Genomic DNA, 230,686 nt, shown 5'->3' on the forward strand with positions numbered 1-230,686 from the left:
TTCTTCTACCGATAAAGCGGTAGTCTCACTTATATGAACCCCTTGAATAAGCACAGAAAGACTCTCTTTTTTCAGCCGATGTCCCTTACATGTTGGACAGTGGTGCTCCGACATATATTTCTGCATTTGTTCACGAATATAATCTGAGTTCGTCTCCTTAAAACGCCGCTCGATGTTTCTTATGACGCCTTCAAATAGAATATGTCCCTCTTGCACTCTTCCAAAATCATTTTTATAGCGGAAATAAATTTTATCTTTACCTGAACCGTATAAAATTTTCTCCAATTTATCATCCGGTATATCTTTAACTGGCACATCCATATCTATGTCATAATGGGTGGCTACCGCTTCAAGAAGCTGAGGATAATATTGAGAACTCGTCGGTTCCCATGGGGCAATCGCATGTTGACGCAGACTTAATTCCTTATTCGGGATGACCAAATCACGGTCCACCTCAAGTCTCGCTCCCAACCCATCACAATCAGGGCAGGCCCCGAACGGGCTATTGAAGGAAAACATTCTCGGCTCTAGTTCTTCGATGGAAAAGCCACAGTATGGGCAGGCATGGTGTTCGCTGAACAGTAGTTCTTCTTCACCCATTACGTCAATGATGACTTTGCCTTCACCAAGCTTCAAAGCACTTTCTAATGAATCCGCAAGCCGTGCCATGACTCCCTCTTTAATAACAATTCGGTCTATAATGACTTCTATAGAATGCTTTTTATTCTTTTCGAGAGTGATTTCTTCACTAAGATCGTGCATCTCCCCATCCACTCGAACGCGGACATACCCTTGTTTTTTTACTTCTTCTAAAACTTTTACATGTGTTCCTTTTCTACCTGAAACAATCGGTGCCAATACTTGAAGCTTAGTTCGCTCAGGGTAATCAAGGATGCGATCTACCATTTGCTCAATCGTTTGAGAGGTAATTTCTATATGATGGATCGGACAGGTTGGCCGGCCGACTCGAGCATATAGCAATCTTAAATAATCATAAATCTCCGTGACAGTCCCCACAGTTGAACGAGGATTCCGGCTCGTCGTTTTCTGATCAATAGAAATCGCCGGTGACAATCCTTCAATCGCATCGACATCCGGTTTATCCACTTGGCCTAAAAATTGACGGGCATAAGCGGACAGTGATTCTACATAACGTCTTTGACCTTCTGCATAAATCGTATCAAAAGCCAAGGAAGACTTTCCAGATCCAGATAATCCTGTTATCACGACGAGTTTATCTCTAGGTATCGTGACATCAATATTCTTTAAATTGTTGGCTCTGGCGCCTTTTATCACAATTTTCTCCATTGCCATGTTTCGTCACCCTTCCGCTTTTAACTCTAGTAATAAGTCACGCAGCTCGGCAGCGCGTTCGAAGTCTAGTGCTTTTGCTGCTTCCTTCATTTCTTTTTCCATGCTTACCATCACTTTTTCGCGCTCTTTTTTAGGCAACTTCGCGAGGCTTGGAGCAAGGTCTTCTTTATATTCTTCACCTTCTTCGGCTACATGAGTAGCCCGGATGGAGTCACGAATGTCCTTTTGAATGGTTTGCGGTGTAATTTGATGCTCTTTATTGTATCTTTCCTGAATTTCACGGCGCCGCTTCGTTTCATTAATCGCAAGTTCCATTGAATTCGTAATACGGTCGGCATACATAATAACGTGGCCGCTTGCATTTCGAGCAGCGCGGCCCATCGTTTGGATGAGTGAACGCTCTGAGCGAAGGAATCCTTCTTTATCAGCATCGAGAATCGTAACCAACGACACTTCCGGAATATCCAAACCTTCACGTAAAAGATTGATTCCAACCAGCACATCGTATTTGCCCATTCGTAATTCTCGGATGATTTCTATCCTATCTAATGTTTTTACCTCTGAATGCAGGTATTGAACTTTGATTCCAATTTCCTTTAAATAATCAGTTAAATCTTCAGACATCTTTTTCGTTAAGGTAGTAATTAGTACCCGTTCATTCTTTTTAACCCGCTCCTGTATTTCACCTATTAGGTCATCTATCTGGCCTTCAATTGGTCGTACTTCAATCGTAGGATCTAGCAAGCCAGTAGGACGGATTATCTGCTGAACCATTTCCGGTGTGTGTTCGAGTTCAAATGGTCCCGGAGTTGCCGAGACGAATATAGATTGATGAACCTTTTCTTCAAATTCCTCAAATCGGAGTGGACGGTTATCTTTTGCAGAAGGCAGGCGGAAGCCATGATCAACGAGCACTTGCTTACGAGCCTGATCTCCATTGAACATGCCCCTGATTTGTGAAAGGGTTACGTGTGATTCATCCACAACTAATAGAAAGTCTTCTGGAAAGTAATCCATCAAGGTGTATGGTGTTGCACCTGAGGGACGGAGGGTTAAATGGCGTGAATAGTTCTCGATACCCGAACAAAAACCCATTTCCCGCATCATTTCTAAATCATAACGGGTCCGCTGCTCCAAGCGCTGAGCTTCAAGCAGTTTTTCATCCTCCCTCAATTCCTTCAATCGTACTTCCAGCTCTTTTTCGATATTTTGAACGGCGATCTTCATTTTCTCTTCACGAGTTACGAAATGGGAAGCTGGAAAAATTGCGATATGTTCCCGTTCACCAGTAATCTCACCGGTTAGGGCATCGACTTCACGAATACGATCAATCTCATCCCCGAAAAACTCGACCCGTACACAATGTTCATCACGGGAGGCCGGGAAAATTTCGACCACGTCACCACGAACCCGGAAAGTCCCCCGTTGAAATGCAATATCATTCCGCTCATATTGAATGTCCACAAGTCTGTGCAACAATGTATTTCTATCTATTTCCATGCCTGTGCGGAGAGATACCACCATCTCCCGATACTCTTCTGGAGAACCCAATCCATAAATACAAGAAACACTGGCAATGATGATCACATCTTTTCGTTCGAACAAAGAGGATGTCGCCGAGTGACGTAGTTTATCAATCTCATCATTGATACTTGCATCTTTTTCAATGAATGTATCAGTGGAAGGCACATAGGCTTCTGGTTGGTAGTAATCGTAATAGCTAACAAAGTATTCAACAGCATTATTAGGAAAAAACTCTTTGAACTCACTATAAAGCTGCCCTGCCAGCGTTTTATTGTGGGCAATGACAAGCGTCGGTTTATTTATTTGTTGAATGACATTAGAAACGGTAAATGTTTTCCCTGTACCCGTTGCCCCCAACAATGTTTGCATTTTCTTTCCTTCTTTTACACCATCGACAAGCTTTTCTATTGCCGCAGGTTGATCTCCTTGAGGAGAGTATTTTGAGACTAACTCAAACTTATCCTTCACCAAGCATAGCCTCCTACTGAAATATTTTTATATAAAAAACGGGATATACTATATCCCTTCTATTTATTCCGGTTTTAGAAAGTATATATACACATTCTACCACAATAGCCTCAAAACAAACCAGCAAAAAGCGAACATCTATTCTATTTTTGGTTTTTTATAATCTTTAGATGTCGAGAGTAATAACAGGAAGAAGTACAAAAAAAGCACCTTTATGTCAGGCGCTCTTTGATGTTCGTTTCATCATTCTTTTTGACAACCAAAATCCCACTGTCAGTGACAGTGCGTCAACGATGATTAATAAATTTGTATGCGTATAACCTTTATATGCAGAAGCTGTAATCAACGCAACTGTTAAAACAAGACCCACGATATTATTATAGGTGACCCTTGAAAATAGCATAACAAGTAGACAAGGAAAGAAAAGGGCAGAAAGAAATTTAATCATTTTTTCATCTCCTTTATAAGAGAAAAATAGAATAGTTTCAGTTTAAATGATTATGAAGTTTTTTGCCAATCTATTTCCTACTATATTTAATAATTGTTCGGAAGGTTGGCTCTACCACGATTACAAATTTATTCTTATTAAGCAAAGAGACAAACCCCTTCTAAGAAGGAAGTTTGCCTCTTTTCCATCTGTTAATACGGATCTGCGTCATGTCCTTTTCTAGCTCCTTCCTCTGGGTTATCTGTCCCTCCCATAGGTTTTGAAGACTCTGTATGTTCAGAAGCTGAAGCTAAACCTTCTTTCAGTCTGCGACCGTATTCTTCATCAGCCTCCTCAGCAAGAGCAACCATTTTTTCCTGAATGCGTGGATCTGCAGGAGCTAATGCTGACACAAGATTGGAGATTAATTCATCTCTTTCCCAATCTTCAAATTCACGGAATGTTTCACCAGCCTGTTTCGTATTACTTTGCCGATCTATTGTTTCTCGAACAAGTTTTCCTTCTATAAAAGGTGTATACTCTTTGCCAGTTTGCTTGGCTTCCTTTAAACCACCTACAGTTGATGGTTCGTAGTTGATATGAGGACTTTGATCTCCTCTGCCAACTTCATATTGCATTTGTCCACCAGTTTGATTGGTTGCTGTTGGTTTTTTCGGTGCATTAATCGGTAATTGAAGATAATTTGCTCCTACACGGTGACGTTGTGTATCAGAATAAGAGAACGTACGCCCTTGTAACATCTTGTCATCCGAGAAGTCTAGTCCATCTACTAGGACGCCCGTACCGAATGCAGCCTGCTCCACTTCAGTGAAATAGTCCTCCGGGTTTTTATTCAATACCATCGTACCAACATGCAGCCACGGGAATTCATCTTTTGGCCAAATCTTTGTATCATCTAGCGGGTCGAAATCCAATTCAGGGTGATCATCATCACTCATAATCTGTACGTTGAGATCCCATTCCGGATATTCCTCACGTTCGATTGCTTCATATAAGTCCTGTGTGGCATGATTGAAATTCGTAGACTGAATTTCATTAGCCTCTTTCTGTGTCAAGTTCTTTATCCCTTGTTTAGGTTCCCAGTGATACTTAACAAGGACTGCTTTCCCCTCTTCATTCACCCATTTATAGGTATTAACACCAGATCCCTGCATCATGCGGTAGTTAGCTGGAATGCCCCAAGGGGAGAACAAAAACGTAACCATATGAAATGTTTCAGGAGAGCTTGAGCAAAAATCAAAAATTCTTCTCCCGTCCTGTATATTCGTGACCGGGTCGGGTTTAAAAGCGTGAATCAAATCCGGAAATTTCATGGCATCACGGATAAAGAAAATTTTCAGGTTATTTCCGACAAGATCCCAGTTTCCATCTTCTGTATAAAATTTAACAGCAAATCCACGAGGGTCACGTAACGTTTCTGGTGAAGTCCCTCCATGAATTACAGATGAAAACCTGACGAATACCGGTGTTTTTTTACCCTTCTCCTGAAATACCTTAGCTCTCGTATATTTTGAAATCGGCTCGTCCCCTGCTTTACCAGTCGGAACAAAATAGCCATGGGCGCCTGCACCGCGGGCATGCACTACCCGCTCTGGAATCCGTTCTCTATCAAAGTGACTAATCTTTTCCAGAAAGTCGTAGTTCTCTAGTGTACTTGGGCCTCTGTTACCGACCGTTCGGATACTCTGATTATTCGTGATGGGGTGCCCTTGCCGGTTTGTTAACGTTTTTTCTGAGTTATCATTTGTTCTTTTAGATTTTTCAGACAAAACATTTCCTCCTTTGCTAATTAAAACCATAATACATTTTACCTTACCCTAATTCCCAAATCTTACTCGTCTATCTTCAACATTATTCAAGATATTGTAAGACCAAGTTCTGCGGTTTAAACCTGGTAACCATTGTTAATGAAAAAAAGTTAGCTAAAACTATACAAAATGAATTCAAAAAACAAACAAACTTGAAAGACCACGGTACAAAACGTGAAATTTCGAGGTTATTTAATCAAGCAGCTACATTAGTAGAATTAGGATTTTTCACCAATCCCCAATCAAACCTAGAGGAAAAATTGATAGTAACTACTGGGGGAGATTGGGTTAAAAAAACACTTAAATTTGATTTAAATTTCTATAATCATGAAAAAGCTTTGAATGGAAAGCTATTCAAAGCCTTTTTTGTGAGAAGACGAGCATACCCATTTTTGTATATGTCATCAAAGCTCCATTATAATTAAGGATAGAATAAAAAAATTCAAAAGCGAGGTGCCTTCATTGGATGAAACATTATTAGGAAGACTAAGCAGAATGATGACAGGAAAGGTCAGCCGCTGGGTCGTCATCGCTGTCTGGATAATTGCAGCTACAATATTAACAATAACGTTACCGGATGTTAAGGATCGCACATCCAATAATACCGCTGACCTGCCTGCAGACTCAGCTTCTGTCGTGGCTGATAAGCTCATTAAAGAAGAGTTCCCGAATTCCTCAGGGATACCCGCCTTACTTACATGGCATCGGGAAGGTGGACTGACAGAAGCCGACTTGACCGAGGTTCAATACCTTTCCAAGGAATTGACAGAGAATCCATTAACACAACAATCATTTTTACCTCCTCTTCATGAAATCCCATTGCCTGCGCTGCAGGGATCTGTTTCAGAAGATGGTACGACTTTCGTACAACCGCTCTTCTTTAAGGAGAAAACTGAGACCGCTGTATTAGAAAAAAACCTTAAAATTATTAATAGAATAGTAACAGAGCGCGTTGGCCTTGACCCGTTCAAAGTTCAAACAAATACAGAAAATTTATCACTTCGTGTAACAGGCCCGGTTGGAATTTCTGTCGATGCAACTGGATTATTTTCAGGTGCAGATTTCCAATTACTTTTTGCGACAGTAATACTTGTACTTGTCGTGTTATTACTAATTTACCGCTCCCCACTTTTAGCCATTATTCCACTTATCGGAGTCGGCTTCGCCTATCTTGTCACCAGTCCAATCCTTGGATTTATGGCAGATAACGACTGGATTACAGTTGATTCTCAGGCTATTTCCATTATGACCGTATTATTATTCGGTGCAGGAACGGATTATTGTCTATTTTTAATCTCCCACTACAGAAGTGAATTAAGACATCATGAAAGTAAACGAGAAGCCATGATTGCAGCCTTTAAGGATTCATCAGGTGCCATTGCGATGAGTGGACTTACGATTGTAATCTCTCTACTAACTTTACTTGTAGCCAAATATGGAGCCTATCATCGTTTCGCAGTACCATTCAGCTTATCCATTTTAATCATGATGTTAGCAGCCTTAACACTCGTACCTGCACTACTTTCCGTATTCGGTCGGGCCTCTTTCTTCCCTATCGTTCCACGCACACCAGAAATGGAAGAATCACGTGCGAAGAAAAAAGGCAAACCCGTTAAGAAACATAAAGAAGCAGGTCGCATCGGCAATTGGATTGGGAATATCGTAACAACCAAACCATGGACTGTCATTCTTACATGCCTGATTATCTTCAGTGTATTAGCGTGCTATTCATCTCAAATAAAATATTCCTACGATATTCTATCTTCATTCCCTGAAGATATGAACTCCCGTGAAGGATATAAGGTCATTTCCGACTCATACACACCCGGAGAACTTGCACCAGCCACAGTGGTTGTCGATACTGATGGTAAGGACATCGACTTGGCAGATGAACTAAAAAAGATGAATCTGGTTGAAAGTGTTACAGATCCTATTAACAGTAAATCCAATAAGGATCTGCAGTCATATGAAGTCACATTCAATATCAATCCGTACGATATTGAAGCCATAAATTCAATTCCTGACATTCGCAGCCTAGCTGAAAAAGAACTGAAAGCCGCCAATATCTCAGCTGTTGATGAAAAAGTATGGATTGGAGGGCAAACAGCCACTCAATTTGATAAAAGAGATACGGTTAAGACCGATGAATTTATGATTATCCCAATCATTATCGTCTTGATTTCCTTGCTCCTTTTAGCTTACTTGCGCTCTGTGACAGCTATGATTTATTTAATGGGAACGGTCATCCTCTCCTTCTTTGCCGCTATGGGCTTAGGTTGGATAATCCTCCACTATTTCATGGGAGTGGAAGCAATTGAAGGTACAATTCCACTATATTCATTCGTATTCCTTGTCGCCCTTGGGGAGGATTACAATATCTTTATGGTTTCGAGTATTTGGCGCAAGAAAAAAACAATGCCTATCAAACAGGCAATCAGAGAAGGAGTCGCCGAAACAAGTGGGGTCATCACCTCAGCTGGCATCATCTTAGCAGCCACTTTTTCTGTTCTTGCTACACTGCCAATTCAAGTACTGGTTCAATTCGGACTCATTACCGCACTCGGTGTGTTAATGGACACGTTCATCGTTCGACCATTCCTTGTTCCAGCGATTACCGCACAGCTTGGGCGCCGTGCCTTCTGGCCAAGTAAAGTCGCTATTCATGAAGAAAAAGAAAGCGCCCAATAATAAAGAAAGTTAGTTTTATTTTTCAAGAAAATAAAGTATTAAATAACCTGCGCCTCGTAACATCGGCACAGGTTTTTTGTATATTTTTCAAAATTAAGGAAAAATTCCAGTTGACACTAGTAAGCTAACCTCTTATAATTACATCAAGTTCAAATATCTCAAATTAAAGATATATAAATTCAAGATTAATATACTAGGAGGAAAAAACAATGACAAATACCAAATGGGCAATTGATCCGACTCACAGTGCAATTGAATTTTCTGTAAAACATATGATGATCGCAAAAGTAAAAGGGAGTTTTAATAAATTCGAGGCAAACATTTCTGCAAATCCATCTGATTTAACAACAGCTGAAATAGATTTTACTGTAGATGTAGCAAGTATCGATACACGCAATGCAGACCGAGATAATCACCTGCGTTCAGCTGACTTTTTTGATGTAGAAAAAAATCCGACTTTAACGTTTAAGTCAACGAAAATTGTGAAAACAGGTGATGATGAGTACGATGTGACAGGTGATGTAACCCTTAATGGATTTACTAATGAGGAAACATTCGCTATTACATTTGAAGGTCAAGGAAAAGATCCATGGGGAAATGAAAAAGCAGGGTTTAGCGGAAAAGGTAAAGTTAAACGCAGCGATTATGGATTAACCTATAATGCAGCATTAGAAACAGGCGGCGTTCTTATAGGCGACCAAATCACACTTACCATCGAAATAGAAGCAGCTAAAGAAGCCTAATATTAAAAGCAGCTATCCGTTAGGATAGCTGCTCAGACTGTAGACAAACTCGATGAAAATCGAGTTTGTCTACAGTTTTTTTGAGGGGTTGTAAAAATTCGACGTTGATTTCCACTCCAGGCACTCGCTTTCCGCGGGCGGTCAGGGAGCCTCCTCGGCGCCTTTGCGCCTGTGGGGTCTCCCTTGGACACGCATTTCCCGCAGGAGTCTCGCACCTTCCGTTCCAATCAACTTTGTTTTAACAATTAGATATAACCACTTTTGCCTACAGTCCTTTTTGTTTTAATATAGAAGTATTAAAACTTGAGGTGATGACGATGCTTTCGAAACATAATTCTATTCAGCGAGATCAACTTGAAATGATTACTTTGGATCAACTGGTGCCAGCGAACCATTTGGTTCGTAAAATTGAGGGGGCCATTGACTTCACTTTCATTTATGACTTGGTGAAAGAGATGTATTCAGAGATAGGGCGCCCAAGTATTGATCCAGTTATTTTAGTTAAATTGACATTCATTCAATATACCTTCGGTATTCGTTCGATGCGTAAAACGATTGAAGAAGTTGAAACGAATATGGCTTACCGTTGGTTTTTAGGTTACGGTTTCCATGATAAAGTACCTCACTTCTCAACGTTCGGGAAAAATTATGAGCGTCGCTTTAAAGATACAGACCTGTTTGAACGGATTTTTTATCGTATCTTAATGACAGCTTCAGAAAGAAAGTTAATAAGTGCAGAGCACGTATTCGTTGATTCAACACATGTGAAAGCCAGTGCGAATAAGCGAAAATTCGAAAAGAAAATCGTTCGTAAGGAAACACGAGCATATCAAGGACGCCTTCAAGAAGAAATAAATCAAGATCGTGAAAACAATGGAAAGAAGCCTTTTCCACCGGATAAATTTGATAAAGAAGAAACCAAAGAAATTAAAGAAAGTACAACTGACCCTGAGAGTGGCTACTATGTAAAAGATGAACGAACAAAACAGTTTGCCTATTCATTTCATGCGGCTGCGGACCGCAACGGTTTTGTGCTGGGGACGATTGTAACACCGGGAAATACGCATGATAGTCATATCTTAGAGCCTCTTGTTGAACAAGTGATTGAGAAAGTTGGAAAACCTGAAGCTGTTGCCGCAGATGCAGCTTACAAAACACCAGCCATTACAAGCTACCTTTTTGGGAAAGAAATCACACCAGCTTTACCCTATACACGTCCACGAACAAAAGAAGGGTTCTTTCGCAAGCATGACTATGTTTACGATGAACATTTTGATTGTTATCTCTGCCCATCGGGCGAGATTTTAAAGTACTCAACAACAAATAAAGAGGGCTATCGCGAGTACAAATCACCCAAACACACTTGTGCGACATGCTCATTTTTATCACAGTGTACAGTAAGCAAAGACCATCAAAAAGTGGTGACACGCCATATCTAGCAAAATTATATGGAAGAAGCAGATCATCTGCGTCATCACAAGGATGTAAAACCTATATATGCGAAACGTAAAGAAACAATAGAGCGTGTATTCGCAGATGCAAAAGAAAAGCATGGTATGCGTTGGACTACTTTAAGGGGACTTAAAAAATTGTCGATGCAGGCGATGCTTACTTTCGCTGCCATGAATTTAAAGAAGATAGCCAATTGGACATGGCAAGGTCCAAGAATGGCTTAATAAAGTGGGCTCGTAGAGGCCCAATCTCTTAATCTTGAGCAAAATTCAAAGGGAATTTCAAAAGGGGTCCGGAATTAAAACATTCCGAACCCCTTTTGTCTACAAACTGAGCAGCTATCCGTTAGGATAGCTGCTTCTTTTGTTTTTGCATACGAAAACAAGTATTATAAATATCCTGATCCATCATGTTTAGCATTTATGATTTCCTGCCAGAAGACTCCCTCTTCAAGCGTGTGAAGGGCGAGAGCCCATCGGTAAGGGAGAGATGAATGGCGGTTGGCATAAGCCAAAGTAATCTTTTGACAAACATACGTTCTGTGATTAATAATAACTATAAGGGGGTGAAACCAATGGTCGTAAACAAAGCTTATAAATTTCGAATCTATCCAACTAAAGAACAACTAGTCCTAATCAATAAAACGATCGGCTGCTCCCGTTTTGTCTATAACTTCTTTCTAGGCAAACAAATCGTGACCGTATCTAAAACGTTTGCTTCTAGCCAATTGTGTTCTAGCTGCGGTTATCAAAATAAAGACGTTAAACATCTGAATCTTCGTGAATGGGATTGTCCTTTTTGTTCTACTCACCACGATCGAGATATTAACGCAGGACTCAATCTAATGAATGAAGCCATAAGGCTTCTAACCGTAGGAACTACGGGAGTAGCCTAATTAAAAATTGGCCGATAGGCTAATGTTCTTAGGAATCCCCCACTTCAATCAGACCGTAAGGTCGATAAGTGGTGGGCAGTTCAAGAGTTCCTAGTTTTATAAAGTAAATAAATAAAGTATGGCGCCCCAATGCTTGCTGTAAAGACACCAGCAGGTATTTCTAATGGTGAAAATAAGGTTCGCCCAATCAAATCTGCGATCATAACTAGGATACCGCCTAGTAAGGCTGAAGTGGGCAATAACACTCCAAAACTTGAACCTACCAGCCTTCTAGCCATATGAGGAGCCATTAATCCAACGAAACCAATACCTCCTGCAAAAGCAGTAGCACCACCTATCAAAGCTGTGCTTATCATCAATAATGTAAATCGCTGTTTTTGAACTTGCCCTCCAAGCCCGGTTGCCAAGTCATCACCCAGCTCTTGTAAATTAATATTTCTTGCATAAAGAAAGGCTAGTAAAAGAAATAGGATGGTCCATGGCGCAAGCACGGCGATATTTTGCCAGCTAGAGTTAGACACTGATCCTGTAATCCAAAGGTTTGCCTGGCTTGCTTGATAGATGGGACCAAGAATCATCATCATAGTAGTGAGGGCTTTCATTAAAGCCATGACTCCTATCCCAATCAATACAAGTCTTATTGGGGGAACTCCATTTTTCCATGCTAAGAAATAAACAAGTAATGCAACAACTGTGGCACCAATAAACGCAGCTAGCGGCATCCAATTAATACTCACTGTTAAAGAATGATTTTTGTCGCTAAAAATAGCCATGAAACCAACAACAGCTACAGTTGCTCCTCCAGTTATTCCTAAAATATCAGGTGAGGCAAGTGGATTTCGAATCATCCCCTGAAGAATCCCCCCTGCTACTGCAAGACCCATCCCTACCAAAAGTGCCACAATAATTCTCGGCAGACGGAAAGACTGAATCACAAGGCGATCACCCTCAGTTCCTCCTCCAAGGAAGACCTGTAAGACACTCAAAGGGTGAATATTCATTTCACCTATCCCTGTACTGATCACAAACACTAAAGCAGTAACCAAAAATAATACAAAAACAACAATTATAGCTTTTTTGTCCATTAGGAATGATATTCTTTCATTGAATAAACGAAAGTTCTTATATGACTTCATCGACCGCTGAACCCCTTTCTGGCAATATAAATAAAGAATGGGGTTCCGATAATAGCTGTCATAACTCCGACTGGAACTTCCTGTGGCATCAAAATATACCTAGATATGATATCAGCTGCAAGCAAAAGCGCCGCCCCTAAAAGTCCAGCAAAAGGAATTAACCAGCGATGGTCAATACCTACTATAAAACGGGTAAGGTGGGGAACAACAATCCCAATAAAGCCAATTGGACCAGCAACCGCTACTGATCCTCCTGCGAGTAGGATAACTACCAGTCCCAGCACAATCTTAAGAAAAACTATATTTAAGCCAAGACCTTTTGCAACATCTTCACCCATAGATAACACATTCATTTTTCCAGATGTAAATAAGGCTAGGACCCATCCAACTGCAAGATACGGAAACACTGCAGTTAAATTATCCAAACTCCTACCGGAAACTGACCCTGCAAGCCAAAATAAAACTTGCTCTAAAAGTGCCTCATTTGAGACAAGAAGACCTTGTGTTAGCGAAGATACCATGGCTGTCATTGCTGCACCAGCCAATGTCAGCTTCATCGGTGTTAAACCGCCACGGCCCATGCTACCAATCATATATATACTTACCGCTGCTATAGCGGCTCCAATAAAAGACAGCCAAGTGAATACTTGAAGATTGCTTATTCCAAATATGGTGACTCCAGTAACAACCGCCAAGCCAGCCCCAGCATTGACCCCAAATATATCAGGAGAAGCAAGTGGGTTCTTAGTTAGAGTTTGCATTAATACACCTGAGATTGCTAGACTTGCACCAACTGCAGATGCGATAAGAGCGCGGGGAAGCCTTACAGATTGAATAACAATATGTTCATTTGATCCATTGAAATGTGTAAATGCGTCAATGGCCATTTGCCAAGTTGTATTCGTATAACCGTATACGATGCTTGAGCACAGTAAAAAAAGCAGCAAAACAATGGTAGTAAATATTCCCATCCATTTCTGCCATGTATTTTTTAATAACATATCCAATTACCTTCCCAATCACTTTTGTAAATACTTATGATAATTAATTGTACTGGCGGTAAAGGGAATATGTCAATGAATTTGAGAATCATTTTCAATTATATATTGACAGAAAAGTATATTCATTTTATGATGATGCTGTTAAGTGCGAATGATTATCATTTGCTCTATATTAGGAGGGATACATAAGATGTTTAAGATTAGATCACTTTTTACTATTATTACTTTATTTGCAGTCTTCCTTCTAGCAGCTTGCGGAAGTTCAAATGACCAAGCAGAAGGAAATAAGGCTGATGACAAAAAAGAAGAGAAAAGCTATACAATTGAACATGCAATGGGAACAACCAAATTAGAAAAACAACCTAAAAGAGTGGTAGTTCTTACAAATGAAGGTACAGAAGCATTACTAGCTTTAGGAGTTAAACCAGTTGGGGCTGTTCAATCTTGGCTTGGAGACCCTTGGTACGATCATATTAAAGAAGATATGGATGGTGTTGAAGTTGTTGGTGTTGAGCATGAGGTGAATTTAGAGAAAATTGCCGCATTAAAACCTGACTTAATTATCGGAAGCAAGATCCGCCAGGAAGCTGTATATGATAAATTAAGTGCAATTGCTCCTACTGTTTTTTCAGAAACACTTAGAGGAGATTGGAAAGAAAACTTTAAATTATATGCAAAAGCTTTAAATCTTGAAGAAAAAGGTAACGACGTAATTGCTCAATTTGATGCCCACACTGAAGATTTAAAAGCCAAACTTGGTGATAAGGTAAATCAAGAAGTTTCTATTGTTCGTTTCATGGCTGGAACAACTCGTATTTATTACACAGATTCATTCTCTGGAGTAATTTTCGATCAATTAGGATTTAAGCGTGCAGAGCAGCAGAAAGAACTATTTACTGCAGATAATAAACTTGGTAACCTTGCAATTGAGGTAGGAAAAGAAGTCATACCTAAAATGGATGGAGATATTCTTTTCTACTTCACATACGCACCTGAAGGTGACAAACAAGCCCTAAGTACAGCAAAAGAATGGACAAATGATCCTCTTTGGAAAAACCTGGATGCAGTGAAAAAAGGAAATGCCTATGAGGTCAGCGACGCAACATGGAATACGGCTGGCGGTGTTATTGCAGCTAACAAAATGCTAGATGATCTAGAAAAAATAATGCTTAAAAAGTAAAACTCATACAAAGAAACGGCCTTTCTTGATTTAAAAATCGAGAAAGGCCGTTTCTATTTTTCAAATCATTTCAATTGAAGTTTTGTCTCTTTCATCGAAATAAAAGTTAGTACTGTGGTCAAAGATCTATTCAATATATATTGAAATTATTATTAGCCGATCTGCTGAAGTCGTCTTGGCAACTATTTTCCTCTATATAGATTAACATCAAAAATAATACGTCCCGCAAAAATTATTAACGTGGAATTACGACACTATTCCAAGTGATTATGAAAAATCTCAATTACCCTGCTTGTCCACTTTCTTTCAATTGATCGTCAACAAACAGTATGCCTAATTCGTAATGCTCGCCGTCAAATAAGGCTCTTTGCACAAAACGAATTTGTTCATTATTACCGATTACCTCAAGCTTACAGTGAGCCCGATTTATTTGCAGCGCCCTGTATAACTCCTCTTCTTCCCTGACGACGATACCATTTATTTTCGAAATGATCTCGCCTTTTACTAACCCCATTTTATCCGCCGGGGACTGAGGGATAACGCCTAAGATCTGGACACCAAGCTTGCTTTTCGAAAAATAAAAAGGTAGCTTTGCATCCGAAACCTTTTGGGAATAATGCAGAAACTCTCGTCCTAGAAGAGCTAAAACAGCTGTTATAATGGCCAATAGCGGGTACCAGTTACTAATAACCGCGAATGCAGTAATCACAAACCCTAAAGCTCCCACCTTTTTACCATGGGCCTTAATGGCCTGTTCCGGAAGCGTTCCATGAACTTTTTGCTTAAACCCAATTAAAAAGGGCACAACAATCGGTGACAGATACACTTCTCCGATTGAAAAAACCGGATACCATTCGAAAGGTGCTGGAAGTTCACCTCCTGGAATCATAACGAACATCGGAATTAGCCATATTCGTTGAGAAACATACACACCTATTGGCTGTCCCCGCTTGGAAACCTCCAACTGAGGGGATATCTTTTTACTTCCATTGCTAACAATCAGAAAGCCTTCAGCAATCAATAAAAACCCAATCAAAATAACGAGTGTTGGATAGACAGATTGATTCAACTGATTAAACGCATCCTGAAATATCGGCAGTTGGATATCTCTATCGTATAAAAAGAAAAGGATAAAGAAGGTGACTCCCAATGTATAAACGGGTGAAACAAATCTCCGGTTCATGGTCAGCACAGCTATCATCGTAACCGCTGCCACAATGATTAGCGCCGCCAGCGGAATGACGATTCCAGAAGCCAAGGTGAGGAACGAAAGAATTAATCCCCAGATCACTCCTTGCGGAAACAAAGCACGTAGCTCCATGGATTTTCTGTAAATCTTCGTATTAAAGTCATGGCGTTCTCGTTTAACGCGAAGATAGCCTATGAATAAACAATATGCAATTGAAACATAAAGCAATGGATGAAGAAAAAGTTTTCCTAATCCTAGTAAGCATGCACTCAACCAATCTGTTGTCAATTTCTTCCCACCATCCTTACAAGTAATCAAATGTATGTATAATTTCTCCTAGTCAGTTATCTCCTATTCTATCAAATATGCCAGCTCCCTGCCTATTAAGATGAAGAAAAAAAAGCGTTTCCTTAAGTTTTCTCCGTTCATCGTATTTAAAATATCCACCCTGCAAATTGAAACCATGCAAAAAAGGCACCGCCACAAATGAGCGATGCCTTCTCCTTTACTTCACCACATAATTCAATGCCGTGCGCAACTGAATATCATTGTCTTCATCCTGAATTTTTTCCAGAATTGCGGTTTCTAGGTGTGCAGCGGTTTTAGTGTCCAGTTTACCAGTCACTTTCAAACCATACTGCTTTTGGAATGCTTTAACTGCTATCTCTGTACTCCAGTCATAATAGCCATCTTCACGTCCCGTTTCAAAACCAAGTCCTTTTAAAATAGTTTGGGCATATTGAATTTGTTCATCAGTCATATCACGCTGCAGTACCTTTTCAACGGACAGCTGATGGGCATCAAAGAAATCCGGCTGTTTTACTTCAATTGTAGGCTTAATCCCCTTTTTATGAATCCAGTTCCCAGACGGCGTCAGCCACTTGTATAGCGTAAGTTTAATCTTGCTGCCATCTCCCATTGGTACAGCCTGCTGTACAGTTCCCTTGCCGAATGTCTTCTCACCGATCAATGGGTAGCCCCCCGCCTCCTGCATCGCACCAGCCAGGATTTCTGAGGCCGAGGCACTGCCCTTATCCGTCAAGACGGCGATTGGATAATCCTTTTCTTTATTTAGATTTGTAAAAAAGGATTGCGTTTCACCCGTTCTCTCAGCAATTTGTAAATATGGTTTATCCTTTGTTATAAACTCTCCAAGTATCGTTTCCACACTCGATAGGAGGCCGCCTGGGTTGCCGCGCACATCTATGACCAATCCTTTAATCCCTTTCTTTTCTAACTCCTTCATCTGCTTTTTAAAATCAGATGCGGTATTTTCCGAGAATGTGGTTAATTCGATATAGCCAATTTGCTCTCCCGCCGCTTCTTTAATCGATGAAAAAACAGTATCAAGTGGAATTTCAGCACGAACCATATTGAATTCAATTGGATTTGAAACCCCCGCACGCTTTATTTCCATTTTAACGGCTGACCCTTTTTCACCACGGATCTTTAAGCGTGTTTCATACAAATCCAAACCTTCGACACTTTCATCATTCACCTTAAGGATTTGATCCTTCGGCTTTAACCCCGCTTTTTCAGCAGGGGAGTCTTTGTAAGGAGACACAATAATGACCTTACCATCTTCCATCCCGATTTCCGTACCGATCCCTTCAAACGAGGAATCTAAAGTTTCATTAAATTGCTTAGCGGTTTCTTTGTCCATATATACGGAATATGGATCTTTCAAAGCTGACAGCATACCTTGAATGGCACCTTCGACAAGGTGAGAACCGTCAACCTTGTCCACATACTGATTTACGATCAAACCATAAGCTTGTTCCACTTTTGCCCATTCCTTATCTTTTATTACCATTTGGTTTTCCTGTTTTGTCTCATTCTTACCTGGGGAGCTTGTCCAATATATGCCCCCCCCTGCCCCAATAACTAATGACATAATGATTGCTAGAGGAAGTACCCATTTTTTGACCATATTTATCCCCATTTCTGCCCTGATATGTATTTCAATATATGAGCAGCTTGGAGGAAATATGCTTGTAGACAATAGTGAACACAACAAAAAAACAGACTAGAATTTTATCCTAGTCTGTTTTTCTATTGATGTATTGGGTATTAATTAGGTATGTAGTTTAATGGATTTACTGCATTTGACTTGCTATAATTCCATGCACCTTTATGTAGCTCAAAGTGTAAATGCTGACCGTATGAATGTCCTGTGTTCCCCATAATACCAATTTGTTGACCTTTGGCAACAACAGAACCAGTACTTGCTTGTCTAGAGCTTAAATGTGCATACACCGTTGTCCATTGCTGACCACTGATTGAATGGGTAACAAAGATAACATTACCGTATGTACTAGAGAAGTAAGAACGGCTTACAACTCCGTCTGCTGCCGCTACAACAGGAACCGTTCCACTAGCAGCAATATCAATGCCGGCATGCTGTTTATTCCAACGTTCACCCATTGTTGAAGATACATATCCTGCACTTGGTCTAGTAAAAGTACCCGATGAAACAGCTGGCACTTGACTTACATTAGACGAAGATTGGGATGATGATGATGGTGATGGTGATGGTGATGAACTGTTGCTTTTTGCACTAGCCCCTGAAGAAGAAGATTGTTTTTTTGATTCAGCTGCCTGTGATGCCGCTTGTGATGCTGCTTGTGCCGCTGCTTGTGCCGCTGCTTGCTCTGCACGTTTTTTCGCTTCGGCTGCCGCTTTTTTACGAGCTGCTTCCAATTCTGCAAGACGGTTTTGTTCTAAGTTGATAGCCGATTTGATAGCAGTTTCTTGAGCAGCAAGGTTCGCTTTTTCTTCCTCTAAGCCCATTTTCTCATCTTCATGTTTTTTGGTTTGTTGCTTTAATTTCTTAACTAAAGCAGCCTTTTCTTGCTTCTGCTGTTTTTGTTGCTTTTGGATTTCCAAAAGTTCGGCTTTGGCTACTTCTAAACTAGCAAGCTTCTTTTCAACAGCTGTCTGCTTTTCTTCTAGGTCCTTTTTATCCAACTCATGCTGCTTTAAAATATCCCGATCGGCTTCAGCAATTGTCGCTACAGCTCCGACGCGGTCAATTAAATCACCGAAACTGGATGATCCGAATAACACTTCTAGGTAGTTCACGTCCCCACCAGTCTCTTGGAAAGAACGCGCCCTTTCCTTCAATACTTCATTACGTTTGGCGATCCGTTCTTTTAATACTTTAATCTCTTCTTTTAATGCTTCAATTTCTTTTTTCGTTTGTGTAATTTCAGCATTTTTAGCATCGATTTTTTTTGTCGATTCTGCAATTTTTGCTTCAATGGCTGCAATTTGTTCCTCTGCCGTCAATTGTTTATCCTGCAGGTTATCGATTTTTTTCTCAGTATCGGAAATATTCGATTCAACACCCGAACGTTTCTCCTGAATAGATTCTTTCTTTTGTTGCAAATCTGAAAGCGATTCAGCATAAGCCGAAGGTGCGACTAAAATGCTCCCCAACCCGATCATTATCGAAGCATTCATGGCAATGATATTTTTTTTCAACGTTTCATTTCCCCTTTCAATCCCGTCACATCTAACGCCTTGTAACGTCTCTCTATTTGTACTAGGCTTCTTTTGACATTCGAGTGTAAAAGAAGGTGTGAAGATACATTTTTATACTTTTAAGAACTTCCTAACGGACATCAAGCTGCCCCATATCCCGATAACGGCGCCTATTGCAATAAGAATGGCCGAAACTTGATAAATAAACGGGCTTGCAGGTAGAAAATCTATGAATTTAAACGTAATCTGTGGTGCTGCATATTTATAAATATTGTAATAGAGTACTGAAATCAGACCAATTGGCACGATTGAACCGAGAATTCCCAACCAGAGTCCCTCTAAGAAAAATGGCCAACGGATAAAGTTATTTGTTGCTCCTACTAATCTCATAATCTCAATTTCTTTTCTTCTAGCTACAATTGTAATTTTAATAGTATTCGAAATAAGGAACATCGCAGTAAAAAGCAAACCTACAATAAGAACGATTCCTATATTTCTGGCTATATTCACGAAACTGAATAGTTTCTCGACGTAGCCTTGTCCATATTTAACACTCTGGATATATTCAAAACCTTCAATTTTTTTTGCCACCTTGATGACATCTTGCGGAGATTTCGTTTTGATAATGTAAACGTCCCTTAATGGGTTGTCCTGTTCAAATGGTTTGAAGGCATCACCATTATCGCCTAAATCATCTATTAAATTGGTGAGCTCTTCATCTTTTGGAGAGAATATGACTGTTTCGATGCCGCTCATCTCTGTAATTTTCTTACCGATTGCTTTAATATCGTCATCATTCGCAGCATTATCAATATGTGCACGAACTTCGACATCCTTCTCCACATTTCCCGCGATATGATTTAAATTCATCATGAGCACTAAAAAAACGCCAACCAATGTTAGAGTGACTGTTACTGCACTGACTGATGCAAACGTCATCCAACCATTACGGCCAATATTTTTAAAACTTTCACGGAAGTGACGGAGTAATGTTCTAAATTTCATATCCGTAATCACCTCGATGTTCGTCTCGAACTATTTTTCCACTTTCAATGGCAATGACACGTCGTTTAATATTGTTAACGATGTCCCTATTATGTGTGGCCATGACGAGTGTTGTTCCACGATTATTAATTTCTTCAAATATGTTCATAATTTCCCATGATGTTTCAGGATCTAGATTCCCTGTAGGTTCATCGGCGATAACCACCTTAGGGTCATTGACGATCGAACGTGCAATCGCAACCCTCTGCTGTTCTCCACCAGATAGTTCAGAAGGTAGCATTCTAGCTTTATGTTTAATCCCTACTAGATCAAGAACTTCCATGACTCTCATTTTAATTTCTTCTGGTTCTTTTTCGATAACTTCCATCGCAAATGCAACATTTTCATAAACTGTGAAGGTTTGAAGGAGTTTGAAATCTTGGAATACCATACCGATATTACGGCGGAATAGAGGAACTTTCGAATTGCGGATACTTGGAAGGCTGACACCATTTACCAAGATATTACCACTTGTCGGCTTTTCTTCCCGATACATCATTTTGATGAAGGTCGATTTGCCGGCACCGCTGGGTCCTACTACATAAACGAATTCGCCTGGTTTTATTTTTACATTGAGTCCATTAATGGCAATTACGCCATTAGGATAGGTCTTTTTCACATCTATCATTTCTATCATTCTAAAACCACCTAATTTGCTTGTTTTTATATCTATGTAACTAAGCTTTTTCGACAATTTTCACTGGAATCTGACAGGAATCTTTCTTACTAGAGCACAGAAACATTATAACATCTAATTTTGTCAAATTAAGAATAAAAATATTACAGTTTCATTTCAGTGAGAAAGATTATCAACATCTACGTAATAATTCTAGGATTAGTTTTCTTGATTAGGGATTAGATGTGGGTTTTCTGTGGATTTAAAAGGAGGATAAATGAAACGCCCCGCTATATGCAGAACGTTTCTATAGTCGTTATTTATGTTCAGCAAGCCATTCAGCAACTTTGCTCGCTTCGGTTCCCTGAATTATACCTTTTGGCATTGCTCCTTGACCCTTTGCAATGACTTGCTCGATTTCTTCTTTTGATAATCTCGAACCAACTTTCGTTAAATTCGGTCCTACGCCACCTTCAAGATTTACTGCATGACAGCTTGAACATTTGTTTTCATAAATTTTCGCTGCATCTCCTGCATCTACGGTTGTAGTTTCGTTTTTATCACTTGCTGGCTCATTATCTGCATTATCATTGTTTCCTCCGCATGCAGCCAAGGCGAGAGACGTACCCATTAATAAGGCTAACCATTTCTTTTTCATAGAATTTACCCCCTCTGATTTATACCAGTACAGAAATATTATACCAATTTTAATCTAGTTTAAAACCCTCCCCAAGTACTTCCGATGCATCCATTACGATCACAAACGCTTTAGGGTCAACAAGTTTAACCAATTGTTTCAATTTAGTGAATTCCGACTGGTCTATTACACACATCAATATTGGACGAGTATCATCCGTATAGCCGCCATACCCGGAAATTCGTGTTACTCCCCGGTCTAGCTCATGTAAGATAGCATTCCTTACTTCCATTTCATTATTCATGATAATTAATGCCATCTTAGAACGATTCAACCCAACCTGAACGAGATCAATCGTCTTGCTTGTCACATATAAACCTATTAACGCATAAAGCCCTTTTTCAATATCAAAAACAATCGCAGCGCTTAAGACAATGATTCCATCAATGACAGCTACACATGTCCCTAATGACATATGGGTATACTTATGAATAATCTGCGCCGCTAAATCCGTTCCCCCTGTGGAACCCTTCCCACGGAAAACAATTCCTAACCCAAGGCCCACCATAATTCCCCCACATATTGAACCAAGCAAAGCATCATTCGTCCATGGCTCCCAATCCTTTGTAAGGAAAACAACAAGCGGTAAGAACAAGGTTCCAATCAGACTCTTGGCACCAAAATGCCGTCCAAGTATAATAAGTCCAGCAATAAATAAGGGAATATTACATCCCCACAGAACATAGGCTGGCTCCCAACCGAGCGTAGAATCGAGAATCGTACTAATTCCGCTGACTCCGCCTGAAGCAATTTGGTTGGGAAGCAAGAATACATTAAAACCAATTGCAATAATAGCCGAACCGACAATTACCAACCCATACTCCATTAACTTTTGTATCAAAGGGTGCTTCTGCTCCCGGTATCTTTTTCTCATTCTATATTGTCTCCTAAAAAACCATCATTTTTTATCTAGTATTGGCCGAACGTTGTATTGCATCCCCTATAAGATCCTGTAAAAGTCAGCCAAATGACTTTTACAGTGGTAGTAAATTGAACTTCCATGTATACGTAATCATAAAAAAAGCCGAACCAGAAAATCCGGCCCGACTTTTACTTCTTATAATTTTGAACGTAAATAAGCATCAATGAACATATCGATATCTCCGTCCATGACAGCTCCCAAGTTTCCTGTCTCCGCACTAGTACGGTGGTCTTTTACCATGGAGTAGGGATGGAAGACGTAAGAACGAATTTGGCTTCCCCAGCCAATTTCCTTTTGCTCTCCGCGAATTTCATCCAAATCGGCTTGCTGTTGTTCAATTTCAAGTTGATATAATTTGGCTTTCAGCATATTCATGGCTTGAGCCTTGTTTTTGATTTGCGATCTCTCGTTTTGGCACGTTACCACAGTATTTGTAGGTAAATGCGTAATCCTTACGGCTGAGTCAGTTGTATTGATATGCTGACCACCTGCCCCACTTGCCCGGTACGTATCAACCTTCAGATCTTCCGTACGAATTTCTATATTAATCGTCTCGTCGAATTCAGGCATAACTTCGCAAGAAACGAATGAAGTATGACGGCGCCCTGATGAATCGAAAGGAGAAATTCGAACTAGACGGTGAACACCTTTTTCTGCTTTCAAATAACCATATGCGTTATGGCCCTTAAACAGAAGCGTGACACTCTTGATTCCAGCTTCATCACCTGGAAGGTAATCAAGGGTTTCTACTTTAAAGCCCCTTTTTTCACCCCATCTTGTATACATACGAAGCAACATTGAACCCCAATCTTGGGACTCAGTTCCACCTGCACCAGGATGCAATTCCAGAATTGCATTTTTCGAATCATATTCTTCACTTAGTAAAAGTTGAAGTTCAAATTCATTCATCTTTTGTGAAAGAATCGTGATTTCTTCTACCAACTCAGCAAGAAGTTCTTCATCGCTTTCTTCTTTCACTAATTCATACGTCAAATCCAGATTTTCATATGCATCATTCAAATCGGACAATTGATTGACTTGATCTTTCAATGCATTCGTTTCATTGATGACAGTCTGTGCTTTTGACTGATCATTCCAAAAATCAGGGTGTGTCATCTCATTTTCTAGTTGTGCGATTCGTGCCTCTTTTTCATCTAAGTCAAAGAGACCCCCTAAAGTCTGTTAATCGTTGTGCGGTTCGTTCAAGTTCATTTCTAATTTCTGCTAATTCCATTTCTCTTCACCTCATTAAGTATGTTAAAAAAACCCCTGTACAGGGATGTGTTTCAAACCAATAAACATCTTCAAACTATACGCAAACTAAACATGAAAAGAGGCGGCAAGTTCTTACACCGTCTCTCTTATCATTATACACCTAACTTTAAGCTAAATTACCATGGCAATTCTTATATTTTTTGCCGCTGCCACATGGACATAAGGCATTTCGCCCGACTTCATCCTTTTTACGGGCTGGAGCCTTCTTCACTTTTCCTCCATCTTCTTCCTTCGGATTGACCGCTTGTCCTTTTATGACTTCTTTCCGCTCTAAATTGTTGCGAATTTCAGCTTTCATAATGTATTTAGCGACTTCATCTTCCATGGAGGCAATCATGGCTTCAAACATTGCGAAACCTTCTGATTGGTATTCACGAAGTGGGTCAATTTGACCATAAGCACGAAGGTGAATCCCTTGACGCAATTGTTCCATAGCATCGATATGGTCCATCCATTTGCTATCCACCGCACGAAGAACGATAACCTTTTCAAACTCTCGCATTTGATCTTCTGAAAGCTCTGCTTCTTTTTGATCATAGTCTTCTTTCACTTTATCTAAAATAAATTCAACCAATTCCGATTCATTTTTTCCTTCTAAATCTTCTATTGTGATTGAACCTTCATTGAATAGGTTACCATTCAAGTAATCGACAAGACCTTGTAAGTTCCAGCCTTCTTCATCACCCATTGGGGCAAACGCAGCAACATTGCGCTGAATGGATGCCTCAATCATCGTCTCAACAATTTCACGTAAGTTTTCACTTTCCATCACATCAAAACGCTGTTTATAGATGATTTCCCGTTGTTGACGTAGGACATCGTCATACTGCAGCAATTGTTTACGCGAATCAAAGTTATTCCCTTCCACTCGTTTCTGAGCAGATTCAACGGCTCTCGTCACCATTTTACTTTGAATTGGCTGTGAATCATCCATACCAAGACGTGCCATCATACTTTTCATATTATCCGAACCGAAGCGTCGCATCAGTTCATCTTCCATTGATAAATAGAATTGAGTAACCCCAGGATCTCCCTGACGACCGGAACGACCACGCAACTGGTTATCTATCCTTCGACTTTCATGACGCTCCGTACCGATAACAGCAAGGCCGCCAAGTTCTTTGACACCTTCGCCAAGCTTGATATCCGTACCACGGCCAGCCATGTTAGTAGCGATTGTAACTGAACCTTGATTACCTGCATTCGCAATGATTTCTGCTTCACGCTCATGATTCTTTGCATTCAAAACATCATGAGGTATACCTTTTTTGGATAAATACGCAGAAATGACTTCAGACGTTTCAATGGCAACAGTACCAACAAGCACTGGCTGTCCTTTTGTATAACGCTCAGCGATGTCTTCCACAACAGCGCGGAATTTCCCATCCGTTGACGCGTAAATAAGATCGGCGCGGTCATCACGAACAATATTCCGGTTTGTTGGAATCGCAATAACATTCATATTATAGATATTCCGAAATTCCTCTTCCTCTGTCTTAGCTGTACCTGTCATACCAGAAAGTTTTTCGTACATCCGGAAATAGTTTTGGAACGTGATGGTTGCAAGAGTCATGCTTTCATTTTGAATTTCAAGGCCCTCTTTTGCTTCAATTGCCTGATGAAGACCTTCACTATAACGACGGCCCTTCATTAAACGGCCAGTGAATTGATCGACGATGACAATCTCGCCATCTTGAACAACATAATCCACATCCAAATGCATGGAAACATGCGCCTTCAAAGCCTGATTAATATGATGGTTTAAGGTAACATGGTTGATATCGAACAAGTTATCGATATTAAATGCTCTTTCAGCACGGTTCATACCTTCTTCGGTCAGCTGAACACCTTTTGTTTTTTCATCATACGTATAGTCCGTTTCTTTTTGTAACGTCCTCACAAACGCATTTGCTTGGATGTAAAGCTGTGCCGATTTTTGCGCTGAACCAGAAATAATCAATGGCGTTCTCGCTTCATCAATCAAAATCGAATCGACTTCATCGATGACAGCAAAATGCAACGGGCGCTGTACCATTTGTTCTTTATACAAAACCATATTGTCACGCAAGTAATCAAAGCCTAACTCATTATTCGTGCTATAAGTAATGTCAGCATTGTAGGCAGCTTGTTTTTCTTCTTTAGAATGACTGTTCAAATTCAACCCAACAGTCAAACCCAGGAAATCATACAATACACCCATCTCAGTTGCATCACGGTGCGCCAAGTATTCATTGACAGTCACGACATGCACACCTTTACCAGTAAGCGCGTTTAAATAAACCGGCATGGTTGATGTTAATGTTTTACCTTCCCCCGTTTTCATCTCAGAGATGTTTCCATCATGAAGTGATGCCCCACCCATGATTTGAACACGGTAAGGATACAAACCAAGAGCTCGTTTTGCCCCTTCACGCGCAACCGCAAAAGCTTCAACAAGCAAATCATCCACGGTTTCCCCGTTTTGATAACGCTCCTTAAACTCCTCTGTTTTGGCGCGCAACTGCTCATCCGATAACGCAGCTGTCTCATCAGCCAGCGCTTCGACCTGATCAGCGACTTTTTCCAGACGCTTAATTTCTCGCTTATTCGGATCAAAAACTTTATTTAATATATTAAGCATTCAATAACGCTCCTCTATTATGGTAATGATCATTCAATAACACATTCATATAAGTAAGAAGAAACACACCTTCTGTTAATACTAATCCAAGCTTAATTTTAACACTTCTATTCTAGAGGTACAACTTCATGTCACTCTATGTCTATGGACCTGAATTCAGTTCTTACGAAAAACATTGGATAAAAGAGGGGTAAAACTGTTAAAATAGAGGGAAGTAGCAAAAGTACATTACACACTCCCCACTTTTCACATGAGTCCTTAACAAGACAAACGAAAATGCGAAGTAAGCACAACCTTCTATCAATAGAAATTTTTGGTCCCTCTATGACTGATAGTCAGTTGAAGCAATCTAGCTTTTCAGGCTTCCTATTCCTGTGATTTTATGTGGGTTTAAAACTTATAAATCGAAGATAAATAGAACATGTTTCGAGGTGGTATTGTTGATTGGTGAACGTGTAAAAAAACTGCGAGAAGAAAAGAAAATGTCAATGACTGAACTAGCCGATAAAGCCGGAGTAGCAAAGTCATACTTAAGTTCGCTCGAGCGTAACTTACAAACGAATCCTTCTATTCAATTTCTCGAAAAAATCTCTGCTGTACTTAACATTCCTGTAGATGCCCTTCTTTACGATGCACCAAATAAGGAATCCTTGGACACTGACTGGATGAAAATTGTTGAGGAAGCTATGAATTCTGGCGTTTCAAAACAACAATTCAGAGAGTTCATTGAGTTTAATAAATGGAGAAAAGATAAACAAGAATAGATGAATTCTAAACTATCTTCACAAACATAAATAGTACTGCTCTATCAAACTAGTATTGATAGAATTTCAGAAAATAAAATAATCCCTATAAGCAGCTATGTTGTAAATCAACTGTTTATAGGGATGTTTTTTTCATTCCTTTTTGGTTCTTAGTTTTCATTGTTCTGCTCTAGTGGCACATTTAGATTCTCTTTTTTTAAAAAAGCACTAATTTCTTCTTTCTTAAAACCCAATTTCCTAGCTTCTGAAATCAACTTCACCCATTCTTGATCCACTTCCACGTTAACCACCTCTTTTATCCTCCTAAAATACTACTTGTATGTATTTCAGGCAGACCAGCCATCTTAGCATTAAGCAAACTTAGGCCTGTGCCTTTGCGCCCTCATCTTTCGCTGAGCTTGCCTTTGTCAGGGAAATTATTACAAAAACTATATTTATTAAGTTATTATAGCGAATATTTGCTCCAAATATTGCTACTTTATGTCGCTAAATTACCACAATGCACAACTTTTTATCGACAAAATATTACAAAATCAAGAAATCCATGATATTTTTTGTCTATTTCATGTACAAAACAAGATGGTTCAAATGATTCACGTTCGTTTTTTTATAAAATTATAAACATTGCCCTTCTTATTCAAACGATGGGGCATATTAATTCTTTCCATAATAAGTGCATCAAAGGCTTTTTGCGCAGACAAGTCCTCACCGCATAGGTCGGACAAAGCCAACCTCCATATTCTGCACTGCTAAAAGACGCTCTATGACATGTATAGCAATTTTTCTGATACAAAAATCCAACTCCTCTGCACCATAATCAAATCATTTTACATAAATAAATTATTGTTCTTTTTAAAGAACTTTAATCTGAGTATAGTGCAATAGGAGGGGTTATTTAAATAGGTATAAGTACCTATTTATCTTATTAAAGAACGGAAAATGTTCTTTTTAAAGAAAATACAATACATTCCATACTTCATTGTGTTTTTTAGAGAACAATGAAATTCCCAGGAGCCAACCAATTAATCGATACTATTTGATACCTTGTTTTCAACAGATGGATTTTACTTATTATCACATTATCAAAACACTTATCAAATTGCCGAAAGATCATTAAGGAAAAAGGAAGGAAATATAAACAACCATTGACTTCTATGGTTGAAATCGGTGGTTATTTTTCCAGAGCTTATAGAACTCCTTAGCCCAAATGAACATTGCAATGGATGGAGTAAAATTTAAAAAGCACAACCCATAGTCTGGGTTGTGCTTTTGTTTATAGATTCATATTAACTAGGTTCAATTAATCCGTAGCGCCCATCTTTACGACGGTACACAACGTTCGTTGTATTTGTATCCGCATTGGTGTAAACGAAGAAACTGTGACCAAGCATATTCATTTGCAGAATCGCTTCTTCACTATCCATTGGCTTCAAATCAAAGCGCTTATTGCGGACTACTTCAATATCAGTATCATCTTCAAATTCATCCACCACTTCATCAATTTCCGTATTAAAGGCGAACGCCTCAGGAGTTGTAGATAAGTTGTTACGGAATTTACGATTGACTTTCGTTTTATGTTTACGAATTTGGCGTTCAAGCTTGTCATTAATCAAGTCAATAGCAGCATACATATCCGCATTTTCCTCTTCAGCGCGAAGAACCAAATTCTGCATAGGAATCGTCACTTCGACCTTGGATGTATTATTGTTAACTTTCAAATTCACTAACACATTTGCATCTGGTGTATTGTTAAAATATCGTTCTAACTTGCCAATTTTCTTTTCGACGTATTCTCGAATTGCTGGAGTTACCTCAATGTTTTCACCGCGTACGTTGTAATTCATAAAGTGAGTCCTCCTTAAATTAAGACTATACAGTTAGATTCTACAATACCCCTCCGGTTTCCTTTAGAAACACATCATGAAATATGTCGAGATTATGAAACAATTGTCGGAAGGTTAGGAAAGGGTTGATGTCTGCCCTAGCTTTATTATAACAAATACAAAGCTATAAAGAAAAAATTAAGCCCTTAATATTTACAGAAAATTTAAAAACAATTAACATTAAAACTGTTTGCAATTAAAACGGCTGATTAATATCTAATTTCTTTTATCGTAGAACACGCCATCTGTGGATAATGATTGATAAGGGTTCACATATTTATTAGTAGATTCTTTTTTGAGACTTAGCTGTTTAATATCGCGTTGGATTTCTACTTTTTGTTCTTCTAGAAGTTGTGAAACTTTTTCGTTGAGTTCGATTAACTTCTTCCCTAAATCCTGTTCAGAATCAGAAAAAGGCGGTTGAATCCCTGCCATCAACTTCTCCCGCTCCTCAAGCAAGGCCTCAACCTTTTCAATTTTCCGGTCCCGATCCTGCTCATTTTCCAACGTCGAAAGTAATTGGTTCGTTGCCTCATAAAAATGTTGAATAGCTCCCATTATGCTTGACCACTATTGGCAAATTGCTTCTGGCGGTTCAACTGAATAGCTTCCTTCCATGTATCGCGAAATTCCATGACAAACCCTTCAACCTCTTCTAAAATATCCAGATCACTTTTAATGTTGGCTTCAATCAAGCGTCGATTCAAATAATCATAAAGGGACATTAATTCCTTGGATATAGCCAAATCCATTTTTAATGTGACCATTAGCTCCTGAATGATTTTTTGCGCTTTAATTAAATTCGTGTTTTTTTCTTGAAAGTTTTTTTCCGCAATTGCTTTTTTGCCCAATGTAATAAACTTAAGGCATCCATTATAAAGCATTAACGTAAGTTCACCTGGAGAGGCAGTATTCACCGAATTTTGTTGATAAGATTGGTAGGGATTATTGATTGCCATCATTCAAACTTCCTTTCTAAAATTGCTTAGCTGAAATACTGAGATAGGCTGCTGCTTTGACTATTCGCTTTCGAAATCGCTTTCTCCATGGCTGTGAATTGATTATAATAGCGGGTTTCTAAAGCCTTCAGCTTGTCTTGCCAACTATCTATTTTCGTATTGTAGCTATTTAAGAGTTTTCCAATCGTGAAACTTGAATTATTAACAGAAGTCGCTTTACCTGCTTTATCTTGGATATTAGTCATCGTCGCTTTGATATCAGCCCTCAACCTTTTGGCCAATCCCATTTCACCAGTTGTTTCTCCTGATTTCATAAACAAATCATAAATTTTGTTTGGATCCTCTGAAATAGCAGCACGCAGTTTTTCTTCGTTAATGGTTAACTTACCACCTTCAAGATAGTTACTTGTAGTAGTTATTCCAATTTCACTTAATGAGTTGACGGAGTTGCTTCCACCAACAGAGGTATATAGCGAGGTCCGCATTTTCGTAAGGAGACCCGTCAACATAGAATCTCCCCGAAGTGTCCCACTCTTTGCCTTCGTTTCCCACAGTTTAATTTCATCCTCAGTCATGTCTTTCCTTTGTGCCGTGGTCAACGGTTGGTATGCACGGTACTTTGTTTCATCTGTCTTCGTTTTGATGTTAGCGATAATCTCATTGTACTTGTCAACGAATTGGGTAACAGTATCTAGAACTGCGTCTACATCTGAGGTAGACGAAAAGGTTACCGGACCCGTATTCCCCTGTTTAAGAGTAATTTCAACACCGTTAATGGTGAATGTGTTGGCGGAACGTTCAATATCCAGACCGTTATAATTTAAGGTTGCATTTTGACCGGCCGTTCCTCTACTCGCTCCAACAGCAACTATATTATTTTCATCTAAATTTAGGAGATCCGTAAAGAGTGTACCACTCAAACCAATTTCTGCAGTAACACTCGTTCCATCTTCTCTTGTTAATCCATCTGGAACTGCCCCCGTGTTTTTCGCCGTAAATGAAATCTGTTTCGTGTTCTGATCATAAAAAGCGGTAACACCTGAATTAGCATTAATTTTTGATATTAAACTATTTAACGTATCAGTATCTTCAATTTTTGTTGTAAAGGTATTTAAAGAACCGTCCTTATTAATCGTTTCAATTTTTATTTCCTGTCCTATATACGCTTCAGGAATGATATCTGTTGCTTTTTCAACTCCCACTGCCCCATTACTGAGCATAGTTGCTGCTGAAGCTAATTTTCCTACTGTCAAAGTCCCAGAAAAATCAACCGTTGAATTGATATTCTTTACTGAGATTGCATTAGGATCAGAAACTGACACTGTTTTCTTAATAAAGGATTTTTGCATCCCCACTCCATCTTTAATAAGGGTATCCAGTTCCAACAATAACTTATTGATCTCACGATAATCATCTCGCTGCCATTCAGCATTTTGTTTCTTTTGTTCTAGCGTATCCAAAGGAACACGTGCAGCCTGCATCATACTGCTAACAAGCGCGTCAATATCCATCCCACTCGCTAAACCGTTAATTCTTACCATCGTAACATCACCTACCTATACTTTTTCATCTACCATAATACCGACGAACTCGGTCATCGCTGCATAAAAGTCTAAAAGCTTCTTTGGTGGGATTTCCCGAATCGTTTCATTGGTTACGTCATCCACAACCTTGACATAATACTCATTCAATTTTTCATGATATTCAAAACGAACTGCCGTATGTGTTGGATTCAGAAAGGTGTTTAAACTATCAACTACATCTTGAACCCTTTCTTTTGAAGGCTCAATATTAGATTCCGCACTTTGTTCTGAATAGGTAACTGTATTTATTTCTCTCTGATAGTAGGAACTAATTCCATCTGAAATTGCTGTTCTAAGTTGTGAGGAAAGAATATTCGTGGATAAACTCTCCAGCATCTTAATGCCCCCAATGTATTATCTTTATTTTTTATATCGGTAATTACTATTTTATATTTAGGCTTTCAACATTTCTTAAGAAGTAAGATATACGGGATTTATTTAGTAAGCATCTATTTAAAACCTTGGAAACTTTGATTATACCTATGACTTTCTGTATTCTTCGATAATTATTCTTTTACTAACTCTCTATGAAAAAGGATTCTACCTTAGCGAGTTTAATATGGACTATTAAATAATACTTTAGCAATTTAATTTCCTTAGAAACGAAAAAAGACTCTAGAAAAATTCTAGAGTCCTTTTTTTCTAAACTGTAGAGTAAAAATTAACGTAATAACTGAAGAACACCCTGTGGTTGTTGATTAGCTTGAGCCAACATTGCTTGAGCTGCTTGAGAAAGAATTGAATTCTTAGTTTGGTTCATCATTTCTTTTGCCATATCAACGTCACGTACACGAGACTCAGCAGCAGTTAAGTTTTCTGAAGCATTATTTAGATTATTGATTGTATGCTCCAAACGGTTTTGAACTGCTCCTAGATATGAACGACCTGAAGAAACAGATTCTATTTGAGCCTGTACAGCAGTAACAGCAGCATCAGCACCTGCTTGAGTTGATATATCTAATGCAGCAACAGCAGTGTGAGCAGCAGATAAATCAACACCTACAGTAGTTAGGTCGATGTCAATTGTTTGACCTGCATCAGCGCCAACTTGAATTTTACCGTTTGCGTCTGAACCGTCCAGCAATTTTTTTGTGTTGAAAGTCGTATTGTCTTTAATACGCTCTATTTCTGAAGAAAGTTGTGCAAATTCATCTTGTAAAGCTTTACGATCTGCATCTACATTTGTGTCATTTGATGCTTGAACTGCTAATTCACGCTGACGTTGAAGGATAGAATGTACTTCATTAAGTCCTCCCTCAGCTGTTTGAATTAAAGAGATACCATCTTGGGCGTTACGAGAAGCTTGGTCAAGACCACGAATTTGCCCACGCATTTTTTCAGAAATAGCAAGACCTGCTGCGTCGTCACCTGCACGGTTGATGCGAAGACCTGAAGCAAGTTTCTCCATTGATTTAGATTGTGCATTTGTTGCACTTGATAATTGACGGTGTGTGTTTAGAGCTGCGATATTGTGATTAATAATCATTTTTGTTTCCTCCTTGAGTTTTAAGTTCCCACATCCATGTGGTTTTTTACGATGAATAGTGAATAAGACTCCCGTCTATTTCACTACTTAACGTTGTATGTATAATATCGACGTGCGTAGAAACATATTTAGAGATTTTAAGATTTTTTCTTGAAATGTTCATATAAATTTTCCAGAATACTGGTTTCTGTTTTAGTAGCTTCATTATTTTCTTGCTGAATTGATAGATAGATTTCTTTTCGATGAATCTCCACATTTTTTGGAGCATTGATACCAAGTTTGATCTGTTCGCCTTCTATAGCTAAGACCGTAATTTCAATATCATTACCTATCATGATCGATTCATTAGATTTTCTAGTTAGAACAAGCATTATTTTTCCTCCTGTTCTACTGAAGGTTCAATAAGAAGATGCTTAGTCATGTAGCCACTTCCATTCATGATAAACTGCTTTCCTGTTTTTTTAGAGCTATTTAAAATGATAGGTGCTTGAAGATTAGCGGTCGTTTTCTTGAAAGGTTCGTGGATTGTTAAAATGACGAACGTAATAACCTCCTTTTCTGCTTCTATTTGCAAAGTAGATAGTACCTCATCAGAAAGCTTCACTTCATAATCATGAAAAATATCAAAAGGGTTCAAAATAATAAAAGCAACCTCTTTTGTTGTTAGAGATTGCAGAACGACAAATGGTGTTTCCTCCAAAGCTAGCAAACAAAACTGTTTTTCGTCTAAAAACCCTGGTATCCCGCTTTCAAATGTATAAATGTTTTCTTGTGCTATCTCTATTTCGCCATGAAATTTTGTTTGTCTATTCATATATGTTTTCACTCACCTATCTCATCTGGAAACAAATTAATGAAATCTATATCCAGCGAATTTTCTTGTAAAACTTCCACTTCTACATTACCTGGCGTGTATGTATGGTTTGGCTTATTAACCTGCACATCGATGATCGGTTTTTGAGGGGTTGCTTCAATTTCTACCTGAGCCGGTTGATAGTCCAGCTGAACACTGAAATGAGAGGGAATCCAGCCGAGATTGAATTGCTTTTCTGGCCCCTTGCTGTTTCGCTTCGCCTGAACCGCGATTGCATTACCTCCGTTTTCAATATGTCTCAACTCTGTGCCCTGCTGTGACCTTCTTGCCATACCTGCCAGCCAATCCTGATAGCCCTGCTGTGCAAATTCCTCAACTCGCTTGGATAGGCTTTTCAAATCCATATCTTCTCTCGCTTTTGTTTGATCAATCGTTAGCTTCCCTGGGGTTATCTGAATTTCTAAGATTGCTCTCGGCTGTTCAATTGATTGGTCCGCTGCCTTCTGTTCAATTTCCTGTACAGGTTGGTCTATATTCAATCCAATCTTCATTGAGGAAGACTGCAATTGTATTTGTGGCATTTGCATCCTTATCGCTCCTCTCCTTATAGAAAAAAAGCTACCCATTTAGGAATAGCTTAGCGAAGAAAATCTAGTAAACTCGGTTGGATGATTCTTGCTCCAACACTTAATGCAGCACTATGAATACTTTCCTGGGTCGTTAAATCCATTATCGCCTTTTCGATATCGACATCCTCATTTTTCGAAAGGATTTCTGTAGCAAAAACTTCCTGCTGCTTTAGGCGGTCCGTCATCAATTCAATTCGATTCTGCCTGGCACCAACCTGAGCTTGCATAGCTAAGAATGTATTGATAGTTTCGTCAATTCCTTCCAGTGTGCTACTAGCGTCACCGCCGTTTTCAAGTGCATCGATCGTTTGATCAATGCTGCCGCCAATAGCAAGCGCATCTCCAAAAAGCTTGGATCCGTCTGTATTAATCTGAATAGTAATCCCAGAAAACACTTCAAGATTAATAGCTCCTGTGCCGTACAATATATTCCCATCACCATCTTTAACGGAAGATGGTTTCACATTCGTATTCTGACCGTTAAAAATATATTTCCCACCAATCTGGGTATCACCTATACTTACGAGATGTTCTTTTAATTGCTTAATTTCTTCTGATACACTTTCAAACTGTTCTCCATCATAGGTTCCATTACTACCTTGAACGGTTAACTCACGAATCCTTTGCAGAACGGAAACTGCTTCACTAATGGCATCATCTGTACTATCAATCCAGTTAGTTGCCTCCGAGATGTTACTTGTATACTGCTGGATTTGATTGAGATTGATCCGGTACCCCATTCCCATCATTGCAGCAACAGGATTATCGGATGGTTTAGAGAATTTTTTTTGAGAAGAGACTTGTTCCTGCAACTTGCCCATTTTTTCGTAACTTCTGCTTAAATTACTTAACATATTATTGGTTAGCATGGATTGCGTCACACGCATATTTTCTCACTCCTATTATCGGCCTACCGTACCCATTCCGTTAATGATTTTATCGAGCATTTCATCCATCATCGTCATCATTCTTGCAGAAGCATTGTAAGCTTGCTGGAACCTAATCATATCTGTCATCTCTTCATCTAAGGATACAGAACTGACAGAGTCTCTATTTTGGTTAACGGATGTAGCAAGTACTACAGAGTTGGAAAGATTCTTTTGAGCACTTTGTGAATCAACACCCAATTTCCCAATAATCCCGGAATAATAGGTGTCAAAGGTCCCAGTTAACCCCTTAGAATTTTGGTCTTTAGTTGAGTAATCACTAAAAGCTTTCTTTTTCAAATCAGCTAAGAGTTTAGCATTTTCATTATCCCCAGAAGCTCCTCCACTATTACCACCTGCGGCGATTAATGAAGGGTCCTTCAATATCTCACTATTCACCTTGATGCTTTCAGCAGCACTCTTACCTGGTTCAATTTCAAAAAAGTTTAATGTCGATGTTTCACTAGCTCCTAACGCATACCCCTGCTTATGAATAGCATTAAACTCATTCACAAAAGCCGTTGCCATATTATCCAGCTTCTGCAGCATATCAGGATAGGTTCCTCCGATTGTACCATCACTCTTTTTATAGCCAAAACTGTTAATCAACCCGGATAGCTCTCCTGAAAACTTGTACTCCGTTAATGTTTTCGAACCAAATTTCACTCCATCTACCATACCTGTCGATTTATCATAGCTAACTTCAACTTTTGAAGTTCCAAGCATCCCAGTTTGGTTAACACTGACTAGATTGATAGGTGGCACATAAGAAGAACCGTCTTCTTGCATTAATTCAATGTTGTATAGTCCTGTTGCTACATCACTAGCTTTGCCATAATCAGTTGGAATGACGTTTTTTACGTTTATACTGACAAGCTGAGAGAGGCTGTCTACAAGTAAATCACGTTTATCGTAAAGTTCATTCGGGATAATCCCATGCGGCTCTACTTTACTAATTTGCTGGTTAAGTTGATCAATACTGCTAATAAGCAGATTGATTTCGTTCGCTTTAACGTTTATTTGATTTCCGATATCCGTTTGAACGCTTTTTAGCGAATTGTAGTAGTAGTTAAGGGTATCCGCGACCATAACGCCTGTTGAGGCAACAACCTCACGAGCCCCTGAGTTTTCCGTGTTGGCCGTTAACCCCTGCAGAGAATTCCAGAATTTTTCCATCATTGCAGCTAACCCGCTGTCGGTTGGTTCATTCATGATGCCTTCCATTTTAGACAATGATTCGCTCATCGCCCCGTAAAAACCGATTTTATTACTTTGAGTCCTGTATTGCGAGTCCAAAAAGCTGTCTCGGATTCGCTGTACAGTTTCTGCAGCCACCCCTGTCCCGAGTTGACCTGCTACACGAGGGCTGTTTAATCCGACGGTAGGAAACCCAGATGTCTGTACCAAGTTAACACGCTGCCTTGAATATCCTAATGTATTGGCATTGGCAACGTTATTTCCTGTAGTATACAAGGCTCCTTGTGAGGTCGATAATCCACGTTTAGCTGTTTCAAGCCCCATAAAGGTTGAAATCATTTGCTCAAACCCCCATCTTTTTCTGTTTCTTATGCTTTCGAATCAAATATGCCTATACCGCTTTTTGTTGGCTTTTTAACGGACTTCCCGTAGTTCATATCCTGGGTTTGCGGTCTCAGCATATCTAAAGAGACATTAATGAATTGAAGTGACTGATAGATTAATTGCTGATTTAAAATGTTCCGCTCTTTCAGCTTAGCTACTTCATCGATTAGCTCTTTTTTTAGTCGTTTTAGTGCAGCCGTTTCAATTGGTTCTGTTAATTCCATTACTGTGTCGATGGAAGCAGTCTGTCTCACTGCTCCTTTTGCTGTAAAAAATCCCTCGACTGCTGCTTCTCTTTCTTTATCCGTTTGACTGATTGCTTTAATATGCTTTTGTTCTTCGATCAGCAGGGCGGTAATTGCCTCAGTGTCGCTAGCTTTTAAAATGGTTGTTTTTCTTAAGGCTAATTGATTGAAGCTTTTATGAAGCTTGATCAATTTTTCAACCGATTCGATGATGTTTCGTGCAGACATTCTTACTCCCTCCTCTGCTCATGAATGATGGACGGAATATGTTTCCGTTCACAATAATCAAACGTTTATTAATAATTTATTTTCGATAAAAATCAATAATGCCTTTTGCTGTCGCCTGTGAATTCAATTTATAATTTCCATTTTCTACTTGGATTTTCAGTTCGTCCACTTTTGCTTGTCTTGCAGCAGGAATTGGAGATAATTGCTGCATTTCTTTTGCCGCTGAAGAAATTTCAACTTTATCTGAGGCATTGACCTTAGATTCTTTGACATTCCCCGCTTTATTGGCTTGAAGATTATACGGGTTAATCCCTGTCATACCGACGTTATTGATTTTCATATTCCAGATCCTCTCCTTCGGCCGATTTTCTTTATCTAATCTTATATATAACCTCATATTTCGATTCCTTTAACAGACCATGAGAATGACTCTTGGCTGTGTTTATTCTCCCTATCATTAATATCGACAAGGACTTTTTTTTTTTTATGTTTTCCTGTAATCTTTCCTTCGACAACCATTGTCGAATTTTGTTCTCAATACCGAATATTCTAACAAAATACCAATCATGAAGCCAAGGATTATCCTTCGTGATTATCTTTAATATAATACGTATTTTTTTTATTTCGTTCTTGTATTTTAGTTAGGCACTTTTCTTCATCTTCAAAAGTCTGCAATTCAGAGCGAAGGGAATCACTGCATTTGCTACATAATCTCCCACTTTGAATGTTGGTCCCGCATTTTTCACAAGGAATGCCTAGGTTAGGAAATTGGGAAATTCTCAGTTTTCCTGTTTTTACAAATTTAATAATCAAATCTTCTTCCACGCCTGTGGCCTCAACCACTTGCATCATTAACGCCGTTCGATTACTTTTCTTGCGAATGTAGGCATACACTTCATCAAATTTAGCTTCTTCTTCTTTATAGCAAGCATCGCAAACATCATGAAATTTTGTTTTAACAAATAACGAATTACAGTTTTGACAGTTGAACAAATCCATTGAGGACCCCTCCTTTACTATCACAATGATTGTTCTTCAGTACTGTATATATCGAATATTAACACCGATACTTTAGAAGGTTTATAAAAAATATTCGGTTTTACCTAGCCAGAGTAATTGATGAAACTTCTGTGGCACCAGCGGTTTTCAAAGCCTTAGCCGCATGCCGGAGTGTTGAGCCTGTTGTGTAAATGTCATCCACGATCAAGATTGATTTTTGCTTTAATAAATCCGGTTTGGTGACCTGAAAAACTTGTGGCAATAATATCCGCTCCTCACGTGACTTTTTCGATTGTTTTTCCGTATGAAGGCGCGTTAATAGCTCAACCGTGTTAAGGCCTAGCAGATCTGTCAAAGCCTGCGCCTGATTGAAACCCCTCTCCATCAGACGTTCATTACTAAGAGGAATGAACGTTACCAAGTCAAAATCCATGTCTTTTAGTTTGTCTTTTAAAAAGGGAACGAAGGCCTCAGCCAGTGCATAATCTCCTCGGTACTTATATTTCGCAATCATGTCTTTCAGGAATTCATTATAATGAAAAAGCGATATGTTTATGGATAAATACCCGCTCCATTTCTTATCTTTTTCCCATCTCACACAATCCAAACAAAGATCCTCGATGCGGTAATTCTTATCAAGCTCTCGAGAGCAAATCGAGCATGCCTCACCTGCTAACTTTTTAAGTTTCCCTTCACATCTTTCACAGATTGTCATTGCCTCTTTCTTCAGTAATAGACTTCTCCACGTCAATACTGCTTTCATTTCTTCAACACAAAATAAGCATCTAGCCATCCAGCAGACCTCTTTTCCAGGCCTCTTTATTCATCATTTGTATATGGCAGATCGCCTCGACCATAGCTTTGCTTTTTCCGTAATGAAAAAAAGTGATAGTACCCGTTGGATAAGTAAAGCTTCTGCCGACGCGGCCGGCAATCTGGACGAGAGCACTCTCAGAAAACACCTCATGTTCAGCACCAATCACGGCTACGTCTAGTCGCTCAATTGTCACCCCGCGTTCTAAAATCGTCGTGGTCAATAATCCAGGGACCTCGCCATTCCGTAATGCCTGTACTCTTTCTTTTCGTTCAGGGTGCTGTGAGTGAACGGTCTCCAATTTAGGGGATAGTGTTTGAAACAACGGAATTACCTGTTCCATCACCTGAATGCTCGGAAAAAATAATAATAGAGGAATCTTCAGCTGAAGACGTTCGCTTACCCAACTGGCAATCACAGGAGGAATCTTTTTTTGGAGATATTGTTTTTGCCAATTGCCGCTCCATTTCATTTCAGGAACAGGGATCGGCTTATGATGGTAACGGGCAGGGATTGTCACGGCTTGCAGTTTCCCGCTACGGTAAGATCGTTGCATCTGTTTAGAAGGAGTGGCAGTTAAGTAGATAGTTGTAGCAGAGGGCTTTTTGGATTTATTAACCGCATAATGTAGAGAATCATCAATAGAGTAGGGAAACGCATCGACTTCATCAATGATGACTACATCGAAGGCTTCAGAAAAACGAAAAAGCTGATGTGTGGTGGAAACGGTTAGCGGCGAAGCTTTGCTTCGGTCTTCGCTGCCTCCATACAGAGCGGATACCTCAATGGCTGGAAAGGCTCTTTTTAACCGGGGTGACAGTTCGAGAACGACATCGGTCCGAGGTGTTGCCATACAGATTCGTTTTCCGGCAAGCAAGCCCGCCTCAATGCCAGCAAATAGGACTTCCGTTTTACCAGCTCCGCATACGGCCCATACCAGTAATTCACCTTTTCTTTTTACAGCCTCAACGACACAGTCCGAGGCCGTTTGCTGACCTGAAGTTAGAGTTCCATCCCAGCTCATTACTTTGTCAGGAACCGCAAACTTCAAATCAGGACCGATCCAGCCGTATAATTTTGCACATTCACTGACCCGCCCCATCATGATACAGGCTCGGCAGTAAGTACAATCTTGATTGCAAATTTTACACGGAAACGTATAAAACAAAGCAGAATTTTGGTTACCGCATCGTACACAATTGTACTGACCATTCACACATTGCACGCCGGAAGTCACAGAGACATAGCCGTGCTTTATTTGGTCGGAAATGATTGCCGGGGAAAAAGGAATTTCGGAGGCCAATAACAACCTTCCTGTGAGGTGATTCTGAAGTTCTGGGGAAAAAGGGGGAGAACTAATCGTATTTTCCAAACTATAACCTTCTTTCTTTCTTAGAATAGAATTTTACACTCGTAAATAGAATTCGCTTTTCACTTTAGAATCCCTCTTATATCCATAAAAAAACGCCTCCTCCTTTTTCAAGGAAAGACGTTCCTCTGTTTATACTTTATACCAGCCCATCCCCATCGAGCCTTCGCCCAGATGCGTTCCGATCACAGGACCGAAGTAGCTGATGTCAAACTCGACATTTGGGAAACGCGCTTCAAGTTCCGTTTTCCAGTCTTTAGCTTCAGCTTCACGCTTAGCATGAATAATGACCGCTTTATAGTTTTCACCGTTTGCCGCGTCTTCTCCAAGTAAATCAGCAATCCGTTTCATCGCCTTTTTTCTAGTACGGATTTTTTCGAACGGGACAATGACTTTGTCAACAAAATGGAGAACAGGCTTTACTTGTAGCAAACTCCCTATCAAGGCCTGGGCACTGCTTAGCCGCCCCCCACGCTGCAGATGGGATAAGTCATCCGCCATGAAATATGCCCGGACGGAAAGTTTCATTTCTTCGAGCCTGGCCATAATCTCTTCTGCGTCCTTACCGTCAAGTGCCATCTGAGCCGCTTCGAGAACATAAAATCCCTGGACTCTACAGCTGATTTCAGAATCAAAGGCGTGGACCTGAACTCCCTCTACCATTTCACCTGCTGAAACCGCACCTTGATACGTACCACTGATACCACTCGATAAATGAATTGAAATAACATCATCATATTCTTTTTGCAGCTCTTCAAACTTCTCAACAAACTGACCGATTGGCGGTTGTGACGTGGTCGGTAGCTTCGCTTGCCTTTTTACTTCTTCATAAAACTCATCTGCAGCAATATCGATTTCTTCCCGGTAGGCTTCGTTGGAGAAAATGACATTAAGCGGCATCATATGTATATGTAAACGATCACGCATATCCTTAGGTATATATGCAGTGCTATCTGTTACGACTGCGGTTTTCATAGTGAGTACCATCCTTATAAAATTACTCTAAATATCTTATACACCATTCTATCTGAAAATGCCTTAACTTGCATTAAATAGCTTATCTTTTTTTACCATAAATTAGTACAATTTAAGTAGGTGAATAGATTTATGCCGAGTTCGGCATTTGACAAAAAAGTCCGGCGCATCAGTACGCATTGCGAAAACTGAAGAGCCGGACTTATCATAAGTTGAAATTATTTCACTTCTACCCAGCCGTTTTTAATAGCTAAAACAACAGCTTGGGTACGATCGTTTACATTCATTTTTTGAAGAATGTTACTCACATGGTTTTTTACTGTTTTTTCACTGATATATAAAGTTTCGCCGATGGCACGATTGCTTTTTCCGTCTGCTAAAAGTTGAAGAACTTCACACTCGCGTCGAGTCAATAGGTGAAGCGGTCTTCTAATCTCTACAGCATGTACTGAATCACGATCAGCACCCTCTTCAGCAGCTAAACGGCGATATTCTTTGACTAAATTATGTGTCACCTTTGGATGAAGGTATGAGCCACCTTCTGCGACTACACGAACAGCATCAATTAGCGCATCTGCGTCCATTTCTTTCAACAGGTAACCTTGTGCTCCTGTTTTCAATGCATGCTGTACGTAGTTTTCATCATCATGAATCGATAAAATGATGACTTTCGTTTCAGGGTAACGGTTTACAAGCATTTTAGTCGCTTCGACACCGTTCATATTCGGCATGTTGATATCCATGATAACAACATCTGGTTTGTGTGTTTCAACAAGATCCATAGCCTCGCTTCCGTCATCGCCTTCGGCAACAACATCAAAGGATGATTCAAAATCTAATATACGCTTAACACCTTCACGGAAAAGCTGATGGTCATCTATAATGATGATACTAGTCTTCAACGGCTTCTTCCTCCTAATTTCTATTTAAATGCCTATTCTCTAAAATTTATAAATGATAGGGAATTTGTATAAACACCAAAGTGCCTGCCCCTGGTTGTGAATCAATTGTCATTTCACCTTCAAGTAGCTCGACTCTTTCCCTCATGCCTACTAAGCCAAAAGAACCCTCTTTTTGAATGGAAGAATCAAACCCTTTTCCATCATCTTTGACGACAACCGTAACCATCTCTTTAGAAATGGAAAGTTTTACTTGAACTTGCTTTGGCTCTGCATGTTTCAGTGAATTCTGTACAGCCTCTTGGACCAGCCTAAATAAAGCAACCTCCATATCAGAGGGAAGCCTTTTGACCTGGCCGAGGTTAACGAAATTCAAATGCACACCAGTATTATAGTCTTCGGTCGTTTGCAGATACTTTCTGAGGGTAGGAACAAGACCTAGATCGTCAAGGGCCATAGGACGCAGATCATAGATGATTCTACGCACTTCATATAACGCATTCCGTACCATGACTTTTAAGCTACGGATTTCCACAAGAGCTTCATCAGGACCTCTCTCTCGTTGTACACGTTCTATCAAATCCGAACGCATCATGACATTAGCAAGCATTTGCGCGGGGCCATCATGGATTTCCCGTGAGAGTTTTTTACGTTCCTGCTCCTGAGCTTCTATTATTTTCAAGCCGAAGTCCTGCTTACGTTTCGCTTCTTGTAGAGCTTCTCCCACAAATTTCAAGTCCTGTGTCAAATAGTTTTGTACAACAGAGATTTGCGAGACGAGATGTACAGCTTTATCAATCGTCTGCTGTAATCCCCTTAATCTAAGCTCAAGTTCATCCCGTCGATTACGAAGCTCTTTCTCTAACTGGCGATTTATTTGTAAATCGACTTGCAGCTTATGTGCTCTTTCATAAGCATCGCGAACCTGTTCTTCAGAAAAATGGTTGAAGTGCATACTGACTTCGGAAAGCCTTTTTCGAGCAAATCTGGCTTTTGAATCCAGTGCATCGCTGTCGGTTATCACAATGGCAACTCTGATTTTCACATCATCAAGCTCTTTTGTTAATGACTCAAAGTCTTTGCGACATTGCTCTCCAATATCAAAGACTTCATCCTTACTTTCACTAACAGTGCTTACCATTGTTTCTAAGATCTTGTCCAATGCTTTAGCATCAACCTTTTTTATGGACATTAAGATCCCTCCACTTAAATCAACAGACTTAAACAATTTGTTGTCTTATAGACTATGTATATGGAAAAAAGCTCTTTTTCCTTTTTCATGAATGGTTAATTATCAGGAAACTTGCAATGAAGTAACCTTCATGAACATATTGTACCAAAAAAAGAAGAAAAATACGTCAATTTCATTGTAGGATTTTCACAAAATATACATATTTAGTATACATTTCATATTCCTAGCTTTTATGGATATCACGTTAGACCACCTATTAAAAGGTTGTTTCTATTATCCTAATCCGAATTATCCTTATCAATCAAATGGAATATTCCACTCCATTGATTATTATACGAAACAGATACATTTATTAAATGGCAAAATCCTTGAAATGAGCTGACTCGATATGGACAAGCCAGGTTTATGGTACAAAACTCATTGTTTTTCCTACAATGATATTCTTTTAAGCATATATAACCATCTAATAAACATTAGCTGGCAGTAGAATTAATTATAACACGTACAACTTTTTCTTATATTAAAGTTTCTTTACACTATACGGAATAAAAAATAATCTTCATTGCCACTTTTTGCGCAAAGCCTTATAATGAATCAACTAATAGCGAGAGCGAAGGTGGAATAGTAATGCTCCCTCATTATTTAACGGTAAAAGGACGTGGTGAACATGAAATCGTGATTGAGAAATCTCGATTTATTGCCCACATCGCCCGAGTGGAATCAGAAAAAGCAGCACAGGCCTTTATTCAAGAAATTAAGAAAAAGCATAAAGATGCTACTCATAATTGTTCAGCCTATATGATTGGAGAACAAAATCAAATTCAAAAAGCCCTTGATGATGGAGAGCCAAGCGGTACGGCAGGCGTCCCTATTCTTGAGGTTCTTAAGAAAAAAGACCTAAAAGATACGGCTGTTGTGGTTACACGATATTTTGGCGGCATCAAACTTGGTGCAGGCGGCCTGATTCGTGCTTATAGTAAAGCGACTTCAGAAGGAATTAATACCACGGGTGTAGTTAATAGAAAATTAATGCGCGTAATTTCAACAAATGTCGACTATACCTGGCTCGGAAAATTGGAAAACGAATTACGATCATCGATTTATCAAATAAAGGAAATTCAATACCTTGAACAAGTCAATCTTCTGGTATATGTAGAGGAAGCCCAAAAACAGGCATATACCAACTGGATGACAGAGCTGACAAACGGTCAAGGCCGTATCACTGAGGGCGAAATGATTTATTTAGAACAGGCTCTCGTTTAATTTTCTCCTGCATATTTTTCCTTTTTTTTGCTGTAATATAATTGAAAAGAAATATTTATTTTACGAAATTATTAAATCATTGTAAAATTAGTATTAATATATGACGAAATATATACTGAAGGATTCGAAAAATGGCGATTTATGTCTGCTATTTAAAAGGAGAAGAAAAAGATGTCTAATACTAGGCGTGTTTATAAAATTAAAAAAACAAAGAAAAAAAGGCGAAAGAGGCTTTGGTTATTTCTAGTCCCCCTGTTGGTACTTGGTCTAGGAGCTTCTACGTATGCTGCAACTCTATATATGAAAGCCCAAAATGTATTTAATGATTCTTACGATCCTGTCGAGGCCTCAGCCAAGCGGAGTGAAACGGTTGACCCACTCAAGGATAATTTCTCAATTCTTTTCATAGGGATTGATGACAGCGATGAACGCGACTATAAAGGAAATTCACGCTCGGATGCTTTAATGCTGGCTACATTCAACAAAGATCAAAAATCTATTAAACTATTAAGCATTCCACGTGACTCCTATGTGTACGTACCAGCCAAAGGCGTAACGACGAAAATCAACTCAGCTCATGCAGCTGGTGGACCAAAAGCAACAATGGATACTGTGGAAGAATTATTCGATATCCCTGTTGATTATTATGTCCGGATGAACTTTAATGCCTTCATCGACGTGGTGGACTCATTAGATGGAATTGAAGTTGATGTACCTTATGAAATGAACGAAATGGATTCACATGACAAGAAGAATGCCATTCATCTCGAAGAAGGATTACAAACTGTTAATGGTGAAGAAGCATTAGCCTTTGCACGGACTCGTAAAAAGGACAGTGATATCCAACGTGGTGAGCGACAACAGGAAGTTCTGAAAGCCATCATGGCCAAGGCAACCTCTGTTGGAGCATTAACGAAGTATACAGGAGTTATGGAAGCTGTTGGCGACAATATGACAACGAATCTCCAATTCTCACAAATTAAAGGTTTCATAAAATATGTAACATCTGACAACGGTCTGGATCTCGAAACTATTAAACTTGAAGGTCAAGATTCCACAATTAGCGGAACCTATTACTATCAATTGAACGAAACATCAGTAGCAAATACTAAGCTACTACTTCAATCCCACTTAAATCTGGGACCTAAAGAAGTCTCTAATCAAACTGAAGCCGTTCAATCACAATAACAATTAGAATAAAAGCCCCCCCCACTCATCCTAGGATGATGTGGGGGGGGCTTTTTTTTTGACTCTCTCTTTTATCCCCTAAGAAGGTCTCCTCTATCGTCCTTAAAACGCCAGTAGCAAAGAAAACAACTTGATAAAAAAATGACCGGAGAGGAGTGCGTAAACATAATAATACGATGTCCAAAACTTTGATTAAATGAGCATCTGAGTGGTAAATTTACGACTTGATATTTTATACTAAATATTACACACAAATAGGAATTTAATATATAAAACATCCTTCCGTACTAGATACACACTTTTTATTTCATGGGAAGGTTACCCTTAACGAAACTATAAAAAAACCTCCATACGTATTAGTAAATACGGGATGGAGGCATTAAACATATTTATTGAGCTTTGCATAGAGAATAATAATCTAGTATTCTATGCACTAAAGCAATTATGGTTTGTTTTTAAAATTAAGCATCTTCAGCAAAGGCTGATAATTCGAGCTGACCAGTCCAATTTTTTCTACAAATATTTCTATAATCAATAAGAGGCCAGTTACAAGAATCAAAGCTCCCCACATTGTTGCAAACGAAAAGATTATGGCAGCTAAACCAAAGCAGGCAGCTAAAGCGTAAATAAGAAGTACAGTCTGCTTATGAGTAAATCCTAGGTCTAACAAGCAGTGATGTAAATGTGATTTGTCAGCAGCTGATATCGGTTGTTTATTGACAATCCTGCGGATAATCGCAAAAAATGTATCCGAAATAGGAACCCCTAAAATGATAATCGGTACAATTAAGGAAATCATTGTAACGTTTTTGAATCCAAGCAGGGACAGAACTGCGATGATGTAACCTAGGAACAATGCTCCTGTATCTCCCATAAAAATCTTTGCAGGATGGAAATTATATTTCAAAAAGCCAAGGGTACTTCCAATCACAGTCAATGCAACCATCGCTACAAATAAATCCCCTTTAATAAGGGCCATCGTAGCAATCGTCACTAATGCAATTGTGGAGACTCCACCCGCAAGACCATCTAGGCCATCTATTAAATTAATGGCATTAATAATCGCCACAATCCACAAAATGGTAATAGGGATACTAAAAATGCCAAACTGAAGTGTGTCGGTAAAAAATGGTAAGTTGATAAATTCAACTTCAAGACCGCCCCATAACACGATAATGAGAGCAGCTAAAACCTGACCCAAAAACTTGGGTGCAGCTCTTAATTCATATATATCATCCGCCATCCCAATTAATATGATGACAAGAGCACCTACTAGAAGAGGCAATTGCTCCCAAAAGTCATTCGTAAAAATTAAGAATGTAATGAAAAAACTCAAAAATATAGCTAAACCGCCCATGCGTGGCATAATTTTGCTATGCACTTTTCGCTCATTCGGTTTATCAGTAGCTCCTAATTTAATGGCCAACTTTCCGACAAAAGGAGTCAAAAAAATGGACAATAAAAATGCTACCAACAAGGCCCCTATTAACATCAAGAACCACCTCTATTCAACATAAATCTAATACCCTTAACAATCAATAAGAAAACGTATTTATAATAACTTATTTATTTTTTCATCCTCAAATAAACATTATATACGTTTTCGGCTAAAATCTCTATAGAAAAGTTGTTTTTTGCAAATTTTTGTAAATCTGTCCCTAACCTTGTCAGGTTTCCGGATTTTTTTAATTCTACTGCTTTACAGATAGCCATTTTCAATTGGGTTACATGCCCAATCTCTGTTATCCAGCCAAATTTCTCATCCGGAATTAATTCTTTTACACCGCCAACATCACTTGTAATCGCAGGCAAACCTGCCCTTGCCCCTTCAAGTAAAACAAGTGGGAAACTCTCGCTTAAAGACGTTAACAATGTGACATCAGCCAAGGGATAGAGCTTCTCTATATCTTTACGATACCCTAAAAAGAACACGTGATTAGTTAAACTTTTTTCCAAAACCATCTTTTCTAAAGCCAGTCTTCTGCTTCCCTCACCCACAAGCAACAGCTTTACATGGGGAAACTCCGATATCACTTGACTTAATGCCTCTAAGGCAAATTCATGCCCTTTTACAGGTTCAAGCCTAGCAGGCATAATGATAACAAAATCATCAGCCACAAACCCAAAGTCTTCTCTTTGAAAGGGTCCCTCTAATTTCTTTTCAAAGTTAATACCATTTAAAATCTTGGTGATCTTGGTTGAGGGAATCCCTTGACTAATTAAGTCTTGCTTAAATCGATCGGAGACCGCCAGTATATGATCAGTATGCTGAAATGACCTAATATGCAAGTTCGTAAACAGTATTCCTTTTACACCCATATCTAAAAAATCATGCTGAGGGGAACTGTGCACAGTAAGAACCCAGGGGCGTTTTACGAGACGTTTTAAAAAAGCTCCGTAAATATTCGCACGCGGACCATGTGTGTGGATGATCTCTATATTATTTAGACGGATAAAGTCCCGTAAAGGTTTCAATATCGAAAGATCATATTTAGAATGTTGCTTGAAAATTTCAGTTTGAATCCCAGATGCCACAGCCTGCCGGTACAGAGCTCCTTTTTCAAACACTCCAAGAAGGCATTCCTCTTTATTTAGTTGGTTAAGTAAGGACAGAATATGAAACATACCGCCGCCAGTTTCATTACCAGCGTTTAAGTGCATGATCTTCATGTAGTTCACTCCTTATGTTTAGGAACGCTGCAACCTTTTCTTTTTCCGTCTAACCTTTAATACGAATTTCGGCAGCACAAGCATCCGTTTCCATCGGGAGGGCTGTTGGATTAATCGGAACAACCATTCAAGACGCACCTTCTGCCATAAGACAGGAGCGCGGTTCACCTTTCCGGCGAGAACATCAAAGCTCCCTCCAACTCCCATAAAAAACCCCTTTTTAAATAAGGGATAGTGCATAGAAACCCACTTTTCCTGCCTAGGAAAGCCTAAGGCAGTCAAAATAATGTCGGGTTCCAGTTCCGCTATGGACTTTGCCAAGCACTCGTCCTTGATATCAATGTATCCATGGTTGTATCCTACAAGTTCGATACCCGGATATTTCTCTTGAACCTTTAAAGCAGCTGTTTCAATCACGGATTCTTCAGCTCCAAGCAGATATACCTTTAGAGCCTGCTCATCGGCAATCCGGAATAGTTCATTCATCAAATCGAACCCAGTAATCCGCTCCTGTAATGGTTGATTCAGCCATTTTGAGGCCATAATAATACCAACGCCATCCGGTGTAATGTAATCAGCCGATGTAATGATGTCCTTATAATCCTGATGTTCATTTGCATACTCAACAATTTCAGGATTTGCCGTAACGACAAACGTTTTTTCTTGATTCATTAATCTTGGGTAGATTATCTGATTTATAAATTCATCCATATTGCTATCAATAAATGGTATGGACAATATCTCCACATATTTCTCAGTCATATCTCTTCAGCCTTTCATATGTACTATACATCTATAGGGTCGGGTATTATTCAAGAAATTTTTTCATACAAATCATATAACGTAATTTTGATTCAAAGGTGGTTGAACAATTGAAGCTTCTTGAAAAACTTTCGTTACCCATTCTAATTGTGTGCCTGCTCTTCTCATTAGCAGTACCTCACCCTATCGTCGGCTACACTGCGACGGCATTGATGCTAATTTTTATCGTTATAAATAAAAAAAACCTGATATTAATTCTATTCATTTATTTCCCAGCCCGTCCCTTACTTATGGAACTGAATAGCGGCTTAACCTATACAGGAGACCTAATTATCCTTTTCCTATTTATTTCTTTACTTATTGAAAAGTTTAAGAAGAAAGAATGGTCAACTGCGAAGTATCATTTCACTTTACCGTTCTGGCTGTATTGTTTAGTTGGTGTTGTTGCCTCGGTCTTAACCGGGGTGGGTCTCATTCCAATTCTGTTTGAACTCCGAGCTATACTTGTGACCTTCTTGCTTCTCTATATTATCGGTGAATTAAATCTAGAAAGAAAGGATATCTTTCGCTTTTTGAAGGTCACCCTACTATTTACAATCGTCCTTTGCCTTTACGGCTTATTGGAGAAAATCTTTTCTCGTTCCATCTTACTGCCTCATGCTTGGGAAATGTGGACTCTTTCCTCAACAAATCGAATGAGGATTTATGGTGCAGCTGCCAATCCTAATGTCTTTGCTTTATTTTTAAGCATCCAGTTGTTTTTTAGCTTCTTCCTCTTTCAAGCGTTAAAGAAATATAAGTTCTCGGTCTTTCTAGCATCCATCTTAATGTTCGGAACTTTACTGCTCACCTATTCACGGGGGACGATGATCGCTTTCGGAGTAGCAACGCTTGTCTTTACCATCTGGACTAAAAATAAAACATTTTTCAAATTTGCTTTAGGGTCATTTGTTTGCGGTCTGCTTCTCATATATTACCCGGTTCTATTCACTTCAAGCAAAGTGGAGCTGTCAGCATCGGTTCCAATGGAAAATATGACAATTGGCAGCACTCCTATTTCCGAACGTGAACATGCCCTGTCCAATCGTTTCTCAGACATGTTCTCTGATAAGACTCTTCATCAAAGTACAGAATGGGGCAGGTTATATGTCGTTTTTAAAGGGCTTGAAATTTTTATGGATCATCCCATAGCTGGTACGGGGCTTGCTACATTCGGAGATTCAGCCACCCTTTCCTTCCCCTCACCGATTTATCAGGAATACCAGATTGGTGAAAGGATGTATACTGATAATCAATACATTCAGATTCTTGTCCAAACAGGGGTGCTCGGTTTTTTATCAGTTTTCGTATTTATTCTTTTAACCTTTCGTAAAATCATTAAAACAAGCAATGGCACTTCAGCAGTCTTCACCATCTGCTTGATGATAGCAGGGCTAATAGCTGGACTTTTTTACAATATTCTTGAGGATAAAACGTTTACCCTCATTTTTTATAGTTGTTTAGGATTTTGTTTACACAAGGACATCTTTTTAAAGGATTGAACATATGCCTACTCTTTCACATGTTGTTAAATCGGTCGGGCTCGTCACTATCATTGCAGCCATTGGAAAAGTCCTTGGCTTCGGCAGGGAATCAATCATTGCCGCCTATTTCGGAGCATCATCAACGGCAGACATCTTTTTCGTAGCCAGTCTAATTCCTACCATTCTTTTTACAGCTCTCGGCAGCGGTCTTCAGGCCGGTGTCATTCCTATTTACCTGGAGAAAAAAGCGGAAAATCCAAGGAGAGCTGATGAATTCATCAGTGTATTAGGTTCCTTTTTTATGCTAGTAGCCGTCGTAATGACCATTGCCTGCCTGATTTTCACAAAGCCGCTCGTTATGATGGTGGCCCCTGGATTCTCGGGTTCCGAACTTGCTTTAACAGAGGTTCTAACCAGGATTATGCTGCCGAGTTTACTTTTTTTCACGCTTGCCTACATGGCGACAGGAGTATTAAATGCGAATCAGCGTTTTCTACTCCCAGCTTTTACTTCAACAGCCCAAAATACAGTCATTATAGTAGCTACCGTATTGTTCGCTGCTCCCTTTGGGGTGAAAGGATTGGCCTGGGGATTTGTGTTTGGTGCCGCCAGCCAATTTATAATTCAATATCCATCATTAAGAAAATACCAGATTCGTCCGATTTTTTCCTTTCGGCCTTACAAACAGCAAATTAATAATACGCTTATCACCTTTTATCCTATTATCATTGCGGCTTTGGCCATCCAATTAAATAGTGTCGTCGACCGGATTATTGCCACCTCGCTCGAGACTGGAAGTGTATCGGCCCTGAACTATGCGAATCGGCTATTGTGGTTGCCACTAAGCATTGTCCTCACACCGCTGATTACCGTTTTATATCCTTCGATTGTCGAACGCGCTATTGAAGGATATCAATCTTTCCTTAGTTTAACCTTAAAAGGATTGAAGTCCCTTTTATTCTTAGCTGTTCCTTTTATGATTGTCATGTTGATCAGTGGAAACAGCTTAATCGCTCTGGCTTTTCAACGCGGTGCCTTTGATGCATCCGCAACAGAAACAACTTATGCAGCATTTTTCTTTTATTCAGCTTGTCTCCCTTTTTTTGCACTAAGAGATTATTTGATGAACGCCTTTTACGCCTTAAAAAAAACAAAGGTGGCTATGTATTCCTGCCTGATTGCTGTTTTACTAAATGTCCTGCTCAGCTGGGCACTTTCACGTTTTCTCGGTGTCGGCGGAATCGCCTTAGCCTCAGGTATTTCGATGCTCCTGCAATCTCTCTACCTATTCTTCTTCTTGTGGCTAAAAACAAAAAAAACTGACAAAGCTGTATTTACTGATGTTTTTCAAGAAAGTAGCAAGCTAATCATCATCGGAGCTCTCATCTATGGACTTGCTTTATGGATCCATCCTTTTACGCTAAAGTTCTCCATTTTTGTGGAATTAGTTATAGTTTCCCTTATGGTATTCGGGTTATATATCCTATTTTCCATGCTTTTTAAAGTAAGTAGTCTACATGCATTGCGGAAGATTAGATCGAAGTAGTCATTTAAAAGAACGGAGTGCGGATATGAATATATTAATAACAACGATATTTTCCTACCCTCATGAAGGGGGCCTATCAAGTCATATCACCACGTTAAAAAAGGGATTGAATTCACGAGGTCATAGCGTGGACATTTTGTCTTTCTCACAATTACCCTCATTTAAGAAAAAGTTGCTCGCCCAGGCTCCAGGTTTTTTATTAAATAAAGTAAAACACGGGAGCGGGCAGCTGTTCAATGACCGACAACGTCTGAAGTTATTGACCTCTTCTATTAAAAGTTTGAAAAAAAAGTATGATGTCATTAATGCACAGGATATTTTCGCAACGCTTGCCTCCATTGAATCAGGAATCCCAACTGTGGAAACAGTCCATGGGTATTATTCATTTGAGGCGGTTAGCAGGGGGGCCATTTCCCCTGACAGTATGGAAGATTTAATCATTCGCGATTTTGAAAGAAAAGCCTATCAGTCTGTTGCAAAAGTAGTAACCGTCGATCACCGAATTAAAGACTATATTAACCATTTAGCACATATCGAAGCGGAAACAATTAAGAATTTCATTGACGTGGCTGCTTTCAAACCCGAAACCACCGACCGGAATGAAACTCGACAAGTCTTTCAAATCCCCTTACATAAAAAGATGCTCTTTGTTCCTAGAAGAATGACAGAAAAAAACGGCGTTATTTATCCGATAATGGCTCTTCCCGAGGTACTGAAAAATCATCATGACACTGTATTAGTCTATGCCGGGACAGGAGAACAGCAAGCCCAACTTGAAAAAACGATAACCAGGCTCAAATTAACAGATTCAGTACTATTCCTAGGTTCAGTGCCTTTCGAGAAAATGCAAAACCTGTATGGTGCTTCAGATATCGTACTCATTCCAAGCGTTCATTCACACGGGGTAGAAGAAGCGACCTCCATATCTGCTTTAGAAGCGATGAGTTCCGGTTCACCTGTTATTGCAAGTGCAGTCGGAGGCCTCAAGGAAATTCTCTCTGATGGAGAAGATGGTTTGCTCGTGGAGGAGAAAAACATCACAGCACTATCTCAAGCCATCTCTACTCTGCTTAGTGACCCAGTACGAGCTGCAAAACTAGCCGAAAAGGCAAGATATAAAATTGAAAATGAGTATTCCCATCTAGCCGCTGCCGAGCGGTTTGAGAAGGCTTACCAAGAAGTGGTGAATTCAAAAACAGGCAGACCCAATACTTGAGTCTGCCTGTCACTTTTATACCGTTGTAGAACTACGCTTGTTCATTTGATCTTCGCGGTATTTTTTCTGTTCTTTTTTAGACATTGCTTTATATTCTTTCAAGAATGCTTCATATTGCGGCATAACTTCCTTGATGGGGCCGTACGCTTTTACTTCTCCATATTCAAGCCATAACGCCTTTTGACAGAATTTCTTCATCTGACCGATTGAATGGCTGACGAAGAACATCGTTTTGCCTCTTTCCTTAAATTCATTCATCTTCTCTAAACACTTTTCAGCAAAGTTTTTATCCCCAACTGATAAGGCTTCATCAATAATCAGGATATCTGGATCAATATGAACGGAAATGGCAAATCCAAGCCTTGACTTCATCCCACTTGAATAAGATTTCACCGGTTGGTTAATGAACTTGCCAAGCTCTGAAAACTCAATGATTTCAGGCTCCAGTTCGCGAATCTGCTTTTTATCGAATCCGAGCATCAACATTTTCAATTCGATATTTTCTCTACCTGTCAATTGGTTGTTAAGACCTGATGAAACAGCGATTAAAGCTGTTTTCCCGTTAGCTTGAACATTTCCATCCGTGGGCGGGATAATACCAGCAATAATGTTGGACAATGTGGATTTTCCGGAACCATTGACCCCGACAAATCCGATTACATCTCCCTTTTCCGCTTCAAAGTTAACATTTCTAAGAGCATAATACTCTTCTCCATAGCTTTTAGGCAAAAGAAGATCCATCAATTTTTCTGAGTTTTTATTATATAATTTATATTTTTTCGTTACGTTTTTGACAACTACCGATTTTTCCATCTATTCTCACTTCCAGTTTACTTAAAGTCAACAAAGCGATCTCTAAATCTAACATGCAGCGAGGAACCTATCAAAAATAAGACGATTACGACTGCCCAGAAATAAAGCGTATATTCCCAATTCACTATTAGGTACCATGATTCCCCCAATAACGAAGCTCGATACCCTTCAACAATATAATATAGAGGATTTAGCTTCATGATATTAACGATTACTGGATGATCTTTAGCATCTAATACCCAAAGGATTGGTGTTAAATAAAACAAGACTTTCATTAATGACAGTATTATATTGTGAACATCACGAATAATGGTTGATAAGGTGGAAGAAATTAATCCAAATGAAAATAACAGAGCCACTGTCGCAACAATATAGTAAGGCAGTTGTATGATGTAAAACGTCGGGAGATAACCCGTAAACGCTAAAAGTATGATGATGATACCAAGCAGCATGAGATGTTGATACAACTTTGCAAAAATAACATAAGAAGGAATGACACTCATTGGAAAACTCATCTTGGACACCATATTCATTCGGGAATAGACAGATTTAGACGTCTGGGTTATTGTCGGATTCACAAAGAACCAAACTACGATCCCTGCCATCAGCCATGGAAGGAAATCCTCGCCACGATTAACCATTATAAACCCGAATACAAACCAATAAATCGCAATTTGAATCATCGGATTGATGATTTCCCACAGGATTCCTAGGTAGTTACTGCTGTTAGCGCTTTTCATCTCGTAAGCAGACAAACGCCTTATCAAATAAAAATTGTTAATTTGTTCTTTTAAAACGGTCAAAGCTGAACTCATATATTACACAGACCTTCCTAAAAACACTTTTTCTACGACACGGCGCGAAGCTTGGCCATCCTCGAGCGCACAAAACTTCTCATGAAATTGATTAGATCCTACAGCATTTCCAAACTCCATAGCCTTGATGCTATCAATGACCGCATCAGACGTTTTTACTAACGAACCTGGTGCCATCGCTTCAAAATCAAAGTAAAACCCGCGAAGCCTGTCCCTGTAATTTTCAATATCATATACATAGAACAACATTGGTCGCTTTAAATTTGCGTAATCAAAGAAAACTGATGAATAATCAGTTATTAATAAATCTGAAATAAGATACAAATGATTGATATCTTCATAGCTGGATAAATTGTAGACAAAACCTTGATACGCCGATACATCCAAGTTCTCAGAAATTAAATAATGAAGACGGAGCAAAATAACATACTCATCCCCTAATTCCTGTTTCATTTGATCCAAGTCCAGTTTTATTTCAAATTTATATTTTCCCTTGCTATAAAACTCATCGTCTCTCCACGTAGGGGCATATAAAATAACCTTTTTCTCTAATGGTATACCCAACTTCCGTTTCAATGAGTCGATTGTATCACGATTATTCCCATTGTACAGTAAATCATTACGCGGATAACCCGTTTCCAGTATTTTAGAAGGTTCAACTTGAAAGGCACGAGCAAAAATCTCACTTGAATAAGCATTCGGAGAAATTAAATAATCCCATTTACTTGATTCGGCATGGAAATTTTCTTTATAACTTTCCGTTGTCGTTCCAGGCATATGAACTTCCTTCATATCTGACGCAAGTTTCTTCAATGGAGTTCCATGCCACGTTTGCAAATAAACCGTGTGATTCGGCTTTGGAATCCAAAGCGGTAACCTGCTGTTCGTTACCCAGTAACGAGCGCGTGTCATTTTAAGTAGCCAACTAAGTGAAAAACGTTTGAGATAGGGAATACCTGCCTCTTCAAATTGAGCGGTATACCTATTATCTACACTCCAATACATTTTATATTCAGAATGGTGACACTGCAAGTATTCATATATTGCACGAGGATTACAACTGTATTGCTTCCCTAAAAAACTTTCAAAAATAACAAGCTTTTTGTCGACTGGAAGCACTTTCGCTGCTATGCCAAAAATGAATTTATATCCTCTAAAAAAAATGGTTTTAACTATATTTTTAAACGCTGATAAAAAGGAAGGTTTACTTGGGATTTGTATTTTTTTATTTAACATATCTTATCTCCCTGTTTATTAAGTAGTAGTAGTGGTTGAATGCTTAAACCCAGAAAATACAGAATCTCTCCTACTCAACAAACTACTTCTTTAAAATATTCCGGACTAAAAATAAGCTCGCCCATATTAGGGAGAGCTTATTTTTGGTGTACACTTAACGGCTACTCCAAAGGCTTTAATGCTAGTCCCAAATTATTTGCCACTGTTGTCTAAAACTCGACATTTTTATTAGAATCTCGCATTAACCATTCAAATAGCATTATGAAATCACCGATGCGATTCTCCATAAATCAATCATCTATGATTATAATTCAATCTGATCTCTATAGATTGATTAATTACCGATTCAATGGTTTTTCTAATGAACTTCTCGGCATTGTATGCTACAGCAACTACAGAGACCTTTTTATCTTACCTAGAAATAGTAAATCAATTATCAAAGAATTTATCAACGATTCTCTTTGTTGCTTTACCATCCTCTATTCCACAATACTTTTCTCTAAATAAACTGTACCTTTTTTTGTATTGCATGTTTAATTCATCAATATTGGTAATAGATTCTATAATATCCTCAGTGGTTTTTAAAAATGGACCTGGTGCTTCTCTTTCAAAATCCATATAGAATCCACGAATATTATCTCTGTAATCTTCCAAATCATAAGTGTAATACAAAATAGGTCGACCTGTATTAGCAAAATCAAACATTACTGAAGAATAATCAGTAATCAATATATCACTAATCAGGTAGAGCTCCTGAATATCTGAATAATTGGACACATTCATAACAAAATCTTCGTACCCTTCTGGGATACGGAATTTATTACTAATTACAACATGCATCCTTAATAATAGGATGTATTCATTTCCAAGAACTTCTTTCATTCTCTCCAAATTTAAATTCAACTCAAAAATGAATTTATTGTTTTTAGATGTTTGATTATCTCGAAATGTAGGAGCATATAAAATAACTTTTTTTCCTTTTGGCAACTTCAATTTACCCGCTACAGAGTTTGCAATGACTGAAACATCTTCCCTATAAAACAGATCATTCCTAGGATATCCCGTTTCTAATATTTCTCCATCATAGCGAAACGCACTTTTGAAGGCCTTGGACGCATATGGACTTGGTGATATTAAATAATCCCAATTCTTTGTTGCACTATGCACTCGATTTAAATATCCATCGTCTCTTCCTTGAATATTCTCTATATCAAATTGCATCTTTTTCAAAGGTGTACCATGCCACGTCTGAATATAAGTCGTCTCTTTTCTTTTATTTATATACGTAGGAAAGTTTTGATTATTTATCCAATAGCCTGCTTTAGCTAAATAATAATAATATTCCGGACTTAAACGTTTTATCCGTTTAGTATTCTTATCCTTTATCGGCAAATTACTATTATAAACCCAAATTTTTTTATAGTTATTATCCCTTTTTACTAGTTCTTCATAAATATACTTGGGACTATCTGCAAATTGTTTTCCAATTCCACTTTCAAAAAGAATAAGGTTTCGGTCAACAGGTAGTACCCTAGACATAATTTTATATACTTTTTTCATTACAGGGAAATAAACTCCACTCTTCCTGAAACGATTCAATAAGAATTTAAACATTACATGATTATAGATTTTCTCTATTAACTTTTCTTCTTTTTTAACATTTTGAATCACATCGAAAATTCTTGAATTAGAATGAACATCACGATATTTAATAAAACGGTTAGCTTTATCTATATATTTTTTCTCCATGATAAAATTATTTTTGGCATACTTTTCAATAAAAACGATCAGTTCATCCAATTCATTAACGATTTCACCTGGAAGATCATTATCTAAATCCAAATGTGATGGTCTTTTCCCTATGAAACGGTCTCTATCAAATTGATAGTAAATCACTGGCTTATGCAGGAAGCTAAAGTCAAAGGCAACACTTGAATAATCCGTTATCATAATCGCACTTTCCTTAATTAGCCTTTGAACATCCACTTCTCCCTGACTAATTACCCTAACTGGAGCATCTTTAAAATAAGGCGTGAATTTTTGCATATTAGGGTGCAGGCAAAAAATGATTTCAAAACCGTAACTTTTAGAAAAATCATGTAAAGCCGAATGGTGCACTAATTTCTGATAACGCTCAAAATACTCACTTTCCAAAAATGCTTCATCAGATGTAATCCAATCTCTCCAAGTTGGAATAATCAACAATTGTCGCTTCAATAAAACATCATTCTTAAACAAGGAGTCAAACCTCGAGAGTCCTGTCGTAAACACTTCATTTTCGTTATACTCAAAATCAGTGACAATCATATTCTTTTCGAAATCTGAACTTACTAGAAAAACATCCGTATTAAAGCCTGATGTTGCATGTTTCCCATAATTAGCTACCATATTCTTAGTACCCATAACACCATGTTGAAGAAAAACTTTAACAGCCTTAACCCGCCTTTTAAAAGCAGATGTTCTTAAAGGATACAAATAATCAGGATGATGTGATGATATAACACGTGTCGATTCTAAGGTCTTTTTAATATGTTCCCTTGACTTGAAATAGAGTACATTACCTAGAGGCTCTACGTTCTTAGCTTCCACAGATTTTTCCTCGATCACATAATACACTTCTTTTTCAGGATGATTTTCCCTCATATATTTAAAAAAGTGATATCCAGTATCCTGCGCTTTATAAGTTCTTTCGCCAATAATCCATACATCTTTTTTCTTTTTAAATAAACTCGAGAACCTTCCCCAACGCATTTCCCTTCTTAAATATTGATACGTATCTATCGGGAAGTTAAACACTTCTAAGGATAAATTTGAGGCTTTAAAGGTATAGTATGGTTTGACTACAGCAACTGTATTATCCCGGTTAACACTGGTCTGTTTTGTAAATATTTTAGCTCTAGTTGTTGGTCTACCAACCCGTACCATTTTCGGCTCTTCCTGATCGTGCAAATGCAATTTCATATAAATATCAAATACATCATCTGCCAAATCTTCATCGACTAATTGTTCTAAATTTAAATTGATATTATATATATAACGATTCAACCCATATTTCTTAATATTAACTTCCTGGTTATAAATAAAGGATATATTTGCTTGATATTCTTTTTCACTTTGTCTTCCTTTTACTATACCTTCACCTGAAAGAATCTTTGAATTCTTAGTAAAAATTTGCCCATTGATAAGCATTGATTTTGGCTCATAGGTCAATTTTTCAATTTGGGATTTTACTGAAGTGCCAGGTACCTTATTGAAGTGAAGAGATAGATTACCTTTTTTAGTTATAGAGAAAATACTTTGTTTATCTTCATATGTGAAAAAACTTAATTGATCAATGTAGGTTTCCTGAAAACGCCCTAGACGAAGTAAATATTCGATATATAACTCGTCGTCTACCTCCACATATTCGGCTTTATCTTCAATTTTAAGGATTGTTTTTTCGCTCAGTTTTTCAACAGGCACGGAAACCTTGATATAACAGTCATAAATCATTGGTTCCGACTCTTGTAAGTTTTGGTTTAAATCTTTTAGATTTATTTTAAAATCAAAATTAGATGAAGTTTCAGCGATTTTTATCGTTTTAACTTCATTTTCCCTTGAATGAAGCCAAAGTTCTTTTGCGCAATAATATTCTTTTGAAAACTTTCCTTTAATCAAAAGAATATCTTTTTCTTGGACAATGGTCAGACTCTGTTTCAACCTAATTTTAGGAGATTTTTTCACTTTCCTTTTTCTAAGAAGCTTATTTATCATTGTAGACCACCTATAACAAATTATTTAAAATAAATCATTTGCAAATTTACACTCTAAAATCATAAACTTTTTTAACGTTTTTCTCAATAAATTAATGAGGTAAACTATCTTTACATAACTCAGCAAGGTTGGATGAATTATTGCTTATGGCACGTTTCAATAGGAAGAGGTCAATGTTAGGGGATACATTATATAGAAGTATTATGCGCAATAATCTTGATATAACAGCGAAATGGATAACATATTAACAAAATGCACAAGAGTTTCCAAATATTTTCTATTGCACAGAATTATTCTTCCTACGAAACGGGATGTTGGGATAGCGGTCCATCTTGCACGTGACAACTTGGTGAATACGCATTTTGGGTCTATAAAGGTTGTACTATAACCCTTGCCTTTACTCAACTAGACACAAAGGGTACCCTGAATCTCTCAGCTTGCTTTCTGTCTCAAGACGAAATGCAATTGGCACATAGCTTCCATTGATAAAGCAGTTGTAAATTTGTTTTTAAACGATAGTTCCCATATTGTTCAGGAGACCATTTATAAAGCAATTTTACGTAGTCTGTTCAAGCTAGGACTAAATAATATTTCCCACTATGTATACAAGCTATTTATGACCTTATATTCAGCTATTGAGCCTCCTGGCTGCTTTATTTATCATATAAACCATAATTTCATTTTTACTCACGCGCAATACAGAAAGAATGGCGATTTAAAATGACACCAACTTCTCTTGTAGAATGCCCTAGTATACGAATTATTCGCTTCTAGTTGTTGCGCTTAAGATTACAATGCATCTTATAAATTTGTTGCTAACAACTCGCCATTACTCGAAACAAGAATGTTATTGTTCCCCTACTGGTTGTACCTATAACTTAATCACCCCTTTCTAAAATAGATTTAACCGCAAACCTAACAGTATCAAAATAAAAAATTAATGAATATGTACTGACACATTTTCGAGTACCAAAATAACTAAAAGATACTATATAATAGATATTTAAGAATTTAACTTCCTCATGTAATTTATTGGAATATTGTGCTTTTTCCTTGTCCTAACAGGTTTAAAAATTGTTAAACTCATGAATAGTTATCTAATAAACTAATTATTTATTAATATTGTAAAAATTTTGTGGTTTATTTGTAAAAATTTTGCGTTATAATTAGATAGTGAAGCATTATTAAAACACAAACACTTCATATTCATATATATAATGCGTCCAATTGTTCGCCTTTATGCTTCTCATTAAAATATCCTACTTCGACCTTTTCTTAATAAATATAAATAAATATACTTGTACAGGAGGAATAAAGATGAAGAAAGTAATCACGTACGGTACCTTTGATTTGCTTCATTGGGGCCATATCAATCTATTAAAACGCGCTAAGGACCTGGGAGATTATCTAATCGTTGCTATTTCAACGGATGAATTTAATGCTCTAAAAGATAAAAAAGCTTATCATAGCTTTGAAAACAGAAAAATGATTCTTGAATCCATTCGCTACGTGGATGAAGTTATACCGGAAGACAATTGGGCACAAAAAAGAGAAGATATCGTTCGTGAAGGTGTAGATATTTTTGTCATGGGAGATGACTGGAAAGGCCAATTCGATGAACTGGCTGAAGTTTGTGAAGTTGTATACCTGCCAAGAACAATCGGCATCTCAACTTCTCAAATTAAAGATGACCTTTTACAAGTTACAAATGGCTAAAGAATTCGCGATAGGGATTTATTTATTTTGCTTCAAAGTGATATTCTCTATCTTTAAACTATTTCCATTAACTGATAAAACAACCTTTGTCACATCCTTCGGGGACAATTGTCAGTACATTGCAGATGAAATGGACAAGCAGAACCTTGCTGTACAAAAAGTATTTTTAATGAAATCGAGCAGTCATATACAAGTGAAGGACGATGGAAAAACCATCGTCCTTCCGTTTGAAACGAAAAATATAATCGCCATGATTCGGTCGATTTATCACCTGGCTACTTCCAAAGTAATTATCATTGATAATTACTTTGGTTTTCTTTCAACCACTACATTTAAAAAGACAGTGACTTGTGTTCAAGTATGGCATGCGGCCGGTGCCATTAAGCAATTCGGGTCGAAGGATCCTTCGATTAAAAGTCGTTCTGCCGGTGCAAGAAAAAGATTTTTGGAGGTATATCAAAAATTTGATTATGTCACAATAGGTTCCGAGAAAATGGCAGAAATTTTTCAGGAAAGTTTTCAATTACCGAAATCCCATATTCTTAGAACTGGGATACCTCGGACTGATTTCTTCTTTAATGATGAATCTAAAAAAACTTCACGTAGAGCGTTGTTAGCCATGTTTCCTGAGCTCGAGCATAAAAAAATCATGTTATATGCCCCCACATTTCGAAATGATGGCTTAAACACCGGAGAAATTGCACTCGATTTAGAATTACTCTACAAAGAACTGCAAAGCGAAAATTACGCGTTATTGTTGAAACTGCATCCGGCTGTAAAAGCAGAACATGATTTACAACATAAATTTCCCGGATTCGTATATCCAGTCCATAGTGATTTTCATGTGAACCAACTGCTAATTAGCACGGATCTTTTAATAACGGATTACTCTTCGATTCCATTTGAATTTTCTTATTTAGAAAAACCAATGATTTTCTTTGCTTATGACTTGGAAAAGTACGAGAAAGAGCGCGGATTTTGGGAGGATTATTCCTCTTCCATGCCCGGACCGGTCGTATCTACCAATGAAGAGCTCATTAAAAAAATCCGGAACGCTGATTATTCTATAGAAAAAATTGAGCCCTTTAAGCAAAAGTGGAATCAATACTCCACTGGAAATTCAAGTGAAAAGTTAGTAGATTTTCTCTTTCACAATTCAAAATAAGAAAATCATTAGATAAATTCTGATTTTCGATAAAAATAGAGCAACCACTCCGTAAAACACGGAGTGGTTTTTTTATGTAATAAACCATCGACAATCAGTTCAAATAAACAAACATTTAAAAAAGGAACGAAATTATGGTTGTAGCAAGTTCTATAGAAGAAAATAATTCTGCTAATTTATTCAATTGGTATAAGATCCAAATTTCAGGATCAACCGCCATTTGGTATGTCGCTTCTTCCAATAAACGAAAGAAAGGATACCGTCCAGGAACCCTTTTTTCGTTTTTATTTATTTATAATTGTAGATCATCATATACGCACAAATCTTCAATATCTGCAAAATGTGAAAAAAGACTCATAAAATAGAAAATATTGTAGATTACAATACTCAAATCCCACCAGTATAAACCAGTAAAATACTACTATCTTCCCCTTGTAACAAAAATGTAATATAATTTTTACCAATTAATTTGATAGAATAGGGAAAAAGACATATTTGAGGTGGAAAACCGTGAAAAAGAGTGTTGTCGCATTTTCGACATTAGCTATTCTATCATCGACGTTTGTTTCTCCTGCCCTTGCCAGTACCTATACAGTTAAAAGCGGCGATACCTTAAGCAAGATCGCTCAAAATCATAATACTACGGTGAAGGACTTAAAACTTCTTAATAACTTAAAAACAGACCTATTGAAGATTAATCAAAAATTAATTACACCCAACTCCAAAACAACAACAACCACAACAGCAAAGTCTGCTTCAGTTTCCGTAGAAAAAACAAAGAAAACCACTTATACCATTGTTTCTGGAGATACTTTAACTAGAATAGCAAACAAACATAACCTTACACTTGCTGAGTTAAAGAAGTTAAATAACCTAAAATCCGATAGAATTTATGCAGGTGCTAAACTTATCGTATCTAGTTCCACTACTTCAACTACTATTGATTTACCTAGCAGTTCCAAACCATCAAATGTTACATCGCCCCCAAAAATATCGGGTACATACGTTGTGGTAAAAGGTGACACACTTTCAAAAATTTCAAAAAAGACTAACTTAACTGTGGCTGAACTTAAATCAATAAACTCGTTAAAGTCCGATCTAATCAGAATAGGCCAGAAACTAAAACTAGTTAAATCAGCCAATACAGACTCTACAGATCAAAACAATGAAAAAGTAGATACACCACACTCCGGTAATAAGGTAGACACACTCGTTTCTGAAGCAAAAAAATTAATTGGTTCCCCTTATTCGTGGGCTGGCGCTTCCCCCTCAGGTTTCGACTGCAGCGGATTTATTTACTATACGTTTAAAAAAGCTGGTTATAAAGTTTCGAGGCTTTCCTCTTCCACTTATTATGATATGGGAAAAAAAGTTACTTCACCGAAGTCTGGTGATCTTATCTTTTTTGCAACTGGTTCGAATAGAGCAGTCGTTAGTCATATGGGTATTTACCTAGGAGATGGACAGTTCATTCATGCCTCTTCAAGTAAGGGAATAGAAATCAATACCGTTTCAAACTCTTACTTCAAAAGTAGAATCATTGGTTATAGAAGTTTATAGTGTTTTTTACCAGACTCCATTTTAAGAGTCTGGTAATTTTATGCAAAAATATGTACTTTCTATATTAATCTATGGTTATTATTATCTCGAAATGGGGCATAGCATGTTAAAATTTCGTATTTTTTTATTTTCTTTCGTCATCCTCTGCGGGTCTTTATCACTTTTCACAGAATCTACTTTTGCACAATCATCGATTGTAAATCCCAATCAAACATACTCTACCGCTAAGATGCTAAACGATATTAAGAAGCTCGAACAAGCTTATCCCGGTTTCATCAAAAAAGAAGTTATTGGAAAATCTGAATACGGGCGGAATATATATGCTGTTTCTCTTGGAAAAGGGGATTCTACTGTTTTCATTAATGGATCTCACCATGCCCGTGAATGGATTACTACCAATCTCACGATGAATATGATAGACAAATATTCAGCTGCCTATAAAAGCGGCACCAAAATCAACGGCTATGATGTCAAAAAGCTCCTTAATAATACAACCATTTGGTTTATACCAATGGTCAATCCGGATGGAGTAACCTTGCAACAATTTGGTCTGAAATACTTCCCTGCAAAAGACCATTCAAAAATCATTAAAATGAATTATGGCAGCAAAAACTTTAAACGTTGGAAAGCAAATGCAAAGGGAGTAGATTTAAACAGACAATATGATGCAAATTGGAAGAATCTCGAAAGCCCTAAAGCACCCTCATATAAAAATTACAAGGGCGCTAAAGTGGCGACAGCGTCCGAAACTAAAGCCGTACTTTCATTTGTTGAAAAAATCGATCCAGAAATGACGATTTCCTACCATTCAAGCGGGCAAATTATTTTCTGGAAGTATCAGCAAACAGGGAGCCGCTATACTCAGGATTATAAGTATGCCAGTAAATTAAGTAAAATAACCGGCTACAGCCTTGTTAAACCAAGATCGACCGGAGGCGGTTTCGGTGATTGGTTTAACAAAGTAGAAAAGAAACCAGCCTTCACCATTGAAGTTTCTCCAGCTGTTGGGGAAACTAATGTACCTCTTAAACATTATTCTAAAATTTGGAGTCAAAACGCAAGCATTGGTCTTTATACAGCACAAGAAGGCTACAAGCTATTTGATACTCGCAATACTGCAGCCAGTGATAAAGTAACGAAGAATATTAAAACGTACAATAATACAGCGGCTAAGTTGAAAAACTATTACTCTCAAAACAAATTGACGGTTACGAGCACCCATAAGACACTATATGACAACACGGTTAAAGAAATAAAAAAACAAGAGAAAGCAATTGCCAAGCTTCCAGAGAAATATCGGACAAAACCAAATGCGGCATTAAAAACGACCAAAACCTATCGTGATTACTCCCTAGCCTACATGAATGGAATTAAGGCAGGAGACGATCTCGTCTCAGCTAACAAGAAGCTTACCGGTTATTTAACTGCAGGAACTTTAAACGATACAACGCTTACTCTCTATAATAATTCGATAAGTCAGATAACAATAGTTGAAAGTAAAATCAAGAAAATGTACAGTAAAGATGTCCAAAAACTTGCCACTGCCAAATATGTCACCCCAGCTAAAACTAGCAATAAAAACATCGGCTATGACTTAGCCAGATATGAGTTATTATTAAAAATGAAAAATGATTTAAAAAATGGAAAGTATGATGAAGTTAAAGCTAATATTTCAAATTATGAAAAATTATTTTCGACTTACTCTTACAAAAACACAGAGATTCAATTATCGAACATGCTGCAAGCCATTAAAGATGAGATCCTGCAACTAGAACCAGAAGAGCCTGAACAACCTGAACCACCAATTGAAGAACCAGGAGAACCAGGAGATTCAGATACAGCTCCTGAAGCTATAGAGGGCGACTCAGCCGCCCACTAATATTCCACTAACAGGAAATCGAAGGAATCTTGTTACTAGGACTCCTTCGATTTTTTGAATGGAAATAGGTAAAAATACACTGTAAGTACAAAAAGAAACTATTCTATTCTTAACAAAAAACAGGTATAGTTAAACATACCAACTAGGTACTTTTTCATACTTTTCCATTTTAGTGGAATGGTTCAGGGAGGAATTAAGATGAGATCCGAACATAAAAAAAAGAAAAAGAAACGAAAAACGTTTAAAATAATAGGGTTTACCCTTCTTATCCTTTTCATCGGTGGTGGCGCTTATGCGGCCTCTGTTTATCAATCCTTGGCAGGTGCGATTCATACTATGCAGGGTGCGGCGCATAAAACGGACAAACGTGTAGATGATATCAAATTTAAAAGTCAGGACCCTTTTTCACTGCTTATACTTGGAGTAGATGAAAGAAAAAATGACAAAGGCCGTTCAGATACGATGATTGTTATGACCATTAACCCTAAACAAGAATCCATCGAATTATTGAGTTTGCCCCGTGATACACGTACAGAAATAATCGGTAAAGGTACGAATGATAAAATGAACCATGCCTATGCATATGGTGGCGTGAATATGTCGATAAACACAGTGGAAGCCTATTTAGATATTCCGATTGATTATTACGTCAAAATGAATATGGAAGGCTTTCAGGATATTGTAAATGCTGTGGGTGGTGTCACTGTAGATAATGATATGGACCTTGCCTATAAAGGATATAGCTTTAAAAAAGGCACTATAGACTTGGATGGTAAAGAGGCTTTAATTTATTCCCGAATCCGTAAAGAAGATCCTCGCGGTGATTATGGTCGCCAAATGAGGCAGCGTCAAGTTATACAAGCCGTCATGAAAAAAGGATCAAGCCTATCCACACTCACCAATTATGACGATATATTTGAAGCCCTTGGTAAGAACGTTGAAACCAATTTAAGTTTCAATGAAATGTTAAGTATTCAAAAAAACTACAAATCTTCACTTAAAAAGATTGAACAATATACACTTGAAGGTGACAATCAAAAAGTCGATGGAGTTTGGTATAACATTGTTTCCGAGGAAACAAAACTTGAAGCCCAAAACCGTGTGAAAACACATCTTGGATTATAAAGAAAGAGGATGGCTATTATTAGTCATCCTCTTTTCTGATATTAAAAAACGCTTTAAATTAAGGTTTACTTTATTAATCAATCGTTTGATTAAAATAATCGGAACGGATAACTTGGTCACTCATATCCACATCTTTTTGGTCTTCCGGTAAAAACTCTTCTACTCTCCCCTTTCCATTTATTTTCATTTGGGCACCATAATCCCCTTTTAATATCAGAGCTTCTCCCTCTTCACCATTAAGCATGGTCTCTCCAAAGAAAGAAGAGCTTTGAATGCCAAGCAAATCATATAATGTTGGTAAAATATCGACTTGCCCGGCCACCTTATCAATCGTACGCCCTTGAATATCCTCCTGATAAATAATCACTGGAATGGGCATATACTTTTCGATCCATTCTTCATCGCTAATTTTAATTCCGTAGTACCCTTCAACTTCATGTTTATCTTTTACAAATAGGCCATCATGATCTCCGTAAATAACAATCACGCTGTCCTTCAATTTTCCATTTTCCTTCAAATTCTTTACAAATTCCTCTATGGCCGAGTCTGTATAATGTAACGCTTCATAATATTTCGTAAGGTAGCTTCCCTCTTTTCCTACTTCAGGTTTCAATGTTATCTGATCCGCTGGTAGCGAAAACGGTACATGACTCGTCAATGTCACGAAAAAAGCGTAATAGGGATTTTGTTTATCTTTTAAATAATCATAGCCTTGTTTAAAAAAACTACGATCACTCAAGCCCATCGATATAATCTCATCCTGCTGCATATCCTCAATGGAGATATAGTCATCAAAACCTAGAGCAGGATATGCATGCTGCCGGTTCCAAAAGTTTTCTTCATCACCATGGAAAGCATAGCTTTGGTAATCTATCTTCTTTAATTCTTTAGCAAGACTCGGAAAATCGTTGTAAGGAAATCGGAAAAAGGTCGCCCCTTGCTTTAAAGGATATAACCCAGTATTCACAATCAACTCACCGTCTGATGAGTTTCCAAATACCGTCTGTGGATATACATGTGGGAAGAATAAACCGTCTTTTGCTAGTTTATTCATAAATGGCGTGACTTCTTGTCCTGAACTCTTTTGGAATAACGGAAAGGCCTGTAATGATTCTACTTGGATGATGATGACATTCTTACCTGCTAATGAGCCAGAATATGTACTATCCTGCTTGTTCTTTTTATCGAAGTAATTAGAAACAGCTCTCTTTTCTTCTGGAGACATTTCATTCTTTTCCGAATCAACAAAGAAGGCATACGTATCCAATACATGATGACCAATTGGACCCCAACTTCGCAAAAAGGTATTCGCCTCATAACGTCGAGTTATATCCACCTGATCGATAAACATATTTTTTACTGGCTTCAGCCCCGCTATCATCAGAAATAATACAGCCGGTACAAGTGCCATAGCTTTGAGCGGGTATATTTTCTTTACAAATGATTCAGCAATTGGAACGCCCACCAGCAGAAAGACAGCGTCCTTCACTTCCACCATACTGAATATGCTTTCACCAAGCCCATTTAGATTGCTTTTTTGCATCCACATATAGGAAGTGATAGGTGTTGAATAATAACGGTAAAACCATATATCACCAAGAAAAAAGGCCATAATTATAAGAAGAAAGACTGTAAAAATAGTACCCTTTATGAATCTTTTCGTTATCCATTCCTTAAGATAGACCAAAAATCCAGCGACACCGAGAATAATCGTAAATATACCGATAGAAAGATTATTACCCATCATTTCATTCGTATAAATAAAAAGTATGGCCACGATGGATATAGATAAGACCTCCAATAGTCTCTCCTTCAATCGCCGGTTGTTATGCTTCATGCTACCGCCACTTTCCTCTTCATTATTTCCAAGCTCTTTAAGAAGTCCGCTTACATAAGATTACTTATAGATATTACTTATCGTTACCATTTATGAGAAAATACACACGTGATATAGTTAGAATATTATGAAATTAAATCTTGGTTTTCAATTTATCGAAAAGTAAGTAACCCATCTTCTTTACCATTTAATTATCGTACTATAGTAAAGATTGACGGAAATCAAAGTCAAAAATATCCTGTTTTTTTCTTGACTCCAATAAATAACTCCTAGTCCGATTATTAATAAACTCATAAAATAATAATGACTTCATTTCTCATACACAAAAAGCCCTCATCACAGATGAGGGCTTTTCAACTTCACTATTTAGAACTTGGTGGGTATACTTTCCAACGTGTCAAATCGGGATTTTTCTTTGTTACTAGTTCACCCGGAAAAATAAACGTCCATGGCTTGCTTGTATTCGCCTTCACTTCAAAGTCTTCAAGAGAAAACCCACCTTGGCAAACCTGGTCTCCATCTGCATCCTCTACAATCAATGGTAGCTTTTCAATTTTAATCTGTTTGTCACTGCCATTACGAACCAAAACGGTGACTGCTAATTGATTATTTTCTTTCAAAGTAGCTTCTAGTCCCATAAAATTAACTTCACCTTGATTGATCTTTGGCAGTCCGGCAACAAGCCGCTGTAAATTCTCTCGTTGAGCTTCTGAAAGCTGTTCTATCCAGATCGGTGCCAAATCCAATGCATGCTCCATAGATTCCTGATTCTTTAGTTCAAATGCTATCTTCCAACCTTTGTCTGGTATCGACTCCACTAGAATATCTTCCTCTTCAAACATAAAGCTCCACGGCATACATGAAAGGGCTGGTATTTCTCCCATTTCCGTCAAATCGAAGGACTTCTTCGCCAGAACTTGTCCATTTTCATCCAGCAACAATAAATCCACTAATTCAAAGCTTACAGCCTTATCTAATGTATTACGAATAAAAGCCATAATTATTACATCATCTTCAAACCTTGATAACCGAACTTCTGAGATAGAAATTTGATTCGGTTTTAACAAAGACAACTGTTGATGATGAAACTGAAGTACATATCTTTCCTGTTTGGAAAAATCCGCTTCCTCATGAAAAACCAAGGAAGTATTAATTGCAGCATCAACAGCTGATACGGAATCTTCCACTGTTACCGTGTTACTCTGCACTGCTTCTTTTATCTTCTCACCTCTACCAAATAGGCCCATTACTTCTCATCCTCCTTTTCATCAAGTTCTTCCTCTTCATCATCCAATTGGTTTTTATAAAATTCCATAAAGTTTGTACTGATACCTGACTCAATTTCGACTAATAGTTGCTCAAATTGATCAAGTGCTTCTTTTTCAAACAACATATAAGGGTCCTGCTGACCGTAGGCATTTAAACCAATGCCTTCCTTCACTCTATTCATTTCACCTAAATGGCTTATCCAGTTCATATCTATTTGTTGTAGCATAAAGGCGCGAAGCTGGCTTACCCAATCAACATTGTCCTGAAATGTTAAGATCATGGGTTTTATCTCGTCAAATGCAGCCAGTGCTTTAGCTTTCACTTCAGACCCATCTAAATTTTGCACGTCAATTTCCTGCCAATCTAATGCAAAAAATACAAGGGAGAGCTCTTCAATAAAAGCCTTTGAATTTGGTTGTTCCATATATTCAGGATAATATTTCAAAACGAGTTGACGGATGTATTTCTCAATATATTCAAAAATAATGGAGAACATTTGGTCAGGATTGAGATTCAAGATTCTATCTCTCATCGAATAAATAATTTTACTTTGCTCATTTAATGCATGTTCTAATTTCAATAAGTGGTTACGGCTTGATTGATACATCTGCTGAATCGTTTCCTGCACCTTTTTTGCAAATTTTTCCGGAGCGGGACCTACCACCATACCATTTACATCCGTTTTGACTTTCTTCATATATCGTTCAATTTCTTCTTCATCATAGTAATCAAACAATTCATCTTCCAGGGAAATGATAAATTGTGTAGAGCCTGGGTCCCCTTGTCGTCCGGACCGTCCACGAAGCTGCATATCAACCCGATTGCTTTCGTGACGCTCCGTCCCGATAATATGAAGACCACCTAATTCCTTAACTTCTTCATCAAGTAAAATATCCGTTCCTCTTCCAGCCATGTTCGTAGCAAGCATAACTTGATTTTTTTTCCCGGCATTGGCGATAATTCCTGCTTCGCCTTCTTCCGTTTTTGCATTAAGGATCTGATGTTGAATTCTTTCCCTCTCTAAATGAACGGACAGTGCTTCCGATTTTTCAATGGAAGTCGTACCTATTAGAATTGGCCTTCCTTCTCCATGAATTCGTTTTACTTCCGAAACAATTTTATTGATTTTACTTATTTCATCTTTAAAAATTAAATCCGGTTCATCACAACGCTGAATAGGCTTATTCGTTGGAATTTCAATAACAGGCAGCTGATATGTTTCCCAAAATTCTGACTTTGAAGGCATAGCACTTCCAGTCATCCCTGAAAGCGAGTTATATAAACGGAAATAATTTTGGATGGTAATTGTAGCCTGTGTTTCGTTCTCTTCGGAAATTTCCAAGCCTTCTTTTGCTTCAATTGCCTGCTGAAGCCCTTCACTAAAACTACGTCCTTCCATCACCCTGCCTGTGAATTTATCTATCAAAGAAATCTCTCCATCCTTGACGATATAGTCCACATCTAATTTCATAATGGCATGAGCTTTAAGTGCCTGTGACACATTATGCAATAACTCCTGATGCTCTAAGTCATACAAATTATTGACTCCAAATGCCTTTTCAATCCTGGCCGCACCTTGATCTGTTAAAAAGGTCGCTTTCGATTCGTTAGAAATCTCATAATCTTCATCCTCATTTAATGTCTTCATGATCTGTGCTGTAATATGAAAAAGCTCTGCCCCATCACTTGATTTTCCAGCAATGATTAAAGGCGTTCTTGCTTCATCAATCAAGATGCTATCAATTTCATCGACAATCGCAAATTGGTGGCCCTTTTGCACCTTTTCCTCTTTTCGAAAAACCATATTATCACGCAGGTAATCAAAACCGAATTCCGTTCCCGTTCCATATGTAATATCTGCTGCATAGGCTTCACGCTTTGCTGAGGGCTGCATTTTAGAAATATTCAAGCCAACCGACAAGCCAAGAAATTCGTGAACCTGGCCCATTAATTCTTTATCTCTGCATGCCAGATACTCATTCGCCGTGATAATATGAACACCTTTTCCCTCCAATGAGTGTAAATAGCTAGGTAAGGCTGCAACAAGTGTTTTTCCCTCACCTGTGTTCATTTGAGCTATGGCTCCCTCATTTAAGACAAAACCTCCTATAAGCTGAACATCATAGTGCCGAAGTCCCAATATACGTCTGGTTGCTTCCCGCACCACAGCAAAGGCATCAACTTGTATATCCATCAAGGTTTCACCAGAAGCAAGGAGACCTTTAAATGTATCCTTCATGCCTCTCAATTCATTATCTGAATATTTTTTATATTTAATCTCTAATTGATTCACATTATCTACAAGCTTATAAATTCTTTTTAAGTCTTTAGAACTCTCATTAAATATCTTCTTCATACTAGTTAACATAGGATTTTCTCTCCTATAATATCAATTGTACAACTAGTTAAATTATATCATATATAGGTATATATTGAACTTTTATCAATGATTACCTATCCATAGCAAATAGCAGTGTGAAAGGATTTTTTCAATTTTTGTAAGACCCTCGTAACAGGAATTTCCGCTGCTTTATCCCAGGCTGTAATCTGGTTCAAATCTGGACGAAATGTAAATCATGCAGATATATCCACATATAAGATTAAACCCTTCCTGATATTAAGGAAGAGTTTTTTTATGGATTTCAACAAATAATATAAAGACTTACACCAAATGGAGGATTACATATGAATAAGACAACTAGAAAATTCATTCATAAACCTAGACGACCTTATCAATTTGGACTACTCGTTCTCTTCTGCCTTATTGGCTTAACATCTCCTATTCAGGCAGAATCGCAAAACACTCCGAAAAATGTCATTTTGTTAATTGGTGATGGCATGGGGTTGGGTGCAATAGACATTGCCAGGCAATTTGAATATGGAAAAACGGGAATTTTACATTTGGAAAAGTTAGAGCATGTCGCTCTGATGCGTACCTATTCCGCTAATAATTTTGTCACTGACTCGGCTGCTGGGGGTTCAGCGATTGCCACAGGTGTCAAAACCAACAATGAATCAATCGGTGTAGATTCAAATGGTTCTGAAGTAGACAGTGTACTGGATGCCTTTCAAATGAGCGGAAAAAAAGTCGGAATTATCTCAACCAATATGGTTGTCGATGCCACCCCTGCTGCTTTTGGTGCTAGTGTATCAAACCGCTGGACAGGTGGCGCACATATCGCGAGACAACTCTTTGATAATCGTATCGATGTTATTCTTGGCGGTGGAGCCAGTTATTTCGGAGCGGATAAGCAAAATGGTGTAGATTTAGTCGCTAAATTTAAAGAAGCTGGCTATAGGGTTACGGCTAATAAGCAAGAACTTGATTCGGTTCAAAAATCAGAAAAACTTCTGGGACTGTTTCACCCTACTTATATGAATTTCAAGCTTGATAAAGAAGAATTTCATTCACAGGAGCCATCACTACCCGAAATGACAACCAAAGCAATCAAAATTTTGTCTAAGGGTGATAATGGATTCTTTTTAATGACTGAAGGTGCACGAATTGACCATACGGAGCATGCTGCAGATATCACTGGGATATGGAAGGAAACAATCGAATTTGATCAGACTGTAAAAGAGGTTGTAGACTGGGCTAAGAACAGAAATGATACCCTGATTGTAGTGCTTGCAGACCATGAAACAATGGGGACCTCTGCTTCTGAAACAATGGATATCAGTGCATTGAAAAGGATCAACGTTTCTTCTGAATATATGTCCAAGCAACTTACTTTCGATAAAAATAATGAAATCAATCCCGAAAGTGTCGGTTCCGTATTCAAAAAGTATGCTCATATATCTCTTACAAATAAAGAGGTCCATCAATTCATTGATAACGTAAGAAAGAATAGAACCCTTGTCTATCCACAGCATCAAATAGATTGGGAAATCGGAAGCACAATTGCCAACTATTATAAAGCAGGAGTAGTTGACCGCAGCGTACGGGCAGCCAGTACCACCGGAGGACATACCGCCAATATGATTCCTGTTTTTGCAACGGGCCCAGGCAGTGAAGCCTTTGATGGAGTCATTGATAATACAGATATATCGCAAATCATCACAAAAGCCGCCCGTGTACCATTTACACCTGGCCAAAATCAAACAAAAGAGGAATGAATTTATTCATCCCTTTTTTCAGATATTCTACTGTGTCAAAAGATAGATTTTTTCGGAGTTCAAGAGATATTCTGCAGATAAATATTTCTGCTGTGCCTATCATAACATTATTCGTTAGATCCTGTTTATATTGTGTTAAGAACCTAGTCCAGATTTTTTCCAGACCTTAAATTGAATGTTTCGACCCACTTTTTGAAAGGTGAATTTTTTGAATGTCAGATTTGTCGCTCTACTGGCTAAGATCCCTCGAATCCGCTCCTATAAAACCATCTTATTCAAAAAGACGCCATATAGTTTAAATATGGCGTCTTAAGTAGTTACTTTTTCACATATTCTTTTGAAACATACCCGATTTGGCTTCCATTCTTTATTTTATACCAATCTCCTTGTTGGGCCAGAATCGTCACAGTTTGGTTTTTCTTTAGCTTTCCGACGATTTTAGAAGATGTATTTGTTTTCTCTCTAATATTAAGTACGCTAGCCGTCACTTTTCCGGTTGTCTTCTTGATAGAGATTTTCTTTGAAACCGTTCTTTGATTATTACTTGCATCCTTGGCAGTGATCGTCACTGTATACGTACCGTTGGACACATTTTTAAAGTTCCAGGTAGCTGATTGACTACCTTTCTTTAGCGATTTCGTATCGGTCGGGGTGGCTATCACTTTATCTTTACTGTTCTTGACTTGCACCGTAACTTTAGCTGCTTCGCTTATGGTATACGTAATGCTTGCTTTTTCTGTGCTGTAATTTCCTGATGTATCAATACTCGTGATATTCGGTGCCGTTATATCCTTATTTACTTTAAACGCTTGTGTTACAGTACCTTTATTTCCGTCTCTATCAGTTGCGGTAATTTCCGCTGTGTAGTTTCCATTACTTACGGCTTTCGTGTTCCAGGCAGCCACCTGACTTCCCTTCTTCATAGATTTCCTACTAATTGGGGTGGCTATCACCTTGCTATTTTTATCTTTAATCGTGAGGGATACGGTAGCATCTTCATCAATAGCATACGTGAAGTTGACCTTACTATTTAGATAATCTTCCTTAGCCTTCACGCTCGTTATTCTTGGTGCCGTTTTATCTTTATTCACAACAGGATCAGTTTCAGATCCAGTCGCAGCGTTACTATATTCCCTCACTATACTTGTGTTCGGATAATAAAATTCTAAAATCCCCTGATATGTTTGACCCGCTTCTGCTCTGTGTTTTGCTCCATACTGACTTAGTCCAACTCCATGGCCGTATCCAGATCCATCAATTTTAATCTTGGCTGGATCCGTTGATGTTGAATTATCAACTAGATAACTCTTCATATTACCCAGTCCCACCATAGCCCGGATTTTTGAAGCCGCAACATTCGTAAGGGTGACATTTTGCTGTACTAATTTCCCCTTATCATCGGTAAGATCCTTCACATAAAAGTTCAGCTGGATCGAGCCTTTTGTAACCCTGCCTCCAGATGTTTTATCCGTTAAGGTTAGAACAGGAATTTCCATTATTTTTATTTCCTTTTTGGCATATCCATTACTTTGAAGCCAAGTCTTCAGATTAGGAATAATCGTTTTGTCCTTTTCTTGTACGCTTGTCCACCAATCTTCCGGATTTGATACATCGAGATTCGTTAAATCGATTTGCTTTTTATCCAAGGCTATCATCCACTTTAATTTCGGGTCATATGAATCTTCTTTAATAGACAAATAAGCAAGAGGCTCTCCACTTGTCCAAACATTAGAATTTAATTCAGTCATCCCGCCATTGCTCGAAGAAAAGAGTGCTTCGATTAATTTCCCATCATGCTTGATTACCATACCCGTTGTCTGTTCCACGGCTAAACTAGAGTGGGAGTGACCCTCAGCCCCTCCATATACCTGGTAAGAAACCGTATCATTAATTACCGTAGATTGATAGCGAAGTGCATAAGTACGGGCCGCAATTGCCTGTGCTTTTACGGATTCAATATGCCATAATGCCGGCATTTCCCTTGGAACCACGCCCTTTAGATAATCTTCAATATATACATGATTGATAGGTCGAATATACTTGCCTTCAACTGTAAATTCCAAAGAACCGGGATACGGACGGTTATTAATGGAAAGTAGAGAATCTTGTTTAACAGGAGTTACCATCATGGAAGAGAATAACCCTTTCTTCTGGGAGTTTTTGTACACCACGAGTTTTCCTGACTCTACTTTCACAGTCAGCTCTTCACCTGCCTTGATAAATACCTCTTTATCAGAAGTTTGATAGTCCCCTGTTGCCGTTATTGTGACACTTGTTTGGTTTCCTAAGAAATTTTCCAGTTTCACTTTCATCGATGTATACTCTTCGGCTGCCTCTGCTTCATGTGCAGGTAATGTAGAAAAAATGATAAAGAAAGCAATAAAAAGATACTTCAAACTTCTCATTCTAGTTCATCCTCATTTCTTTACCAACCTCTAGATTGAAATTCAAAAGATTTCTATATTAATATTGACCCATTTATTAGTCACAACATTTTTACTTTGACATCAACTATGGCTCTTGCGACATTGTACATTGCGATATTTAGTGTAATAGCAATCATAAATATGCTTCTTCATTTTCTGCAAATCTATTTGAATAGCAAACTGTATTTTTCTGATAGAATTCATCATCACCCCAGGTGGGGAGTACTTAATTAACTTTTTATCTCTAAGAATTTGGAGCTTCTTTTAATATACAGAATAGCGAGATGCATAAGAGAGTAACTGATTTTACTTAACGAGAAAAAAATTTAATATCGCTGAGCTCATACGTATAAAAAAACCTCACCGTATTGACGATGAGCTGTGCAAAAATATATCAGCTTGCTTTTTTAATATCTTGTATTTTCTCAGCTTTCCAGATTTCGTTTGCCCACTCAGGGTGGTCAACAAAAGGATTGCGATTATGCTGCCATCTTTCATATATCACATCGTTTCGACGGCGTTCAAAATCATCAACTGGGTCTAATTCATTCCACTCTAATAGAGTGGAAAATTTTCCATGCAATGCTTTGGGATAGGTATTAACTGTATCTGACAGCTCTAAATCAATTTCTCCGTTATCTCCTTCATAGCGGACAGCCATATAGAATATCATTCTCGCAACATCACCTTTAACACTGTTAGGTGGTTCCCAAGAGTCAGTATCATAATAACATTCACATCCACTATATTTTTTGCCGCCATTATCAAAATCAAGATGTCCCCTAACACTATTTACGGTAACATCCTCGGGGCGTAAATGATGAATATCTGTTCCTGGTCCTACACTGGTACCAAAGTCACCATGGGATTTTGCCCAGACATGCTCACGATTCCATTGACCGTTGCCTCCACCATTATTCGACTTTGCCACAGACTTACCAGAGTAAAGTAAAATGACATTGTTTGGATTTTTAGGATCTTCGTCTGTATCTTTGAGTGCATCCCAAACCTTTGCGTATGTCAATTTCGTTTGTGACTTAATAATAGTATGCAATGACGTCTTTAATTCAGACCCGGTCTTACCTTCAGCTTTTTGATAATAGGGTTCAAGCTGATCGTCGGCAGTAACGTTTACTGAGAAAGTAGCAATTGTTTTCGATTCCCACTTGTCTCTTGCAGTGACAGCAACAATATAGGAACCTTTTTTACTAGTTGGAATTGTTAGTATGGACCCTGAGACCGTACCAATTGTTGTGGAATAAGAAAGAGCATCGCTATCTGGATCTGAAAAATGATTGTTTAAGTTTAAACTTACATCTTCTCCAACTTTCACGGAGAGATTATCGATAGTCTTTATTATTACTGGAGGACGATTTTCTTTTGGAATAAAAGGAGAAGCGATCGCTTCTCCTTTTGCATTATAGAATTTTATACCAGAAACATCTATACCTTCTTTAAAAATCCATTTTTGAACATTTTCTGCTCCCCTGATTTCTTTTACATTACTGTTATCAATCAACACTTCCTTGACTTCGGCACCTGAGAAATCAAGGACAGTTTCCTTTTTTACTGGACTGATTATGATTTTCGTTTTCTTCAGACCTTCACCAGATAGGGTCGTATCTGTCTTCAGCCAGATTCCTTCTTTGATATTCGAAGTCGCATCAAGTTTGACCAATGAATTAGGTGTTTCAACAACCAATTTTTTTGTTGTGAATCCAACCAAGTCATATACTTTTTGTGGCTGTGGTGTTTGTGTTGGTTTTAATTCTGTTTGAATCAGGACTGGATCATGGTCACTCGCGCGGCCATCAGCTTCTGTAAAGGATGAATTAATATGGACGATATTCACCTTAGTTTCTGCTGCAATATTATTAGAAACAAGAATATGATCCAGAACTTGAGAATTGCCTTGGTACGTATAAGAATATCTTTCTTCAAAAGGAACCTTCTCCACCATGTTTGTTAATTCACTGCCTTTTAATGCAGTTAGTGTCTTAGAAAATTCAAAGTCATTGAAATCTCCTAGTAAAACAACATTTGCATTAGCATCTTTTGATTTAATATCCTTAACAAAGCTGTTAACAATACTTGCAATCTTAAGACGTTGAACTTCACTTTTTAATTCTGGCGGCTGATTTTTCCCAAATAGAGGCTGATCTCCACCCTTCGAATTAAAGTGATTGGCAACCACAATAACACTTTCACCGTTGAATTCAAATTGGGCTGCTAACGGCTTCCTGCTTGAAGCAAATGCTGCATTTGTCGGATCGATTCGGCCTGGATTTAATGTAAGCTTGCCATCGTTAAAGCCGACAGACTCTGTAGCTTTTCCCTTTGTTCCTTCAGTAAGCGAAACAGTACCTTTTTTATATAAGAAACCTACTCGGATATTCCCACCTGGTGCTCCACCATCTTGCTTATCTTCTGGAGCTATATCAGTAAATAGATACTCTGGTCCACCTTCTGCTTGAATCTTGGCAACCAGCTTTTTAAAGCTTTCAGTCGCATCTGTAGTACCACTATCAGCCTCACCATCATTATCCTGCATTTCTGTTAAACCGATAATATCTGGCGTCTTCAGGTTCCGTACAATGGCTTTAGCTAATTTCGTTAGTTTTTCATTGTCAGTTTTAGTTGAGAAATTCTCCACATTATAAGAGGCAACTGTCAGCTTCTTCGCATCCGGTTCAATAGAAGTAACTTCACGCTTCGTTCCCCCATCTTGTAGTTCAGGTAGCTTATCCTTACTTGTCAACACTTTAAAGTTACTATAACCGTAGCTTACAACACCCGTAATACTTCCATTAAAACTATCACCCGTTTTCGCTACATATTTATCGTTATCAAATTTCAGATGAATTCTTTCTGGGTGGGTATCTGTTTCTGTAAACTTGACTCCACCAGCAGAAGTAGAAGTTTCCATGTTCTTAGGAATAACAACAACTTCCCCATACTCCTGTGGTGCCACAACCTTCGGACTATCAAGCTGAACAAGCATTCCCTCTAAACTTTCGTAAAAATCAATCCCGTCAACTGCTGGATTAAAAACAGTCAATCCATCACTATCAATCTTCCCTGTTGGCGGGGTACGGTCTTTGCCAATTACAATTGGGTCAGGTAAAGCCTGTCCATTTTTTTCAACCGTAATAGCGGATGCACTAATTTCTGTTACAGGAAGATCCGTTGTTGCTTTTTCGGAATATCCCTCCATCACAAACTCTTTTACCGTTCCGCTTACTTTGACCACATCGCCAATCTTAACGCCATTAGCACTTTTGTAAACAAGAATTCCCTCTGAAGTGTCTATATCATTATCAGGCTTTTGATCCTGAATAAAGAAATTATTATTATCAATCGTGGATACGACAATACCCTCTATATCTGTTACATTTTGATTTAAATATGGAGAAGTATGTCCAGCTCCTTGAATATCATGAATTCGGACATCACCTTTTGAAATAGTGTAAGTAAAAGTCGAAATGTTACCATCCGTTAAGCCACTTTTTACCGCAAAAGTTTTTAATGTCGTAGCTTCATTGATTGTAATTGGTTTGGTATAGACAGTGCTGCTTTTCGTAGGCTCCTGTCCGTCTGTTGTATAATAGATTGTTGCATCAGCTGTTCCTGAGGTCAGTGTGACAGTTTCACCTGCTTTAATAAATCCTGTACCAGGTGTTGCAACTACAGTTTGTACTTTATTTGCATCTTGGATAATATCAAGTGTACTTCTTGGAATTAATTGATATACGCCTTTATATGATCCCAATACACCTGTAATTGAATCATATGTTGTACCGGCTGAAAGAAGCGTTGCATCTTGAGGGCGTAATGTAAGGGACTCTCCCTCCCCATCTTTTCCAATAAAGGTTCCGTTTGAAACAGACTCAACTGTTACATCTTTCACCGTTACAAGCTTAGCTTCCTTGCTCTCTTCAAATTGAGCAGCAGTCAATTTTTCTGCAACAGGAATACTTTCTTTTTTAAGAATAGTTACATCTGCTTTTTGAACATTTAACTCCAAGAGTGTATTATAATCAGCTAGCGTTCCTTTTGCGCTGATTTTATCTCCTGCCTCAACAGCTAGGTCTGAACCATAAATAACAATCCCTGCTGTTTCATCCTGGATATAGACTGTATTATTCGTGCCTGATGTAAAAACTGCCGTAACGACTCCAGAAGTAAGGGCTGAACTGCCAATGGTCATTTTTCTTACTTCGGCAATTGATTTAAGTGATATAATTTTATATTCAAACGATGCTATATCGCTATTATCCAAACCTGATGCTAAAGCAATTGCTTTAATTGTCATGTCTTTTGTAATAGTTATCGATTCTGTATATTGAGTGCTTGAACTCGTAGGAGTTGAACCATCAATTGTATAATAAATGGTTGCATTTTCAGTACCTGAGGAGAGCGATACTTTTGTTCCATCTATCACCCCGCCAGCAGCTACACTGGCTTTGACAGCTTCTGCTTTATTAGGAGAAGTTTCTTCTATGAAGTTCGCCGCAGATAAATCTTTTAGGCCTGGTACTGAGAAATAGGCTGTGAGAGTTCCGGTGAAAAGCACCTTCTTACCCAAATTACCCGGATTTGTCTTTAGTCCGTAAGTAGCCCGATAAGTACCGCTATTTTTCAATTCTACCGGTATTATTTTACTTGGGTCTGTTTCGTCAGGAGAATCGGCAATCGCTAGATTTGTATCTCCTGCAAATTTTGCCGGGTCTTTAGTATATTTGTTTGTTCCTGTTGTATAACCCACGATATATCCCTGCACAGTAGCAGTTCCCGAGTTATTAGCAATCGCCTCTGCAACAGTAATTGGCTCAGCAGCTTTCGTAACGATAGAATTCATTGGTGCAAAAAAGCTTAATATCAATGTGAAAATTAGAATAAGGTTCATCTTTATTTTCCAATTCTTTCTTTTCATTGAACACTCTCCATAATTAATATATTTAGCAAAGGAAAGCCTCCAGCAAAGCCGCTAGAAGGCCTTCCATAAAACTATTAGTCTATGAAATATGTGTTACCAAGAACAGTTACATTTTTAAGAACTACCTTATCAGCGTCAGTGCCCTTCAAGTGAAGATTTCCTGTGATTATAGCATTTTCGAGACTAGATACTCCTGTTATATCGACTACTATACTGCCTTTATGAGTTTTAGGGTCCTCTGCTGTACCATTGAACTCACTTGCTTTCACTTCTGTTTTAGCTTCATCGATGATACGTCCTTCAAGAGCTGGGGCAATTTTTTGGTCTTTCTGTACTTTGATATAATCTTGCAATACTTCCCAATCAACAAAGCCTAGCTCACTTACACGTCCTTCGCTGTATGCTTTTGCAAACATTGTGTAACCATCACCGCCTTTAGCAGTGAAAATATTCGTAGCAACCTGATAATTTTCATCATCTTTTAATTCTTCAAACATTCCATCTTTATAAACTTCCACACTTTGCACGCGAGACCCGGTGGCTTTTGTGTGGTCATATGTGAACCTTAGTCCGGAAACCTGCAGAAAACCGCCAAATGCAGCAGGAGCATCCTTCACGCTTAATTCAAGGGCAGATTTAATCTCTGAACCTTTTAAATCCATTACTCCCAATGAGTTACCAAAAGGAAGAATCTCAAAAATGTTTGCTAATGTAATGTTTCCAGCCTTAATTGTTGTACGAACTCCGCCTCCATTTTGAAGGGCAATAACTGTACCTGGTTTGTATTGTTGTGCTTTTGCAAGCATTCCGTCTGCAATAAAGTCACCCAGATTCGTTTCCCCTGTACGTGCTGCCGGATTTCCACCAATTAAGTCTACATCAGCAATGCCCACTACAAATTTCTGCATATCGTCGACCGCTGGCTTGTATTTAGTATTAAGGATATTTAAGGCTTCCTCATCATCTTTAATAACATAGGATTTATCTGCATTTTGTTTATTTAAATCTATTAACTTACCCTCATTAGCAATAACCTTTCCATCTTTATCGAACTCTACATCCAATTGCCCTAGATAATTGCTATATTCATTAGCCTGAACAATGACAGTAGGCTCTGCTCCTGCTTCTGTATTAACAACAGTTGGTTTTTCTAATTTATCATGGGAATGTCCGCCGACAATTACATCAATTCCTTTTACTTTTTCTGCTAGAGTCAAATCGTTATCTCCACCGCCATCATTAAAGCCAAGATGGGTAAGTGCAATGACTTTATTAACGCCTTGTTCTTCTAAGCTATTAACGGTTTGCTGGGATTTTGCAAGATATTCTTCAAACTCAACCCCCGCTCCCGGGCTTGAGATATCTTTTGTTTCAGCAGTTGTAAGACCGAAAATCCCAACCTTTTCCCCATCAATACTCTTCACGATACTGCTGTATATTTCACCGCTTTTTGCTGTTTGTGTGCTTTCTCCCTTAAAGTAAGATTTGAGATACGTATCATTTGAAAAGTTAACATTTGCACTTACAAATGGAAATTTTGCATTTTTAACAAAATCAGCCAACTTTTCTGTACCAAGATCAAATTCATGGTTCCCAAAAGTCATTGCATCATATCCAATTAAATTCATGAACTCAAGATCAGCTTGCCCAGTATATTGGTTGAAATATAGTGTTCCAGAAAAGACATCTCCTGCATCTAAAAGCAAAGAGTTTTTGTTTTCCTTTCTTACTTCTTTAATAGCTGTAATGCGCCTAGCGATATTATCCAAATGTGCATGTGTATCATTTGTATGCATGACTGTTAATTCAAAGTTCTCATTAGTAACAGTAATTGTTTTGGTTGCCGAAGTTTTAGTAGCTTTGTGAATTAATGTTACGTCTATTTGGTCTCCTGCTTTCAGGTCATTCGCTCCATCAACTTTTGTTAATACGAGTTGACCATCAGTGTTTGAAACTTCTTTTGCTCCTTTAACACTTACTTCAACAGTCTCAAGCTTTGTTACATCTTCACCATATTGGTTAACAACCTTATATCTAACGCTAACTTGCCCACCTACAATTGGAGCTTTCTCAGAAAGAATTTCGATACCTTTTACTTTTTCATCTTCTGTTTTAACCGAACCAGAAACTACTTTGCCTTGAACTAAACCAGATACGTTAACAACGTATTCACCTTTTGTAATTTTAGATGTAAGTTCGATTGTTGCTGTTTTCTTGTCTTCGCTGAAAGATACTTTTGAATAGTTAACTTTACGTCCGTCCTTTTTCAACTCAAATAATGCTTTTGTATCATCAACAGCATTGTTGAATTTAACTTCTAAGGTTTTAGAAGTGATCGCACTCACTTTCTCAACTTTAACAGTAGCTTCTTTAACTACAACTGTAATTACTAAGTCTTTTGCTTTGTTACCTTTAGCGTCAGTTGCTGTGTAAGTTACTTTGTATACTCCGGCAACATTAGTATCAATTTTAGTCGCTCCTTTTGGCCCTTTAATTTTGTATGTTACGTACACTTTATTAAGCTTGTCTTCTGCTGTTACTTTAGGAAGCTTGAAATTCCCTCCAATTTCTACTTCGAATTTAACTTCACCTTTGTAAGTGAATTTTGGTGCTTCTTTGTCAGTTGCTTGATCATATTTAGTTTGAACTTTTTTTGCATAGACTTTAATTGCTTTGCCTAAGTCTTTTTTAGTATCTACTTTAATTTTCGAAGCAGTTTTAATTCTATCCGCTGCTGTTTTTGTATCTCCTTTATTCAGCCAGTACTCTGCTTTTTCATAGTAATAGTAAGCTTTGATTTCTCCTTGCAAAGCAGTTTTAGTAGCTGCTGTGAATTGAGCGTAAAGAAGTTTTTCAATTTTCGCACCGTATACAGTGTCTTTAATATTTTTGTCTGTTTTTTTAACAGAAGCATCAAGAGCATTGTATTTATTCTTTACATCTGTTGGCTTTTGAGCAATCGCAGCAGCGTTTAGTTTAGTAAGATCACTTTTAAGCGTTTTTTTAGCTTTTTCAGCTGCTTTGTAGCCTTTTACATAGCCTTCAGCACGTGTGATATATTTTTCGTAACCTTTAAGTTCTTTGTAATAAGCATCTTTCTTAGCTTTGCTATTGCTTGAATTTTTTATTGAATTCTTCACATTCGTGTATTCTTTTTTAGCAGATTTAATTTGTTTTTCAACAGTTGTCACGTTTGCTAATTTTTTAGCGTCGAAGTAAGTGCTAAATGGTTTTTTCATTGCTGCTTTTGCATTTTTAACTTGAGTGGCAATGCTAGTAGACGCCTCTGATTGTATTGGTGCAACAGCAGTGAATGCTGATGCGGCAATTGCAGTTGCCGTTGCTAGTTTAATTGCTTTCTTCTTATTCATATAGAAAGTGTTCTCCCTTCAAATATCTAAAATAGTGCTCTAGGTACTAATAGAGTAAAAAATAACAACGACTTACGAAACAAACAATTCAGCACTAATTAACCCCTTCTCAACTCCTATTTTAAGTACAAATGTTAAAAACTAGTTCTATAAAACTATATAAACACAATATTTTTTACCAATTTATCCTTGTAAATCTACAATAATACAATTATTTTGAAATTTCTACCTCTTTTATAATAATTTTAAGTTAAAGTTTTTGTTATTACTTCCAATTATCTCTCTATTAATCAACTATAATTTGTGATGATTTATTATTTCATTAACTAATATTTAAAAGAGTTTTGTTTTTATATGTTATCAATTTGTAATAGGAATATAGATACATGAAAAAGGCACCTACTACCAGTAGGTGCCTCAGACTGTAGACAAACTCGATGAAAATCGAGTTTGTCTACAGTTTTTTTGAGGGGTTGTAAAAATTCGACGTTGATTTCCACTCCAGGCACTCGCTTTCCGCGGGCGGTCAGGGAGCCTCCTCGGCGCCTTTGCGCCTGTGGGGTCTCCCTTGGACACGCATTTCCCGCAGGAGTCTCGCACCTTCCGTTCCAATCAACTTTGTTTTAACAATTAGATATAACCACTTTTGCCTACAGTCCTTTTTGTTTTAATATAGAAGTATTAAAACTTGAGGTGATGACGATGCTTTCGAAACATAATTCTATTCAGCGAGATCAACTTGAAATGATTACTTTGGATCAACTGGTGCCAGCGAACCATTTGGTTCGTAAAATTGAGGGAGCCATTGACTTCACTTTCATTTATGACTTGGTGAAAGATATGTATTCAGAGATAGGGCGCCCAAGTATTGATCCAGTTATTTTAGTTAAATTGACATTCATTCAATATACCTTCGGTATTCGTTCGATGCGTAAAACGATTGAAGAAGTTGAAACGAATATGGCTTACCGTTGGTTTTTAGGTTACGGTTTCCATGATAAAGTACCTCACTTCTCAACGTTCGGGAAAAATTATGAGCGTCGCTTTAAAGATACAGACCTGTTTGAACGGATTTTTTATCGTATCTTAATGACAGCTTCAGAAAGAAAGTTAATAAGTGCAGAGCACGTATTCGTTGATTCAACACATGTGAAAGCCAGTGCGAATAAGCGGAAATTCGAAAAGAAAATCGTTCGTAAGGAAACACGAGCATATCAAGGACGCCTTCAAGAAGAAATAAATCAAGATCGTGAAAACAATGGAAAGAAGCCTTTTCCACCGGATAAATTTGATAAAGAAGAAACCAAAGAAATTAAAGAAAGTACAACTGATCCTGAGAGTGGCTACTATGTAAAAGATGAACGAACAAAACAGTTTGCCTATTCATTTCATGCGGCTGCGGACCGCAACGGTTTTGTGCTGGGGACGATTGTAACACCGGGAAATACGCATGATAGTCATATCTTAGAGCCTCTTGTTGAACAAGTGATTGAGAAAGTTGGAAAACCTGAAGTTGTTGCCGCAGATGCAGCTTACAAAACACCAGCCATTACAAGCTACCTTTTTGGGAAAGAAATCACACCAGCTTTACCCTATACACGTCCACGAACAAAAGAAGGGTTCTTTCGCAAGCATGACTATGTTTACGATGAACATTTTGATTGTTATCTCTGCCCATCGGGCGAGATTTTAAAGTACTCAACAACAAATAAAGAGGGCTATCGCGAGTACAAATCACCCAAACACACTTGTGCGACATGCTCATTTTTATCACAGTGTACAGTAAGCAAAGATCATCAAAAAGTGGTGACACGCCATATCTGGCAAAATTATATGGAAGAAGCAGATCATCTGCGTCATCACAAGGATGTAAAACCTATATATGCGAAACGTAAAGAAACAATAGAGCGTGTATTCGCAGATGCAAAAGAAAAGCATGGTATGCGTTGGACTACTTTAAGGGGACTTAAAAAATTGTCGATGCAGGCGATGCTTACTTTCGCTGCCATGAATTTAAAGAAGATAGCCAATTGGACATGGCAAGGTCCAAGAATGGCTTAATAAAGTGGGCTCGTAGAGGCCCAATCTCTTAATCTTGAGCAAAATTCAAAGGGAATTTCAAAAGGGGTCCGGAATTAAAACATTCCGAACCCCTTTTGTCTACAAACTGAGGCACCTACTACCAGTAGGTGCCTTTCCTTATTCATTTCAAATATTTCTTCAAGATCGGTTTCATTTGATCGACAGCTAAATGACTCCCGCCGCGTCCTTTTACATCTTCAATCATCCATGCCATAAGAAGTTCTGGATCTTCCGTGTCCATAGCGACGAACCAGCCGTTTTCTGTTCCGTTGGAGTTTTTGGAAGCCTTTATTTCAGCGGTTCCCGTTTTGGCTGCGATTTTGATGCCAAGATCATTTATGCCATGACCGCTTCCCTTAGGATGTTCCACTACTTGTGTCAACATCTTAGTGATCTGATTCGCTTGATCAGCTGATATGACTTTTTCTTTCCATATTTTCTTTTCAGTTTTATTGCCTGTTATTAACGAAGGCTTAAGGATGTTTCCTTCATTTAAGAATGCTGAGTACGTCATAGCCAAATGAAGCGTGCTCATTTGAACTTGCGCTTGACCATATCCAGCATCTGCCAGGCGCCCTTCACTGTCGACTTTACCAATGCTCGATGCTTTAATCGGGTAGTCGTAGTCCAATGCATCATCAAAGCCAAATGCTTTGAGTCCACTTGTGAATTTGTCCTTACCAAGGCCAAGTGCTTTTTGGGCAAAATAAATATTATCTGAATAAATTAACGCTTTTTCCATATCGATTGCTACACCGGGATCAGCGACTCTTGTGATGGAATGGTCTTTCCAAGTCGACTTGGCCCACGTTTTCCCTTGGATATTGATTGACTCATTCGGATCCACACCATTTTTCAAAGCTATCGCCGCAGTTATTGCCTTAATAGTTGAACCAGGTGCAAAGGTTGAACTGAATCGATTCAGAAGCGGCTTATCCGGATCTTCTTCAAGCGCTTTTTGTTCGGCCTTTGTTATTCCGAATATATATTTGTTAGGATCAAATGACGGGCTTGAGACAAGTGCCAGCGTTTCGCCGGTCTTTGGGTCAAGTGCTGTAGCTGACCCTGCTTCTTTTTCGTATTGCTTAAAGATATCCTTTTGAAGCTCAGCGTCAATGGTTAATGTAATTGTTTCTCCTTCTTCAGCTGGCTTTTCAGCTATGACTTTTTCTTCGCCATTTTCTGTCCTAATATAGATTTTACCGCCTGGCTTTCCTTTCAGACGTTCTTCTAAAATTTCCTCGAGACCACGCTTGCCGATAACGTCACTTGCGGTATAGCCCTTGCCTTTCAATCTTTCCAGGTCTTCCGCTGACGCCTCACCGACATATCCGATTAGGTGGGCAGTAGCATCTTTATAGGGATATATACGATCCTCTGTATTATTGACCGAGACCCCAGCAATGCTTAACAGTTTTTCCAAGGTTGCGGTGTTATCGGATGACATTTTCTTGATAGGCACAAAATAGCTAGGCTGCACCCATGATTGGTTCAATTTCTGATTCACTTCATCCGTAGACATGTTGAGAATTCCAGCAACCTTCTTAACAGTCTCAGTTTCATTGGCCATTTTCTCTGGTACGATTCCTATTTCTGCAACGTTACCATTCATCGCAAGGCCACGTTCATTTCGATCAACAATTTCCCCGCGTATTGCCGGGTACGATTCAACTGAAATTTTTTCATTAGCTTCTAATTCAGGGAAGATATAGCTTTCATCCCACTTGACGTACCAATTTTCTTCCTCATCTCCCTCTTCTTTGACAAGGGTTGCCTTATGATCAGAGTTAATCGCTCCCGCCATTGTTTCCATATCAACTGTATAGGCAAGATTTACTTTTTCTGCATCTTTATGATTTTTTTCTTCTTTTGGCTTTTTATAGTCCACTTTTAATTGGTCGACCTCAATGCCCTTATAGATTTTTTCATAGCGCTTCGCAAATTCATCTGCACTGACTTTTTCCTTTGTATCAGATGACAGATACTCATACATCTTCGTATAATCCTGTTTATTCCAAAGCTTCGTGTAAGCCGAAAAGCGCTCTTCTGGACTAGGCTCATCCGAGCAGCCTGCCAAAAACAATACGCTCATCAACAAAAAGCTGGAAACTAATGCTAGTTTCTTCATGATTTCCTCCTATTGAATAGTTAGAATGGTATACATATAGTTTATCAAAATATTAGAGAAATGGGGGAATTTGTATGACTAATTTCTTCATTTTACTAATTTCCCGTGTTTATGCTAAAGCAAAAGTCCTGTATCTAAGTACAGGACTCCTACAAATTAAAGCATTTTCTTTTTTCGACTCCTTTTCTCTTGCAGCCATTTTTTCAGGAAGAAAAAGCCCAATAAACTGGAAATAACAAGACCAGTTGTCGTTACAAAGACGGCCACCCATTCATATATGGTGTAATTCATATACTCTTTCCATGTTAATTTCCCTTTCCAATCTTCAATATATAGATTCATCCCGAAAATTCCGGAGATAACGGTGTAAATCGTGAGGATTTGCAAGAGATAATTACTGCTTTTCCCAGCTAGTTTATCCTGATTCTGATAGAGGTAGGAAAGTGTTTCTTTTACTTCTTTATAAAGCGGGGCAATCCTAAAGGTTTCATCCGTCATTTTAAATAGCTCTTTCCCAGTGGCCGTACTGTTGACTTCGGTAAATAAGTATTTTGCGGAAAACTCAGTGATCATGAAGATTAGCTGTTCTGTACTTGTTTGGTCTTTTTCCACATCAATTCGGGAGTGTTCATGAGCCAATTTCAGAAGGACTATTTTATAATAGAAGTAAAGCAACACCGCATAAAAGTGCTGACCGTACATTTCGCTCACAAGTTGCTGTTCCATCTTGCCTGTCGCTTTCGTGACACAGGCAAAATGATACACGCTTGTTACATAATAGGTTTCCTTCGCCCACCTGTCATACACCCTTTCCTGATAATACCGTTCGATGTAATCTGGATTTGTTGCACCGATATAGGGTTCACCATCACTATCATACCCATTCAGATCACTGGCACGGTACAAATCATTTTTAGAAATATTACGATACTCTGGGAGTGCAATATAGCTAATTACATACATTCTTTCATCGATAAAAAAAGGTAAGCTTCCGAAATAAGACGGATCGGCTTGTTCTTCGTCCATATACTCTTCCAGCGGTGGAAGTAACTCTTTAAAGATAAAATCCTTCACCTGTTTATATTCATTTTTACTACAGCCGATTTTCGTTTTCTCTTCGTCATCGGCAATTGGTTCGAGGATTCGGAACGTGTCGCCAAAATAGAGCACATCATTGTATGAAAGCCCCTCTGGCAACGTAACACGGAGATTCATCATGCCAATATGAAATGGGCATATAAAGATATCAATTGAGTTAATAATAAAAGGGGTATTTAAATACGGTGATTCGAAGGTGCACCCAACATCCAGTTTTTTTGTAAAACGTCGCAATCCTTCCTTCTGCTTTGAACTGCTTGGAAACAAAATAGGCTCAATGTACGGCATAAAGTATTTTTCTAATTTACGGTGTAAAACTTTGTGGTCTCCGTAAAATCCACCTTGCTGATTCATATCTTTCAAGTTCAAAAATACGAAATTGTCCTCTAGCAAATTTTTCACAAAAGTTTCAATCTTATTTCCCTCAAGTGTGAATGGAAAGATGAACTGCTGAAAGGAACGCTTCGTAAGATCATTTTTATTATTTATCACATCCATCATCTATTCCTCCGCTTAAACCGGGATGGCCCAGGTTTAAATCATCTTGTTTCTTATATCTACCCAGGCATACAAAAACAAAACGAAACATATTGTAAAAATAAAGTGGACAAAGTATCCGCCAACAAAAAAAAAGATCCCCCAAGCCTGAGCCTGGGGGCCATCGAAGAGAGTCTTTCAACTCTCCTCACTTTAGGGTACTAGAAACTGATGTTTCTAATGAAAATCCGATATTCGGAACATTTTAGCATTTATTTTCAGTAGAATAAAACACGAAAATACACCTTATTTAAGCATTACAGCGTATTGGATGGTAATAAATTCTATTATACTGAGATTTTCAGACAAAAATATAACTATAGGAATATTTAAGTTTTCCCGACCCTATCTTTTATATACGGTCCTACTTATCCGTTAAATTCACGTTTTAGATGAAATGAAAAAGGGTAAAAACCCAGAAAAGGAGCGGCATCATGAAATCCAATAACAACAAACATCAATTCAAATTATTTGAAAAAAATACCTCAAAGCCAAGTGATAGAAAACGAATGAGTGACTTCATGAAAAAAGTGAAAATGAAAGCTCAAAAATCTCAATTAAACAGTAAAAACTCATGACACACAAATGCCATGAGTTTTTACTGTTTAAAATGCAATTTCATTTCCTAGATGGTTGTGCCTTACGCACTTTTTGATACCGATTACGTCCAAAAAATGTTGAATTTTCTTCATAGATGTTGCCTGATATTCATCTACTATAGAAAATTCTTTAATATAAGCGATTTTTTCCTGTATATCTGTATCTATATTATCTTGGTTGTATCCTTTTTCGTTTGATTTTTTGCATGTGTATACCACAGCTTCACCGATCTTTTTGGTTGCCTTATCAAAATAAAAAGAAAACACAATGGCACATTCTTCATCGTAAAAAGAGGGTTGAACTTTCATATTAATATCAATCATTAACCTTACACCTCTCTCCGTTTTGTTATTTATACTATAACAAAATTAATAAAAGGAAATAGGCGTTCCAAACTACGCTTACGTTTCTTCTACCCGTACCAATTGGACCTTTTATTCCCAATTCGTAGATAATTATAACTAAAGGAATATGCGCAAAAGAATAATCTCCAAAAGAACAAAAAAAAACATCTTCGAATGAAGATGCTAGAAAGAGCAAAATTAAAGTTCGATTCTTATTTATATAAGCCTGGAAGTTCTGCGTATAGGCCTGGTAATTCGTTTGGAACAATTACAAAAGCAGCGATGATAAGAAAAGATACGACTAATGCTTTAGTACTTTTTTTCATAGGTCAATCCTCCTTTTTTACAAAAAAATATTGGTTAAAATAGAAATTAATTCTATAGTTATATTTAACCACACTTCTTAAAATCATATATATCGACTAAAGAATCTATTTAAACCGTTAAGGACAGGTACATACAGCTTTTACCGATTTTTCATAACAAAATATAACTCTAGGCATATTTTAAGGAGAATCAAAATGGATTTTTTTGCAGTTGGACAAAAAATAAAAGAACTACGCAAACAAATCGGACTTTCACAGGAAGAGTTAGCATCCGGTATTTGTACACAAGCACAGATTAGCAAGATTGAAAAAGGTGATGTCTATCCCTACGCGTCCACTCTCTATCTAATTTCTCAACGCTTAGGAGTGGATGTGAATTATTTTTTTGATATTGGCATGACCCCTAGACTGGATTACGTAGAAGAAGTGATCCATCAACTAAAAATAGCCAGAAGAACCCGAAATTATGAGGAAATGCAACAAATTGTGAAGACTGAGGAAAACAGTCCACTATTTCTTCAGAACAAAAAGAATCATCAGCTGATTCTTTGGCACAAAGGCATCTATGAATACGAAAAAAATAAAGATCTAGATAAAGCTATTGAATTTATTAAACAAGCCATTGCTATTACTCATACTACGGATAAAATTTATTCGGAACGGGAGCTCGAAATTTTAAGTAGTCTCGGTGTGATGTACGTTGCCGAAGAACAATACGAAAATGCGTTTGCATTGCTTCAGAAGGCACTTGATCATTTGAAAGCCCTTCCTATCCTAACAGATAAGACGCTAAAGACACGTTTATCCTATAATTTTGGTAGAGTGTTAACACGATTAGTCCGATATGAAGAGTCTATTACATGCTGCCGCGATGCGATAAAATGGTGCTTGGAACATGATCAATTATATGCTTTAGCCGATTTACACTACCATTTAGGCTACAACCTTGAACTGGTAGGTAACTATAAAGAAGCAAAAGAATATCTAGAAAAGTCTGCTTTTCTCTTCACGTTACAAAAGAATCATACATTTGCTACGTTTATCAACAAAAGACTGGATAGTTGGAAGAATGAAATGAAAATAAACTAAAACTATATTAAAAGGCCATTCCCCACACGGGAATGGCTCTTCACATTTACGAATTCACAAAGCAAATACACAAGCTCTCATGTCCATATTCCAAAACCTGTATTCCTCCATTTCAAATTCCAAGCCAAAATGAAGTATAATAAAGAGATGCTTCAAAAAACCACTCGGGAAATGGGGTCTGACCCCTATCCGATTGCTCGAAAACCCTATACTTTCAAAGGTTTTCTGGTCTTTTTTACAGATGGGAAATAGGGTCTGACCCCCTCATTACGTATTCTTCGTAATTTTGTGGGGTTTGAAAGTAATGAAGGATTTGTGTGGGGTTGACGTGCATGTTTGGTTTCCCTATTTGGAAGGCTCTATAGCTGCTCCACTTATATTCAGCGGGGTTTTTGACGATATTGGCTTTTACAGGGTTTAAATGAATATAACGGCTTGTAGCAGTGAATTGTTCGATTGATTCGATTAAGACGGAATGATAACGGCCTTGGAAAAGGTGTCCATCGTGGTCATGACGCCTATTGAAGGAGATAGCATAGCGGGAGTTCAGCTTATGCATAATATCGCTGATGGGGTGCTGCATCGTTTCGAGGAGAAGATGAACATGATTGGTCATGAGGCAATAGCTATGAAGCTCGAAGAAATATTTTTCTTTCGTTTCCTCTAAATGATGCAGATAACGAAGTCGGTCCTTGTCGTCTAAAAAAATGTTACTGTGGCGATTGCCACGGCTTGTAATATGGTACATCGCACCAGGGTACCATATCCTCGGTTTTCGAGGCATAAAACATCATCCTTTCCTATTCCGGGAAATAGGGTCTGACCCCTATCCGGTGTTGTTAAAGTACTGATAGATCAATGATAATACAAAAATATAATTTCAGGAAATGGGGTCTGACCCCTAAAGGAGGAGAGTATGGAGCGGGAGTTGTTGTTTGTTGGGGAGCGACTGGCAGGATTTTTGGATGCCGGGAATTCGGATGATTCGGATGTGGTAAATCAAGGGCTTCAATTGTACCGTCAGGGGCTTGTTGATCTTAAAGAGGAAGCGGTGGATACAATTACTGCTGAGGTGCAGGATGTCACTCGCTATAAGGCAAGGTTGAATCTTCTCTTCCCTCAGGATGGAAGCTGTACATGTGATTCCAGGTTTATTTGCCGGCACCAAATGGCGGTTTTCTTTTCTGCGTATTCGGAATACGCTAGTGTTTCCGATTGGTTAAGCGAATGGAACGCACCAAAGAATACCACACCCGCCCAAGCTTTACAGCAAGTAAAGCGGGCAAGTGAATTACTTAAACAAGTAGAGGAGAAATCCATTATCTTAGATAAAAGCTATCCATCATGGAAGCAATTCGTGAACGTTACCTTCACGGAACAAGTAGAGCCTCATTTAGGCGCACCAACTTATGTGATTGAAAACCATATACAGACCTACTTTAAACGTCTCAGCTCCAAGGCCCCCATGGAACGGGAATGGAAGCTACTTTATCATTTTGTTACACAATTTTGCACAATGCAGCTGACACTGAGAATGATTCAGTTACATAAAAGTCAGACGCAAACGATCCGTGTCTTTTATGCACTGGCCGTCGATCTTGCAGAAGAGCTGCATGAAACGGTACAGCCGCTTAGTCGACAGGCACGCCCCTTCGCCTTTGATCCTTTCGTTTTCAGCATCAAAGAAGATGTAGCGAAGCTACTGAATGGCGGGGAAGGCCTAGAATATGAAAAGATTGATCTCTATCGGGAGATTTGGAGCTTTTTGTTCACCACGTCCTCATGGCGTAAAGAGGAACTCGAACGGGTCAAGAGAGAACTTCCAGAACAGTATTTAGGTACGACTGAGCGTACCTCCTATTCTCTAGCAGCGATTCACCTATCCCTGCTAGAGAATCAGGATCATCAGGCGATCGAACTTCTCCATGAATTGAAGAAGGAAGCCTGTCCGTATATCTTTTATTGGCTGACTCTCCTGTCTGAATCAGACAACCGTTCACGGGCCATTCCTTTCATTGAGTTCATCATCGCTCATGTACAGGAGTTTTTGGAGGATCTGTCTGATTATTATCAGCGGGTGGATTTCGTTCGGACCTTTACGACTTTGATTAGCAGCTGCTGCTATAAGTTAAAGCGGACCGATTTGCTTGAAAAATTTTACCGAGCTACCCTTCCACACAGCTATTGGAACTACGCAAATTTCCTTTTTGAACAAGGACAATACAAAAAATGGGTGGAGATGCATATTTACTCAGATATCAGCATTGATTTAATCAGCAGTGAATCCATTAAAGAAGTGGTCTCTAAGGAACCTGAACTAATCCTGCCCCTCTATTACCATGCGGTTCAGGAAAAAGTGTCCTTGAAAAACCGTCCTGCCTATAAGCAAGCTGTTCGCTATTTAAAAAAGATGCGCACTATCTATAAAAAGAGTAAAAAAGAAGACGTATTCGAACGCTATATTCTATATGTAGCCGATTCAACGAAACGGCTACGCGCTTTCCAAGAAGAACTAAAAAGGGGTAAGCTAATCGATGTTTAATCCAGGAAAATTAAAAATCAAAATAGCGGCTCTCGAAAACGGAACCTACGTCCTTGGTGTCGTCAATGAAGAGAATAGCTTTCTCAACACGAATTATATTCGCAGACTGTTATTTAATTGGGATGACGCCAGCTTTTACGGTACTAAAATGACGACCGATACGATAGAAGGAAATCCAGTTTTCATTCTTGACGCTTGGGGTCTGCTCAATTTTTTTGCGAAGGAAAGCTTTAACTCCTTCATTGAATGGGAATGGTCCGAGATTTCCTCCCTTTGCCTGTCTGCAGCACCTGTTCTTCATGAATCCATTGAAGCAGGGATTCCCGTACCGGATTTCACTAATTTACAGTTGGATTCAATCGGCTGGAAGCTGCCGGAAGAAGTAGAGGAGGAATTTGTTCCTTCCTTTTGGGAAGAAGAAATCTCCTTGGACCTTCCTACACATGAAATGGAAACCAATCGAACTTTTATCGAGAAGTGGTATAATGGTGCCGCGAATATGTATTTAAAAAACTACTCACCGATGCAGCATAAATGGAGCGAAGCTGTCGGAGCATTAAAGGATTCACGACTTTCTCCTGAAGAATTGCAGGCCTTTTTCGACAAAGACAGCTGGCAGGAGTGGCTCGGCGCCCAGCATGATCCTAAACCATTCACTATAGGCCTTCGGTTAACTGAGCCCCCGGATGGTGATGGACCTTGGATACTCGATGTCACCCTTCGTTCCAAAAGAGATGAGAATATCATCGAAACATATACAGGAAAAAAACTTCCACGTGGCTGGAATAAGTACGCAAGCGATGTGGTGCGTGCTACTAAACGCTGGCAACTCGTCGTGCCCTGGCTTGGAGAGAATGGGCGTCTAAAAAGAGAGCTTTCGGAAACCGACGCATGGGAGTTTTTGACCGATGCTAGCGAAAAATTACTGTTTCTTGGTGTTGAAATTCTTCTTCCATCCTGGTGGCTAGCCCTGAAAGAGTCCACTCTCAAGGTGAAAGCGAAAGTAAAAAGCCAATCGAATCGGGGCCCCTCTTACGTCGGCCTTAAAGCTTTAATGGACTTTGATTGGCGGTTCTCCCTGAATGGTAAAGAGCTCACTGAGGCGGAGTTCGAGGAGCTCGTCAATGAAAAACGCAGACTCGTTTATATTCGCGGCCAATGGGTTAAACTCGACCCAGCTTTCATTAAGCAAATTCAGGAACTGATGGAAACAGCCAATGAAAAAGGAATTCAATTGTCGGATTTGCTGCAGCAAGAATTATTGAACAGCACAGAAGAGGATGCCGATGATGATTCAGAAAACGACGAAATGCTCCGAATTCAATTTGAATTGAATCAGGAGCTTCGTAAAATGGTGGGAAGACTGCAGGAAACAAAACATATTTCCATCCTGCCCATTCCTAAGACACTTCAAGGCGATTTGCGTCCCTATCAAAAACTCGGCATGAGCTGGCTGCTTTTTTTAAGAGAGCATGGTTTTGGAGCTTGTCTTGCAGACGATATGGGGCTCGGGAAAACCGTTCAGATGATTGCCTACCTACTTCATGTGAAGGACACTGAAGGAGCCCTTAAGGAGCTCCCTATTGCCTCGAAGGACGAACAAAAGAGTGAACCGATCATTGTCGACGAAGAAAGTAACACGGAGAGCAGCGATGAGGTAGAAATAATAACCTCCATTCCAGAACTTGTTTCAGTTCAATCAGCCCTTATCGTCTGTCCGACATCCGTTCTTGGCAACTGGCAAAAAGAATTAGAAAAATTCGCGCCCACACTTAAGGTTCATCTTCATTACGGATCTAATCGAGCTAAAGGTGAAGCCTTTGCTAAAAAAGCAGCGGGCCATGATATCGTTTTAACTTCATATGGCCTGACCCACCAAGATGTGGCTGAACTGTCTTCCATCCATTGGAGCAGTGTCATCCTTGATGAAGCACAGAATATCAAGAATGCCCAAACGAAGCAATCCAAGGCGGTTCGCAAGCTTAATGGCAGTCATCATATCGCCTTAACGGGTACGCCAATGGAAAACCGTTTAAGCGAATTATGGGCAATCTTTGACTTTATTAACAAAGGCTATCTTGGAACGCTTGGTCAATTCCAGGAAAAATATGTGGCGACCATCGAACGTGAAGAACAGAAGGGTAAAATCAAGGAATTACAGCGCTTGATTCAACCATTCTTGCTCCGCCGGACAAAACGTGATAAAGAAGTCGCTCTGAATCTTCCGGATAAGCAAGAGCAAAAGGAATTCGTTCCGCTTACCACCGAGCAAGCATCACTGTATGAACAGCTAATCAAGGATACCTTTACTGATATCGAACAGCTGTCGGCCTTTGAACGAAAAGGCATCATACTGCAAATGCTTAATAAACTAAAGCAACTTTGCAATCACCCTGCTCTTTATTTAAAAGAGACGGAAAAAGAAAACATCCTGAAGGCACCTAACCGCTCTGGCAAACTTGAGAAACTGACTGAGCTTGTCGACGCTGTCCGCGAACAAGATGAAAGCTGCCTCATTTTCACTCAATATATTGGGATGGGCAACATGATGAAGGAATTGTTAGAAAAACGGTATGGCTTTGAAGTTCCCTTCCTGAATGGGAGTGCGAACAAAAAGCAACGTGATGATATGATTACTCGATTCCAAGATGGAGATTTTCCAATCTTCATTCTATCGTTAAAAGCAGGTGGCACAGGACTTAATTTAACAGAAGCAAACCACGTCATTCACTATGATCGCTGGTGGAATCCTGCTGTTGAAAATCAAGCTACAGACCGTGCCTATCGAATTGGACAACAGCGGTTCGTTCATGTTCATAAGTTAATATGCACAGGGACACTGGAAGAAAAAATCGACCAGATGCTTGATAAAAAGCAAGCACTAAACGACGAAATTATCAGTAGTGACAACTGGATCACTGAACTTTCCACAGAGGAAATAAAGGACTTAGTTGCACTTCAATAATGTACTCACACTCAAAAAAAACTCTCACGATACGAAGATGAATGAGGGCAGGGTGTTAGCTTATTAAGACATAAAAAAAGGGAGAATACATATTCGAGATGTATTCTCCTTTTTTATTCAAAAAGCGCCGATTAATACTGCAATTTTTAACTCTTAAAAACCTTTCATAGCTAGCAAACTAGTCTATAACTTTCTCCGATCCAGTTTATTTAAAGGAATCCTTGCTTTGACCCTGTTCATTCATCAAAGAACCTTTCTTCTAATAGCGTAAGGAATGATTGCAACACGGGAGATACCCATCTGGATCTATGATAGATGACATGACTCTTTATAAATCCTGGTACTTCGATTGGCTTGGACGCTAATTGGTTTTTTTAGAATTCTCTTTCACAACACGAAGGCACTAGTGGAGAAGAATATCATTTAAAAAGAAAGGGTTTGAGTTATCACCAGAAATGGAAAGGGAGATAATGAAAACAGATCAAAACTATCCTGTAAGGCTAATACATGAATTTGCACAGTTTTAACTGCAAATAAGAAAGGGAAAATTGCATTTCCTCCTTAAATATAGATTATCCAACTGGGTAATCTACTTCTTTTCCAGATTAGTTAAGTTCGAATTCAGATGCCATTTATCTGTCTCAAAACATCGATTTCACCATATAGAGAGCCGTAATCCAGATGATGATTGCAGAGGTTTTATTTAATATTCCAAGGAATTTGCCAGATGTATCAACCTTTTTTAGCAATCGTCCCGCAAGACATAATCCATGGAACCAGCACCATGATACCACGATGCATGTTGCCGTGAAAATCATTTTATCCGTTCCTGAATAAACAAGTGAACTCGAACCGATTACACCTATCGTATCTAAGATTGCATGTGGATTCAGTAGTGATACGGATAAAGCAAATACAATTTGCTTTTTGGTGGACATCTGCATAGTTTGAGCATCTGACCGTGAGTTCGCTTTGGCAAACCAAATCTGAAAACCCATATACAATAAAAATATAACTCCGATTATGATTAATGTAAGACGCAACCAATCATATTGCATGACAATCAACGAAACACCTAAAATAGCTAACAGAATGAGTACTGTATCACAAATGGCAGCTGTGATCGTTGCAGGCAATGCCTTTTTTAAGGTAGATTGGGTTGCTCCTTGATTAAAAATAAATATATTTTGCACTCCTAATGGCAGTATCAGCCCTAATGCCAATAACAATCCATGAAAAAATGGTTCCATACGAATACCTCCCTCCATTCATATTCAGTATAATGAAAAAAACAAAGGGATTGACCATCCATTTGGTTGGTTTTCAATCCAACCAATTTATAATGAATATAGAACATGAAAGGAGTGGTTTTCGTATGTTTATCGAATGGAGACCAAACCGGCCGTCCAACCAATCTCTTCACCAACAAATAGTAGATTGGATGAAACAACAAATTACACGAGGGGAATGGCCAGTTGCTACCAAGCTTCCATCACAACGCTCATTGGCCGATTCTTTTGGCGTAAACCGAAGTACCATCATTACAGCTATAGATGAGTTGATTGCAGACGGACTATTAGAAACTAAGGTTGGGTCTGGCACATTTGTTTCGAATAACACATGGAACGTGCTCGTCTCCAGCAAACAGCCCGACTGGAAAAACTATGTCCGGAATGGCCTTCATGAACCTAATTTAAAAACGATTCAGGACATTAATCAGTATGAAACAGACACTGCCATCATCAGATTAGGCACGGGGGAACTTTCTCCATCTCTATTGCCTACAAAAAAAATCGAAAAGACGTTGCAATCCACTTCTTTTGATGCCCACTCATTAGGTTATTCTGAACCCAAGGGTGATAAAAGGCTTCGCCAATGTATAAGTGTTTATTTAGAAACAAAAGGGGTCAACGCAAGCCCCAGCTCCCTCATGATCGTTTCTGGTGGGCTTCAAGCCCTACAATTGATTTCAGTTGGTTTACTTCAAAAGGGATCAATGGTGTTACATGAATCCCCTTCCTATTTAAATTCTGTTCATCCTTTTCAATCTGCGGGCATGCACTTAGTAGGCTTATCAAAACAAGGCCGAGAAAGTATTCCCACACAAATAAAGCGCATCAATGGAAGGAAGAAAGCGTCACTGTTTTATACTGTTCCAACGTTTAACAATCCAACCAATACTACATGGACAAAAGAGGAAAGACTAAACCTCTTATCCATATGTAAAAAAGAGCAGATTCCGATTATTGAAGATGACGTATATAGTGACTTGTGGTTTGAAAAGGAACCGCCGCTACCTATAAAATCCCTTGATACAGATGGCCTTGTATTGCACATTGGCAGTATGTCCAAAACATTAAGCCCCGGATTGCGCATCGGATGGATTGCTGGTCCAATAACTGTGATTGAACGTTTAGCAGATATTAAAATGCAAATGGATTACGGGTCCAGTGCTCTTTCCCAACACCTTGTGGCAGAATGGTTAGCAAGTGATCAATATTCAAAGCATTTAGAGTGGCTAAGGCATGAGTTGATAGTACGTAGAGATTTTACATTAACTCTTCTCAATCAATATTTTAAGGAACTGGCTGAATGGCAAATACCTCAAGGCGGATTTTATATATGGTTAAAATTATGTAAACCAATTGTGAATCCAAACCTTTTCAAGCAAGCGATAAAGGAGAACATACTCCTTAATCCGGGGTACATATATGAACCAAATAACAATACACATCTACGGCTTTCATATTCTTACGCCTCGGAGGAACAATTAGCTTATGGTATTCAAACCCTCTCAAAGATCATTCGGCGGTTGATTTAAATTCTTGAAGGATTCAGAAAGCCGACTCATCATGTTGAGACATAAATGGGAGCTGCCTGCAGCCCCATTCTTATTGACTGAACAATCAACAGGCAGTGGTAAGGAATCTTATCGAATTACTTTTCAAAAGTCACTAACCTTTCACTGCTTACTAAGAACGCTAAAGAAGAGGATATCATGGAGTAGTGGCTTTCCTTTTTGCGGCCCACTCTTTCGGCCTGACTATGAAAAAAGAATGGTAATTTCCATGATTGATCATTATATGCTCTAGAATTGTAGTAAGCGCCTCTCCCTTATTCAGCTGATAATCCTCTGAAATTTCCTCAATGGTGATTTTTTCTTGATGAGGGTCATATTTGATTGATGTTTTAGCAATACCCTTTTCAAATAGCGAAAGGGTAACCTCCTGACAAAGCGGATAATCTTGATAGGCTAAATCTGTGCGGGGTACTTTTTCAAATGGAGAATTAACATGTTGAAGTGCATCAAAGAAACTCGGTTTTGTAATTGATAACTGGTCACTTGCTCTTTTTTCAAATTTAATGGTAATTCCGCGACTATATACCTTTTTGTTCAAACCCCTTTTATAATTCATAGATACCCTCCTATTTAGATTGGTTCTTTATACCTAATTCCTTTATCTTCTATTATATTCCTGCCAGAACCCGAAAATAATTTTTTTATCTCATAGATTTCGATATTAGCATGGTGAAAATACCATAAAGCTACTGAAAGCTTGTCGAAGAAATATGTGAAGATTTATTATGAATTACGAACAAAAATACATGTTCTACATATTTGCAAAACATATATTTCTAAAATGGCAGTTGGAAGAAAAGCTGCTCAAACTTCACCTTTTGAAAATTCCACAGAAATTTTTATCATAGGTCTGAAATACGAAAAAACAGCCCCCTTGGATAAGAGGGCTGCCTTACGTTTATTTTTTGGCTTTTTGAATGTTAAATACTTTCTTCGATTCATTTCCGGCAAGATCGGTTACCTTAAATTCAAACTTATTGTTGCCTGGTTTAAGCGGTAGTTCCAAATCCTCTATCTTCTTCTTATAGGAACGCATTTTGTATGGTTCCTTGAATTCGTTATAGAATACTTCGCTTCCGTTCAAATAAAGGCGGATCTCATCGAAATTATCCTCTACTGTCACGTCCACTTTTGGATTTGACCCTTTGACTCCCACAGTTGCTGGCACACCTTTAACCTTTAAACCTGGTTTTGTTGTATCAACCATAATCGTCCGCTTAAAGGAAACCGTGTTATCCCATTTGTCTGTTGCTTTAACAGTAAAGCTTTGGACGCCATCCCCAAATTTCTTTTCAATAGAGAATTCATACTTATTCTTCGTTTTGTTATACGTTACAGGGACCTTTTTATTGTCGATTGTAAATTCCTTTATTTCCGACGCTTCTTCAATTTCACCTGTTATTTTGATTTTATTTTTATTGTTCACGCTTAAGGCTTCAGGACTTTTGATCTTAACAGCTGGTGCATTATTATCGATTGGAGCTGAATCAGTGGCCAATTCGGTTTCAGCTGCTTTTTCATTACCAGCGAAGTCTATTGCCACGACCTGTACCTTTTCCCCTCTTACATCAGGTAGAGTGAATTTTTTCGTATTCGCTGCAAGGGGCTCTTTAAGGATAGATTCACCATCGATTTGTACATCGTAATAGGCAAGTCCTGAACCATTTAAATTATCCTTACCTTGGATGGTTAACACCTTACCTATTTTCGAAATCTTAACTGTCGGCTCTAAGGTATCTACTTTGATAGGCATTTTATACGTCTGCCATTTTGCACCCTCGTAATCTATCATCGCTTTGATTTCAAAATAATAGACTCCATCTTTAGCGAGTGCATTATTAATTTTACCATCCCATTTACGGGCAGGATCAAGAGAGTAATAGGACCCTTTTCCGCCATCATAATAGTCCTTACGCACATTATTCTCTGTTCGAAGTTTCCGAACTGATTTGTTTGCACCATTCAATATATTGAATTCTACCTTTTTCGCATTCCTTAAGAATGATAGGATTGGCACGAAGTCATCCTGTGCTCCATCACCATTCGGGGAAATCGCAATATATTTACTATTAAATGTTTTTCCTGCAGGGTCGTACCCAAGATATGTGAAATCTTTATCTGCTGTCGAAACTCCTCCTGCCATGCCATAGAACGACTCTTTATCATACTTAGTTCCATCTAGGATCGGGGCCTTGTCCCATTCTCCTTTAAAACCTACATACGGAACATGGAGTTCTGGTTTAGTGTCAGTTGGATCCTTCAGTGTCACGAACCCTTCAACAAAATATCCATTTGGGAAGACCTTGTCAATGTCTACAAGAGTCTGAAGATCATCGCCAAGTACTTTTGCATTGGATATGTCCACTTTCACTTCAAATGTAACCGATTTTTTTGCAGGTACGGTAATCTTGTTTGTATTTTTATTATTGATTTTAATCGAAGCGTTCTGAATTTCCTGTGCCTCTAATTGGTTAGCGGAATAACCCAGTTGACCCTGGATAGCATAGTCTGTTTGGATATTTCCTTTTACATCATATTTGACTGCTTTGTTACTGAAGTTTTCAACCTTCAAAGTAAAGGCGAACTTATTGCCGATTTCCTTCATAGCAACCTTCGCTTCTTTCGTAAATGCCTCCGTCACGACAGCTGGTGTGGACAAAGCAGATTGTAGCTGCATGACTCCTGCTCCTTGCCTCCGAGGCGAGTAAGGATTTTTCCAACCAAGAGCATTATTGACGACACCTTGATCCGTTAATGGCTTTGAAGTATTCATCATCAGGTTCTTAGCCAAATTCGCCCGCGCAAATCCATTTAGTTTAAATTCTTTATCCACTCTTTCAAGAACCAGTGCAGAACCCCCGGATACATGCGGTGCCGCCATCGAGGTACCACTCATCATGCCATATTCATCATTGTTCAACGTAGAGTAAATTTGTCCACCTGGAGCTGTGATTTCTGGTTTGAAATCCAGATTCGGTGCGACACCCCATGAACTGAATGAGCTCATTTTCCCTGCTTCGGGATTTACAGCTTTTGTTTTATCACCATTAAAGGTAACCTTCACCTTTTCCCCTTCAGTTATGGCTGTTTTCAACTTTATTCCATCCGATTTCAACATAAACAACTGCGGAATCGTTATGCTTGGATCTGTAGCCATAGAAATATACCCATCAGCATTGTTAAAAATAATGACTCCTGCCGCTCCTGCTGCCTGAGCATTTTGGGCTTTTTCAATAAAAGAAAGCGTCCCGCGCTCAATAAGGGCAAACTTGCCTTTCACATCCACTTTCGAAAGCTCCCCTGGCGTCCCAAGACCTGCAACAACCAAGTCATATGTTTTATCCTTTAGAGCATTGGGATGTACGCTTGAAGCCGACATGAACGGTGCTTTCCCTTCCTGCCCTTTAATATCATAAGTAGCCGCATCTAAATCCATGAAGTTATTCTCGACGGATGCTACTTGTACCGAATCATGTGCAAGTCCAGGTGAACCTGAAACGCCGATATCCGGGTTTGAGGCCGTTGGGTTTGCAAACCCATTACCAAAATGAGCCGAGTTCCCTGCTGAAATCGACATGAGTATCCCATTATTCACAGCTCTCGAAACCGCCTGCTGCTCAGGATCTTCAGCTGATACAAAACCTGCAGTAGATCCTAGGCTCATGTTCAGCACATCTGCCCCAAGAATAATTGCATCATCAATTGCCTTAATATAAATATCGCCCCATGTTGTCTGCATAGCAGGATCATTCCCGAATACCTTTAAAGCAAGCAACTGGGCTTCAGGAGCGACCCCTTTAATGCCGCCATTCTCTTCATCCCCATTGGCTCCTGCGGTTCCGGCTACATGCATTCCATGCATCGAAGCCTCTTCACCAAGATCAAGGATTTCTTCATTTTCGTCCATGTAATTGTATCCATAAGGTACCTTCGCAGTATAATAGTTACCTAATAGATGGCTAGAATCCTTTATTCCACTAATTTCACTTTCAGTCAGTTCTGCTTTATTTTCATCGCTTAGAACCATATCACGGTGAGATGGGTCGATTCCAGTATCTATAATACCGACGACCATTCCTTCCCCTTTATAACCATACTCCCGCCAAGCTTCCTGAGCCTGGACAAGTTCTTTACTATAAATCATCTCCGGCTTTTCAACAGGACGTTCATATTCATTCGCTATATGTACTTCAGCAACTTCAGGCATGGCTTCGACTTTTTTAATTTCGCCATATTGAAGCTCTGCACTGAAACCATTTACCACTGTCGTAAAGCTTTCTAGTTCCTTGAATGCTATTTTTTTCTCTTTCACTTTATTTTTCACTTTTTTCTGGTTGGCCAACTTTTCGGACTTTAATTGTTGCCTCTTATTTTTAGATAGCTCTTTAAAAAGTTTCCCTTCCTTCGAAGCTATTTCTATTGCCGGTGCCTCCTTCATCTCTACGATGACCCTGACCTTCTCGTTACTTTTGTATTTCTTTTCCGTTTCGTTTTTCTTTAACTTTAAAATACTTTCCTGATTCTTCTTTCCAACGCTCGAACCGTTCGAAGGATCAGGGAGCTTGGCTGCGGAAACGGTTGCCGTAAATACTAATAGAAAGATTGCTAGAATGGACAAGCTACGTTTAATCAATGAACTTTTCCTCCTCTAAAATAATCAATTTTTGGAATTTTCTTACTAAGTATAAAAGTATCACAACCTTTGGGGTGATTTTAAGAGATAATAGTCACTATTTTCCTATTTCTAACTAGGATTTTGTTATTATTTTTCATATTTTAATAGATTTGTAAGAGAAACAAAAAAGATGGTGATTGTAAAAGAATCACCATCTTTTAACATTTAGTTTTTCATTCTCGGATCCAATGCATCTCGCAGTCCATCACCCATTAGGTTAAAGCCGAGGACAGTTAGCATAATCGCAAGACCAGGAAACAGCACCGTCCATGGTGCCTGAATGATAAATGACCTCGAATCGGCAAGCATTTTTCCCCACTCTGGTGCCGGCGGTTGTGCACCGAGACCAAGGAACCCGAGTGCTGCACACTCAATAATGGCAGTGGCAATCGCCAAAGTACCTTGAACAATAATCGGTGCAAGGCTGTTCGGGAGTACGTGATGAAGTAGAATCCGGCCATCCCCCATTCCTATTGCCTTGGCAGCTGTTACATATTCCTCTTCTTTCACTGTTAAAACCCTCGAACGTAAAAGCCTGCCGAATATCGGAACATTGACGATGGCAATGGCAATAAGTGCATTGCGAAGTGAAGGCCCCAATACGGCTACTACGGCAATGGCAAGCAATATACTTGGAAACGCTAGAATAATGTCAAAAACTCTCGATATGATTGTATCTATCCACTTTCCGTAATACCCGGCGATAATTCCTAGAAAAGACCCGACTACGACAGACCCGGCCACAGATAAAAAACCAATTCCTATTGATATGCGCGAGCCATAGATAACCCTACTCAAAATATCACGGCCGAATTCATCCGTTCCAAACCAATGTTCTGAAGATGGAGACAGATGTTTATCACTAAGCTTCTGCCCCTCAAATGAATAAGGTGCAATAATCGGTGCGAAAATAGCGATTAAGACAAAAAATAAAACAATGCCAAGACCGACAAGGGCTATCTTGTTTTTCTTAAAGCTTTTCCACCCTTCCTTCCAGGGAGAGATGACTTTTTCCTCAGTCTCTTGGGGATGAAGGATTGGCGATGTATTCGTTGCTATTTCAGGCATGAGTTTCCCTCCCTATTTATACTTAATCCTAGGATCAATCGCTGCATACAACAAATCCACAACTAGGTTAATCATGACAAACAAAAAGGCGATGATGAGGATTCCGGACTGAATGACCGGATAATCCCGGGAAAGAATTGCATCATAAATGTATGTACCGATACCTGGCCAACCAAATATATTTTCCGTTAAAATAGCCCCTCCTAAAAGCAACCCTGTCTGTAGGCCGATAACCGTAACCACTGGAATTAAAGCATTCTTCAAGGAGTGCTTATAAACAACCCAAAACATTCTCATTCCCTTGGCACGAGCCGTACGAATGAAATCCGATCTCATTACCTCTAGCATGGACGAGCGTGTCATCCTTGCAATAATCGCCATCGGAATGGTAGCAAGCGCGAGTCCCGGTAAAATTAAATGCTTAACCACTTCGCTAAATTGGTCAACTCTTCCAGAAATGAGGGTGTCTAATAAATACAGACCCGTTATTGCCTCAACAGGATCTCTGATATTGTCACGTCCTGTCGTAGGAAGTAAATCCCATTGAATCGAAATGATATATTGTTCCATTAGACCAAGCCAGAATATCGGCATAGACAAACCAATCAACGCAATGACCATTGCTGCATAATCAAACCATGAGTTTTGGAACCATGCCGAAATAATACCGGCATTTACACCAATGACTACAGCTATAAGCATGGCAATCAAGGCTAACTCAATCGTCGCCATTAGATAAGGCCCAATTTCTTCAGATACCGGACTCTTTGTTTTTAAGGAAACACCAAGATCGCCTGTGAACAGACCTAATAGATAATCCCAAAATTGAATAAACCAAGGTTTATCCAAACCGAGTTCCTTTGTCATTGCTGCAACTGCCTCTTTTGTTGCTTGCTGTCCTAAAATTACTTGTGCAGGATTTCCTGGAATCGCACGAATCATCATAAATACAATAAACGCCATTCCAAGTAATACTGGAATGAGGGATCCTAAACGCCGTACGGTATAGGAAAACAAAACAATCACCCGCCTTTTTACAATAGGGTCCTTTACATTCACCCTCGATTATTTTGAAATGCATTCCATAACAAAACCGGGCAGCATGCATAAATCCATACTCCCCGATTCGTACGGTTAATTCTCTATAGACACGTTAACTAGAGATTGAGAACCGGTTGGATGCGGAACAAATCCTTTTATTGTCTTAGTTCCAGCAAGTTGTGGTAAAGAGTGTACAAGTGGAACCCATGGCGCTTCTTCATGAATGATTTCCTGCGCTTTTCCATATAACTCATTACGTTTAGCTTCTTCTGCAGTAGATTGAGCTTCAATCAATAGTTCATGAACCTCTTTGTTTGCATAGCGAGCATAGTTATTTGATCCGATATTATCTTTATCCAATAAGGTGTAAAGGAAGTTATCTGCATCTCCATTATCGCCTGTCCAGCCTAGCATGAAGGATTCAGCTTCTCCTGCCTGCACTTTCTCTAAATATGCAGCCCATTCATACGAAACGATATTTGCTTCGATACCTACTTGTTTTAAGCTTGCTTGAATGGCTTCAGCTACTTTTTGACCATCCGGCATATATGGACGTGGTACCGGCATTGCCCAAAGATCCATTTTGAACCCATCTTCAAGTCCAGCCTTTTTAAGTAATTCCTTCGCTTTTTCTACATCGTAGTCATAGTCTTCAATGTTGTCATTGTATCCAGAAACAGATGGCGGCATTGGATTCTTAGCAGGCTCAGCTGTGCCTTCGTAAAAGTTATCAATGATTTCTTTTTTGTTAATTAGGTGTGAGATGGCTTGGCGTACTTCCTTTTTGTCGAATGGTGCTTTTTCAACATTGAATGCAAAGTAGCCGACATTCATGGATGGCCTTTCGAATATTTGTAGTTTGTCATCCCCTGTTACTTTGCTAATATCACTTGGGTTTAACCCGTCCATTAGATCAACTTCACCTTTGATTACAGCATTTAATCGAGCAGAGTTATCTTTAATGACTTTAAACGTGATTCCATCAAGCTTTGGCAGTCCATCTTGCCAATAGTCATCATTTTTCACCACTTCAATCGTATCGCCTGGTTTCCATGATTTAAATTTGAATGGACCTGTTCCAGAAGGATTCTTACCGAAATTGTCTGCATCTTTTTCAAATCCAGTTGGACTTGCTATTGCAAATGTAGGCATAGCAATATTTTTCAAGAATGGTGCCTGCGGACGATTTAAAGTGAATTCCACTGTATTATCATCAATAGCTTTTACCTCTTTGATAACATGGCCTTCATCACCTTCAAAGCCGCCAAACATAGAGGCATAGTATGCAAATTTAGCTTCATCCTTACTTTGTGCCCAGCGCTGAAAGTTTTTAACAACTGCTTCCGCATTGAAATCCGAGCCATCATGGAACTTAATGCCGGTTTTCAATTTGAATGTATATGTCTTTGCGTCATCGGAAACATCCCATGATTCTGCAAGACCTGGCTTTATTTCCGTATTATCTTCTCCGTATTTTACAAGGGTTTCAAAAACCTGCTGTGTGACGATAAATGATTCACCATCCGTTACTATAGCGGGATCAAGTGAAACTGCATCGCCGCCTTTACCATAAATTAATACGCCTCCTTTTGCTTCACTTGATCCCCCTTTCTCTTCATCTTTCTCTTTTGTTGTAGATGAGGAACATCCTGCAAGTGCAAGTGAAAGCGCCAGGATAGTAGTTAAAAATAAAGCCCATGTCTTCTTCATATTCTTCCCCCTTTATTTTTTTAAGAATTTATGTGTACGTCGTGTCAATTGTATAAATGACAAGCAACGTAGTGACCGGGTTTATGCTCATGCAAGACGGGTTTTACTGATTTGCACTCCGCCATGGCCTGCGGGCATCTCGTATGGAAGGGACATCCGCTTGGCGGGTTAGATGGGCTTGGAACATCGCCCTGCAGGATTACTCTATCTCCCTTATATTCCACATCTGGAATCGGCACAGCAGATAATAAAGCCTGCGTATATGGATGAAGGGGGTCTTCGTAGAGTTCTTCACTTCCCGTCAATTCAACGATATGACCAAGATACATGACACCGACGCGGTCAGAGATATGCCTTACTACGCCAAGATCGTGGGCAATGAATAAGTAAGTCAGATCAAAATCCTTCTGCAAATCTTGCAAAAGATTCAACACCTGAGCTTGAATCGACACATCCAGTGCAGATACGGGCTCATCAGCGATAATCAGCTTAGGGTTAACTGCAAGTGCCCTAGCAATGCCAATACGTTGTCGCTGACCACCACTGAATTGATGCGGGTACCTTTTGGCATGGTAACTGCTTAAACCAACAACCTTTAGGAGCTCCTGCACCCGGTGTCGGCGTTCCTTTTTATCTTTTAAACCATGAACGATAAGGGGCTCTTCCAATATCTTTTCAACAGTATGCCTGGGATTAAGGGACGCGAATGGGTCCTGAAAAACCATTTGCATTTCTCGACGCATCTTTCTCATTTCGCGGGAAGTTAAAGTCGTTAGGTCTTTTCCCTCAAAATAAACATTCCCTTCACTTGGCTCAAGCAATCGAAGCAGTAACCTACCTGTTGTTGACTTTCCGCAACCGCTTTCACCAACAAGACCTAAGGTTTCTCCTTTATAAATGGAGAATGACAAACCATCAACGGCCTTTACCTCCCCCACCGTCTTCCCGAGAATACCTCCTTTGATTGGAAAATGCTTCTTCAAGTTTTCTACCTTAACTAATGGTTGAGTCATGCAATGCTGCTCCTTTCCCATCTTCATACATCCAGCAGCGTACTTGCTGGCCATTATCGAATTCCAGAAGTGACGGGGTCTCACTTAGACATTTCTCCATAGCATGAGAGCAACGAGGGGCAAACTGGCAGCCCAGGTTGCTTGTTCCTGGCCTTGGAACATTACCTGGAATCGAGTAAAGCCGCTCTTTTTTTAGACGCATATCGGGAATCGATTGTAGTAAACCTACCGTATATGGATGTTTCGGATTTCGAAAAATCGTTTGCACTTGTCCTTCCTCTATTACCTTGCCGGCATACATTACAATGACACGCTCACACATTTGCGCCACAACGCCAAGGTCGTGAGTAATCATCATGATTGCTGTATCTGTCTCTTTATTTAAGTTCTTCATTAACTCTAAAATTTGTGCTTGAATCGTCACATCCAAAGCGGTTGTCGGTTCATCTGCTATGAGAAGTTTCGGCTCACAGATCATTGCCATTGCAATCATGACCCTCTGTCTCATCCCACCTGAAAGCTGATGGGGATATTCATTGATAAGTTCCTCAGCACGTCCAAGTCCAACCAGCTTTAACATTTCCACGGCTCTTTGACGGGCCTGCTTTTTATTCCATTTTCTATGTATCCGAAGAGTCTCCACCAATTGCTCTCCAATTGTAAAAACTGGATTCAAGCTTGTCATTGGTTCCTGAAAAATCATGGCAATTTCATTTCCACGAATCTTTCGCATTTTCGCTTCAGAGGCATTGGCGATGTTAACCCCTTTAAAAAGAATCTCTCCTTCTACCTTACCAGCCGGAGAGGGAACTAGTCCCATGATGGACAAAGAAGTTACACTTTTCCCGCAGCCTGATTCCCCAACAATCCCCAGCACCTCACCTGGATTGATGTGAAAATCAATGGAATTTACGACTGGAATTTCCCCATCGTCTGTGCGAAAACTCGTTCGTAGTCCGTTCACTTCAATAATTGGTCCTTTCATTACATCACTTCCTATATATAACTATTTTACCAATTTAATATTATTTGATTAATTATTGCATCTAAATTGAAAATTTACAATATATTTTCTTAAAATTCTAATTTTTTAGAATAATAATTTTATTTTACATTTACCACTATGTTATACATATTTATTACATAAAAAAATGACTGCGATTTTGCAGTCATTCAAAAGGAGGGAATCAAGTACCTTGATTCAATTTAGGGGGTACTCGGAGATACTTACGGGGGAAAAGCCAAATCGGCTTTGGGGAAATAAGAGGAGTAAACGAGTCTTATATGAAATAATACTTTACGAAATTGTTTTATGTTGATGAAAAAGATGCCTGGTTCAAGAACAGAAATTTCTCGTTAGACTATAAACCAATATGCTCAAAATCCTTTGGCTTAACATCATTTTGTTTAGATCCTATGAATTGAACCTTCTCTGCGACAACTTCGGTGACATATACTTTTTTACCTTCTTGGTTTTCGTATCTCCTCGTTTGAATTCTGCCGGTAATGCCAATTAAGGACCCTTTTTTGCAATACTGAGCGGTGTTTTCAGCTGTCTTTTTCCATATGATACACTGTACAAAGTCCGCCTCATAATCTCCTACTGTATTACGAAAGTTACGGTTAACCGCTAACGTAATATTGGAAACTGCCTTGCCATCCGGTGTGTATCTTAATTCGGGGTCCTTCGTCAGTCTCCCTACAAGGGTAATTTGGTTGATCATCTTTTCACTCCTTTCTCTTTAATATGCTTTTATCATAATGAATCTTTCATCAAATGGAAAATCGAGAAAATAATCTGTATCCACCTATTTTCTTCATAAAAACCTGGTTTGTATTTACCTAAAATTCAATTTTTGCAATGGAAAGTAAGTAAAAAACAAAAAGAGTACAAATTTAAATTTTTTGCAAATTTTTATTGTATCGTTCATAATTTAGACAATTGTTGGGTTTTCATTTCATTTAGGTACGGTTTTTTAGTATGATATAATTACCTTTAAAAGGATTAACAGGTTTAAACTTTCACGAAACCAATCATATATCGGAAATCTAGGTTTAAGAGGGGTATTTTCCACCCTTCTTCATACAGGCAAGAAACGGAGGAATTAGATGAAATCGTTTAAATTAATTTCGTTGCAAATTGTTACTGAGGAATTACACTTAATTGATATTGTATTAACAGACGGTCTTATAATTAATAAAGAAAATGATGCTAGAACCTGGTTACTCGAAGCCTTTGTAGAAGAAAGCCACTTCAGAGAGCTTGAATCCTCACTTCCCAATATAGACGGAGAGGTGTTTATCCAAGCCGTTATTACAAAAAAGGACAATGAACCAGCTTTATTTAGCACTGTCCTACGTACCATAAGAAAAGTTGGCAACCATTATAGCCTATTATTTGTTGGACACATCCAAAAAACACGCAGCAAATATGCAGAACTTCTTCTTGAAGATTTGGTCCAAAAAGGTCTAGTCGGCGATGAATTAATAAATGAATTCAAGCAAAAAATCCGCTCTAAGCCTAAACTAGCCACGAATAAATAAGGTACCCTTCCCTTTATTCCTATTTCCCCTCAAACCAAATACACACAAAAAAAGACTGACCTAGACGAAAAAGGATAATAATCCTCTTCTTAACTAGGTCAGTCTTTTTAATCAATTTCTAATTACTTTACTTGTTATCGTCATCGACGTCGTTATCTTTGGTATTATCGTCGTTTTCAATCATTCCATCATCATCTTTATCCAGATCATTTGCATCGTTATCATTATCATTCACATTGTTATCATCATTCACATTGTTATCATCATTCACATTGTTATCATCAACGCCATTGTTATCATCATTAATTATGTTATTATCTTCTGGAGCGGGATTGTTATCATTATTATTTGTTCCACACCCAGCAAGGAACATCACAGATAATAAAGATCCCGCAATTAGTGCAAAAATTCTTTTCATCATCATTTTTGGCAACCTCCCTTCTATCTTTTAATCATTACTTATTTTGCCCGAATGTGAAAATAACTTGCGTCCTATTTTAAAATAGCAAAGAAGATCCGCTGAACTCATATTTATAACGAATGATTCGCATTAAAAAATGCCGGACATATATGTCCGACATTCAAAGGGAGAATAAAAAGAAATTGTAATTAAAGAATTCAAAGCATTTGCTTCTTATATATACACCTATAAAGACTTTTTAAAACCATTTTTATAAAAAAAGTTATATTAATCCAACTTTATCTTGAACAAGTATATTTTTATTTGTCTCCGAAGGCAAACATAATCTCTGTTTCACATGCAACCTCGCCATCTACCGTTGCCACCGCTTTCCCTTTACCCAATGATCCCCTCATACGCACTATTTCAACTTCAAGGCGTAGTTGGTCACCTGGTTTTACCTGCTTTTTAAATCGACAATTATCAATTCCAGCAAAAAACGCAAGCCGTCCTTTATATTCATCTTGTTTCAAAACTGCTACAGCGCCAACTTGTGCTAATGCCTCTACAATTAATACTCCAGGCATAACAGGATAATCAGGGAAATGCCCATTAAAGAATTCTTCATTAGCTGTAACATTTTTCAGTCCTACAGCTCTTTTTCCTTCTTCTATTTCAATAATCCGATCAACTAATAAAAATGGATAACGATGCGGAATGATTTCCTTTATTTGCGTAATATCTAACATATTTGTTCCTCCTATGACTTTAATTTTTTCACACATAACGAAAACCCGCCTCTACCCTAAAGGCAGAGGCGTAGTTGCCATAAATATTTCTATAACAACGGCAACTACATCGAAAAATATGGAACTATGCGTCTTTGTTTACAATATCAATAATATGGGTCCACGTTGATTTTTGAAAAACATCCGTTGCGTGTCCTCCACCGATCACACTGTAACCTAAAAGCGCCCCAGATAATACAGCAAAGAAAATTAATCCCATAACAATGAGTAAACGAAGCCAAATTGGCAAAAGACGGACCCTGATTCTACGGTTCTGTTTCGCTTCAACTTCCATTACCTCTTCATTAAGTTGTTGTCTCACTACACTTTTTTGCTCCATATAAGATGTAAAAGCTCCTTTTTCTAAGAAAACTCGCCGACTGATTTTCTCTCTTCTCATACTATCGGCAGCCATGTCGAAATGAAAAGCGCCAACAAATACCTTTGTTAAAGTATTAATTATAACTGATTTGTTATAAACTCGCAGCGAGGTATTCTTTATTCTGTATTCCTATTACTCAACGGATACCATTGATTAATCCGCTCATTTGATCAGCCATCGTTACGGCACGAGATTGAAACTGATAATGACGCTGAACATTGATTAAATCCGTCATTTCTTTAGAAAGATCGACATTCGAGGACTCTAGGACGCCTTGACGGACAGCTATTTCACTACGTGAATCTCCTGTTAGCGCTGTCATTATATCATCTTCCGTAACGCCCAGGCCTCTCATGTTATCGGGAAGACCAAGTAAATTACCACCTAATTGGTCAAGGAATTGTGGTTTTTTTACCGAGACAACGCCGAGCCTAAAACTCTTCTCGCCAAATTCCTCCGTATCAACCGTCAATAAGCCTTTTTCCGAAACTGTGATTTCTTTAATACTCCCCTCAATAAGGATCGGCTCCCCATATTCATCAAGGACTCGATGCCCAGCAGAGGTAACTAGCAGCATTTGTTCTGGATTTTTCGCACTAGGGGATAAATAAAAAGCACCATCCCGTGTTAACCTTGTATTGACCCCTTTGTCATCCTGAACGCTTACCGTAAAGAATAGATCTTCCTTTGTGAATGCCACATCAAGATTACGGTCTGTCGTCTTTAAAGCCCCCTGTGCAAGCACCAATTGAGATTGACTTATCTTAGCACCTGTTCCCTGTCGAATACCAGGTGTTGTCAACCTTCCAATTTCCTTGGACTTACTCGGCTGATTATCAAAACTTTGCGTTAACAAGTCATTAAAACTCGTTTGGGTCTTTTTGTAAGCAGTCGTATCCACATTGGCAATATTATTGCTGATTTGATCAATTTTACTTTGAAGTTGGTTTAGCGTATTCGTCGCTGTTATCATAGTTCGATTCATAGACATTCCCCTTAAATGTTCAAATTCCCAAAGACAGTTTTCTACAAATCGATTACTTAAAGCTTGCCAACCTCATTGACCGCTTTATCCAAACTTTTATCATACGCTTGAAGGACTTTCTGACTAGCTTCAAAAGAGCGGTATGACGACATCATTTCTGTCATCGTTCTCGATTGATCGACATTCGAGCCCTCAAGAAAACCTTGTTTCGTAGAAAAACTAACCTCTGCACCCGCATATGCACTAGGTAATTCATCATCATTCACAACTTTATAAAGACCTTCTCCATCTTTCATAAGCTGTGCAGATGGATTATCTGAAAAACCGATGCCAAGGCGTGCCTTTTGAACATTTCCTTCTAAAATAACACCGTTTTCTGTAACGGTAAACTGATCACTATCAAGCTGAATTCGTTCATTATTCTCATCCAGTACATAATAACCATTAGGGGTAGTCAAATACCCTTGCCCATCTAAAGTAAAACTGCCGTTACGTGTATAACGGAGTCCACCATCGCCATCCAGAACAGTAAAAAGCACCGCCCCTTGCCGACCGGTTCCTTCATTGATTGGAAGATTTTCGTCAGCCAAGGCAAGATCTGTATTAAGCTGGGTTTCCTCTAGAGTACCTTGTGTAAATAAAGGATTGGTTTCTTGTACATAAACACCGGTACTAAGGCTCCCTACCTGAGAAAACTTCGACATGCTTAATTTGTTTTCTGTAGGAATCGTTTTACTATCGATGTTGCTGAGAAGCATTTCCGGAAAAGATCTTATACTCGTTTGGTCAGCTTTAAACCCTGTTGTATTTGCATTGGACATATTGTTTGTAAGCATTTCTGTACGCCTTTGCTGTGTAAGCATCCCAGAAGCAGCTGTATAAAAACCTCTTAACATCTTCTTCACTCCTTATTCTACATTACTTATACCGTTTAATTTCTTATATCTATCTTATCGGTCATAAACTTCAGTATCTTAAGGAAAAAAGAAAAGCATTAGGCAGAAGAATTTGTCTGTATTATAGGCTAGGTCAGATTTAAAGGAATGGTGTTAAATTTTCAACTAAAAGAAGAGGGCCTATTGCTCATCAGTACTAGAACTGCACGCACTTTCACTATGCCTCATGTTTGTCTGAACCTTAGACCCCTATCTTATAATGCAGATTTTCACGTCCGCTTTTTAATTGAATTTGTGCCGTGGCAATTTGTCCATATTATCAAGCATAATTCCAGTTCCAATTGCAACACAATCCATTGGATTTTCTGCAACAAGTACTGGGACTTTAAGTTCTTCTGCAAGAAGGAGATCAATACCATGAAGCAATGCGCCTCCGCCTGTTAAAATGACGCCTCTGTCAATAATATCGGCAGAAAGTTCAGGTGGTGTCCGCTCAAGTACACTTTTTGCAGCTTGTACAATGATAGAAACTTGCTCGCGAAGAGCTTCTTCAATTTCTTCAGAGTTGACAGAGATGGTTCTAGGTAATCCTGATACCATATCACGCCCACGAATATCAATGACTTCTTTACGTGAACCAGGGAAGACTGTTGCAACCTGAATTTTAATGTTTTCTGCTGTACGTTCACCGATTAGAAGCTTATACTTCCGTTTGATATAATGTAAAATTTCATTATCAAATTTATCACCGGCCATTTTAATAGAAGAAGACGTAACGATATCCCCCATCGAAAGAACCGCAATGTCAGTTGTACCGCCGCCGATATCTACGACCATGTTGCCGCTTGGTTGAAAAATATCCATGCCAGCACCGATTGCAGCTACTTTTGGTTCTTCTTCAAGGAATATTTTCTTTCCACCGCTCTTTTCTGCAGCTTCTTTAATCGCCTTTTGTTCAACACTTGTTACGTTTGTTGGGCAGCAAATTAAAATTCTAGGCTTTGAAAGAAAGCCTTTCACATTTAATGTATTTATAAAATGCTTAAGCATCGATTCTGTTACATCAAAGTCCGCAATGACGCCGTCTTTTAAAGGACGAATTGCGATGATGTTTCCTGGAGTCCGGCCTACCATTTTACGAGCTTCTTCCCCGACAGCAAGAACACGGTTTGTATTCTTATCGATCGCTACTACCGAAGGCTCATTTAACACAATTCCTTTACCTTTGACATGTATTAGAACATTGGCTGTTCCAAGATCTATCCCAATATCTCTAGCAAACATTTCTTAAATCCTCCTTGAATATCCTCACATATAACCTACTTCTGTCCTAATTGTTTATTTTACCATATCGTATTGACACAAGTAAGTATGAATTATAAATAAACATAAACATATACTATTTTTTCCCAAATAACCAATATGAAACATCATCAATGCACCTACATATATCCATAATCACTATCCCATACTTTTACCCAATAAAAAAATCCCGGCATGGAGATTCATAATCAAGGTTTTATAAAGATGACACATTTTCATGTCCTCTTTATCTATTCCCTAATTTCTCGAATCACTTCCAAATACCGGAATCAATTTAAATACTTATTTAACGATTTCTTCTTCTCTTTCAGATCGTTTATATTTTAATTTTGTCGCTTCTCCACCTCGAAGGTGACGAATGGATTTATGATAATCCAATATATCCTTCACTTCGTTAGCCAAATCAGGATTAATTTCTGGCAGCCTCTCCGTTAAGTCTTTATGCACTGTACTTTTAGAGACTCCGAACTCTTTTGCAATGACGCGAACTGTTTTTCTAGTTTCCACGATATACTTTCCTATCTTGATAGTTCTTTCTTTGATGTAATCGTGCACACCACTCGACCTCCCCAAATTGGATGTGAGAAGTGTGAAATGAGATTCGTATTTTTCGAATCGAATACCGCTGCCCTATAAACAATGAAAGATAGAATTATTCAACTATTAGATAATTTGTAATAAACGATTCCTCACCTCAAACACTCTCTTTTCATGGTTTATAACATCTTATTAGCTTGGTTAAGAATATATGCCTAATGGGACAGGTGAATTAGATTTATTTCTAAGATTTATCTGTTTATTTTCCTTAAAAACAAATTATTTCCCGAGAAATTTGTCGGAAGAGCGAGGGTTTCAGCGTTTGAACCAATATTTCCTCGAAAGAAAAAAGGAAGCCGTTCAAAATGAACGGCTTCCTTTTACCAAATTTTCAGTTGTTGTCATTCGAAACGCTCAAGGTTTATGTTTTGATTTTATTAAAAATCTTAATCTTAATTAGATTGATTTAACGAATCTTTCAAGGAATCGCTTTTCTCAGTAGAATCTTCACCTGGTGTAGAGCCTTCCTTATCAGTACCACTTTCTAAATCTGTGCCCTCTTCAGTTTCATCAACTGCAGGCGTTTCATCTGTTCCAGTTTCTGATTCGTCAATTGCTGGTGTTTCTTCTTTCTCAGTTTTAGATTCGTCAACTGCTGGTGTTTCTTCTTTCTCAGTTGAATTGTCAAGTGTGCTGCCTTCTGTTTCAGTTGCTGATTGAATGGCAGATGCTTGTTTATCAACAAAATCAATTGGATTTAATGCAATGTTATCTTTTCTGATTTCGAAGTGGACATGCACGCCTGCTTCTTCATTGATTTGACTTTTTCCAGCAGTAGCAATAGCTTGCCCTTGTTTCACTTTGTCACCAACCGCTACTTTGATATCTTTCACTGATTGATAACGAGTAACGACACCATCTTCATGCTCAACTTCAATTAAATTGCCAAGCAAAGCATCGTCTTGAACTTTCGTTACATTTCCACTTAACGATGCTTTTACATCGAAAGCTTTTCCATCTTCCATTGCAATGTCTATACCTTTGTTTTGCTCATATCTATTGTTGTAGAAAACCAAAGCTTCTTCTTGTGCCTTTTCATCTGCATTCACATCATAGAATTGTTTTTTAATTACCGTTTTGTCGGCATTGGCTACAGGCATCTTGATTGTCTCAAGATTACTATTGACCTCGACTGAAGGCTGATCGTAGTTTTTTCCTGTTTCAGCTGAGTCCTCTTTACCGTCATTAGCTGAATCATCAAAACTATTTTGTAATAAGAAGGCCGCGGCTAAGATTATGGCTGCACTTGCGATATAGATTGCTGATAACGCCCAACGTTGTTTAAGTATACGTCGGATTTTGGAAGTTGGTTTCTTTTCTTCCTCTCTCATATTAATCACCTCAGCAATCATTCTGAACATTTTGCTAAGATTATATACATTTTGGTAAAAAATTTTTTAGATTTATTTTGTGGAAAAGAAACCGATTTTATTCGTAGAATGGTAAAATGTTTTGTATCTTATTGTTGAAGGATGTTTAATTTATGAAAAAAGCCTTTAAACTCGTGTTAACGTTATTACCTTTTTTATATATGATTGCCATTTGGACAATGTCCAGCCTTCCTGATGATGTTATTCTTGATATCCCCTCATCATCAACGGACCGATTTATCAAAGAGGCACTTCATTTAGTCGAATTTGCAATTTTGTACATATTATTCGTATCTGCTCTTGCAGTAAACCAAAAACTGAAGCCAACGCTAAGCTTGTTGGCAGCCCTTGTGGCAGGCTTATACGGTATTGTAGATGAATATCATCAATCTTTCATTCCCTATCGTTCCGCCACCTTAATAGATGTAATCAAAGATATCATCGGAGTATTGGCTGTCTATTTTCATGTTCACTACCACTATTTCAAGCACGAACGTGGCTTTTTAACTATTATAGAAAAATTAGGCGAAAAAAAATGAGAGATGGGGAATCCCATCTCTCATTTTTTCGCCGTCATTGTATTCATCCACTTGCTAGAAGACTGTACTTTTACCCCTTTATAGTAGTACTTTACAATATCTTCATAGTTTTTTCCTTCCCTGGCCATTCCATTAGCACCGTATTGACTCATTCCAACTCCGTGTCCATATCCTTTAGTCGTGATGACAATTTGGTTGCCTTGGCGCTCCCAGTTAAAATCAGATGACTTCAATCCGAGCTTTTCACGAATCTGCTTCCCTGTCAATTTCTTTCCGCCGATTTCAACTACACCTACACGATTACCTGATGTTCTTTCAATGACAGTCCCTATTGTTGTCGCTGATGATAGACTTACGCCTAGCTTCTTTTCAAAATCCGCAGCGTCCACTACCATTTTATTATAAAACTTTGGTGATTCTTTATCCCATGGACTGGATACACTTTTTAAATAAGGAAACTCTGCTTCCCAATAGTCCTCGGAATTCTCTGTATATCCATTGCTGGTCGAAAAAAAAGTCGCTGTAATTGGTTTTCCATTATAGGTTAGAATTTGGCCTTGTGTTTCCTTAATAGCTTTGTTAATTTTCTTCATCTTCCATTTATAATCAGAGCCCCACTGCTCTTTTAGCTCATCATTATTCATATAAACTTGATGCATTACCGTATCGCTCACATCTGCACCGTCTGGCAAGCCCATTCGATTATCGTTTATGAGCTGATCGACAATGTAAGTTCTGGCTGTCAATGCTTGGGCCTTCAATGCTTCTTCCTCAAAATCCGCCGGCATTTCAGCTGCAACCACTCCAGCCAAATACGATTCAATCGGCAGTTTTTGAATCTTTTTAGCAGATGTACGGTAAACAGCAACTTCAACGGAACTCATTTCATTTGTACTCACTTCTTTACCCTCTTCCTTTGCTTTCTGTTCTAATTGTTCGTCTAACTTTCCACTTGTCTTATCACTTGAAAATGGAAGCACAAGCACTGCTGGAATCATAATAATCACAAATGCTACTGCTATAAATAGTACGATCATCGGTTTGATAGCTTTCAAATCCTGGGCCTCCCTACACTTGTTCTCTGCTGATATTCTCCCATCCAGCAGGTATCTCTACATAACATATGTATGTCGAAGGACAAGCTTTTATGAATAGAAAAACGACAGTTACTGAGTTAGAAGTTTTAATACTAGAACAAAACAAAAAACCCATTCACACTTCAATGACTGAAGCGTGAATGGGTTTTTTAAGATATCTTATGCGTTTAAATCGGCAATTTTTTTTGTTTCTGAAGGTACTTCTTCGTTAATACGCTCCACATCAGCACCTAAAGATGCTAATTTACCATGGAAGTTTACGTATCCTCTGTCAAGATGCTTTAATTCTGTAACACGAGTAATGCCATCCGCAACTAATCCAGTCAGGATAAGCGCAGCAGCAGCACGTAAATCAGTTGCAGCCACTTCAGCACCTTGAATATTAGTTGGTCCATTCACAATAACAGAACGACCCTCAATTTTTATATTCGCATTCATGCGGCGGAATTCTTCAACATGCATAAAACGGTTTTCGAACACTGTCTCCGTAATCATACTTGTTCCTTCAGCACGCAATAATAATGCCATCATTTGTGATTGCATATCAGTTGGGAAACCAGGATGTGGCATTGTTTTAATATCAATAGCCTTCAAGGTTTTTGGACCGATAACACGCAATCCATCTTCTTCCTCAAGGATTGTAATGCCCATTTCTTCCATTTTCGCAATAAGGGAAGTAAGATGTTCAGGCACAGCTCCTTGAACAAGAACGTTACCACCGGTAAGAGCAGCCGCCGTCATAAACGTACCAGCCTCGATGCGGTCAGGTATAATCGCATGTTCAGTGCCATATAATTTATCGACACCTTCGATTCTCATTGTACCCGTACCAGCGCCTCTAACTTTGGCACCCATTTTATTAAGGAAATTCGCAAGATCTACAATTTCAGGCTCTTTGGCCACATTTTCAAGTATAGTCGTACCTTCAGCAAGTGTTGCTGCCATCATGATATTTTCAGTGGCACCTACACTTGGGAAGTCAAGGTACACTCTTGCACCCTTAAGTCTGCCTTCAACTTCGGCATCAATAAAACCGTTACCGACCTTCACTTTTGCTCCCATCGCTTCAAAGCCCTTTAAATGTTGATCGATAGGACGAGAACCGATGGCACAACCACCAGGGAGAGCAACGCGGGCCCGGCCATTCCTTGCTAATAATGAGCCCATCACTAAAACGGAAGCTCTCATTTTACGTACATATTCAAATGGTGCTTCTTCTAATAACTCTCTTGATGCATCTACAGTTACTTGATTGTCATGAAAGGCAACATCTGCATTTAAGTTGCGCAATACTTCGTTGATTGTATATACATCGGAGAGCGTAGGAACATCTTTAATGATACTTTTCCCATCACTTGCTAATAATGTTGCAGCGATAACTGGCAAAACGGCGTTTTTAGCACCTTCTACTTTAACTGTCCCGCTAAGCCTATTTCCGCCGCGGACGATGATTTTTTCCAAAAGTATTCCCCTCCGCGTCCATTTTCTCTATATTAATATTCAAACGTTATGATTGGTGTGCCAACTACAAAGTTCGTTCTGTCACCCAATCCTTCTGTCCGTAGCCCAAACTGCAAATTTAATTTTTCTTTTGTCAAAGGTTGTTTAAACAATGTTGAATGTGCAGATATAGATGTAAAGTTTGTTTCATGCACACTCTCAATTTCCCTTGCTTGGAACATATCTAACAGATCTTCAGTTTTAGAGTTTAAAACCGAATCCATATTATCATTGATAGACCCTTTTATACAAGAAAAAATTGAAGGAGTTCCTATAAATAGGTCATTCACCCTGTTCTGGAACGTTGTTGTAAAGAAGGCTGAATTAGCTTTTCTCCACTTTTGCCCCTTCACTTCGTAAATAACATAGGTAACTTTATCAAATTTCTCTTCCGTTGTCATTATTTTAATAGACTCGGTTAGACCTGAATCGACATTGTGAATTAACGCCTCAGCCTTCCAGCCGGAAGCATCATCTTCCCGGTACCATTGAAATTGAGGGTATTTTTGTTTTAAAACTGATACTTCTCTTTCAAAATCTTGTTTAGTTGCAATCTCTTTATTTATTTCTCTAGCATATACAGACCATTCTCCTATGTTTAAATCCTTATCCTGTTGTAGCAGTTCCACCAACTTGACTATATCGGTTTTACTTTCTGCCACAATCGTTCTATTCCCAATTAAAATCACCATCAAACCAAGAAATACTATGTATGTTAACATTTTTTTGTTCCAATTATGCATGTTAAATCCCTCCCCTTTTATACATTCTTTCCACAAGGAGAGAGTTCATACTTCGTGTTTTCCGACAATTGGTGACACCTCACTACCTGATATTATTAATAGCAGGGGAAGTATGGCGAATACAAGAGTAGAATCATATTTTGCTATAAGCAGAGCCTTACAGCTTATTAATCATCACTAAACATATATGGGAGTTGGTTCGCAAATCCCAGGTAGTCAAGGAAGAAATTACTAACAACTGAACCAATGGCAACCGTTAATAAAATATATAAAACCCTGGCCTTGATGACTGAATTGGATCTTAAAATTTTATCAAAGTGTAATGCCTGTAAAGCCCACCAGGTAACTGCAATGAAAAACAAGTGTGCAATTATTCCTGTTAAAGCCTGCTGTCCCATTGTTGAAAACATGTACATACCTCCTAAAAGACACCCGTCTTCTATTCTAACACAAAACCCCTTCGAATTTGGAATATAAAAGGAAGAATTGCAAAATATCTTTTTGAAACTGTAAATAGAGGCTTGATCCAATGGAACAAGCCTCTAATACAGGCATTATATCATTCACTCGAAATAAAGTCTGTAAAATCCCCAAATTGATTATGGAGAAAATCCAAGGCTATATTTGGAACTATCCCGAAAAGGATGGTGCCTACTAGACAAATAATTATAACGGTGGACAGACCGGATCGAATTTTAATTACCTTGTCTGAATGAATGGGGCGGAAAAAGACTTGAACCAATAATCCAAAATAATACACATAGGACACAATTGTACCTGCAATCATGATCCCTGCAAGGACATAATGTCCAGGTTCAGTAATGAATGTTCCAAGAAAAATATTCAGTTTGCCGATGAACCCTGTCGTTCCAGGAATTCCAGCTAACGAGAGGATAAAGACAGTAAATGCTATGGCAAGGTAAGGAGATCTCCCCCCAAGCCCTGCCACAATACTTATGTCCTCTGAGCCACTTTGACTGGAAAGCAGTTGAATGACCGCAAATACGCCGATATTCATTAGTAAATATGCCAGTAAGTAAAACCAGACTGTATCCATCAAGAAGTAGCCACCGCCCATTGTCGCTACCGCTATAAGGAGGTAACCGGCATGGGCGATACTAGAAAAGGCAAATAACCGTTTTAAGTTTTGTTGTCTTAATGCAATTACATTTCCAATAATGATTGTCAAACCTGCCACAAAAGCTATATAGATATTATTTTTTTCCAAAAAGTCGAGTGCTCCGAATGTATCACCGGGAGCGGTTAGAAACAGTGAAAGGAAGATGCGCAGGATAATGACGAATCCTGCAGTTTTCGAGATGACACTTAAAAAGGCAACAACAGGAGTAGGTGCTCCCTCATAGACATCCGGCGCCCACATATGAAACGGAGCAGCAGCAATCTTAAAGGATAAACCAACAAAAACCATGAAGAAAGCGAGACCCATAATGTATTGCAGCTGACCATCCGTCATAGCGGCCATCGTCCGGCTCATCTCCCCTAGATTTACCGAACCGGTCACTCCATATAAATAGCTCATTCCGAACAAAGTGATTGCCGTGGAAATACCGCCGTTAATCACATATTTCATAGACGCTTCATTAGACTTTCGATTATGTTTACGTATTCCTACTAATATATAAGAAGAAAGTGAAAGTAGCTCTAGTCCAACAAACAAGGTTATCATATCACCGCTTGAGGTCATGATCATCGCCCCAAGCAATGCGGTCAGGAACAGATAATAAAATTCCCCGCGATGCTCCTGCAATCCCTCTTGGGGCTCGTAGCTTTCAGCAAGGAGGATGACAAGACCCGCTCCGAATAATAAGATTAGCTTAAATGCTTTTGCAAATGAATCTAAACGAAATGTATCGGATAAGATGCTTACAGTCTCATAGGAAAATAAGCTAATCAGTGACAAAAATGCCAGAATAATTCCGGTTAACGCGAGCCATGCAAGTTTCCTTCGATTAAAATGCTTTGGCCAGAATAAATCCAATATCGAAAGAATCATGGCCGTTCCAAGGATGATGAATTCTGGCATCATCGCTCCCCAATTGTAAGAAAGCATTGTGTTCCAATCCATCCTTCATCGCCCCCCTAGCGCTAGCATCATGGCATCAATCGTTTCTTGAAGAGGCCCGCCTAATAGATTTGGGTACACCCCAACCGATATAATCAACCCGAGGAGTACCACGGTTGGCACAAACTCCAGCCCCTTAAGGTCATGTTTCTCTTTCTCTACCAAGCTATTACTTTTACCAAACGTTATCATCAGGACCGCTCTCAGCATATAGACAGCCGTTAAAACAAGTCCCAGAGCTCCGATTGCCCCAAACAATGGCTGACTCTTGAATAAGCCGAGAAATACCATAAATTCACTGATGAAGCCAGACATCCCAGGCAAACCGAGGGAAGCCATCCCGCCGGCTAACAAAAGTCCAGAAAATATTGGCATCGACTTTGTCAAGCCGCCAAGTTTATTAAACATGGTTGTACCCGTACGCTCATACAACACGGCAACCAAGAAAAACAACAAAGCAGCAATTAATCCATGTGAGATAACTTGAAAGATGGCTCCCTGAATACCCGATTCGTTCAAGGCCCCCAGCCCCATCATAACGATTCCCATATGCGAAACCGAGGAATATGCTAAAACGAGCTTGAAATCCGTTTGCACTAACGCTAAAAATGCACCATACAACAAGCTTAGGACTCCAAAAAGTACAACGATAAAGGCCAGGCTTTTATATTGTTCCGGGAAAATCCCCATTCCAAACCGGATGATTCCGTATGCCCCTATTTTCAAAAGGACACCTGCATGAATCATAACAATGGAGGGCGGTGCCTCGGCATGAACCCGCACCATCCAGCTGTGGAAGGGAAATACGGGCAGCTTAATCGCAAAAGCTATGATGAAGGCCAAACATAATCCATACTTCATCGAACCGGAAATTGGTGCAAAGAGCGAGACGCCGCCCATCGTCATCATCTGAGACAAAGCCGCAATATTCGTCGTTCCTGTCCGGGCAAACAAAATCAAAATAGCCACCAATAAAACCGCCGAACCAATGCCATTATAAATTAGGAAACTATAAGCTGCTTTCTCCTTCTCTAAAAATCCCCATCTCCCAATTAAAAAGAAAGTCGGAATCAAAGTCATTTCAAAAAAGATGAAAAAAAGAATTAAGTTTTCTGCTGTAAAGACACCGAGCATACCAATCTCTAAAATAAAAAATAAAAGGTAATACCCTTTCCACTCTTGTTTTATATAAATAGAAGCCATCGCTGCTAACGACGAAACGATTGTTGTCAGTAATATAAAGATGAGACTTAACCCATCCAGACCCAATTCAAAATTAACGGTAAACAATTTAGGGTCATACATCGCCAAATTTCCAAATCGGATCCAATTCATCTTGGTATCAAAGGAAGAGAGTGCCACACCCGAATAATATTGACTAAATAGAAATAACGAGAGAATAAGGGGAGGCAGTGTTCCAAAAAAACCGAATTGCTTGATTGTCCTTTCCTCTTTTTTCGGCATAATGGCAACCATTACAATGCCAAGTAGCGGAGAAAACACTAATAGTGAGAGCAAATAGACATTCATCTTAAATACCCCCCTGTTAACGCAAAGATGACCAATAGTACCGCGAGCCCAAGAAAGGCGATCATGCCATACTGCTGCACCTGTCCTGTTTGCAGTTTAGACCCTATTTTCCCTAGCCCCTCTATTGAACTTGTTACTGTTGAGATCAATCCCCCGACAATGAACTTTTCAATATAAGAAAGAAATAAACTAAAGACCTTAATTGCATAGCCTACTGTAAAAAAGTAAATCTCATCAATAAAATACTTATTATCTAAAACTTTATATAATTTGGAGTTCTCTTTGAAGAGCCAGTCCCGGGGTATCTTCTTTTTAGCGTACATCATATAAGCAAGTAATATGCCAGCAAGCGATACAAACACGGCCATAAACATAATCCACACTGGTCCCTCATTATGGCTAGCACCAAGCAGCGTTTCATTTCCTTCGACTAGCCAATCACCAAGGAATGTTCCGAACCATGGGGTTTGAATATATCCACTAATCACAGCAAGCAACGCCAAAATAAACATAGGAAGTAACATGATTAAAGGTGATTCCTTAACCTGATTAACTGGACTTTGTGATTCTCCTGCAAATATCATGAAAAACAGGCGGAACATATAAAATGCGGTTAAAAAAGATGTAATCACCGCAAGTGTAAATAGGAGATAATCCCCATGCTCCCAGGCTGACATGAGAATTTCATCTTTACTGAAAAACCCTGACAGCAAGGGAAACCCCGATATCGCCAAAGTTCCAATCAAGAAAAGCGGTCCTGTCCAATTCAACCTTTTCCATAACCCACCCATTTTTTCTATGTTCTGTGTATGTATAGCATGAATTACACTTCCTGCTGCTAAAAACAGCAATGCTTTAAAAAAAGCATGAGTCATTAAATGAAACACCCCTGCTACATATCCAGCCGTACCTAAAGCTAGCATCATAAAGCCAAGTTGGGAGATCGTCGAATAGGCTAGCACACGCTTAACATCCTTTTGCACAAGAGCAATGCTTGCGGCAAAGATGGCTGTAAATCCACCCGTTACTGCTACGACGTGCATTGCTGTAACACTTGCCAGAAACAACGGAAACATAGTGGCTACCAAGTAAACTCCTGCTGCAACCATAGTTGCTGCGTGAATCAGTGCAGATACAGGAGTCGGACCTTCCATTGCATCAGGAAGCCAAGTGTGAAGAGGAAACTGTCCCGATTTCCCAACCGCACCGATAAAAATCAGAACACCAATCAACGTCAACCTTCCAACTGAAATCTCGCCAGCTTGAACAGCTTGAAAGATCTCTCCATATTCAAAGCTACCAGTTTCCCAGAATAGTAGAATAATGCCAATTAAAAGCCCTACATCACCTATTCTGGTCATAATAAAGGCCTTCTTCGCTGCCTTCTTTGCTTCTTGTTTATAAAAGTAAAACCCAATCAATAGGAAGGATCCAACCCCGACCAATTCCCAGAAGAAATAGAGTTGCAATAAATTGGGTGCCATGACAAGCCCAAGCATTGCAAAGGTGAAGAAACCAAGGTATGCATAGAAAATGGAGAATCGCTCTTCACCGTACATGTACCCCTTCGAGTAAATCTGGACAAGCAGGCTAACAAGTGAAACAATCACGAGCATCAAGGCATTAAGCTGATTGATTTCAAATCCTGCCGTAAGTTGCGTCCCACCGATGGAAAGCCAATCTATCGTTACTTTATAAGTAGGTTCTTTAAACCGTTCTATCAAGACAAGCAGCGATAAAATAAACGAAGCTAGCGTTAATAATATTCCTATATAGGCTCCTTGTTCTCGCCATCTCCTGCCTGATAGAAGCAGAACCAGAAACGTGACGAGTGGGAAGATCGGTATGAGCCAAGCATTCTCCATCATCGTATCAAATCCCCTTCTTCATTTATATAAACCTTCAATGCTTCATTGAATCCATTTCATCAACATTGACCGTCTTACGATTACGATAAAGGGCCATTAATATGGCCAGCCCAACAGCTGCCTCGGCTGCAGCAATTGTAATTGTAAATAATGAAAACACTTGACCAGTAATGGATGGCGTTACTCCAAATTTACTGAAAGCAACCAAATTGATATTCGCAGCGTTCAGCATCAGCTCAATGGAAATCAAAACAATGACCGCATTTCTTTTTACCAATGCGCCATACAGTCCAATACAAAATAAAACTAGTGCCAATACCAGATAAGCCGACAAGGGAACTCCTGTCATAATTGATCTCCCTCCTCATCCTTATCGTCTTTTTTTGCTAACACAATGGCACCTACTAAAGCAACAAGCAGGAGAACAGACATCACTTCAAATGGAATCACATATTTGGAAAACAGCTCAATGCCAATTTGTTTCGTATTTTCCTCATGCAAGGTCGTTGGCTGAACAGGTATATGCAGATTGTAAATACCTAGATAAACTGCCACAGCAAATCCAGCAACCGCTAGCAGCAAAGAGAATTTTCCCCACCTCCCTTTTGACGGTTCTTCGCGTTCTTGATGTTTAGTCAGCATTATTCCAAACAACATCACGATCGTAATTGCCCCAGAATAGATTAAGATTTGTACGACTGCCACAAATTCTGCCGAGAGCAGCATATAAATGCCTGCAATGCTTAGAAATGTAAAGACAAGGGCAATTACCATGTGTACCACTTTTGTTAACGTAATTAGCAGCACACCGCCTAATATGGCGACGAATGCCAAACCCAAAAATGCAATTAATTCACCGGACAAACTCATACTTTATTCACCTTCCGGATATTTTCATCATTTTCATCCAGCCACTCCAGATTTTTAAATAACTGTTCACGGCTGTATTCCGCCAGTTCAAATTGATTCGTCATCACTATCGCTTCAGTAGGGCAAACCTCCGTACATAGATCACACAAAATACATATCTCAAAATTGATGTCATACGTATCGATGATTTTACCTTTTTTTGTTTGGTCCGGATGCTTTTTCCCTGTTAATTGTATACAATCTGTTGGACAAATCGTCACACATTGATTGCATACAATGCACTTCTCAGGATAGAATTTTTGTATTCCACGGAATCGATCAGGGAGCGGCAGCGGCTCATTTGGGTAGTCGTAGGTCACTTTTTTCCGTGTCAAGTTCTTCAACGTATAGGTTAAACCTTTTGCTAAGCCAAGCATATTAACCCCTCGCTTTCTGATTAGCTTAAAGTTTTTTAAAAAAGTTTAAATAATTCTTTTAAAAGTGCAGTTAAAAATATATTAGCTAACGCAATCGGCAGCAGTACTTTCCAGCCGAACTCCATCAATTGGTCGGCCCTTATACGCGGAAAGGTTACACGAATCCAAACCAATACATAAAACACAGCACTAAACTTCAGTCCAAACCAGACAGCTGCCGGAATAAAATCCAGAAACGGTATAGAATTCCATCCCCCTAAAAATAATACAGTGGTTAATGTAGCCATTGCAAACATATACACATATTCCGACAACATAAAGAACGCCCAGCGAAATCCAGAGTATTCAACATGATAACCCGAAACGAGTTCAGATTCCGCTTCCGGAAGATCAAAAGGGACCCTGTTCAACTCAGCTACCGATGCAATAAAAAAAACTATAAACGCAATTGGTTGAAGAAAAATGAACCAAACCTTCTCCTGTGCAGCGACTATATCATTTAAGTTTAAGCTCCCTGTCAACAGGACTATCCCCACTAACGACATCACGAGCGGAATTTCATACGATATCATTTGCGCTGCCGCCCGCATTCCGCCAATCAAAGAGTATTTATTGTTGGATGCCCAGCCTGCCGTGACGATACCAATCGTCGTAATACCGGAAACCGCCATATAATACAATAGTCCGACACCTATATCGGCAAATTGAAATGCATCGGTAAATGGCAATGTAGCAAGGACCATGAAAGCTGGAGCAAAGGCGATTACCGGTGCCAATATATAAAGCGGCTTATCGGCTTTTTTTGGGATTGTATCTTCCTTGATTAAAAGCTTCAAAACATCGGCAACGGTCTGCAAAAGCCCCCATTTACCACCAATCTGATTTGGCCCCACCCGCAACTGCATGAACCCCATGATTTTTCGTTCAGAAAGAATACCATAGGTGACAAACCCTAAAACAACAAATAGGAGCAGCACAGCCAAGCCAAAAAAGATGCCAAAATTCAGTAGACTTGGCGTGGATTGAAGCAAATCCTGGATCATTTATCCATCCACCTCCCCTAATACAATATCGATGGCACCTAGTATCGTTATCAAGTTCGCCATATTTTCCCCTTCCAGTAACTTTGGAAGAATTTGCAGATTATAAAATGAAGGTCGGCGGAATTTTAACCGGTACGGCTCCTTTTTTCCCTCGCTTGCGATATAACAGCCGATTTCCCCTCTTGGTGATTCAATTCGGACAAAGGCCTCGCCTTTTGGTACCTTTATTATTTTCGGGACCTTAGCAATGATTGGTCCTTCGGCTGGAAACTGCTCAACCGCCTGCTCAAGGATTTTCAATGATTCTTCAATTTCCTCCATCCTGCAGTGATAGCGTGAAAAAGCATCGCCTTCTTCTCGGGTAGGAATATTAAATTGAAACCTGTTATAAATAGAATATGGTTCATTTTTTCTTAAATCCCATTTTACACCTGTACACCTTAAGTTTGCACCGCTTAGTGAGTACTGAAGCGCTTCTTCCTTCGAATAGGTGCCCACTCCCTTAACTCGGTTCACGAAGATTTCATTCCCTGTTACCAGCTCATGGTAACCAGCTAGCTGCTCCCTCATATAAGGAACAAACTCTGCCACCTTTTCAATCCAGTCTTCAGGAGCATCCCATTTCACACCTCCGACCCGCATATAATTAAATGTAAGTCGTGCACCTGACAATTCAGTCAATAAGTTAACGATCATTTCACGTTCACGAAAAGCATATAAAAAGGGGCTCGTCGCTCCAATATCAAGCAAATACGTTCCCCACCAAACAAGGTGACTCGCAACTCTGCCTAACTCCATTGCGATTACCCGCAAATACTCAGCCCTGTCGGGGATTTCAACCCCCATCATTGTTTCAACAGCATGACAAAGCACATAATTATTTGTCATAGCGGCCAGATAATCCAGTCGGTCGGTATAGGGAATAATCTGAGTATATTGTAGATCTTCCGCTAATTTTTCCGTACCGCGATGTAGATACCCTATGACAGGTGTAGCCTCTTTTATTATTTCACCATCGATTTTGATGACAAGCCGAAAAACACCATGTGTACTCGGATGCTGTGGCCCGACATTGAGAAGCATTTCTTCCGTCCGTAACATTGGGTTACACCTCCACATCATAAGGCTGATAATCTTTTCGAAGAGGATACCCAATCCAATCCTCACCAAGTAAAATCCGCTTTAAATCAGGGTGTCCCTGAAAGAGGATACCGAGTAAATCGTAGGCCTCACATTCAGGCCAATTTGCCCCCGACCATAAAGGGACTAATGAAGGAACAACTGGAGAATCCCTATCCAGCTTCACTTTCAAGGCAGCCGAATGATTCGTATTAAATGAATATAGGTGAACATAGATTTCCATATGAGTTTCAAAATCTGTTCCATGCAGTTCTGATAAATAGTGAAAGTTCAACTGTTCATCATATCGTAAAATTTTAGCTATTTGAAAATATGTATCTGGTTTAGCAACTAATGTGGGAACATCTTTTGATAGGTTATTAATATAGTAATCTGTTAGAGCACCTTGTCCCAAATTCCTTTCAATAGCCTGAACAATTTGATCGAGTATTGATTGGTTTGGTGAAGGTTCATCTGGGGTGTGAACTTCTGTACTCTCCTCTACTCTAGCCCTGGTCTTTGCAGCCGCGGCGGCTTTCGCTTTTGCAGCAGAAATGGCCTTAGCCTTTGCTTTTTCTGGATCCTCTTCTTTGCCCACTAATTCCTTTCTTTTGGCGAGAGCAGCAGCTTTTGCCTTTGCAGCAGCGGCGGCTTTTTGTTTCGCTACATCCATACTTCTTTCCGATTCTTCTATTCCACTTTCTTTTGATTGTTTTCGGGCGAGAGCGGCGGCTTTTGCCTTTGCAGCTGCGGCGGCTTTTTGTTTCGCTACATCCATACTTCTTTCCGATTCTTCTATTCCACTTTCTTTTGATTGTTTTCGGGCGAGAGCGGCGGCTTTTGCCTTTGCAGCTGCGGCGGCTTTTTGTTTCGCTACATCCATATTTCCTTCCGGTTCTCCTGTAACACTTTCTTTTGACTGCCTTCGGGCTATAGCAACTGCTTTTGCCTTTGCAGCTGCGGCGGCTTTTTGTTTCGCTACATCCATATTTCCTTCCGGTTCTCCTGTAACACTTTCTTTTGACTGCCTTCGGGCTATAGCAACTGCTTTTGCCTTTGCAGCTGCGGCGGCTTTTTGTTTCGCTACATTCATATTTCCTTCCCGTTCTTCTGTAACACTTTCTTTTGACTGTCTTCGGGCTAAAGCTGCGGCTTTTGCCTTTGCAGCTGCCTCTTTCTTTTGTTGCGCTAAATCCTGCTCTTCACTCATCTATATCACCCGCTTTCCAGTTTTCGCTTCGTAACGGATTTTTTCTTTTAATTTATTAATACCATAAATAAGTGCTGCCGGGTTTGGGGGGCACCCAGGGATATAAACATCAACAGGTACTATTTGATCTACCCCTTTGACAACCGAATATGATCGCACATATGGTCCTCCTGCAGTTGCACAAGACCCCATAGCAATAACCCATTTCGGCTCTGGCATTTGGTCGTACAATCTCCTTATTATCGGAGCCATTTTTTTCGTTACAGTGCCAGAAACAATCATGACATCCGATTGTCTAGGTGATGTCCGGAAAAAAGAACCAAAACGGTCCAAATCATAATGAGAGGAACCCACTCCCATCATTTCAATCGCACAGCATGCTAAACCAAAAGTCATTGGCCATAGGGAATTACTTCTTGCCCAGGCCTTTACTTGTTCAAGTGTGGATAAAAAAATACTGTGACGCAATTCTTCCATTTCTGCAGGAGTAAGGTCGTCTAATTTTAATTCCACTTTAACACCTTCTTTTTCCAAGCGTAGATTAGTCCTAATAAAAGGATAAGGACGAAAAATAACATTTCAATTAGCGCAAACAGCCCCAGCTCGTCGTAAGCTACTGCCCATGGGTAAAGGAAAACAGTTTCTACATCAAAAATGACGAACATCAAGCCAAATAAATAATACCTGACATTGAACTGAACTCTTGAATCCTGAAAAGGCTCGATCCCACTTTCATAAGTCGTGTATTTCATATCATTCGGTTTGTATGGTCTAAGCAGTCTTCCAAGAAATAATGCGACTAAAGGTAGTAAAATGCCAAGACTAAGAAAAACAAATACAATTAAATAGTTATTTTGGTAAATATGCAGCTGTCCCATGTCCATCTCCCTTTATAGAGAAATCATGTTTAATAGGTGTATTTTTAACTTGCTTGTCTTCTTTTTTATTGGAATCTTGTTTTAAATATTTATGCAGTGCTACAATTTTTTAGAAGTAACGTGACAACGAGGGGGCAAGAAGTAATAAATGTAAGCGTATACATTATATCATCCAGAAATTAGTATGTCGATGAAGTAAGGGTTAATATGGAAAATACTTTACACTATAATTCGATATTTTTTATGAACTTTCAGCAGATTTTTTCATATTTCGACGTTCAAATGCAGAAATTATGAGTTTGTATAATAATAAGCTCTTTTAAAGGCAGTTTAGATTGCATGCCTAAAATAAAAAACACCAGGACTCTCTGCAATTAGAAAGTCCTGGTGTTTTGATTATATAAAATTATCGCATTTCTGCAATTTGAATCCGATTGATAGCACGTTTAAGCGATAAATCAGCTCTTTTGGCATCATTTGATCCATCATTGTTCTGCAATCTTTGTTCCGCACGTGCTTTTGCTGCTTGAGCGCGTGCAAGATCGATAGTTTCAGCTCTTTCAGCAGATTGAGCTAAAATGGTTACCACATCAGGGCGAACTTCTAAGAAGCCACCGTTTACAGCTACATAGTCTGTGTTGCTTCCATTTTTAAGACGGACAGCACCGATGGTAAGAGGAGCTACAGTTGGAACGTGTCCAGCCATAATTCCCAGCTCACCACTTTTAGCTTTAGTGCTTACCATTTCAACTTCTGCATCATATACTGGGCCATCGGGAGTAACAACATTGACTTTAATGGTCTTCATTTCATTCCCTCCTAGGTCCCTTTAATTAAGCCATTTCTTTTGCTTTAGCAATAACTTCTTCGATGCGACCAACTAGACGGAAAGCATCTTCAGGAAGTTCGTCGTATTTTCCAGCTAGGATATCTTTGAATCCTTGGACTGTTTCTTTAACTGGTACATAAGATCCTTTTTGACCAGTGAATTGTTCAGCCACGTGGAAGTTTTGTGACAAGAAGTTTTGAATTCTACGGGCACGAGCAACGATTACTTTTTCGTCTTCGCTTAACTCGTCCATACCCAAGATCGCAATAATATCTTGAAGTTCTTTATATTTCTGTAAAGTTGATTGAACTTGACGAGCTACTTTATAGTGCTCAGCTCCAACGACTTCTGGGCTAAGAGCACGAGAAGAAGAAGCCAATGGATCAACTGCTGGGTAGATACCCATTTCAGAAAGTTTACGCTCAAGGTTAGTTGTTGCATCTAAGTGAGCGAAAGTTGTAGCTGGAGCCGGATCCGTATAGTCATCGGCAGGTACATAGATCGCTTGAATAGATGTAACAGAACCTTTATTAGTTGATGTGATACGTTCTTGTAATTGACCCATTTCTGTAGCAAGGGTTGGTTGGTAACCTACCGCTGAAGGCATACGGCCTAGAAGGGCAGAAACCTCTGAACCTGCTTGAGTGAAACGGAAGATGTTATCGATGAAGAAAAGAACGTCTTGTCCTTGTTCGTCACGGAAATATTCAGCCATTGTCAAACCACTTAAAGCTACACGCATACGTGCACCTGGTGGCTCGTTCATTTGTCCGAATACCATAGCTGTTTTCTTAATAACACCAGAATCAGTCATCTCGTAGAAAAGGTCATTTCCTTCACGAGTACGCTCACCTACACCAGCGAATACTGAGATACCGCCGTGCTCTTGTGCGATGTTATTAATAAGTTCTTGGATAAGTACAGTTTTACCAACACCGGCACCACCGAAGAGACCGATTTTACCACCTTTGATGTAAGGTGCAAGTAAATCTACTACTTTAATACCAGTTTCAAGAATTTCAACTGATGTTGATAAGTCCTCAAAAGTTGGTGCTTGTCTGTGAATTGGATCACGACGTACTTCTGCTGTAAGTGGTTCAAATAGGTCAATATTTTCCCCTAATACGTTGAAAACGCGACCTAGAGTTACTTCACCTACAGGAACGGAAATTGGAGCTCCTGTATCAACAGTCTCTGCACCACGAGTTAAACCATCCGTGGAAGACATTGCTACAGTACGAACTGTATTATCACCTAGTTGAAGGGCTACTTCAAGAGTTAGTCCTGTACCAGACGCTGTATTTTCGATTCTTAACGCGTTATAGATCTTAGGAAGTTGTCCGTCTTCGAATTTCACGTCAACAACCGGACCCATAACTTGAGTAACGCGTCCTATATTCATCGTTTTCCCTCCTAACGTTGCTTATAACGACTATCAAATTTATGGAACGGCCAGCATATCGTCCGGGCCGGCCGCCCCTTTAATGATTTTATTCTAAAGCTGCTGCACCGCCGACAATTTCCGTGATTTCTTGAGTAATTGCGGCCTGACGTGCACGGTTATATTGCAATGAAAGTGAATCGATCAATTCTTTTGCATTATCGGTTGCATTTTTCATTGCAGTCATACGTGCAGAGTGCTCACTTGCTTTACCATCTAACAAAGCACCATAAATTAAACTTTCTGCGTACTGAGGTAGTAATACCTCAAGAATTTCTTCTGCATTAGGTTCAAATTCATAAGAAGTCAATGCTGCATTGGAAGTATTAAAGTCAGCTAACGGAAGGACTTGCTTTTCCGTTACATCCTGCTGGATTGGGCTGACATAATGGTTATAGTACATATAAAGCTCATCACACAGTTCATTTAGATACAAATTCACTGTTGATTTAGCAAGGGAGCTAATGTCAGCGAAAGACGGCTGATCAGGAACACCAATTACTTCAAGCTCTACGTGCATATTACGGCTGACAAAGAAATCACGGCCAACCCTTCCGATTGCGATAATGACGAACTCATCATTGGATTTATGGCGTTCAAGAATAGTTTTATGAACGTGGCGTAGGATACTACTGTTGTAGGCTCCTGCCAATCCTCGGTCCGATGTGATTACCAGGTAACCGGTTTTCTTTACTGGACGTGAGACAAGCATTGGATGAGATGCATCCGTACTTCCGTTCGCAATACTTGATACTACTTCTTGAATTTTTTCCATATATGGAACATATGCTTTAGCATTCGCTTCTGCACGGTTCATTTTAGAAGCAGATACCATCTGCATCGCTTTTGTAATTTGACTCGTCTTTTTCGTTGAAGTAATCCGAGACTTAATATCGCGTAAAGAGGCCATTCATTCTCACCACCCTTTATAAATTAGTTAGACCTTATTATTCAGAAATAACGAAATTCTTTTTGAACTCGTTAATTGCAGCAACGATAGCAGCGTCTTCAGGAAGACCTTTAGTTGTGCGAATGTGATCTAATAATTCTGGATGAGAACGATCTAGGAACACATAGTATTCTTCTTCAAAACGAAGGATATCCGATACTGGAATATCATCTAAATGACCTTTAGTTAATGCATAGAAAATCATGACTTGTTTTTCAACTTTAATTGGTTTGTTTAGATCTTGCTTAAGAACTTCAACTGTACGAGCACCACGGTTAAGTTTTGCTTGTGTAGCAGCATCAAGATCAGAACCGAATTGAGAGAATGCTTCCAATTCACGATAAGAAGCTAAGTCTAGACGTAATGTACCAGCAACTTTTTTCATCGCTTTAATTTGTGCAGATCCACCAACACGGGATACGGAAAGACCAGCGTTAATCGCAGGACGTACACCTGAGAAGAACAAATCAGATTGTAAGAAGATTTGTCCATCTGTGATGGAAATAACGTTTGTTGGAATGTAAGCAGAGATATCGCCTGCTTGTGTTTCAACAAATGGAAGCGCAGTGATTGAACCAGCACCTAAAGTGTCATTCAATTTAGCTGCACGCTCAAGTAAGCGGGAGTGCAAGTAGAATACATCCCCAGGGAAAGCTTCACGACCTGGAGGACGGCGAAGCAGCAAGGAAAGTTCACGGTATGCTGATGCTTGTTTAGAAAGATCATCATAAACCACTAAAACGTGCTTGCCAGCAAACATAAACTCTTCACCCATAGTCACACCAGCATATGGAGCTAGGTATAAAAGTGGTGCTGGTTGAGAAGCTGATGCAGATACAACGATTGTGTAATCTAATGCACCATTTTTACGTAGTGTTTCAACTGTTCCACGAACTGTTGATTCTTTTTGGCCAATAGCAACATAAATACAGATCATGTTTTGGTCAGCTTGGTTAAGGATTGTATCGATCGCAACTGATGTTTTACCAGTTTGACGGTCGCCAATGATTAACTCACGTTGTCCACGTCCGATTGGAACTAGAGCATCGATAGCTTTAATCCCTGTTTGTAATGGTTCATGAACAGATTTACGGTCCATAACACCTGTAGCAGGGCTTTCGATTGGACGAGTTTTTGTTGTAGCGATTGGGCCAAGACCATCTAATGGCTGTCCAAGCGGATTTACAACACGTCCGATTAATTCTTCTCCAACTGGAACTTCCATGATTCTTCCTGTACGGCGTACTTCACTGCCTTCTTGAATGTCTCTGAAAGGTCCAAGAATAACAACACCTACGTTATTTTGCTCAAGGTTTTGTGCTAAACCCATTGAACCATTGGAAAATTCTAAGAGCTCCCCAGACATTGCATTATCTAAACCATGAACGCGTGCGATACCATCACCAACAGTGATAACTGTACCTACATCGCTTACTTTAATTTCCGACTGATAGTTTTCAATCTGCTTTTTAATCAGCGCACTGATTTCTTCAGCTTTGATGCTCATGAATTTCACCCCTATCTGTGAATATTAACCTAATAGTTGTTTGCTAAGACGACCAAGCTTACCGCTAATCGTTCCGTCATATATGCGGTTACCGATTTGAAGTTTGATGCCGCCAAGAATATTGGTATCCGTAATATTAGTAATGCGTAAATTTCTTTTACCGATTTTTGCAGCAAAAGATGAAGACACAGCTTCCATTTCTGATTCAGTCAATGGACGAACTGTATAGACAGTTGCATCCGCAACTGAGTTTTCTTCATTCGCAAGTTCAATAAACTCTTGTGCCATAGCAGTCACTTCATCTGTACGATGACGCTCTACCATTAACATTACTGTGTTTTGAACGGAAGAAGAAAGGCTTGCAAATGCATTTGCAATCAAAGCACTTTTTGCATCTTTAGTCATTTTAGGATGAGCTAAGAAGCTTAATAGCTCATTATCATTTGTAAAAACTTCATTCACTATGCGAAGCTCTTCTTCAAGTTGGTTAATGAGATTTTGCTCTTTCGCAATTTGGAAAAGGGCAACGGCATAACGCTTTGCTACTGTTATATCGCTCATTTCCCTTCTCCTGCCTCTTGAATGTAGTCATTAATCAATTGCTCTTGATCAGCTTCAGATAGTTCTTTTTCAATTACTTTAGAAGCAATAAGTACGGATAAAGATGCCACTTGCTCGCGTAGTGCTGTAATAGCTTTTTCTTTTTCCTGTACAATTTCACGCTTCGCTGATTCTTTAACACGTTCAGCTTCAAGACGTGCTTGATTCACGATATCTTCACGCTGCGCTTCACCTTGAAGTTTTGCGTTTTCTATAAGTTGTCCCGCTTCAGTGCGAGATTGTTTTACGATTTCACGTTGTTCTTCTAAATATTTAAGTGCTTCTTGTCTGCTAGCTTCCGCTGCTTGAATTTCATTTGCAACATGTTCTTCACGTTGAGTCATGATGCCCATTAGAGGACCCCATGCAAATTTCTTCAGCAACGCTAACAAAATGATAAACATTACTAATTGGTATAAAATGTCTCCGCCGTTAAAGCCAGCCGATGACCCAAGTACAAAGCTGCTTGTTAACACGCTTGGTTCACTCCCTTCACGAGTTTCACTTCTTAAAGCTTTCATTCATATGAACTTTTAGAAAACTATGATCTTAAACTGTATTAAAAAAGGATTGTGGACATAAAGGAAAGGCGAAGGTTCACATGGAACGAACTTCGCCATTTTTGAACTTTTTAAAGGTTCTATTAACCACCATATACCATAAACGCAATTACTACCGCGATGATAGGCATCGCTTCAACTAAACCTACACCGATGAACATTGTTGTTTGAAGCATACCGCGAGCTTCTGGTTGACGAGCGATACCTTCTACTGTTCTTGAAACGATAAGACCATTACCAATACCTGCACCTAGTGCTGCTAAACCAATTGCAATTGCTGCTGCAAGAAGACCTACTGAACCTGTCATTATAAATATCCTCCTTAAATTGTATCAAAATTTTATTTTTTTAGTTCTAAATGAACTTATAATTAATGGTCGTCACTGACTTTATGAGACAGATAAACCATTGTTAACGTGACAAAGATAAACGCTTGGATACTGCCGACGAAAATACTATAGCCTTGCCATACTAGAGTAGGGATGATTGCACCAATAAATCCGGCAAATCCACTCGCAGCCAGCGAACCGGCTAACAAACTTAGCAAAACTTCACCAGCATAAATGTTACCATATAGACGCAGACCAAGTGTCAAGGAGTTTGTAAATTCCTCTACTAGTGTCATTGGGTTTTTATAAGCTTTAAAGTACCCTTTGGCGCCTTTCATTTTTATAGCATAGAAATGCGTTAAACCTAAGACCATGACTGCAAGAGTCAATGTGATAACTGGGTCGGCTGTTGGTGATTTCCACCAAAGCACTCCATCGTAACTAATTGCAAACGGAAGACCTAGCATATTGGACACAAAAATGTACATTAGCAAAGTCATACCAAGCAGTTGAAACTGACCACCTGTTCTCCAGTCCATGTTACTATTAATAATACCCTTAACAAAATCCATAATCCATTCCATGAAATTCTGCATGCCAGTTGGCTTCATTGCTAACTTACGTGTACCAATCACTGCAATTAAGAACACAACAAGACTCGCAATTGTTATCATTAGGACGTTACTCAAGTTAAAGGTTAAACCCATAAAATCGTGTAAGGGTGCTTCATGATTCAACTATATTCACCTCTCTTCCCCGCTATCGACGTATTAATTGGATGAAAAAATCTATAAAAATGACGATATAAGCTGTCATTAATCCCCATACAACACTAATCAGATGAAAATGCTCCGGAAATTCCAATGCAATGAGTACCGCTAGACCTGCGGATGCCATTCGTGTCATCGTTCCAAGAGATTTAGTTTTCTTTCCCTCATCAAGCGCCTGACTGAATTTTTTCATTTTCTGATTAATCAGCCATAAATTGTATAAACTCAAACTCGTACCCAGTATAAGCCCTGCAAAAACGGCTTGATAACTCGTAAGTCCCCATCCAACAACATAAACCGCCAGAAGAAAAATTATATATTTACTCTGCCTGTTGAACATGATTTTCATTTCTGGCATTTTTCATTTAATCTCCTGAGAAATATTTTCGAACTGAATGGAGCATTGCTTGTAAACCTAATGCAAGTCCACAAAGAAGGCCAATTACTAATAGCAGCGGTTCGAATCAAGGGTTCTGTCAAATCATCTTTCTAAAAAGAAGATACCGATCAAAACTGATCCGACTATTTGAGAAAGAATCGCTGACATCAAAGTCATAGCCATTAATAGACGGCAATTTATTTGACGAAAGTTGCATCCTCGCGGTTGAAATTTGGTGGAGGATAGAAAACATTTCATGCTGTAAAAATCTGCATGTTGGGCTCCTGAAAACCCTCTCATTTTACATCCTTAGTTAGCATACAATAGGCAAGAATCAATGTCAATGAGTGGTTAGTGAAATTTGTCACAGGTTTGTAATTATTAACGAATTGTTCACAAATTATCTTTTTAATACTATTGACATACGTTTTATTTTACTTATTGTCATTTCTTCACTCAATAAGTAACGTCTTTTCTATCCGATCTTCCCTTCCATTCCTTCTTGCAAATATTATTGCTTTATATACTCCTTTAGGCGGCAAGTCTTCTCTAAATATATTTTTTTTGGTCAAACCTGAGGGTGCTGGTTTCGACCAATCCATATATCCGGCAAATTTTAAGGTGTCTGCGTCATAAAGAGCAATCCCGAATTCTTCAGCTCCTCGAGGTAGATACATCTCGTATCGATAAGTGCCGGCCTGGTCGCCTTGGCCGAATTCAAACCCCATTACTCTTGGATAATCCGGTTCTTCTTTAACGTATAAATAAGGGAGTGAAATTTTTTTACTTCCTTCCATTATAATTAGGTACCCATCATAAACCCCCTTCTTGAGTTCGGACGGGTTTACTTGAAGTCCCACATCGATTGCTTTCTTTTCACTTGGATTTAAAGTAATCGATTTCGGCAAATCCCAAATGAGTCCCTTCTCTTTTAATGGGACAATAAAAGAGTACCTCCTAATCTTCTTTCCTGTATTTTCAAGGACAATCGATTCATGATGCTCTTCAATTCCTTCTTTTTTTGTATACATTCCAAATGACAAAGAACTTGGATACAGCAGTGTGTCTGCTTTTAATGCTTCAGCAACCTGGATGCGGCCAGCTCCCTGTTCATATGTGTGATACAGTTGATGTGCCGTTTTACTTAATGGCTTAGAAGTACTCATCAAGGCTGACTTTACTTGATCAGGAGTCCACTCCGGATGCTTTTGTAAAATTAAAGCGCACGCACCTGCAACATGCGGGGCAGACATACTTGTGCCAGCTAAGGACATATATCCCTTAGGAATGGTGCTTTCAATCTCAACTCCAGGCGCTAACACGTCTGGCTTAATCCCCCAAGATACCGTTACCGGTCCCCTCGAGCTAAAATCAGCCAGTCTATCTTGCTCCTTCTTATATACAAAATGAACTTTTTCGTGTTTTTTTTGATCCACAAATTTCTTAAGTCGTAATCCATCTCTTCTATTAATAGAAGCAACTGGTATGTTCATCTCTTTTTCTAAGCTTCCGGTAAAGGTTCCGCTCGTATTGTTATATATAATTACCGCTTTCGCTCCTGCCTTTTCAGCATTGGATACTTTCTCCTGAAAGGTAAGTGTGCCACGCTCAAGTAACACGATTTTATCTTTAACATGTTTTAGCTCATTTTCATTTCCGATATTTCCATAAATTACTTCCTCCGAAAAAGTTAAGTTCCACTTCTTAGAGCCTTGAAATAGAGTCAAATAAGATTGATACTTTTTTGACCCAAGTCCGTAAACCATATATGGAACCTTCAACGGAGGAGTTGACGCTCCTACCGAAATCGCTTTTTCTGCTGTCCCAGGCGAACCCACAGTCCAAACAGCCGGCCCAGAATTACCGTTTGATGTGACAGCAACGATTCCGCTTTCCACCGCTTTATTTAAAGCTAGCGAAATAGGTAAATCAGGGCCATTGACATTGTTCCCAAGAGAAAGGTTTAAAACATCTACCTTATCTTTCATTGCTGACTCAATAGCCGTCAAGACTTGCTCAGTATCTCCTGCACCTCCTGGCCCCAATGCCCGATATGCATAAATCTCTGCCTCTGGAGCGACGCCCATCATTTTTCCATTAGCTGCAATAATACCCGCAACATGGGTTCCATGTATTGTATCTAAACCTCCCATGTTCTTCGTTTCCATCGGGTCTTCATCACTATCAACTAAATCTTTTCCTCCTTTATAATTACGCTGCAAATCTGGATGTGTATAATCAATCCCTGTATCGATAATCCCTACTTTTACTCCTTTCCCGGTTATCCGGTGATTCTTTTTATCAAAGAAACTCCTCACCCTGTCTCCTCCAATGAAAGGGACACTTTCATCTAGCAAGGCATGATACATAGATACTTCAGTAACAGCTTGAATCGCACTCTCCTTCTTAAGTTGTTCAATTTCATTCTTTTTCCCATATACAGAAAATCCATCAAGGGCAACCGTATAAATATTACGTAAATGAAGGGATGGATACTTTTCAAGCAGCTTATTAATCTTTTCTTGTGAAATCGGGTTTTCCATCGTGACAACAACCGTTACTTTCTTAGATTCAGATAACTTTGGTAATGGCGGCAGAATGACAGAGGCTAATACTTTTTCATTTGAGAAAAAAAATATTAAAAGGAAAACAGACAATATAAAAGATATCTTTCTCAACATAATCATCCCCTTAGCAGTTATCTTTTCTCAACTACCTTGGAGTATGCAAATAAAAAAGGAAAAGCCAATTGGCTTTTCCTTTTTTATGGTTCAAATCTTGTTGGCGGTACACTGACTTGCTTAAAATAGTAACGTACGGCTTCAGCAATTCGGGCTGAAGCATTTCCGTCCCCATATGGATTAGAGGCCTTAGCCATTTTTTTGTGTTCTTCATGATTGGTTAGCAATTCATGCGCCATTTTAAAAATGGTCTGTTCATCCGTACCCGCCAGTCTTAAGGTGCCTGCTGCAATCCCCTCCGGGCGTTCAGTCGTATCTCGTAAAACAAGAACAGGTACACCAAGTGATGGTGCCTCTTCCTGGATGCCTCCGGAGTCAGTCAAAATCAAATAGGCTCTTGATGCAAAGTTATGAAAATCCAATACGTCCATCGGTTCGATTAAATGGACACGCGGATTATCACCGAGAATCTCGTTTGCTAGCTCTTGAACAGCGGGATTTAAATGGACAGGATAAACGACCTGAACATCGTCATGATCTGCAACGATTTTTTTGACAGCCCTAAAGATATTCCTCATAGGCTCCCCTAGGTTTTCCCTGCGATGAGCTGTAAGTAAAATGAGCCGGTCATCTTCCAATTTATTTAAAACTGGATGAGAATACGTGGACCGTACTGTCGTTTTTAAGGCATCGGTTGCCGTATTTCCCGTCACGAATATGTTTTCTTTCTTGTTTTCATTCAGCAAATTCTCTTCCGCTTTTGAGGTCGGCGCAAAATGTAAGTCTGCCATAGTTCCGGTAAGCTGTCGATTCATCTCTTCCGGATAGGGGGAATACTTATTCCATGTGCGCAGCCCTGCTTCCACATGTCCAATGACGATTTGATTATAAAAAGCAGCTAAACTGGCTACAAAGGTTGTAGTTGTATCACCATGAACAAGAACAATGTCAGGTTTAGCTTCCTTCATTATAGAATCCAGACCACTTAATGCTCTTGTTGTAATATCAGCAAGCGTTTGCCTTTCCTTCATTATATTCAAATCATAATCGGGTTGAATGGAAAATAAGTCGAGAACTTGATCTAACATTTGTCGATGCTGAGCCGTAACAGCAACGATTGGTTTGAAATATTCTGGGTGTTTTTGAAATTCGAGTACTAAGGGCGCCATTTTGACAGCTTCTGGTCTCGTTCCAAAAATCGTCATGACCTTAATCGGTTGGTTCAATCGTGACACCTCAGTTTCTTTCTATTATTTTGTGCCGAATAAACGATCTCCCGCGTCTCCTAGACCTGGAACGATATAGCCATGTTCATTCAGTTTTTCGTCAAGCCCTGCAATATAAATATCCACATCAGGATGCGCTTCTTTTAATGCTTCTACGCCTTCTGGGGCTGCAATTAGGCACATGAATTTGATGTTAACTGCACCGCGCTTTTTAATAGAATTGATAGCTTCAATAGCAGAACCGCCTGTCGCTAACATTGGGTCAACAACAATGCATTCTCTTTCTGCCAAATCGCTTGGCATTTTCGCATAATATTCAACCGGTTTTAATGTTTCTGGATCACGGTAAAGACCGACATGACCTACCTTTGCAGCAGGAATCAATTTAATAATTCCATCTACCATTCCAATACCAGCACGTAAAATTGGAACGATACCAACTTTTTTACCAGAAAGCATTTTTACTTTCGCTTTGCTGACTGGTGTTTGGATTTCCACTTCTTCAAGCGGCATGTCTCTTGTAATTTCAAATGCCATTAATGACGCAACTTCATCTACTAGTTCGCGGAATTCTTTTGTTCCTGTATTTATATCACGTATATAGGCTAATTTGTGTTGAATTAACGGGTGATCGAAAACATAAACTTTTCCCATTTAGCATCTCTCCAATTCTATTGCTTAATTTTGCTCTTTTTATAATTTCCCTATTCGTTTAGAAAAATTTTCGTATCTTTTAAAATTCACTTCAACCTATTTTACAGAAAAAAGGTTCAATCTTCAATAAAGGTTTAGATGTCAGACCTATTTTCACTATTCCGACTCTTCAAAACACACTCTTCTCTGTGTCTATCTATTTAAGCACACAAAAACCGCTTCCCTAGAAAGGAAGCGGCTCCGTTATTACAATGAAGGATATAATTCAAACTTGCTTGTTAATGCTTCAACACGCTGTTTTGCTTCTTCAAGTTTAGCTTCATCTTCATTATTTTTCAAAACAAGTCCGATGATTGCAGCGATTTCATCCATGTCTTCTAATCCAAAGCCACGAGATGTTACTGCCGCTGTTCCAATACGTATACCACTTGTAACGAATGGTTTTTCCGGATCATACGGAATCGCATTTTTGTTAACCGTAATACCGATTTCATCTAGTACATGTTCTGCAATTTTTCCTGTTAGTCCTGTAGAACGTACATCAAGAAGAATTAAGTGATTATCTGTTCCATCAGAAACAAGGGTAAAGCCTTCTTTTTTCAAACCTTCGCCCAAACGTTTAGCATTGTCGATAATTTGTTGTGCATAAACTTTAAAATCATCTTGAAGCGCTTCGCCGAATGCTACAGCTTTAGCAGAAATTACATGCATTAATGGCCCACCTTGAATTCCAGGGAAGATTGATTTATCAATTTTCTTACCGAACTCTTCTTTACAAATAATCATACCGCCGCGTGGTCCGCGAAGCGTTTTATGAGTAGTTGTCGTTACAAAGTCTGCATAAGGAACTGGACTTTGATGCAATCCTGCAGCAACTAAACCTGCGATATGTGCCATATCAACCATTAAATAAGCTCCGACTTCATCTGCAATCTCACGGAAGCGTTTGAAATCAATTTCACGTGGATATGCACTAGCCCCTGCTACGATCAGTTTAGGCTTGTGCTGACGTGCTTTTTCCAAAACATCGTTGTAATCGATACGGTGATCTTTTTCGTCTACACCATATTCAACAAAGTTGTAGTTAACACCACTGAAGTTAACCGGGCTTCCATGTGTTAAATGACCGCCGTGGGACAGGTTCATTCCTAACACTGTGTCGCCAGTTTGAAGAACGGTAAAGTAAACCGCCATATTAGCTTGAGCTCCGGAGTGTGGTTGTACGTTTACATACTCGCCACCGAAAATCTCTTTTGCACGGTCACGTGCTAAATCTTCAACGATGTCGACATACTCACACCCACCGTAGTAACGTTTACCCGGATATCCTTCTGCATACTTATTAGTTAGAACCGATCCTTGAGCTTCCATGACAGCTTCACTCACGAAGTTCTCAGAAGCAATAAGCTCAATCTTACTTCTTTGACGCCCTAATTCCAGTTGAATTGCGTTAAACACTTGCTCATCTTGCTTTGCTAAACGATTCATTCCGTAATTCCTCCTCAAATTGTGCGTTATTCGCTTTTTACATTATTTACAACATGACTTCAAAAAGACATGAAAAAGCCTTATCGATAATTATTTGAAAATTCTACTCCATTTTAACATGTCTATTTTAGAAGTGATAGTCTATTTTTATCGAACATTCATTGTTTTTTCATTTAAAAACGTTCGCATTTCACATCTTATTTACGGTAAATAGCTCTTCCTACCTGAATTTTATTAGTAAAAAAGCTTTCCAATGAGGGGGTATACCGTTTTTTCTTCACTAACCATTCTATTGGTACTATACAAAAAAATCGTTAAAGATTCTTCTTGTTCTTTACATTTTTCTTTTATTTAATAGTCTCCATACAAAAAACAGCATCCCTCATCTGAGAAATGCTGCCTAATTTTCTATTAAGTACAACTCTTGTTTACTGTAGTATCCTGATATACAGCCCGCTCTCCGCCAATTAGTTTTGGGCGGGTTTTAGCCATAGTCACATGTGCATGACCAATTTCTTTAATGGAGACTCGAACAGGGACAGCCACATGTTTTAAATGCATACCGATGAAAGTATCACCGATGTCTATCCCCGCTTCTGCCTTGATATGCTCAACGACGATAGCATCTTTCCATTGTTGATAGGCATAGGTTGCCATCGACCCTCCTGCCGTTCTTACAGGGACAACTGACACTTCTTCATAATCTCTTCGAACTGCGGTCTCTCTCGGTAAAACGAGAGCCCTATTTAAGTGTTCACAACATTGATAAGCAACCTGAATTCCCGTTTTTCTTTGGAAATCCTCCATTACAGCAAAGATCATTCCCGCAACATCAATTGTTCCGTCTGTGCCGATTCGTTTTCCAATCACTTCACTTGTACTGCAGCCAATTACCAATAGCTGTTTTTCTTTTAGAGCTGCCTCTTCTTGAAACTCATGTAACAGTTTTCGAAACTGATTTTTCCATATCTCAAGCTCATCTGAAAATGTAGTATCATTTGTCATGAAATACGCATCCTTTCATTTAAAGAAAACTTACTGATGGTTAGACCTTAGATGAAGAGAAGACCCCTTGTCCTTGTTCTAAATCTGCACATCTTATCGCTTAAGAAGGGCATTCTAGTGATTTAAATTAGGAGTGTTTTCCTTCATACTCCGCTATCTTACCAATCCTGTTTTCATGACGGCCGCCTTCAAATTCTGATGTCAACCATGTTTGGGCAATTTCCCTGGCAAGCCCAGGACCAATTACACGTTCCCCCATTGCCAACATATTGCTGTCATTATGCTGACGAGTCAATTTCGCACTATACACATCATGAACCAATGCACAACGTATCCCTTTAACCTTATTCGCTGCAATGCTCATTCCAATACCTGTACCGCATATTAGTATTCCACGATCAAACTCACCCTGCGCTACTTTTTCGGCAACTGGCAAAGCATAATCCGGATAATCCACGGATGTACTACATTCACAGCCAAAATCCTCAAATGGAATATTTAACTCATTCATTAAATTCTTTATTTCTTCACGGATTTGAATACCACCATGATCCGATGCAATTGCAACTTTCATCAAAATCCTCCTCTAGCTGTTTTTATTTGATTTTATTGTGTCACAAAATTGTGAAAAGATAAAGTGAAGCTATAGGTTTCCGCCCATATAGAAACAGGAAACCTACACTGGTTTCCTGTAAAAATTTAAGTATGAAAGCGTGTAATGGTCTGTTTCAATTTTTCTGCTTGCTCTTTAAGCTCCATAGCCAATTTTTTTACGTTTTCCATAACCTTTGCTTGTTCATGAGTTGTAGCCGTTACTTCTTCCGCTCCAGCAGATGTTTCTTCTGCAATAGCAGCCACTTCTTGAGACTGCCTTGATGTTTCTTCAACACTTTCCATTTGACGATCAACAAGCTCAGTAATATCTTTTACCGCAGCGACAACATTATGTACTGTTTTTGTCATTCCTTCTATCGCTATATCCGTATTAGTACCTTTTTGGGCTTCTTTATTTGCCAAGATGACCTGTTCGCCAATTTGTTTAACAACAGCCTGTACCTCAACCTGAATATTTTGAATCAAACTTGAAATGCCTTGAACAGCTTTAGCGCTCTCATCAGCTAACAGACGGACTTCTTCCGCCACAACAGCAAATCCTTTCCCATGTTCTCCTGCTCGTGCAGCTTCAATGGAGGCATTCAATGCAAGCAGGTTCGTTTGTGCTGCAATATCGCCGACAAGCTCAATGATTTGTTCTACCTTTTTCGCATTTTCCTCTAAACGCTTGACTGTTTTTAGGGACTGTTGGTTTTCTTCAGCCAATTGTTTAATGCCGAAAACTAAGGAATTAACTACTTCTTTACTCTGAGAAAGCTCTGCAGCCATTTCACTGGATATAACAACAGATGCCTTCGCTTTATTTTGAACCTGTTGGGCAATCATGATAACATCATCAATAGATTCAGCCGTATTCATGATGGAAACAGCCGAGGTATCAGCACCTTTGGATATTTCCTCAATGGTTCTAGCAATGTTTTCTGCCTGTTCCGATGCTTTTGAGGATTCTTGAGAAATATGGATGACCTTGTTATTGGTCTCTTGGAAATTTTCATCAATACTTTGCACCATTTCCCGCAGGTTAAAAAGCATATGGTTAAAAGCTGTGCCTAATGATCGAATCTCATCATCCGTCTTTGATAAAACTACTTCTTCGTTAATACTTCCCTGGGCCGTACTTAACGCCACTTTTTCTAATCTTTGCAGGGGTTTAGTAATAAGACTGGCTGCAAAAAACGCAAGAATTCCAGACCACAATATGCCTAATAGCAGTGTCCCAACACTAAAACTTATCGAACTCATGTTTTCAAAAAACATTGGATGGACCACGAAAATAAAAAATGCCGAGGTTGAATAAGTGATTAAGGCAAGGACTGTGATAAAGATAACTAATTTTTTTCGTAACCCAAACTTATATTGAGTTCTTTCCGCCATTCTTTTTCCCCCTGTAGACTTGTTTACTTTTCCAGACTTTTTACTAATTCTTCTATTAAATCTTGAAGCTCCCTGAACGTTTCCCGATAAAGGTCTTCCGGGCCACCAAACGGATCTATTATGTCTCTATCATGTTTATCGTCATTAACAAATTCTTTTAAAGTAAAAGTTTTATCAATAATATGGGGGAATGTACTCATAATGGCCGCTTTATGCCCTTCCGTCATGGTAAAAATATGAGTAGCCCAATCTATTTCCTTCTCAGATAAAGGTGTTGAGGAATGATTATGTGATATGTTATTTTCAACTAATACACTTTTAGCATGCATTGAAGCGTCTTGGCCAGCCGAAGCATATACGCCAGCAGATCTCACTTCGATACCTATAATATTCTTGTTTTTTAAAATTGCTTCTGCCATGGGGCTTCTGCACGTGTTACCGGTACATACAAATAATACTCGGATCATTTTAACGTCCTCCTTTTTTATCCATTATAAGCTATTGCCCCATTTTTAATAGTCCAAATAAAAGCACTCTTATTATTAAAATATCATAATAAATTCACTTCAAACAAAAAAATTAAGTCTATTTCGTAAACCCTTTATCCTATAAGATAAAACCATCTTTCTTCCCCTTTTTCCGCAGTGAAATGTTTAAAAGAGAAAAATAAAAACCGCCCCGGTAATTCGGAACAGTTGAGGAAGGACAGATATGAAATTAGGTGCATCAAAAGGAGAATAATAGTTTTAGACCAAACGCACACAGAATACTACCACCAAGGATCTCACTGTAAACCCCCAGTAACCCCTGCATCTTTCTCCCCAGCAAAAGTCCCGCCCAGGTTAAAAAAGTGGCAGCCATTCCAAAACAGAGAATGGTCAAAATCGTTTTAGCTCCATAAATCCCCAGCGTTAACCCTACCGAAAAACTATCCAGGCTTACCCCTAGAGCAAATATAAACAGACCTTTTCCGATAGGAGCGAGCATCTTATTATCTCTATTTCCAGCTTCTCCCCTTTTACCGGGAATAAACATCTGGATGCCCAAAATTAACAGCAATAGACCGCCAGCGTATGTAGCAAATGTTCCGAATTTATCAGAAATGAAACGACCTGCCCCCATACCTAGCAAGGGCATCCAAATATGAAAAAAGCCTACAGTTAGCCCTATAAAAAGGATTTGCCTTAACCTTAGCTTAAACATCCCCATTCCAAGGCCGACAGAAAAGGCATCCATACCCAACGCAAAAGCCATTAGCAATAAGGTGATGATTTCTCCAGCGAATGTATTCATTCCATACCTCCCTCGGACGTACCTACTACATGTTATGCATGTCCGAAAAGAAATAGAAGAATAAATCAGTTCTTATTACGCATGTTCTTCTATGATTTGATGACCTGCAGCCTTCTCGAGCCGGTTCATAACCGCAACCCCTATACCAGACTCAGGAAACATTTCGCTAAAAATGATATCGACATCAAGTACATCAAATTGTCGTAAAGCATCATATAGCCCTGCTGCAACTGTATGTAAATCCGCTAATGATCCAGGAGCAACAATATAATCCGCCTTATATTCTCGTTGATGTTCAGTAGGTGTTATCACACCGACTTTTAACCCATCACCTCTTTTTTCATCCACAAGCTTCTGAAGGAAAGCTTGATTACCCTTTACTAAAAAAAGAGGGGCTTTCGGTGCATAGTGGGTATATTTCATACCCGGAGCTTTTGGTGCTGCATCCTTATGTTTCAAGGCAGCGTCTTGTCTAACTGTTCCAATGACTGCTTCCAGTTGTTCAACTGTCACGCCACCCGGTCTTAAAATAACAGGCACTTCCTCCGTGCAATCAAGCACGGTAGATTCAACGCCTACACCTGTGGTCCCACCATCGACGATGCCCGCAATCCGGCCCATTAAATCATCCACAACATGTTTAGCTGATGTGGGGCTTGGTTTCCCAGAGGTATTTGCACTTGGAGCAGCAATAGGCAGATTACTTGCTTGAATAAGACCTAGGGCAACCTGATGATCTGGCATCCTCACCGCGACTGTGTCTAAACCCGCCGTCACTAGGTTTGATAGCTGCCCTGGTTTCCGTTTCATAATCAATGTTAAAGGACCCGGCCAAAATTCCGCTATAAGTTTCCTTGCCTGTACCGGAATCTCTTCAACAATATCTTTCAACTGTTCTTCAGTAGCTATATGAACAATTAAAGGGTTATCACTCGGACGCCCCTTCGCTTCAAACACTTTTTTGACAGCCTCGTCACTTTTAGCATTAGCTCCCAGCCCATATACGGTCTCCGTTGGAAAAGCAACCACTTGATCAGCCTTTAATAATTCAGCTGATTGTGTAATTTGGGGATAACTTTGTAAATTATCCACATTTTTATCCACTAACCAAACTTTCGTTTTCATCGTAAACACCTTCACCTTTTAACATTACTTATTTTATATAATTGCTTTTATATGAACGATATTTCAGTCTTATCGTACTATTATTTCTTAAAATATACTTTGAAAGTATAAAAGAAGTATACACATAATTCAAGTGTTATCCACAAATTGTGGATAATTGTAACGAAACGGTGGATAACTTTGTGGATATTATGGATTATTGACAGACTTTTTCGATATTTTGTTAATAACTCTGTGGATATGTATTATTACATTTATCTAATCGTAAAAAAACGAGGGCAGATGCCCTCACTTTAAAAAATCTCATTGAAAATTTCTGCAAATAAGGACTTCACTTCCACCTCGGGTTCCTTTTCCCCTTCATATAATTGTTGACCTCGGTCAGTAGATGCCGTCAAATTATCGCTTGTATCTTCAACGTTCTCTTCGATAACTTTCTGTGTCACTTCTTCCTTAACCTTTTCTTCTGTCACTTCCTCTTTTACACTTTCCTCTATAACTTCTTCTTTAACTTTTTCCTCTGGCGCTTCCTCTTTTACACTTTCCTCTATAACTTCTTCTTTAACCTTTTCCTCTGGCGCTTCCTCTTTTACACTTTCCTCTATAACTTCTTCTTTAACCTTTTCCTCTTGCACAACTTTCTCTTCATTCGTTGCAGCATATGCCTTCCCTTTTGAAGTCACTGATTCTTCATCTTCATCCTCGACAATTGGACTTTGGCTTACAGCTGTCCCATTTGAAAAATCCAGGAAACATAATGGAGGAAATAACACACACCACCAATTAGCCCCTTCCCCTTCACCAAGTGTGATAATCACCGCTTCATAATCACCTGCAGGATATAAATACTGACCATAAAGCTTTGTCGGGAATTCCGCCTGTCCAAAATCGACGTTGACTGACTGTTCCAAACCATTTTCCCTCACTACTGCCTCCGCTGTTGCTTGAATATCTGGTAAATGCGAAGTAATCACTTCCCTCGCCTCATCCAAAGAGGTAAGCTCCTGAACCCACTTCGTAATATCTTCATTTACTTTATCTCTAATCAGGCGCTTAACAGCTTGATCCTCTTCTGTATCACTATTAGCAAGTATTCGCAGACGAATTGCTTCATCCGGAATCACCATAGTTTCTTCCGCACTGACCGCCTCCGCTTTAGGCATATATATACTTACAATTGTTCCTATTGTTAAGATTAATAGATAGATAATGGCTAAATGTTTAGTTTTCATCGCCCTCGCCCCCTCACACAAATTAGTCTCGCCAATTTTCCGTTATCTTAAACTAGTAAAAGTAAAAAAGAGGATAACTAAAAATATAGATTCTAAAAGGTATATTGGGTGAAGCACGTTACATTCCAAACAAAAAAAATCCGTCTCACATATGAGACGAATCATTTTAATACAGCAAAGACCATTCGATCCTTTTTGTTAATGTCATTTTCAATGGACACTTCTGCCGCAGGAAATGTCCGCTTTAAGAGACCAGCAACTGCCTGACCCTGTCCAGTGCCTACCTCAAAGCCAATCAGTCCCGGTACTTTCATAACAAGTGGCAATTGTTCCATAAATCGGCGATAAAAGTCTAAACCATCGACACCAGCGAATAACGCACGATGTGGTTCATGATCAGTTACGACCACTGACATGGATTTTTGATCATCATTTGGTATATAAGGAGGATTCGATAAAAGGATGTCCACCTGATTGTTCTGCTTAATGAATGGCTGCAGCAGATCGCCTTGCACAAACTGTACCTCAGCTCCAAGTAACTTGGCATTCTTTCTCGCTACCTCAAGTGATGGATCTGCTATATCCGTGGCTGTCACCAGCAAGCCTGTTTCTTCAAGCTTCATCGTAATTGCAATCGCACCGCTGCCCGTCCCAATATCCGCTAAGCTTAGCTTCTGTCCCTTCGTAAAAATGTTAGGGAGCTTGCGAAGTGTATAATAAATTAATTCTTCTGTTTCAGGTCTTGGAATCAACACTTCTTCATTAACAAGGAAGGCCCGTCCATAAAATTCTTCACTGCCTGTAATATATTGAACAGGGGTCCCATCAACATGTAGCTCAACAGCGGACTTAAATTGTTCTAACTCCTCTTTACTGAGTTCATAATGGAGATTGGCTAATAGCTGGGAGCGAGTTTGCTTTAAATAATGCTGCAACAAAATTTCTCCTGCATTAGCATCCCGATCATTTTCTTTTAAAAAAGAAGAAGCCCATTTAAGGACTTCGAATACTTTCATTACAGAATTATTCATCTGCATTTTCCAGTCTTGAAGATTGATCTTCCATGATTAAGGCATCCACGACATCATCCAGCTTTCCTTCCATAATTTGATCCAGCTTTTGAATCGTTAAGCCGATACGATGGTCGGTAACACGGTTTTGCGGGAAGTTATACGTACGAATCCGTTCTGAACGATCACCCGTTCCAACGGCAAGCTTCCTGTTTTGGTCATATTCCGCCTGTACTTCGCGATGAATTTTGTCATACACACGGGCACGCAAAACTTTCATTGCTTTTTCTTTGTTCTTGATTTGTGATTTTTCATCCTGACAAGATACAACGGTATTTGTTGGAATATGCGTCAATCGCACCGCTGACATTGTGGTGTTAACACTCTGTCCTCCTGGGCCACTCGACGCAAAGGTATCTACACGAACATCCTTATCATGGATTTCAACTTCCACTTCCTCAGCTTCCGGTAAAACGGCAACCGTAGCCGTGGACGTATGAATCCGTCCGCCTGATTCAGTTTCAGGTACACGCTGCACGCGATGGGCTCCATTTTCGAATTTTAACTTTGAATATGCACCGTTACCATTAATCATGAAAATGATTTCCTTATAACCACCAAGCCCAGTAGGACTTGATTCAATAACTTCAGTCCTCCAGCCTTGCACCTCAGCAAAACGGCTGTACATACGGTATAGACTACCTGCAAATAAGGCCGCTTCATCTCCGCCTGCCGCTCCGCGGATCTCCATGATTACGTTTTTATCATCGTTAGGGTCTTTTGGAATAAGCAATATTTTCAGCTTATCTTCAAGACCTTGTATGGTCTCTTCAAGTTCATTAATCTCTTCTTTAACCATTTCACGCATATCCGCATCAAGTTTGTCTTCAAGCATCGCCTTGGCTTCCTGGAGTTGCTCACGAACTGCTTTATACTCTTTATACGCTGAAGCCGTCTCCTGAATACTGGATTGCTCCTTAGAATATTCCCTTAGCTTCTTTGAATCATTAATGATTTCAGGGTCACTCAATAGTTCATTCAATCTTTCATATCTATCTTCTACAGCCTGCAGTCGATCAAACAAATTATTCACCTCATAAATTTTCCAAAACATCTACATGAAACGAGTTGGAAGTAATCCATCCTTTTTAACTATAAATAAGTGCCCCAACCGAGTTCACTTCTAGCTTAATTATAGTATAGGTGAATAATCAACGTCAAAGAGGATTCAAAATTGTGGTTATTTCTTTAATTTTACATCTATATTATATTGGGGAACAACCCTGGTTATCATGTCCTGAATTCGCTGCTTTTCCTCCTTTCTTTCTTCATCCGTCTTGATTTCACCTTTATCATGGACCGTAACATGTATGGTATTGCCATTAAACCATACGGAGCCTGCATCATAATTAGTTTCCGATTTAACGATTGATCGGATTTTATCTATTTCCTGCCCCATGGATGGAGAATTATTGGATGTTTGATGCGGAGTGTTGAGGACTTGATCCGATGGCCGTTCCGCTTCATTGTCCCAATCATTATTAGATACACGTTTTAAACTTTTGCCAACAAAATCTTTGCCATCCCGGGATTGATCCCCATATTCCGAATCATTATTTATTGCATTGTCATTTTGACTGCATGCTGTTAGTGCAGCAAGAAGAAAAGCAGTCATAAAAATCAGTATTGATTTCATATTTTTTCCCTCCATTTTGGTTATGTTTATAAAGAGCGTTTCCTCTTCAGCTTTCCCAAAATGAAGCAAAATGTATCTTTTATTTCTCTTCCCTCTTTTTTACAAAATGCTCGACTTAATCTTAATGATTAAAGTTTATTGCAAATGTCAACATTTTGAATAATTTTTATTTTTAGTTCAAACCGCATTGCGTTAAACTTCATCTTAAAATCTTTGTATGTTAAAATCCTTTTGAAAGGATTTTCTACATGGATTTAGGAGAAAATGAATAAAGGGTAATAATTAGCTCCCCTTTCTTCCAAATAGGGAGTTTTTTTATTGTTTGTAATTACAACAGGAGGATTCAACTATGCATTTATTGCCGCGGGAAATCGACAAGCTTATGATAGTGGTGGCAGCGGATCTTGCTAAGCGCCGAAAAGACAGAGGATTAAAGTTAAACCATCCGGAGGCTGTCGCCCTCATCACTTATGAGGTAATGGAAGGGGCAAGAGACGGGAAAACTGTAGCCCAACTTATGGAGTATGGGGCTTCCATTTTGACACAAGAAGATGTCATGGAAGGAATACCTGAAATGATAGATGATATTCAGGTTGAAGCAACTTTTCCAGATGGAACGAAATTGGTGACTGTCCACAGCCCGATACGATAAATAGGAGGGATAGCTATATGTTGCCAGGAGAATATATTTTAAAAGAAGAAGAGATTATTTGTAATGAAGGAAGAGAAGTATTCACCATTTCTGTTACTAACGCCGGCGACCGCCCTATTCAGGTCGGATCACATTTTCATTTCTACGAAGTAAATGAAGCACTCCAATTTAATAGGAAGAAAGCTTACGGAAAGCGATTAAATGTCCCTGCTGGAGCGGCTGTTCGTTTTGAACCCGGGGATGAAAAAGAAATACAGCTTATAAATTTTGCAGGAGAACGGCGTATATACGGGTTCAATAATAAAGTAGACGGCAAATTAGAGAGTGAGGATGAATCATGAGTTTTAAAATGTCCCGAAAACAATATGCTGAAATGTACGGACCAACTACTGGTGACTCTATCCGCCTTGCTGACACAGATTTGTTTATTCAAATTGAAAAAGATTACACTTCATACGGAGAAGAAGTTGTCTTTGGCGGCGGAAAAGTCATTCGGGACGGCATGGGCCAGCACCCCCTTGCAACTCGTAAAGACGGTGTGGCAGATACCGTTATAACGAACGTAGTAATTTTAGATTATACAGGAATTTGTAAAGCAGACCTAGCCATTCGAGATGGTAAAATTTCTGGAATTGGTAAAAGCGGAAATCCACTCGTTATGGACAATGTGGATATTATTATTGGCGCATCTACAGAAATAATCGCCGGTGAAGGTTTGATTGTGACAGCTGGTGCCATCGATACCCACGTTCATTTTATTAATCCGGAACAAGTACAGGTAGCACTAACATCTGGAACAACAACATTAATCGGGGGCGGTACAGGTCCTGCAGCTGGATCTAAGGCAACTACGGTTACTCCGGGTGAATGGAATATTCACCGCATGCTTGAAGCTGCTGAAGGCCTCCCAATAAATATTGGATTTACAGGTAAAGGACATGCTGCTTCCATTGAACCCTTAACCGAGCAAGTTAGAGCTGGAGTTATCGGATTAAAAGTTCATGAAGACTGGGGAGCTACTGGTTCATCCCTTGACTACGCACTACAGGTAGCAGACGAATATGACATTCAAGTTGCCCTGCACGCAGATACATTAAATGAAAGCGGATTTATGGAAAATACCATGGCCGCAGTAAAAGACCGAGTTCTTCACATGTACCATACTGAAGGCGCAGGCGGTGGCCATGCACCTGATTTAATCAAATCAGCAGGTTACCATAACATTCTGCCTTCATCAACGAATCCCACCCTCCCTTATACCGTTAATACTATCGACGAACACCTTGATATGGTCATGGTTTGCCATCATTTAAATCCTTCTGTTCCAGAAGACATCGCTTTTGCAGATTCTAGAATAAGAAGGGAAACAATTGCAGCAGAAGATATCCTTCACGACATGGGCGTATTTAGCATGGTAAGCTCTGATGCCCAAGCAATGGGCCGGGTAGGAGAAGTCGTTCTACGCACATGGCAAGTAGCAGACAAAATGAAAAAACAAAGAGGCATCCTGTTTGGAGATAGCAAATATGCCGACAACAACCGGGCTAAGCGCTATATCGCCAAATATACTATTAATCCAGCCATTACACATGGGATTTCAGAGCATGTTGGTTCTATTGAAGTTGGAAAATTGGCAGATTTAGTCCTCTGGTCTCCAAAGTTTTTTGGCGTGAAGCCAGAAATGGTGCTTAAAAACGGCCTTGCGGTTACTGGGTTAATGGGTGATGCCAATGCATCTATCCCGACACCACAGCCGTATATTTATCGTCCAATGTACGCTCAGTTTGGAAAGGCCTTAGCAAAAAGTTCGGTTACTTTCATTTCTCAAGCAGCCTACGATGATGGTGTTCATGAAAAACTTGGACTACATAAAATGATTCTACCTGTTGGCGGAATTCGGACTCTAACTAAGAAAGATATGAAATTAAATGCTGAAACACCTGATATTACAGTTGATCCGCAAACATATGAAGTAAAAGTAAATGGAGAACTCCTGACATGCGAGCCGGTTGATACGGTGCCAATGGGTCAGCGATATTTCCTATTCTGAGGTGAAAAGTATTGATTATAGAAAAAGTTGTCACTAACTTAGAAAAAATGGATACAAACGAAATTAAAAAGCGTCATATAGAAAAAGTGTACTTGGAAAGCGCACATTTAATGAAGCGAATTCAACGGGTCAAAACGGATCACGGCAATGAGCTTGGTATTCGCTTAAAAGAGCATCGAGACCTTTTAGCTGGAGATGTATTATACATGGATGATAAAAATATGATCGTCATAGATGTGCTATCAGATGATTTACTTGTTATCTCCCCTCGAAGCATAAAAGAAATGGGGACAATCGCCCATCAACTTGGCAACCGTCACCTCCCTGCTCAATTTGAAGAAGATGATATGTTGGTCCAATATGACTATTTGGTTGAGGAATTACTTCAAGAACTCGGAATTCCTTTTAAACGGGAAGAACGAAAAGTGAAACAAGCGTTCCGTCATATAGGCCACAGTCATGAATAACAATATTCTCTCTTTGTTTCAGCTATGCGACTCTAATTTACCTACCGGCGCTTTCAGCCATTCTTTCGGCCTGGAGAGTTATATACAAGAAGATCAAGTTAAGGACCAGGAGACATTTTTCCAGTGGCTTAAAGTGTATTTACATGAGCAGCTCATCTACTCAGATGGGCTTGCCTCTCGTCTCGTTTACGAAGCCCTTATGGATGAGGATATTCAAGAAATATGGAACCTAGATCGCCTATTAACTGTCCAAAACTTGCCGAGGGAAACGCGGGAAGGAACACAAATGATTGGGGATCGAATGCTAAAACTCACAGAATCGCTATACGGTATGCCAATCCTCTCACAATATAGAGCGGAAATTAAGAGAAAGAGTTCATTCGGCCATCCCGCTATTGTATTTTCGATGGTAGCACATGGGCTTGGGGTAACAAAACCAGACACCATCCTCTACTATTTGTATTCTGCTATTTCCAGCCAAGTTCAAAATGCGGTACGAGCCATTCCTCTTGGACAAACAGCAGGCCAAACAATTACTCACAATTTTATACCAGAATTAACACAGGCTGTGGAAAGAATTCTGCAACTAACGAAAGATGATTTTGGCATCGTTTCTCCTGGTATTGAACTGTCTCAAATGAAACATGAACGCGTTAACATTCGAATATTTATGTCTTAATTTTTTTGAAAGAATCAGTAAAGGGAGTGTTTTAATGGAACCAATAAGAATCGGTGTTGGAGGACCTGTTGGAGCAGGTAAAACAATGCTTGTAGAAAAATTGACACGCCATCTCGAAAATGAAATAAAAATGGCAGTTGTCACAAACGATATTTACACAAAAGAAGACGCTAAATTTTTAATACAAAATGGTGTTCTTCCAGAGGATCGGATCATTGGTGTAGAAACGGGCGGCTGTCCTCACACCGCCATTCGCGAAGATGCTTCCATGAACTTCGCTGCTATCGATGAGTTAATCGAGCGTCACCCGGACGTTGAACTTATTTTTGTTGAAAGTGGCGGAGACAATCTTGCAGCTACTTTCAGCCCCGAACTAGTTGACTTTTCTATTTATATTATTGATGTTGCCCAAGGGGAAAAAATCCCCCGCAAAGGCGGACAAGGTATGATTAAATCTGATTTGTTCATCATTAATAAAACGGACCTTGCTCCATATGTCGGTGCCAGCCTTGAAGTAATGGCAAAGGACACTAAAGTATTCCGTGGTGACAAACCATTCGTTTTTACCAATTTAAAAAATGATGATGGCCTTCCTGAAGTAATCGACTGGATTAAGCAGCATGCTTTATTAAAAGGTTTAGATTAATATGACAGATTGGACTGGCACTTTATCTCTGGACCTAGAAGAACGGAAAGGGAAAACCGTCGCAAAAAGGGTGTATTTTCAAGGTGCACTCAAAGTTATGCGACCGATTTACTTTGATGATTCAGGTCAGGTCTGCTATTACCTTCTAAATCCCGGCGGCGGCTATTTAGACGGCGATCGATACAAGATGGAGATATCAGCCGATGAAGGCTCTAAAGTTACTTTAACTACCCAATCTGCGACAAAAGTATATAAAACGCCGAAAGGCTATGCCTATCAGGAAACCCAAATTCACTTGCAAAAAGGCAGTTATTTAGAATACCTTCCAGATCCGCTAATTGCTTATGAAAATGCTCATTACAAGCAAAAAAATGTAGTTCATATGGAAAGTGGAGCAACGTTTATTTACACAGATATTCTCACACCTGGCTGGTCCCCGGAGGGTAAAAAGTTTAGCTATAATACCATTCAATTAGTTACTGAGGTTTATCTGAATGGTAAACTTGGTGTGTTTGACCATATCAAATTAATGCCAGAACAACAAACACTTTCGGGTCTAGGTTTCATGGAAGGCTATACTCACCTAGGCTCTATGATTGCGGTCAGCGAATATACCAATAATTCTCTTCTCGATGAATTGTATGAAGTGATTCAAATAGAAGAATCGAGTTTTAAATTTGGAATTTCAAAGCTAGCCGTGCCAGGCTTTAGCATACGAATCCTAGCCAACTCTACCCAAGTCATTGAACGAATATTGGATCAGTGCCAAAAGATCCTCAGCGAGAAGTGGAATAATCGTACACCAAGCTTTTTACGGAAATATTAATACATTCATCGGAGGCTGCTCCTTTAAAAGGCACAGCCAGATGAGCCATTGTATATTGTATTTATTTTGAGTTCCTAAATTCACATTACACTGTGCTATTAAAGACCGATTTCCCATGAACTGCGCCCTTTAAATGACAGTCTTAAATAAAGACCTATATAATAGGCAATTAATAGATTACTCCGGTATTTTACCGATCTTGTAACTCAATATTTACGATAATCTAGGAAAAATATTTAAGTAGAAACTTTCGTGAGAGGGGATACAGTATGCCTGAAGATAAGAATACAAAACCCGAACTTGAAGATTTTGAGGTAGAAACAGTGTTTGAGAACCGTGTTCACGAGCGACACGCATTCACTTTTAAGGTCCAAGGAGAGGAATTCAAGGGGCATTTTCATGAGGATGAAATTCATTGGCTCCACCCTCACCCAAAACAAATGATTGGTGGAAGTAAAGTGGACATTATTGAAACTACCATACATTCATTAATGCGACACTATGGAATTTCAAAAGAGATTAAAGACCTTGAATTAAAACCAGCATTTGAAGACCGGGTACATGAACGCAGACAATTTTCTTTGCAAGTGCAGGGAGAGGAATTCAAAGGCTTTGTTCATGAAGGAGAAATTCAATGGTTCCATCCTCAGCCAAAGCAAAAGCTTGAAGAGGATCTGGTTGAGGCAATTGAATCAGAAATCCATGAAAAAGTAGCGGAACACGAAAATAATAGTAAAGAGAATGATTAGAAATAGATAATATAAGAAAGGAGGTCTCTGTTAAAGAGATCTCCTTTTCGAATGTCATTCAATTAATTTCTTTATCTCAACTAAAATCATTAAAATCAATCACACGTTGACAAAGTCTTTGCATAAGCTTAGATTCATGAGTTACAACTACTATTCCCATCTTTCTCTTTTTAGCAATTTCAATGACCGCATGCCAGATTTGAGCTTGTGTGATTGCATCAAGCATTGTTGTCATTTCGTCTGCAATTAGAAATCGAGTATTGGGTCCTAATGCACGGGCAACACAAAATCGTTGTAGCTCTCCTCCCGATAGTTCGTTAGGCCATCGTTCTAGCCACTCCCGATCAATTCCCAGTAATTCTAACACCTCTTTATTGGGTTTCCATCCTTCATTAAGAATCTTGTGCATCTTCCATCGTGGATTAATCGCTTTTTCTGGATGCTGAAAGATCAATTGAACAGGATGATATCCTTTCTTTGGTAATGGAGCACTATTAAAGGTCACAGTTCCCTCAATTGGTGTCTCAAAACCCGCTAAAATCCGGCAAAAAGTTGTTTTCCCACATCCACTTGGACCAGTGATGCCAACGATTTCTCCTGGCTCTAGCGTTAAATTGACTCCTTGAAACAGCCATGGTCCATTTCCATATCGAAATCCGATGTCTTTTGCTTCAAGTTGCATGAATACACCTCACCATTCCCCCCCTAAGTTTTCGCATTTCAGGTTGTACTTGCCTGCATTCAGGTGTTGCCATTTCGCAACGTGGTGCAAACAAACATCCCGCTGGTAATGAACTTGGATGAGGTTGCGAACCTGGAATTGGAATAAAATCATTTTGAGGTAATGCTCTCCACAAAGCCTTACTATAAGGATGCCGTATTTCCTCACCGTGACTTTTAAAGTTCTCCACTGGAGCTACCTCTACTGTAGTTCCTGCATAAAATACGGCAATTTTATCTGCAATATTAAGGGCCGATTCAATATCATGAGTTATCAGCATCACCGCACAACCATTGTCGGCAACCTCTCTAAAATTATTTAGCGCTTCCTTTATTACATCGGGGTCGAGCCCTGGAGTAGGCTCATCCGCAATAATCACCTTTGCTCCGCTTACCATTGCAGTGGATAGAAGCGTCCTCCTGGCCATACCTCCAGAAAGTTGAAATGGATACATTTTCTCAACCTCTTGCCTTAAGTGATAGCGCTCAAAAACCTCTCGTTGAACCGATACAGCATCCCCATTTTTTACAGAAGTACGGACTTGACTTCCAACACGCATGAGTGGGTCTAGAAAGTTTACCGATTGTGGTACAAGAGCAATTTCCTTACCTCTTAATACAGTTTGCCGATCAGGGGTGAGTTCCTCCCCCGCATATTTAATTACTCCACTTATACTTGCATTTCTCGGCAATATTCCTAGAATGGCATGTGCGAGCAGACTTTTTCCCGATCCACTCGCTCCAACAACAGCAAGAATCTCACCTGCCTCAAGAGTAACATTTAAACTTGATATAACTTTATGAGTTTTCTGTTTAAGTCCAGTATATTGCTTAAAAGATACTGATAAATTTTCCACTTCAAGAATAGGCATTTGTTAACTCCTCTTAATATTGAACGTAGCATATCTGATTAATCTTGAGCCCTATTAGGATCTATGAGCATCCGGATATTCTCTCCAATCTGATCAAACGTTCTAACGATAATCAGCAAACAAAGCCCTGGAAAAAAGGCAAGCCACCACATACCTGAAGATAAGTACTTCATCGATTCTGATAGAATAATTCCAATTGCCGGCTCGTGAGGCGACAATCCTAAACCTAAAAATGTAACTGCCGCCTCATGTAAAATAACATGAGGAAACAGTAACATAAAACCAATTAAGAGTTGTGGAGCTATATGTGGAAGAATATGATGCAAAGCAATCCACCATTGGGATTTCCCCATTTTCTGTGAAACCTGAACATATTCCGCTGAACGGACTTGCATAACCTCTGCCCTGATGACTCGAGCAAGACTTGGCCAATGTGTTAAAGTTAATCCAATTACAATTCCTTTAAATCCTCCCCCTAATGTAAAAGCGATAAGAATAAGAGTTACGAGATGTGGTACACTCAGAAAAAGGTCGATGAGCCATGAAATAAGACGATCTGCCATTTTCCCCATTGTTGCTGCTGCCATACCCAAGAAAAGAGCAATTGACGCACTTCCAATTGCTCCAATCAATCCAACTCCTATACTTAAAGAAAGTCCCATTACCGTTCTTGTAAACATATCTCTACCTAACCAATCGGTACCAAAGAGATGGTCTAGGGATGGAGGAGCATTTCGATCATTAAGATTTGTTACAATTCTCCCCTCATCAATTAAAACACCTCCTAATATAACAATTACTAAAAAAATAATTGAAATTAGGATTATAAAAAGCGTCCGCTGCTTTCGATTCGAAGGAAGTTGTTTATGATTATCTTTATTTTTTAATTTGAGGCTTGAAATCATATCTTCTCCCCTCCCTCATTCTCGGATCTAATAAACGATAGCTCAAATCAGCCAGTAAATTTCCTACAAAAACAAATATTGTACTAAATATAACTAATCCCAATAAAAGGGGAACGTCTCCCCTTAGCCCCGCTTCTACCGTAGCCTGTCCTAAACCGGGATATGAAAAAACTTGCTCAGCCAGCACTGCTCCACCAAACAATTCACTAAAAGCCGCAAATTGCAAGGTAATCGCTGGCAAAGCAACATTACGTAATCCATGTCTCCAAAACAAGACAAAACCTTGTTCACCTCTCGCCCTAGCGAATAAGACATAATCACTAGCAAGAACATCAATCAGCTTCTGGCGCGTATGTAGTGCCACATTAGCGACCCCAACTATACTAAGTGTGATCGCTGGCAGAATAAGATGATTGATTCGATCCACCATTGTGACATTTTCCGCAAGGACCCCAGCTGGAACCCCCATTCCAATTGGAAACCATTTTAGCCAAACGGCAAAAACGATAAGAATAAGGAGCCCCATCCAGAAGGTAGGAGTTGAAGCTAGTGTGAAACAGTACCATTTTATTATTCGATCAACCCAAGTCCCCTTTTTCATTGCCGCTACAACACCCATGGCAAATCCAATCATACCTGATAATACCCAAGCTGATATCATGAGCGCTAGGGAATTTAAGAATCGTTCACCAATTATGTCAATTACCGGGCGGCGAAATATCATTGAAGTTCCTAAATCACCTGTTAGCAAAGCAGAGCCCCAATTCAAGAACTGCACCATAACTGGTTGGTCAACTCCCCAATATTCAGCTATCTTCTCCCGTTGCTCAGGTCCTACCTTCAACATATCTGCACCGATGTAGGCTTGAATTGGATCAATCGGAGAGTTTTTTATTAATAGAAAAGAAATTAAACAAATGGCAAATAATAATGTGACCATTCTTAAACCTTTCAACAATAAAAATAATCCAAGCTTTCCACCTATATATTTACGCACAGTTACTTAGTCCATTTCCATTCAACTATATTATCTGTTGCAGGCCAACCATGACCATGAACATGGATTCTTTGTTCTCCGATATCAAGTCCATCTTTCACTAAATATAAATGATCAATATTCACTAACCAGGCCCATGGAGCGTCGCCATTCGCACTTAAACCTGTTGTTCCATCCCATTGCGCTTTTTTCCAAAACTCAATTGCTTCTGTTTCACTTGTAGCGCGAAGAGCCTTTTCAAAATAATCATCTACCGTTTTGTTTTGATAAAAACCAGTATTATAATAGTCTACCCCTGCAAATTCACTACTATAAATGTTATACATCTCATGAGGGTCATGGCTTCCCCAACCTAAAAGGACAGCATTCGAATACATTTTCTTTTCAATAATATCCCAGCTTCCACCTTCTAATTTAATATGAATTCCTAGTGGCTCGATCATATCGGCCACAGAAATGGCAAGAGATTGTCTTATTGCATCACTCGCTAAGTAATAAAGAGTGAACTCCGCTTTCAAAGAGTCTTTCTCAAGAATCCCATCTCCATCTGTATCCTTCCACCCGGCTTCTTTCAAAAGTTTTCGCGCACCGTCCAAATCAGCATCTTTAATGACTGTATCTGGGTTCCACCAAGGAAGGCCATCCACTGAAGTATAGGCTGGAGTCCCGCGTCCTTCTAAGACTCCATCCACAAGTGCTTTTCGGTCTACTCCAATATTTATCGCATGACGAATAGCTGGATCGGCTGTTACATCGTTACCAATTGGTAAACCATCTTCAGTAAAATCCCCTGACTTTATAAATGGGAAGACGATTCCCCGATTATCTACGGTTTTTACTGATTCCAGTCTCATTCCAGGTACTTCCTGGTTACTAAACGCAGCTGGTATATAGGCAAGATCAACCTTTCCCGCTTGTGCAGCAGCAAATGACGCATCCTCGTTTAAGAATAAAAAGGTTATCTTTTTAAAATACGACTTTTTGTCATAGTATTCAGGATTAGCCTTTATAATAAGCTGTTGCCCCTTGTCCCATTGAACGAGCTGATAAGGCCCTGAACCTATAGGGTTTTCAGCATAGTCTGCTCCATATGCATGTTTTGGGACAATTCCCGTTCCTACTAAAGAATTAACAAATGTTGATTGAGGTTCTTTTAATGTGAATTTTACTGTGTAATCATCCATTGCCTCTACTTTATCCATACCATTAAGATCAACAACTGACCCATTTTTAGTAGCTGTTTCAAATGTAAAGACTACATCATCAGCGGTTAATGGTTGACCGTCTGAAAATTTCACATCCTTACGCAAGATTACAGTCCAAACCTTGCCATCTTCATTGACTTTATAACTGGTTGCAATATCATTTACAATGTTTAACTTGTTATCTCTTTTTAGTAGAGTACTCTGGAATAGCGGTGAACCATAACGTCCCCATCCAGTCGTTGGATCAAAACCTGCTTCAGGCTCAGATCCAAAAGCCATCACAAGTTCGTCCTTTTTCTTCTGAATACCCTCACCATTTGCATCACCAGATTGATCGAGTTGTTGATTACAACCCCCTAACATAAAAGATGAAACTAATGTAGCTAATACTATAATTCCAAACAATTTCTTTTTCATTTGTCACACCCCATAAATTAATATCTTTCTAATAAAGGTTAAATACTTAACCCGCCTGTAAAATTAGGTGAATTTCACGGGTGCATACCTCACCCGATTTACAGGAATAAACAACTAATTGGTACACAAAAAATACATTATTCAATTAATTCAGATACGTATAAGGCAAATGTCCATAGCATCTTTCTGGCAGGTGTTGTTACAGGAGGTATTACAAATCATGACTACGATGAAGATAAACAATTTCGCGGAATAAAAATTGTGGAAACTAAACTACATAAAATAGCATAAGACGAGAATAGGCACCTGCTGATTCGGTGTCTATTCTCGTCTATCCCTTATCTAAATAGTTTATTTGATAATAAACAGCTTTATTATCTACTGAAGGACTCACTTTGCAAGAGATATTAGAAAAGAATTTTTTCCATACAACAACAACAATAGTAAACGACTTTTGTGTCAAGTATACGATTTTTTCTATAATTAAACAACTCTATTATTAGCATAAAATCAAGTTTGATAAGACTCTAAATCAAGAATTTAAAAGCAATTGAATGCGGTAACGTATAGGACTGAATAGTTTTGAGTAGGCGAGAGGGGGAATAGAAAAATGAAGAGACTTATACAGGTCTAATGATTGATCCATGAAAGGGACACACAGGGCTAAATAAGTAACAACAAAGGATACCCTCTTGAATTTGATATCAATAAAACACAAGGTTTTGCCACTCTAACACTCAAGGTAATAGCAGTTTTCCCTTAGGCTCTTTTTTAGCTGAACTTCTGTAATTAATAAAAGTGCCCTAAGATCTCTTTGGATCTTAAGGCACCATGATTTAAATATGTTCTTTAATCCCTGCCGTCTGCTTGCCTGGGACTTCGTGGTGATGGCGGCAACGGGGCTCGTATGATTCCGATGCGCCTACAAGGATGATCGGCTCATCATAGGAGGCCGGTGCACCATTAATCAATCGTTGTGTCCTGCTCGCAGGTGATCCGCACACTTCACACACAGCCTGTAGCTTTGTTACTGATTCCGCTAGCGACAATAAAGCAGGCATAGGACCGAATGGTTCACCTCTGAAATCTTGATCGAGTCCTGCCATAATCACTCGATAACCGCTGTCCGCAAGATGCTGGGCAACCCCGACAATTTCATGATCAAAAAATTGCACTTCATCTATTGCAATGATATCTAAGGGCTTGTCTAAATACTTAAAAATATCTGTTGAATGGGCAATAGGTTTTGCCATCACAGAGGACCCATTGTGTGATACGACAGCCTCTTCCGCATAGCGATTATCTATAGCAGGTTTAAAAACAGCTATTTGCTCTTTAGCAAATTGAGCACGGCTGACTCGTTTAATCAATTCCTCAGATTTACCTGAAAACATGCTTCCGCAAATAAGCTCGATCCAGCCTGTTTGTTTCATTACATACATGGAAACAGCTACTCCCTTCCACCTGTCAATCCCTTGGCCATAATGGAATTAGACCCGGCTTTATATAAATTCAAACTTGTTTACAGAAAAGAAAAAACAGGCAAGAAAAATACTTGCCTGTTTTTTTGAAAAGTCCGGCTTATTTAATACCGTATTTTTTGTTGAAACGATCAACACGTCCGCCAGCTTCAGCGAATTTTTGACGACCAGTATAGAATGGGTGGCATTCTGAACAAGTCTCAACTTTGATCTCTTCTTTAACTGAACCAGTTTCAAAAGTGTTTCCGCAAGAGCAAGATACTTTTGAAAGTTTATAATTTGGATGAATTCCAGTTTTCATTCTTTTCAGCTCCTTCTGCCCTGAATCATTCGAAACAGAGTTATATACTTCAAGGTGTGGGAAAAGTACCCTCACATTTATTGTAAAAACACATGAACTCATTATAGCAACTTAAGAGTAGTTGTGCAACAGTTTGTTTCTTTCCCTGTTTACGAACGTTTTGCGTTTGCTGGTCCCTTTTTCATTTCTAACATCTCTTCATCCAACTTACTGAAAAATTCTTCATTTCCTTTTGTCTGTTTTAAACGGCGAAGGAATTTTTCGGCAAAATCAGGTGAATCAGACATTGTTTTCCGAATTGCCCAAAGTTTATCCAAACGATCTTTCGGAATTAACAGTTCTTCTTTACGAGTACCAGAGCGACGAATATCAATCGCTGGGAAAATACGTCTTTCTGCAAGGGCCCGATCTAAATGAAGCTCCATATTACCTGTACCTTTAAACTCTTCATAAATGACGTCGTCCATTCGGGAACCTGTATCTACCAAAGCTGTAGCAAGAATCGTCAAGCTACCACCCTCTTCGATATTTCTAGCTGCACCGAAAAAACGTTTTGGCCGGTGAAATGCAGCCGGGTCAATCCCTCCGGATAGTGTACGACCGCTTGGCGGAATGACAAGGTTGTATGCACGTGCCAGACGAGTAATACTGTCCATTAAAATAATAACATCACGTTTATGTTCAACTAGGCGCATTGCCCGTTCTAACACTAGTTCTGCCACTTTGATATGGTTCTCCGGCACTTCATCGAACGTCGAACTAACCACGTCCCCAGCCACGGAACGTTCAATGTCTGTTACTTCTTCCGGACGTTCATCAATAAGCAATACAATCAATTCCGATTCCGGATGATTCGTGGTTATGGCATTAGCAATTTCTTTGATTAACATCGTTTTACCAGCCTTTGGCGGTGCAACAATCAAACCACGCTGTCCAAAACCAACAGGTGCTAAGACATCCATAATTCTCGTTGATAAATTCTTCGGTGTTGTTTCCAGTTTAATTTGTCTGTTTGGATACAGCGGTGTTAAGCCTGGGAAATGAACACGCTCTTTAGCGGACTCTGGGTTATCTCCATTGACAGCTTCAACATGCAGCAATCCATAATAACGCTCGTTTTCTTTTGGCGGCCTAACCTTACCGGAAACCTTATCACCGTTACGCAAATCAAATCTGCGGATCTGCGAAGCAGAAATATAGATATCCTCCGAGCTTGGAGAATAGTTAATTGGACGTAAGAAACCAAAGCCCTCTGAAGGGATAATCTCTAAAACGCCTTCCATGAACAGAAGACCATCTTGCTCAGCTTGTGCCTTTAAGATTGCGAAAATAAGTTCCTTTTTTGACAGTTTGCTGTAATAGGAAACTTTATATTCACGCGCGTGCTCATAGAGGTCCTTTAGTTTCATGTTTTCTAAATTGGAAATAGTTAAATTCATTATGACACCACACTTTTATTAATTAAACGTTTTCACCCATACTGAAAAAGAAATGGTTTGTTAAATGGAAGAAAAACCGCAATCCATGTACCCGACCAGAGTTTTCTTAGAAAGGATGATACATTTTTACATGTAAAGAAGAAAATTATTTGAAGGCTTCTTGAAGTTTGGAGTGAAAGGGCAGATTATATATATTCAAATCAATTATTAGTAGACCAAGCTTTATTTTACTTTTTTTATTTTAATTATTCAACTTAAATTTTTTTATAGAGAAAGCGAGCGATGAAACCGCTCGCTTTCTCTCGGTAATTTTTTATGAAAATAGTCTCAGTCAATTAAGCCATTCGGTTTAATTTTTAGACTATGTCTTCCATCAATGAAACGAACGGTACCTGATTTAGCACGCATGACTACGGATTGTGTTTCACCGTAATGGCCTTTAAATTGAACACCACGTAAAAGTTCTCCATCCGTCACACCTGTTGCAGCAAAAATTGCATCATCTCCGCGAACCAGATCTTCCATTCTCAAGACTTTCCCTAACTCAAGACCCATTTTCCCACAGCGAGCCACTTCTTCTTCACTTTGAGGAAGAAGCTTACCTTGAATTTCTCCTCCGAGGCATTTCAAAGCCACAGCTGCAATAACTCCCTCTGGAGCTCCGCCTGATCCGAATAATATGTCAACACCAGTTAAGTCGAATGCCGTATTAATGGCACCAGCAACATCTCCATCGTTGATTAACTTAATCCGGGCACCTGCCTCACGAAGTTCATGAATGATCTTCGAATGACGATCGCGGTTTAATACCGTTGCGACTACGTCTTGAATATCTTTATTTTTTGCTTTGGCTACCGCTTTCAGGTTGTCCAGTACTGATGCATTGATATCAATCTGTCCAACTGCCTCAGGACCAACTGCTATTTTGTCCATATACATATCCGGAGCATGAAGCAGATTCCCTTTATCTGCAATCGCCAAGACTGCTAAAGCATTCCAACCTCCTGATGCAACGATATTCGTTCCTTCTAAAGGATCAACCGCAACATCCACTAATGGCCCAAGTCCAGTACCAAGCTTCTCACCAATATAAAGCATTGGAGCTTCATCCATTTCCCCTTCACCGATTACAACTGTACCTTGCATAGGAATTGTATTGAAAACATCCCGCATTGCAGTTGTTGCTGCATCATCTGCTTCGTCTTTCTTTCCTCTTCCCATCCAACGTGCAGAAGATAGCGCCGCCGCCTCTGTCACGCGAACAAGCTCCATCGATAAACTTCTTTCCATTCTTGGTTCCCCCTCAATGTGCACTAGCATGCTTTATTTATATATTAGTATAACACATTACTTTATATATGTAACACAATGAGGCAGCAAGAAACGGATCAGCTTTTAAGCTGCTCCACTTCTTCTTCCGTCATTTCTTCACGCCAAATCGTTGCTCCCAAACCTGAAAGTTTCTCTACAAGATGACTGTATCCACGATCTATATGCTCAAGCCCGGTCACTTCAGTAATCCCTTCTGCCATTAAGCCGGCAATTACTAAAGCTGCTCCGGCACGTAAATCACTTGCCTTTACTTTTGCACCGTGAAGTTGAACCGGACCATTAATAATTGCGGCTCTGCCTTCGACTTTAATCTTTGCATTCATGCGCCGCAGTTCATCTATGTGCTTAAAGCGTGCCCCGTAAATCGTATCGGTCACCATGCTAGAACCACTTGCTTTTGTTAGAAGAGACGTGAAGGGCTGCTGAAGATCTGTTGGAAACCCAGGGTAAACTAACGTCTTGATATCAACCGCTTTATATTTCTCACCTGGAGAAACAAAGATTTGATCATCACCAGCCTCTATATTTATGCCCATTTCCCGCATTTTGGCCGTTAACGACTCTAAATGCTGGGGAATGACATTATCAATCAAGATGCCTTCGCCGACTGCTGCGGCTAAAATCATGAAAGTTCCAGCTTCTATCCGATCAGGTATAATCGTATGTCTGCAACCATGCAAACTGTCCACACCATCAATACGGATAATATCCGTTCCAGCACCCTTGATTTTTGCTCCCATATTGGTCAACAACGTGGCAACATCAATGATCTCCGGTTCTTTCGCTGCATTTTCAATAACTGTCCTTCCTTTAGCCAAAACGGCAGCAAGCATAATATTAATCGTTGCCCCGACGCTCACGACATCCAAATAGATACGTGCGCCTCGTAGCTCATCTGCCCTTAAGTAAATAGCACCTTGTTCATTCGTCACTTGTGCGCCAAGTGCTTCAAAACCTTTTATATGCTGATCTATTGGTCGAGGACCTAAATGGCAACCTCCAGGCAGGCCAATCACAGCCTTTTTAAACTTCCCTAGCATCGCGCCCATTAAATAATAAGAGGCACGTAATTTCTTCACTCTTCCGTTAGGCAGAGGCATTGAAATCATCCTGCTGGGGTCTACTGTCATTTCTCCATCATTAAAGGCAACATCGCCGCCAATTTCCTCCATTAACTCTTTCAGCATCTCTACATCTGAGATATCAGGCAAGCCTTCTATCGTTACAGGAGAGTCTGCTAAAATTGTTGCAGGAATCAAGGCGACCGCACTATTTTTTGCACCGCTGACACGAATGCTTCCCTTTAGAGGATAGCCACCGGCAATTTTAAGTTTTTCCATAATATACTCCCTTCCACGCTAAGCACTTAGAAGCTACTTCCAAAAAGTAATATTTTACCACAAGAAAATTGCATAATCCGACAACATTTACTATCTAGTTTCTTAGTTTACACAAAAATAGAAAAGTCATGTAAAAAAATGATAAAAATTTCTAATTTTGTTTATTTCCATTTTACCGGTGCAATTTATAGCGACTTAGCGGCAAGGTAAATTATGCTTCTGTACGAGAATTCCAATCCTTCAAGAAAGCTTCAATCCCTTTATCTGTTAATGGGTGATGGAATAATTGCATTAAGACTTTATAAGGAATCGTTGCAATATGGGCTCCTTTAAGAGCAGCTTCTGTAATATGCATCGGGTGACGAATTGAAGCTGCGATAATTTCAGCATTGATATCATGAATTGCAAAAATATCAGCAATATCAGAGATTAAATCCAGGCCATTTTGACCGATATCATCTAAGCGTCCTAAAAATGGAGAAACATAAGTTGCTCCTGCCCTAGCAGCTAATAATGCCTGGTTGGCACTAAAAATAAGGGTAACATTTGTTTTGACTCCTTGTTTTGTTAAAGCCGCAACAGCCTTCAATCCGTCTGGAGTCATTGGTACTTTAATGGTGATATTAGGGGCAATAGCAATAAGTTCTTGAGCTTCAGCCATCATTCCCTCAAAATCAAGCGCAATGACTTCTGCAGAAACAGATTCCTTTACAAGGCTTGTAATTTCTTTTAAACGGTCATGGAAAGATACACCTTTTTCTCTTGCGACAAGAGACGGGTTAGTCGTAACTCCTGCTAATACGCCAAGTTCGTGCGCTTGTTTGATTTCTTCCATGTTTGCTGTATCAATAAAGAATTTCATAAGTTTTCCTCCGTATGTAATCTTTTTTTTTTGCTGTATATGCATCTGAATTCTAATTGTTCAAAAAACAAAGTGCGATTTTTGGCCGCACGTATAAATAGATACCATCAAAGGGGAAGAGTGCCCCTCCGATGGATATTCTAAATTTAAAAATGATAAAACCTAATGGCTATAGAATTACGCTTTACCGTTTGAACCAAATTCCCTTATCTTTCCGATGACAGTCTCTTTAATCGCTTCACGGCCAGGTCCCAAGAATTTACGAGGATCGTAAACTTCTGAGTTGCTATTTAGAACCTCACGTACAGCTTTTGTGAAAACAATCTGATTTTCAGTATTCACATTGATTTTTGATGTTCCAAAAGAGATCGCTTTTTGGATATCTTTCGTAGGAATACCTGTACCGCCATGGAGTACTAGAGGTTTGTGTGTTAAATCCCGTACCTCTTCCATTTCTTTATAGCCTAGGTTAGGTTCTCCTTTATATGGACCATGAACAGATCCCAATGCTGGTGCAAAGCAGTCAACATTCGTTTCTTTAACTAGCTGTTCGCACTCTTGAGGGTCTGCATATACGACTCCATCAGCGATTATATCGTCTTCTTGTCCACCAACAGTGCCCACTTCTGCCTCAACGGAAACATTGCGTGCGTGAGCATATTCAACAACTTTCTTCGTCGTCTCAATATTTTCTTCAATTGGGTGATGTGAAGCATCGATCATTACAGACGTAAATCCTGCCTCGATAGCTTCTTTACATTTATCAAAGCTTGAACCATGGTCAAGATGAATTGCCACAGGTACTGTGATTTTCATGTCTTCCAATAAACCTTGAACCATCATAACTGTCGTTTTGAAACCACCCATATGACGGGCAGCCCCTTCAGAAACACCAAGAATGACTGGAGATTTTTCTTCTTCTGCAGCAGCTAGAATAGCTTGTGTCCATTCCAGATTATTAATATTAAATTGACCTACTGCATATTTTTCATCAAGAGCTTTATTCAGCATATCTTTCATAGAAACTAAAGGCATTTGATTTCCTCCTACTAGTGAATGTTTATTATTTAAAGTTAATTCTATCTAGATATTCCCTAAAACCTTTGGAACATACACTTATAAATCGGAATATCTCTCCTCTTTTAGCATATCAATACATGAAAAAAACAGCAACAAATTCACTATATCAAGTCTCAAATTTATTCCAAAAAAACACGGCCAATCTTTTAAAAGATAGCCGTGGCATTCTTTAATTTATAATAATATTAATCATAAAGACTGTTAACTTGATTGAATTGGCAAGTATTCACGCACAGCTTTTCTAATATCATCAATGTCAAACGGCTTGGCAAAGTGAGTCATGGCTCCTAAGTCTTTTGCTTCTTGAATCATATCAAGTTCACCATAAGCGGTCATAATAATGACCCGAATGTCTGGATCAACTACCTTCATCCGCTTCAAAATCTCAATTCCATCCATTCCTGGAATCTTCATATCCAGTAATACAAGATCAGGTGAATGATTATTTAGCACTTCTAAGGCTTGAATGCCATTCGCTGCTTGAAATGTATCATACCCTTCTTTATGTAAAACCTCGTTCAATAAAATACGAATCCCAAATTGATCATCAACAATTAATATTTTCCCTGACATTTTTTCACCTCACCTCTTCCCAATTTATTATTATAAAAAATGTATCTGCCTGACTAAATTACCTGCCAAAGGGTAGTTCGTTAGATTGCCGTCAAATTACATAGATGTCAATGCTTCTATTTTATCACTGATTTCTATGTTCATATTCGATAATTGTAACAAAATTCCTGCCATATGGCTAAAAGGATTTATATTTTTTTGTTTTTTCAATCGATTATGTAAATTCGTCTTTTCAGCCTTAAGCCCCGAAACCTGTCAATGCAGGGGAAAGTCCTTTATAATAGGGGTACTATTTTTAAAGGAGTTTCTAGCATGTTAAAAATTTTTTCGACGCAGATAAGTGGTTTATTTAATAAAATGATGGAAAAGGAAGCCTTCGAAATGGAGGATGCAGGACGCTTGTTAGCTCAGGCTGCGGTTGGAGACGGATCTGTTTTTGTACACGGGTTCGGCGAAATGCAAGGAGTGGCAGCTGAAGCGTTGGAAGGGGCGGAACCCTTTCCTAAAGCAAAAAGATACGAAGATGGCGCGGCTATTTCCCGAGAAGATCGGTTTCTTTTATTCAGCCGTCATTCAGACGATTCAGAAGCCGTAAAGCTGGCTAAACAGCTTCAGAAGGAGGATATACCATTTGTTGCGGTTTCAACAGCTGTTCCATCAGAAGAAGAATCGCTTTTGGAGCTTGCTGATGTACATATAGATTTGCGAATTCAACGAGGCTTAATCCCCGATGAAACAGGAAATCGATATGGATATCCAACCCTCATCGCTGCTCTTTTTGCTTATTATGGAATTAAATTCACCCTTGTAGAAATTATTCAAGAATATGAAAATGAAGATTAATTCTTCAATAAAAAAAAACAGCCACATGGGCTGTTTTTTTGTTTTATTATTGTTTTTTATTGTTTTTTAAAGACATGCCAACGAAGTCACGGAATAGTGGCTGTGGACGGTTAGGACGTGACGTGAATTCCGGGTGGAATTGTGAAGCCACGAACCAAGGATGATCTTTTAATTCAATGATTTCAACTAGGCGACCATCTGGGCTTGTACCAGAAAAGACAAATCCTGCCTCTTCCATAGCTGGACGGTAATGGTTGTTGAATTCATAACGGTGACGGTGACGTTCATAAACAACCTCATCATTATACGCTTCGTATGCTTTAGTTCCTTCGATAAGCTTACAAGGGTATAGACCAAGACGCAGTGTACCACCCAAATCTTCTACATCCTTTTGCTCAGGAAGAAGGTCAATAATTGGGTCTGGAGTTTCCTCATTAATTTCAGCTGAGTGCGCTTCTGTCAATCCCAGAACGTTGCGTGCATATTCAATGGATGCCAACTGCATACCTAAACAGATTCCGAAGAATGGTGTTTTTGTGGTGCGGGCAAATTCAGTAGCTGCAATTTTCCCTTCGATTCCACGATCTCCAAATCCTCCAGGAACAAGGATTCCATCTGCATCTTGAAGAAGTTCAGCCACATTTTCTTTTGTAACATCTTCAGAATTTACCCAGTCGATTTCAACATCCGCATCAAATGCGTAACCTGCATGCTTAAGTGCTTCCACAACAGAAAGGTAAGCATCTTGCAATTCAACATATTTTCCGACAAGAGCGATTTTCGTTTTCTTTGATAAAGAAGTAACCTTTTTGACAAGCTCTTTCCAATCTTCCATATCCGCTTCGCCACAGTCCAATTTCAAGTGATCACAAACGATTTGGTCCATGTTTTGTGCTTGAAGCGCAAGAGGGATAGAGTAAAGTGTATCTGCATCTAGACATTCGATAACTGAATTTTTATCGATATCGCAGAATAACGCAATTTTATCCTTCATATCTTGTGAAATTGGGCTTTCTGTACGTGCAACGATGATATTCGGCTGAATTCCAAGACTACGTAATTCTTTTACACTATGCTGTGTCGGTTTTGTTTTCATTTCACCAGCAGCTTTGATGTAAGGAACAAGTGTACAGTGGATATACATAACATTATTGATTCCGATATCACTTTTAATTTGACGAATCGCTTCAAGGAATGGAAGAGACTCAATATCCCCGACCGTACCACCGATTTCAGTGATGACTATATCCGCATTAGTTTCATTACCTGAACGGAATACCCGTTCTTTAATTTCATTTGTGATATGGGGAATAACTTGAACTGTTCCACCTAAGTAGTCGCCACGGCGCTCTTTTCTTAGGACGGTTGAATAAATTTTACCTGTTGTCACATTGCTGTGTTTACCAAGGTTAATGTCAATAAAACGCTCGTAATGACCAAGGTCCAAATCTGTTTCAGCACCATCATCTGTTACAAACACTTCACCATGTTGATAAGGACTCATTGTCCCTGGATCTAAGTTAATATAAGGGTCAAATTTTTGAATCGTTACATTCAAGCCTCTATTTTTTAAAAGTCTACCTAAAGAAGCAGCTGTTATCCCTTTTCCTAAGGAAGAAACTACTCCACCTGTTACAAAAATATATTTTGTCATCTCATATCCTCCTATAGAATGTTTTCATCCAATGCTGTTCTCTTACTTTTTCAAATACATTTAAAACAGAACCCGCATCTTTATGATATAAATTAATTTTCTGCCGCCACACTGGCGGTTTAAAAGCACAAGGCAGGTTTTAACTTCTTGTCCTTTTCGTTTAAGACCGCAAAGCAGTACAAACCAATAATTACTTAAAGGTCTTTAGTGAGAGTCATGCCGGATACACGAATAAGAATAAATTTCCTTAAATGACAGTAACATTTAATTATGTTCTCTATAGTTTTACCCTTATAAGAGAAATCATTTTAAAAAAATAAAAAAATGATGTCATTTATTCATTCCATCATTAAAAACAAAAACGCTCCGCTTACAATAAAAGTAAGGGAGCGATATAATTTAATCATTGTGTCCTTTTTTAAGGAGCCCAAAAATGATTCTACAAATTTCGCCTTAAAAAGTCAAGGGCGATTATTTATTTCTCATGATCTTCATCAAGCTCTTCTTCGTCTTCATCTTCGTCCTCATCGTCTTCTATGACAAATGCTTCGTCTTCAATTATTTCTTCTTCTAGATCGTCATCATCGTCTACGTCATCTTCTAAAAGTTCCTCGTCGATTACTGGAGCACCTAAAAGATCATCGTCGTCGTCATCCTCATCTTCGTCTAAATCATCGATATCTTCTTCAAAATCAAGATCTTCATCTTCAAGCTCATCGAAATCGTCGACAACCACAGCGGCTTTTTTAGCTTTCTTTTTCTTCTTCGGTTTTACAACATGTACAACTTCTTCTTCAATTTGGTCAACTGGGTACCATGTTTTCAATCCCCAGCGGTTGTCTCCAAGTGAAGTAAATCGGCCATCTACATTCAAATCTGTATAGAATTGAGCAATTCTTTTTGCCACTTCTGCTTTAGATAAATGATGAAGCGTAGCTAACTCACTTATTAAATCTTTAAATGGAATCGGTTCATTTCTTTCCACTAACAAATCATATGCCATCTCTATTAAGGACATTTCCAATAACTGCTCTTTTGAGTATTGTTTTAAACTCAAATTCCGCACTTCCCTTCTCTATTCAAACACTAAATTCTGTGTTTTTTCACATAAAAAAATAATCTAAAACAGTATTTCGATAAAATAACGACAATTCCTGCTAGACATATACTCCATTATAAACAATCTAATTGGGTTTATGCTAGTTCTATCTGATACTTTCACAGATTTACCCTTACGTTTATGTAAACAGAAATCTTTAAACAGATTTTATTTACTCTTCAATGATTTCTGACGATAGGCTGCAGTAAAAAATACTACAGATAGAATAAAAAAGGAAACGGCGCCTAATTGATGCTCATACAACTCAAATAAAATAATGATAGCAAAAATATAACCTATGATTAATCCAATCATCTTCAGGTTCATTTTCTCAACTCCAATAGGGCTGATTCATCATTTTTGCCCCTTTACCAAATAATTATAAGGGAAAATTTACATTTTGCGAAAAAAACTCGGAATTTTTTTGAAAAAGGGGCCTCCTCAATTTCGGAGTACCCCTTAACTTTACATATTTCTTCGATATTGTCCGCCGACATCATATAATGCACGTGTAATCTGGCCCAAACTAGCCACTTTCACACAATTCATGAGTTCAGCAAAAATATTTTCCCCGTTCATCGCCGCTGCTTTTAAATTAGTTAGGGCTTCTTCTATGAACGCTTTATTTTTTTCCTGAAATGCCTTCAAGTTAATGATCTGCCCTTCCTTTTCTTCTTTCGTGGCACGGGCAATCTCCATACTGTTCACAGCTTCTTCTGAAGGAGGATTAGGATTCAAGTACGTATTAACCCCAATAATCGGCAATTCTCCCGTATGCTTTTTCATTTCGTAATGCATGGATTCATCCTGGATTTTCCCGCGTTGATATTGTGTCTCCATAGCACCCAATACACCGCCCCGATCATTGATGCGATCAAACTCTTGTAGTACCGCTTCCTCAACCAGATCTGTCAACTCTTCTACTACAAAAGCACCCTGCATCGGGTTTTCATTTTTTGATAGCCCGTGCTCCTTTGTAATGATCATTTGAATAGCCATTGCACGACGTACAGACTCTTCCGTAGGTGTAGTAATAGCTTCATCGTATGCATTCGTATGCAGGGAGTTGCAGTTGTCTTGCAGGGCCATTAATGCCTGAAGTGTCGTTCGGATATCGTTAAAATCAATTTCCTGCGCATGGAGAGAGCGCCCCGACGTCTGGATATGATATTTCAACTTCTGACTACGGTCATTCGCTCCATATTTATCACGCATGACTGTCGCCCAGATCCGTCTTGCAACCCTTCCGATAACCGTATATTCCGGGTCTAGCCCATTCGAGAAGAAGAAAGACAAATTCGGTGCAAAGTCATCAATGTTCATTCCGCGGCTTAAGTAATACTCTATATAAGTAAATCCATTTGCTAAAGTAAAAGCCAATTGTGAAATAGGATTGGCGCCTGCTTCAGCGATATGATACCCAGAAATGGATACCGAATAATAATTTCTGACTTTATTATCAATGAAATACGCTTGGATGTCCCCCATCAGCCTTAGGGCAAATTCCGTGGAAAAGATGCATGTATTCTGCCCTTGGTCTTCTTTTAGAATATCGGCTTGAACGGTCCCGCGTACCGTTTGAAGCGTGTAAGCCTGCACTTGTTCAGTTTCGGCATCTGTAAGAGAACGGCCCAACTCTTTTTCTTTCAGTTGAACCTGCTGATCAATCGCTGTATTCATATACATGGCCAAAATAATTGGCGCAGGACCATTGATAGTCATGGATACAGAGGTCGATGGGTGGCATAGGTCGAAGCCGGCATACAATTTTTTCATGTCATCCAACGTACAGATACTGACGCCGCTTTCACCTACCTTTCCATAAATATCCGGCCGGTAATCAGGATCTTCCCCATATAACGTCACAGAATCGAAAGCCGTACTGAGTCGTTTGGCATTATCGTCCTTTGACAAATAATGAAAACGTCGGTTGGTTCGATCAGGTGAACCTTCACCAGCAAATTGCCGCTTAGGGTCTTCTCCCTCACGCTTGAATGGAAAGACTCCGGCTGTATAAGGGAAGAAGCCAGGTACGTTTTCACGGAAGACCCAACTTAATATTTCTCCATAGTCCACATATTTAGGCAGTGATACTCTCGGAATCATTAGACCTGATAAGCTTTTAGTTTTCAGCTTTGTGATGATTTCTTTATCCCGGATTTTTGTTACAAACTGCTCCCCTGCATATTTTTCTCTTAAGTCCATCCATCCAGAAAGGATCTTTTTTGATTCAGAAGATAATTTAGAAGCGGTTTCTTTTTTCAGTGTTTCCAGAGAATTGATAACGTCTTCATTACTTTCATTTTCCTTAACTGCTTCAATTGCTCCTTCGAGCTGAAAGAGTCTGCGGGCAAAACGGACTTGTTCACCAGCCCGCTTATGATACGATCGGACCGTATCACTGATTTCACGTAAATAATAGCGGCGGTCGGTTGGAATTATGACATTTTGTTTGTATACTTCCGCTTCTTTTGAAAAAGTAGTACTCCACTCTGTCCCTGCTTTTTCATTTAATTTTTCAATTAGTGCAGCGAATAATGCATTCGTTCCTGGATCATTGAATTGGGAAGCAATTGTGCCATATACTGGCATTTCAGAAGGATCTTGATCAAAAAGCGTACGGCTACGTTGATATTGTTTTTGAACTTGGTTTTTTGCATCCTCGGAACCTTTACGCTCATATTTGTTTATCACTATTAAATCGGCATAATCAATCATATCAATTTTTTCAAGCTGGGAAGGAGCACCGAACTCACTCGTCATCACATACATAGCCACATCGCATATCTCAGCAATCTCCGCATCCCCCTGACCAATTCCGCTCGTTTCAACGATAATTAAATCGACGCCAGCTGCCTTCACAACCGAAATGGCATCTTTAATCGCTAAAGACAACTCACTTTTTGAACGACGAGTGGCTAGGCTCCGCATGTAAACACGCTCAGAAAAAATTGCATTCATTCGGATTCGGTCACCAAGCAAGGCACCACCTGTTTTTTGCTTTGTCGGGTCGACAGAAAGGATGGCCACCTTCTTATCTGGAATTTCGTTTATAAATCGACGAATCAATTCATCAGTCAGCGAACTTTTCCCTGCTCCTCCCGTCCCTGTTATCCCAAGAACCGGAACCTGCTTTTCAGATGTCTTGATTTGCTCAAGGAGGCTCTCCACCGCAGCCGCAGATTCATTTACAGCATCGAGTCTATTTTCAGCGAAGGTAATATATTGGGCAATGGCGCTTGTTTCCCCTGCGATCAGTTCATCAAAGCGTTCCTGCAAGGATGGTTTGACGGTTGAAAAGTCGCACTCCTCCATCAATACATTAATCATGCCTTGAAGCCCATACTCCCGTCCCTCATCAGGAGAGAAAATACGTGCAATTCCATACTCATGAAGCTCTTTAATTTCCCGTGGGATGATGACTCCTCCTCCGCCGGCAAAAATCCGAATGTGCTGAGCTCCCTTTTCCTTCAACAAATCATACATGTATTTAAAATATTCCACATGCCCACCTTGGTAAGATGACATCGCTATACCTTGAACATCCTCTTGGATCGCCGCGTTAACTATTTCCTCTACCGAGCGATTATGGCCTAGGTGAATAACCTCCGCACCGCTAGCCTGAAGGATTCTCCTCATGATGTTAATAGATGCATCATGTCCATCAAATAAACTCGAAGCAGTCACGAATCGGATATGGTTCTTTGGTTTATACACCTCAACTGTACTCATTTAGCTCCTCCTTATTGAAACGAATTCATATCAAAGTACTTTTCTGAATCGATACATTTTGAATCAATAATTGTGTCTGCAGTTCAACATACTCTTGAAGCGTATACTTTTTGTGTAAAGCCCATCTTCTAAAACTCCACATCTGTCCCTGAACAAAAATGTTATGAGAAACAAGACTTATTTGATTTTCCGTTAACAGAAGCTCCCCATTTTCGACACATTTTGTTATGACCTTTTCAAACATACCTACCATCTGGATTTCTTTGTTTAGCACGTATGGTAATGCATCTTTCGTCAGAGCTTTCACTTCTTGATACATAACTAGAACTTCGTCCTGCATTTCATCCATTACTTGATAAAAATAAGCGATTGTCAGTTTCAGACTTTCTAGTGTCCCATCACTCTGTTCAATTTCTTTCTGAAGTTTTTCCTGAACTTCATCGTAAATAAAATCACAGACCAAATATAAAACATCTTCCTTTGTCCGGATATACTCATATAACGTACCTATACTGAAACCAGCGGCTTTAGCGATTTCCCTCGTCGTAGTACGATGAAATCCCTTTTCTTTAAAAAGGGTCACCGCACCTTTTATCATTTGTGTGCGCCTTTTTTCAACCAGCCGCTCATCCTTTACTGACGCATGAACTTCTCTTTTCTCCATTTTCTAACCCCTTTTGGAAAGCCTATCATTTAATGTTCAAAAGACAGTCTTTTGAAAAATGAAAAGGGTATTCCGGGAAGAACGATTCCTCACCGGAAAACCTGATTTCAATTCTATTTAGTTATCATCCTTGAGATGACCAGCTTTTGAATTTCCTGCGTACCTTCATAGATCTGGGTGATTTTTGCATCACGCATATAGCGTTCAACTGGATAATCTTTTGTATATCCATAACCACCGAAAACTTGCACGGCCTCTGTCGTCACTTTCATTGCTGTATCCCCTGCAAATAGTTTTGACATTGCCGACTCTTTTCCATAAGGAAGACCTTCTGACTCTAACCAAGCTGCCTGATAGGTTAATAGCCTTGAAGCCTCCACTCCTGTCGCCATATCCGCTAATTTAAAACCGATGCCTTGCTGTGCGGAAATTGGTTTTCCAAATTGGACACGCTCTTTTGCATAGTCAACTGCTGCATCCAATGCACCTTGTGCAATGCCGACTGCCTGGGCCGCAATTCCGTTACGGCCACCATCAAGCGTCATCATCGCAATTTTAAAGCCCTCTCCTTCTTTGCCAAGAAGATTTTCTTTAGGCACACGGCACTCATCAAAAATAATTTCCGTGGTAGGTGATGAACGAATCCCCAGCTTTTTCTCTTTTTTACCCACACTAAAGCCCGGGAAGTCTTTTTCAATGATAAAGGCACTTGTTCCTTTTTGTTTGGATTCAGGGTCTGTCAATGCAAAAACTACATACGTATCAGCAATCCCGCCATTCGTGATGAAAATTTTTGAACCATTAATAATATATTCATCACCTACAAGCTTTGCAGTCGTTCTCATACCACCAGCGTCAGAGCCTGAGCTTGGCTCCGTCAGACCATACGCACCTATTTTTTCACCCTGCGCCATCGGACGAAGGTATTTTTGTTTTTGCTCTTCAGATCCAAATTTGTAAATTGGCCATCCTGCAAGAGAGGTATGAGCGGATAAAGTTACTCCCGTAGAAGCGCAAACACGGGAAAGTTCCTCAATCGCGATACAATAAGCTAAGTAATCGCTTCCAATGCCGCCATATTCTTCTGGCCATGGAATCCCTGTCAATCCCAGTTCAGCCATTTTATCAAAAATCTCACGGTCAAATCGTTCTTCTTCATCCCTTTCAGCGGCTGACGGAGCCACTTCATTTTGGGCAAAGTCGCGTACCATTTTTCTGATCATTTCATGTTCTTCTGTTAGTTTAAATTGCATGACTATGTCCCCCACTTTTTTCTTTTTTATAGATTTTTACTGATGACCATCCTCTGTATTTCACTGGTACCCTCATATATTTCGGTTACCTTTGCATCCCTGAAATAGCGCTCGACTGGATATTCCGTTGTGTATCCATAGCCGCCGTAAACTTGAACGGCTTCTATTGTCACCTCAACAGCCGTCCTCGAAGCGAATAGCTTAGCCATGGACGCCTCCTTGCCGCAATTCAACCCTTTGGAGCGTAAATACGCCGCTCGATAGACCAGTAGTCTAGAAGCTTCTATGTTCGTTGCCATTTCAGCCAGCTTGAAACCAATCCCCTGCTGGGTTGCAATTGGTTTACCAAATTGCACTCTGTCTTTTGCATATTGGACAGCATGTTCCAAAGCACCTTCAGCGATTCCAAGTGCTTGAGAAGCAATGCCTATCCTTCCAGAATCCAAGTTGGCCATCGCTATCTTAAAGCCCTCTCCTTCGTTGCCAAGGATATTAGCTGCAGGTATTTTCATATCTTCAAAGGTTACCTGTACGGTGCTCGATCCATGAAGACCCATTTTACGTTCATTTTTTCCAATGATTAAGCCCGGGGTTCCTTTTTCTACGATAAAGGCAGAGATTCCCTTGCTCCCCTTCTCAGGGTTGGTTGAGGCAAAAATAATATATACATCTGCTTCGCCACCGTTGGTGATAAATACCTTGGATCCATTTATTCGATACATACCGCCTTCCTTGACCGCTTTTGATTTCAAACTAGCAGCATCGGAACCTGAGCTTTGTTCTGTTAAACAAAAAGCACCTAACAATTTTCCCGCGGCAAGCTTAGGCACATATTTTTGCTTCTGCTCATCCGTTCCAAAATAAACGATTGGATTTGTTCCAACAGAAGTATGAACAGACAATATGACACCGAGAGTCGGGCTAACTTTGGAAATTTCATTAATGGCGATAATATAAGACATAAAGTCCATACCCGCTCCCCCATATTGTTCTGGAATCGGGATTCCCATTAACCCAAGCTCACCCATTTTATGCAGGATTGTTTTGGGGAACTCTCCTCTTTCCATTGCCTCGATATGTGGGGTAATCTCATTCTCCGCAAAATCACGTACCATTTTCCGCATCATTTCCTGCTCTTCTGTAAACTTGAAATCCATTCCTTCATTCCTCCCTAGCTGCATACTCTCTATGATTTGTTATATTCGTAAAAGCCACGTCCTGACTTCTTACCTAACCACCCTGCTTTTACATATTTTCTTAACAGAGGACATGGACGGTATTTATCATCTCCTAGTCCTTGGTGAAGGGTTTCCATTATGTATAAACATGTGTCCAACCCAATGAAGTCGGCTAGTGTCAACGGACCCATCGGATGATTCATTCCTAGCTTCATCACGTCATCGATTGCCTCTTTAGTAGCGACACCCTCGTATAGTGTATAAATGGCCTCATTAATCATCGGCATCAAAATCCGGTTCGAGACAAAGCCAGGGAAATCATTTACTTCAACCGGTACCTTGCTTAGAGATTCCGCCATTTTCTCAACTTTTTTATAAACTTCGTCCGTTGTTGCAAGACCTCGAATAATCTCAACCAGCTTCATGACCGGAACGGGATTCATAAAATGCATGCCAATTACCTTTTCCGGTCTTCTTGTGGCGGCGGCTATTTCGGTAATCGGTAGAGAAGAAGTATTGGATGCAAGAATTACGTGTTTCGGAGTAATTTCATCCAACTCGGTGAATAGCTTTGTTTTAATTTCCATATTTTCAATCGCCGCTTCAATCACCAAATCAACCCCAGTGGCATTTTTTAAATCTGTTGATGAAGTCAATCGTGAAAGGGTTGCATCTTTATCCCCAGCTGCCATTTTCCCTTTTTCAACTTGACGGGAAAGGTTTTTGATAATTGTGCCTAAGCCTTTTTCTACATATTCTTCTTTTAAATCATGTAAAAGAACTTCATAACCGCTCATTGCGCAAACTTGTGCAATACCAGATCCCATTTGTCCCGCGCCAATGACCATCACTTTATGAATGCTCATGAATATCCCTCCTTATTTATCTATGAATCTATCAGCCCTGCTTTGGTACTTCGATTAATATGGCATCTCCTTGGCCGCCGCCACTACAAATTGCTGCAATACCTAATCCGCCGCCACGCCGCTTCAATTCATGCATCAGCGTAATGATGATTCGAGCTCCACTGGCTCCGATTGGGTGCCCTAATGCTACGGCTCCACCGTTCACATTGACTTTTTCCGGCTCGATGTTGGCAATTTTCCCACTGGCCAGTGCCACCGCAGCAAATGCTTCGTTTACTTCAAATAAATCAATGTCTTCTATCGATTTATCAGTCTTTTCTAAGATTTTATTTATGACTAAGCCCGGTGTTTTAGGAAAATCCTTTGCTTCAACAGCCACTTCGGCATGACCTAAAATATAAGCAAAAGGCGTTTTCCCTTCTTTTTTCGCACGATCTTCGCTCATTAACACGAGTGCACCTGCTCCATCATTGACGCCGGGCGCATTTCCTGCAGTTATAGTCCCTTCGTTATTAAAAGCCGGACCTAATTTAGCGAGCTTCTCAGAGGATGTATCTTTTCTTGGCCCTTCATCATGTTCAATTGTAATTGGTTCACCTTTTCGTACCGGAACCTGTACGGAAATGATTTCTTCAGCCAGGATACCGCCATCAATTGCTTTTATTGCTTTTTGATGACTTTCGTAGGCCCAGCTATCTTGGTCCTCACGGGTAAGTTCAAGTTCCTCAGCAGTACTATTGCCGTATGTACCCATATGTACGCCGGTAAAGCTACAGCTAAGCCCATCAGAAATCATTGTGTCCTTAAGCGGGGCATCACCCATCCTAAGTCCCCATCTTGCTTTCGGAAGAATATAAGGTGCATTGCTCATCGATTCCATCCCGCCGGCAACAATGATTTCTTCCTCCCCCAAGCGAATAATCTGATCAGCCAATGTCACACTGCGAAGTCCTGATGCACATACTTTATTAATGGTTTCGGTTTTCACTTCCCAAGGTAATCCTGCAAGACGTGCTGCCTGGCGAGAAGGTATTTGGCCTTGACCTGCTTGTAGCACATTCCCCATAATGACCTCGTCTATCTGGCTGCTTTCAATCCCTGCCCGCTTAACCGCCTCCTTGATTGCAATTCCTCCAAGTTGTGATGCTGTCAAACTGCTAAGACCTCCGCCGAATTTACCAAAAGGTGTTCTCACACCACTAACAATCACTGTTTTTGTCATCATTTTTTCCTCCTTTAAGTAACATTGATTGAACGCTCGCTCAATATAGGATCAAAAAAATATTTATTGTAAGCGCTTAATATCATATTACATAATTTTTACAAAAATTAAAATATTTAGTTCAAAAATAATTAAAAATTGCCTACTTCAATTGAATATATTCATTTAAAAGAAGCAGGCAATTTTATTTTAAAATTAAGATGCTATTGACTTATTTTCACCAATAACCGCTTTTTCGAGTAATTCGGCTACATCATACGTTTTTACATTTTCTTCAACTTCTTTTGCCTTTGTACCATCAGATAACATGGTCAAACAGTACGGACAGCCGGAACTGATAACAGTTGGGTTAACGGCGAGTGCTTGTTCAGTACGTGCCACATTTATACGGTTTCCGGTTTCTTCTTCCATCCACATTAAGCCGCCTCCAGCACCACAGCACATGCCTTTTTCACGGTTACGTTCCATCTCAATAAGCTTGACGCCTTCAATAGATTGTAAAATTTCACGTGGCGGACTGTATACATCATTGTATCTTCCCAAATAACAAGAATCATGGAATGTAATCGTTTCATTAACCGGATACTGTGGTACCAATCTGCCTTCACTGACAAGTTTGGCTAGTAATTCAGTATGGTGATATACCTCAGCCTCCAAACCAAAATCCGGATACTCATTCTTAAAAATATTGTAGGCATGAGGATCAATTGTCACGATTTTTTTAATTTCATTTTTCTGGAATTCCTCTATATTTTTCATTGCAAGCTCTTGAAAAACAAACTCATTACCTAATCGGCGAGGAGTATCTCCTGAGTTTTTCTCCTTATTTCCTAAGATTGCAAATTTGATGCCTGCCTCATTCATTAATTTAGCGAAGGAAAGGGCAATTTTCTGGCTTCGGTTATCGTACGATCCCATTGAACCTACCCAGAATAAATATTCGAATTCCTCGTCTGCTTTTTGCAATTCTTTAACTGTCGGGATGTTAACATCATCACGCAGGACTCTCCAGTCTTCTCTCTCTTTACGATTCAATCCCCAAGGGTTCCCTTGTCTCTCAATGTTTGTCATCGCACGTTGAGCATCTGGATCCAACCTACCTTCAGTCAAGACTAGATATCGGCGCATATCGATAATTTTGTCGACATGTTCATTCATTACCGGACATTGGTCTTCACAGTTCCTGCAAGTGGTACATGCCCAAAGTTCTTCTTCAGTAATGACTTCTCCAATTAAGCTCGGGCTGTAAGCTTCAGTTGCTGCAGCTGATTCCTGTGCTCCCTGCGTGGCACTGGCTAGTGCTATCTTATTTCCCTTTGAATTGCCAAAAACGAAGGATGGAACCCATGGCTGCTTTGTTGTAACAGCTGCACCTGTATTTGTTAAATGGTCACGCATCTTGATGATAATATCCATCGGCGACAGCATTTTCCCTGTACCAGTTGCCGGGCACATATTCGTACAACGGCCGCACTCTACGCATGCATAGAGGTCCACCATTTGATATTGCGTTAAGTCCTCGATATATTTGGCACCATAATATTGATTGCCTTCTTTGTCTAAAACCTCTTCTTCTAAATCTACCGACTTTAATTTTCCTGGATTATCCAGACGGTTAAGAAATACATTTATTGGTCCAGCAATTAAGTGAGCATGCTTAGACTGCGGGATATAAACGAGGAACGATAATATGATTAGCAAATGCATCCACCAGGCTACATAAAACACAACAGTCGCTGCTGTTGGTCCCATCCAGCCAAATAGGTAGGCGATACTAGAGGCAACTGGCTCTGACCAAGTTGCTTCGTGTCCGTGCCAGATCATTCCCATCCCATTACCTAGTAACACTGTAATCATGATTCCTGTTATGAAGATAACAACCAATCCTGCTTTAAAATCTCTTTTCAAACGAACAAGTTTCTCTACGTAACGACGATAAGCTGCCCAAAGGATTGCGACAAGAACCGTAAGCGTCACGATTTCTTGGAAGAAAGTAAAGGCCGGGTATACGGGGCCAAACGGTAGATGCCACCCAGGCTTTAAGCCTTTTATAAAAAAGTCCAGTGCACCAAATTGCACTAAGATGAAACCGTAAAATAACATGGCATGGATGATTCCGCTCTTTTTATCTTTAAAGAGCTTCTTCTGTCCAAACACATAAACCCCTATTTTCACGAGACGATCTTTCACACGGTTATCGAATTCCACTTTTTTACCAAGTTTTATATAAGCTATTCGAGTCCTTATCAAATAGACAAATAATCCAGCGGCGTAAGCGGTTACAAGTAAAAATGCAGTTAAGTTAATCCACAGCAGGCCATTCATTTCCATGCACTCTTTCCCCCTCTAAAAAGTTTTTTATTCAAGTAAAATGCCTAGTTGCTCATTTTAATAAATTTGAAAATATGGCATTTTTCTGAAATTTGATTAATTCCATTATATAATGAATGAGCATTCAGTCAACTTTTTCTTTCTAAATAAATATAGTTTGTTTTTCAACATCTTATTGTATAGTTCGACAATTCTGTAAATTTACCTTCTATTTTAGAAAAAAATGTAGTTTATCTTCACTCTTTTTTTGATGGTTATGAACAAGTAACTTGAGCCAAACTAAAATAAATCAATTAGGGGGGATTTTGTTGAAGATAATCACTACGCTTGCCTCTATTTTTTTATTGATCTTCACTTGGTGTTGGGTCGATTTTAAGTTAGGGCATAAGCGTAATATGAAGCAGGTAACGAACATTAAATATCCGCCTCGGAAAAGTGACATGACTGTATTCACATCAGGGAAAATACTGTTTGATGATTTCATGAAAGAAATCAAGCTAGCTCAGGATTCTATCCATATTCTTTTTTATATAGTAAAAAATGATAAATTTAGCAAGGAGTTTTTAAAGTTACTTCAAACTAAAGCTGAAGCGGGTGTTGAAGTAAGACTGTTGGTCGACAGGATTGGCAGTAAAAACATTTCCCGGGAGAGCATTCAGGAATTAAAGAAAAGCGGCGTTCATTTTTCATTTAGCTTTAAACCCAAGCTCCCTTTCCTTTTTTATTCGATACAAAAAAGAAATCACCGCAAAATTACCGTAATAGACGGTCGGATCGGCTATCTTGGCGGATTTAATATCGGCAAGGAGTATATTAACCAAGGGGAAAAGTTAAATCCTTGGAGAGATTACCATGTAAAAATAACTGGGGAAGGAGTTAAGGATTTGCAGGAAGTCTTCCTTTCTGACTGGGTTCACGATACAAACGAAGATTACCGGGGAACACCTGCATATTTTCCTACCTTGGTTCCTGGTACTCAGGCTCATCAGGTTATTGTCACGAACGGAAGCCATCTTGAGCAGACTTTAACACGCTTAATTCAGCAAGCTGAGAAAAAAATCATTATCGGAACCCCATACTTCATCCCCAGTCAAACACTGTTTCAGGAATTAAGGTCAGCCCTTGCACGCAAGGTTTCTGTGACGGTCATTGTTCCTGAAATGTCGGATCACGCCCTTGTCAAAGAGGCATCCTTCCCCTATTTCCGGATTTTATTAAAGGAAGGTGCTGCTATTCTGCAATTTCAAAGAGGGTTCTACCATTCTAAAGTGATATTGATTGATGATATAATTTGTGATGTTGGTACTGCTAATTTTGATAAACGAAGTCTATTTTTAAATAGTGAAATCAATTGTTTGATATTTGACCAAGCATTTATAGAAGATGTAAAAAAGGAATTGGCGGTAGACATAGCTGAATCTAAGCCATTAAGCAGGGATTCACTATCCTCCATTAATGTAGCCCGTACAGCAAAAGAGTCACTGGCTTCCATCCTTTCTCCTTTTCTTTAACATCGCGTTTTTAGGGAGAGAATTAAATGAAAATTAGATTTGGATATGTATCTAATGCCACCTGTCTTTGGGAAGCTTCCCCCGCTAAGACGCTTACCTTTAAGCGGTACAGCGCACTTGGACAAGAGGAAGGGATGCAAAAGCTTCTTAGTGTGACAAAACAGAACATTGAAAGTACATTAAGGGTCCTTCAATATAATACAGCTCACCAAATAGAAATCTACCGGATGTCCAGTTCAATTGTTCCTTTAGCCACGCACCCCGAGGTAGAATGGGATTTTGTCACTCCTTTTAAACAAGAATGGAAACAGCTCGGCGATTGGATATCTGCACATAAAATGCGGGTTAGCTTTCACCCTAATCAGTTTACGTTGTTTACAAGCCCTAAACCCGAGATTACACAAAATGCCGTAAAAGATATGGAGTTTCACTATAAGATGCTTGATGCGATGGGGATTGCCGACTCCTCTTTTATCAATATCCATGTCGGTGGAGCTTATGGTGATAAAGAATCAGCCATAATACGGGTTCATGACAACCTTAAGTCGCTCCCCAAGCATGTGAAAGCAAGGATGACCTTGGAGAATGACGATAAAACATATACAGCATCAGAAACCTTGATCGTGTGTAAAAAGGAAAACATTCCGCTTGTCTTTGATTACCACCACCATCTTGCGAATCTATCCGATGAGCCGCTTAACGAGCTGCTCATCCAAATTTTCTCCACCTGGAGTCAGTCTGGGACGGTACCTAAGGTTCATATTTCTTCTCCAAAGTCGGCAGGTGAATTTCGCTCGCATGCAGATTATATCGATTTTGAATTCATTATTCCCCTTTTGAAAGTACTAAGGGAACTCAGACAAGACGTCGATTTCATGATTGAAGCTAAAATGAAGGACCGGGCAATGTTGAAACTTATTGAAGATGTCGCTAAGGTACGTGGTGTGAAAAGAATTAGCGGCGGTGCTGTAGAGTGTTAATCAATACAATAAAAAGCGACTGTTTCACAAGAAACAGTCGCTTTTTTTATTACATTTTTTCCGGAGCTGAAACACCAATCAGTGCTAATGCATTTTTCAACGTAATTTGAACTGATTTGACAAGACCCAGACGGGCCTTACTTCTATCCATCTTCTCAACATCCAATACTTTATCAGCATTGTAGAAGCTGTGGAATGTAGAAGCCAGGTCGAAAATATAATTTGTCATGCGGTGAGGCATCCTTTTTTCGGCAGCTTCTGCAATTGCCTGAGGGAACTCTCCCAATTTCTTCAATAATTCTACTTCCTTTTCAGTAGAAAGAGCAGAGAAATCAGTGGTACCTTCATAGCTGATTCCTTGTTCCACACCTTGGCGTAAAATACTTGAAATACGAGCATGGGCATACTGTGCATAATAAACTGGGTTATCATTGGATTGTGACACTGCAAGATCCAGATCAAAGTCCATATGTGTGTCCGCACTTCTCATCGCAAAGAAATAACGTGTTGCATCCAGACCCACTTCTTCAATAAGATCACGCATCGTCACTGCTTTACCAGTACGCTTACTCATTTTCATTTTCTCGCCATCTTTGTATAGATGGACAAGCTGAATGATTTCTACTTCAAGCTGCTCACGTTTATAACCTAACGCTTCGATTGCTGCTTTCATACGCGGGATATAACCATGGTGGTCCGCACCCCAAATATTAATCAACGTTTCAAAGCCGCGCTCCAATTTATTGCGGTGGTATGCAATATCCGGTGTCAAGTATGTGTAAGACCCATCCTGCTTAATAAGAACGCGGTCTTTATCGTCGCCAAGTTCTGTAGAACGGAACCATGTCGCACCATCTTCCTCATAAATATGACCTCTTCCCTTCAACACTTCAAGCGCTTCGTCAATTTTACCGTCTTGATAAAGAGAAGTTTCAGAGTACCATACATCAAAACCGACACGGAAGTTTTCCAAGTCTGTTTTCAGTTTTTGCATTTCATATTTCAAACCATACTCACGGAAAAAGTCAAAACGTTCTTTTTCATCAACGTTCACATATTTATCGCCATATTCACTTGCAAGTGTTTTACCGATGCCAATAATATCTTCGCCATGATAGCCACCCTCTGGCATATCTTTTTCGAGGCCTAGCGCTTGGAAATAGCGTGCTTCTATGGAAATAGCCAAATTATTAATTTGGTTTCCTGCATCATTGATGTAGTATTCACGTGAAACATCATAACCTGCTTTAGACAATACATTACACAAAGTATCACCTACTGCAGCACCACGAGCATGGCCAAGATGAAGATCACCAGTCGGATTGGCAGAAACAAATTCAACCTGGATTTTTTCACCTTTTCCAAAGTCACTTTCTCCATACGCATCGTTCGCTTTCAAAATGACCGGAATTAGTTCTGTCAAATACGAATTATTCATGTAGAAGTTAATGAACCCTGGTCCTGCAATTTCGATTTTTTCGATTGATGCTTTTGAGTTATCAAAGTTTTCAATGATTGCCTCAGCTATCATTCTCGGCGCTTTTTTTGCAATCTTTGTTAATTGCATCGCCATATTTGTGGAATAATCTCCGTGTGTTTTATCTCTCGGAAGTTCCAATACTACGTTTGGAATTTGCTCTTCCGTTGCTAAACCAGCCTTAATAACTGCAGCGTTAATTTCTTGTTTCAGTTTTTCCTGTACCTCTTTTACTATGTTCATGTTCTATGCTTCCTCCTTGTAGGAAATCGTCATTTCATATTGCCCGGGTTCGCTTCCCTGCATATGTAACGTATAGTGAAGGACCAGCTTCCCTTCCTTTTTTTGCTCATCCCATTGATGATGAATTTTCTTCGTGGTCGTCAGTAACCCGAGCCTGCCATATATACTTTCATAATGTCCATTTGTCGCTTCCTGCAAGCGGAAAAGCTGCCTCATTTTAATGGCACCGTTTCTAAGCAGAATCGTATCATTCGTTTTGTGCTTGATTGTTGTCTGCGTTTTACCGGCTTCATTTTCTTCTGTATATTGCAAATACAAATCGGAACCTTTATACATTTTTGTACCAAATGTAACCAACTCATACGTTTCCGTTTCCGAGCCATGCTTGATTTTTGTCTGTAAAGTAACTTTAATATTATGTTTATCTATATCATGAAGAGACAAAGCTACACTTCCTTCATCATGTCGTTCTTAACTTTATAAGTATAAATATTCTTCAGGGAAGTTTCAACTTGGAGCGGAAAATAAAGTTTGAATCTAAATTGGGCGGAATAGTCTGCTGAAAAACATGTGATGCCAATTCATTTGATTTTAACGCAATAATTGCTTCGTGTGGTGGAATTTTTTTAAAAGTATCCTTCAGATACAGAAAATCTACACGTCTTCTTGTTCTCAGTATACAAAAAAGACCATTCCTGCTTAAAAACAGGAACAGTCTTCCATCCATTAACCTTTTTGAACCCAACCCAGGAGCATTTCACGAATCAGCTTGCTTGCTGTGTTCGCTGTTTGCTCAGATGGATCATAGATCGGTGCCACTTCAACTAAATCGCAACCTACTACATTAATTTCAGAACGCGCTATCTCATGTATCGAGGCTAATAGCTCTTTAGATGTAATGCCTCCACAATCAACAGTGCCTGTTCCCGGTGCATGCGCAGGGTCAAGAACATCGATGTCAATCGTCACATATACTGGACGACCTGCTAGCTGAGGTAATACTTCTTTCAGTGGCTCAAGAACTTCAAATTTCGAGATATGCATGCCGTTTTCTTTTGCCCATTGAAATTCCTCTTTTAAGCCGGAACGAATGCCGAAAGAGTAAACATTTTTCGGACCGATAAGCTCCGCTGATTTGCGGATGATGGACGCATGTGAAAGCGGCTCACCCTCATAGTCCTCGCGTAAATCTGTATGGGCATCCATATGGATAATAGCCATGTCTGGATATTTCTTATACATAGCCTTAATAACAGGCCAAGTGACGAGGTGCTCCCCGCCCATACCCAATGGGAATTTACCTGCATCAAGTACGCCGTCAACAAATTTTTCAATCATATCGATACTGCGTTGTGGATTCCCAAATGGCAATGGAATATCCCCAGCATCATAGAATTTCACTTCTTCTAATTCACGATCTAAATACGGGCTGTATTCTTCCAAACCGATAGAAACTTCACGAATTCGAGTAGGACCAAAGCGGGAACCTGGACGGAAACTTACTGTCCAGTCCATAGGCATACCGTAAAGCACTGCTTCAGATTCCTCAAAACTCGGGTGGCTTTTAATGAATACATTACCAGAGTAGGCTTCATCAAATCGCATATTCATGCCTCCCTTATTTCACTAAATCTTGAACAAATTTAGGCAGAACGAAAGCTGCTTTATGAAGTTCTTTTGTATAATATTTTGTTTCAATTTCATGGAAACGCTCTTCTGTCACTTCAAGCGGGTTATATTTTTTAGAGCCGATTGTGAATGCCCAAAGACCACTTGGATATGTCGGGATATTTGCTAAATAAAGGCTAGTGATCGGGAATATTTCTTTCACATCGCGTTGCACATCACGTATTAAGTCTGCTTTAAACCAAGGATTATCAGATTGTGCCACAAAAATCCCGTCTTCTTTCAGTGCTTTGGAGATCCCAGCATAAAAGCCTTTAGTAAATAAATTTACAGCGGGACCAACTGGTTCAGTAGAGTCAACCATGATCACGTCATATTCATTTTCACTTTTAGCGATGTGCATGAAGCCATCCCCTACTTGTACGTCTACACGCGGATCTTCAAGCATACCTGCAATTTCAGGTAAGAACTTCTTTGAGTATTCGATAACTTTCCCATCGATATCAACCAAAGTAGCTTTTTTTACGCTTGGGTGTTTTAGGATTTCACGGATTACTCCACCGTCTCCTCCGCCTACAACCAAAACGTTCTCTGGATTAGGATGAGTAAATAAAGGAACATGGGCTACCATTTCGTGGTAAACGAATTCATCGCGTTGTGAAGTCATTACCATGTCATCTAGCAATAGCATATTGCCCCACTCTTCTGTTTCAATCATATCTAGCTTTTGAAACTCAGTTTGCTCCGTATGTAAAGTACGATTCACTTTCATCGTAATACCAAAATTCTCTGTTTGTTTCTCAGTAAACCAAATGCTCATTTATTAACGCTCCTTTTCCAATTCATATAGTAAGTCACCTAATAGGTTTCCCATTTTCGTTATTGTCATTAGCTAGAAAAATTATAGACGAATCTAGCAGAATTGCAAGTTAAATTTCACAAATGCAGTTCTTATGTTTAAAAATTTCTTTTTTTTCCATAATAGTAATAGATTCTTTTTATAAAAAGAGAGGTGAAAGCAATTGGAGTTAATTCCAAGCGAACGATTTAAAAGGACAACTAAATATGTGCGGGCCTTTATTATTCTTGCCACAATCGGACTTACAATACTCTTTGTATTGCTTCTCTCTTTACTGGTGTATGCAAAAATATTAGGTCCGCCGCCTTTGGTTGTGCCACAGTCCACTCTCTATTATAGTGATAGCGGAAATGTGATTGGTGAAACCGATAATGGCCAGAAACGTTATTGGGCTGGAATGGAATCGATTTCTCCCCAGCTTATCAAGGCTACTGTTGCGGTTGAGGATCGACAATTTTACACCCATAAAGGCTTTGATATAAAACGAATCGGCGGAGCTATCCTTGCCGATATTCGTGCAAGGTCGAAGGTCCAAGGGGCAAGCACGATTACCCAGCAGTATGCCAGGAATCTGTTTCTCGGCCATGACAAAACGTGGACGCGAAAGTTTAATGAAGCCTTTTATACGATACGGCTGGAAATGAACTATTCCAAAAAGGAAATTCTAGAAGGCTATCTAAATACGATTTACTACGGTCATGGCGCCTATGGAGCTCAGGCCGCTAGTCAATATTACTTTGGCAAAGATGCCAAGGATTTAACTCTTTCAGAAGCGAGCATGCTAGCCGGGATACCTAAAGGGCCGTCCAACTACTCTCCATTGGATAACTTGGAAAAAGCAAAATCAAGGCAACAAATTGTCCTGCGAGCCATGAAAAACAAAAACTACATTTCAGAAGCAAATATGGATAAAGCCTTGCAAACAGCTCTTACATTAAAAGGCGAGCACGGGACTGTAACCAATAAAACAGCCCCTTATTTCCAGGATGCTGTTAAGCAGGCTTTAAAATCTCAGCTTCATATAGATGACCGGACGATTGAACTGGGCGGGCTTAAGGTTTATACGACTCTTGATGAAAAACAACAGGACATTGCCGAAGAGGTTCTTTCTACTACCATACCCAAGTCCTCAGACATTCAAGCTGCTATAGTCGCAATGGATCCGGGCACAGGGGAAGTCCGTGCATTAGTCGGTGGTAAAAATTACACAGAATCACCGTTTAATCGTGCCACACAGGCCGTTCGCCAGCCTGGTTCTACGATGAAGCCATTGCTCTACTATTCATCACTGGAGAATGGTTTTACACCATCTACCACCTTGAAAAGTGAGACAACTACGTTTTCTTTTGATGATGGTCACTCTTCTTACACGCCGCACAATTACAATCATCAATATGCGGAAGGCGAAATCACAATGGCTCAGGCCATTGCTCTATCGGACAATATCTTTGCCGTAAAAACGCATTTGTTCCTTGGTGAACAATCTTTGGTAGATACGGCGCATAGGTTCGGCATCACGTCGAAAATGGATGCTGTTCCATCTCTAGCACTTGGCACGTCAGGTGTTCGAGCCATTGAAATGGTTAATGCCTACAGCATTCTGGCTAACGGCGGTAAAAAAGTTGAACCCATCTTTATCAAAAGAGTTGAAAATCAAAAAGGCGAAGTGATTTTTGACCATACTAAGAAAACGGAACAGGTTCTGGATGCGGATAAAGCCTTTGTAATGACCGAGATGCTTACCGGGGTTTTTGATGAAACTTTAAATGGCTATACGAAAGTGACTGGCAGCACAATCAGTTCCCAGTTGACACGCCCATACGCTGGAAAGTCCGGCTCCACCTCTACAGATAGCTGGATGATTGGCTACACACCGCAACTTGTTGCCGGAGTTTGGACGGGCTATGATCAAGGAAAGAAAATCGAAGTTCCAGCTGAAAAAAGCTATGCGAAGAAGATTTGGGCTTCCTATATGGAAAAAGGCCTACAAGGACAACCCGCAAAATCGTTTAAGGAAACGGAAAATGTAATCGGAGTTTATGTGAATCCTGAAAGCGGTAAATTGGCAACGAAGGCGTGTCCTGCTTCGAGGTTGACCTACTACGTTAAAGGAACTGAGCCAGTCGAATACTGTGCAGAGCACTTCAAGGGCAAGAATTCAAAACGTACTCCGAAGGAAGAAGAACAAAAGACTCCATGGTACAAAAAAGTATTAAAGCCATGGGGATAACGAAAAACCCCGAAGCCGGTAGCGGCTTCGGGGTTTTTCTGTCCTAGTTCCACAGTGTCTAAACTGCTGTCTTTAAGTTTACTGATTTTATCTGTTTCCTACAAGTGCATTTTTCACTAAACTTCAAATTTCATACATTAATACATTAAATCACATTCAAACCGTCAATGACTGCTTGAGCTGGGCTGATGAGCGTTCCCACATGCCTGCGTCATGGTTTTTCAGGAAGTCCGCAAGTATCCGCTTTGATTTGTCATCCATGTCGTCGACGATGATATGTCGTTTTAGCGATTTATCCATCCGGTTAACATGCTCCGGAAGGGATTTGTACCCGCGTCTAATTGAACGATCGACCATCATTTCACATGCTGTCACACCTGCATAATGCGGACCATTTTGAGTGGCTTCAATAGTCACCCAAACAAGCCAGTAAAGTTTGGCATTCGGGACCTCTTCCTTAGTCTTTAAAAATTTGATTCCTTTTTCCACTGCACTTCTCGCATGCATCGCCCCAATATCGACCTCGGCTTCGCACGCGTCAACATCAATGATGACCGGAGAAATATTATCGAGCGTCAAAACCCCAGCCCCATATCCGCTATGACCTTTCATCGGATCGTTTTTAATAATATTAAACCCTACCTTTTTCTTTGGTTGTTCTTCCATGTTTATATCCCCCTTTATTGTTTGTCATTCCTTATCAGTTAAAAAAACAAAAGTGAAAAAAATTGACTCAAGGTGCCACCTACAAACGGCACGATAGTATCCAAAATTGGCCTAATTGTATAATGACTCAGCGGTGTGATAATCAGAATCAAAAAAATCAGGGAGCCATATTGTTCATACTGGGTCATTTTTGCCCGCAAGTCTGCTGAAACAAGATCTTGTACGATCCTATAACCATCGAGCGGTGGTAGCGGTATCAGATTAAATACAAATAAAAGGATATTTAAGTTTATGAGCATACTTAAGAAGGGCTCGACGAAAAAAGGTAAATCAGGTCCAACGCCTGACGCAAGTAACCCGTAAAAAATTAAAAAACCCAAAATTGCAACAAGCAAATTACTGAACGGACCGGCAAAAGAGACGAGTACTCCTGCCAATTTTGGATTCTTAAAATGAAAACGATTGACCGGGACAGGTCTTGCCCAACCAAATCCGGCTATCAAAATCAGCAGTGTTCCTATCGGATCCAAATGCTGAATCGGATTCAATGTAACTCTTCCTTCATTCTTTGCAGTCGGGTCACCGAACTTATAGGCTACATAAGCATGGGAAAATTCATGAACCGTAAATGCGATTAACAGTGACACAATGACATATGGAAGTTCTTCCAAACTATATGCCAAAAACCGTTCTATTTGCTTCAAGAATTGCATCAATAGCTCCAATAGCTTCTCCCCCAATATTTATTACCGTTAGTATACAACAAAAGACCAAGAAGTGAAAAAACTCTGATTTCAGTATCTTGCAATTCCATTTCCAATGTGAAACACTACAACATAAGGGGAAAGGGGGGAAAGAATATGCCATATGTAACAGTCAAAATGCTTGAAGGCCGTACGGACGAGCAAAAAAAGGCTTTAGTTGAAAAAGTAACCGCAGCGGTTACGGAAACGACTGGAGCACCAGCTGAAGCTGTAACGATTTTCATTGAAGAAATGACAAAAAATCATTTAGCAGTAGCAGGCGTCCGCAAAAGCGATCAATAGATTTACATAATTAGGAAAAGCTAAGCCATCAATTCGGCTTAGCTTTTGTTTTTAATTGATCAATATATACATATGCTTCATCAATTTCTTCAAGCGTATATTTTTGCTTACTTTTCAATGTAAAGATCTTCTCGATAACCTCTTCTTTTTCCAATGTATCGAAGTAAAGCACCGTCGAAACAAGCTCCAAAAAACGGGCATTTTGTTCGTTCATATCCAGTAAGCAAGCTTCAAGAGCGGGCATCTCCACTTCCTGTATGGATAGGAAATCCTGTCCAGCATCCGTTATAGAATAACAGTACTGGTAATAACCTGCTTTTTTTTCTCTTACTTCATTCAAGTAACCCATATCGCAAAGCTCCTCAATTCGTAAGGTCAACTCCTCCGAATACGGTCCGTAAAAGTGAAACTGAAACTTTTCATGAAACGGAAAGGACAGCTTCTTCGCGATATACACGATTTTTTGTAGTTTTTTCCGACCTGAAATTTCACCGGCAGTAGAAATCGCATTGATAATGTTTGCATGATCCTTAAACAAGGCTCGTCACTCCTCACCAAAAATGTACCACTTTAATCCGAAAGCTCCAAAAGCTTACGAATTTGTTTTTTAATATTTTTCTTCGTTGATTCATCGCGCAATAAATCGGATGGATAATACAATTTATGATCCGTTCTTCTTTTCCCCGAAATTGCATCGACTATTTCAGATTCTCGTGACAATTCACGGATTTCCCCATTATTTTTCAACAAGTGAATCGGTAGTCTCTCCTCTTCCTCACCTGGCCGGTAAAAATCATACGGCAAATCGGATGAGGAATCGACGACGAGATAATAATCCGGATCGATTCCTGCCTTCTTAAATAATGTTCTTAACTCCATTAATCTGTTCATCTGACTATTAGATGGATGAAATTCCACATATTTAAATAGTTTACGGTTAACGAAGCGAGTGCATAAATCCTTTAATATCGCATCATTTTCCTCTTCCCATGCTTCAAAATAATAGAGCATCACAGCTTCATCCATTTTCAAATAGTCTGCTAACGTTACTTCTCCCTTAAACAGAGAATAAAAATGGTGAGGTTCCTGAGCAAATTCATAGCCGGATTCATATAAATGCTTCGCTCTGTGTAATATTTTGGTAAGAATGACTTCCGCACTCCTCGTCACTGGATGGAAATAAACCTGCCAATACATTTGGTAACGGCTCATAATATAGTCTTCCACCGCATGCATCCCACTTTGCTTAATGACGGCATGCTCTTCACGAGGCCGCATTACCCTCAAAAGCCGTTCCATATCAAAATGTCCATAACTTACCCCAGTAAAGTATGCATCCCGTTGCAAATAATCCATTCTATCGGCATCAATCTGACTCGAAATCAGGCTGACTACTAATTTGCCTTTATACGTTTTTGCAATAACCTCTGCCACTTTTTTAGGAAAATCACGACCTACTTTGAGCAGGATTTTATTCACTTCCGTATCACCCACAATAATCTGTTGGGTGAATTGCTCGTGATCTAGGTCAAACACCTTTTCAAAAGAATGAGAGAATGGACCATGTCCTAAATCATGCAGAAGTGCCGCACATAGAGAAAGTAGCCGTTCCTCCGGTTTCCATTCCGGTCTGCCTTCGAAAACATCATCAACGATTCTCCGGACAATCTCATATACCCCAAGCGAATGGCTGAGTCGACTATGTTCCGCACCGTGAAAAGTTAAATAAGTCGTCCCCAGTTGCTTGATTCTACGAAGACGTTGGAATTCCTTCGTCCCAATTAAATCCCATATAACCCGATCACGAACATGTATATATCGGTGCACCGGGTCTTTGAATACTTTTTCTTCCTGTAATTTTTCGCCGGAATATCCCATGAACTACCCTCTTTTTCATATTCTCATTGCTTTCATTATAGCGTGTTTTGACAAAAAACCCTAACTCACCCCTTGATAGCAAGAGGGACCATTTTGTAAGAAAACGGAAGTTTTTATCGATTTGCGTATCGAAAATAAGGAAATAAAAAATCACCGCAGTTTGTTGAATCTGGGTGATGAATGGCGTGTTTCATTTATCAAAAGTAGTCAATCTACCCTAATTATCTATCATGAATTCTACTTTAGTTTTTTATTAATTTTATCTAGTAACTCGTCTTCCGTTGGAGCTGCAACTGGACGGTTATTGACAAAGGCAAATGATTTCTTTCTGCCTGGACCGCAATAGGATTGACAGCCAATTTCAATTTTCGCATCGGGATCAAGCTTTTCCAGACGGGGAATTAACGTTTTAATATTTACCGCCAAGCAGTCATCACACACTCTGAATTCATTGGACATCCTTCGGTCACCATCCTTTCTATGACAAACTATTTTTCATCCCATTTACATAACTAAAGGGTATTTTACCGTTTCTACCTATTAATATCAAGAGGGTTAGATGGATGTGAAAAGGGAAGTCCAGCCAAAAGGAAATGGTGTAATTAATGATTTCTGAGTCAGTGCATCCTTTATTTTCCCTAAAATTACAAAAAACTAGTATCCTTTCAACCTTTTTGTATAAAAAATCCAGATTTTGTCCAAAATGCTAGTAGAACACCCCATAAATCATTGCCACACGATATTTTATATAGTTATTTATTTTAAAAGTTACCAGAAAGGGAGTATGTAGAAATGAAGGTTCGTCAAGATGCCTGGACAGAAGAAGATGATTTGCTTTTAGCAGAAACGGTATTGCGCCATGTGCGGGAAGGCAGCACTCAGCTGAATGCTTTTGAGGAGGTTGGGGACAAGTTAAACCGCACCTCTGCCGCTTGCGGGTTCCGTTGGAATGCAGTCGTCCGCCATAATTACGATAAAGCTCTTTCCCTTGCTAAAAAGCAGCGCAAGCAGCGTCAAAGGATTCTTGGAAAAGATCAAGGAGGGAAAAAACGGCTTCTTTATACACCGCCGTCTCCAACGATTACTGATATTATGGTTCCTCACCTACAAGAAGAGGAACTAGAATTAGAATCCGAAGTAGAAACTACTAATTATGAAACAGCAGAAGAATTCGTTGTGGCTGAAGCTTTCATGCCAAAGCAACAGAACATACCAGTAACACTAGAAAAGACTATGAACCTTGATACGATTATAGCCTATTTAGAATCTATGAACGGCCGAATGCTTCAGGCTGAAGTATTAAAAACCGAAAATGAAAGATTGAAGCTCGAAATTAAAGGTCTGAAAAAACGAAATGAAGATCTTGAAAATAAGATCAGCCATCTAGAGCAGAACAGCGGCTTGATGCAGGAAGATTATGAGACTTTGATGAATATCATGAATCGAGCAAGAAAGCTGGTCTTATTAGAGGAAGAGGAACGGCCAGCAACAAAGTTCAAAATGGACCGAAATGGAAATTTAGAAAAAATGGCTGAGTAACAAAAATAATGTGGGGTTCTGCTTACAGATCAACCACATGGTAAAGGCCAACCATAGGTTATCTCAGATCGAAAAAGAGAGTCTAAAAAAGGCTCTTTTTTTCATGGCTTCAAGTGATAATAGTTGAAAGGACTAAAGACGTGGCTTATCTGATTTTACTTTGGTTTCCAATCTCTGTTCCTTTAACAGTTTCAGTGAATGATAACATCATATTGAAATGTGAAAAAGCTGTTTCCACTTACAGAAACAGCTTTTTCATATCAGTCTTCTTTTAATGAATCAAATACCTTATCATTACGTTCTACCACTCTTGTTAAGTAAGCTTCGTATAACGGCCATTCTTCCACTGAAAGAGAATCGGAGAAAATCCTACCGCTATGTTCCTTCAATACATGCAGGAATCTAAGCATTACGTCCTGCACGCTCAATCGCACGTCTAATAGTTCTGAAAGGGAAGCCATTACAGATGGCATGATATCAGGATAAGTAAATTTTGTTTCTGCATCTCCTTTAGCGGCTTCGTAAAAACCCTTCACAAGACTGGCTCGCTCTGCACCGCTTCCATTGACGCACAAGTAAATTTGCACCGCTACTCCATTGCGAATCCGACGCTGAGATATACCGGCAAACTTTCTCCCATTTATACTTAGATCATAGCTTCCAGGGCAATATGAACCGGTGATTTCCCTTGCCTCCATTTCGACTTGGAAATCAGCAAACATCAATTGAACAAGCTCCCACATCGCATCATATCCACGGTTGATTTCAATTTTCCGCTCATTTTCGGGGAAAATGAGCGATAAATTAAGAACTCCCTCATCCAGCACAACTGCAAGCCCTCCAGAATTCCGTACAATGGCCTGGAAATCGTGTTCTTTTAAATAATCCACACCTTTTTTAAGAAAAGGCAGCTTCGTATCCTGAATACCAAGCACAACCGTCTGATGGTGTACCCACGCTCTTGCTACGGCCATTGATTTACCAGACCCTACGGAAGCACAAAACGTATCATCCATAGCAAAGGACTCTAGAGCAGGAAACTGAGGACCGACGGATGATTGATCAATAACCCGCCACTCTTGCTGCTTTAACAATGAATCTGTTTCACACATATAAATCTCCCTCTACTTTTTATCCTTCATGACATGACTTATTGATATTGGGCCACTAAGCCCTGTGCAGCTGTGATAACAGCTAATTTATATACATCCTCTTCACTGCATCCCCTTGAAAGATCATTTACAGGACGGTTAAGTCCCTGCAGGATCGGGCCGACCGCTTCGAAGCCACCCAGGCGCTGTACCATTTTATAGCTAATGTTTCCTGCCTCAAGACTTGGAAAAATAAAAACATTAGCATCTCCTTGAATAGGAGAATCCGGTGCTTTTTGTCTAGCGACCGACGGAACAAAGGCCGCATCAAATTGAAATTCTCCATCAAGAAGAATTTGAGGGTCCATTTCTTTTGCCAATTTGACAGCATCAACGACTTTCTGAGTCTCCGAAGATTTTGCCGATCCTTTTGTCGAAAAACTCAGCATCGCCACACGCGGTTCGATATCGAACATAAGGGCCGTCTTCGCACTTTCTACGGCGATTTCTGCCAGGTCCTGGGAATCAGGGTTAATATTAATTGCACAATCAGCAAACACGTACTTTTCCTCGCCACGGACCATAATAAAGGCACCTGATGTTTTTTGAATACCTGGCTTTGTTTTAATGATTCGCAGAGCAGGACGGACCGTATCAGCTGTTGAATGAGTTGCGCCACTCACCATGCCATGTGCCTGTTTAATATGAACAAGCATTGTTCCAAAATAATTCTCATCCAATAGGGTTTCACGGGCTTGTTCTTCAGACGCCTTACCATTTCGTACCTTTACAAACGCTTCGACCATTTCATCCATCATGATATAATTCTTCGGGTCATATATTTCAATTGATTCAAGAGAAATTTTTAATTCCCTAGCTTTCTCTTGAATCAACTCGATATCGCCAATCAATACAGGCGTTACTAGTTTAGCTTTGGCAAGCCTGCCCGCAGCTCCCAAAATACGTTCATCCAATCCTTCTGGAAAGACGATTTTTAAATTATGCCCTGTAATTTTCGATTCTAATATTTGAAATAAATCACTCACTACCGCTTCCTCCTTTTATGTACGCTGCTCTTGTTATTTCTATATCAACCATTCAGCAAAACTTCCATTTTCATCTTCTATTAAGAATACTCTAGCAGCTAGGTAAATTCCAGCCACTTTGGTCACCATCATGAAATCGGCAAATATGAAATTTGTTTGAACACCGAAGAACAGTAACGGTGTTTGCGGACTGATATAAATTTCCTTATACTTAAACTATGTTATATTAAAGATATACTAAGACTTAGGAGTGATCGCAATGAGTGAAGCAGCACAAACACTTGACGGCTGGTATTGTTTACATGACTTCCGTCTGATTGATTGGGCTTCTTGGAAAACGTTATCAAGTGACGAACGCCAATTAGCTATCTCAGAATTCCAAGGTTTACTGGATAAATGGAATACGACTCAAAGCAATAATGAAGGCAGTCATGCCCTCTATTCCATCGTTGGCCAAAAAGCGGACTTCATGCTTATGTTTGCCCGCCCAACAATGGAAGAATTGAATGCAATTGAAAACGAATTCAATAAAACGAAACTTGCAGAATATACAATCCCAGCTTATTCCTACGTTTCTGTAGTGGAATTAAGTAATTACCTAGCAGGTGGAGATGATGAGGATCCTTACCAAAACCCTCATGTACGTTCAAGACTTTATCCGATTCTTCCACAAGCGAAGCATGTATGCTTCTACCCAATGGACAAGCGTCGTGAAGGTGATGATAACTGGTACATGCTTTCTATGGAAGAACGCAAAGGCTTAATGCGTTCACATGGTTTGATTGGCCGCAGTTATGCCGGTAAAGTAAAACAAATCATTTCCGGTTCTGTCGGTTTTGACGATTATGAGTGGGGCGTTACGCTATTTGCAGATGATGTCCTTCAATTTAAAAAGTTAATCTATGAAATGCGCTTTGATGAAGTAAGCGCACGCTACGCTGCGTTCGGTTCTTTCTTTGTAGGGAATATCCTTCCGGAAGAAAGCGTACCCTCTTTTTTATACGTATAAGACATGAGCTTCCGGATCTTCCGGAAGCTTTTTTCTTTTGAAGCCCTCCTTTTATTTCCCCGGCTGTGGAATAAATCTATGACACATCCCATACATTTTCAATAGTGATGAATTTATTTTTTCACAGGTTTATTCAACTTAAGGAATATTGACCAAGGCAACGCCTAACTCCAGCGAGGTGAAGGAACTTTACTTCTATCTTACTAGCCCGTCAAGAGGATTTGACTTTACCCGTAAATCATTAAAGGCAACCGTTATGTATCGCTTAAAATTCATTGTGGTTTTTTAAGCCACCCGGGGATTGTCAAGAACAGTGGTATAACCAATACAATACCGGTCGCTATAAATCGCACTGTTTCTTCCAGCCCACGCACTCGGATTGTCCAAATTCCACAAAATCAAATAAACCTTGAATTTAGGAGGGAATGTAATGTCACAAAATAACCCTTATGGTAATTATCCGTACGGAGGAAGCCCATATTACCCCTATGAAAATAATGAGTCTGACCTGCGACAACAGGCTCCTTACCCGCAACAAAATTTCCAGCAGCAGGCTTACCAACAACCATCATACCAGCCACAGCAGCCCACTAAGGCAGGCACGCCTCAACAAATACCTATGCCGATGAATGCTCCCACATCCGGACCACAGGTACCTGGCATGCTTCCAGTCGAGGCATCTTATATCGAGAACATCCTACGTCTAAATAAAGGGAAATTGGCGACCGTTTATACGACGTTTGAAAACAACAAGGAGTGGAATGCAAAGATCTTCAAAGGAATTATTGAGGCTGCGGGACGCGACCACTTAATCATAAGCGACCCGCAAACAGGAAAACGTTACTTAATCCCGATGGTATACTTAGATTACATTACCTTTGACGAAGAAATTGAGTATGAATATCCATTTGGAGGCGCTGGGCTTGCCACGTATTCGCCAAGGTGAAGAAAGCTTTAATGTTATAAGAAACAGGCTCAAATTCTTGTGATTTTGAGCCTGTTTCTTATATGAAAATAACCTAGATAATTCATTTTTCATCCATGATGCAAAAAAAGCTGACCTAGAAAAAGGTCAGCTTTTTTTATAAGTATTTATATGCAGCAATGATCATTAGAACCCAAGCAACCAAGAATGAAACTCCACCAATTGGTGTAATGGCTCCCAGAACTTTGATTTGAGTAACACTAAGAACGAATAAGCTTCCGGAAAACAGGATAATTCCTATCAGCATAAGCCAGCCTGACCAATTAATTAGCGGGCTTGAGATCTTTCCCGCCAACAAACCAAGCACTAATAAACCCGCTGCATGAAACATTTGATAATCGACAGCCGTCTGCCATGTTGCTAAATATTTATCAGGAATTTTCCCTTCCAGTCCGTGCGCTCCGAATGCACCTAGCGCTACGGCAAGAAAACCATTCAATGCTCCTAAAATGATAAACAGTTTCACTTTTTCTTCTCCCCTCTTTATTTAATTTAAAAATCGAATAAGGATGCGCCATTTGCTTCATCCATTTTAACCGGCTCTACATTGGATACAGATGATATAACAGGCTGGGTCAATGTGATTGGCTTTGGAATGCTGATGTTACCAGCTTTTTCATCCACCATTACTTCACATAGAGACTGAATGGCAATTACATACCCCTGCAACTTATCCTCTGAATTTGCCTGTTTCGCTTTCAAGACAAGCTCTTCCATTTTATCTAACATTCGTTTTGATGAAATATCCACCTTTACCACCTCGTCTACATACATGTCAAAACTTTCATACCTAGCATAGCAAAAATTGGAGGTGAAGAAAACATCCTTGCATACTGATCTACTTTTTTAACAACTTGGATTCAAACTTCATGCAAAGCTGTCCGGAAGAACGAAAAACATCAAGAGATGGTTGGTTTAACGTTTTAAATTGAAAAGCACGGCAGCCTTTTGGAAAATTAGGATCCCAAGTTACATAAAAATGCCTGCACGCCATACAATTTACCCGTTCAATTTTCTTCTCCACATCAACGATTCGAGATTTTCCAATCAATTGGGGATTCCCCCATTTCCTTCAGCAATTGATTTGTTTTAGAAAACGGCTTGCTACCAAAGAAACCTCGGGTCGCCGACAATGGGCTAGGATGGACGGACGTAATGATCTTATGACGGCTTTCATCGATCAAAGGGATTTTAGTTTGAGCCGGCCTCCCCCACAAGATAAAAACAACCGGTTTTTGTCGGTCATTCAGCAAGCGGATAACTTGATTCGTAAAGATCTCCCATCCCTTTCCTCTGTGTGAATGGGCTTCTCCCTCACGCACAGTCAAGACGGTATTCAACAGAAGTACACCCTGGTCTGCCCATTCAACAAGGGAACCATTATCAGGAACCTCACAACCTAGATCACTTTGTAACTCTTTAAAAATATTTCTTAGAGAAGGCGGAATACGCACCTCCGGCTTCACGGAAAAACTAAGGCCATGTGCTTGGTCCGGTCCATGATAAGGGTCCTGACCAAGAATGACAACCTTTACCTTTTTATATGAAGTAAATTGAAATGCATTGAAAATATCATCCTGATTCGGATGAATGACATGCTGACTGTACTCTTGTTTTATAAACTCCCTTAGCTCTTGGTAATAATTTTTTTTGAATTCCTCTTCCAACAGAGGCCACCAATCATTTGTTAATATCTGCTTTGCCATCTGCCATAGCCCCTTTCTTCTTTTTATACTATTATATCAAACTCATTTTCTTACCCTTTTTCAAATAGGTTACGATTTATGTTTCTATATACCCCCAAATTGGGGAAATAGGTAGTTAGCAAGCAATTTAACCATGTTGGAGGATTCCCTATGAAAAAATGGTACAAAAGAAAACGATTTTATCTGCTTGTTAGTATTTTGATCGTCATTACATTCGTGATTATCTATAACAGCTACAAGCCCTTGCCTGATGGCATTTCTTATGAAGGGAAGATTCATCATGTCGAGGATATTGATTTTATTTATGACCTGTCTTATCACGATAAACAGGGAAATCTGCAACATGAGCAGCGAATCTTCCAAACCATCAATCAAGCTATCGAAGAGGCTAATTCTTTTATCGTAATCGATATGTTTTTGTTTAATAATTTTTATGATGAAAAGATAAACTTTCCAAAGTTAACTGAGACTCTAACAGATAAACTGGTTGCCCAGAAGAAAAAGAAACCTAAGCTCCAGGTTATGTTCATTACTGATGAAGTAAATACTTCCTATAACGCCTACCAATTAGAGGCACTGGAAACCCTGAAGCAAAATGACATTGATGTTATTGTAACCAATTTAGATCGGCTACGGGATCCAAACCCGCTCTATTCAGGTGTATACAGGACCTTCTTCCAATGGTTCGGCGAAAGCGGAAAAGGTTGGATTGTGAACCCAATGGCCAAAAGCGCTCCAAAAGTCACCGTGCGCTCTTATCTTAGATTGATGAATATCAAAGCCAATCACAGGAAAGTGATTGCTACAGAAAAGACGGCCATTATTTCATCAGCAAACCCTCATGACGCGAGCGGATTCCACTCCAATATCGCCTTCCAGATGGATGGAAATATCATCGACGATTTTGTTAAAGCAGAAGAAGCTGCTTCGAAATTCTCAGGGGGTCCGAAGGCATTTCCAGAATTCAAGGAGGCCTCTGCCGATAAAGGGCCGATTTCTGTACAGTTACTAACAGAGGGAAAAATCAATAAACATGTTCTTAAAGCAATTAAGGAAACGGAGAAAGGCGACCAAATCCAGCTTGCCATGTTTTATATTGCCGATCGCCATGTTGTCGAGGCCTTAACAGATGCAGCTAAACGAAACGTGAAAATTCAAATGATATTAGATCCGAATCAAAATGCATTTGGAAGTGAGAAAATCGGGCTCCCTAATCTTCCAGTTGCTGCTGAATTCGAAAAGCTGGGTGATGAAAACATCTCGATTCGTTGGTACAAAACAGATAAAGAACAGTTTCATACAAAGTTGATGATGATTCAAAAAGCAGATGAAATGATTATTATTGGAGGATCGGCTAATTACACTGCACGCAATCTAGATGACTATAACCTCGAAGCCAATGTTGAAATCCACGCTCCGAATGATGCCGAAGTCACCCAGGATGTCGATAACTATTTTCAAAGACTTTGGAAAAATCAAGACGGAATATACACTGCGGATTATAGTGAATATCAGGATAAATTACCTGTTTTCAAATATTTAACCTACCGATTACAAAAGGTGTTCCGTTTCACCACATACTAAATATTATTATCATTATTCCATTGCAAAATGTTTATCCATGTCCAAATAAGGTTATATACTACTATAGCTAATCAACAACTAAGATAAGCAAGATACTATTTACCTAATTTAAGAAAGTCTTACACTAAAATTCAAGGAGGAGTTTATATGTATCAAGTACATGTTGTAGAAAACGGATTGCAAGCAAAGGAAAAAATTGATGAATTAGTTACATTCGGGTATACAAAGGATGATGTATATTTGTTTGCCCATGACAAAACTCGTTCGAAGCATCTTACCGAGAACACGAATACAGAAGATGTTGGCATGAAAGAACAAGGCTTCCTCGATACAGTTGGAAATCTCTTTAAATCACGTGGAGACGAACTTCGTAATCGAATGAGCAATCTTGGACTTAGTGATATGGAAGCAGAACGTTATGAGGAAGTACTTGATGAAGGAAAAGTCGTCATCGTTGCATCCAAACAAGATAATAAAGACGGTATTACTCACTAACTCTAATCAATCTTTATACATTACCCTATATAGCATTCTATAAAAAAGCGAGGCGCCTCTACCGGCAGCCTCGCTTTTTACATTCGCTATCCCAGAATACTTTGGTACATGGCCTTTGCATGGACCATGTCCTTCGTACCGTGAACCAATGCCCGACCATCTTGGAAAACAACCATCCGTTCACCATTCTTTTCACAAGAGAGAAGAAATGGATTAACTTTTACCAAATAACCACTTCCGTTCAAGTCTTTGGCCAACTTCTCTAGTTGAAGTTTCAATGGTTTTGGCGGTCTGACCTGTACTGTATCTCTTCCGCAAAGAACCGCTGTTTTCGTCGCGTTTTCCATTGTTAAAAATGGGTATGTCCGCTGATCTCCGCAAGAAAGACAATCCTTCTTTTTCACTTTTGTTAATCTAACAGTTTGGTATTGATTCCGCCACAAATCAAAAGTAACGAGCGAAGGACGAACTGATTCCCAATCTTCAACGAGAATTTTTAAGGCTTCGGCTATTTGATGTGCCACCACCATCGTTACAGCCGGTGAAATAATCCCACCTGTATCACAGGTCATTCCTTGAATCGGAATAGTTTTTAGCAAACAGTGCAAACAAGGCGTCTGTCCAGGCAGGATTGTCATTGTCATTCCAACACTGCCAACACAGGCCCCATAAATCCACGGAATTTGAAGCTTTTGTGACAGATCATTGATAATCATCCGTGTTTCAAAGTTGTCAGTAGCATCCATTATCAAATCAACATGACCTAGCAGTGGTTCCAGAGTCTGCGCGGTTGCATCCATTATGACCGCCTTTACTTCTACTTCATGATTGATAGCATGCAAATGGCGTTTTGCCGCTTCAGCTTTTGGCAGCTTTTCTTCAACGTCCTGTTCAGTATACAGCTGTTGTCGTTGTAAATTACTGGTCTCGACATAATCCCTGTCCACAATAGTCAGCTTACCTACACCAGCGCGAGTCAAAGCTTCAGCGTTAGCAGATCCCAGTGCTCCGGCCCCGAGAAGTAATACATGCTTCTGTTGAATTTTCACCTGTCCCCCTTCACCAATGGGTGAAAATAAGGTCTGTCTTGAATATCGCTCGTTCACTATGATTCCCTCCTATCTGATCTAATCAGCCTCCACTAACAGGTGGAATAAAGGCTACTGTATCTCCATCAGATAAAATCGTTTCATCGTCGGCAAATTCTTCATTAACCGCTGTCATCACGGTTTCAAGACCCTCCAATTGAAATTCAATCTTCATTTTCCCTTTCAGCTGAGCCACACTCATTCCATTTCCTTCTATAGAAAGAGTTTCTTTTCCTAATTCATCTTTTAATTGAGCAAATAAGAGTACATTAATCATCTATATCCACCTCTTCTGGTTTTCCTTTCGGATAAGGAACAGTTTCCAATTGATTACCAACCCATGTTTCCCCATCCTCCCAATGTTCTTTTTTCCAAATTGGGACAATTTCTTTAATTCTTTCAATCGCATATCGATTTGCCTCATAGGCATCATTTCGATGTGGAGTACTAACGGCGATAACAACGGCGATATCCGTGATTTCCAATTTACCTACGCGATGGGTAATCGCCGTTTCTGCATCAGGCCAACGCTCCTTGATTTCGGAGCCGATTTGCTCTAGTTTCTTAATTGCCATCGGTTTATATGCTTCGTAGATTAAGAATAAAGTCTTTTTACCCTTCGTCATTTCCCTTACTGTACCAATAAAGGTCGTGACAGCACCCGCATTACGATTGACTACTTTATCAATCACTTCCTGGATGACAATCGGTTCTTTAGAAATGTCATAGTTCATGGCTACCATCCTTTATATAAAATTCAGTTTGATTAATATGCCCTGCCTCTTGATAATCTTCCCTCGTATTCATATTGAAAAATAGGCGTTGAAAACGCTTAGGATTCTTATGATATAGCTCAAAGTCAGTTTCCTTAATAATTTTCACCGTAATCTTTTCTAAAAAGATCCTCATTTTCAATTCCTGTTTCACTAAACAATCCGTTAGTACAGGTAGACACCTTTTATGGTAAACAGCGAAAAGCGGCTGAAGCCTGCCGTTGATTTCAGGGATGATGGCATCTAGATCAGACTCATAATAGGAAATAATTTCATTTATTGCTTCTGCACTCACAAAAGGCATATCACAGGCCGTAAGAAACTGCAGCTCTGTTTTTGAGTAGGACATTCCTGCATGTAGTCCTCCAAGGGGGCCTCGATCTTTATGTAAATCGGGAATTAGCGGAAGTTGAAGAAATCGATAATCTTCAGATGTATTCGTAATGACTAGAATGTTTTCTGAAACTTTTTTCAACTCGGAAGCCACTCTTGAGATGTTCACGTCCTCACCTATCTTCAACAGAGCTTTATTCACACCCATACGGCTAGATTTCCCGCCTGCCAAAAGCAGCATTGTGCATTCCATCTGATTCCCCCCTTCCTATTTCGGGATTAACCTTGCATCTAATGGTAACGCTATAAGGAATATATCCTTTAAATAAGTTTTCAATGTATCCATATTTTAAATCAACTTCGAAAATAATGACACTTTCACAAACTTTGCTTATTAATTAAAAGATAGAATATAGCATATTTTTTATTTGAACCAAACCCTAACACCCAGGAATCCCCACTGCCTAATCTCTAAAATTTCGTTCATTGGTTCATAATTTCCGATAATATTTTTTCAATTAAAACGTGTTTATTCGAAGCCTCTCCATGTCTCTCAAAAAGGTACTCATTTAGGGTGACAACTAAGTTTTACATAATAGAAATTTTGGTATATTCTAAAAACAGGATATTACCTGGTATGCTGATAATATCGATACAATTCTCCTGAGGAGGTCACATAATGACTATGAAAAGAGCTATGACAGTTGCTGGTTCTGATTCCAGCGGCGGCGCAGGTCTTCAAGCTGATTTAAAGACATTTCAAGAATTCGGTGTTTACGGAATGTCCGCTTTAACGACTATCGTTACGATGGATCCTAAAAACGGCTGGTCTCATAATGTATTCCCTACACCGGTTGAGATTTTAGAAGCCCAAATCGAGACGATTTTATCAATCGGTATCGATGCTATGAAAACAGGAATGCTTGGATCAGTCGAAATCATTGAACTTGTTGCCCGTAAAATTGACGAGTTGAAACTGGACAAAGTCGTAATTGATCCAGTAATGGTTTGTAAAGGTGAAGATGAAGTATTGCATCCAGAAACAGCTGTAGCACTTCGTGACCTACTTGTTCCACGTGCAACAGTAGTTACACCGAACCTTTTCGAAGCTGCCCAATTAGCAGGCACAGCGCCAATCAAGACGATTGATGATATGAAGAGTGCAGCTGAGAAAATTCATGCACTTGGTGCGAAATATGTCTTGATCAAAGGTGGAAATAAGCTGGATCATGACAAAGCTATCGACCTTTTATATGATGGAAAAGAATTTGAGATTCTTGAATCTGAAAAAATTGAAACAACCAATACACACGGTGCCGGCTGTTCATCTTCAGCAGCTATTGCAGCTCAATTGGCTGAAGGTAAAAGTCCGCGCGAGGCGATTCATGTTTCAAAAGACTTCATAACAGAAGCTGTTCGTCATTCTTGGAAGATGAATGACTATGTAGGTCCTGTCAATCATGGTGCATACCATAAATACGGGGTTGCTGAAAAAACAAAATAATTAATTAAAAATAAGGGCCCGCTCAAAATCATTGAGCGGCCTTTTTCGCTTTTTTTGTTTATATTTAGTAAAATAGAAAGAAGGAAATGCTTATCTAGCCGCCCAGTTAAGGAGGAAATTGTAGAATGAAACCTATAGACCGTACAGAGGTGCAGAATGCTATCGATTCTTTTGCAGGACAAGATGTATATCTTCACCTTGAAACAACCAACGGCGCCTATGCCACTCATGTAGATGAAGCTTTTTTTTCGGCAGGCGCTTATATCCGTAATGCTTTTATACAGTATGAACATGGGAAGATAGTTGGGGACGGACCCTATCGTATCGGCTTAAAGCTCAATATTGGCTGGGTATACGCTGAAGGAGTAAACCACTTCGAAATTGATGAACATGGGAGATTGCTACTGGCAGGGCTTGATTTTACCGGAAAACTTGCTGTTTCCATGCAAATTAGTCCTACTCCCTTTGAATAATTACAATCTTGCTGCAGGTGTCAAAAATCCGCCATGCACGCCTCAATTGGCAGATAACTATACTCACTGTAAGTAGAACGGAAGGAGAAATATACCTTGGAAAAAGAACGCCATGTATTAGTTATTTTCCCACATCCTGATGATGAAGCCTTCTCGGTTTCTGGAACGCTTGCTTTACATAGAGAAGCAGGCACCCCCGTTACCTACCTATGCTTAACACTAGGAGAGATGGGACGGAATTTAGGAAATCCTCCTTTTGCAACAAGAGAATCGCTTCCTAAAATTCGTAAAAAGGAATTAATCGATGCTGCAAACGCGATTGGTATCCAAGATTTACGCATGCTCGGTTTGCGTGATAAAACCATCGAATTTGAAGATGATGAAAAGCTGACTTCTTTATTTACAGATGCCATTAATGAACTTAATCCTTCATTAATCATTACGTTTTACCCAGGATACAGCGTTCATCCGGATCATGAAGCAACTGCACGAGCTGTGGTCCGAGCTGTGGAAAGAATCGAAGAAAAAGAGAGACCTAAACTTCACTGTGTCGCTTTCTCCAATAACTGCATCGACGATTTAGGGCAACCTGACATCGTCCATGATATTTCTGCCGTCGAAAACAAAAAGGTAGATACATTTACAGCACACCGTTCGCAAACGGAGGCGATGGTGGTCGACTGGAAAGAAAAATTCGAAAACCAAGATGCTGACTTTCTTGACTGGATCCGCAAAGAACGATTATGGACCTATAAATTTTAAACCCGCCAATTTGGCGGTTTTTTTTGTTATAACATAAAAAAAACGCCTGTATATAACAGGCGGAGAAAAGGGGGATTACTTGGAAAATCAATCATAATATAAGCATCCCCATTTTTTTTGTTTTTAAACAAGAAAATGCAGAAAATTAAGCAGAAAACCGCTCTTCAGATTGCATTTTCTTTCTTGCAGAAGCCTTTTTACCATGCGCTAAATAGTAAATGACTATGAGAACAAATGACAAAATGGACATGCCTATAAATAACCCTTGGAACCCGGTAAAAGGAATAAGGAATCCAAGTAGGAATGGACCTACACCAATACCAAAATCATACATTGTAAAGTACGTAGAAGTTGCTAATCCCATTCGGTTTGATGGGGACTCCTTAATTGAAATCGCCTGACAGCTTGATTGGAACGTACCATATCCCACTCCGATTAATGCGCCAGCTATTAGGAGGGTGATTCCATGATGGGCTTGGCTAAGAATGACCATACCCACCGCAAATAGTAGGAGCGATGGATAGATAACTGCATTTTCACCCTTCACATCAAACATACGCCCTGTAAAGGGACGTGACACCAAAAGGAATATAGCAAACACTACAAAGAAAAAGCTCGCCGCGTCCATTAAATTTAGTTCCTTTGCAAAGGATGTTAAATAGGACAAGATGCTCGAATACGTAAAACCGGCAAATCCAATAAAAATAGAAATAGGTAAAGCTCTTTTTTCAAAGTAATCGCCAATTTTAAAGCCTTTTTGTTGAGATACTCGTTCTTTTTCCCCCTCAGGTACATGCATAAATAATGAAGCAACTAAAGAGAATGCAGCAAATAAAGATGCAGCATAGAAAATAATGGAATAGCTAAAATGCTGTGTAATCAATAATCCAATAAACGGCCCAAATGCCATTGCCAAGTTTGTGCTCATGGCAAAGTAACCTGTTCCTTCACCACGTCGTTCATTCGGAATAATATCTGCTGCAATCGTTCCCGTTGCTGTAGTAGCAAGGCCAAAAGAGATACCGTGAATTAATCGATCAATTAACAAAAGTGATAAACTATCTACTAGAAAATATCCAATGGATGATATTAGAAATAAGATCAATGATCCAAGCAACAGTCTTCTGCGGCCAATCTGGTCAATCTTTTTCCCTGCAATCGGCCTTACAAGTACAGCCCCTAGGACGAAAATACTTGAAGCAAGACCAGCTTGCGCTTGGGATGCATGAAAGTTATCCATCGTGTAAATGGTCAATGTCACCATTAAGACATAAAATGTTAAAAATAGAAAAAAGTTCGCAGACGATACAATCAAAAAGTCTTTCGTCCACAATTTCGGTTTCTGATTCATTTCAATCCTTCTTCCTTCCTAATTATTTTAATTTTCCCTTTAAGAAAAGCAAAGTTCGTAACGTTGTCTCACGATCTTCTTCAGCCAAACCACTCATTAATTGAAGTTCAAATTCCTCAACTACTTTTTTGGCTTCTTGATAGGTTATTTCGCCTGATTCAGTTAACTGTATTCTCCGTTCCCGCTTATCTTTTCCGGGTATTTGTTCAATCAACTTACGTTCTTCTAAACGATTGACCGTCCGAGTTACTGTCGGTTTCTCCACATCTAGATAATTACTAATTTCGACAAGCGTAGAACAACCATACTGATTCAAATAATATATAATCAACCATTGAGAATGAAAAAGATTAACCTTGGCCAATTGTTCATTTAACTTTTTAGTAAATGACCTTGAAAATTGCAGATTATGATGAAAAAAACCATTATGAAAGGACATAGGTATTCCCCCTATTAAATAGTTACCTAGGTAACTATACGCTGATTTATTAGAAATGTCTACCCTACAGATGTAGAAAATGCCCAACTACTTAAAATAGTGCACTGATATTTTTCTCTAAACCTTCAACAGTATTCAAGCTGATTATTTGCTAAGTTCGATGCTTCTTAAAACACACAAAAAAAGGCCCTTTTAGGGCCTTTCAGTTTGTAGACAAAAGGGGTCCAGAATGTTTTAATTCTGGACCCCTTTTGAAATTCCCTTTGAATTTTGATCAAGATTAAGAGATTGGGCCTCTACGAGCCCACTTTATTAAGCCATTATTGGACCTTGCCATGTCCAATTGGCAATCTTCTTTAAATTCATGGCAGCGAATGTAAGCATCGCCTGCATCGACAATTTTTTAAGTCCCCTTAAAGTAGTCCAACGCATACCATGCTTTTCTTTTGCATCTGCGAATACACGCTCTATTGTTTCTTTGCGTTTCGCATATATAGGTTTTACATCCTTGTGGTGACGCAGATGATCTGCTTCTTCCATATAATTTTGCCAGATATGGCGTGTCACCACTTTTTGATGGTCTTTGCTTACTGTACACTGTGATAAAAATGAGCATGTCGCACAAGTGTGTTTGGGTGATTTGTACTCGCGATAGCCCTCTTTATTTGTTGTTGAGTACTTTAAAATCTCGCCCGATGGGCAGAGATAACAATTAAAATGTTCATCGTAAACATAGTCATGCTTGCGAAAGAACCCTTCTTTTGTTCGTGGACGTGTATAGGGTAAAGCTGGTGTGATTTCTTTCCCAAAAAGGTAGCTTGTAATGGCTGGTGTTTTGTAAGCTGCATCTGCGGCAACAGCTTCAGGTTTTCCAACTTTCTCAATCACTTGTTCAACAAGAGGCTCTAAGATATGACTATCATGCGTATTTCCTGGTGTTACAATCGTCCCCAGCACAAAACCGTTGCGGTCTGCAGCCGCATGAAATGAATAGGCTAACTGTTTTGTTCGTTCATCTTTTACATAGTAGCCACTCTCAGGGTCAGTTGAACTTTCTTTAATTTCTTTGGTTTCTTCTTTATCAAATTTATCCGGTGGAAAAGGCTTCTTTCCATTGTTTTCACGATCTTGATTTATTTCTTCTTGAAGGCGTCCTTGATATGCTCGTGTTTCCTTACGAACGATTTTCTTTTCGAATTTCCGCTTATTCGCACTGGCTTTCGCATGTGTTGAATCAACGAATACGTGCTCTGCACTAATTAACTTTCTTTCTGAGGCTGTCATTAAGATACGATAAAAAATCTGTTCAAACAGGTCTGTATCTTTAAAGCGACGCTCATAATTTTTCCCGAACGTTGAGAAGTGAGGTACTTTATCATGGAAACCGTAACCTAAAAACCAACGGTAAGCCATATTCGTTTCAACTTCTTCAATCGTTTTACGCATCGAACGAATACCGAAGGTATATTGAATGAATGTCAATTTAACTAAAATAACTGGATCAATACTTGGGCGGCCTATCTCTGAATACATCTCTTTCACCAAGTCATAAATGAAAGTGAAGTCAATGGCCCCCTCAATTTTACGAACCAAATGGTTCGCTGGCACCAGTTGATCCAAAGTAATCATTTCAAGTTGATCTCGCTGAATAGAATTATGTTTCGAAAGCATCGTCATCACCTCAAGTTTTAATACTCCTATATTAAAACAAAAAAGACTGTAGGAAAAAGTGTTTATTTCTAATTGTTAAAACAAAGTTGATTGGAACGGAAGGTGCGAGACTCCTGCGGGAAAAGCGTGTCCAAGGGAGACCCCACAGGCGCAAAGGCGCCGAGGAGGCTCCCTGACCGCCCGCGGAAAGCGAGTTCCCTACGTTCCAATCAACGTTCGAATTTTTACAACCCCTCAAAAAAACTGTAGACAAACTCGATTTTCATCGAGTTTGTCTACAGTCTGAAAGGCCCTTTTAGGGCCTTTTTCAATTTATATGAGATAGCGGCAAGCGATACAGCTTATCATCTTTTTCATCAGGATTTCCCCGACCATCCGTATTGTTGCTTATAAAATAGAGAGAATCTTCATCCACAAACATATCACGTATCCGCCCGGAATCTGTGATAATATCGGTCATTTTTTCGCTTTGTACATCATAGCTCTTGAGCGATTCTCCCCTTAAGGTTGCAATGTATAGCTTTCCGTCAAAATAAGCAATTCCAGAAGGGGCCCATGTATTTTCACCGGAATGTATCAATGGGTTTACCATATTCGGCTTTTGTTCATCGCCCTCTATTTCTGGCCAGCCATAGTTCATACCGGGGGCAATTTTATTTAATTCATCGTGAGCAGACTCACCATGTTCACTTTCATACATCTGACCAGCCTCATCCCAGGCCAAGCCTTGTGGGTTGCGGTGTCCGTATGAATAGACGTATGAGTTTTCGATTGGATTATCTTTCGGAATGGTACCATCAAGGTTCATTCTTAGGACCTTCCCACCTAAAGAATCAAGATCCTGGGCTATTGTTGGATTCCTCGCGTCCCCTGTTGTTGCATATATCTTATCATCCGGGCCAATCTTGATTCGACCTCCATGATGGTAGTCACCGCTTGGTATTCCGTCGATTAATGTTTCCAACTCCCGCCACGTATCATTATCCTTTTGTAAAGTAACGATTCGATTAATAGAATTCCCGCCTTCTTCATACGTGTAGTAGGCAATTGCACGCCTGTTATTCGAGAAGTCAGGAGTTAACAAAAATCCAAGTAATCCAGCTTCGGCCTTCACAGACAATGTCTTTTTAAGCTTAACCTTTTGCCTCGTCATCTCGCCCCTTTCCCATTGAACGATGGTGCCTGTCCGCTCTGACACATACATTGTGTCCCCATTCTTCTGAATCGACCAAGGTGCAATTAAGTTCGTTAACAGCACCTCAGGGCCCTCTCCTAGAGTTTCCGACACTTCTTTATCAGGGCTCTGCTGTGCTTTACTGTTCTCTTCTTTATTAACGTTACAACCAGTTAAAGTTAATGCGGCCATGAGAAAATATAAGCACCATCTTTTCAAAAGCTCTTCTCCTTTCGTTCCATATTTAGTATGCTGATGACTGCGTAAGTACCTTTAGAATAGCTGTAGCAACACCGTGATCATCATTAATACCTGTTACTTCATCACAAAGCTTTTGAATATCAAGCGGGGCATTTCCCATTGCGACAGACAAACCCACTCTTTCAAACATTGATATATCATTGTAATTATCTCCGATGGCCATAGTTTCCTGCATCGAAGCAGACTTTTTAGTCACATATTTTTCAAGCGCAGTACCTTTTTGCGCCTGCCCACTCATGATTTCCACATTTTCACGTCCTGAAGAGGTGACGGTCACCCCATCCTGAGTTTTCAATTGTGAAGCAATTTGGTCTAATTTACTTAAATTTTTGGAGAAGCTTAGAATTTTATAATATTCTATATCAGAGTGGCTGAATAAATCTGAGTAATTGGAAACGGACTTTATCTGTCCAAGCTGTAAACGGTCCTCTGCAAATTTTCTGATTCCCACAGGGTCAATGTCCGGATTAGCTGTAACAAAAACATCCACTAAAGCAGATATTGCGTTTTCATAGTCTTTAGAATAGATTCCTTGACTCGTATAAATTTCAAAATAAATTTCCTGTTCTTCGAGGTATTCGGCAACACTCTGTGCAGTAGCAGGTGACATCGGATTGGAAGCAGCAATTTTTCCGTCCTGCGTGAAAATAGCAGCCCCATTTACACAGATAATCGGACACACAATGCCCGTTTCATCTAAAGCGTACTTTGCTTCCTCGTACGATCTTCCTGTAGCAATGATCACCTCAACTCCTTCTCTTTGCGCCCTCTGGATAGCGGCTTTATTTTCATCACTCACCTTTTGCATCTTGTTTAATAATGTTCCATCCATATCAATCGCAATCGTCTTAATCAATTCAACCCGCTCCTTTTTTTCAATATAACCCTTATTTTAACCGAAAGAGAGTTGATAAACACGTATAACAAACGGGAGAGCTTTTCAACGCCAATCTAAAAATGATTATCTTTCAGTTGTCTCTTCTATGTATATAAAAAAACTGCACCTATTTGGAATAGGTACAGTTTTTTTCTTAATGTAAAATCGTATGATTATCCACAGTCTTTGACCGTGCAGTAATTTGTTCTTGAATGTCCTTTTGAATGTCATCAATTGCAGTAAAGTCCATTGCTTTTACATAAATGGCTTCAAGTGCGTCATGCTGCTCTTTCGCTTTTACAAGACATGCAGTTGCTTCATTCATTTTCGCCCGGTATCTGGAGGAAACATCCTTGATCTGATCAGCATAAATTTCATCTGTTCCAGAGTGGATGGCTGTTTTATAAATATCAATGATTTCATCACCCTCTCTACTCGGGAAATATTCATGCGGAGAGGTGCTGTCAAAAATAGCGATTCCTGCCTCCCGGACGATTACCATATCCAAACTTTCAGGATCAAAACCGCAATGATACACTTCTACATCAAATCCTCTTTTCTCCGCAGCCTTTGCAATCTTTTTCAGCATCGTCGATTTTCCTGAGCCAGGTCGACCCTTTAAAAAGTAGCGTTTTTGCACTCCTTTTGTAATACTCGGGATGTAATCAACTGCTCCCTCTGGCGTAGCGGCACCTAAAAACCGGTGACGAACATCTGCTTTTTTGTTGAGAACAATATCTCTATAAAAGCCTTCTATCAATTTATTGGTTAATCCATTTAATTTAACGAAATCAATGTTCGCCTTATAAATATCTTCCCATTCATCATGTATCTTTAATGCTTCTCCGAAAAGAGCATATGCCTTTTCAAAACTCTTGGTTCTAGCATTGGTCAATCTTATGATTGTCGTTCTTTCAGCTGCCAGCTGTTGAGAATTCCAGGCAGCCCCTAGGTTGACGTATTCCTCAACGGCTCCCGGTGCTTTCGGTTCAATCACATGTGGCGCAGTCCCATCAACAAGACCTATTTTCAAGGCGGGAATAATTACCCCATCAATGGAATCATTATCCGACGAACAATGCAAAAACTCGATATCATAGTCTTTATCCAGCCATTCCTGGCCAATTTTTTTCATAATAGTCGATTTACCTGAACCAGGTCCGCCTTTTAAAATAAATAATTTCTCCAAACCAGCTAGATTGGAATCATATAAACTATAAAAACCTTTAGCCGTATTGCCTCCAGCGAAATAATGCATCACTTTTCCTGCCACTTTCACACTCTCCTTCACCATACAGATGTGCATCTTCAAGACAGCTTATGCAGGAAAACCCAGGTAGGTGAATGCCTAAGGTTTAGGTTTAATAGTATTCTTTATCTATTTGATAAGAGCTCTAGGCTCCGCTTGTGCAGCCACAAGGAATTCTGACGGTTTCAAGACAATTTGTGTCCCAATTTTCCCACCGCTTACGATGATTTCACACAGATTGGTTGCACTTTCATCAATAAAAGTCGGATACTGCTTTTTCATACCGATTGGTGAGCAGCCCCCTCGAATATACCCTGTGTATTTCTGCAAGTCTTTAACAGCGAGCATTTCAATTTTTTTCGCACCTGCTGCTTTCGCTGCTTTTTTCAAATCCAGCTCGGTGTCTACAGGAATAACAAATACATAAAGCTGCTGAGGTCCGCTGTGAGTAACGAGTGTTTTAAACACGGTTGCTGGCGCTTTACCAATTTTACTCGCCACGGTAACACCGTCTATTTGGCCGTCGTGGACATCATAGCTCATCATGTCATACTTTATATGTTTGTTATCGAGAATTCGCATTGCATTTGTTTTACTGGCTCCCATCTCAAAAGTCCCCTTATCCTTTTCTCCATTTTACCATTTTTTGTAGGCAAAAAGAAAAGCACAGCGCTTCTGCATCTGTGCTTTCACTCAAATTTATTCTAAATGACGTCTTTGATAATCAGCAATACGCTTGTAGTCGCCTTCTAATTGCCGGCTTACGGATAAATAAATCGACATTAGTTCTTCATACACTTTAACGTTCTCCTCGATTGGAACAAGTTCATTTGTATGCCCAATCATGTTTTCAACCTCATCCAGGCTTTCAATTTCACCTAAAGCATATAATCCTAGAACGGCAGCACCTAAACTCGAGCTTTCAAAGCTTTCTGGGATTGTCACATTCTGATTAAATACATCAGCCATAATTTGCCGCCATAGCTTGGAGCGGACAAATCCGCCACTTGCATGGATTTTCTCCGGAGCACCTGTCAGTTCCCTTACAGCAAGGAGGACACTGTATAAGTTGTACATCACACCTTCAAGCACAGCCCGCACCATATGATCGCGAGTATGATGAAGAGCTAGTCCAAAGAAGGAACCTCTTGCATCAGCACTCCATAATGGCGCCCGTTCCCCTGCCATATACGGGTGGAATATTAACCCGTCTGAGCCAGGTGCAATATTTGAAGCCATTTCGGTCAATATCTCATATGGATCCTGACCCGAGGCCTTAGCTCTTTCGATTTCTACCCGACCAAATTGATCCCGGGCCCATCGGAAAGTGATTCCCCCATTATTGACTGGTCCGCCAATTACCCAATGATTCTCAGTGAGGGCATAACAGAACGTCCGCCCTTTCGGATCAGTAAGCGGACGGTCACTGACGGTTCGCACTGCACCGCTTGTTCCTATTGTTACCGCAAGCACACCAGGCTTGATAGCATTTTGGCCTAAGTTGGCAAGCACCCCATCACTTGCACCAATAACAAATGGAGTACCAGCACAAATGTTCATTTTTTCTGCCAATTCCTGGCTCAATCCAGAAAGGATATGGGTCGTTGGCACGAGCATAGGAAGCTTGTCCGATCCAATTCCCGCAATGGCCAATGCCTCTTCATCCCACGCCAAGTTTTTCAAGTTGAACATACCTGTTGCAGATGCAAGTGAATAATCCATTACAAACTCTTTGAAAAATTTATAGATAATATATTCTTTAATCCCTAAAAATTTATCCGTTTTGTTAAAGATTTCTGGATGCTCTTTTCTAAGCCACATAACTTTCGTGATTGGGGACATAGGGTGAATTGGTGTTCCCGTTCTGTGATACAATTGCGTCCCCTGTTCCGATGCCTTCAATTGCTCCGCATAGGCTACACTTCGGTTATCTGCCCACGTAATACTATTTGTGAGCGGCTTACCGTCTTTATCCATGGCAATCAAACTATGCATCGCTGAACTAAACGAAATAAAACTTAGTTCATCCTTTGCTATTCCGCTTGCAATCATCACTTCACCGATTGCAATAATAGCCGCTTTATAGATTTCTTCCGGATCTTGTTCCGCAACAGACGGAGTTGGACTGTGAAGCGGATATCCTTTAGAACATGAATGGACGACCTCGCCCCTCTTTGAAAAAAGAACAACTTTCGTGCTCGTCGTACCAATATCGATCCCCATCATATAACCTGAATGTTTCATATTTTTACATCGTACTCCTTTCTCTTAAACAATTGAATTCAATAGTAAGATTAGGATAAGAGAAACGACTGAAATTATCGTTTCCATAACCGTCCCAGATTTAAACGTTTGTGTCACTGTTAAATTAAAGAATTCAGAATTGGTGAAATTTCAAAGGATGCGGCTTGCAATAAATTCCGCCCACTCCACTCGTGATTAATACATTTTTAAATGCGCCACCTGCTCCGATAATCAAGATAATGGATGCAGTTGGTGCAAGGCAGGCAGACATAAATTGGTTAAGTTCTTCTTTATTAAAACCTCTAGCATAGCCTAATGTAAAGAAAGAAACCACAACAGAGACCAATGGAGCGATAATTGGCTTTCCAAGGAATGTAATCCAATCATTCAGTATCGACTCGTTGGAAAAAAACGGAACCGACAGCTCCCACTAACATCAAAATAAATGGCATTAAAATAGTGATTAGTGTAATTCCGAAACCTAGAAGCTTGCGATTATGTTTATTAGAGAACTGTTCCGATAACTCCTCAGTAGCTTGTACATTAATTCTTTTTAATATGAAGGAACCGAAAACTGGACCAGCTATAATGGCTGTTGGAATTCAGATAATCAAAGCATATAAAATGGTTTTAGCAACATTTGCATCAAATTCTTGAACCGCAATCATTGGTGCTGGATGTGGAGGCATCAAGCCATGTACTGTCGATAATCCAACTACCATCGGAATCCCGATTTTTAAAAGGGGTAAATCCGTTCTTTTAGCAATTGTGTAAACGATTGGAATTAATAAGACGAGGCCAACTTCGAAGAATACGGGCATACCACCGATAAAAGCAACAATAATTACGGCCCAATGTACCTACTTTTCTCCAAACTTATCTAAAAGCGTATTTGCAATCCGATCGGCTCCGCCTGATTCGGCCATCATTTTCCCAAGCATCGTACCCAGACCGACAACCAAGTGTATTTCCTACCCCTGTCTGAACAGCATCTGCAACATCCGGAATATCCATACATGCGATGA

200 protein-coding genes, 7 pseudogenes and 1 riboswitch (2 of these 208 cut by a window edge) are annotated in these 230,686 nt (G+C 39.4%); of the genes and pseudogenes, 47 read left to right on the forward strand and 160 right to left on the reverse strand.

Annotated features, from left to right (window positions below; all coding sequences use genetic code 11):
• The 4 genes from uvrA to JFV29_RS26390 all read right to left on the reverse strand — a co-directional run.
• On the reverse strand, positions 1–1,314 hold the 5' portion of the coding sequence (gene uvrA / locus JFV29_RS26375; protein WP_201187352.1) for an excinuclease ABC subunit UvrA. Its footprint begins 1,566 nt before the window's first position; 1,314 of the gene's 2,880 nt are visible here — the first part of the coding sequence; the start codon lies at positions 1,312–1,314; its stop codon lies beyond the left edge, outside the window.
• Positions 1,315–1,320: 6 nt separating this feature from the next.
• Positions 1,321–3,306 carry an excinuclease ABC subunit UvrB gene (uvrB, locus tag JFV29_RS26380; protein ID WP_201187355.1) on the reverse strand — a complete coding sequence of 662 codons (1,986 nt, stop codon included), beginning with the start codon at positions 3,304–3,306 and terminating at the stop codon, positions 1,321–1,323.
• 217 nt (positions 3,307–3,523) lie between these two features.
• On the reverse strand, positions 3,524–3,754 hold the full coding sequence (locus tag JFV29_RS26385; protein ID WP_053348589.1) for a CsbA family protein: 231 nt from the start codon (positions 3,752–3,754) through the stop codon (positions 3,524–3,526).
• 191 nt (positions 3,755–3,945) lie between these two features.
• A complete protein-coding gene (locus JFV29_RS26390) occupies positions 3,946–5,523 on the reverse strand; it encodes a catalase (RefSeq protein ID WP_242486949.1) in 1,578 nt (525 codons plus the stop codon).
• Positions 5,524–5,714: 191 nt separating this feature from the next.
• Between JFV29_RS26390 and JFV29_RS26395 the strand changes: the two genes are divergently transcribed.
• From JFV29_RS26395 to JFV29_RS26415, 6 genes and pseudogenes are all read left to right on the forward strand, one after another.
• The gene (locus tag JFV29_RS26395; RefSeq protein WP_242486950.1) at positions 5,715–5,987 is read left to right on the forward strand and encodes a hypothetical protein; all 273 of its coding nucleotides are present in this window, start codon (positions 5,715–5,717) and stop codon (positions 5,985–5,987) included.
• Between the two features lie 37 nt (positions 5,988–6,024).
• Complete coding sequence (locus JFV29_RS26400; protein ID WP_446728265.1) at positions 6,025–8,250, forward strand: MMPL family transporter; 2,226 nt, start codon at positions 6,025–6,027, stop codon at positions 8,248–8,250.
• A gap of 209 nt (positions 8,251–8,459) precedes the next feature.
• On the forward strand, positions 8,460–8,993 hold the full coding sequence (locus JFV29_RS26405) for a YceI family protein (RefSeq protein WP_053348586.1): 534 nt from the start codon (positions 8,460–8,462) through the stop codon (positions 8,991–8,993).
• Between the two features lie 317 nt (positions 8,994–9,310).
• Positions 9,311–10,669, forward strand: a pseudogene (locus tag JFV29_RS26410) (IS1182 family transposase).
• A gap of 350 nt (positions 10,670–11,019) precedes the next feature.
• Positions 11,020–11,127: pseudogene (locus JFV29_RS31290) on the forward strand (helix-turn-helix domain-containing protein); the annotation flags it as partial.
• A pseudogene (locus JFV29_RS26415) lies at positions 11,128–11,340 on the forward strand (zinc ribbon domain-containing protein); the annotation flags it as partial.
• An 80-nt stretch (positions 11,341–11,420) separates the two neighbouring features.
• On the opposite strand, the gene JFV29_RS26420 reads toward JFV29_RS26415, so the two are convergent.
• Positions 11,421–12,476 (reverse strand): FecCD family ABC transporter permease, encoded by a 1,056-nt coding sequence (locus JFV29_RS26420; RefSeq protein ID WP_201187367.1) that lies wholly within the window; start codon positions 12,474–12,476, stop codon positions 11,421–11,423.
• Positions 12,473–13,477: a FecCD family ABC transporter permease gene (locus JFV29_RS26425; RefSeq protein WP_201187368.1), complete on the reverse strand. Its 1,005-nt coding sequence runs from the start codon at positions 13,475–13,477 to the stop codon at positions 12,473–12,475. The genes JFV29_RS26420 and JFV29_RS26425 overlap by 4 nt, the downstream gene beginning before the upstream one ends.
• A gap of 190 nt (positions 13,478–13,667) precedes the next feature.
• Between JFV29_RS26425 and JFV29_RS26430 the strand changes: the two genes are divergently transcribed.
• A complete protein-coding gene (locus JFV29_RS26430) occupies positions 13,668–14,657 on the forward strand; it encodes an ABC transporter substrate-binding protein (RefSeq protein ID WP_056524448.1) in 990 nt (329 codons plus the stop codon).
• A 283-nt stretch (positions 14,658–14,940) separates the two neighbouring features.
• Here JFV29_RS26430 and JFV29_RS26435 read toward each other — a convergent pair whose 3' ends face one another.
• The 9 genes from JFV29_RS26435 to secA all read right to left on the reverse strand — a co-directional run bounded on the left by JFV29_RS26435 (position 14,941) and on the right by secA (position 26,503).
• Complete coding sequence (locus JFV29_RS26435) at positions 14,941–16,134, reverse strand: PDZ domain-containing protein (RefSeq protein ID WP_201187369.1); 1,194 nt, start codon at positions 16,132–16,134, stop codon at positions 14,941–14,943.
• 217 nt (positions 16,135–16,351) lie between these two features.
• The gene (locus JFV29_RS26440; protein ID WP_201187371.1) at positions 16,352–17,776 is read right to left on the reverse strand and encodes a S41 family peptidase; all 1,425 of its coding nucleotides are present in this window, start codon (positions 17,774–17,776) and stop codon (positions 16,352–16,354) included.
• Between the two features lie 140 nt (positions 17,777–17,916).
• Positions 17,917–19,329 carry a murein hydrolase activator EnvC family protein gene (locus tag JFV29_RS26445; RefSeq protein ID WP_201187373.1) on the reverse strand — a complete coding sequence of 471 codons (1,413 nt, stop codon included), beginning with the start codon at positions 19,327–19,329 and terminating at the stop codon, positions 17,917–17,919.
• 111 nt (positions 19,330–19,440) lie between these two features.
• Complete coding sequence (ftsX, locus tag JFV29_RS26450; protein WP_201187375.1) at positions 19,441–20,334, reverse strand: permease-like cell division protein FtsX; 894 nt, start codon at positions 20,332–20,334, stop codon at positions 19,441–19,443.
• Positions 20,324–21,010, reverse strand: coding sequence for a cell division ATP-binding protein FtsE (gene ftsE / locus JFV29_RS26455; RefSeq protein ID WP_201187377.1), 687 nt, complete (start codon positions 21,008–21,010; stop codon positions 20,324–20,326). The genes ftsX and ftsE overlap by 11 nt, the downstream gene beginning before the upstream one ends.
• 295 nt (positions 21,011–21,305) lie before the next feature.
• Positions 21,306–21,647 (reverse strand): cytochrome c551, encoded by a 342-nt coding sequence (cccB, locus tag JFV29_RS26460; RefSeq protein ID WP_201187379.1) that lies wholly within the window; start codon positions 21,645–21,647, stop codon positions 21,306–21,308.
• A 49-nt stretch (positions 21,648–21,696) separates the two neighbouring features.
• A complete protein-coding gene (locus JFV29_RS26465) occupies positions 21,697–22,512 on the reverse strand; it encodes a YitT family protein (protein ID WP_376106588.1) in 816 nt (271 codons plus the stop codon).
• Positions 22,513–22,743: 231 nt separating this feature from the next.
• Positions 22,744–23,842, reverse strand: a protein-coding gene (gene prfB, locus JFV29_RS26470) for a peptide chain release factor 2 (protein ID WP_235569524.1) whose coding sequence is annotated in 2 segments (ribosomal slippage) — positions 22,744–23,778 and positions 23,780–23,842 — 1,098 coding nt in all. Because the reading frame shifts where the segments join, the coding sequence is not laid out codon by codon here.
• A gap of 147 nt (positions 23,843–23,989) precedes the next feature.
• Positions 23,990–26,503: a preprotein translocase subunit SecA gene (gene secA, locus JFV29_RS26475; RefSeq protein WP_201187380.1), complete on the reverse strand. Its 2,514-nt coding sequence runs from the start codon at positions 26,501–26,503 to the stop codon at positions 23,990–23,992.
• A 440-nt stretch (positions 26,504–26,943) separates the two neighbouring features.
• Between secA and JFV29_RS26480 the strand changes: the two genes are divergently transcribed.
• Positions 26,944–27,267, forward strand: coding sequence for a helix-turn-helix domain-containing protein (locus JFV29_RS26480; protein ID WP_201187381.1), 324 nt, complete (start codon positions 26,944–26,946; stop codon positions 27,265–27,267).
• Between the two features lie 149 nt (positions 27,268–27,416).
• On the opposite strand, the gene JFV29_RS26485 is transcribed toward JFV29_RS26480, so the two are convergent.
• The 20 genes from JFV29_RS26485 to JFV29_RS26580 form a co-directional block, all read right to left on the reverse strand.
• Positions 27,417–27,557, reverse strand: a complete 141-nt coding sequence (locus tag JFV29_RS26485; protein ID WP_309558283.1) for an anti-repressor SinI family protein — start codon at positions 27,555–27,557, stop codon at positions 27,417–27,419.
• 36 nt (positions 27,558–27,593) lie between these two features.
• Positions 27,594–27,680, reverse strand: a riboswitch (cyclic di-GMP riboswitch).
• Between the two features lie 873 nt (positions 27,681–28,553).
• Positions 28,554–29,111 (reverse strand): ribosome hibernation-promoting factor, HPF/YfiA family, encoded by a 558-nt coding sequence (gene hpf / locus JFV29_RS26490; protein WP_053348571.1) that lies wholly within the window; start codon positions 29,109–29,111, stop codon positions 28,554–28,556.
• Positions 29,112–29,366: 255 nt separating this feature from the next.
• Positions 29,367–29,708, reverse strand: coding sequence for a flagellar protein FliT (locus tag JFV29_RS26495; protein WP_053348570.1), 342 nt, complete (start codon positions 29,706–29,708; stop codon positions 29,367–29,369).
• Positions 29,708–30,109: a flagellar export chaperone FliS gene (fliS, locus tag JFV29_RS26500; protein WP_116821167.1), complete on the reverse strand. Its 402-nt coding sequence runs from the start codon at positions 30,107–30,109 to the stop codon at positions 29,708–29,710. Before fliS ends, JFV29_RS26495 begins: the two co-directional genes overlap by 1 nt.
• Positions 30,110–30,135: 26 nt before the next feature.
• Positions 30,136–31,650: a flagellar hook-associated protein 2 gene (locus tag JFV29_RS26505; protein ID WP_201187382.1), complete on the reverse strand. Its 1,515-nt coding sequence runs from the start codon at positions 31,648–31,650 to the stop codon at positions 30,136–30,138.
• A 15-nt stretch (positions 31,651–31,665) separates the two neighbouring features.
• Complete coding sequence (gene flaG / locus JFV29_RS26510; protein WP_201187383.1) at positions 31,666–32,028, reverse strand: flagellar protein FlaG; 363 nt, start codon at positions 32,026–32,028, stop codon at positions 31,666–31,668.
• Positions 32,029–32,353: 325 nt separating this feature from the next.
• Positions 32,354–33,178 carry a flagellin N-terminal helical domain-containing protein gene (locus tag JFV29_RS26515; protein ID WP_201187384.1) on the reverse strand — a complete coding sequence of 275 codons (825 nt, stop codon included), beginning with the start codon at positions 33,176–33,178 and terminating at the stop codon, positions 32,354–32,356.
• Positions 33,179–33,315: 137 nt separating this feature from the next.
• Positions 33,316–33,549, reverse strand: coding sequence for a carbon storage regulator CsrA (gene csrA, locus JFV29_RS26520; RefSeq protein WP_056524408.1), 234 nt, complete (start codon positions 33,547–33,549; stop codon positions 33,316–33,318).
• Positions 33,549–33,992: a flagellar assembly protein FliW gene (fliW, locus tag JFV29_RS26525; protein WP_201187386.1), complete on the reverse strand. Its 444-nt coding sequence runs from the start codon at positions 33,990–33,992 to the stop codon at positions 33,549–33,551. The genes csrA and fliW overlap by 1 nt, the downstream gene beginning before the upstream one ends.
• An 8-nt stretch (positions 33,993–34,000) precedes the next feature.
• Positions 34,001–34,579: a DUF6470 family protein gene (locus tag JFV29_RS26530; protein ID WP_201187388.1), complete on the reverse strand. Its 579-nt coding sequence runs from the start codon at positions 34,577–34,579 to the stop codon at positions 34,001–34,003.
• A 50-nt stretch (positions 34,580–34,629) separates the two neighbouring features.
• Complete coding sequence (flgL, locus tag JFV29_RS26535) at positions 34,630–35,508, reverse strand: flagellar hook-associated protein FlgL (RefSeq protein WP_201187390.1); 879 nt, start codon at positions 35,506–35,508, stop codon at positions 34,630–34,632.
• 15 nt (positions 35,509–35,523) lie between these two features.
• A complete protein-coding gene (gene flgK, locus JFV29_RS26540; protein ID WP_201187392.1) occupies positions 35,524–37,083 on the reverse strand; it encodes a flagellar hook-associated protein FlgK in 1,560 nt (519 codons plus the stop codon).
• 29 nt (positions 37,084–37,112) lie between these two features.
• Positions 37,113–37,601, reverse strand: coding sequence for a flagellar protein FlgN (locus tag JFV29_RS26545; protein WP_201187394.1), 489 nt, complete (start codon positions 37,599–37,601; stop codon positions 37,113–37,115).
• Between the two features lie 76 nt (positions 37,602–37,677).
• A complete protein-coding gene (gene flgM / locus JFV29_RS26550; RefSeq protein ID WP_201187396.1) occupies positions 37,678–37,941 on the reverse strand; it encodes a flagellar biosynthesis anti-sigma factor FlgM in 264 nt (87 codons plus the stop codon).
• Positions 37,942–38,180: 239 nt separating this feature from the next.
• Positions 38,181–38,600 carry a TIGR03826 family flagellar region protein gene (locus JFV29_RS26555; RefSeq protein WP_201187398.1) on the reverse strand — a complete coding sequence of 140 codons (420 nt, stop codon included), beginning with the start codon at positions 38,598–38,600 and terminating at the stop codon, positions 38,181–38,183.
• A gap of 100 nt (positions 38,601–38,700) precedes the next feature.
• Positions 38,701–39,393, reverse strand: coding sequence for a ComF family protein (locus JFV29_RS26560; protein ID WP_201187399.1), 693 nt, complete (start codon positions 39,391–39,393; stop codon positions 38,701–38,703).
• The gene (locus tag JFV29_RS26565; protein ID WP_242486951.1) at positions 39,386–40,717 is read right to left on the reverse strand and encodes a DEAD/DEAH box helicase; all 1,332 of its coding nucleotides are present in this window, start codon (positions 40,715–40,717) and stop codon (positions 39,386–39,388) included. The genes JFV29_RS26560 and JFV29_RS26565 overlap by 8 nt, the downstream gene beginning before the upstream one ends.
• A 198-nt stretch (positions 40,718–40,915) precedes the next feature.
• Positions 40,916–41,758: a DegV family protein gene (locus JFV29_RS26570; RefSeq protein ID WP_053348556.1), complete on the reverse strand. Its 843-nt coding sequence runs from the start codon at positions 41,756–41,758 to the stop codon at positions 40,916–40,918.
• 218 nt (positions 41,759–41,976) lie between these two features.
• A complete protein-coding gene (locus JFV29_RS26575) occupies positions 41,977–42,660 on the reverse strand; it encodes a response regulator (protein ID WP_053348555.1) in 684 nt (227 codons plus the stop codon).
• 46 nt (positions 42,661–42,706) lie between these two features.
• Entirely contained in the window at positions 42,707–43,849 is a 1,143-nt protein-coding gene (locus JFV29_RS26580; protein WP_056524380.1) for a sensor histidine kinase, read from the reverse strand.
• A gap of 627 nt (positions 43,850–44,476) precedes the next feature.
• Here JFV29_RS26580 and JFV29_RS26585 point away from each other — a divergent pair.
• Together JFV29_RS26585 and JFV29_RS26590 are read left to right on the forward strand one after the other, a co-directional pair.
• The gene (locus JFV29_RS26585) at positions 44,477–45,112 is read left to right on the forward strand and encodes a YigZ family protein (RefSeq protein WP_201187401.1); all 636 of its coding nucleotides are present in this window, start codon (positions 44,477–44,479) and stop codon (positions 45,110–45,112) included.
• 171 nt (positions 45,113–45,283) lie between these two features.
• Positions 45,284–46,300: an LCP family protein gene (locus JFV29_RS26590; protein WP_201187403.1), complete on the forward strand. Its 1,017-nt coding sequence runs from the start codon at positions 45,284–45,286 to the stop codon at positions 46,298–46,300.
• A gap of 442 nt (positions 46,301–46,742) precedes the next feature.
• Here JFV29_RS26590 and JFV29_RS26595 read toward each other — a convergent pair whose 3' ends face one another.
• The 3 genes from JFV29_RS26595 to JFV29_RS26605 all read right to left on the reverse strand — a co-directional run bounded on the left by JFV29_RS26595 (position 46,743) and on the right by JFV29_RS26605 (position 49,732).
• Positions 46,743–47,792: a glycosyltransferase family 4 protein gene (locus JFV29_RS26595; protein ID WP_201187404.1), complete on the reverse strand. Its 1,050-nt coding sequence runs from the start codon at positions 47,790–47,792 to the stop codon at positions 46,743–46,745.
• Between the two features lie 74 nt (positions 47,793–47,866).
• On the reverse strand, positions 47,867–48,970 hold the full coding sequence (locus tag JFV29_RS26600; RefSeq protein WP_201187405.1) for a glycosyltransferase family 4 protein: 1,104 nt from the start codon (positions 48,968–48,970) through the stop codon (positions 47,867–47,869).
• Between the two features lie 18 nt (positions 48,971–48,988).
• Positions 48,989–49,732 (reverse strand): WecB/TagA/CpsF family glycosyltransferase, encoded by a 744-nt coding sequence (locus JFV29_RS26605; protein WP_201187407.1) that lies wholly within the window; start codon positions 49,730–49,732, stop codon positions 48,989–48,991.
• 110 nt (positions 49,733–49,842) lie between these two features.
• Here JFV29_RS26605 and JFV29_RS26610 point away from each other — a divergent pair, with 110 nt between their 5' ends.
• The 3 genes from JFV29_RS26610 to JFV29_RS26620 are packed head-to-tail and all read left to right on the forward strand — an operon-like array spanning position 49,843 to position 54,017.
• On the forward strand, positions 49,843–51,273 hold the full coding sequence (locus JFV29_RS26610) for an O-antigen ligase family protein (protein ID WP_201187408.1): 1,431 nt from the start codon (positions 49,843–49,845) through the stop codon (positions 51,271–51,273).
• A 4-nt stretch (positions 51,274–51,277) separates the two neighbouring features.
• On the forward strand, positions 51,278–52,801 hold the full coding sequence (gene murJ / locus JFV29_RS26615; protein WP_201187410.1) for a murein biosynthesis integral membrane protein MurJ: 1,524 nt from the start codon (positions 51,278–51,280) through the stop codon (positions 52,799–52,801).
• A 25-nt stretch (positions 52,802–52,826) separates the two neighbouring features.
• The gene (locus JFV29_RS26620) at positions 52,827–54,017 is read left to right on the forward strand and encodes a glycosyltransferase family 4 protein (RefSeq protein ID WP_201187411.1); all 1,191 of its coding nucleotides are present in this window, start codon (positions 52,827–52,829) and stop codon (positions 54,015–54,017) included.
• 15 nt (positions 54,018–54,032) lie between these two features.
• Here the strand turns inward: JFV29_RS26620 and tagH are convergent, their stop codons facing one another.
• From tagH to JFV29_RS26640, 5 genes and pseudogenes are all read right to left on the reverse strand, one after another.
• Entirely contained in the window at positions 54,033–54,830 is a 798-nt protein-coding gene (gene tagH, locus JFV29_RS26625; RefSeq protein ID WP_201187413.1) for a teichoic acids export ABC transporter ATP-binding subunit TagH, read from the reverse strand.
• Between the two features lie 17 nt (positions 54,831–54,847).
• Positions 54,848–55,645, reverse strand: a complete 798-nt coding sequence (locus tag JFV29_RS26630; RefSeq protein ID WP_201187414.1) for an ABC transporter permease — start codon at positions 55,643–55,645, stop codon at positions 54,848–54,850.
• Between the two features lie 3 nt (positions 55,646–55,648).
• Positions 55,649–56,872 (reverse strand): annotated as a pseudogene (locus JFV29_RS26635) (CDP-glycerol glycerophosphotransferase family protein); the annotation flags it as partial.
• A gap of 303 nt (positions 56,873–57,175) precedes the next feature.
• Positions 57,176–57,268: pseudogene (locus JFV29_RS31825) on the reverse strand (hypothetical protein); the annotation flags it as partial.
• A 42-nt stretch (positions 57,269–57,310) separates the two neighbouring features.
• The gene (locus tag JFV29_RS26640) at positions 57,311–60,634 is read right to left on the reverse strand and encodes a CDP-glycerol glycerophosphotransferase family protein (RefSeq protein WP_201187417.1); all 3,324 of its coding nucleotides are present in this window, start codon (positions 60,632–60,634) and stop codon (positions 57,311–57,313) included.
• 1,317 nt (positions 60,635–61,951) lie between these two features.
• On the opposite strand from JFV29_RS26640, the gene tagD reads away from it, so the two are divergent.
• The 5 genes from tagD to JFV29_RS26665 all read left to right on the forward strand — a co-directional run bounded on the left by tagD (position 61,952) and on the right by JFV29_RS26665 (position 68,079).
• A complete protein-coding gene (tagD, locus tag JFV29_RS26645) occupies positions 61,952–62,350 on the forward strand; it encodes a glycerol-3-phosphate cytidylyltransferase (protein WP_201187419.1) in 399 nt (132 codons plus the stop codon).
• Positions 62,322–63,515 carry a CDP-glycerol glycerophosphotransferase family protein gene (locus JFV29_RS26650; RefSeq protein ID WP_207205180.1) on the forward strand — a complete coding sequence of 398 codons (1,194 nt, stop codon included), beginning with the start codon at positions 62,322–62,324 and terminating at the stop codon, positions 63,513–63,515. Before tagD ends, JFV29_RS26650 begins: the two co-directional genes overlap by 29 nt.
• A gap of 510 nt (positions 63,516–64,025) precedes the next feature.
• A complete protein-coding gene (locus JFV29_RS26655; RefSeq protein ID WP_201187422.1) occupies positions 64,026–65,075 on the forward strand; it encodes a C40 family peptidase in 1,050 nt (349 codons plus the stop codon).
• 103 nt (positions 65,076–65,178) lie between these two features.
• On the forward strand, positions 65,179–66,954 hold the full coding sequence (locus tag JFV29_RS26660; RefSeq protein ID WP_242486953.1) for a M14 family zinc carboxypeptidase: 1,776 nt from the start codon (positions 65,179–65,181) through the stop codon (positions 66,952–66,954).
• A 198-nt stretch (positions 66,955–67,152) separates the two neighbouring features.
• Complete coding sequence (locus JFV29_RS26665; protein ID WP_201187425.1) at positions 67,153–68,079, forward strand: LCP family glycopolymer transferase; 927 nt, start codon at positions 67,153–67,155, stop codon at positions 68,077–68,079.
• Positions 68,080–68,152: 73 nt separating this feature from the next.
• Here the strand turns inward: JFV29_RS26665 and JFV29_RS26670 are convergent, their stop codons facing one another.
• From JFV29_RS26670 to secA2, 3 genes are all read right to left on the reverse strand, one after another.
• A complete protein-coding gene (locus tag JFV29_RS26670; RefSeq protein WP_201187426.1) occupies positions 68,153–69,916 on the reverse strand; it encodes an LTA synthase family protein in 1,764 nt (587 codons plus the stop codon).
• A 362-nt stretch (positions 69,917–70,278) separates the two neighbouring features.
• Positions 70,279–71,163 (reverse strand): accessory Sec system S-layer assembly protein, encoded by an 885-nt coding sequence (locus JFV29_RS26675; RefSeq protein ID WP_201187427.1) that lies wholly within the window; start codon positions 71,161–71,163, stop codon positions 70,279–70,281.
• Positions 71,163–73,553, reverse strand: a complete 2,391-nt coding sequence (gene secA2 / locus JFV29_RS26680; RefSeq protein WP_201187428.1) for an accessory Sec system translocase SecA2 — start codon at positions 73,551–73,553, stop codon at positions 71,163–71,165. Before secA2 ends, JFV29_RS26675 begins: the two co-directional genes overlap by 1 nt.
• Before the next feature lie 317 nt (positions 73,554–73,870).
• Here secA2 and JFV29_RS26685 point away from each other — a divergent pair, with 317 nt between their 5' ends.
• Positions 73,871–75,301 carry an alkaline phosphatase gene (locus JFV29_RS26685; RefSeq protein ID WP_201187429.1) on the forward strand — a complete coding sequence of 477 codons (1,431 nt, stop codon included), beginning with the start codon at positions 73,871–73,873 and terminating at the stop codon, positions 75,299–75,301.
• 317 nt (positions 75,302–75,618) lie between these two features.
• Here JFV29_RS26685 and JFV29_RS26690 read toward each other — a convergent pair whose 3' ends face one another.
• The 3 genes from JFV29_RS26690 to JFV29_RS26700 form a co-directional block, all read right to left on the reverse strand.
• Positions 75,619–77,706, reverse strand: coding sequence for a SpoIID/LytB domain-containing protein (locus JFV29_RS26690; protein WP_201187430.1), 2,088 nt, complete (start codon positions 77,704–77,706; stop codon positions 75,619–75,621).
• 415 nt (positions 77,707–78,121) lie between these two features.
• Complete coding sequence (locus JFV29_RS26695) at positions 78,122–82,660, reverse strand: endonuclease (protein ID WP_201187431.1); 4,539 nt, start codon at positions 82,658–82,660, stop codon at positions 78,122–78,124.
• 77 nt (positions 82,661–82,737) lie between these two features.
• Positions 82,738–86,034 carry a 5'-nucleotidase C-terminal domain-containing protein gene (locus JFV29_RS26700; RefSeq protein WP_201187432.1) on the reverse strand — a complete coding sequence of 1,099 codons (3,297 nt, stop codon included), beginning with the start codon at positions 86,032–86,034 and terminating at the stop codon, positions 82,738–82,740.
• Positions 86,035–86,736: 702 nt separating this feature from the next.
• On the opposite strand from JFV29_RS26700, the gene JFV29_RS26705 reads away from it, so the two are divergent.
• Entirely contained in the window at positions 86,737–88,095 is a 1,359-nt protein-coding gene (locus tag JFV29_RS26705) for an IS1182 family transposase (RefSeq protein ID WP_201180977.1), read from the forward strand.
• Positions 88,096–88,237: 142 nt separating this feature from the next.
• Here the strand turns inward: JFV29_RS26705 and JFV29_RS26710 are convergent, their stop codons facing one another.
• The 3 genes from JFV29_RS26710 to JFV29_RS26720 all read right to left on the reverse strand — a co-directional run bounded on the left by JFV29_RS26710 (position 88,238) and on the right by JFV29_RS26720 (position 92,802).
• On the reverse strand, positions 88,238–90,244 hold the full coding sequence (locus tag JFV29_RS26710) for a penicillin-binding transpeptidase domain-containing protein (protein ID WP_201187433.1): 2,007 nt from the start codon (positions 90,242–90,244) through the stop codon (positions 88,238–88,240).
• 156 nt (positions 90,245–90,400) lie between these two features.
• Positions 90,401–91,840: a hypothetical protein gene (locus tag JFV29_RS26715; protein WP_201187435.1), complete on the reverse strand. Its 1,440-nt coding sequence runs from the start codon at positions 91,838–91,840 to the stop codon at positions 90,401–90,403.
• Between the two features lie 644 nt (positions 91,841–92,484).
• Entirely contained in the window at positions 92,485–92,802 is a 318-nt protein-coding gene (locus JFV29_RS26720; RefSeq protein ID WP_053348526.1) for a hypothetical protein, read from the reverse strand.
• A 542-nt stretch (positions 92,803–93,344) separates the two neighbouring features.
• Between JFV29_RS26720 and JFV29_RS26725 the strand changes: the two genes are divergently transcribed.
• Entirely contained in the window at positions 93,345–94,238 is an 894-nt protein-coding gene (locus tag JFV29_RS26725) for a helix-turn-helix domain-containing protein (RefSeq protein ID WP_053348525.1), read from the forward strand.
• Positions 94,239–94,473: 235 nt separating this feature from the next.
• Here JFV29_RS26725 and JFV29_RS26730 read toward each other — a convergent pair whose 3' ends face one another.
• The gene (locus JFV29_RS26730) at positions 94,474–95,022 is read right to left on the reverse strand and encodes an REP-associated tyrosine transposase (protein WP_201187436.1); all 549 of its coding nucleotides are present in this window, start codon (positions 95,020–95,022) and stop codon (positions 94,474–94,476) included.
• 132 nt (positions 95,023–95,154) lie between these two features.
• Between JFV29_RS26730 and JFV29_RS26735 the strand changes: the two genes are divergently transcribed.
• Together JFV29_RS26735 and JFV29_RS30800 are read left to right on the forward strand one after the other, a co-directional pair.
• The gene (locus JFV29_RS26735) at positions 95,155–96,780 is read left to right on the forward strand and encodes a hypothetical protein (protein WP_056524292.1); all 1,626 of its coding nucleotides are present in this window, start codon (positions 95,155–95,157) and stop codon (positions 96,778–96,780) included.
• Entirely contained in the window at positions 96,773–99,745 is a 2,973-nt protein-coding gene (locus JFV29_RS30800; RefSeq protein ID WP_242486954.1) for a DEAD/DEAH box helicase, read from the forward strand. The genes JFV29_RS26735 and JFV29_RS30800 overlap by 8 nt, the downstream gene beginning before the upstream one ends.
• A 641-nt stretch (positions 99,746–100,386) precedes the next feature.
• Here JFV29_RS30800 and JFV29_RS26745 read toward each other — a convergent pair.
• Positions 100,387–100,995, reverse strand: a complete 609-nt coding sequence (locus JFV29_RS26745) for a LysE/ArgO family amino acid transporter (protein ID WP_201187437.1) — start codon at positions 100,993–100,995, stop codon at positions 100,387–100,389.
• 32 nt (positions 100,996–101,027) lie between these two features.
• Here JFV29_RS26745 and JFV29_RS26750 point away from each other — a divergent pair, with 32 nt between their 5' ends.
• Positions 101,028–102,566: an aminotransferase-like domain-containing protein gene (locus JFV29_RS26750; RefSeq protein WP_309558298.1), complete on the forward strand. Its 1,539-nt coding sequence runs from the start codon at positions 101,028–101,030 to the stop codon at positions 102,564–102,566.
• A gap of 175 nt (positions 102,567–102,741) precedes the next feature.
• Here the strand turns inward: JFV29_RS26750 and JFV29_RS26755 are convergent, their stop codons facing one another.
• The 8 genes from JFV29_RS26755 to ssb form a co-directional block, all read right to left on the reverse strand.
• On the reverse strand, positions 102,742–103,161 hold the full coding sequence (locus JFV29_RS26755) for a hypothetical protein (RefSeq protein ID WP_057216029.1): 420 nt from the start codon (positions 103,159–103,161) through the stop codon (positions 102,742–102,744).
• 342 nt (positions 103,162–103,503) lie between these two features.
• Positions 103,504–107,238 carry a S8 family serine peptidase gene (locus tag JFV29_RS31295; protein ID WP_274607085.1) on the reverse strand — a complete coding sequence of 1,245 codons (3,735 nt, stop codon included), beginning with the start codon at positions 107,236–107,238 and terminating at the stop codon, positions 103,504–103,506.
• 207 nt (positions 107,239–107,445) lie between these two features.
• A complete protein-coding gene (locus JFV29_RS26765) occupies positions 107,446–108,348 on the reverse strand; it encodes an ABC transporter permease (protein WP_201187439.1) in 903 nt (300 codons plus the stop codon).
• A 12-nt stretch (positions 108,349–108,360) separates the two neighbouring features.
• The gene (locus JFV29_RS26770; RefSeq protein WP_201188136.1) at positions 108,361–109,365 is read right to left on the reverse strand and encodes an ABC transporter permease; all 1,005 of its coding nucleotides are present in this window, start codon (positions 109,363–109,365) and stop codon (positions 108,361–108,363) included.
• A 117-nt stretch (positions 109,366–109,482) separates the two neighbouring features.
• A complete protein-coding gene (locus JFV29_RS26775) occupies positions 109,483–111,099 on the reverse strand; it encodes an ABC transporter substrate-binding protein (RefSeq protein ID WP_201187440.1) in 1,617 nt (538 codons plus the stop codon).
• Between the two features lie 44 nt (positions 111,100–111,143).
• Complete coding sequence (locus JFV29_RS26780; protein ID WP_201187441.1) at positions 111,144–112,112, reverse strand: ABC transporter ATP-binding protein; 969 nt, start codon at positions 112,110–112,112, stop codon at positions 111,144–111,146.
• Positions 112,093–113,097 (reverse strand): ABC transporter ATP-binding protein, encoded by a 1,005-nt coding sequence (locus JFV29_RS26785; protein WP_201187442.1) that lies wholly within the window; start codon positions 113,095–113,097, stop codon positions 112,093–112,095. The genes JFV29_RS26780 and JFV29_RS26785 overlap by 20 nt, the downstream gene beginning before the upstream one ends.
• A gap of 376 nt (positions 113,098–113,473) precedes the next feature.
• A complete protein-coding gene (gene ssb, locus JFV29_RS26790) occupies positions 113,474–113,836 on the reverse strand; it encodes a single-stranded DNA-binding protein (RefSeq protein ID WP_201187443.1) in 363 nt (120 codons plus the stop codon).
• A gap of 385 nt (positions 113,837–114,221) precedes the next feature.
• Here ssb and JFV29_RS26795 point away from each other — a divergent pair, with 385 nt between their 5' ends.
• The gene (locus JFV29_RS26795; protein WP_201187445.1) at positions 114,222–114,656 is read left to right on the forward strand and encodes a YwpF family protein; all 435 of its coding nucleotides are present in this window, start codon (positions 114,222–114,224) and stop codon (positions 114,654–114,656) included.
• A gap of 127 nt (positions 114,657–114,783) precedes the next feature.
• Here the strand turns inward: JFV29_RS26795 and JFV29_RS26800 are convergent, their stop codons facing one another.
• The 8 genes from JFV29_RS26800 to JFV29_RS26835 all read right to left on the reverse strand — a co-directional run bounded on the left by JFV29_RS26800 (position 114,784) and on the right by JFV29_RS26835 (position 121,388).
• A complete protein-coding gene (locus JFV29_RS26800; protein WP_201187447.1) occupies positions 114,784–115,080 on the reverse strand; it encodes a hypothetical protein in 297 nt (98 codons plus the stop codon).
• A 296-nt stretch (positions 115,081–115,376) separates the two neighbouring features.
• Positions 115,377–115,805 (reverse strand): 3-hydroxyacyl-ACP dehydratase FabZ, encoded by a 429-nt coding sequence (gene fabZ / locus JFV29_RS26805; RefSeq protein ID WP_056524251.1) that lies wholly within the window; start codon positions 115,803–115,805, stop codon positions 115,377–115,379.
• A gap of 124 nt (positions 115,806–115,929) precedes the next feature.
• Complete coding sequence (locus tag JFV29_RS26810) at positions 115,930–116,259, reverse strand: DNA-directed RNA polymerase subunit beta (protein ID WP_242486080.1); 330 nt, start codon at positions 116,257–116,259, stop codon at positions 115,930–115,932.
• A gap of 103 nt (positions 116,260–116,362) precedes the next feature.
• The gene (locus JFV29_RS26815) at positions 116,363–117,211 is read right to left on the reverse strand and encodes a flagellar hook-basal body protein (RefSeq protein ID WP_201187448.1); all 849 of its coding nucleotides are present in this window, start codon (positions 117,209–117,211) and stop codon (positions 116,363–116,365) included.
• Between the two features lie 56 nt (positions 117,212–117,267).
• Positions 117,268–118,107, reverse strand: a complete 840-nt coding sequence (locus tag JFV29_RS26820) for a flagellar hook-basal body protein (protein ID WP_201187450.1) — start codon at positions 118,105–118,107, stop codon at positions 117,268–117,270.
• A gap of 282 nt (positions 118,108–118,389) precedes the next feature.
• Positions 118,390–119,391 carry a rod shape-determining protein gene (gene mreB, locus JFV29_RS26825; protein WP_053348506.1) on the reverse strand — a complete coding sequence of 334 codons (1,002 nt, stop codon included), beginning with the start codon at positions 119,389–119,391 and terminating at the stop codon, positions 118,390–118,392.
• A gap of 321 nt (positions 119,392–119,712) precedes the next feature.
• On the reverse strand, positions 119,713–119,985 hold the full coding sequence (gene spoIIID / locus JFV29_RS26830; protein ID WP_034315767.1) for a sporulation transcriptional regulator SpoIIID: 273 nt from the start codon (positions 119,983–119,985) through the stop codon (positions 119,713–119,715).
• Positions 119,986–120,419: 434 nt separating this feature from the next.
• Complete coding sequence (locus JFV29_RS26835; protein WP_242486955.1) at positions 120,420–121,388, reverse strand: M23 family metallopeptidase; 969 nt, start codon at positions 121,386–121,388, stop codon at positions 120,420–120,422.
• Positions 121,389–121,510: 122 nt separating this feature from the next.
• On the opposite strand from JFV29_RS26835, the gene JFV29_RS26840 reads away from it, so the two are divergent.
• Entirely contained in the window at positions 121,511–121,936 is a 426-nt protein-coding gene (locus tag JFV29_RS26840) for a VanZ family protein (protein ID WP_201187454.1), read from the forward strand.
• A 20-nt stretch (positions 121,937–121,956) separates the two neighbouring features.
• Here the strand turns inward: JFV29_RS26840 and spoIID are convergent, their stop codons facing one another.
• From spoIID to JFV29_RS27030, 39 genes and pseudogenes are all read right to left on the reverse strand, one after another.
• A complete protein-coding gene (gene spoIID, locus JFV29_RS26845) occupies positions 121,957–122,991 on the reverse strand; it encodes a stage II sporulation protein D (RefSeq protein ID WP_201187456.1) in 1,035 nt (344 codons plus the stop codon).
• Between the two features lie 201 nt (positions 122,992–123,192).
• Complete coding sequence (gene murA / locus JFV29_RS26850; protein ID WP_053348502.1) at positions 123,193–124,494, reverse strand: UDP-N-acetylglucosamine 1-carboxyvinyltransferase; 1,302 nt, start codon at positions 124,492–124,494, stop codon at positions 123,193–123,195.
• A gap of 32 nt (positions 124,495–124,526) precedes the next feature.
• Positions 124,527–125,276: a YwmB family TATA-box binding protein gene (locus JFV29_RS26855; RefSeq protein ID WP_201187458.1), complete on the reverse strand. Its 750-nt coding sequence runs from the start codon at positions 125,274–125,276 to the stop codon at positions 124,527–124,529.
• A 167-nt stretch (positions 125,277–125,443) separates the two neighbouring features.
• Complete coding sequence (locus JFV29_RS26860) at positions 125,444–125,686, reverse strand: DUF1146 family protein (protein ID WP_053348500.1); 243 nt, start codon at positions 125,684–125,686, stop codon at positions 125,444–125,446.
• 149 nt (positions 125,687–125,835) lie between these two features.
• Positions 125,836–127,362: an NADH-quinone oxidoreductase subunit NuoN gene (gene nuoN / locus JFV29_RS26865; RefSeq protein ID WP_201187460.1), complete on the reverse strand. Its 1,527-nt coding sequence runs from the start codon at positions 127,360–127,362 to the stop codon at positions 125,836–125,838.
• Positions 127,363–127,365: 3 nt separating this feature from the next.
• Positions 127,366–128,889, reverse strand: coding sequence for a complex I subunit 4 family protein (locus JFV29_RS26870; protein ID WP_201187462.1), 1,524 nt, complete (start codon positions 128,887–128,889; stop codon positions 127,366–127,368).
• Positions 128,886–130,757: an NADH-quinone oxidoreductase subunit L gene (gene nuoL, locus JFV29_RS26875; RefSeq protein WP_201187464.1), complete on the reverse strand. Its 1,872-nt coding sequence runs from the start codon at positions 130,755–130,757 to the stop codon at positions 128,886–128,888. The genes JFV29_RS26870 and nuoL overlap by 4 nt, the downstream gene beginning before the upstream one ends.
• A 34-nt stretch (positions 130,758–130,791) precedes the next feature.
• The gene (nuoK, locus tag JFV29_RS26880; RefSeq protein WP_056524221.1) at positions 130,792–131,106 is read right to left on the reverse strand and encodes an NADH-quinone oxidoreductase subunit NuoK; all 315 of its coding nucleotides are present in this window, start codon (positions 131,104–131,106) and stop codon (positions 130,792–130,794) included.
• The gene (locus tag JFV29_RS26885) at positions 131,103–131,627 is read right to left on the reverse strand and encodes an NADH-quinone oxidoreductase subunit J (protein WP_201187466.1); all 525 of its coding nucleotides are present in this window, start codon (positions 131,625–131,627) and stop codon (positions 131,103–131,105) included. The genes nuoK and JFV29_RS26885 overlap by 4 nt, the downstream gene beginning before the upstream one ends.
• Positions 131,624–132,043, reverse strand: a complete 420-nt coding sequence (gene nuoI / locus JFV29_RS26890) for an NADH-quinone oxidoreductase subunit NuoI (RefSeq protein ID WP_053348494.1) — start codon at positions 132,041–132,043, stop codon at positions 131,624–131,626. Before nuoI ends, JFV29_RS26885 begins: the two co-directional genes overlap by 4 nt.
• Positions 132,044–132,078: 35 nt before the next feature.
• Entirely contained in the window at positions 132,079–133,086 is a 1,008-nt protein-coding gene (nuoH, locus tag JFV29_RS26895) for an NADH-quinone oxidoreductase subunit NuoH (protein ID WP_053348493.1), read from the reverse strand.
• Entirely contained in the window at positions 133,087–134,187 is a 1,101-nt protein-coding gene (locus JFV29_RS26900; protein WP_098177153.1) for an NADH-quinone oxidoreductase subunit D, read from the reverse strand.
• 4 nt (positions 134,188–134,191) lie between these two features.
• Complete coding sequence (locus tag JFV29_RS26905) at positions 134,192–135,415, reverse strand: NADH-quinone oxidoreductase subunit C (RefSeq protein ID WP_201187468.1); 1,224 nt, start codon at positions 135,413–135,415, stop codon at positions 134,192–134,194.
• Complete coding sequence (locus tag JFV29_RS26910; protein WP_176527554.1) at positions 135,416–135,892, reverse strand: NuoB/complex I 20 kDa subunit family protein; 477 nt, start codon at positions 135,890–135,892, stop codon at positions 135,416–135,418. It abuts the gene before it with no gap.
• A gap of 26 nt (positions 135,893–135,918) precedes the next feature.
• Complete coding sequence (locus JFV29_RS26915) at positions 135,919–136,293, reverse strand: NADH-quinone oxidoreductase subunit A (protein ID WP_201187470.1); 375 nt, start codon at positions 136,291–136,293, stop codon at positions 135,919–135,921.
• Positions 136,294–136,699: 406 nt separating this feature from the next.
• Positions 136,700–137,101, reverse strand: a complete 402-nt coding sequence (locus JFV29_RS26920) for a F0F1 ATP synthase subunit epsilon (RefSeq protein ID WP_201187472.1) — start codon at positions 137,099–137,101, stop codon at positions 136,700–136,702.
• Between the two features lie 25 nt (positions 137,102–137,126).
• Complete coding sequence (gene atpD, locus JFV29_RS26925; RefSeq protein WP_201187474.1) at positions 137,127–138,524, reverse strand: F0F1 ATP synthase subunit beta; 1,398 nt, start codon at positions 138,522–138,524, stop codon at positions 137,127–137,129.
• 88 nt (positions 138,525–138,612) lie between these two features.
• A complete protein-coding gene (locus JFV29_RS26930; RefSeq protein ID WP_201187476.1) occupies positions 138,613–139,473 on the reverse strand; it encodes a F0F1 ATP synthase subunit gamma in 861 nt (286 codons plus the stop codon).
• Positions 139,474–139,510: 37 nt separating this feature from the next.
• On the reverse strand, positions 139,511–141,019 hold the full coding sequence (gene atpA / locus JFV29_RS26935; protein ID WP_053348485.1) for a F0F1 ATP synthase subunit alpha: 1,509 nt from the start codon (positions 141,017–141,019) through the stop codon (positions 139,511–139,513).
• A 24-nt stretch (positions 141,020–141,043) separates the two neighbouring features.
• Complete coding sequence (locus JFV29_RS26940) at positions 141,044–141,580, reverse strand: F0F1 ATP synthase subunit delta (protein WP_053348484.1); 537 nt, start codon at positions 141,578–141,580, stop codon at positions 141,044–141,046.
• Positions 141,577–142,095, reverse strand: coding sequence for a F0F1 ATP synthase subunit B (atpF, locus tag JFV29_RS26945; protein ID WP_056525353.1), 519 nt, complete (start codon positions 142,093–142,095; stop codon positions 141,577–141,579). The genes JFV29_RS26940 and atpF overlap by 4 nt, the downstream gene beginning before the upstream one ends.
• A 167-nt stretch (positions 142,096–142,262) precedes the next feature.
• The gene (atpE, locus tag JFV29_RS26950) at positions 142,263–142,487 is read right to left on the reverse strand and encodes a F0F1 ATP synthase subunit C (protein WP_048685857.1); all 225 of its coding nucleotides are present in this window, start codon (positions 142,485–142,487) and stop codon (positions 142,263–142,265) included.
• Positions 142,488–142,549: 62 nt separating this feature from the next.
• Entirely contained in the window at positions 142,550–143,245 is a 696-nt protein-coding gene (gene atpB, locus JFV29_RS26955) for a F0F1 ATP synthase subunit A (RefSeq protein ID WP_056524201.1), read from the reverse strand.
• 22 nt (positions 143,246–143,267) lie between these two features.
• A complete protein-coding gene (locus JFV29_RS26960; RefSeq protein ID WP_048685860.1) occupies positions 143,268–143,636 on the reverse strand; it encodes an ATP synthase subunit I in 369 nt (122 codons plus the stop codon).
• A gap of 7 nt (positions 143,637–143,643) precedes the next feature.
• Positions 143,644–143,834, reverse strand: a pseudogene (locus tag JFV29_RS30820) (AtpZ/AtpI family protein).
• Between the two features lie 275 nt (positions 143,835–144,109).
• The gene (locus JFV29_RS26965) at positions 144,110–146,338 is read right to left on the reverse strand and encodes a S8 family serine peptidase (protein WP_201187478.1); all 2,229 of its coding nucleotides are present in this window, start codon (positions 146,336–146,338) and stop codon (positions 144,110–144,112) included.
• 83 nt (positions 146,339–146,421) lie between these two features.
• A complete protein-coding gene (gene wecB / locus JFV29_RS26970) occupies positions 146,422–147,543 on the reverse strand; it encodes a non-hydrolyzing UDP-N-acetylglucosamine 2-epimerase (RefSeq protein ID WP_201188139.1) in 1,122 nt (373 codons plus the stop codon).
• A 45-nt stretch (positions 147,544–147,588) separates the two neighbouring features.
• Entirely contained in the window at positions 147,589–148,218 is a 630-nt protein-coding gene (gene upp, locus JFV29_RS26975; RefSeq protein ID WP_053348481.1) for a uracil phosphoribosyltransferase, read from the reverse strand.
• A gap of 246 nt (positions 148,219–148,464) precedes the next feature.
• Entirely contained in the window at positions 148,465–149,706 is a 1,242-nt protein-coding gene (locus JFV29_RS26980) for a serine hydroxymethyltransferase (protein ID WP_201187480.1), read from the reverse strand.
• A gap of 411 nt (positions 149,707–150,117) precedes the next feature.
• Positions 150,118–150,711, reverse strand: coding sequence for a TIGR01440 family protein (locus JFV29_RS26985; protein ID WP_201187482.1), 594 nt, complete (start codon positions 150,709–150,711; stop codon positions 150,118–150,120).
• 127 nt (positions 150,712–150,838) lie between these two features.
• Entirely contained in the window at positions 150,839–151,285 is a 447-nt protein-coding gene (rpiB, locus tag JFV29_RS26990) for a ribose 5-phosphate isomerase B (RefSeq protein WP_053348478.1), read from the reverse strand.
• Positions 151,286–151,410: 125 nt separating this feature from the next.
• Entirely contained in the window at positions 151,411–152,700 is a 1,290-nt protein-coding gene (locus JFV29_RS26995) for a methyl-accepting chemotaxis protein (RefSeq protein ID WP_201187484.1), read from the reverse strand.
• A gap of 23 nt (positions 152,701–152,723) precedes the next feature.
• Complete coding sequence (locus JFV29_RS27000) at positions 152,724–153,167, reverse strand: low molecular weight protein arginine phosphatase (protein ID WP_201187486.1); 444 nt, start codon at positions 153,165–153,167, stop codon at positions 152,724–152,726.
• Between the two features lie 259 nt (positions 153,168–153,426).
• The gene (locus JFV29_RS27005; protein WP_053348475.1) at positions 153,427–153,993 is read right to left on the reverse strand and encodes a manganese efflux pump MntP; all 567 of its coding nucleotides are present in this window, start codon (positions 153,991–153,993) and stop codon (positions 153,427–153,429) included.
• A 75-nt stretch (positions 153,994–154,068) separates the two neighbouring features.
• A complete protein-coding gene (locus tag JFV29_RS27010) occupies positions 154,069–155,118 on the reverse strand; it encodes an L-threonylcarbamoyladenylate synthase (RefSeq protein ID WP_053348474.1) in 1,050 nt (349 codons plus the stop codon).
• A 293-nt stretch (positions 155,119–155,411) separates the two neighbouring features.
• On the reverse strand, positions 155,412–156,350 hold the full coding sequence (gene spoIIR, locus JFV29_RS27015) for a stage II sporulation protein R (protein ID WP_201187487.1): 939 nt from the start codon (positions 156,348–156,350) through the stop codon (positions 155,412–155,414).
• A gap of 161 nt (positions 156,351–156,511) precedes the next feature.
• Entirely contained in the window at positions 156,512–157,381 is an 870-nt protein-coding gene (gene prmC / locus JFV29_RS27020) for a peptide chain release factor N(5)-glutamine methyltransferase (protein WP_274607087.1), read from the reverse strand.
• Complete coding sequence (gene prfA / locus JFV29_RS27025) at positions 157,374–158,444, reverse strand: peptide chain release factor 1 (protein ID WP_201188143.1); 1,071 nt, start codon at positions 158,442–158,444, stop codon at positions 157,374–157,376. Before prfA ends, prmC begins: the two co-directional genes overlap by 8 nt.
• A 156-nt stretch (positions 158,445–158,600) precedes the next feature.
• Entirely contained in the window at positions 158,601–159,056 is a 456-nt protein-coding gene (locus JFV29_RS27030) for a hypothetical protein (RefSeq protein ID WP_201187489.1), read from the reverse strand.
• A 349-nt stretch (positions 159,057–159,405) separates the two neighbouring features.
• Between JFV29_RS27030 and JFV29_RS27035 the strand changes: the two genes are divergently transcribed.
• The 8 genes from JFV29_RS27035 (at position 159,406) to JFV29_RS27070 (ending at position 165,125) form a co-directional block, all read left to right on the forward strand.
• Positions 159,406–159,708 carry an urease subunit gamma gene (locus tag JFV29_RS27035; protein ID WP_053348471.1) on the forward strand — a complete coding sequence of 101 codons (303 nt, stop codon included), beginning with the start codon at positions 159,406–159,408 and terminating at the stop codon, positions 159,706–159,708.
• A gap of 17 nt (positions 159,709–159,725) precedes the next feature.
• A complete protein-coding gene (locus JFV29_RS27040; RefSeq protein WP_201187491.1) occupies positions 159,726–160,049 on the forward strand; it encodes an urease subunit beta in 324 nt (107 codons plus the stop codon).
• On the forward strand, positions 160,046–161,758 hold the full coding sequence (gene ureC / locus JFV29_RS27045; RefSeq protein WP_201187493.1) for an urease subunit alpha: 1,713 nt from the start codon (positions 160,046–160,048) through the stop codon (positions 161,756–161,758). Before JFV29_RS27040 ends, ureC begins: the two co-directional genes overlap by 4 nt.
• Positions 161,759–161,769: 11 nt before the next feature.
• The gene (ureE, locus tag JFV29_RS27050; protein ID WP_053348468.1) at positions 161,770–162,225 is read left to right on the forward strand and encodes an urease accessory protein UreE; all 456 of its coding nucleotides are present in this window, start codon (positions 161,770–161,772) and stop codon (positions 162,223–162,225) included.
• A complete protein-coding gene (locus tag JFV29_RS27055) occupies positions 162,218–162,904 on the forward strand; it encodes an urease accessory protein UreF (protein WP_053348467.1) in 687 nt (228 codons plus the stop codon). The genes ureE and JFV29_RS27055 overlap by 8 nt, the downstream gene beginning before the upstream one ends.
• A 34-nt stretch (positions 162,905–162,938) precedes the next feature.
• Positions 162,939–163,550 carry an urease accessory protein UreG gene (gene ureG / locus JFV29_RS27060; RefSeq protein ID WP_056524172.1) on the forward strand — a complete coding sequence of 204 codons (612 nt, stop codon included), beginning with the start codon at positions 162,939–162,941 and terminating at the stop codon, positions 163,548–163,550.
• A 1-nt stretch (position 163,551) separates the two neighbouring features.
• Positions 163,552–164,376 (forward strand): urease accessory protein UreD, encoded by an 825-nt coding sequence (locus JFV29_RS27065; protein ID WP_098177139.1) that lies wholly within the window; start codon positions 163,552–163,554, stop codon positions 164,374–164,376.
• Between the two features lie 269 nt (positions 164,377–164,645).
• The gene (locus JFV29_RS27070) at positions 164,646–165,125 is read left to right on the forward strand and encodes a hypothetical protein (protein WP_201187495.1); all 480 of its coding nucleotides are present in this window, start codon (positions 164,646–164,648) and stop codon (positions 165,123–165,125) included.
• A gap of 76 nt (positions 165,126–165,201) precedes the next feature.
• Here JFV29_RS27070 and JFV29_RS27075 read toward each other — a convergent pair whose 3' ends face one another.
• The 13 genes from JFV29_RS27075 to JFV29_RS27135 all read right to left on the reverse strand — a co-directional run bounded on the left by JFV29_RS27075 (position 165,202) and on the right by JFV29_RS27135 (position 178,649).
• A complete protein-coding gene (locus JFV29_RS27075) occupies positions 165,202–165,807 on the reverse strand; it encodes an ABC transporter ATP-binding protein (protein ID WP_201187497.1) in 606 nt (201 codons plus the stop codon).
• A complete protein-coding gene (locus JFV29_RS27080; RefSeq protein ID WP_201187499.1) occupies positions 165,797–166,717 on the reverse strand; it encodes an ABC transporter ATP-binding protein in 921 nt (306 codons plus the stop codon). Before JFV29_RS27080 ends, JFV29_RS27075 begins: the two co-directional genes overlap by 11 nt.
• 38 nt (positions 166,718–166,755) lie before the next feature.
• Positions 166,756–167,622: an ABC transporter permease gene (locus JFV29_RS27085; RefSeq protein WP_201187501.1), complete on the reverse strand. Its 867-nt coding sequence runs from the start codon at positions 167,620–167,622 to the stop codon at positions 166,756–166,758.
• Entirely contained in the window at positions 167,594–168,562 is a 969-nt protein-coding gene (locus JFV29_RS27090) for an ABC transporter permease (RefSeq protein WP_201188145.1), read from the reverse strand. The genes JFV29_RS27085 and JFV29_RS27090 overlap by 29 nt, the downstream gene beginning before the upstream one ends.
• A gap of 59 nt (positions 168,563–168,621) precedes the next feature.
• Positions 168,622–170,241 (reverse strand): ABC transporter substrate-binding protein, encoded by a 1,620-nt coding sequence (locus JFV29_RS27095; protein WP_201187502.1) that lies wholly within the window; start codon positions 170,239–170,241, stop codon positions 168,622–168,624.
• An 836-nt stretch (positions 170,242–171,077) separates the two neighbouring features.
• Positions 171,078–171,683 carry a thymidine kinase gene (locus JFV29_RS27100; RefSeq protein WP_053348459.1) on the reverse strand — a complete coding sequence of 202 codons (606 nt, stop codon included), beginning with the start codon at positions 171,681–171,683 and terminating at the stop codon, positions 171,078–171,080.
• Positions 171,684–171,822: 139 nt separating this feature from the next.
• Positions 171,823–172,023 carry a 50S ribosomal protein L31 gene (rpmE, locus tag JFV29_RS27105; protein ID WP_053348458.1) on the reverse strand — a complete coding sequence of 67 codons (201 nt, stop codon included), beginning with the start codon at positions 172,021–172,023 and terminating at the stop codon, positions 171,823–171,825.
• Between the two features lie 149 nt (positions 172,024–172,172).
• Positions 172,173–173,462 (reverse strand): transcription termination factor Rho, encoded by a 1,290-nt coding sequence (gene rho, locus JFV29_RS27110; protein WP_053348457.1) that lies wholly within the window; start codon positions 173,460–173,462, stop codon positions 172,173–172,175.
• 327 nt (positions 173,463–173,789) lie between these two features.
• Positions 173,790–174,752: a class II fructose-bisphosphatase gene (glpX, locus tag JFV29_RS27115; RefSeq protein ID WP_053348456.1), complete on the reverse strand. Its 963-nt coding sequence runs from the start codon at positions 174,750–174,752 to the stop codon at positions 173,790–173,792.
• A 98-nt stretch (positions 174,753–174,850) separates the two neighbouring features.
• Positions 174,851–176,134, reverse strand: coding sequence for a UDP-N-acetylglucosamine 1-carboxyvinyltransferase (locus JFV29_RS27120; protein ID WP_056524149.1), 1,284 nt, complete (start codon positions 176,132–176,134; stop codon positions 174,851–174,853).
• A gap of 211 nt (positions 176,135–176,345) precedes the next feature.
• Positions 176,346–176,996 carry a fructose-6-phosphate aldolase gene (gene fsa / locus JFV29_RS27125; RefSeq protein WP_053348454.1) on the reverse strand — a complete coding sequence of 217 codons (651 nt, stop codon included), beginning with the start codon at positions 176,994–176,996 and terminating at the stop codon, positions 176,346–176,348.
• Positions 176,997–177,173: 177 nt separating this feature from the next.
• A complete protein-coding gene (locus JFV29_RS27130; RefSeq protein WP_201187504.1) occupies positions 177,174–178,031 on the reverse strand; it encodes a class II fructose-bisphosphate aldolase in 858 nt (285 codons plus the stop codon).
• Positions 178,032–178,277: 246 nt separating this feature from the next.
• Positions 178,278–178,649, reverse strand: coding sequence for a response regulator (locus JFV29_RS27135; RefSeq protein WP_053348452.1), 372 nt, complete (start codon positions 178,647–178,649; stop codon positions 178,278–178,280).
• A 312-nt stretch (positions 178,650–178,961) separates the two neighbouring features.
• On the opposite strand from JFV29_RS27135, the gene JFV29_RS27140 reads away from it, so the two are divergent.
• On the forward strand, positions 178,962–179,492 hold the full coding sequence (locus tag JFV29_RS27140) for a DUF2529 domain-containing protein (RefSeq protein ID WP_201187506.1): 531 nt from the start codon (positions 178,962–178,964) through the stop codon (positions 179,490–179,492).
• Positions 179,493–179,538: 46 nt separating this feature from the next.
• Here the strand turns inward: JFV29_RS27140 and JFV29_RS27145 are convergent, their stop codons facing one another.
• From JFV29_RS27145 to JFV29_RS27190, 10 genes are all read right to left on the reverse strand, one after another.
• Entirely contained in the window at positions 179,539–181,146 is a 1,608-nt protein-coding gene (locus tag JFV29_RS27145; protein ID WP_056524140.1) for a CTP synthase, read from the reverse strand.
• A 475-nt stretch (positions 181,147–181,621) separates the two neighbouring features.
• Entirely contained in the window at positions 181,622–182,203 is a 582-nt protein-coding gene (rpoE, locus tag JFV29_RS27150) for a DNA-directed RNA polymerase subunit delta (RefSeq protein ID WP_201187508.1), read from the reverse strand.
• A 210-nt stretch (positions 182,204–182,413) separates the two neighbouring features.
• Entirely contained in the window at positions 182,414–182,572 is a 159-nt protein-coding gene (locus JFV29_RS27155; RefSeq protein WP_157443906.1) for a hypothetical protein, read from the reverse strand.
• Positions 182,573–182,710: 138 nt separating this feature from the next.
• Positions 182,711–185,977, reverse strand: a complete 3,267-nt coding sequence (icmF, locus tag JFV29_RS27160; RefSeq protein ID WP_201187510.1) for a fused isobutyryl-CoA mutase/GTPase IcmF — start codon at positions 185,975–185,977, stop codon at positions 182,711–182,713.
• Positions 185,978–186,002: 25 nt separating this feature from the next.
• Positions 186,003–186,641: a TetR/AcrR family transcriptional regulator gene (locus JFV29_RS27165; protein ID WP_201187512.1), complete on the reverse strand. Its 639-nt coding sequence runs from the start codon at positions 186,639–186,641 to the stop codon at positions 186,003–186,005.
• Positions 186,642–186,754: 113 nt separating this feature from the next.
• Complete coding sequence (locus JFV29_RS27170) at positions 186,755–187,894, reverse strand: acyl-CoA dehydrogenase (RefSeq protein WP_053348446.1); 1,140 nt, start codon at positions 187,892–187,894, stop codon at positions 186,755–186,757.
• Between the two features lie 26 nt (positions 187,895–187,920).
• A complete protein-coding gene (locus JFV29_RS27175; protein ID WP_201187514.1) occupies positions 187,921–189,051 on the reverse strand; it encodes an acyl-CoA dehydrogenase in 1,131 nt (376 codons plus the stop codon).
• Positions 189,052–189,080: 29 nt separating this feature from the next.
• Positions 189,081–189,938, reverse strand: coding sequence for a 3-hydroxybutyryl-CoA dehydrogenase (locus JFV29_RS27180; protein WP_201187516.1), 858 nt, complete (start codon positions 189,936–189,938; stop codon positions 189,081–189,083).
• A gap of 31 nt (positions 189,939–189,969) precedes the next feature.
• Positions 189,970–191,160 (reverse strand): acetyl-CoA C-acetyltransferase, encoded by a 1,191-nt coding sequence (locus tag JFV29_RS27185; RefSeq protein ID WP_201187518.1) that lies wholly within the window; start codon positions 191,158–191,160, stop codon positions 189,970–189,972.
• 195 nt (positions 191,161–191,355) lie between these two features.
• Positions 191,356–193,485 (reverse strand): (Fe-S)-binding protein, encoded by a 2,130-nt coding sequence (locus JFV29_RS27190; protein WP_053348856.1) that lies wholly within the window; start codon positions 193,483–193,485, stop codon positions 191,356–191,358.
• Positions 193,486–193,799: 314 nt separating this feature from the next.
• Here JFV29_RS27190 and cls point away from each other — a divergent pair, with 314 nt between their 5' ends.
• Complete coding sequence (gene cls, locus JFV29_RS27195) at positions 193,800–195,002, forward strand: cardiolipin synthase (protein WP_242486956.1); 1,203 nt, start codon at positions 193,800–193,802, stop codon at positions 195,000–195,002.
• Between the two features lie 26 nt (positions 195,003–195,028).
• Complete coding sequence (uvsE, locus tag JFV29_RS27200) at positions 195,029–195,982, forward strand: UV DNA damage repair endonuclease UvsE (RefSeq protein WP_201187520.1); 954 nt, start codon at positions 195,029–195,031, stop codon at positions 195,980–195,982.
• 49 nt (positions 195,983–196,031) lie between these two features.
• On the opposite strand, the gene argS is transcribed toward uvsE, so the two are convergent.
• The 4 genes from argS to speE form a co-directional block, all read right to left on the reverse strand.
• Positions 196,032–197,702 carry an arginine--tRNA ligase gene (gene argS, locus JFV29_RS27205; protein WP_201187522.1) on the reverse strand — a complete coding sequence of 557 codons (1,671 nt, stop codon included), beginning with the start codon at positions 197,700–197,702 and terminating at the stop codon, positions 196,032–196,034.
• Between the two features lie 3 nt (positions 197,703–197,705).
• Positions 197,706–198,146 carry a DUF1934 domain-containing protein gene (locus JFV29_RS27210; RefSeq protein ID WP_053348440.1) on the reverse strand — a complete coding sequence of 147 codons (441 nt, stop codon included), beginning with the start codon at positions 198,144–198,146 and terminating at the stop codon, positions 197,706–197,708.
• 282 nt (positions 198,147–198,428) lie between these two features.
• Positions 198,429–199,307, reverse strand: a complete 879-nt coding sequence (speB, locus tag JFV29_RS27215) for an agmatinase (protein ID WP_056524116.1) — start codon at positions 199,305–199,307, stop codon at positions 198,429–198,431.
• Between the two features lie 13 nt (positions 199,308–199,320).
• Complete coding sequence (gene speE, locus JFV29_RS27220) at positions 199,321–200,148, reverse strand: spermidine synthase (protein WP_056524113.1); 828 nt, start codon at positions 200,146–200,148, stop codon at positions 199,321–199,323.
• Between the two features lie 202 nt (positions 200,149–200,350).
• Here speE and JFV29_RS27225 point away from each other — a divergent pair, with 202 nt between their 5' ends.
• Positions 200,351–202,417 (forward strand): transglycosylase domain-containing protein, encoded by a 2,067-nt coding sequence (locus JFV29_RS27225; protein WP_201187524.1) that lies wholly within the window; start codon positions 200,351–200,353, stop codon positions 202,415–202,417.
• Between the two features lie 156 nt (positions 202,418–202,573).
• On the opposite strand, the gene JFV29_RS27230 is transcribed toward JFV29_RS27225, so the two are convergent.
• Positions 202,574–203,083, reverse strand: a complete 510-nt coding sequence (locus JFV29_RS27230) for a YwhD family protein (RefSeq protein ID WP_201187526.1) — start codon at positions 203,081–203,083, stop codon at positions 202,574–202,576.
• A 38-nt stretch (positions 203,084–203,121) separates the two neighbouring features.
• A complete protein-coding gene (locus JFV29_RS27235) occupies positions 203,122–203,778 on the reverse strand; it encodes a site-2 protease family protein (protein ID WP_201188149.1) in 657 nt (218 codons plus the stop codon).
• Positions 203,779–203,943: 165 nt separating this feature from the next.
• Here JFV29_RS27235 and JFV29_RS27240 point away from each other — a divergent pair, with 165 nt between their 5' ends.
• Positions 203,944–204,129: a 2-hydroxymuconate tautomerase gene (locus tag JFV29_RS27240; protein ID WP_053348435.1), complete on the forward strand. Its 186-nt coding sequence runs from the start codon at positions 203,944–203,946 to the stop codon at positions 204,127–204,129.
• A 28-nt stretch (positions 204,130–204,157) separates the two neighbouring features.
• Here JFV29_RS27240 and JFV29_RS27245 read toward each other — a convergent pair whose 3' ends face one another.
• From JFV29_RS27245 to JFV29_RS27255, 3 genes are all read right to left on the reverse strand, one after another.
• Positions 204,158–204,667, reverse strand: a complete 510-nt coding sequence (locus JFV29_RS27245) for a YwgA family protein (RefSeq protein WP_053348434.1) — start codon at positions 204,665–204,667, stop codon at positions 204,158–204,160.
• 32 nt (positions 204,668–204,699) lie between these two features.
• Positions 204,700–206,007: an HD domain-containing protein gene (locus JFV29_RS27250; protein WP_053348433.1), complete on the reverse strand. Its 1,308-nt coding sequence runs from the start codon at positions 206,005–206,007 to the stop codon at positions 204,700–204,702.
• Between the two features lie 237 nt (positions 206,008–206,244).
• Complete coding sequence (locus JFV29_RS27255; protein WP_053348432.1) at positions 206,245–206,466, reverse strand: DUF1450 domain-containing protein; 222 nt, start codon at positions 206,464–206,466, stop codon at positions 206,245–206,247.
• A 333-nt stretch (positions 206,467–206,799) separates the two neighbouring features.
• On the opposite strand from JFV29_RS27255, the gene JFV29_RS27260 reads away from it, so the two are divergent.
• Positions 206,800–207,546 (forward strand): RsfA family transcriptional regulator, encoded by a 747-nt coding sequence (locus tag JFV29_RS27260; protein ID WP_053348431.1) that lies wholly within the window; start codon positions 206,800–206,802, stop codon positions 207,544–207,546.
• Between the two features lie 260 nt (positions 207,547–207,806).
• Here JFV29_RS27260 and JFV29_RS27265 read toward each other — a convergent pair whose 3' ends face one another.
• Positions 207,807–208,658 (reverse strand): lipoate--protein ligase family protein, encoded by an 852-nt coding sequence (locus JFV29_RS27265; RefSeq protein WP_201187528.1) that lies wholly within the window; start codon positions 208,656–208,658, stop codon positions 207,807–207,809.
• A 38-nt stretch (positions 208,659–208,696) separates the two neighbouring features.
• Entirely contained in the window at positions 208,697–209,683 is a 987-nt protein-coding gene (pta, locus tag JFV29_RS27270; RefSeq protein ID WP_201187530.1) for a phosphate acetyltransferase, read from the reverse strand.
• A 259-nt stretch (positions 209,684–209,942) separates the two neighbouring features.
• Here pta and hemQ point away from each other — a divergent pair, with 259 nt between their 5' ends.
• Complete coding sequence (gene hemQ / locus JFV29_RS27275) at positions 209,943–210,692, forward strand: hydrogen peroxide-dependent heme synthase (protein WP_053348428.1); 750 nt, start codon at positions 209,943–209,945, stop codon at positions 210,690–210,692.
• Positions 210,693–211,122: 430 nt separating this feature from the next.
• Entirely contained in the window at positions 211,123–211,638 is a 516-nt protein-coding gene (gene gerQ, locus JFV29_RS30825) for a spore coat protein GerQ (protein WP_082612735.1), read from the forward strand.
• A gap of 136 nt (positions 211,639–211,774) precedes the next feature.
• On the opposite strand, the gene JFV29_RS27285 is transcribed toward gerQ, so the two are convergent.
• From JFV29_RS27285 to JFV29_RS27300, 4 genes are all read right to left on the reverse strand, one after another.
• Positions 211,775–212,143, reverse strand: a complete 369-nt coding sequence (locus JFV29_RS27285) for a DUF423 domain-containing protein (RefSeq protein WP_056524091.1) — start codon at positions 212,141–212,143, stop codon at positions 211,775–211,777.
• A gap of 26 nt (positions 212,144–212,169) precedes the next feature.
• Entirely contained in the window at positions 212,170–212,427 is a 258-nt protein-coding gene (locus JFV29_RS27290; protein ID WP_201187532.1) for a YwdI family protein, read from the reverse strand.
• Between the two features lie 88 nt (positions 212,428–212,515).
• Positions 212,516–212,728: a hypothetical protein gene (locus JFV29_RS27295; RefSeq protein WP_053348425.1), complete on the reverse strand. Its 213-nt coding sequence runs from the start codon at positions 212,726–212,728 to the stop codon at positions 212,516–212,518.
• Positions 212,703–213,383: a uracil-DNA glycosylase gene (locus tag JFV29_RS27300; protein ID WP_201187534.1), complete on the reverse strand. Its 681-nt coding sequence runs from the start codon at positions 213,381–213,383 to the stop codon at positions 212,703–212,705. The genes JFV29_RS27295 and JFV29_RS27300 overlap by 26 nt, the downstream gene beginning before the upstream one ends.
• 150 nt (positions 213,384–213,533) lie before the next feature.
• Here JFV29_RS27300 and JFV29_RS27305 point away from each other — a divergent pair, with 150 nt between their 5' ends.
• Together JFV29_RS27305 and JFV29_RS27310 are read left to right on the forward strand one after the other, a co-directional pair.
• Positions 213,534–214,967, forward strand: coding sequence for a phospholipase D family protein (locus tag JFV29_RS27305; RefSeq protein ID WP_201187536.1), 1,434 nt, complete (start codon positions 213,534–213,536; stop codon positions 214,965–214,967).
• 147 nt (positions 214,968–215,114) lie between these two features.
• A complete protein-coding gene (locus JFV29_RS27310; protein ID WP_053348422.1) occupies positions 215,115–215,462 on the forward strand; it encodes a general stress protein in 348 nt (115 codons plus the stop codon).
• 86 nt (positions 215,463–215,548) lie between these two features.
• Here JFV29_RS27310 and JFV29_RS27315 read toward each other — a convergent pair whose 3' ends face one another.
• The 4 genes from JFV29_RS27315 to mobA are packed head-to-tail and all read right to left on the reverse strand — an operon-like array spanning position 215,549 to position 217,909.
• Positions 215,549–216,568, reverse strand: a complete 1,020-nt coding sequence (locus JFV29_RS27315; RefSeq protein WP_201187538.1) for a MoeB/ThiF family adenylyltransferase — start codon at positions 216,566–216,568, stop codon at positions 215,549–215,551.
• A gap of 25 nt (positions 216,569–216,593) precedes the next feature.
• Positions 216,594–216,827 (reverse strand): molybdopterin converting factor subunit 1, encoded by a 234-nt coding sequence (moaD, locus tag JFV29_RS27320; RefSeq protein WP_056524079.1) that lies wholly within the window; start codon positions 216,825–216,827, stop codon positions 216,594–216,596.
• Positions 216,820–217,284 carry a molybdenum cofactor biosynthesis protein MoaE gene (locus tag JFV29_RS27325; protein WP_053348419.1) on the reverse strand — a complete coding sequence of 155 codons (465 nt, stop codon included), beginning with the start codon at positions 217,282–217,284 and terminating at the stop codon, positions 216,820–216,822. The genes moaD and JFV29_RS27325 overlap by 8 nt, the downstream gene beginning before the upstream one ends.
• Positions 217,274–217,909, reverse strand: a complete 636-nt coding sequence (mobA, locus tag JFV29_RS27330) for a molybdenum cofactor guanylyltransferase (protein WP_201187539.1) — start codon at positions 217,907–217,909, stop codon at positions 217,274–217,276. Before mobA ends, JFV29_RS27325 begins: the two co-directional genes overlap by 11 nt.
• A 426-nt stretch (positions 217,910–218,335) precedes the next feature.
• On the opposite strand from mobA, the gene pdxK reads away from it, so the two are divergent.
• From pdxK to bshB2, 3 genes are all read left to right on the forward strand, one after another.
• A complete protein-coding gene (gene pdxK / locus JFV29_RS27335; RefSeq protein WP_082527519.1) occupies positions 218,336–219,160 on the forward strand; it encodes a pyridoxine/pyridoxal/pyridoxamine kinase in 825 nt (274 codons plus the stop codon).
• A gap of 125 nt (positions 219,161–219,285) precedes the next feature.
• The gene (locus JFV29_RS27340) at positions 219,286–219,633 is read left to right on the forward strand and encodes a YojF family protein (RefSeq protein ID WP_201187541.1); all 348 of its coding nucleotides are present in this window, start codon (positions 219,286–219,288) and stop codon (positions 219,631–219,633) included.
• A 96-nt stretch (positions 219,634–219,729) separates the two neighbouring features.
• Positions 219,730–220,395, forward strand: a complete 666-nt coding sequence (gene bshB2, locus JFV29_RS27345) for a bacillithiol biosynthesis deacetylase BshB2 (protein WP_053348416.1) — start codon at positions 219,730–219,732, stop codon at positions 220,393–220,395.
• Positions 220,396–220,540: 145 nt separating this feature from the next.
• Here the strand turns inward: bshB2 and JFV29_RS27350 are convergent, their stop codons facing one another.
• From JFV29_RS27350 to JFV29_RS27390, 9 genes and pseudogenes are all read right to left on the reverse strand, one after another.
• Positions 220,541–221,746 carry an MFS transporter gene (locus JFV29_RS27350; protein ID WP_201187543.1) on the reverse strand — a complete coding sequence of 402 codons (1,206 nt, stop codon included), beginning with the start codon at positions 221,744–221,746 and terminating at the stop codon, positions 220,541–220,543.
• A 22-nt stretch (positions 221,747–221,768) separates the two neighbouring features.
• A complete protein-coding gene (locus JFV29_RS27355; protein WP_201187545.1) occupies positions 221,769–222,185 on the reverse strand; it encodes a MarR family winged helix-turn-helix transcriptional regulator in 417 nt (138 codons plus the stop codon).
• Between the two features lie 312 nt (positions 222,186–222,497).
• The gene (locus tag JFV29_RS27360; RefSeq protein ID WP_201187547.1) at positions 222,498–223,856 is read right to left on the reverse strand and encodes an IS1182 family transposase; all 1,359 of its coding nucleotides are present in this window, start codon (positions 223,854–223,856) and stop codon (positions 222,498–222,500) included.
• 307 nt (positions 223,857–224,163) lie between these two features.
• Positions 224,164–225,222, reverse strand: coding sequence for a PQQ-dependent sugar dehydrogenase (locus tag JFV29_RS27365; RefSeq protein ID WP_201187549.1), 1,059 nt, complete (start codon positions 225,220–225,222; stop codon positions 224,164–224,166).
• 52 nt (positions 225,223–225,274) lie between these two features.
• A complete protein-coding gene (locus JFV29_RS27370; protein WP_201187551.1) occupies positions 225,275–226,147 on the reverse strand; it encodes a Cof-type HAD-IIB family hydrolase in 873 nt (290 codons plus the stop codon).
• Positions 226,148–226,322: 175 nt separating this feature from the next.
• A complete protein-coding gene (locus tag JFV29_RS27375) occupies positions 226,323–227,441 on the reverse strand; it encodes a PRK06851 family protein (protein WP_201188151.1) in 1,119 nt (372 codons plus the stop codon).
• 105 nt (positions 227,442–227,546) lie between these two features.
• Positions 227,547–228,023: a Cys-tRNA(Pro) deacylase gene (ybaK, locus tag JFV29_RS27380; RefSeq protein WP_201187553.1), complete on the reverse strand. Its 477-nt coding sequence runs from the start codon at positions 228,021–228,023 to the stop codon at positions 227,547–227,549.
• A gap of 93 nt (positions 228,024–228,116) precedes the next feature.
• Positions 228,117–229,661: a gluconokinase gene (gene gntK / locus JFV29_RS27385; RefSeq protein ID WP_201187555.1), complete on the reverse strand. Its 1,545-nt coding sequence runs from the start codon at positions 229,659–229,661 to the stop codon at positions 228,117–228,119.
• 24 nt (positions 229,662–229,685) lie between these two features.
• Positions 229,686–230,686, reverse strand: a pseudogene (locus tag JFV29_RS27390) (GntT/GntP/DsdX family permease); it runs 142 nt beyond the window's last position.

It is taken from the genome of Peribacillus sp. TH16 (genome assembly GCF_016651095.1).
GTDB lineage: Bacteria > Bacillota > Bacilli > Bacillales > DSM-1321 > Peribacillus > Peribacillus butanolivorans.

What these genes read in the sequence shown, in the direction of transcription:
- JFV29_RS26385 (WP_053348589.1), bottom strand. Translation starts at nt 3,754, where the DNA reads ATGATTAAATTTCTTTCTGCCCTTTTCTTTCCTTGTCTACTTGTTATG.
- JFV29_RS26405 (WP_053348586.1), top strand. Translation starts at nt 8,460, where the DNA reads ATGACAAATACCAAATGGGCAATTGATCCGACTCACAGTGCAATTGAA.
- JFV29_RS26420 (WP_201187367.1), bottom strand. Translation starts at nt 12,476, where the DNA reads ATGAAGTCATATAAGAACTTTCGTTTATTCAATGAAAGAATATCATTC.
- JFV29_RS26425 (WP_201187368.1), bottom strand. Translation starts at nt 13,477, where the DNA reads ATGTTATTAAAAAATACATGGCAGAAATGGATGGGAATATTTACTACC.
- JFV29_RS26430 (WP_056524448.1), top strand. Translation starts at nt 13,668, where the DNA reads ATGTTTAAGATTAGATCACTTTTTACTATTATTACTTTATTTGCAGTC.
- JFV29_RS26440 (WP_201187371.1), bottom strand. Translation starts at nt 17,776, where the DNA reads ATGGTCAAAAAATGGGTACTTCCTCTAGCAATCATTATGTCATTAGTT.
- ftsX (WP_201187375.1), bottom strand. Translation starts at nt 20,334, where the DNA reads ATGAAATTTAGAACATTACTCCGTCACTTCCGTGAAAGTTTTAAAAAT.
- ftsE (WP_201187377.1), bottom strand. Translation starts at nt 21,010, where the DNA reads ATGATAGAAATGATAGATGTGAAAAAGACCTATCCTAATGGCGTAATT.
- cccB (WP_201187379.1), bottom strand. Translation starts at nt 21,647, where the DNA reads ATGAAAAAGAAATGGTTAGCCTTATTAATGGGTACGTCTCTCGCCTTG.
- JFV29_RS26465 (WP_376106588.1), bottom strand. Translation starts at nt 22,512, where the DNA reads ATGGAGTATGGGTTGGTAATTGTCGGTTCGGCTATTATTGCAATTGGT.
- secA (WP_201187380.1), bottom strand. Translation starts at nt 26,503, where the DNA reads ATGCTTAATATATTAAATAAAGTTTTTGATCCGAATAAGCGAGAAATT.
- hpf (WP_053348571.1), bottom strand. Translation starts at nt 29,111, where the DNA reads ATGAATTACAACGTACGCGGTGAAAACATTGAGGTAACTCCAGCAATT.
- JFV29_RS26495 (WP_053348570.1), bottom strand. Translation starts at nt 29,708, where the DNA reads ATGGGAGCTATTCAACATTTTTATGAGGCAACGAACCAATTACTTTCG.
- fliS (WP_116821167.1), bottom strand. Translation starts at nt 30,109, where the DNA reads ATGGCAATCAATAATCCCTACCAATCTTATCAACAAAATTCGGTGAAT.
- JFV29_RS26505 (WP_201187382.1), bottom strand. Translation starts at nt 31,650, where the DNA reads ATGGTAAGAATTAACGGTTTAGCGAGTGGGATGGATATTGACGCGCTT.
- flaG (WP_201187383.1), bottom strand. Translation starts at nt 32,028, where the DNA reads ATGCTGGAGAGTTTATCCACGAATATTCTTTCCTCACAACTTAGAACA.
- JFV29_RS26515 (WP_201187384.1), bottom strand. Translation starts at nt 33,178, where the DNA reads ATGATTATTAATCACAATATCGCAGCTCTAAACACACACCGTCAATTA.
- csrA (WP_056524408.1), bottom strand. Translation starts at nt 33,549, where the DNA reads ATGCTTGTTCTAACTAGAAAATCTAATGAATCGATCATGATAGGTAAT.
- fliW (WP_201187386.1), bottom strand. Translation starts at nt 33,992, where the DNA reads ATGAATAGACAAACAAAATTTCATGGCGAAATAGAGATAGCACAAGAA.
- JFV29_RS26530 (WP_201187388.1), bottom strand. Translation starts at nt 34,579, where the DNA reads ATGCAAATGCCACAAATACAATTGCAGTCTTCCTCAATGAAGATTGGA.
- flgL (WP_201187390.1), bottom strand. Translation starts at nt 35,508, where the DNA reads ATGCGTGTGACGCAATCCATGCTAACCAATAATATGTTAAGTAATTTA.
- flgK (WP_201187392.1), bottom strand. Translation starts at nt 37,083, where the DNA reads ATGATTTCAACCTTTATGGGGCTTGAAACAGCTAAACGTGGATTATCG.
- JFV29_RS26545 (WP_201187394.1), bottom strand. Translation starts at nt 37,601, where the DNA reads ATGTCTGCACGAAACATCATCGAATCGGTTGAAAAATTGATCAAGCTT.
- flgM (WP_201187396.1), bottom strand. Translation starts at nt 37,941, where the DNA reads ATGAAAATCAATAACGTCGGTATGACAGGGATTAACCCGTATAATCTT.
- JFV29_RS26555 (WP_201187398.1), bottom strand. Translation starts at nt 38,600, where the DNA reads ATGGATTTGTTCAACTGTCAAAACTGTAATTCGTTATTTGTTAAAACA.
- JFV29_RS26560 (WP_201187399.1), bottom strand. Translation starts at nt 39,393, where the DNA reads ATGGCTAGATGCTTATTTTGTGTTGAAGAAATGAAAGCAGTATTGACG.
- JFV29_RS26570 (WP_053348556.1), bottom strand. Translation starts at nt 41,758, where the DNA reads ATGAAAACCGCAGTCGTAACAGATAGCACTGCATATATACCTAAGGAT.
- JFV29_RS26580 (WP_056524380.1), bottom strand. Translation starts at nt 43,849, where the DNA reads ATGTCCATAAAAAAGGTTGATGCTAAAGCATTGGACAAGATCTTAGAA.
- JFV29_RS26585 (WP_201187401.1), top strand. Translation starts at nt 44,477, where the DNA reads ATGCTCCCTCATTATTTAACGGTAAAAGGACGTGGTGAACATGAAATC.
- JFV29_RS26590 (WP_201187403.1), top strand. Translation starts at nt 45,284, where the DNA reads ATGTCTAATACTAGGCGTGTTTATAAAATTAAAAAAACAAAGAAAAAA.
- JFV29_RS26595 (WP_201187404.1), bottom strand. Translation starts at nt 47,792, where the DNA reads ATGTTAATAGGGGCCTTGTTGGTAGCATTTTTATTGTCCATTTTTTTG.
- JFV29_RS26600 (WP_201187405.1), bottom strand. Translation starts at nt 48,970, where the DNA reads ATGAAGATCATGCACTTAAACGCTGGTAATGAAACTGGCGGCGGTATG.
- JFV29_RS26605 (WP_201187407.1), bottom strand. Translation starts at nt 49,732, where the DNA reads ATGACTGAGAAATATGTGGAGATATTGTCCATACCATTTATTGATAGC.
- murJ (WP_201187410.1), top strand. Translation starts at nt 51,278, where the DNA reads ATGCCTACTCTTTCACATGTTGTTAAATCGGTCGGGCTCGTCACTATC.
- JFV29_RS26620 (WP_201187411.1), top strand. Translation starts at nt 52,827, where the DNA reads ATGAATATATTAATAACAACGATATTTTCCTACCCTCATGAAGGGGGC.
- tagH (WP_201187413.1), bottom strand. Translation starts at nt 54,830, where the DNA reads ATGGAAAAATCGGTAGTTGTCAAAAACGTAACGAAAAAATATAAATTA.
- JFV29_RS26630 (WP_201187414.1), bottom strand. Translation starts at nt 55,645, where the DNA reads ATGAGTTCAGCTTTGACCGTTTTAAAAGAACAAATTAACAATTTTTAT.
- JFV29_RS26640 (WP_201187417.1), bottom strand. Translation starts at nt 60,634, where the DNA reads ATGATAAATAAGCTTCTTAGAAAAAGGAAAGTGAAAAAATCTCCTAAA.
- tagD (WP_201187419.1), top strand. Translation starts at nt 61,952, where the DNA reads ATGAAGAAAGTAATCACGTACGGTACCTTTGATTTGCTTCATTGGGGC.
- JFV29_RS26650 (WP_207205180.1), top strand. Translation starts at nt 62,322, where the DNA reads ATGACCTTTTACAAGTTACAAATGGCTAAAGAATTCGCGATAGGGATT.
- JFV29_RS26660 (WP_242486953.1), top strand. Translation starts at nt 65,179, where the DNA reads ATGTTAAAATTTCGTATTTTTTTATTTTCTTTCGTCATCCTCTGCGGG.
- JFV29_RS26665 (WP_201187425.1), top strand. Translation starts at nt 67,153, where the DNA reads ATGAGATCCGAACATAAAAAAAAGAAAAAGAAACGAAAAACGTTTAAA.
- JFV29_RS26670 (WP_201187426.1), bottom strand. Translation starts at nt 69,916, where the DNA reads ATGAAGCATAACAACCGGCGATTGAAGGAGAGACTATTGGAGGTCTTA.
- JFV29_RS26675 (WP_201187427.1), bottom strand. Translation starts at nt 71,163, where the DNA reads ATGGGCCTATTTGGTAGAGGTGAGAAGATAAAAGAAGCAGTGCAGAGT.
- secA2 (WP_201187428.1), bottom strand. Translation starts at nt 73,553, where the DNA reads ATGTTAACTAGTATGAAGAAGATATTTAATGAGAGTTCTAAAGACTTA.
- JFV29_RS26685 (WP_201187429.1), top strand. Translation starts at nt 73,871, where the DNA reads ATGAATAAGACAACTAGAAAATTCATTCATAAACCTAGACGACCTTAT.
- JFV29_RS26690 (WP_201187430.1), bottom strand. Translation starts at nt 77,706, where the DNA reads ATGAGAAGTTTGAAGTATCTTTTTATTGCTTTCTTTATCATTTTTTCT.
- JFV29_RS26695 (WP_201187431.1), bottom strand. Translation starts at nt 82,660, where the DNA reads ATGAAAAGAAAGAATTGGAAAATAAAGATGAACCTTATTCTAATTTTC.
- JFV29_RS26700 (WP_201187432.1), bottom strand. Translation starts at nt 86,034, where the DNA reads ATGAATAAGAAGAAAGCAATTAAACTAGCAACGGCAACTGCAATTGCC.
- JFV29_RS26705 (WP_201180977.1), top strand. Translation starts at nt 86,737, where the DNA reads ATGCTTTCGAAACATAATTCTATTCAGCGAGATCAACTTGAAATGATT.
- JFV29_RS26710 (WP_201187433.1), bottom strand. Translation starts at nt 90,244, where the DNA reads ATGAAGAAACTAGCATTAGTTTCCAGCTTTTTGTTGATGAGCGTATTG.
- JFV29_RS26715 (WP_201187435.1), bottom strand. Translation starts at nt 91,840, where the DNA reads ATGGATGTGATAAATAATAAAAATGATCTTACGAAGCGTTCCTTTCAG.
- JFV29_RS26720 (WP_053348526.1), bottom strand. Translation starts at nt 92,802, where the DNA reads ATGATTGATATTAATATGAAAGTTCAACCCTCTTTTTACGATGAAGAA.
- JFV29_RS26725 (WP_053348525.1), top strand. Translation starts at nt 93,345, where the DNA reads ATGGATTTTTTTGCAGTTGGACAAAAAATAAAAGAACTACGCAAACAA.
- JFV29_RS26730 (WP_201187436.1), bottom strand. Translation starts at nt 95,022, where the DNA reads ATGCCTCGAAAACCGAGGATATGGTACCCTGGTGCGATGTACCATATT.
- JFV29_RS26735 (WP_056524292.1), top strand. Translation starts at nt 95,155, where the DNA reads ATGGAGCGGGAGTTGTTGTTTGTTGGGGAGCGACTGGCAGGATTTTTG.
- JFV29_RS30800 (WP_242486954.1), top strand. Translation starts at nt 96,773, where the DNA reads ATGTTTAATCCAGGAAAATTAAAAATCAAAATAGCGGCTCTCGAAAAC.
- JFV29_RS26745 (WP_201187437.1), bottom strand. Translation starts at nt 100,995, where the DNA reads ATGGAACCATTTTTTCATGGATTGTTATTGGCATTAGGGCTGATACTG.
- JFV29_RS26750 (WP_309558298.1), top strand. Translation starts at nt 101,028, where the DNA reads ATGAAAAAAACAAAGGGATTGACCATCCATTTGGTTGGTTTTCAATCC.
- JFV29_RS26755 (WP_057216029.1), bottom strand. Translation starts at nt 103,161, where the DNA reads ATGAATTATAAAAGGGGTTTGAACAAAAAGGTATATAGTCGCGGAATT.
- JFV29_RS26765 (WP_201187439.1), bottom strand. Translation starts at nt 108,348, where the DNA reads ATGCCTGAAATAGCAACGAATACATCGCCAATCCTTCATCCCCAAGAG.
- JFV29_RS26775 (WP_201187440.1), bottom strand. Translation starts at nt 111,099, where the DNA reads ATGAAGAAGACATGGGCTTTATTTTTAACTACTATCCTGGCGCTTTCA.
- JFV29_RS26780 (WP_201187441.1), bottom strand. Translation starts at nt 112,112, where the DNA reads ATGACTCAACCATTAGTTAAGGTAGAAAACTTGAAGAAGCATTTTCCA.
- JFV29_RS26785 (WP_201187442.1), bottom strand. Translation starts at nt 113,097, where the DNA reads ATGAAAGGACCAATTATTGAAGTGAACGGACTACGAACGAGTTTTCGC.
- ssb (WP_201187443.1), bottom strand. Translation starts at nt 113,836, where the DNA reads ATGATCAACCAAATTACCCTTGTAGGGAGACTGACGAAGGACCCCGAA.
- JFV29_RS26795 (WP_201187445.1), top strand. Translation starts at nt 114,222, where the DNA reads ATGAAATCGTTTAAATTAATTTCGTTGCAAATTGTTACTGAGGAATTA.
- JFV29_RS26800 (WP_201187447.1), bottom strand. Translation starts at nt 115,080, where the DNA reads ATGATGATGAAAAGAATTTTTGCACTAATTGCGGGATCTTTATTATCT.
- fabZ (WP_056524251.1), bottom strand. Translation starts at nt 115,805, where the DNA reads ATGTTAGATATTACGCAAATAAAGGAAATCATTCCGCATCGTTATCCA.
- JFV29_RS26810 (WP_242486080.1), bottom strand. Translation starts at nt 116,259, where the DNA reads ATGGCTGCCGATAGTATGAGAAGAGAGAAAATCAGTCGGCGAGTTTTC.
- JFV29_RS26815 (WP_201187448.1), bottom strand. Translation starts at nt 117,211, where the DNA reads ATGAATCGAACTATGATAACAGCGACGAATACGCTAAACCAACTTCAA.
- JFV29_RS26820 (WP_201187450.1), bottom strand. Translation starts at nt 118,107, where the DNA reads ATGTTAAGAGGTTTTTATACAGCTGCTTCTGGGATGCTTACACAGCAA.
- mreB (WP_053348506.1), bottom strand. Translation starts at nt 119,391, where the DNA reads ATGTTTGCTAGAGATATTGGGATAGATCTTGGAACAGCCAATGTTCTA.
- JFV29_RS26835 (WP_242486955.1), bottom strand. Translation starts at nt 121,388, where the DNA reads ATGTTCAGAATGATTGCTGAGGTGATTAATATGAGAGAGGAAGAAAAG.
- JFV29_RS26840 (WP_201187454.1), top strand. Translation starts at nt 121,511, where the DNA reads ATGAAAAAAGCCTTTAAACTCGTGTTAACGTTATTACCTTTTTTATAT.
- JFV29_RS26855 (WP_201187458.1), bottom strand. Translation starts at nt 125,276, where the DNA reads ATGCATAATTGGAACAAAAAAATGTTAACATACATAGTATTTCTTGGT.
- JFV29_RS26860 (WP_053348500.1), bottom strand. Translation starts at nt 125,686, where the DNA reads ATGTTTTCAACAATGGGACAGCAGGCTTTAACAGGAATAATTGCACAC.
- nuoN (WP_201187460.1), bottom strand. Translation starts at nt 127,362, where the DNA reads ATGGATTGGAACACAATGCTTTCTTACAATTGGGGAGCGATGATGCCA.
- JFV29_RS26870 (WP_201187462.1), bottom strand. Translation starts at nt 128,889, where the DNA reads ATGAATGTCTATTTGCTCTCACTATTAGTGTTTTCTCCGCTACTTGGC.
- nuoL (WP_201187464.1), bottom strand. Translation starts at nt 130,757, where the DNA reads ATGATGGAGAATGCTTGGCTCATACCGATCTTCCCACTCGTCACGTTT.
- nuoK (WP_056524221.1), bottom strand. Translation starts at nt 131,106, where the DNA reads ATGACAGGAGTTCCCTTGTCGGCTTATCTGGTATTGGCACTAGTTTTA.
- JFV29_RS26885 (WP_201187466.1), bottom strand. Translation starts at nt 131,627, where the DNA reads ATGAGTTTGTCCGGTGAATTAATTGCATTTTTGGGTTTGGCATTCGTC.
- nuoI (WP_053348494.1), bottom strand. Translation starts at nt 132,043, where the DNA reads ATGCTTGGCTTAGCAAAAGGTTTAACCTATACGTTGAAGAACTTGACA.
- nuoH (WP_053348493.1), bottom strand. Translation starts at nt 133,086, where the DNA reads ATGATCCAGGATTTGCTTCAATCCACGCCAAGTCTACTGAATTTTGGC.
- JFV29_RS26900 (WP_098177153.1), bottom strand. Translation starts at nt 134,187, where the DNA reads ATGTTACGGACGGAAGAAATGCTTCTCAATGTCGGGCCACAGCATCCG.
- JFV29_RS26905 (WP_201187468.1), bottom strand. Translation starts at nt 135,415, where the DNA reads ATGAGTGAAGAGCAGGATTTAGCGCAACAAAAGAAAGAGGCAGCTGCA.
- JFV29_RS26910 (WP_176527554.1), bottom strand. Translation starts at nt 135,892, where the DNA reads ATGGAAGAATTGCGTCACAGTATTTTTTTATCCACACTTGAACAAGTA.
- JFV29_RS26915 (WP_201187470.1), bottom strand. Translation starts at nt 136,293, where the DNA reads ATGGGACAGCTGCATATTTACCAAAATAACTATTTAATTGTATTTGTT.
- JFV29_RS26920 (WP_201187472.1), bottom strand. Translation starts at nt 137,101, where the DNA reads ATGAAGACCATTAAAGTCAATGTTGTTACTCCCGATGGCCCAGTATAT.
- atpD (WP_201187474.1), bottom strand. Translation starts at nt 138,524, where the DNA reads ATGAATATAGGACGCGTTACTCAAGTTATGGGTCCGGTTGTTGACGTG.
- JFV29_RS26930 (WP_201187476.1), bottom strand. Translation starts at nt 139,473, where the DNA reads ATGGCCTCTTTACGCGATATTAAGTCTCGGATTACTTCAACGAAAAAG.
- atpA (WP_053348485.1), bottom strand. Translation starts at nt 141,019, where the DNA reads ATGAGCATCAAAGCTGAAGAAATCAGTGCGCTGATTAAAAAGCAGATT.
- JFV29_RS26940 (WP_053348484.1), bottom strand. Translation starts at nt 141,580, where the DNA reads ATGAGCGATATAACAGTAGCAAAGCGTTATGCCGTTGCCCTTTTCCAA.
- atpE (WP_048685857.1), bottom strand. Translation starts at nt 142,487, where the DNA reads ATGACAGGTTCAGTAGGTCTTCTTGCAGCAGCAATTGCAATTGGTTTA.
- JFV29_RS26960 (WP_048685860.1), bottom strand. Translation starts at nt 143,636, where the DNA reads ATGCCAGAAATGAAAATCATGTTCAACAGGCAGAGTAAATATATAATT.
- JFV29_RS26965 (WP_201187478.1), bottom strand. Translation starts at nt 146,338, where the DNA reads ATGTTGAGAAAGATATCTTTTATATTGTCTGTTTTCCTTTTAATATTT.
- wecB (WP_201188139.1), bottom strand. Translation starts at nt 147,543, where the DNA reads ATGACGATTTTTGGAACGAGACCAGAAGCTGTCAAAATGGCGCCCTTA.
- upp (WP_053348481.1), bottom strand. Translation starts at nt 148,218, where the DNA reads ATGGGAAAAGTTTATGTTTTCGATCACCCGTTAATTCAACACAAATTA.
- JFV29_RS26980 (WP_201187480.1), bottom strand. Translation starts at nt 149,706, where the DNA reads ATGAATCGTTTAGCAAAGCAAGATGAGCAAGTGTTTAACGCAATTCAA.
- JFV29_RS26985 (WP_201187482.1), bottom strand. Translation starts at nt 150,711, where the DNA reads ATGACAAATGATACTACATTTTCAGATGAGCTTGAGATATGGAAAAAT.
- rpiB (WP_053348478.1), bottom strand. Translation starts at nt 151,285, where the DNA reads ATGAAAGTTGCAATTGCATCGGATCATGGTGGTATTCAAATCCGTGAA.
- JFV29_RS26995 (WP_201187484.1), bottom strand. Translation starts at nt 152,700, where the DNA reads ATGGCGGAAAGAACTCAATATAAGTTTGGGTTACGAAAAAAATTAGTT.
- JFV29_RS27000 (WP_201187486.1), bottom strand. Translation starts at nt 153,167, where the DNA reads ATGATCCGAGTATTATTTGTATGTACCGGTAACACGTGCAGAAGCCCC.
- JFV29_RS27005 (WP_053348475.1), bottom strand. Translation starts at nt 153,993, where the DNA reads ATGAATACATTCGCTGGAGAAATCATCACCTTATTGCTAATGGCTTTT.
- JFV29_RS27010 (WP_053348474.1), bottom strand. Translation starts at nt 155,118, where the DNA reads ATGAAAACGAAAGTTTGGTTAGTGGATAAAAATGTGGATAATTTACAA.
- spoIIR (WP_201187487.1), bottom strand. Translation starts at nt 156,350, where the DNA reads ATGAAAACTAAACATTTAGCCATTATCTATCTATTAATCTTAACAATA.
- prmC (WP_274607087.1), bottom strand. Translation starts at nt 157,381, where the DNA reads ATGAATAATTCTGTAATGAAAGTATTCGAAGTCCTTAAATGGGCTTCT.
- JFV29_RS27030 (WP_201187489.1), bottom strand. Translation starts at nt 159,056, where the DNA reads ATGAAATCAATACTGATTTTTATGACTGCTTTTCTTCTTGCTGCACTA.
- JFV29_RS27035 (WP_053348471.1), top strand. Translation starts at nt 159,406, where the DNA reads ATGCATTTATTGCCGCGGGAAATCGACAAGCTTATGATAGTGGTGGCA.
- JFV29_RS27040 (WP_201187491.1), top strand. Translation starts at nt 159,726, where the DNA reads ATGTTGCCAGGAGAATATATTTTAAAAGAAGAAGAGATTATTTGTAAT.
- ureC (WP_201187493.1), top strand. Translation starts at nt 160,046, where the DNA reads ATGAGTTTTAAAATGTCCCGAAAACAATATGCTGAAATGTACGGACCA.
- JFV29_RS27055 (WP_053348467.1), top strand. Translation starts at nt 162,218, where the DNA reads ATGAATAACAATATTCTCTCTTTGTTTCAGCTATGCGACTCTAATTTA.
- ureG (WP_056524172.1), top strand. Translation starts at nt 162,939, where the DNA reads ATGGAACCAATAAGAATCGGTGTTGGAGGACCTGTTGGAGCAGGTAAA.
- JFV29_RS27065 (WP_098177139.1), top strand. Translation starts at nt 163,552, where the DNA reads ATGACAGATTGGACTGGCACTTTATCTCTGGACCTAGAAGAACGGAAA.
- JFV29_RS27070 (WP_201187495.1), top strand. Translation starts at nt 164,646, where the DNA reads ATGCCTGAAGATAAGAATACAAAACCCGAACTTGAAGATTTTGAGGTA.
- JFV29_RS27075 (WP_201187497.1), bottom strand. Translation starts at nt 165,807, where the DNA reads ATGCAACTTGAAGCAAAAGACATCGGATTTCGATATGGAAATGGACCA.
- JFV29_RS27080 (WP_201187499.1), bottom strand. Translation starts at nt 166,717, where the DNA reads ATGCCTATTCTTGAAGTGGAAAATTTATCAGTATCTTTTAAGCAATAT.
- JFV29_RS27085 (WP_201187501.1), bottom strand. Translation starts at nt 167,622, where the DNA reads ATGATTTCAAGCCTCAAATTAAAAAATAAAGATAATCATAAACAACTT.
- JFV29_RS27090 (WP_201188145.1), bottom strand. Translation starts at nt 168,562, where the DNA reads ATGGTCACATTATTATTTGCCATTTGTTTAATTTCTTTTCTATTAATA.
- JFV29_RS27095 (WP_201187502.1), bottom strand. Translation starts at nt 170,241, where the DNA reads ATGAAAAAGAAATTGTTTGGAATTATAGTATTAGCTACATTAGTTTCA.
- JFV29_RS27100 (WP_053348459.1), bottom strand. Translation starts at nt 171,683, where the DNA reads ATGTATGTAATGAAACAAACAGGCTGGATCGAGCTTATTTGCGGAAGC.
- rpmE (WP_053348458.1), bottom strand. Translation starts at nt 172,023, where the DNA reads ATGAAAACTGGAATTCATCCAAATTATAAACTTTCAAAAGTATCTTGC.
- rho (WP_053348457.1), bottom strand. Translation starts at nt 173,462, where the DNA reads ATGAATTTAACTATTTCCAATTTAGAAAACATGAAACTAAAGGACCTC.
- glpX (WP_053348456.1), bottom strand. Translation starts at nt 174,752, where the DNA reads ATGGAAAGAAGTTTATCGATGGAGCTTGTTCGCGTGACAGAGGCGGCG.
- JFV29_RS27120 (WP_056524149.1), bottom strand. Translation starts at nt 176,134, where the DNA reads ATGGAAAAACTTAAAATTGCCGGTGGCTATCCTCTAAAGGGAAGCATT.
- fsa (WP_053348454.1), bottom strand. Translation starts at nt 176,996, where the DNA reads ATGAAATTCTTTATTGATACAGCAAACATGGAAGAAATCAAACAAGCG.
- JFV29_RS27130 (WP_201187504.1), bottom strand. Translation starts at nt 178,031, where the DNA reads ATGCCTTTAGTTTCTATGAAAGATATGCTGAATAAAGCTCTTGATGAA.
- JFV29_RS27135 (WP_053348452.1), bottom strand. Translation starts at nt 178,649, where the DNA reads ATGTCAGGGAAAATATTAATTGTTGATGATCAATTTGGGATTCGTATT.
- JFV29_RS27140 (WP_201187506.1), top strand. Translation starts at nt 178,962, where the DNA reads ATGTTAAAAATTTTTTCGACGCAGATAAGTGGTTTATTTAATAAAATG.
- JFV29_RS27145 (WP_056524140.1), bottom strand. Translation starts at nt 181,146, where the DNA reads ATGACAAAATATATTTTTGTAACAGGTGGAGTAGTTTCTTCCTTAGGA.
- JFV29_RS27155 (WP_157443906.1), bottom strand. Translation starts at nt 182,572, where the DNA reads ATGAACCTGAAGATGATTGGATTAATCATAGGTTATATTTTTGCTATC.
- icmF (WP_201187510.1), bottom strand. Translation starts at nt 185,977, where the DNA reads ATGAGTACAGTTGAGGTGTATAAACCAAAGAACCATATCCGATTCGTG.
- JFV29_RS27165 (WP_201187512.1), bottom strand. Translation starts at nt 186,641, where the DNA reads ATGGAGAAAAGAGAAGTTCATGCGTCAGTAAAGGATGAGCGGCTGGTT.
- JFV29_RS27170 (WP_053348446.1), bottom strand. Translation starts at nt 187,894, where the DNA reads ATGCAATTTAAACTAACAGAAGAACATGAAATGATCAGAAAAATGGTA.
- JFV29_RS27175 (WP_201187514.1), bottom strand. Translation starts at nt 189,051, where the DNA reads ATGGATTTCAAGTTTACAGAAGAGCAGGAAATGATGCGGAAAATGGTA.
- JFV29_RS27180 (WP_201187516.1), bottom strand. Translation starts at nt 189,938, where the DNA reads ATGAGCATTCATAAAGTGATGGTCATTGGCGCGGGACAAATGGGATCT.
- JFV29_RS27185 (WP_201187518.1), bottom strand. Translation starts at nt 191,160, where the DNA reads ATGACAAAAACAGTGATTGTTAGTGGTGTGAGAACACCTTTTGGTAAA.
- JFV29_RS27190 (WP_053348856.1), bottom strand. Translation starts at nt 193,485, where the DNA reads ATGAATGGCCTGCTGTGGATTAACTTAACTGCATTTTTACTTGTAACC.
- uvsE (WP_201187520.1), top strand. Translation starts at nt 195,029, where the DNA reads ATGAAAATTAGATTTGGATATGTATCTAATGCCACCTGTCTTTGGGAA.
- argS (WP_201187522.1), bottom strand. Translation starts at nt 197,702, where the DNA reads ATGAACATAGTAAAAGAGGTACAGGAAAAACTGAAACAAGAAATTAAC.
- speB (WP_056524116.1), bottom strand. Translation starts at nt 199,307, where the DNA reads ATGCGATTTGATGAAGCCTACTCTGGTAATGTATTCATTAAAAGCCAC.
- speE (WP_056524113.1), bottom strand. Translation starts at nt 200,148, where the DNA reads ATGAGCATTTGGTTTACTGAGAAACAAACAGAGAATTTTGGTATTACG.
- JFV29_RS27230 (WP_201187526.1), bottom strand. Translation starts at nt 203,083, where the DNA reads ATGGAAGAACAACCAAAGAAAAAGGTAGGGTTTAATATTATTAAAAAC.
- JFV29_RS27240 (WP_053348435.1), top strand. Translation starts at nt 203,944, where the DNA reads ATGCCATATGTAACAGTCAAAATGCTTGAAGGCCGTACGGACGAGCAA.
- JFV29_RS27250 (WP_053348433.1), bottom strand. Translation starts at nt 206,007, where the DNA reads ATGGGATATTCCGGCGAAAAATTACAGGAAGAAAAAGTATTCAAAGAC.
- JFV29_RS27255 (WP_053348432.1), bottom strand. Translation starts at nt 206,466, where the DNA reads ATGTCCAATGAATTCAGAGTGTGTGATGACTGCTTGGCGGTAAATATT.
- JFV29_RS27260 (WP_053348431.1), top strand. Translation starts at nt 206,800, where the DNA reads ATGAAGGTTCGTCAAGATGCCTGGACAGAAGAAGATGATTTGCTTTTA.
- JFV29_RS27265 (WP_201187528.1), bottom strand. Translation starts at nt 208,658, where the DNA reads ATGTGTGAAACAGATTCATTGTTAAAGCAGCAAGAGTGGCGGGTTATT.
- hemQ (WP_053348428.1), top strand. Translation starts at nt 209,943, where the DNA reads ATGAGTGAAGCAGCACAAACACTTGACGGCTGGTATTGTTTACATGAC.
- gerQ (WP_082612735.1), top strand. Translation starts at nt 211,123, where the DNA reads ATGTCACAAAATAACCCTTATGGTAATTATCCGTACGGAGGAAGCCCA.
- JFV29_RS27300 (WP_201187534.1), bottom strand. Translation starts at nt 213,383, where the DNA reads ATGGCAAAGCAGATATTAACAAATGATTGGTGGCCTCTGTTGGAAGAG.
- JFV29_RS27305 (WP_201187536.1), top strand. Translation starts at nt 213,534, where the DNA reads ATGAAAAAATGGTACAAAAGAAAACGATTTTATCTGCTTGTTAGTATT.
- JFV29_RS27310 (WP_053348422.1), top strand. Translation starts at nt 215,115, where the DNA reads ATGTATCAAGTACATGTTGTAGAAAACGGATTGCAAGCAAAGGAAAAA.
- moaD (WP_056524079.1), bottom strand. Translation starts at nt 216,827, where the DNA reads ATGATTAATGTACTCTTATTTGCTCAATTAAAAGATGAATTAGGAAAA.
- JFV29_RS27325 (WP_053348419.1), bottom strand. Translation starts at nt 217,284, where the DNA reads ATGAACTATGACATTTCTAAAGAACCGATTGTCATCCAGGAAGTGATT.
- mobA (WP_201187539.1), bottom strand. Translation starts at nt 217,909, where the DNA reads ATGGAATGCACAATGCTGCTTTTGGCAGGCGGGAAATCTAGCCGTATG.
- pdxK (WP_082527519.1), top strand. Translation starts at nt 218,336, where the DNA reads ATGACTATGAAAAGAGCTATGACAGTTGCTGGTTCTGATTCCAGCGGC.
- JFV29_RS27340 (WP_201187541.1), top strand. Translation starts at nt 219,286, where the DNA reads ATGAAACCTATAGACCGTACAGAGGTGCAGAATGCTATCGATTCTTTT.
- JFV29_RS27350 (WP_201187543.1), bottom strand. Translation starts at nt 221,746, where the DNA reads ATGAATCAGAAACCGAAATTGTGGACGAAAGACTTTTTGATTGTATCG.
- JFV29_RS27355 (WP_201187545.1), bottom strand. Translation starts at nt 222,185, where the DNA reads ATGTCCTTTCATAATGGTTTTTTTCATCATAATCTGCAATTTTCAAGG.
- JFV29_RS27360 (WP_201187547.1), bottom strand. Translation starts at nt 223,856, where the DNA reads ATGCTTTCGAAACATAATTCTATTCAGCGAGATCAACTTGAAATGATT.
- JFV29_RS27365 (WP_201187549.1), bottom strand. Translation starts at nt 225,222, where the DNA reads ATGGCCGCATTAACTTTAACTGGTTGTAACGTTAATAAAGAAGAGAAC.
- ybaK (WP_201187553.1), bottom strand. Translation starts at nt 228,023, where the DNA reads ATGGGAGCCAGTAAAACAAATGCAATGCGAATTCTCGATAACAAACAT.
- gntK (WP_201187555.1), bottom strand. Translation starts at nt 229,661, where the DNA reads ATGAAACATTCAGGTTATATGATGGGGATCGATATTGGTACGACGAGC.